The organism is Orrella daihaiensis, from assembly GCF_022811525.1.
Classification (GTDB): Bacteria; Pseudomonadota; Gammaproteobacteria; order Burkholderiales; family Burkholderiaceae_B; genus Algicoccus; species Algicoccus daihaiensis.
Genome location: NZ_CP063982.1, coordinates 1,665,191 through 1,895,876 on the forward strand (window position 1 = coordinate 1,665,191; position 230,686 = coordinate 1,895,876).

Annotated in this window: 228 protein-coding genes and 4 tRNA genes (1 of these 232 only partly in view); 87 read left to right on the forward strand and 145 right to left on the reverse strand. The window is 51.8% G+C overall.

The window, feature by feature from the left end; genetic code table 11:
• Positions 1-866, reverse strand: partial view of a threonine--tRNA ligase gene (thrS, locus tag DHf2319_RS07650; protein WP_243480055.1) — the beginning only. Its footprint begins 1,075 nt before the window's first position; 866 of the gene's 1,941 nt are visible here — the first part of the coding sequence; its start codon is at positions 864-866; the stop codon falls past the left edge of the window.
• Between the two features lie 94 nt (positions 867-960).
• Here thrS and DHf2319_RS07655 point away from each other — a divergent pair, with 94 nt between their 5' ends.
• Together DHf2319_RS07655 and DHf2319_RS07660 are read left to right on the forward strand one after the other, a co-directional pair.
• On the forward strand, positions 961-2,007 hold the full coding sequence (locus DHf2319_RS07655; protein WP_369810244.1) for a serine hydrolase domain-containing protein: 1,047 nt from the start codon (positions 961-963) through the stop codon (positions 2,005-2,007).
• A 72-nt stretch (positions 2,008-2,079) separates the two neighbouring features.
• Positions 2,080-2,304, forward strand: coding sequence for an HP1242/YdcH family protein (locus tag DHf2319_RS07660; protein ID WP_243477574.1), 225 nt, complete (start codon positions 2,080-2,082; stop codon positions 2,302-2,304).
• 91 nt (positions 2,305-2,395) lie between these two features.
• On the opposite strand, the gene DHf2319_RS07665 is transcribed toward DHf2319_RS07660, so the two are convergent.
• The 11 genes from DHf2319_RS07665 to DHf2319_RS07715 form a co-directional block, all read right to left on the reverse strand.
• Positions 2,396-3,190, reverse strand: coding sequence for an SDR family NAD(P)-dependent oxidoreductase (locus DHf2319_RS07665; protein WP_243477575.1), 795 nt, complete (start codon positions 3,188-3,190; stop codon positions 2,396-2,398).
• Between the two features lie 173 nt (positions 3,191-3,363).
• A tRNA-Val gene (locus DHf2319_RS07670) sits at positions 3,364-3,440 on the reverse strand.
• Between the two features lie 115 nt (positions 3,441-3,555).
• Entirely contained in the window at positions 3,556-4,224 is a 669-nt protein-coding gene (locus tag DHf2319_RS07675; protein WP_243477576.1) for a phosphoribosylanthranilate isomerase, read from the reverse strand.
• Between the two features lie 29 nt (positions 4,225-4,253).
• A complete protein-coding gene (gene truA / locus DHf2319_RS07680) occupies positions 4,254-5,042 on the reverse strand; it encodes a tRNA pseudouridine(38-40) synthase TruA (protein ID WP_243477577.1) in 789 nt (262 codons plus the stop codon).
• Positions 5,043-5,047: 5 nt separating this feature from the next.
• Positions 5,048-6,514 (reverse strand): type IV pilus assembly protein FimV, encoded by a 1,467-nt coding sequence (locus DHf2319_RS07685; RefSeq protein WP_243477578.1) that lies wholly within the window; start codon positions 6,512-6,514, stop codon positions 5,048-5,050.
• 109 nt (positions 6,515-6,623) lie between these two features.
• Positions 6,624-7,751, reverse strand: a complete 1,128-nt coding sequence (gene asd, locus DHf2319_RS07690) for an aspartate-semialdehyde dehydrogenase (RefSeq protein ID WP_243477579.1) — start codon at positions 7,749-7,751, stop codon at positions 6,624-6,626.
• A 72-nt stretch (positions 7,752-7,823) separates the two neighbouring features.
• Positions 7,824-8,906 (reverse strand): 3-isopropylmalate dehydrogenase, encoded by a 1,083-nt coding sequence (leuB, locus tag DHf2319_RS07695; RefSeq protein WP_243477580.1) that lies wholly within the window; start codon positions 8,904-8,906, stop codon positions 7,824-7,826.
• Positions 8,903-9,562: a 3-isopropylmalate dehydratase small subunit gene (gene leuD / locus DHf2319_RS07700; RefSeq protein WP_243477581.1), complete on the reverse strand. Its 660-nt coding sequence runs from the start codon at positions 9,560-9,562 to the stop codon at positions 8,903-8,905. The genes leuB and leuD overlap by 4 nt, the downstream gene beginning before the upstream one ends.
• Positions 9,563-9,570: 8 nt before the next feature.
• Positions 9,571-10,974 (reverse strand): 3-isopropylmalate dehydratase large subunit, encoded by a 1,404-nt coding sequence (gene leuC / locus DHf2319_RS07705; protein ID WP_243477582.1) that lies wholly within the window; start codon positions 10,972-10,974, stop codon positions 9,571-9,573.
• A 145-nt stretch (positions 10,975-11,119) separates the two neighbouring features.
• Entirely contained in the window at positions 11,120-12,178 is a 1,059-nt protein-coding gene (aroC, locus tag DHf2319_RS07710) for a chorismate synthase (protein ID WP_243477583.1), read from the reverse strand.
• Positions 12,179-12,304: 126 nt separating this feature from the next.
• The gene (locus DHf2319_RS07715; RefSeq protein ID WP_243477584.1) at positions 12,305-12,709 is read right to left on the reverse strand and encodes a DUF2069 domain-containing protein; all 405 of its coding nucleotides are present in this window, start codon (positions 12,707-12,709) and stop codon (positions 12,305-12,307) included.
• A 37-nt stretch (positions 12,710-12,746) separates the two neighbouring features.
• Between DHf2319_RS07715 and DHf2319_RS07720 the strand changes: the two genes are divergently transcribed.
• Complete coding sequence (locus tag DHf2319_RS07720) at positions 12,747-13,622, forward strand: YihY family inner membrane protein (RefSeq protein ID WP_243477585.1); 876 nt, start codon at positions 12,747-12,749, stop codon at positions 13,620-13,622.
• A gap of 44 nt (positions 13,623-13,666) precedes the next feature.
• Positions 13,667-14,125, forward strand: a complete 459-nt coding sequence (locus DHf2319_RS07725) for a CBS domain-containing protein (RefSeq protein WP_243477586.1) — start codon at positions 13,667-13,669, stop codon at positions 14,123-14,125.
• Positions 14,126-14,142: 17 nt separating this feature from the next.
• On the opposite strand, the gene dusA is transcribed toward DHf2319_RS07725, so the two are convergent.
• The gene (dusA, locus tag DHf2319_RS07730) at positions 14,143-15,138 is read right to left on the reverse strand and encodes a tRNA dihydrouridine(20/20a) synthase DusA (RefSeq protein WP_243477587.1); all 996 of its coding nucleotides are present in this window, start codon (positions 15,136-15,138) and stop codon (positions 14,143-14,145) included.
• 115 nt (positions 15,139-15,253) lie between these two features.
• Between dusA and DHf2319_RS07735 the strand changes: the two genes are divergently transcribed.
• A complete protein-coding gene (locus DHf2319_RS07735) occupies positions 15,254-16,228 on the forward strand; it encodes a homoserine kinase (protein ID WP_243480056.1) in 975 nt (324 codons plus the stop codon).
• A gap of 2 nt (positions 16,229-16,230) precedes the next feature.
• Positions 16,231-17,007 (forward strand): BPSS1780 family membrane protein, encoded by a 777-nt coding sequence (locus tag DHf2319_RS07740; RefSeq protein ID WP_243477588.1) that lies wholly within the window; start codon positions 16,231-16,233, stop codon positions 17,005-17,007.
• Here DHf2319_RS07740 and DHf2319_RS13190 read toward each other — a convergent pair.
• The 11 genes from DHf2319_RS13190 to dtd form a co-directional block, all read right to left on the reverse strand.
• On the reverse strand, positions 16,942-17,382 hold the full coding sequence (locus DHf2319_RS13190; protein WP_369810169.1) for a DUF192 domain-containing protein: 441 nt from the start codon (positions 17,380-17,382) through the stop codon (positions 16,942-16,944). The two genes, DHf2319_RS07740 and DHf2319_RS13190, sit on opposite strands and share 66 nt — an antisense overlap.
• Positions 17,313-18,098: a type II secretion system F family protein gene (locus DHf2319_RS07745; RefSeq protein ID WP_243480057.1), complete on the reverse strand. Its 786-nt coding sequence runs from the start codon at positions 18,096-18,098 to the stop codon at positions 17,313-17,315. The genes DHf2319_RS13190 and DHf2319_RS07745 overlap by 70 nt, the downstream gene beginning before the upstream one ends.
• Positions 18,099-18,117: 19 nt before the next feature.
• Positions 18,118-18,969 carry a type II secretion system F family protein gene (locus tag DHf2319_RS07750; protein ID WP_243477589.1) on the reverse strand — a complete coding sequence of 284 codons (852 nt, stop codon included), beginning with the start codon at positions 18,967-18,969 and terminating at the stop codon, positions 18,118-18,120.
• On the reverse strand, positions 18,969-20,666 hold the full coding sequence (locus tag DHf2319_RS07755) for a TadA family conjugal transfer-associated ATPase (RefSeq protein ID WP_243477590.1): 1,698 nt from the start codon (positions 20,664-20,666) through the stop codon (positions 18,969-18,971). The genes DHf2319_RS07750 and DHf2319_RS07755 overlap by 1 nt, the downstream gene beginning before the upstream one ends.
• Positions 20,626-21,945, reverse strand: a complete 1,320-nt coding sequence (locus tag DHf2319_RS07760; protein ID WP_243477591.1) for a type II and III secretion system protein family protein — start codon at positions 21,943-21,945, stop codon at positions 20,626-20,628. The genes DHf2319_RS07755 and DHf2319_RS07760 overlap by 41 nt, the downstream gene beginning before the upstream one ends.
• A gap of 154 nt (positions 21,946-22,099) precedes the next feature.
• Positions 22,100-22,930 (reverse strand): Flp pilus assembly protein CpaB, encoded by an 831-nt coding sequence (cpaB, locus tag DHf2319_RS07765; RefSeq protein WP_243477592.1) that lies wholly within the window; start codon positions 22,928-22,930, stop codon positions 22,100-22,102.
• A gap of 2 nt (positions 22,931-22,932) precedes the next feature.
• Positions 22,933-23,322: a hypothetical protein gene (locus tag DHf2319_RS07770; protein ID WP_243477593.1), complete on the reverse strand. Its 390-nt coding sequence runs from the start codon at positions 23,320-23,322 to the stop codon at positions 22,933-22,935.
• A 2-nt stretch (positions 23,323-23,324) separates the two neighbouring features.
• Positions 23,325-23,882, reverse strand: a complete 558-nt coding sequence (locus DHf2319_RS07775; protein ID WP_243477594.1) for a hypothetical protein — start codon at positions 23,880-23,882, stop codon at positions 23,325-23,327.
• Complete coding sequence (locus DHf2319_RS07780) at positions 23,866-25,230, reverse strand: hypothetical protein (RefSeq protein WP_243477595.1); 1,365 nt, start codon at positions 25,228-25,230, stop codon at positions 23,866-23,868. Before DHf2319_RS07780 ends, DHf2319_RS07775 begins: the two co-directional genes overlap by 17 nt.
• Before the next feature lie 11 nt (positions 25,231-25,241).
• Positions 25,242-25,463 (reverse strand): hypothetical protein, encoded by a 222-nt coding sequence (locus DHf2319_RS07785; RefSeq protein WP_243480058.1) that lies wholly within the window; start codon positions 25,461-25,463, stop codon positions 25,242-25,244.
• 215 nt (positions 25,464-25,678) lie between these two features.
• Positions 25,679-26,128 carry a D-aminoacyl-tRNA deacylase gene (gene dtd / locus DHf2319_RS07790; protein ID WP_243477596.1) on the reverse strand — a complete coding sequence of 150 codons (450 nt, stop codon included), beginning with the start codon at positions 26,126-26,128 and terminating at the stop codon, positions 25,679-25,681.
• Positions 26,129-26,243: 115 nt separating this feature from the next.
• Between dtd and DHf2319_RS07795 the strand changes: the two genes are divergently transcribed.
• Positions 26,244-27,413 (forward strand): nucleotide sugar dehydrogenase, encoded by a 1,170-nt coding sequence (locus DHf2319_RS07795; RefSeq protein ID WP_243477597.1) that lies wholly within the window; start codon positions 26,244-26,246, stop codon positions 27,411-27,413.
• A gap of 32 nt (positions 27,414-27,445) precedes the next feature.
• Here the strand turns inward: DHf2319_RS07795 and arfB are convergent, their stop codons facing one another.
• A complete protein-coding gene (gene arfB / locus DHf2319_RS07800) occupies positions 27,446-27,862 on the reverse strand; it encodes an alternative ribosome rescue aminoacyl-tRNA hydrolase ArfB (RefSeq protein ID WP_243477598.1) in 417 nt (138 codons plus the stop codon).
• Positions 27,863-27,887: 25 nt separating this feature from the next.
• Complete coding sequence (locus DHf2319_RS07805) at positions 27,888-28,199, reverse strand: hypothetical protein (protein ID WP_243477599.1); 312 nt, start codon at positions 28,197-28,199, stop codon at positions 27,888-27,890.
• 215 nt (positions 28,200-28,414) lie between these two features.
• Between DHf2319_RS07805 and hpnC the strand changes: the two genes are divergently transcribed.
• The 3 genes from hpnC to hpnE are packed head-to-tail and all read left to right on the forward strand — an operon-like array spanning position 28,415 to position 31,469.
• Positions 28,415-29,239 carry a squalene synthase HpnC gene (gene hpnC / locus DHf2319_RS07810; RefSeq protein WP_243477600.1) on the forward strand — a complete coding sequence of 275 codons (825 nt, stop codon included), beginning with the start codon at positions 28,415-28,417 and terminating at the stop codon, positions 29,237-29,239.
• Positions 29,240-29,244: 5 nt separating this feature from the next.
• Positions 29,245-30,123 (forward strand): presqualene diphosphate synthase HpnD, encoded by an 879-nt coding sequence (gene hpnD / locus DHf2319_RS07815; protein ID WP_243477601.1) that lies wholly within the window; start codon positions 29,245-29,247, stop codon positions 30,121-30,123.
• On the forward strand, positions 30,120-31,469 hold the full coding sequence (hpnE, locus tag DHf2319_RS07820) for a hydroxysqualene dehydroxylase HpnE (protein WP_243477602.1): 1,350 nt from the start codon (positions 30,120-30,122) through the stop codon (positions 31,467-31,469). Before hpnD ends, hpnE begins: the two co-directional genes overlap by 4 nt.
• Here hpnE and crcB read toward each other — a convergent pair.
• From crcB to alaC, 4 genes are read right to left on the reverse strand one after another with little or no spacing between them, the layout of a single operon-like run.
• Positions 31,449-31,847: a fluoride efflux transporter CrcB gene (crcB, locus tag DHf2319_RS07825; protein WP_243477603.1), complete on the reverse strand. Its 399-nt coding sequence runs from the start codon at positions 31,845-31,847 to the stop codon at positions 31,449-31,451. The two genes, hpnE and crcB, sit on opposite strands and share 21 nt — an antisense overlap.
• A 4-nt stretch (positions 31,848-31,851) precedes the next feature.
• The gene (gene thrC, locus DHf2319_RS07830; protein ID WP_243477604.1) at positions 31,852-33,261 is read right to left on the reverse strand and encodes a threonine synthase; all 1,410 of its coding nucleotides are present in this window, start codon (positions 33,259-33,261) and stop codon (positions 31,852-31,854) included.
• Positions 33,261-34,562, reverse strand: coding sequence for a homoserine dehydrogenase (locus DHf2319_RS07835; protein ID WP_243477605.1), 1,302 nt, complete (start codon positions 34,560-34,562; stop codon positions 33,261-33,263). Before DHf2319_RS07835 ends, thrC begins: the two co-directional genes overlap by 1 nt.
• Positions 34,562-35,746, reverse strand: a complete 1,185-nt coding sequence (gene alaC / locus DHf2319_RS07840) for an alanine transaminase (protein ID WP_243477606.1) — start codon at positions 35,744-35,746, stop codon at positions 34,562-34,564. The genes DHf2319_RS07835 and alaC overlap by 1 nt, the downstream gene beginning before the upstream one ends.
• 210 nt (positions 35,747-35,956) lie before the next feature.
• Between alaC and DHf2319_RS07845 the strand changes: the two genes are divergently transcribed.
• The 4 genes from DHf2319_RS07845 (at position 35,957) to pdxA (ending at position 39,669) form a co-directional block, all read left to right on the forward strand.
• Complete coding sequence (locus DHf2319_RS07845) at positions 35,957-36,403, forward strand: Mth938-like domain-containing protein (RefSeq protein ID WP_243477610.1); 447 nt, start codon at positions 35,957-35,959, stop codon at positions 36,401-36,403.
• A 1-nt stretch (position 36,404) separates the two neighbouring features.
• The gene (locus DHf2319_RS07850) at positions 36,405-36,875 is read left to right on the forward strand and encodes a peroxiredoxin (RefSeq protein ID WP_243477612.1); all 471 of its coding nucleotides are present in this window, start codon (positions 36,405-36,407) and stop codon (positions 36,873-36,875) included.
• A gap of 98 nt (positions 36,876-36,973) precedes the next feature.
• Positions 36,974-38,674 carry a PhoH family protein gene (locus DHf2319_RS07855; protein ID WP_243477619.1) on the forward strand — a complete coding sequence of 567 codons (1,701 nt, stop codon included), beginning with the start codon at positions 36,974-36,976 and terminating at the stop codon, positions 38,672-38,674.
• Complete coding sequence (gene pdxA / locus DHf2319_RS07860) at positions 38,674-39,669, forward strand: 4-hydroxythreonine-4-phosphate dehydrogenase PdxA (RefSeq protein ID WP_243477621.1); 996 nt, start codon at positions 38,674-38,676, stop codon at positions 39,667-39,669. The genes DHf2319_RS07855 and pdxA overlap by 1 nt, the downstream gene beginning before the upstream one ends.
• Here the strand turns inward: pdxA and DHf2319_RS07865 are convergent.
• The 8 genes from DHf2319_RS07865 to DHf2319_RS07900 all read right to left on the reverse strand — a co-directional run bounded on the left by DHf2319_RS07865 (position 39,666) and on the right by DHf2319_RS07900 (position 45,973).
• The gene (locus tag DHf2319_RS07865) at positions 39,666-41,042 is read right to left on the reverse strand and encodes a replicative DNA helicase (protein ID WP_243477622.1); all 1,377 of its coding nucleotides are present in this window, start codon (positions 41,040-41,042) and stop codon (positions 39,666-39,668) included. The two genes, pdxA and DHf2319_RS07865, sit on opposite strands and share 4 nt — an antisense overlap.
• A 129-nt stretch (positions 41,043-41,171) precedes the next feature.
• On the reverse strand, positions 41,172-41,627 hold the full coding sequence (rplI, locus tag DHf2319_RS07870; RefSeq protein ID WP_243477624.1) for a 50S ribosomal protein L9: 456 nt from the start codon (positions 41,625-41,627) through the stop codon (positions 41,172-41,174).
• A gap of 14 nt (positions 41,628-41,641) precedes the next feature.
• Positions 41,642-41,911, reverse strand: coding sequence for a 30S ribosomal protein S18 (gene rpsR / locus DHf2319_RS07875; RefSeq protein ID WP_243477627.1), 270 nt, complete (start codon positions 41,909-41,911; stop codon positions 41,642-41,644).
• An 18-nt stretch (positions 41,912-41,929) separates the two neighbouring features.
• Positions 41,930-42,229, reverse strand: a complete 300-nt coding sequence (gene priB / locus DHf2319_RS07880) for a primosomal replication protein N (RefSeq protein ID WP_243477628.1) — start codon at positions 42,227-42,229, stop codon at positions 41,930-41,932.
• A gap of 22 nt (positions 42,230-42,251) precedes the next feature.
• Positions 42,252-42,629, reverse strand: coding sequence for a 30S ribosomal protein S6 (rpsF, locus tag DHf2319_RS07885; RefSeq protein ID WP_243477630.1), 378 nt, complete (start codon positions 42,627-42,629; stop codon positions 42,252-42,254).
• Positions 42,630-42,889: 260 nt separating this feature from the next.
• Complete coding sequence (dxs, locus tag DHf2319_RS07890; protein ID WP_243477635.1) at positions 42,890-44,767, reverse strand: 1-deoxy-D-xylulose-5-phosphate synthase; 1,878 nt, start codon at positions 44,765-44,767, stop codon at positions 42,890-42,892.
• 10 nt (positions 44,768-44,777) lie between these two features.
• Positions 44,778-45,698, reverse strand: coding sequence for a polyprenyl synthetase family protein (locus DHf2319_RS07895; protein WP_243477636.1), 921 nt, complete (start codon positions 45,696-45,698; stop codon positions 44,778-44,780).
• 2 nt (positions 45,699-45,700) lie between these two features.
• On the reverse strand, positions 45,701-45,973 hold the full coding sequence (locus DHf2319_RS07900) for an exodeoxyribonuclease VII small subunit (protein ID WP_243480059.1): 273 nt from the start codon (positions 45,971-45,973) through the stop codon (positions 45,701-45,703).
• 173 nt (positions 45,974-46,146) lie between these two features.
• Here DHf2319_RS07900 and DHf2319_RS07905 point away from each other — a divergent pair, with 173 nt between their 5' ends.
• Positions 46,147-47,295 (forward strand): aromatic ring-hydroxylating oxygenase subunit alpha, encoded by a 1,149-nt coding sequence (locus tag DHf2319_RS07905; protein ID WP_243477637.1) that lies wholly within the window; start codon positions 46,147-46,149, stop codon positions 47,293-47,295.
• A 110-nt stretch (positions 47,296-47,405) separates the two neighbouring features.
• Positions 47,406-48,278, forward strand: a complete 873-nt coding sequence (gene htpX / locus DHf2319_RS07910) for a protease HtpX (protein ID WP_243477639.1) — start codon at positions 47,406-47,408, stop codon at positions 48,276-48,278.
• Between the two features lie 24 nt (positions 48,279-48,302).
• Here the strand turns inward: htpX and DHf2319_RS07915 are convergent, their stop codons facing one another.
• Positions 48,303-49,082, reverse strand: coding sequence for a dienelactone hydrolase family protein (locus tag DHf2319_RS07915; RefSeq protein ID WP_243477647.1), 780 nt, complete (start codon positions 49,080-49,082; stop codon positions 48,303-48,305).
• A gap of 55 nt (positions 49,083-49,137) precedes the next feature.
• Positions 49,138-51,885: a DNA polymerase I gene (gene polA, locus DHf2319_RS07920; RefSeq protein ID WP_243477653.1), complete on the reverse strand. Its 2,748-nt coding sequence runs from the start codon at positions 51,883-51,885 to the stop codon at positions 49,138-49,140.
• Here polA and DHf2319_RS07925 point away from each other — a divergent pair.
• The gene (locus tag DHf2319_RS07925; RefSeq protein WP_501993938.1) at positions 51,884-52,561 is read left to right on the forward strand and encodes an LOG family protein; all 678 of its coding nucleotides are present in this window, start codon (positions 51,884-51,886) and stop codon (positions 52,559-52,561) included. The two genes, polA and DHf2319_RS07925, sit on opposite strands and share 2 nt — an antisense overlap.
• Positions 52,562-52,652: 91 nt before the next feature.
• A complete protein-coding gene (locus DHf2319_RS07930) occupies positions 52,653-54,134 on the forward strand; it encodes an NAD-dependent succinate-semialdehyde dehydrogenase (RefSeq protein WP_243477654.1) in 1,482 nt (493 codons plus the stop codon).
• A 96-nt stretch (positions 54,135-54,230) separates the two neighbouring features.
• On the opposite strand, the gene typA is transcribed toward DHf2319_RS07930, so the two are convergent.
• The 8 genes from typA to scpB all read right to left on the reverse strand — a co-directional run bounded on the left by typA (position 54,231) and on the right by scpB (position 64,838).
• Entirely contained in the window at positions 54,231-56,063 is a 1,833-nt protein-coding gene (typA, locus tag DHf2319_RS07935) for a translational GTPase TypA (protein WP_243477656.1), read from the reverse strand.
• A gap of 32 nt (positions 56,064-56,095) precedes the next feature.
• Positions 56,096-56,857 carry a tRNA pseudouridine(55) synthase TruB gene (gene truB, locus DHf2319_RS07940; RefSeq protein WP_243477661.1) on the reverse strand — a complete coding sequence of 254 codons (762 nt, stop codon included), beginning with the start codon at positions 56,855-56,857 and terminating at the stop codon, positions 56,096-56,098.
• A 37-nt stretch (positions 56,858-56,894) separates the two neighbouring features.
• Positions 56,895-57,284 carry a 30S ribosome-binding factor RbfA gene (gene rbfA / locus DHf2319_RS07945; RefSeq protein WP_243477662.1) on the reverse strand — a complete coding sequence of 130 codons (390 nt, stop codon included), beginning with the start codon at positions 57,282-57,284 and terminating at the stop codon, positions 56,895-56,897.
• 10 nt (positions 57,285-57,294) lie between these two features.
• The gene (infB, locus tag DHf2319_RS07950) at positions 57,295-60,180 is read right to left on the reverse strand and encodes a translation initiation factor IF-2 (protein ID WP_243477664.1); all 2,886 of its coding nucleotides are present in this window, start codon (positions 60,178-60,180) and stop codon (positions 57,295-57,297) included.
• Between the two features lie 73 nt (positions 60,181-60,253).
• On the reverse strand, positions 60,254-61,735 hold the full coding sequence (gene nusA, locus DHf2319_RS07955) for a transcription termination factor NusA (RefSeq protein WP_243477666.1): 1,482 nt from the start codon (positions 61,733-61,735) through the stop codon (positions 60,254-60,256).
• Complete coding sequence (rimP, locus tag DHf2319_RS07960) at positions 61,732-62,232, reverse strand: ribosome maturation factor RimP (RefSeq protein ID WP_243477667.1); 501 nt, start codon at positions 62,230-62,232, stop codon at positions 61,732-61,734. Before rimP ends, nusA begins: the two co-directional genes overlap by 4 nt.
• Positions 62,233-62,388: 156 nt before the next feature.
• Positions 62,389-63,882, reverse strand: coding sequence for a pseudouridine synthase (locus DHf2319_RS07965; protein ID WP_369810245.1), 1,494 nt, complete (start codon positions 63,880-63,882; stop codon positions 62,389-62,391).
• Between the two features lie 50 nt (positions 63,883-63,932).
• Positions 63,933-64,838 carry an SMC-Scp complex subunit ScpB gene (scpB, locus tag DHf2319_RS07970; protein ID WP_243477671.1) on the reverse strand — a complete coding sequence of 302 codons (906 nt, stop codon included), beginning with the start codon at positions 64,836-64,838 and terminating at the stop codon, positions 63,933-63,935.
• Positions 64,839-64,927: 89 nt separating this feature from the next.
• On the opposite strand from scpB, the gene DHf2319_RS07975 reads away from it, so the two are divergent.
• A tRNA-Met gene (locus DHf2319_RS07975) sits at positions 64,928-65,004 on the forward strand.
• Positions 65,005-65,504: 500 nt separating this feature from the next.
• On the opposite strand, the gene DHf2319_RS07980 is transcribed toward DHf2319_RS07975, so the two are convergent.
• The gene (locus tag DHf2319_RS07980; protein ID WP_243477672.1) at positions 65,505-65,972 is read right to left on the reverse strand and encodes a hypothetical protein; all 468 of its coding nucleotides are present in this window, start codon (positions 65,970-65,972) and stop codon (positions 65,505-65,507) included.
• Between the two features lie 105 nt (positions 65,973-66,077).
• On the opposite strand from DHf2319_RS07980, the gene DHf2319_RS07985 reads away from it, so the two are divergent.
• Positions 66,078-66,773 (forward strand): nitroreductase, encoded by a 696-nt coding sequence (locus DHf2319_RS07985; RefSeq protein ID WP_243477674.1) that lies wholly within the window; start codon positions 66,078-66,080, stop codon positions 66,771-66,773.
• A gap of 14 nt (positions 66,774-66,787) precedes the next feature.
• Here the strand turns inward: DHf2319_RS07985 and DHf2319_RS07990 are convergent, their stop codons facing one another.
• Positions 66,788-68,803, reverse strand: a complete 2,016-nt coding sequence (locus DHf2319_RS07990) for a TRAP transporter permease (RefSeq protein WP_243477676.1) — start codon at positions 68,801-68,803, stop codon at positions 66,788-66,790.
• A gap of 51 nt (positions 68,804-68,854) precedes the next feature.
• Positions 68,855-70,021: a TAXI family TRAP transporter solute-binding subunit gene (locus DHf2319_RS07995; RefSeq protein WP_243477678.1), complete on the reverse strand. Its 1,167-nt coding sequence runs from the start codon at positions 70,019-70,021 to the stop codon at positions 68,855-68,857.
• 292 nt (positions 70,022-70,313) lie between these two features.
• Here DHf2319_RS07995 and DHf2319_RS08000 point away from each other — a divergent pair, with 292 nt between their 5' ends.
• The 7 genes from DHf2319_RS08000 (at position 70,314) to DHf2319_RS08030 (ending at position 75,491) form a co-directional block, all read left to right on the forward strand.
• The gene (locus DHf2319_RS08000; protein WP_256462152.1) at positions 70,314-70,769 is read left to right on the forward strand and encodes a gamma-glutamylcyclotransferase family protein; all 456 of its coding nucleotides are present in this window, start codon (positions 70,314-70,316) and stop codon (positions 70,767-70,769) included.
• Positions 70,770-70,838: 69 nt separating this feature from the next.
• Positions 70,839-71,180 (forward strand): hypothetical protein, encoded by a 342-nt coding sequence (locus DHf2319_RS08005; RefSeq protein ID WP_243477682.1) that lies wholly within the window; start codon positions 70,839-70,841, stop codon positions 71,178-71,180.
• A gap of 219 nt (positions 71,181-71,399) precedes the next feature.
• Complete coding sequence (locus tag DHf2319_RS08010) at positions 71,400-71,633, forward strand: FeoA family protein (protein WP_243477684.1); 234 nt, start codon at positions 71,400-71,402, stop codon at positions 71,631-71,633.
• Between the two features lie 41 nt (positions 71,634-71,674).
• Positions 71,675-71,905 carry a FeoA family protein gene (locus tag DHf2319_RS08015; RefSeq protein ID WP_243477686.1) on the forward strand — a complete coding sequence of 77 codons (231 nt, stop codon included), beginning with the start codon at positions 71,675-71,677 and terminating at the stop codon, positions 71,903-71,905.
• Positions 71,906-74,245 carry a Fe(2+) transporter permease subunit FeoB gene (gene feoB, locus DHf2319_RS08020; RefSeq protein WP_243477688.1) on the forward strand — a complete coding sequence of 780 codons (2,340 nt, stop codon included), beginning with the start codon at positions 71,906-71,908 and terminating at the stop codon, positions 74,243-74,245.
• A 10-nt stretch (positions 74,246-74,255) separates the two neighbouring features.
• The gene (locus DHf2319_RS08025) at positions 74,256-74,477 is read left to right on the forward strand and encodes a FeoC-like transcriptional regulator (protein ID WP_243477694.1); all 222 of its coding nucleotides are present in this window, start codon (positions 74,256-74,258) and stop codon (positions 74,475-74,477) included.
• Between the two features lie 207 nt (positions 74,478-74,684).
• Entirely contained in the window at positions 74,685-75,491 is an 807-nt protein-coding gene (locus tag DHf2319_RS08030; RefSeq protein WP_243477696.1) for a transporter family protein, read from the forward strand.
• Between the two features lie 133 nt (positions 75,492-75,624).
• Here DHf2319_RS08030 and ureG read toward each other — a convergent pair whose 3' ends face one another.
• From ureG to DHf2319_RS08065, 7 genes are all read right to left on the reverse strand, one after another.
• The gene (gene ureG, locus DHf2319_RS08035) at positions 75,625-76,242 is read right to left on the reverse strand and encodes an urease accessory protein UreG (protein ID WP_243477697.1); all 618 of its coding nucleotides are present in this window, start codon (positions 76,240-76,242) and stop codon (positions 75,625-75,627) included.
• 3 nt (positions 76,243-76,245) lie between these two features.
• Entirely contained in the window at positions 76,246-76,953 is a 708-nt protein-coding gene (locus DHf2319_RS08040; protein WP_243477699.1) for an urease accessory protein UreF, read from the reverse strand.
• Positions 76,946-77,488, reverse strand: coding sequence for an urease accessory protein UreE (locus tag DHf2319_RS08045; protein WP_243477701.1), 543 nt, complete (start codon positions 77,486-77,488; stop codon positions 76,946-76,948). The genes DHf2319_RS08040 and DHf2319_RS08045 overlap by 8 nt, the downstream gene beginning before the upstream one ends.
• A gap of 2 nt (positions 77,489-77,490) precedes the next feature.
• Positions 77,491-79,203: an urease subunit alpha gene (ureC, locus tag DHf2319_RS08050; RefSeq protein WP_243477703.1), complete on the reverse strand. Its 1,713-nt coding sequence runs from the start codon at positions 79,201-79,203 to the stop codon at positions 77,491-77,493.
• Entirely contained in the window at positions 79,200-79,526 is a 327-nt protein-coding gene (locus DHf2319_RS08055) for an urease subunit beta (RefSeq protein WP_243477704.1), read from the reverse strand. Before DHf2319_RS08055 ends, ureC begins: the two co-directional genes overlap by 4 nt.
• Positions 79,527-79,773: 247 nt before the next feature.
• Positions 79,774-80,076, reverse strand: a complete 303-nt coding sequence (locus tag DHf2319_RS08060; protein ID WP_243477706.1) for an urease subunit gamma — start codon at positions 80,074-80,076, stop codon at positions 79,774-79,776.
• 50 nt (positions 80,077-80,126) lie between these two features.
• Positions 80,127-80,984, reverse strand: coding sequence for an urease accessory protein UreD (locus DHf2319_RS08065; RefSeq protein WP_243477708.1), 858 nt, complete (start codon positions 80,982-80,984; stop codon positions 80,127-80,129).
• 245 nt (positions 80,985-81,229) lie between these two features.
• Here DHf2319_RS08065 and DHf2319_RS08070 point away from each other — a divergent pair, with 245 nt between their 5' ends.
• The gene (locus tag DHf2319_RS08070; protein ID WP_243477709.1) at positions 81,230-81,937 is read left to right on the forward strand and encodes an aspartate/glutamate racemase family protein; all 708 of its coding nucleotides are present in this window, start codon (positions 81,230-81,232) and stop codon (positions 81,935-81,937) included.
• A 36-nt stretch (positions 81,938-81,973) separates the two neighbouring features.
• Here the strand turns inward: DHf2319_RS08070 and DHf2319_RS08075 are convergent, their stop codons facing one another.
• The 5 genes from DHf2319_RS08075 to DHf2319_RS08095 form a co-directional block, all read right to left on the reverse strand.
• Positions 81,974-82,966, reverse strand: coding sequence for an ABC transporter ATP-binding protein (locus DHf2319_RS08075; RefSeq protein ID WP_243477711.1), 993 nt, complete (start codon positions 82,964-82,966; stop codon positions 81,974-81,976).
• On the reverse strand, positions 82,963-84,012 hold the full coding sequence (locus DHf2319_RS08080; protein ID WP_243477712.1) for an ABC transporter ATP-binding protein: 1,050 nt from the start codon (positions 84,010-84,012) through the stop codon (positions 82,963-82,965). The genes DHf2319_RS08075 and DHf2319_RS08080 overlap by 4 nt, the downstream gene beginning before the upstream one ends.
• Positions 84,012-84,905 (reverse strand): ABC transporter permease, encoded by an 894-nt coding sequence (locus DHf2319_RS08085; RefSeq protein ID WP_243480061.1) that lies wholly within the window; start codon positions 84,903-84,905, stop codon positions 84,012-84,014. The genes DHf2319_RS08080 and DHf2319_RS08085 overlap by 1 nt, the downstream gene beginning before the upstream one ends.
• A 34-nt stretch (positions 84,906-84,939) precedes the next feature.
• A complete protein-coding gene (locus DHf2319_RS08090; RefSeq protein WP_243477714.1) occupies positions 84,940-85,893 on the reverse strand; it encodes an ABC transporter permease in 954 nt (317 codons plus the stop codon).
• A gap of 82 nt (positions 85,894-85,975) precedes the next feature.
• Positions 85,976-87,577, reverse strand: a complete 1,602-nt coding sequence (locus tag DHf2319_RS08095; RefSeq protein ID WP_243480062.1) for an ABC transporter substrate-binding protein — start codon at positions 87,575-87,577, stop codon at positions 85,976-85,978.
• A gap of 710 nt (positions 87,578-88,287) precedes the next feature.
• Between DHf2319_RS08095 and DHf2319_RS08100 the strand changes: the two genes are divergently transcribed.
• Positions 88,288-89,538, forward strand: a complete 1,251-nt coding sequence (locus DHf2319_RS08100; RefSeq protein ID WP_243477716.1) for a Zn-dependent hydrolase — start codon at positions 88,288-88,290, stop codon at positions 89,536-89,538.
• 55 nt (positions 89,539-89,593) lie between these two features.
• Here the strand turns inward: DHf2319_RS08100 and DHf2319_RS08105 are convergent, their stop codons facing one another.
• The 5 genes from DHf2319_RS08105 to cuyA all read right to left on the reverse strand — a co-directional run bounded on the left by DHf2319_RS08105 (position 89,594) and on the right by cuyA (position 94,874).
• A complete protein-coding gene (locus DHf2319_RS08105) occupies positions 89,594-90,772 on the reverse strand; it encodes a CNNM domain-containing protein (RefSeq protein ID WP_243477717.1) in 1,179 nt (392 codons plus the stop codon).
• A 138-nt stretch (positions 90,773-90,910) separates the two neighbouring features.
• Entirely contained in the window at positions 90,911-92,218 is a 1,308-nt protein-coding gene (locus DHf2319_RS08110) for a TRAP transporter large permease (RefSeq protein WP_243477718.1), read from the reverse strand.
• Positions 92,215-92,742: a TRAP transporter small permease gene (locus tag DHf2319_RS08115; RefSeq protein WP_243477719.1), complete on the reverse strand. Its 528-nt coding sequence runs from the start codon at positions 92,740-92,742 to the stop codon at positions 92,215-92,217. The genes DHf2319_RS08110 and DHf2319_RS08115 overlap by 4 nt, the downstream gene beginning before the upstream one ends.
• A 55-nt stretch (positions 92,743-92,797) precedes the next feature.
• Positions 92,798-93,799 (reverse strand): TRAP transporter substrate-binding protein DctP, encoded by a 1,002-nt coding sequence (dctP, locus tag DHf2319_RS08120; RefSeq protein WP_243477720.1) that lies wholly within the window; start codon positions 93,797-93,799, stop codon positions 92,798-92,800.
• 58 nt (positions 93,800-93,857) lie between these two features.
• Complete coding sequence (gene cuyA / locus DHf2319_RS08125; protein WP_243477721.1) at positions 93,858-94,874, reverse strand: D-cysteate sulfo-lyase; 1,017 nt, start codon at positions 94,872-94,874, stop codon at positions 93,858-93,860.
• Between the two features lie 143 nt (positions 94,875-95,017).
• On the opposite strand from cuyA, the gene DHf2319_RS08130 reads away from it, so the two are divergent.
• Complete coding sequence (locus DHf2319_RS08130) at positions 95,018-95,902, forward strand: LysR family transcriptional regulator (RefSeq protein WP_243477722.1); 885 nt, start codon at positions 95,018-95,020, stop codon at positions 95,900-95,902.
• 120 nt (positions 95,903-96,022) lie between these two features.
• On the opposite strand, the gene DHf2319_RS08135 is transcribed toward DHf2319_RS08130, so the two are convergent.
• Together DHf2319_RS08135 and DHf2319_RS08140 are read right to left on the reverse strand one after the other, a co-directional pair.
• Positions 96,023-96,658 (reverse strand): nucleotidyltransferase family protein, encoded by a 636-nt coding sequence (locus tag DHf2319_RS08135; protein WP_243477723.1) that lies wholly within the window; start codon positions 96,656-96,658, stop codon positions 96,023-96,025.
• A gap of 66 nt (positions 96,659-96,724) precedes the next feature.
• Positions 96,725-97,408 (reverse strand): cupin domain-containing protein, encoded by a 684-nt coding sequence (locus tag DHf2319_RS08140; RefSeq protein ID WP_243477724.1) that lies wholly within the window; start codon positions 97,406-97,408, stop codon positions 96,725-96,727.
• 180 nt (positions 97,409-97,588) lie between these two features.
• On the opposite strand from DHf2319_RS08140, the gene DHf2319_RS08145 reads away from it, so the two are divergent.
• The 3 genes from DHf2319_RS08145 to DHf2319_RS08155 are packed head-to-tail and all read left to right on the forward strand — an operon-like array spanning position 97,589 to position 99,508.
• Entirely contained in the window at positions 97,589-98,035 is a 447-nt protein-coding gene (locus DHf2319_RS08145) for an acyl-CoA thioesterase (protein WP_243477725.1), read from the forward strand.
• Between the two features lie 50 nt (positions 98,036-98,085).
• Positions 98,086-98,970, forward strand: a complete 885-nt coding sequence (locus tag DHf2319_RS08150; RefSeq protein ID WP_243477726.1) for a mechanosensitive ion channel family protein — start codon at positions 98,086-98,088, stop codon at positions 98,968-98,970.
• Positions 98,971-99,016: 46 nt separating this feature from the next.
• Positions 99,017-99,508: a YaiI/YqxD family protein gene (locus DHf2319_RS08155; RefSeq protein WP_243477727.1), complete on the forward strand. Its 492-nt coding sequence runs from the start codon at positions 99,017-99,019 to the stop codon at positions 99,506-99,508.
• A gap of 53 nt (positions 99,509-99,561) precedes the next feature.
• Here the strand turns inward: DHf2319_RS08155 and DHf2319_RS08160 are convergent, their stop codons facing one another.
• From DHf2319_RS08160 to DHf2319_RS08170, 3 genes are all read right to left on the reverse strand, one after another.
• Entirely contained in the window at positions 99,562-101,505 is a 1,944-nt protein-coding gene (locus tag DHf2319_RS08160; RefSeq protein ID WP_243477728.1) for a TRAP transporter permease, read from the reverse strand.
• Positions 101,506-101,605: 100 nt separating this feature from the next.
• On the reverse strand, positions 101,606-102,751 hold the full coding sequence (locus tag DHf2319_RS08165; RefSeq protein ID WP_243477729.1) for a TAXI family TRAP transporter solute-binding subunit: 1,146 nt from the start codon (positions 102,749-102,751) through the stop codon (positions 101,606-101,608).
• A gap of 193 nt (positions 102,752-102,944) precedes the next feature.
• Entirely contained in the window at positions 102,945-103,814 is an 870-nt protein-coding gene (locus DHf2319_RS08170) for a LysR family transcriptional regulator (RefSeq protein ID WP_256462153.1), read from the reverse strand.
• Positions 103,815-103,928: 114 nt separating this feature from the next.
• Between DHf2319_RS08170 and DHf2319_RS08175 the strand changes: the two genes are divergently transcribed.
• Together DHf2319_RS08175 and DHf2319_RS08180 are read left to right on the forward strand one after the other, a co-directional pair.
• Positions 103,929-105,689, forward strand: coding sequence for an acyl-CoA dehydrogenase family protein (locus DHf2319_RS08175; protein WP_243477731.1), 1,761 nt, complete (start codon positions 103,929-103,931; stop codon positions 105,687-105,689).
• 43 nt (positions 105,690-105,732) lie between these two features.
• Positions 105,733-106,848, forward strand: coding sequence for a CaiB/BaiF CoA transferase family protein (locus DHf2319_RS08180; RefSeq protein ID WP_243477732.1), 1,116 nt, complete (start codon positions 105,733-105,735; stop codon positions 106,846-106,848).
• An 81-nt stretch (positions 106,849-106,929) separates the two neighbouring features.
• On the opposite strand, the gene DHf2319_RS08185 is transcribed toward DHf2319_RS08180, so the two are convergent.
• The 3 genes from DHf2319_RS08185 to DHf2319_RS08195 all read right to left on the reverse strand — a co-directional run bounded on the left by DHf2319_RS08185 (position 106,930) and on the right by DHf2319_RS08195 (position 110,683).
• Positions 106,930-108,402 carry an aldehyde dehydrogenase gene (locus tag DHf2319_RS08185; RefSeq protein ID WP_243477733.1) on the reverse strand — a complete coding sequence of 491 codons (1,473 nt, stop codon included), beginning with the start codon at positions 108,400-108,402 and terminating at the stop codon, positions 106,930-106,932.
• Positions 108,403-108,482: 80 nt separating this feature from the next.
• Entirely contained in the window at positions 108,483-109,337 is an 855-nt protein-coding gene (locus DHf2319_RS08190) for an enoyl-CoA hydratase-related protein (protein ID WP_243477734.1), read from the reverse strand.
• A 167-nt stretch (positions 109,338-109,504) separates the two neighbouring features.
• The gene (locus tag DHf2319_RS08195; protein WP_243477735.1) at positions 109,505-110,683 is read right to left on the reverse strand and encodes a CaiB/BaiF CoA transferase family protein; all 1,179 of its coding nucleotides are present in this window, start codon (positions 110,681-110,683) and stop codon (positions 109,505-109,507) included.
• A 125-nt stretch (positions 110,684-110,808) separates the two neighbouring features.
• Here DHf2319_RS08195 and DHf2319_RS08200 point away from each other — a divergent pair, with 125 nt between their 5' ends.
• The gene (locus DHf2319_RS08200) at positions 110,809-111,201 is read left to right on the forward strand and encodes a carboxymuconolactone decarboxylase family protein (RefSeq protein WP_243477736.1); all 393 of its coding nucleotides are present in this window, start codon (positions 110,809-110,811) and stop codon (positions 111,199-111,201) included.
• Positions 111,202-111,259: 58 nt separating this feature from the next.
• Entirely contained in the window at positions 111,260-112,429 is a 1,170-nt protein-coding gene (locus DHf2319_RS08205) for an iron-containing alcohol dehydrogenase (protein ID WP_243477737.1), read from the forward strand.
• 28 nt (positions 112,430-112,457) lie between these two features.
• Here the strand turns inward: DHf2319_RS08205 and DHf2319_RS08210 are convergent, their stop codons facing one another.
• The 9 genes from DHf2319_RS08210 to DHf2319_RS08250 all read right to left on the reverse strand — a co-directional run bounded on the left by DHf2319_RS08210 (position 112,458) and on the right by DHf2319_RS08250 (position 122,650).
• On the reverse strand, positions 112,458-114,056 hold the full coding sequence (locus DHf2319_RS08210; RefSeq protein ID WP_256462154.1) for a class I adenylate-forming enzyme family protein: 1,599 nt from the start codon (positions 114,054-114,056) through the stop codon (positions 112,458-112,460).
• Entirely contained in the window at positions 114,023-115,291 is a 1,269-nt protein-coding gene (locus DHf2319_RS08215; protein WP_243477738.1) for a TRAP transporter large permease, read from the reverse strand. Before DHf2319_RS08215 ends, DHf2319_RS08210 begins: the two co-directional genes overlap by 34 nt.
• A 10-nt stretch (positions 115,292-115,301) precedes the next feature.
• Positions 115,302-115,877 carry a TRAP transporter small permease gene (locus DHf2319_RS08220; RefSeq protein WP_243477739.1) on the reverse strand — a complete coding sequence of 192 codons (576 nt, stop codon included), beginning with the start codon at positions 115,875-115,877 and terminating at the stop codon, positions 115,302-115,304.
• A gap of 9 nt (positions 115,878-115,886) precedes the next feature.
• On the reverse strand, positions 115,887-116,912 hold the full coding sequence (gene dctP / locus DHf2319_RS08225) for a TRAP transporter substrate-binding protein DctP (RefSeq protein ID WP_243477740.1): 1,026 nt from the start codon (positions 116,910-116,912) through the stop codon (positions 115,887-115,889).
• 163 nt (positions 116,913-117,075) lie between these two features.
• Positions 117,076-118,446, reverse strand: coding sequence for an MmgE/PrpD family protein (locus DHf2319_RS08230; RefSeq protein ID WP_243477741.1), 1,371 nt, complete (start codon positions 118,444-118,446; stop codon positions 117,076-117,078).
• Between the two features lie 25 nt (positions 118,447-118,471).
• Positions 118,472-119,653 carry an acyl-CoA dehydrogenase family protein gene (locus DHf2319_RS08235; RefSeq protein ID WP_243477742.1) on the reverse strand — a complete coding sequence of 394 codons (1,182 nt, stop codon included), beginning with the start codon at positions 119,651-119,653 and terminating at the stop codon, positions 118,472-118,474.
• Between the two features lie 45 nt (positions 119,654-119,698).
• A complete protein-coding gene (locus tag DHf2319_RS08240) occupies positions 119,699-120,643 on the reverse strand; it encodes a hydroxymethylglutaryl-CoA lyase (RefSeq protein ID WP_243477743.1) in 945 nt (314 codons plus the stop codon).
• A 34-nt stretch (positions 120,644-120,677) separates the two neighbouring features.
• Positions 120,678-121,478 carry an enoyl-CoA hydratase/isomerase family protein gene (locus tag DHf2319_RS08245; RefSeq protein WP_243477744.1) on the reverse strand — a complete coding sequence of 267 codons (801 nt, stop codon included), beginning with the start codon at positions 121,476-121,478 and terminating at the stop codon, positions 120,678-120,680.
• A 2-nt stretch (positions 121,479-121,480) separates the two neighbouring features.
• Positions 121,481-122,650, reverse strand: a complete 1,170-nt coding sequence (locus DHf2319_RS08250; RefSeq protein ID WP_243477745.1) for a CaiB/BaiF CoA transferase family protein — start codon at positions 122,648-122,650, stop codon at positions 121,481-121,483.
• 202 nt (positions 122,651-122,852) lie between these two features.
• Here DHf2319_RS08250 and DHf2319_RS08255 point away from each other — a divergent pair, with 202 nt between their 5' ends.
• Positions 122,853-123,551 carry a GntR family transcriptional regulator gene (locus tag DHf2319_RS08255; protein ID WP_243477746.1) on the forward strand — a complete coding sequence of 233 codons (699 nt, stop codon included), beginning with the start codon at positions 122,853-122,855 and terminating at the stop codon, positions 123,549-123,551.
• A gap of 126 nt (positions 123,552-123,677) precedes the next feature.
• On the opposite strand, the gene DHf2319_RS08260 is transcribed toward DHf2319_RS08255, so the two are convergent.
• The 7 genes from DHf2319_RS08260 to DHf2319_RS08290 form a co-directional block, all read right to left on the reverse strand.
• Positions 123,678-124,661, reverse strand: coding sequence for a M14 family metallopeptidase (locus DHf2319_RS08260; protein WP_243477747.1), 984 nt, complete (start codon positions 124,659-124,661; stop codon positions 123,678-123,680).
• Positions 124,662-124,715: 54 nt separating this feature from the next.
• Entirely contained in the window at positions 124,716-125,723 is a 1,008-nt protein-coding gene (locus DHf2319_RS08265) for an ABC transporter ATP-binding protein (protein WP_243477748.1), read from the reverse strand.
• Positions 125,720-126,727, reverse strand: coding sequence for an ABC transporter ATP-binding protein (locus DHf2319_RS08270; RefSeq protein ID WP_243477749.1), 1,008 nt, complete (start codon positions 126,725-126,727; stop codon positions 125,720-125,722). The genes DHf2319_RS08265 and DHf2319_RS08270 overlap by 4 nt, the downstream gene beginning before the upstream one ends.
• Positions 126,728-126,729: 2 nt before the next feature.
• Positions 126,730-127,659, reverse strand: coding sequence for an ABC transporter permease (locus DHf2319_RS08275; RefSeq protein WP_243477750.1), 930 nt, complete (start codon positions 127,657-127,659; stop codon positions 126,730-126,732).
• A gap of 10 nt (positions 127,660-127,669) precedes the next feature.
• A complete protein-coding gene (locus DHf2319_RS08280; protein ID WP_243477751.1) occupies positions 127,670-128,647 on the reverse strand; it encodes an ABC transporter permease in 978 nt (325 codons plus the stop codon).
• 124 nt (positions 128,648-128,771) lie between these two features.
• On the reverse strand, positions 128,772-130,358 hold the full coding sequence (locus DHf2319_RS08285; RefSeq protein ID WP_243477752.1) for an ABC transporter substrate-binding protein: 1,587 nt from the start codon (positions 130,356-130,358) through the stop codon (positions 128,772-128,774).
• 147 nt (positions 130,359-130,505) lie between these two features.
• Entirely contained in the window at positions 130,506-131,708 is a 1,203-nt protein-coding gene (locus tag DHf2319_RS08290) for a M20 aminoacylase family protein (RefSeq protein WP_243477753.1), read from the reverse strand.
• A gap of 278 nt (positions 131,709-131,986) precedes the next feature.
• On the opposite strand from DHf2319_RS08290, the gene DHf2319_RS08295 reads away from it, so the two are divergent.
• The 4 genes from DHf2319_RS08295 (at position 131,987) to DHf2319_RS08310 (ending at position 134,847) form a co-directional block, all read left to right on the forward strand.
• The gene (locus DHf2319_RS08295; protein WP_243477754.1) at positions 131,987-132,706 is read left to right on the forward strand and encodes an orotate phosphoribosyltransferase; all 720 of its coding nucleotides are present in this window, start codon (positions 131,987-131,989) and stop codon (positions 132,704-132,706) included.
• Positions 132,703-133,965, forward strand: coding sequence for a hydantoinase/carbamoylase family amidase (locus tag DHf2319_RS08300; RefSeq protein ID WP_243477755.1), 1,263 nt, complete (start codon positions 132,703-132,705; stop codon positions 133,963-133,965). The genes DHf2319_RS08295 and DHf2319_RS08300 overlap by 4 nt, the downstream gene beginning before the upstream one ends.
• Positions 133,966-134,339: 374 nt before the next feature.
• Positions 134,340-134,618: a BrnT family toxin gene (locus DHf2319_RS08305; RefSeq protein ID WP_243477756.1), complete on the forward strand. Its 279-nt coding sequence runs from the start codon at positions 134,340-134,342 to the stop codon at positions 134,616-134,618.
• Positions 134,572-134,847, forward strand: a complete 276-nt coding sequence (locus tag DHf2319_RS08310; protein WP_243477757.1) for a BrnA antitoxin family protein — start codon at positions 134,572-134,574, stop codon at positions 134,845-134,847. Before DHf2319_RS08305 ends, DHf2319_RS08310 begins: the two co-directional genes overlap by 47 nt.
• 77 nt (positions 134,848-134,924) lie before the next feature.
• Here the strand turns inward: DHf2319_RS08310 and DHf2319_RS08315 are convergent.
• A tRNA-Asn gene (locus DHf2319_RS08315) sits at positions 134,925-135,000 on the reverse strand.
• A gap of 139 nt (positions 135,001-135,139) precedes the next feature.
• On the opposite strand from DHf2319_RS08315, the gene DHf2319_RS08320 reads away from it, so the two are divergent.
• The 3 genes from DHf2319_RS08320 (at position 135,140) to kce (ending at position 137,329) form a co-directional block, all read left to right on the forward strand.
• Positions 135,140-135,215 (forward strand) — tRNA-Thr (locus DHf2319_RS08320).
• A 215-nt stretch (positions 135,216-135,430) separates the two neighbouring features.
• Positions 135,431-136,366, forward strand: a complete 936-nt coding sequence (locus tag DHf2319_RS08325; protein ID WP_243477758.1) for a 3-hydroxyacyl-CoA dehydrogenase — start codon at positions 135,431-135,433, stop codon at positions 136,364-136,366.
• A gap of 30 nt (positions 136,367-136,396) precedes the next feature.
• On the forward strand, positions 136,397-137,329 hold the full coding sequence (gene kce, locus DHf2319_RS08330) for a 3,5-dioxohexanoate:acetyl-CoA acetone transferase (protein ID WP_243477759.1): 933 nt from the start codon (positions 136,397-136,399) through the stop codon (positions 137,327-137,329).
• 50 nt (positions 137,330-137,379) lie between these two features.
• On the opposite strand, the gene DHf2319_RS08335 is transcribed toward kce, so the two are convergent.
• The 6 genes from DHf2319_RS08335 to DHf2319_RS08360 all read right to left on the reverse strand — a co-directional run bounded on the left by DHf2319_RS08335 (position 137,380) and on the right by DHf2319_RS08360 (position 142,987).
• A complete protein-coding gene (locus tag DHf2319_RS08335) occupies positions 137,380-137,691 on the reverse strand; it encodes an AtuA-related protein (RefSeq protein WP_369810170.1) in 312 nt (103 codons plus the stop codon).
• Between the two features lie 7 nt (positions 137,692-137,698).
• The gene (locus DHf2319_RS08340; RefSeq protein WP_243477760.1) at positions 137,699-139,048 is read right to left on the reverse strand and encodes an acyclic terpene utilization AtuA family protein; all 1,350 of its coding nucleotides are present in this window, start codon (positions 139,046-139,048) and stop codon (positions 137,699-137,701) included.
• 123 nt (positions 139,049-139,171) lie between these two features.
• Positions 139,172-140,074 (reverse strand): hydroxymethylglutaryl-CoA lyase, encoded by a 903-nt coding sequence (locus DHf2319_RS08345; RefSeq protein ID WP_243480065.1) that lies wholly within the window; start codon positions 140,072-140,074, stop codon positions 139,172-139,174.
• A 59-nt stretch (positions 140,075-140,133) separates the two neighbouring features.
• The gene (locus DHf2319_RS08350) at positions 140,134-141,390 is read right to left on the reverse strand and encodes an MFS transporter (RefSeq protein WP_243477761.1); all 1,257 of its coding nucleotides are present in this window, start codon (positions 141,388-141,390) and stop codon (positions 140,134-140,136) included.
• 173 nt (positions 141,391-141,563) lie between these two features.
• Positions 141,564-142,526, reverse strand: a complete 963-nt coding sequence (gene ispH, locus DHf2319_RS08355; protein ID WP_243477762.1) for a 4-hydroxy-3-methylbut-2-enyl diphosphate reductase — start codon at positions 142,524-142,526, stop codon at positions 141,564-141,566.
• Positions 142,526-142,987 (reverse strand): FKBP-type peptidyl-prolyl cis-trans isomerase, encoded by a 462-nt coding sequence (locus DHf2319_RS08360; protein ID WP_243477763.1) that lies wholly within the window; start codon positions 142,985-142,987, stop codon positions 142,526-142,528. Before DHf2319_RS08360 ends, ispH begins: the two co-directional genes overlap by 1 nt.
• A gap of 64 nt (positions 142,988-143,051) precedes the next feature.
• Between DHf2319_RS08360 and radC the strand changes: the two genes are divergently transcribed.
• Positions 143,052-143,735: a RadC family protein gene (gene radC, locus DHf2319_RS08365; protein WP_243477764.1), complete on the forward strand. Its 684-nt coding sequence runs from the start codon at positions 143,052-143,054 to the stop codon at positions 143,733-143,735.
• Between the two features lie 31 nt (positions 143,736-143,766).
• Here the strand turns inward: radC and DHf2319_RS08370 are convergent, their stop codons facing one another.
• A complete protein-coding gene (locus tag DHf2319_RS08370; protein WP_243477765.1) occupies positions 143,767-144,948 on the reverse strand; it encodes an acetyl-CoA C-acyltransferase family protein in 1,182 nt (393 codons plus the stop codon).
• Between the two features lie 164 nt (positions 144,949-145,112).
• On the opposite strand from DHf2319_RS08370, the gene DHf2319_RS08375 reads away from it, so the two are divergent.
• Positions 145,113-146,135, forward strand: coding sequence for an LLM class flavin-dependent oxidoreductase (locus DHf2319_RS08375; protein WP_243477766.1), 1,023 nt, complete (start codon positions 145,113-145,115; stop codon positions 146,133-146,135).
• Here DHf2319_RS08375 and DHf2319_RS08380 read toward each other — a convergent pair.
• Entirely contained in the window at positions 146,132-147,391 is a 1,260-nt protein-coding gene (locus tag DHf2319_RS08380) for a class I SAM-dependent methyltransferase (RefSeq protein WP_243477767.1), read from the reverse strand. The two genes, DHf2319_RS08375 and DHf2319_RS08380, sit on opposite strands and share 4 nt — an antisense overlap.
• 203 nt (positions 147,392-147,594) lie before the next feature.
• Between DHf2319_RS08380 and rpmB the strand changes: the two genes are divergently transcribed.
• The 14 genes from rpmB (at position 147,595) to DHf2319_RS08450 (ending at position 160,732) form a co-directional block, all read left to right on the forward strand.
• Positions 147,595-147,831, forward strand: a complete 237-nt coding sequence (gene rpmB, locus DHf2319_RS08385; protein ID WP_243477768.1) for a 50S ribosomal protein L28 — start codon at positions 147,595-147,597, stop codon at positions 147,829-147,831.
• Positions 147,832-147,873: 42 nt separating this feature from the next.
• Complete coding sequence (gene rpmG / locus DHf2319_RS08390) at positions 147,874-148,041, forward strand: 50S ribosomal protein L33 (protein WP_243477769.1); 168 nt, start codon at positions 147,874-147,876, stop codon at positions 148,039-148,041.
• A gap of 181 nt (positions 148,042-148,222) precedes the next feature.
• Complete coding sequence (gene leuS / locus DHf2319_RS08395; protein WP_243477770.1) at positions 148,223-150,889, forward strand: leucine--tRNA ligase; 2,667 nt, start codon at positions 148,223-148,225, stop codon at positions 150,887-150,889.
• A gap of 30 nt (positions 150,890-150,919) precedes the next feature.
• The gene (locus tag DHf2319_RS08400) at positions 150,920-151,492 is read left to right on the forward strand and encodes an LPS-assembly lipoprotein LptE (RefSeq protein ID WP_243477771.1); all 573 of its coding nucleotides are present in this window, start codon (positions 150,920-150,922) and stop codon (positions 151,490-151,492) included.
• Positions 151,493-151,503: 11 nt separating this feature from the next.
• Entirely contained in the window at positions 151,504-152,523 is a 1,020-nt protein-coding gene (gene holA / locus DHf2319_RS08405) for a DNA polymerase III subunit delta (RefSeq protein WP_243477772.1), read from the forward strand.
• 69 nt (positions 152,524-152,592) lie between these two features.
• On the forward strand, positions 152,593-153,852 hold the full coding sequence (locus tag DHf2319_RS08410) for a glutamate-5-semialdehyde dehydrogenase (RefSeq protein ID WP_243477773.1): 1,260 nt from the start codon (positions 152,593-152,595) through the stop codon (positions 153,850-153,852).
• A 133-nt stretch (positions 153,853-153,985) separates the two neighbouring features.
• Positions 153,986-154,408 (forward strand): CopD family protein, encoded by a 423-nt coding sequence (locus DHf2319_RS08415; RefSeq protein WP_256462174.1) that lies wholly within the window; start codon positions 153,986-153,988, stop codon positions 154,406-154,408.
• A gap of 9 nt (positions 154,409-154,417) precedes the next feature.
• Positions 154,418-155,893 carry a THUMP domain-containing class I SAM-dependent RNA methyltransferase gene (locus tag DHf2319_RS08420; RefSeq protein WP_243477774.1) on the forward strand — a complete coding sequence of 492 codons (1,476 nt, stop codon included), beginning with the start codon at positions 154,418-154,420 and terminating at the stop codon, positions 155,891-155,893.
• 131 nt (positions 155,894-156,024) lie between these two features.
• Positions 156,025-156,222 (forward strand): hypothetical protein, encoded by a 198-nt coding sequence (locus tag DHf2319_RS08425; protein WP_243477775.1) that lies wholly within the window; start codon positions 156,025-156,027, stop codon positions 156,220-156,222.
• Between the two features lie 54 nt (positions 156,223-156,276).
• Positions 156,277-156,843, forward strand: coding sequence for an RDD family protein (locus DHf2319_RS08430; protein ID WP_243477776.1), 567 nt, complete (start codon positions 156,277-156,279; stop codon positions 156,841-156,843).
• A 70-nt stretch (positions 156,844-156,913) separates the two neighbouring features.
• Positions 156,914-158,599 carry a class I adenylate-forming enzyme family protein gene (locus DHf2319_RS08435; protein WP_243477777.1) on the forward strand — a complete coding sequence of 562 codons (1,686 nt, stop codon included), beginning with the start codon at positions 156,914-156,916 and terminating at the stop codon, positions 158,597-158,599.
• Between the two features lie 41 nt (positions 158,600-158,640).
• Positions 158,641-159,162, forward strand: a complete 522-nt coding sequence (locus DHf2319_RS08440; RefSeq protein WP_243477778.1) for a gamma carbonic anhydrase family protein — start codon at positions 158,641-158,643, stop codon at positions 159,160-159,162.
• The gene (hslO, locus tag DHf2319_RS08445) at positions 159,162-160,079 is read left to right on the forward strand and encodes an Hsp33 family molecular chaperone HslO (RefSeq protein ID WP_243477779.1); all 918 of its coding nucleotides are present in this window, start codon (positions 159,162-159,164) and stop codon (positions 160,077-160,079) included. Before DHf2319_RS08440 ends, hslO begins: the two co-directional genes overlap by 1 nt.
• Before the next feature lie 68 nt (positions 160,080-160,147).
• Positions 160,148-160,732, forward strand: coding sequence for a TadE/TadG family type IV pilus assembly protein (locus tag DHf2319_RS08450; protein ID WP_243477780.1), 585 nt, complete (start codon positions 160,148-160,150; stop codon positions 160,730-160,732).
• Here the strand turns inward: DHf2319_RS08450 and ftsB are convergent.
• From ftsB to DHf2319_RS08490, 8 genes are all read right to left on the reverse strand, one after another.
• Positions 160,725-161,048 carry a cell division protein FtsB gene (gene ftsB, locus DHf2319_RS08455; RefSeq protein WP_243477781.1) on the reverse strand — a complete coding sequence of 108 codons (324 nt, stop codon included), beginning with the start codon at positions 161,046-161,048 and terminating at the stop codon, positions 160,725-160,727. The two genes, DHf2319_RS08450 and ftsB, sit on opposite strands and share 8 nt — an antisense overlap.
• Positions 161,049-161,060: 12 nt before the next feature.
• Positions 161,061-162,347: a phosphopyruvate hydratase gene (eno, locus tag DHf2319_RS08460; RefSeq protein ID WP_243477782.1), complete on the reverse strand. Its 1,287-nt coding sequence runs from the start codon at positions 162,345-162,347 to the stop codon at positions 161,061-161,063.
• A 47-nt stretch (positions 162,348-162,394) separates the two neighbouring features.
• A complete protein-coding gene (kdsA, locus tag DHf2319_RS08465; protein ID WP_243477783.1) occupies positions 162,395-163,243 on the reverse strand; it encodes a 3-deoxy-8-phosphooctulonate synthase in 849 nt (282 codons plus the stop codon).
• Entirely contained in the window at positions 163,240-164,892 is a 1,653-nt protein-coding gene (gene pyrG / locus DHf2319_RS08470; RefSeq protein WP_243477784.1) for a CTP synthase, read from the reverse strand. The genes kdsA and pyrG overlap by 4 nt, the downstream gene beginning before the upstream one ends.
• Positions 164,893-164,934: 42 nt before the next feature.
• Positions 164,935-166,740 (reverse strand): aminopeptidase P family protein, encoded by a 1,806-nt coding sequence (locus tag DHf2319_RS08475; protein WP_243477785.1) that lies wholly within the window; start codon positions 166,738-166,740, stop codon positions 164,935-164,937.
• 5 nt (positions 166,741-166,745) lie between these two features.
• Positions 166,746-167,399 carry a CoA transferase subunit B gene (locus DHf2319_RS08480; RefSeq protein ID WP_243477786.1) on the reverse strand — a complete coding sequence of 218 codons (654 nt, stop codon included), beginning with the start codon at positions 167,397-167,399 and terminating at the stop codon, positions 166,746-166,748.
• Between the two features lie 12 nt (positions 167,400-167,411).
• Positions 167,412-168,113 (reverse strand): CoA transferase subunit A, encoded by a 702-nt coding sequence (locus DHf2319_RS08485; RefSeq protein WP_243477787.1) that lies wholly within the window; start codon positions 168,111-168,113, stop codon positions 167,412-167,414.
• Between the two features lie 109 nt (positions 168,114-168,222).
• Positions 168,223-168,663 carry an acyl-CoA thioesterase gene (locus DHf2319_RS08490; RefSeq protein ID WP_243477788.1) on the reverse strand — a complete coding sequence of 147 codons (441 nt, stop codon included), beginning with the start codon at positions 168,661-168,663 and terminating at the stop codon, positions 168,223-168,225.
• 135 nt (positions 168,664-168,798) lie between these two features.
• On the opposite strand from DHf2319_RS08490, the gene DHf2319_RS08495 reads away from it, so the two are divergent.
• Genes DHf2319_RS08495 through DHf2319_RS08505 form a run of 3 tightly spaced genes read left to right on the forward strand, consistent with a single transcriptional unit; the run spans position 168,799 to position 171,697 of the window.
• Positions 168,799-170,445, forward strand: coding sequence for an electron transfer flavoprotein-ubiquinone oxidoreductase (locus tag DHf2319_RS08495; RefSeq protein ID WP_243477789.1), 1,647 nt, complete (start codon positions 168,799-168,801; stop codon positions 170,443-170,445).
• Positions 170,445-171,407, forward strand: a complete 963-nt coding sequence (lipP1, locus tag DHf2319_RS08500) for a LipP1 family hormone-sensitive lipase (protein WP_369810171.1) — start codon at positions 170,445-170,447, stop codon at positions 171,405-171,407. The genes DHf2319_RS08495 and lipP1 overlap by 1 nt, the downstream gene beginning before the upstream one ends.
• Complete coding sequence (locus DHf2319_RS08505; protein WP_243477790.1) at positions 171,404-171,697, forward strand: cupin domain-containing protein; 294 nt, start codon at positions 171,404-171,406, stop codon at positions 171,695-171,697. The genes lipP1 and DHf2319_RS08505 overlap by 4 nt, the downstream gene beginning before the upstream one ends.
• Here the strand turns inward: DHf2319_RS08505 and DHf2319_RS08510 are convergent.
• From DHf2319_RS08510 to DHf2319_RS08525, 4 genes are all read right to left on the reverse strand, one after another.
• A complete protein-coding gene (locus tag DHf2319_RS08510) occupies positions 171,694-172,884 on the reverse strand; it encodes a YbfB/YjiJ family MFS transporter (protein WP_243477791.1) in 1,191 nt (396 codons plus the stop codon). The two genes, DHf2319_RS08505 and DHf2319_RS08510, sit on opposite strands and share 4 nt — an antisense overlap.
• A gap of 137 nt (positions 172,885-173,021) precedes the next feature.
• Positions 173,022-175,001, reverse strand: coding sequence for an acetate--CoA ligase (gene acs, locus DHf2319_RS08515; protein ID WP_243477792.1), 1,980 nt, complete (start codon positions 174,999-175,001; stop codon positions 173,022-173,024).
• 45 nt (positions 175,002-175,046) lie between these two features.
• Positions 175,047-175,457, reverse strand: coding sequence for a heme-binding protein (locus tag DHf2319_RS08520; protein WP_243477793.1), 411 nt, complete (start codon positions 175,455-175,457; stop codon positions 175,047-175,049).
• On the reverse strand, positions 175,454-177,340 hold the full coding sequence (locus DHf2319_RS08525; RefSeq protein WP_243477794.1) for a propionate--CoA ligase: 1,887 nt from the start codon (positions 177,338-177,340) through the stop codon (positions 175,454-175,456). The genes DHf2319_RS08520 and DHf2319_RS08525 overlap by 4 nt, the downstream gene beginning before the upstream one ends.
• 259 nt (positions 177,341-177,599) lie before the next feature.
• Between DHf2319_RS08525 and DHf2319_RS08530 the strand changes: the two genes are divergently transcribed.
• The gene (locus tag DHf2319_RS08530; protein WP_243477795.1) at positions 177,600-178,142 is read left to right on the forward strand and encodes a C40 family peptidase; all 543 of its coding nucleotides are present in this window, start codon (positions 177,600-177,602) and stop codon (positions 178,140-178,142) included.
• Positions 178,143-178,152: 10 nt separating this feature from the next.
• On the opposite strand, the gene DHf2319_RS08535 is transcribed toward DHf2319_RS08530, so the two are convergent.
• The 3 genes from DHf2319_RS08535 to lptF form a co-directional block, all read right to left on the reverse strand.
• A complete protein-coding gene (locus DHf2319_RS08535) occupies positions 178,153-178,515 on the reverse strand; it encodes a DUF2325 domain-containing protein (protein ID WP_369810172.1) in 363 nt (120 codons plus the stop codon).
• 108 nt (positions 178,516-178,623) lie between these two features.
• Positions 178,624-179,562, reverse strand: a complete 939-nt coding sequence (locus DHf2319_RS08540; protein ID WP_243477796.1) for a CysB family HTH-type transcriptional regulator — start codon at positions 179,560-179,562, stop codon at positions 178,624-178,626.
• A gap of 179 nt (positions 179,563-179,741) precedes the next feature.
• On the reverse strand, positions 179,742-180,857 hold the full coding sequence (lptF, locus tag DHf2319_RS08545) for an LPS export ABC transporter permease LptF (RefSeq protein WP_243477797.1): 1,116 nt from the start codon (positions 180,855-180,857) through the stop codon (positions 179,742-179,744).
• A gap of 75 nt (positions 180,858-180,932) precedes the next feature.
• Between lptF and DHf2319_RS08550 the strand changes: the two genes are divergently transcribed.
• From DHf2319_RS08550 to DHf2319_RS08560, 3 genes are all read left to right on the forward strand, one after another.
• Positions 180,933-182,450, forward strand: a complete 1,518-nt coding sequence (locus DHf2319_RS08550; protein WP_243477798.1) for a leucyl aminopeptidase — start codon at positions 180,933-180,935, stop codon at positions 182,448-182,450.
• Between the two features lie 21 nt (positions 182,451-182,471).
• Entirely contained in the window at positions 182,472-182,927 is a 456-nt protein-coding gene (locus DHf2319_RS08555; protein ID WP_243477799.1) for a DNA polymerase III subunit chi, read from the forward strand.
• 158 nt (positions 182,928-183,085) lie between these two features.
• Positions 183,086-183,790, forward strand: a complete 705-nt coding sequence (locus DHf2319_RS08560; RefSeq protein WP_243477800.1) for a Bax inhibitor-1/YccA family protein — start codon at positions 183,086-183,088, stop codon at positions 183,788-183,790.
• Positions 183,791-183,880: 90 nt separating this feature from the next.
• On the opposite strand, the gene DHf2319_RS08565 is transcribed toward DHf2319_RS08560, so the two are convergent.
• Entirely contained in the window at positions 183,881-184,606 is a 726-nt protein-coding gene (locus DHf2319_RS08565) for an SDR family NAD(P)-dependent oxidoreductase (RefSeq protein ID WP_243477801.1), read from the reverse strand.
• 201 nt (positions 184,607-184,807) lie between these two features.
• Between DHf2319_RS08565 and DHf2319_RS08570 the strand changes: the two genes are divergently transcribed.
• Genes DHf2319_RS08570 through DHf2319_RS08590 form a run of 5 tightly spaced genes read left to right on the forward strand, consistent with a single transcriptional unit; the run spans position 184,808 to position 191,261 of the window.
• Positions 184,808-185,851, forward strand: coding sequence for a cyclase family protein (locus DHf2319_RS08570; RefSeq protein ID WP_243477802.1), 1,044 nt, complete (start codon positions 184,808-184,810; stop codon positions 185,849-185,851).
• A 9-nt stretch (positions 185,852-185,860) separates the two neighbouring features.
• Positions 185,861-187,411 (forward strand): AMP-binding protein, encoded by a 1,551-nt coding sequence (locus tag DHf2319_RS08575; protein ID WP_243477803.1) that lies wholly within the window; start codon positions 185,861-185,863, stop codon positions 187,409-187,411.
• Positions 187,404-188,567, forward strand: coding sequence for an acyl-CoA dehydrogenase family protein (locus tag DHf2319_RS08580; RefSeq protein WP_243477804.1), 1,164 nt, complete (start codon positions 187,404-187,406; stop codon positions 188,565-188,567). The genes DHf2319_RS08575 and DHf2319_RS08580 overlap by 8 nt, the downstream gene beginning before the upstream one ends.
• Positions 188,568-188,585: 18 nt before the next feature.
• Positions 188,586-190,148, forward strand: a complete 1,563-nt coding sequence (locus DHf2319_RS08585; RefSeq protein WP_243477805.1) for an acetolactate synthase large subunit — start codon at positions 188,586-188,588, stop codon at positions 190,146-190,148.
• A 54-nt stretch (positions 190,149-190,202) separates the two neighbouring features.
• Complete coding sequence (locus tag DHf2319_RS08590; RefSeq protein ID WP_243477806.1) at positions 190,203-191,261, forward strand: alcohol dehydrogenase; 1,059 nt, start codon at positions 190,203-190,205, stop codon at positions 191,259-191,261.
• Positions 191,262-191,273: 12 nt separating this feature from the next.
• Here DHf2319_RS08590 and recO read toward each other — a convergent pair whose 3' ends face one another.
• The 18 genes from recO to DHf2319_RS08680 form a co-directional block, all read right to left on the reverse strand.
• Positions 191,274-191,870, reverse strand: a complete 597-nt coding sequence (gene recO / locus DHf2319_RS08595; RefSeq protein ID WP_243477807.1) for a DNA repair protein RecO — start codon at positions 191,868-191,870, stop codon at positions 191,274-191,276.
• The gene (gene era / locus DHf2319_RS08600) at positions 191,863-192,759 is read right to left on the reverse strand and encodes a GTPase Era (protein WP_243477808.1); all 897 of its coding nucleotides are present in this window, start codon (positions 192,757-192,759) and stop codon (positions 191,863-191,865) included. The genes recO and era overlap by 8 nt, the downstream gene beginning before the upstream one ends.
• On the reverse strand, positions 192,756-193,517 hold the full coding sequence (rnc, locus tag DHf2319_RS08605; RefSeq protein WP_243477809.1) for a ribonuclease III: 762 nt from the start codon (positions 193,515-193,517) through the stop codon (positions 192,756-192,758). Before rnc ends, era begins: the two co-directional genes overlap by 4 nt.
• A gap of 42 nt (positions 193,518-193,559) precedes the next feature.
• Positions 193,560-194,354, reverse strand: a complete 795-nt coding sequence (gene lepB, locus DHf2319_RS08610; protein WP_243477810.1) for a signal peptidase I — start codon at positions 194,352-194,354, stop codon at positions 193,560-193,562.
• Between the two features lie 52 nt (positions 194,355-194,406).
• The gene (lepA, locus tag DHf2319_RS08615) at positions 194,407-196,200 is read right to left on the reverse strand and encodes a translation elongation factor 4 (RefSeq protein ID WP_243477811.1); all 1,794 of its coding nucleotides are present in this window, start codon (positions 196,198-196,200) and stop codon (positions 194,407-194,409) included.
• 136 nt (positions 196,201-196,336) lie between these two features.
• Positions 196,337-197,767 (reverse strand): DegQ family serine endoprotease, encoded by a 1,431-nt coding sequence (locus tag DHf2319_RS08620; protein ID WP_369810246.1) that lies wholly within the window; start codon positions 197,765-197,767, stop codon positions 196,337-196,339.
• Positions 197,768-197,882: 115 nt separating this feature from the next.
• The gene (locus DHf2319_RS08625) at positions 197,883-198,887 is read right to left on the reverse strand and encodes a MucB/RseB C-terminal domain-containing protein (protein WP_243477812.1); all 1,005 of its coding nucleotides are present in this window, start codon (positions 198,885-198,887) and stop codon (positions 197,883-197,885) included.
• Positions 198,887-199,456: a sigma-E factor negative regulatory protein gene (locus DHf2319_RS08630; RefSeq protein ID WP_243477813.1), complete on the reverse strand. Its 570-nt coding sequence runs from the start codon at positions 199,454-199,456 to the stop codon at positions 198,887-198,889. Before DHf2319_RS08630 ends, DHf2319_RS08625 begins: the two co-directional genes overlap by 1 nt.
• A gap of 9 nt (positions 199,457-199,465) precedes the next feature.
• Positions 199,466-200,065 (reverse strand): RNA polymerase sigma factor RpoE, encoded by a 600-nt coding sequence (gene rpoE / locus DHf2319_RS08635; protein ID WP_243477814.1) that lies wholly within the window; start codon positions 200,063-200,065, stop codon positions 199,466-199,468.
• Positions 200,062-200,559 (reverse strand): hypothetical protein, encoded by a 498-nt coding sequence (locus tag DHf2319_RS08640; protein ID WP_243477815.1) that lies wholly within the window; start codon positions 200,557-200,559, stop codon positions 200,062-200,064. The genes rpoE and DHf2319_RS08640 overlap by 4 nt, the downstream gene beginning before the upstream one ends.
• A complete protein-coding gene (gene fabF, locus DHf2319_RS08645; protein ID WP_243477816.1) occupies positions 200,559-201,788 on the reverse strand; it encodes a beta-ketoacyl-ACP synthase II in 1,230 nt (409 codons plus the stop codon). Before fabF ends, DHf2319_RS08640 begins: the two co-directional genes overlap by 1 nt.
• A gap of 158 nt (positions 201,789-201,946) precedes the next feature.
• The gene (gene acpP / locus DHf2319_RS08650) at positions 201,947-202,183 is read right to left on the reverse strand and encodes an acyl carrier protein (protein ID WP_243477817.1); all 237 of its coding nucleotides are present in this window, start codon (positions 202,181-202,183) and stop codon (positions 201,947-201,949) included.
• 60 nt (positions 202,184-202,243) lie between these two features.
• On the reverse strand, positions 202,244-202,978 hold the full coding sequence (gene fabG / locus DHf2319_RS08655) for a 3-oxoacyl-ACP reductase FabG (protein ID WP_243477818.1): 735 nt from the start codon (positions 202,976-202,978) through the stop codon (positions 202,244-202,246).
• A gap of 54 nt (positions 202,979-203,032) precedes the next feature.
• Positions 203,033-203,968 carry an ACP S-malonyltransferase gene (fabD, locus tag DHf2319_RS08660; RefSeq protein WP_243477819.1) on the reverse strand — a complete coding sequence of 312 codons (936 nt, stop codon included), beginning with the start codon at positions 203,966-203,968 and terminating at the stop codon, positions 203,033-203,035.
• Positions 203,969-204,043: 75 nt separating this feature from the next.
• Positions 204,044-205,030: a beta-ketoacyl-ACP synthase III gene (locus DHf2319_RS08665; protein ID WP_243477820.1), complete on the reverse strand. Its 987-nt coding sequence runs from the start codon at positions 205,028-205,030 to the stop codon at positions 204,044-204,046.
• A gap of 25 nt (positions 205,031-205,055) precedes the next feature.
• The gene (gene plsX, locus DHf2319_RS08670; RefSeq protein ID WP_256462155.1) at positions 205,056-206,102 is read right to left on the reverse strand and encodes a phosphate acyltransferase PlsX; all 1,047 of its coding nucleotides are present in this window, start codon (positions 206,100-206,102) and stop codon (positions 205,056-205,058) included.
• A 47-nt stretch (positions 206,103-206,149) separates the two neighbouring features.
• Positions 206,150-206,332: a 50S ribosomal protein L32 gene (gene rpmF, locus DHf2319_RS08675; RefSeq protein ID WP_243477821.1), complete on the reverse strand. Its 183-nt coding sequence runs from the start codon at positions 206,330-206,332 to the stop codon at positions 206,150-206,152.
• Between the two features lie 71 nt (positions 206,333-206,403).
• Positions 206,404-207,030 (reverse strand): YceD family protein, encoded by a 627-nt coding sequence (locus tag DHf2319_RS08680; protein WP_243477822.1) that lies wholly within the window; start codon positions 207,028-207,030, stop codon positions 206,404-206,406.
• Positions 207,031-207,112: 82 nt separating this feature from the next.
• Between DHf2319_RS08680 and DHf2319_RS08685 the strand changes: the two genes are divergently transcribed.
• Both DHf2319_RS08685 and DHf2319_RS08690 read left to right on the forward strand, forming a co-directional pair.
• Entirely contained in the window at positions 207,113-207,733 is a 621-nt protein-coding gene (locus DHf2319_RS08685) for a Maf family protein (protein WP_243477823.1), read from the forward strand.
• Between the two features lie 12 nt (positions 207,734-207,745).
• Positions 207,746-208,465, forward strand: a complete 720-nt coding sequence (locus DHf2319_RS08690) for an SAM-dependent methyltransferase (RefSeq protein ID WP_243477824.1) — start codon at positions 207,746-207,748, stop codon at positions 208,463-208,465.
• Between the two features lie 20 nt (positions 208,466-208,485).
• Here the strand turns inward: DHf2319_RS08690 and msrQ are convergent, their stop codons facing one another.
• The 4 genes from msrQ to DHf2319_RS08710 are packed head-to-tail and all read right to left on the reverse strand — an operon-like array spanning position 208,486 to position 211,722.
• On the reverse strand, positions 208,486-209,166 hold the full coding sequence (msrQ, locus tag DHf2319_RS08695) for a protein-methionine-sulfoxide reductase heme-binding subunit MsrQ (RefSeq protein ID WP_501993939.1): 681 nt from the start codon (positions 209,164-209,166) through the stop codon (positions 208,486-208,488).
• Positions 209,105-210,064 carry a protein-methionine-sulfoxide reductase catalytic subunit MsrP gene (msrP, locus tag DHf2319_RS08700; RefSeq protein WP_243477826.1) on the reverse strand — a complete coding sequence of 320 codons (960 nt, stop codon included), beginning with the start codon at positions 210,062-210,064 and terminating at the stop codon, positions 209,105-209,107. Before msrP ends, msrQ begins: the two co-directional genes overlap by 62 nt.
• Before the next feature lie 12 nt (positions 210,065-210,076).
• Positions 210,077-210,742, reverse strand: coding sequence for an HAD-IA family hydrolase (locus DHf2319_RS08705; protein WP_243477827.1), 666 nt, complete (start codon positions 210,740-210,742; stop codon positions 210,077-210,079).
• Positions 210,742-211,722, reverse strand: a complete 981-nt coding sequence (locus DHf2319_RS08710) for an RluA family pseudouridine synthase (RefSeq protein WP_243477828.1) — start codon at positions 211,720-211,722, stop codon at positions 210,742-210,744. The genes DHf2319_RS08705 and DHf2319_RS08710 overlap by 1 nt, the downstream gene beginning before the upstream one ends.
• 423 nt (positions 211,723-212,145) lie before the next feature.
• Here DHf2319_RS08710 and DHf2319_RS08715 point away from each other — a divergent pair, with 423 nt between their 5' ends.
• From DHf2319_RS08715 to DHf2319_RS08725, 3 genes are all read left to right on the forward strand, one after another.
• Entirely contained in the window at positions 212,146-214,968 is a 2,823-nt protein-coding gene (locus DHf2319_RS08715; RefSeq protein WP_243477829.1) for an Rne/Rng family ribonuclease, read from the forward strand.
• A 268-nt stretch (positions 214,969-215,236) separates the two neighbouring features.
• A complete protein-coding gene (locus DHf2319_RS08720; protein ID WP_243477830.1) occupies positions 215,237-215,452 on the forward strand; it encodes a hypothetical protein in 216 nt (71 codons plus the stop codon).
• Between the two features lie 46 nt (positions 215,453-215,498).
• Positions 215,499-215,867, forward strand: a complete 369-nt coding sequence (locus tag DHf2319_RS08725; protein ID WP_243477831.1) for a NirD/YgiW/YdeI family stress tolerance protein — start codon at positions 215,499-215,501, stop codon at positions 215,865-215,867.
• Between the two features lie 105 nt (positions 215,868-215,972).
• On the opposite strand, the gene accD is transcribed toward DHf2319_RS08725, so the two are convergent.
• From accD to pncB, 6 genes are all read right to left on the reverse strand, one after another.
• Positions 215,973-216,863 (reverse strand): acetyl-CoA carboxylase, carboxyltransferase subunit beta, encoded by an 891-nt coding sequence (gene accD / locus DHf2319_RS08730; RefSeq protein ID WP_243477832.1) that lies wholly within the window; start codon positions 216,861-216,863, stop codon positions 215,973-215,975.
• Between the two features lie 16 nt (positions 216,864-216,879).
• Positions 216,880-217,728, reverse strand: coding sequence for a tryptophan synthase subunit alpha (gene trpA, locus DHf2319_RS08735; RefSeq protein ID WP_243480071.1), 849 nt, complete (start codon positions 217,726-217,728; stop codon positions 216,880-216,882).
• Positions 217,729-217,741: 13 nt separating this feature from the next.
• Positions 217,742-218,941, reverse strand: coding sequence for a tryptophan synthase subunit beta (trpB, locus tag DHf2319_RS08740; RefSeq protein ID WP_243477833.1), 1,200 nt, complete (start codon positions 218,939-218,941; stop codon positions 217,742-217,744).
• Between the two features lie 86 nt (positions 218,942-219,027).
• Positions 219,028-221,214, reverse strand: coding sequence for a RelA/SpoT family protein (locus DHf2319_RS08745; RefSeq protein ID WP_243477834.1), 2,187 nt, complete (start codon positions 221,212-221,214; stop codon positions 219,028-219,030).
• 35 nt (positions 221,215-221,249) lie between these two features.
• Positions 221,250-221,600 (reverse strand): RidA family protein, encoded by a 351-nt coding sequence (locus DHf2319_RS08750; protein ID WP_243477835.1) that lies wholly within the window; start codon positions 221,598-221,600, stop codon positions 221,250-221,252.
• Between the two features lie 51 nt (positions 221,601-221,651).
• Positions 221,652-222,830 (reverse strand): nicotinate phosphoribosyltransferase, encoded by a 1,179-nt coding sequence (pncB, locus tag DHf2319_RS08755; RefSeq protein ID WP_243477836.1) that lies wholly within the window; start codon positions 222,828-222,830, stop codon positions 221,652-221,654.
• 177 nt (positions 222,831-223,007) lie between these two features.
• Here pncB and fdxA point away from each other — a divergent pair, with 177 nt between their 5' ends.
• The 9 genes from fdxA to DHf2319_RS08800 all read left to right on the forward strand — a co-directional run bounded on the left by fdxA (position 223,008) and on the right by DHf2319_RS08800 (position 230,666).
• Entirely contained in the window at positions 223,008-223,331 is a 324-nt protein-coding gene (gene fdxA / locus DHf2319_RS08760) for a ferredoxin FdxA (protein WP_243477837.1), read from the forward strand.
• A gap of 29 nt (positions 223,332-223,360) precedes the next feature.
• Entirely contained in the window at positions 223,361-224,143 is a 783-nt protein-coding gene (locus DHf2319_RS08765) for a ferredoxin--NADP reductase (protein WP_243477838.1), read from the forward strand.
• On the forward strand, positions 224,144-224,737 hold the full coding sequence (locus DHf2319_RS08770; protein WP_369810247.1) for an electron transport complex subunit RsxB: 594 nt from the start codon (positions 224,144-224,146) through the stop codon (positions 224,735-224,737). It abuts the gene before it with no gap.
• Positions 224,734-225,465, forward strand: coding sequence for an endonuclease III (nth, locus tag DHf2319_RS08775; protein WP_243477840.1), 732 nt, complete (start codon positions 224,734-224,736; stop codon positions 225,463-225,465). The genes DHf2319_RS08770 and nth overlap by 4 nt, the downstream gene beginning before the upstream one ends.
• A gap of 27 nt (positions 225,466-225,492) precedes the next feature.
• The gene (locus tag DHf2319_RS08780) at positions 225,493-225,867 is read left to right on the forward strand and encodes a cupin domain-containing protein (RefSeq protein ID WP_243477841.1); all 375 of its coding nucleotides are present in this window, start codon (positions 225,493-225,495) and stop codon (positions 225,865-225,867) included.
• Between the two features lie 143 nt (positions 225,868-226,010).
• Positions 226,011-228,224, forward strand: a complete 2,214-nt coding sequence (locus DHf2319_RS08785; protein WP_243477842.1) for a malate synthase G — start codon at positions 226,011-226,013, stop codon at positions 228,222-228,224.
• Positions 228,225-228,497: 273 nt separating this feature from the next.
• Positions 228,498-229,409, forward strand: coding sequence for a sulfurtransferase (locus tag DHf2319_RS08790; RefSeq protein WP_243477843.1), 912 nt, complete (start codon positions 228,498-228,500; stop codon positions 229,407-229,409).
• 6 nt (positions 229,410-229,415) lie between these two features.
• Positions 229,416-230,489 (forward strand): YeeE/YedE thiosulfate transporter family protein, encoded by a 1,074-nt coding sequence (locus DHf2319_RS08795; protein WP_243477844.1) that lies wholly within the window; start codon positions 229,416-229,418, stop codon positions 230,487-230,489.
• Between the two features lie 9 nt (positions 230,490-230,498).
• On the forward strand, positions 230,499-230,666 hold the full coding sequence (locus tag DHf2319_RS08800) for a hypothetical protein (RefSeq protein ID WP_243477845.1): 168 nt from the start codon (positions 230,499-230,501) through the stop codon (positions 230,664-230,666).
• Positions 230,667-230,686: the final 20 nt, after the last annotated feature.

A 230,686-nucleotide genomic window follows, 5' to 3' on the forward strand; every position in this document is an offset into this window, starting at 1 on the left:
CGATAGACGGCCCGCATGTACTGCTCGACTTGCTGCCAGATTACCCATCCCTTCGGATGCCAAAAAACCAGACCCGGACCTTCTTCCTGAAAATGAAACAGGTCGAGCTCACGCCCCAAACGTCGATGGTCCCGCTTTTCAGCCTCTGCCAACATGTGCAAATATTCATCTTGCTCTTGTTTGGTCGCCCAGGCAGTACCGTAAATCCGCTGCAACATCTCGTTGTTGCTGTCCCCACGCCAGTAGGCACCCGCTACTTTCATGAGCTTAAAGACCTTAAGCTTGCCGGTGCTTGGCACGTGCGGGCCACGGCATAAATCAATGAAATTGCCTTCGCGGTACAGGCTAATCGTCTCATTGGTTGGGATGGAGGCAATGATTTCTGCCTTGTACACTTCGCCCATACCCCGAAAGAACTCCACGGCTTCATCACGCGCCCACTCTTCACGCGTCACAGGCTCATCTTTGGCTGCAAGCTCCGTCATCCTTTTCTCAATGGCCTCGAGATCTTCCGGCGTAAACGGTCGGTGATAAGAAAAGTCGTAATAAAAACCGTTGTCAATGACCGGTCCAATAGTGACTTGCGCTTCGGGAAACAGCTCCTTGACGGCATAAGCCAACAAGTGAGCCGTTGAGTGGCGAAGCATGTCAAGCCCCTCCGGATCTTTAGCAGTCACGATAGCGAGCTCAGCATCTCCATCAAGGGTGAAACTGGTGTCAACCAAGCGGGTATCCTCACCGCGCGTGACACGTCCTGCGAGAGCGGCCTTGGCCAACCCACTACCGATCGACTGGGCAACTTCTGCGACCGTAACAGGACCGGGGAACTCTTTTTTTGACCCATCGGGCAAAGTAATAGCGACCATCATTATTCAGCGTTTTTACAATACGATTAGCGTAACCTTGAAATCTTAGCATTAGAGCCGCAGCAGTTCTCGTAAATAATGGGGAAAGTCGTTGATTAATAAATTAAAACCGCTTGATAGCGCTATTCAATTTGCCATCGACCATGAAGTTGGCTGGTCGCGCGACCCCAACGGGGTTTGGGGCGTGCATCAAGACGACCCTCCCCCCTGGAATCGTTTGTTTGGGCCTGTTCACGGCCGGGGCGGCGTATCTGGAGTGATTGCGCAAGCAGGCAGCACAATCGCCCAATTCGGAGAGCCGGATCGCTGCGACCTTACCTTCAGCGTTGCAAAGGCATACCTTGCCCTGCTTGCGGGTGTGGCGTATGACAGGGACTTGCTTAAACCGGACCAACCCATTGCTGAAGTCTTACCGGGGATAGGGTTTGATGATGATCACAACAGGCTGATCACCTGGCGTCATCTTTTGCAGCAAACCAGCGAATGGGAAGGCCATTGTTTTGACATCCCAGATCAAGTCGATCATTACCGTAGCCTTGCTTTTGCGCCTGTCACTGCAGGGAAGAAAGGCACCAAGCGTAAGTTACATACGCCGGGAAGTTACTGGGAATACAACGATGTGCGTATTAATCAGCTCTCACTAGCGTTGTTGCATTTGTTCGGCAAGTCCTTACCCGAGGTCTTCAAGCAACACATCGCTCAACCATGTGGCCTGTCGGACAATTGGCGCTGGACTGGCTATGACCACGCTTGGGTTGAGCTAAATGGCCAAATGGTGCAATCTGTCCCTGGCGGCTCGCACTGGGGCGGCGGCGTATCGATTAGTGCGCATGATCAGTTCAAACTCACTCAAATGTTACTCACCAATGGCGTGGTCAGTGGCCAGCAGGTGTTATCGAAAGATTGGATTGACCAGATGCGAACACCCTGCGCAATCGCACCGTTTTACGGATATCTGATCTGGCTAAATGACCAGCAGCGAATCTTCCGATCACTTTCACCGCACGCCTACTTCGGTATGGGTGCCGGTGGTCACTTCAGTCTTGTAGAGCCCGATCTAGAGCTGGTTGTGATCGTACGTTGGATTGACTCAAGTCAAGCCGATGAGTTTTTTGCACGGGTGGTGCAGGCCTTTAAGTGACAGTAACCTGTAATATGATTGGTCAGAGGGTTGCTTTTAGGTAGCCCTATTTTCTAGTCTGATGGAGCCACTATGTTTCCTGAGTTTCGTGATCTGATTACCAAGCTAAAAACCACTGATCATCACTTCATGCGCTTGTTCGACAAGCATAATGAGCTTGATCAAAAAATCAAGAACATGGAAGACCACATCTCCCCGGGAACCCATGAGGAGATCGAAACACTAAAAAAAGAAAAACTGCATCTTAAGGATCAGCTCTACTCGATCCTTAAGAAACATGAGCAAGAAGGCAGCTAAGCACAATCAGGGACGACCTGATGATTAAAAAGCCGCATCCAATCGGTGCGGCTTTTTTACAGCCCCTGACAAAGGGCCTGTGACCGGTTTTCTACTTGGCGATGTTTCCCGGAAAGCATAATCCCCCGGTGATTTCAATGGTGGTGGCATTTAGTGCTTCGTTTTGGGCGCAGTAGGCAATCATGTCAGCAATTTCTGTTGGCTTGATCAATCGTCCTAGGTGTACGTCCTTCAGGATAGCCTGCAGAGCATCTTGGTTCATATCCTGCAAAATGCGGGTCTCGGTGTAACCGGGAGCGATGCCAACGCACCGAACGTTACGGATTTTGCGTAATAAAAACTCACCAACAATGATCTTGGGAAAACGTTCAATTGCTGCTTTGGTGGCAGAGTAGTTCAGCTGTCCCACTTGGCCGATTTTATTCACAGAGGAGATCGGCACCAGCAAACCATCCCAGCCGCCGTTAACCATTGCCTGAGCACAATCACGCAACGTTAAGAACGTGCCTGTCAGGTTGACATCAATCACAGTCTTCCACTTATCAAACCCAAGCGTACGTGAGACCTGGCCGGTATTCTTGTCAATATTCAATAAGGTGCCATCCCGGATGACACCAGCACAGCTCACAGCAATATTGAGTTTCCCAAAGGCCTGTAAGGTAGCTTCGACAAATCGAGCAGAGTCCTCTTCTGACGTGACATCACCCGCCACACTGATCGCCGCGCCCCCCGCCGTCTCTATATCGGTACGCACGCGTTCAATTTGCCCGAGATCTCGATCAATCAGGGCGATCTTCGCACCAAGCGATGCCAAGTGCTTTGCAGTAGCTTCACCAATTCCACTGGCAGCACCCGTAATGAGCGCAACACTATCTTTGATTTGCATAATTCAGTACCTTTGAAGCCGTCATGGATAAGCAATAATGCAATGGATTTCAACAACGCAAAGTGTAGCAGTGAGCCTCAGACCCTATGTTCAGAGGAGACGATGTCAGTCAACGTGGGTGAGTGTTTCCGCCGGCATAGTGGCGTGTGTCAGCTAAAAGCTCGGGTGAAGGCTGGTAGGCGGTATTGGATTCGAACCAACGACCTCCACGATGTCAACGTGGCGCTCTAACCAACTGAGCTAACCGCCTACTGATAAGAAGGACGCATAATACCGTGCAGATCTTCAGCTGTCAAAACAGGCCTAAAACAAGGCTGGCGTATATCGTAGGAATCCTCAGGAAAAAACCCGCTTGCAGGGGTGGCTTAGCGCAAAGTCCCAGCCACGGCCTGAACAAACGCCCGCATTTTTTCGGGACATTTGACACCTGGCTCAGACTCCACCCCACTGCTAACGTCCACTGCTTGCGGGCGCACTTTGGTAATAAGCGATTTCACATTATCGGTTCGAAGCCCACCGGATAATATGACTGGTTTATTACCCGAGCTAGATACGAGCGCCAATAGGTCTCTGTCAAATTCGTGGCCACTGCCCCCGTAGGCAGGCGTAAAACTATCAAAAAGCCAACCCCGGGCACTACTGTATTGTTGGCATGTCTTTAACACACCCTCTGGAGTATCAAGCCCCGGCGCTCCCACTCGAAAAGCTTTTATGTAAGGCCAGTTGAACTGCTCACAAAATTTGGCGGTCTCATCGCCATGGAACTGGAGATAGTTCGGGTGCATGACACTTATCACATCAGCCACCAAATCCGGTGACGGCTCAACAAACAATGCCACGCTGTCAACAAAAACATCACGACTCTTGGCTAGCTGAGCTGCACGCTCCGGTGACAAACACCGGCGACTTTTGGGATAAAAAACAAAACCAAGCGCATCAGCACCCAGCTCGCAAGCAAGCGCCACATCACCCTCACGGGTCAAGCCGCAGATTTTGATGCGTGTACGTCTATGATCTAGCGTGTCAGCGTCCATGGATTCCTAAGGAGAAAGCAAGCCGACCATCACAACTGCAGGATCGGTGTGTTTGTCATCGCTGGCTTGCTGAGCAAACTCTCTGGGTATTGAACATCGGTTAAATATAGCCCGCTTGCGCTGTAGGTAGGTGCCGCTTGGGTACGATCCAACGCTTTGAAGATACGCTCAAAGTGTGCGATGTCCGTTTTGCCCTGTCCCAGCAAGACAAGCTCTCCAACTATATTTCGAACCATATGATGCAAAAAAGCATTGGCTTTAAGGTGAATCAAGACCAAATCACCATCGCGCCTTATGTCAATTTCGTGCATGGTACGTATGGGCGTAGCCGCTTGGCATTGTGACGATCTGAAACTGGAGAAATCGTGCTCACCAATCAGGACCTTCGAGGCTTGCTGCATGCGCTCAAGATCGAGCGGCCTAAAGCACCAACCGGCTCTGCCTGCCCACAGAGGCTGTCGAACCGGTGTATTGATCAACAGATAGGTGTAGGACCTTGATAACGCGCTAAAGCGTGCATGAAACTCTGGCACTACCGGACAAGCCCATTGGATTGCAATTGAATCGGGTAGCAGGCTATTTAGCCCCCTAACCCAGGATACATTTGAACGCTGAACGGGTACATCAAAGTGAACCACCTGTGCAGTGGCATGCACACCCGTATCGGTTCGGCCCGCACATATGGTTGGTACAGCAACACCCACAAATTGCTTCAACGCGGCTTCAAGCTGATCTTGAACAGTCTGGCCGTTTGGCTGTGTTTGCCACCCAAACCACGGCCTGCCGTCATAACTGACGCCAAGGGCCATTCGCACCATCAGAACTAGGCCTTGTTGTCTGGTTTAGACATCGTTGGCTCGGATTTGTCATCGAGTGACAGGTCGATATCTTTTAGCTTTTGCTCAAAATCTGCAGCGGCATGTTCAACCCGCTTGTCGTCAACATCCGGTTGCGACGATTTTTTCTTGGTGGCGCTTAACGCCCACGCCAAAATCAATGCAATCAGAGCCAGTAGCAAAGCAATTGCAGCAGTTGTGTTGTCGGTTACCCACTGGCCAACTTTGGTAAACATACCCACTGATACCTCAGAATTGGAGGACTGGCTGCTGGCAGATGATCCTTGTTCGGTCGAAGGCGATGAACCGGAAGCTTGTGAAGCAGGTTCCGACTTGCTTTCATTTACATTCGAAGCAGCACTTGCAGATGGGCCCCCTGCGTCACCCTTCGGCTGACCGCTAGCGAGCGTTGCCGCGTTTGCGTCGGCCTCACCGGCTGCTGCAGACTGCTGCGCACCATTTTGTGAATTCGTCGCAATCGCACCCTGTAAAGCGGTAATGTTTTGTTCGAGCGCCTGTTTACGTTCGAGCTCTTCAGTAAGCGCTTTTGCACGGGCAGCTTCAGTGTCCGCCTGGGCATCAGCCTGCGCCACTTGTGCACCTTGTTCGGCGGCCGTTAATCGTACCTGGTCATTAGCAGGCGGTGCAGGCTCAGTGCTGGCTTGCTCGACAGACCCTTGCTGCTGCTCTGTAGGCTGTAATGTTTGCGCACTTGCTTGGGCAGCAATTCCCTGATTGCCTTGACCAGTCCCGCGCGACTGCCTGAAGGCACGAACATGAGCCAAATACTGCGCCTTGGCAAACACGGGGTCAACCGCCCTAACTGCATCTGCATCAGGAATCCGCAAGGCTGCACCTGCCTTGAGCAAATTCATGTTCTCACGCAAAAAGGCATTGGGATTAGAACTGTACAAAGCCCAAAGTTGCTGATACAGGTTAGCACCTGACACTGGAAACTGTTCAGCAATACCAATTAAGGTGTCTCCGCGCTGCACGGTAATCTGATCTGCTGCCAAGCGAACTTTGGGTGGTGGCGGCACAATAATGCTCGCCTGTACAGTTCTGCTTGAAGCAGACGTGCTGACAGTCAGTAACACGTCAACCACCGTCGACTCGGTTACCTGAGCTGACCTTATCTCAACCACTCGAGAGCCCACTTGTCTGCCCGGCACAATCGACAAAGAGAGTGAATTTAATGGTACGGGCGGCTTTAATCCGGTGGCCTGCCATGCCGAAGCAGGCGCGATGTTTGCCACCAGCGAACTTGCCTCCTGCTCAGACATGTTCACAATCGGAACCTGTAGTACCAGTGGCTGACCGGGCGATGAAACCACACGGGAGTGCCCAACTTCAAAAGCCGCAGCGCTTGAGGCGCCAATCATGGCCATCACCGTTACAACAACAGCACACAGGGTGGCGGCTTTGGAAACCATCAAAGACGTGAGGAATTTCATCTTCTTATTCATCTCAGGAGCGATCAGGGTTAGAGCGGCCAAGGTTAAATGTCTAGCCAATCCGTCTCAGTTTGTTAGCTGAACTGATACTGAATGTAACAAAATCAACTCAATTGCGCTTAAGAACGATATTCAACATACGCCGCAATGGTTCAGCTGCCCCCCAGAGCAATTGATCCCCGACCGTAAAGGCACTGAGGAAGTTTGGACCCATGCTCATTTTGCGTAGTCGTCCGACGGGAATATCAAGCGTTCCCGTGACAGCTACCGGTGACAACTCCGACATCGTCGCCTCCCTAGAATTAGGGATCACTTTAGCCCAGGGCGTACCTTGATCGATGATCTGCGCAATTTCATCAAGTGGAACATCGCGCGTTAACTTGATCGTTAGCGCCTGACTATGGCAACGCATTGCCCCGACTCGCACGCATAGACCGTCGATGGCGATGGCTGGATCATCGAAACCCTCGCCTCGACCAAGGATCTTGTTGGTTTCAGCACCCGCTTTCCATTCCTCGCGCGACACGCCGTTACCAAGATCCTTATCGATCCAGGGAATCAAATTACCAGCAAGGGGTACACCAAAATTGTCGACTGGCAATTTGCCACTGCGTTGCAGTTCAAGGACGGTTTTGTCAATTTCTAAAATTGCACTAGCAGGATCAGCAAGCTTGTCACCCACGCACTCATTCAATAAGCCAAATTGAGTGAGCAGCTCCCGCATGTGCTGCGCCCCACCGCCGGAAGCAGCCTGATAGGTCATGCTGGTCATCCATTCGATCAGGCCGGCATGGAACAACCCTGCCAAGCCCATCAGCATGCAAGACACCGTGCAGTTACCACCCACGAAGTCTTTGATTCCTTTGCCCAGCGCGCTGTCGATCACCTGCCGATTCACTGGATCCAAAACGATCACCGCGTTGGGCTTCATGCGCAAAGTGCTAGCTGCATCAATCCAGTAACCATCCCAACCGGCCGCACGCAACTTCTCATGTACGGCGGTGGTGTAGTCGCCGCCCTGTGTCGTAACAATGATTGGTAGTTTTTTTAATGAATCGATGTCGTAGGCATCTTGCAGTGAGCTTGCACCAACCCAGTCCGGAGCTCGGCCCCCTACGTTGCTAGTAGAGAAGAAAACGGGGTTGATACCGGCGAAGTCATTTTCCTCGCGCATGCGCTGCATGAGCACAGAACCCACCATCCCGCGCCAACCAATAAATCCGACAGAAGAACTCATTTGTGATGTGCCTTAATGACAAAACAAACCACGCTAGCCATCGTGGTGGTAGCGTGATTGCCAAAAGTCACATCATACCTTGCTCAGTGCCTGCAACACAGCATCGCCCATCTGTGCAGTACTTACTTTTGTGGTTCCAGCCTCAAAAATGTCTGCAGTACGCAACCCTTGTGCTAGAACCTGACGCACGGCTGACTCAATTCGGTCTGCTGCACCGTCTTCATTGAGCGAGTAGCGCAACATCATCGCTGCTGAAAGCATCGTCGCCAGGGGATTGGCAATGCCTTGACCCGCGATATCCGGAGCGGATCCGTGGCTAGGCTCATAGAGCCCCTGCCCCGATTCATTCAAAGACGCAGAAGGCAACATGCCGATAGACCCAGTCAACATGGCGGCTTCGTCGGACAGGATGTCTCCAAACAGGTTACCCGTTACGATCACGTCAAACTCTTTGGGCGCACGTACAAGTTGCATCGCGGCATTGTCGACATACATGTGTGAAAGTTCAACCTCAGGATAGTCCTTGGCCACATCAATGACGATATCCCGCCAGAACTGTGACGTCTCCAGAACGTTGGCTTTGTCTACGCTGCACAGTTTGGAACGGCGTTTTTTAGCCGTCTGAAATCCAAGGTGTGCAATACGCCTGATTTCTGTTTCCGCGTAGCGCATGGTGTCAAAACCCTCACGCTCGCCAATAAATGACCCGTCGACAGCGGTTCTAACGCCGCGCGGTTGACCGAAATAAATGTCGCCGGTCAACTCCCGTAGAATAAGGATGTCTAAGCCGGCCACCACCTCTGGTTTTAATGAAGATGCGTTGGCCAGTTCAGGATACAAAATGGCAGGACGCAGGTTCGCAAATAGACCAAGCGCTTTACGCAATCCTAAAATCGCCTGTTCAGGCCGGTGTTCACGCGGCAGCTTGTCATACTTCCAATCACCAACTGCGCCGAATAAGATCGCATGACTAGACTTGGCCAGCTCAAGCGTTTGTGCAGGTAGCGGATGCCCATGCTCATCGTATGCCGCTCCTCCGACCAGCGCCTGCTCAACCTGAATCGACAGCCCCAGGGCGTGCAATACGCGCAACGCTTGCTCAACAATTTCCGGGCCAATACCGTCGCCCGCTAAAACAGCAATTTTGTGTGTCATACCCGCCCCTGAAGTGGCTGAACATCTAGCCAAGGCTGACGGGCCAGCCGCTCGGCCTCGAAGGCACGAATCTTGTCAGCATGCTTGAGAGTCAAACCAATATCATCCAAACCGTGAATCAGGCAATCTTTGCGAAATGGATCTACTGCAAAACCGAACTCACGCCCATCGCCGGTTCGAACGACCTGAGCTGGCAGATCCACTATGAGCTCATAGCCGTTAAAACCATTAACCTCATCAAATAGCCGCGCAACCTCCATCTCTGACAACACGATCGGTAGTAAGCCGTTCTTGAAACAGTTATTAAAGAAAATGTCAGCAAAGGATGGCGCGATCACGGCGCGAAAACCGTACTGCAATAACGCCCAAGGTGCGTGTTCACGGCTTGAGCCACAACCAAAATTTTTACGGGCCAATAAAATCGATGCGCCCTGATAACGCGGCTGATTCAATACAAAGTCCGGGTTAAGCGGACGTTTTGTGTTGTCCATACCCGGCTCACCGTGATCCAGATAGCGAAGCTCGTCAAAGAGGTTCGGACCAAACCCCGTGCGCTTGATCGATTTCAAAAACTGCTTCGGAATGATCAGATCAGTATCAACGTTCTCACGATCAAGCGGTGCAACGATGCCTTTGTGTACTGTAAATTTGTCCATTGCGATTCCTAACTTAATCCTCTAACGTCAACAAAATGGCCCTCGACGGCGGCAGCGGCCGCCATAGCAGGACTGACCAGGTGTGTGCGGCCTCCTTGGCCTTGTCTACCTTCAAAATTTCGATTTGAAGTTGATGCACAACGCTCGCCTGGCTCAAGTCGATCCGCGTTCATAGCCAAGCACATGGAACAGCCGGGCTCGCGCCATTCGAAACCGGATTCGATAAAAATCTTATCCAGACCCTCACGTTCAGCCTGCTGTTTCACCAAACCCGAACCGGGTACCACCATGGCTTGCTTGACATTGGCGGCAACGCGCTTGCCACGCACAACTGCAGCAGCCGCCCGTAGGTCTTCGATGCGTGAGTTGGTACACGAACCGATAAACACCTTGTCCACCTTGATCGATGTGATCGGAGTATTTGGCTCCAAACCCATGTACTGAAGTGCACGCTCCATGCCACTGCGGCGTGTGGCATCTTTCTCTTTGTCCGGATCCGGCACTCGAGCAGTTACCGGCAACACCATTTCAGGCGACGTACCCCAGGTCACCTGCGGCACGATATCAGCCGCGTTGATTTCAACTACCCGGTCGAAATGGGCGCCATCATCCGAATGCAGCGTACGCCAATACTGGACCGCCGCATCCCACATGGCCCCAGTTGGGGCAAATGGACGTCCGCGGAAATAATCAATGGTCTTGTCATCGACAGCCACCATGCCAGAGCGTGCTCCTGCCTCGATAGCCATATTGCATACGGTCATCCGACCTTCAACGGTGAGCTCTCGGATGGTTGTGCCACCAAATTCGATCGCATAGCCCGTGCCCCCAGCCGTACCAATTACGCCAATCACATGCAACACGACATCTTTGGCCGTGCAGCCAACTGGCAACTTGCCGTCAACTTTCACGAGCATGTTTTTGCTCTTCTTAGCCAGCAAAGTCTGCGTGGCCAGTACGTGCTCAACTTCTGATGTACCAATGCCGTGCGCTAACGCGCCGAAAGCGCCATGCGTACTGGTGTGGGAGTCGCCGCACACCACGGTCATGCCTGGCAATGTCGCACCCTGTTCGGGGCCAATGACATGCACAATCCCTTGGCGCAAATCATTCATTTTGAATTCGATCACGCCGAATTTTTCGCAATTCTTGTCCAGGGTATCGACTTGCAGCTTGGAAATCGGATCCGCAATCCCGCTATTTCTATCCAGCGTTGGCACGTTGTGATCCGCAACCGCCAAATTAGCGCTAACCCTCCAGGGCTTGCGACCTGCCATTTCAAGACCTTCGAATGCCTGAGGACTGGTCACCTCATGTAACAGGTGTCGATCAATATACAGAATGGCGGTACCGTCGGCTTCCTGGTGCACGACATGTGCATCCCACAATTTGTCATAGAGTGTTCGTTTCATGGCAGCAGTTCCAGCTCAATTTGCAACAAATACGGTTTAGCTAAAAAGACTCTTCACAACCAGTACTTGCGACGCGGGAGACCTCAAGAATTTGAACACGCCGCAAGAGCCTGGGTCACATAGGCTTTCGATTATGCCACGCAGTCTAGCCGCATTGAGCCCTATGTCGAAGGGCGTGATCCATGAGCACGATCGCTAGCAACGCTTCTGCGATCGGTGTAGCCCGGATGCCGACGCAAGGATCGTGTCGGCCTAGCGTTTGCACCGAAACAGGTTCTCCAGCTCGGTTGATAGAACGCCGTTCAATTCGAATGCTCGAGGTGGGCTTGATCGCCAGACTCACCGTCACATCTTGTCCAGTTGAAATACCGCCAAGTACGCCGCCTGCATTGTTTCCTAAAAACCCGTCAGGCGTCATTTCATCACCGTGCTCCGAACCACGCTGACTAATACTTTTAAAGCCAGCGCCAATTTCAACACCTTTGACAGCGTTCAGTCCCATCATGGCGTGGGCAATGTCGGCATCGAGCCGATCATAAATAGGCTCGCCCCAACCGGCGGGTACGCCACTGGCCACCACTTCAATGCGCGCGCCAATAGAGTCACCGTCCTTACGCAATTGATCCATGTACTGCTCAAGCGTCTCGATCACACTCGCGTTGGCGGCGAAAAATGAGTTATTGGGTACGTGGTCCCAACTCTCAAAAGGGATCTCGATTGTCCCAAGCTGGCTCATATAACCGCGTATAGAGGCACCGTGCACGGCTTTTAACCATTTTTTAGCGATGGCACCAGCCGCTACCGTGGGGGCCGTCAATCGAGCTGAAGATCGGCCACCGCCGCGAGGATCCCTGACATCAAACTTCTTCCAGTATGTGTAATCTGCGTGCCCAGGCCTGAACGTATCAACGATGTTGCTGTAGTCCTTGCTTCGGGCGTCTTGATTCCTGATCAAAAGACCAATGGGCGTACCAGTCGTTTTGCCTTCAAAAACACCGGAGAGGATTTCAACCTGATCTGGCTCCTGACGCTGTGTCACATGCCTGGACGTCCCTGGCCTGCGCCGGTCAAGCTCCACTTGGATGTCGGCCACCTCAAGCGCTAGACCTGGAGGGCAACCGTCAACGATGCAACCGATCGCTGGTCCATGCGATTCTCCAAAATTTGTGACACAAAATATTTTTCCTAGAGAGTTGCCTGACATATTTAGATCTTGTGAATGTTTTCCGGAACCGACTGATAGCCGCATTATGGCACTTAGCAAAGCGACTGCGTCTAGCCGGGTCGCCCAAAGATTGTCATCACGCCGCGTCCGAAAAGCAAGTCAAGCTCATTTTTTTGCTTTCTCGGCAGCTTTGGCGGCCAGTTTGGCCGGCCTGACGTAGAAAATTGCGGCAAAGAAAAATACCAGCGAGAGCAAGATTTCTAGCCACGCCAACGTAATACTAGGACCAGGCGGGTCAGACATGACACGGGTGGCGCCCTCCATTAAATAGAGCAACACAAGCATGGCTGCCCATTGCATGGTGTAGAGACTACCCTTCGCTACGCCTCGAAACGCAAACACCAAAGGTACCGCTTTGAGAAAAAGAAGCGTGCCACCCGGGCGCAGAGGCGCTAAAAAAATCTCCCAGGCCAAACACAGCAAAAACAGCAGCCAAAGGCTGACATTTGCAATCAGCTTTAATCGCTTGGACAATTTGATGGCCGAGTATTCTTGTTCAGTTGCTATCATGAATGCATTATTTTGCTAAACATATCTTGAGATTGCCATGACCGGTAACGCCCTGAATCATACTTGGCATACTGCGCGCCGCATAGCGACTGCCACGTTGAACGAAAACTTGTTGCATATCGCGGCTAGTTTGGCCTTCACCACGATCTTGGCAATCGTACCGCTACTGACAGTCACTCTGTCTCTGATGACGGCTTTCCCGATTTTTTCTGAATTTGAATCTTCACTACAACAGTTTCTGCGCCAGCAGTTCTTGCCGGAGGAATTTTCGGCAACTGTCATGCAATATTTGGATGAGTTTGTGAGTAAAGCCACCAGTCTGTCCGCAATTGGTGGTGGTTTTTTATTGGTCACGGCCATTTTGGTCATTATGTCGGTAGATGATGCATTAAATGATATTTGGCACGTCAAACGCCAGCGACCACTTGGCCAGCGTTTCCTGATTTACTGGGCTGTGCTCTCACTTGGCCCCATCATTTTGGGCGCCAGTCTTTGGGCGTCTTCATCCATGGTGCAGCAGGCATTATCTCTGGAAAGCGCAGATGGTCTTTTGCCTTGGCACGCCGTTGCCTCGTGGCTGCCATTTGTCATCAGCTGGCTTGGTTGCACACTGCTGTATCTAGCCGTACCCAATTGCCAGGTTGGTCTAGTCCCGTCCATCTTGGGTGGCTTAATTAGTACGCTTTTATTTCAGGCGATCAAATGGGGACTGGCGATTTATCTAGCCAACTTTCCAACCTACACCGTCATCTATGGTGCATTTTCGGTGCTGCCCACGTTTCTGATGTGGGTTTACTTATCATGGTTGGCTTTTTTATTCGGCGCTATCGTGGCAGCTAATTTGCCCCAACAACTGGCACAGAACCGTGAGGATGTGCACTTGCACCATGACAACATGCCGGCAGCCTCGTAAAATCCAAACATAAACGACCCATCAAATGTGCGCGGAGACCTACTATGCTCAAAGTCAGTGAAATCCTTAAGGTCAAAGGCAACACCTTATTCACCGCCACCCCAGATATGCCGGTGCACGAGGCTATCAGCACCATGAGCGAGCATGACATTGGATCGCTTGTGATCATGGAACATGGCACGTTGGTTGGCATGCTGACATTTCGAGAGATCTTGCGTCACCTTCACGCCAACCAAGGCAGTCTAGGCCAATACACCATCCGGGCGATCATGGACGACGCACCACTGAGCGTAACGCCAAATACTGAAGCTGACGAGTTGCAACGGTTAATGCTGTCGAAGCACTCCCGCTATATGCCTGTGATGGACGGCCCTACCCTGATGGGTGTGATTTCGTTTTATGACTTGGCCCAAGCCATCGTGGCTGCGCAACAGTTTGAGAACTCAATGCTAAAGGCCTACATCCGTGACTGGCCGTCTGAGCCTGAGCAACCCAAGGCCTAGCGAGCAGACCGGTGGCGCTAACCGCTGGTCGCGTGTGAGTGACTCACCTGTTGCCAAGCCTGCATCAGCAAGTGCGGGTCATTATCTGCCAGCAACCTTTGATCTGACAACATACGTCGCCACTGCCTGGCACCTCGTCGCCCTTGGGCCAAACCAAGCATCGTCCGAGCGATAACACGAAGCGGTACACCCCGTTGCACGTGAGTCGCAGCGTAATCCATCATGACTTGAACAACCTCGGACTGATCTGCCTCTGTCTTGCGATGCCCCAAGGCCACGGACAGACCGTCCAAAATGACAGGGTCATGCCAAGCCGATCGACCAAGCATCACGCCATCGAATTCTTCGAGTAATTCCACACATTGATCCACATCCGTCAAGCCCCCATTGAGCACGATGACTGCCTCCGGGAAATCTTGTCGCAGATTCGCGGCCTGATCATATCGCAGGGGGGGTATTTCCCGATTTTCTTTTGGTGATAGACCACCGAGTATGGCGTGTCGGGCGTGGACGATAAATACGCGGCAACCAATCGAATAAAGTTTCCCGACGAAATCACGTACGAAACCGTAATCCGTATCGCCATCCAGACCTAGTCGATGTTTGACGGTCACCGGCACCGAAACCGCGTCTTGCATAGCCTTCATGCAGTCAGCAACGAGCTCCGGTTCGCGCATAAGGCAGGCTCCAAAAGCACCTTTTTGAACTCGCTCCGAGGGACAGCCACAATTGAGATTAATTTCGTCATAGCCCCAGCGCTCGCCAATTTTTGCGCACGCGGCCAAATCCCGGGGCTCGCTACCGCCAAGTTGCAGCGCCACGGGGTGTTCTGCATCATTAAAGTCAAGATGTCGCCCCTGATCCCCAAAAATCAGAGCCCCCGTAGTCGTCATCTCGGTGTACAGCCTTGCTTTGGGCGCTAGAAGTCGATGAAAAAAACGGCAGTGCCGATCGGTTACATCGATCATGGGCGCCACACACAATTGCCAATCTTGGGGTTCAACAGATTTCATGTGCTCTATTTTAAGTCGATAGATCAAGACAGCGTTCTGTCGATTGCGCCTCGTCTACAATGCCACTACTGCGGCAAGTCGCTTGCAGCCACCACCATTTTTTGTAATTGACTATATGGCTGTCTTTACCCCAGTTAACGATGCCGACGCTAGCGAACTGCTCAAGGCCTACCGCCTAGGTGAACTCACCGGGCTCGAGGGAATCTCGGCCGGCATCGAAAACACCAATTACTTTCTCGACACCGAGCAGGGTCGATATGTGCTGACCATATTCGAGGTGCTAGGGATCGAACAACTGCCATTTTACGTCGAGCTAATGCATCACCTCGCAAGTCGGGATGTTCCTGTACCCATGCCACAGACCCGGGGCGACGGGCAGCGTATTTCCGTCTTACACGGCAAGCCGGCCATCATCGTCTCAAGACTGCCGGGCCAGTGGATAAAGCAGCCAAACGCCAATCACTGCGCATTGGCCGCCAGGACCATGGCACAGGCGCACTTGGCAGCTCGAGATTTTGAAATTCGCCAAACCAATCTGCGTGGGCTCGATTGGTGGCAAGCCACTGCACCGACTTTGACGGAGTTTTTAACAGCCAAACAACATGAGCTTCTGTGGCAAGCACTCGATGAGCAGATCCAGGCTAGGGACAATGGACTATTTGACCAATTGCCATCAGGTCCGGCTCATTGCGACTACTTTCGCGACAACGTCTTGTTCACGGGCACCAGCCAAGCCCCAAGCATGGGAGGCGTCATTGATTTCTATTTTGCTGGTTGCGATCACTGGATTTTTGACTTGGCTGTTGCTGTTAATGACTGGTGTATTGACCGAGCAACCGGTGAGCTTCTGCCAGATCTGGTGAATTCATGGATGAACGCCTACCAAAACGTGCGGCCACTGACTGAGCAGGAGAAGTTGCAATGGCCACTGATGCTGCGAGCAGCAGCATTACGTTTTTGGATTTCGCGTCTTTTTGATTACCATAGACCTCGACCAGCCGAGCAATTAATCCCGCATGACCCCACCCATTTCGAACGTATATTGACTCTCAGAATGACACAGGCAGCACCGCCTATCGCGGAGTTTTGAACATGCAGGCAGTATCTCTACCAGCGACCGCTGGATGGCAATGGATTATGGATGGCTGGGCACTATTTAAGCGACAGCCTATGGCGCTTTTTAGCTGGGCCATGTTTGTAACGTTGATATTGATTTTTGCCACGTTGACAGCCCCCATCGGTCCGTTACTGTTTATTGCGCTGATGCCTGCGATTACCTTGGTGACATTGTCAATTACCCGTCATGTCGCTGACGGCCGCAAGCTCCTGCCGAGCATGTGGATCGAACCACTTAAACCCAAGGGACTGTTTAAAAAACTGCTCATCCTCGGTGTTCTTTATGTGGGGATTTGCTTAGGTGTTGGGCTACTGGTATTTTTGCCCTTTTCTGGGCAACTTGGGGAGGCGATGCAGATACTGAGTGAGACACAGGACATGACGCCGCTGATCGAAACACTGCAAACACCGATGCTCCTGTTCGCTCTGTTTTACTTTCTCTTTGCGGCTCTATTTTGGTATTCACCCGTGCTCATTGGCTGGCATGGCACACCGATCGGTAAATCACTGTTCTTCAGTGCAATCGCATGCTGGCGCAACAAATGGGCATTTCTGGTCTACGGTGTGGCTTGGGCAGCGATATTTTTAGGCGCAGACCTGTTGGTGGGCATTGTCGTATCGCTAGGAATACCGTTAGACATCGCCGCTGCGCTACAACTGCCTTTCAATGTATTCCTGGGCAGTGTTCTATACGCTAGTTTTTATCCGACGTTTATCAAGGTGTTCAACAATAAAGGGATCTTGTCGCAGTAACAAGATTTCGCTGCGTATCTGCTCGAATGTTTCATTCGTCTTGCGTGCCATTTCAATGACATGTCGGGCTTTAAAGCAACCGTATACCCTTATAGGACTGGCATTGATTTGTTCTCTGACGATGCTGAAGTGTTTATCCAGGAAAACCAGAGAAAGCGGCTCACGCATGCCGAATGTATGAACACAATTGCACTTTGAGAGCAGCACAGCTTGTCGTGCACCGATGGGCTGGCTCAAATACAAACCAAGTAGACGGGACTTGAAGTTCTGGCAAATTGTGATGTCCAGCGAATGTGTGTGAAGCCTCAAAACAGGTCTCCCAAATTGATATAGATTGAAAAACCAAGCACCAGAAAAGTGCTCGGAAAAAAGCAAACCACCAGCGGCAGAAGCATCTTCACCGGAGCTTTTAATGCTTGTTTCTCAGCTTCCATCAGCCGCTCCTGGCGAAGTTGCTGACTATGCGCTTGCAAACTCGCTGCCATACCGCTACCAGACTGCTCGGCTTGTATCAACGCAACACAGATTCGTCTAAGAGCGGATGACTGAACCCGATCGAGCATTTGTTTAAATGCCTGAACTCGAGCAGTCCCAGAGCGCACCTGCAATAGCCATGTGCGCCAAAGATTTGCCAGCGCCGTCTTACCTTGAAAACCAAGCACAAGTTGTACGCCTGTTTGCAGATTCATCCCGGCTGACAAGCTCATGCTGAGCAAATCCAAAAATGGCGGCAACTGAATTGTCAATAAATGTTGTTGTTGCTTTATCCGTTGAGACAACCAAAGTCCAACAGCCAACCAACCGATCAAACAGCCAACGGGAATCCAGAACCATGCAAGCCCTATAAACATCACCACGCAGCCCGCCCCTAGTGCGACAACCAGTCGCAAAGCCCAAATATCTGTGACATGCCAGGCAGGCAAATTCGCCAGACAGATCTGTCTGGCATATCGTTCCCTGACCGTCCATCGCATCATCGGCTCGCATGCCTGTCGCCAAGGCGTGGACTGGACAGTGCCGGCAAGACCCGCTGCTGCCCATATCAGCATAAACACGGCAACCCCTGCCAGTATGGCAATGCCTAAAGACATCGAGTCCACTACTTTCCCCTTACACCGATAAAGCGACCGTGCGACGTAACCACCAAATGCCGAGCACTTCAAAAAAACCGATCACCAGCAAGACAATGTGTCCTTCGGTTGTATGTAACAATGCCTGGGCAAAGCTTGGATCCATGGCACCAAGAGCAGCCATCAATGCCAGCGGCATGGCGCCCATTACCCAGGCTTGTAGCCAACCTTGCGCCGTGAGCGCTGAAAGCCTTGCCTTGATTTGCTGGTTAGCTTGCATCGTATGACCAGTTTGCTCAAGCATCGCGGCCAGGGGCCCTCCTGTTTGCACTGCAACGCGCACAGTAATAGCCAGCAAATCCAGTGAGTCTGCAGCAAGACGGACAGCCAGCTGTTGAAAAGCATCGGGCGCACTCGCGCCCAATCTAATTTGTCGATTAACCACTGACATTTCTTGGGATAACGGCGGCAAAGCATGCATCACCAATCCTTGTAATGCCGCTGAAAAGCTAGATCCTGCTCGCATCGACCCGGCTAACGACATTAACGCCTCGGGTAGCTGCTGCTCAAAGGCTTTGATTCTTTGACGTCTTGCCCAGCCAATACCTAGGTTGGGCAGACACCAGCAGATCAACATGGCGATCAATCCCGCAATGATGCCAAGACCGGTCACCACCGCAATCACGCAAACTAATGTTCCTGTAATAAAAGCCGCTGGCCAAAGCAGCTTCAAATCCACAAACAGAAACAAGTCACGCAAGCGGTGTTCAGCTTCTGAGGTGTAGAGCGTTCGGTGGCGATCAAGCGCCAAGTACAGCGCTCTTTGAATCAGCCAAACAACCCATGCCACAGCGATAGCACCTGAGACCAACCATAACCAGTACAGTGGCATCAGTTAAGTGCTCCGCTTCGTGCAAACCATTGCTCAACCTTACACAGCTCACCACTTGTAACTGACATTCGCCATGACTGCAAAAAAGTAGGCGGCAAGCCCTGTGGCAGACAGCAGCCTTGAACTTGATCAAGTCGGACTAGGGGTTGCAATTGTATTTGCCCGGATTCAAGCCCTGTGATTTCGTCTACGGCGGTCACCATGCGACGTCCATCGGGCAATCGGGTTTGCTGAACCACTAGCTGAATAGCGCGCGCGATTTGATCCCGAATCGCAAGCAGTGGCAATTCTTTGCCTGCCATGAGCACCATGGTCTCAAGTCTCGACAGTGCATCTCTAGGACTATTGGCATGCAAGGTCGTGAGCGATCCATCATGTCCTGTGTTCATGGCCGCCAGCATGTCAATTGCCTCTGCCCCCCGACACTCACCAACTACGATTCGATCCGGACGCATGCGTAAGGCATTGCGCACCAGGTCGCGAATCGTAACTTCACCGTTGCCTTCAACGTTACGCGGCCTAGACTCTAGGCTAACCACGTGCGGATGCCCAATCTGTAGCTCGGCCGCATCTTCAATTGTGATAACTCTCTGGTGATGTGGGATCTGACTACCGAGAATATTGAGCAATGTAGTCTTTCCAGACCCCGTACCACCGGAGATCAGTATATTCAAGCGCTGCTGCACAGATACGCTCAAGAAATGACCTAGTTCCTGAGTCATTGACCCGAGACGAACAAGATCGGCTAGTTCTAGCCGCTTGGTCGGAAACTTACGGATAGTCAAACAGGCGCCATGCAAGGCTATTGGAGAGATCACTGCGTTAACACGCGATCCGTCCGCCAATCGGGCATCAACCATGGGCGACGCATCATCAATGCGTCGCCCAAGTGGATAAACAATTCTCTCAATGACGGTCCGCACCGCCGCATCATTCACAAAATGAACACTGTGCCTCTTCAGTCCCCCCTCGCGCTCAACATAAATCTGGTCGTGTCGGTTGACCATGATTTCGGACACAGATGGGTCTTCAATCAAAGGTTGTAAAACACCAAGCCCTGCCACATCACTCACAACGGCATCAATGGCTTGCTCCTGTTGAGCAACGCTCAGGCCTCGGCTATCACGAGCGAGTATTTCCCGAAGTATTTCCTGTGCTTTGCTCTTAAGAACTTGCTCTGGCAAGTTATTCAAATCGAGCTTACGCACATCGAGTAATGCAATAAGTTCTGCATGCAACTCAGACCGGATTTCAGGTGCCACCGTATCAGTGGATTGTTGCAAATCAATCTTGGTGCCATCTGACTGCATGCTGCCAAACGCCTGTTCTTGGCGGATAGGCTGAACCCATCTGAAACGTAAGCGACAAGGTCCAATCGTGACATCGTCAGTCGCTAGAAGAGGAAAGTGCTGAGCGCAGCGCAGACCATTGACACGCATCCCTAGCAAGCTGCCAAGATCTTCAATCTGCAGGAATTCGCCAAGCCTAGACACGCGTGCTTGCGTGCGGCCAACGCGCCAGTGCGCAAGACGAATTTCACACTCCGCATCTTTACCGATGACGGCGGGCACCGCCACCTCAAGCGCCTGCTCACGTCCGTCCTCATATCGAATATCAACCGATAACAATTTTTCTATACCCCTTTGGTGGTGAGCGTTAATCAAACGAATACGTGTTGCCGCGTCCAATGGCTCCACCCTGCTCCCATTGGGACAAAGCAGGATGAGCGGGATGCCATTGATGGGTCGAGGAATCGGGCTGGCCAGTGACTGGCACATTCAGGTTTCGTATCGGACCAATTTGCCAGTCCTCTACAGTCTGAGCCCTTGCCACACGAGCCATTAGATCGGGGTGGTCGGGCGTAACGATTACCGGCGTCAGAAATATTGCCAGTTCAACTTGACGCTGTTGGTCCGTATGCACACCAGCAAATCCTTGCTGGCCATCGACTTTCTCATGTGAAATGAATCCACCTAAGACCAATGTCTGACCAGACTTGACATTGAACTCCGTACTGGTCTTGCGCATCCGTATTGCAGGACCGGCTTCAGTGGATATAGTTGGATCAATTGAACTGACTTCAACATCAACCTTCGCCCGGATGGCACCGTGGCGGTCAATTTCCGGCGTGACGTTAAGCATCACACCATACTTCTTGAACAAAGTGGTTCGTTTACCGTCTTTGTCGACAAATGCATAGGGAACCTCCCCGCCCGCCTGGAAAGAGGCTGGCGAGCCACTACGCGCTAGTAATTGGGGCTGTGCCAATAGCACCGCCTGCCCGGATTGAGTCATCGACTGCAGTCGTGCCGTCAACAAGTCATTCATTCCAAACAATGCACCAGCTCCAGCCAGGGGACCTTCCTGTGTCATTTTGACACCAGCGCTACCGAGTTTGAAGGCAGCCCCAGCATACAGCCCGCCATTAGGTGATGATTGCCAATGCACACCAATCTCACGTAACTTATGTTGGGGCAACTCCAAAACCTTGACATCAAGCATGACCATTTGATCCCAAGCAATCGAGCTGGTGAGATCAACCACATCAGGGTATCGGGCCAGTAATTGATCAAGCCTTTTGCGAGTCTGCGATGAAACCTCCCTTCCCTCTATAACAATGTGTTGGCCAGCTAGCCTGGCCGATACGCCGGCAAACTCTTTTAGAACAGCCTGAACCTGAAGCAAACGTTGCTCAAGCCCAGCAGTTGTGATCGTCACCTGGTAGGCATGATGACCATTTTTATGCGTCCAGATATCCACCGTGGTGGAACCAACCTGTTTCGCAAACAGAATGACCTCGCTGGCAGAAACGGCATTGGCTTGTATTAACTGGCTATTGCCCACAGCAACCTGTTTGATACCCTCAAGGCGCACAACATGAGCACTGCCAGCCTCCAATGATAGAGAGGTTGGTTTGGCAAACGTATTGGCGCTTAACAAACCCAGTAAACCGAGCAACCAGCAAGCTTTCTTCATAGCCGACCCCGTGCTAAATCATGCCTACTACTTAATCTTTCTGCCTGATTGAAATCAGTGGTCAACAGATACTGACGTGTCGCCAAGCTTTGATCCTTGACCGCCTCTCTAGCCATCAAAACAGCAATAAACACCAGTAAAAACATTACCAATCTCATGGGAGTTGCTCCAGGACACTGCCGACGTCGCCATAAATAATCGCCGGCGGTTGCTCAGCACCCAGTGAAGGTGCTAGCCCCACAAACCCTGCTAGATGATTTGCCTGGCCTACCTCGGACGCCGATTTTGTGTTGGTTGACAATTCTTGCTCTTGATCGAGCCTCAGTACGGCTGTCAAGACGCCACCTTGATTGGCGGAGACGAGTTTGACTGCCTGCTTTGCTGAAACGTCGAGCGTGACAGAGGTGACCGTTTGCTCACGCATTTCGTAGGGTGTATCAACCAGAGGTCGATCGGTTGCGAGAACACGGACTGCAGTCACTAGCAGCGTCGTCACCCGCTGCCCTTGGTGAGTAAACGTCACATAGAGATCGATCAGATCCCCGGACTCTAGCCTTCCTGATAAAGAACTCACATGATCAACAGGAATGGTAACTGCACGTCGCCCAGGAGCGAGCTGCTCGGATAACGCAGGTGGCTTAGGGTTGGCAAGAATAGATCGAGTTAGTGGCTGTCCAGCGATGACATCCTGCAACAGCAGCATACCCTCAAGATTCTGAGCCTGATCAGTCTCAAAACTATCTGCGCTAGCCCACGCCTGTGGCATTTCACGTAAAGACAGGTGGTCGAATGATAGGATTGTGCCGGCAGGCAACGACGTGGAAACCACCACGCGAGTAACCATGTCTTGTCTAGATCGCTCGTCAAGGTCCTGTATGCGCCTGTTCAAGTAATGATGCACACCCCAAATCGTCACAATGCCAAGAACAAGCGGCAATGCAAAGCGCTTGGTTAGTGATAACCAGCGTTCCTTGTTTTGAGCCAAGATTATTTCTCCTTAGATGGTACCGCGCGTATCCGAGACACTAAAACCGCAAAACCTTTGTCCTCATGTTGGACTGGCGCCCAAAAAAGAGCCCACGCCAAATCGTGATGATCACCGCTAAAGATGAGCTGCCCTAGCCGCTTTTCCATGATGATGGGTTCGTCTATCTCAGCCATCCAGTGTTGGAACCAAGATACAAATGAACCTCTGCCACATAACCACTCATGTCGCACGCACGCTTGGCCGACCTGACGTTCGACAGCGGGCTCGTCACACAGTGACAGGCTGCGTAACGCAGCATGAGGCAATGCATCCCAGGTATTGCAGGCGCCAGTTTCACCCGTGACAGAGAGCACCAGAAGTCCTGACCATAGGCAAATAAACCATTTCATCTCTACCTTGGCCTCAAATAGGCCTCTGGCGTTGATCCTTGCCATTGCCTTAACCACTCGGTAGGCGAACCCCTGCTTTCCCATGGGGCCTCCACTGCAGTAATTGTGGGTAGCAGGACATGCACAACGGCTTTGCTGGCAAATTCGGATTTACGCCAAAGTTGAGGCGCGCGCTCGATACGATCACTAACCGATTTATCCAGACTTGCTTGTCCTGCCCCAACCAGGCGCCAAGCTACCTGTGCAAATCTGCCTTCACCATGAATGCGGTGCCATTGCGGGTGTCCAACGGAAAACTCGCGCATGACCTGACTGTGCCAACGACTGACATGCGCTGTCGTGACCGATGCACCAGGCGGCAACTCGCGGTGATCAAGCGCGACTGCATCAGCTGCATTTTGTGCCACAAGCCACTGCGTTAACCATCGATATTGCCAACGTCCACTTGTATCGATCGCAACAAGCAAAACCACCAACAAAAGCAATACCACCACTGCTTCAGCCAGTACCTGCCCAGACTGTTTACTAGCACTTAACTGTGCCTCAACGCGTTGCCACATTTCTTGCCATCCAAAATGGTTGAAATAGATTTGGAATTTCAGAGCGCTGATCCAATCTTGGCTGAAACCGATCGTAATAAGCCTCGGCGACTGAGGTCGCTGATAAAGCTGCGCCCCAATCTGATTGCACGCTTAAAAGACCCTTGATGCGAAGCCCAAGCTTAAGCATTGGATCCTTTAAACTATCGAGACGCTGAGCAACGGATACTTTGGTTCGCAACTGTTGCCCTTGGCGCAACACATAGGGCTGCACTCGACTATGAGCGCGCCAACGCAACTGTGTTTTGTATCCCCAACCGTCTGCTAGCACGTTGGCAAAGCCGTGGAACATAGCAGTCAGTGCAAATTGAGATGTAAACCAACGAAAAAAAGTAATTTTTCGGAAGTCATCCGGAAAATCTCCAGCATCAGCCAATGACTGATCCCAGTCACTTAGACCGGTTGCCTTGCCGGCATTACTTTTGATATTGGCAAAACCCATCGGGTACTCGCGCCAGTAACAAAGCACAATTTTTAAGCCACGCACTGCGTGAAACGACAATGTATCCGTGGCTTGCCACAGCCCATCCACTTCGAAGCTCGAGTCTCCCCTGCGTCGCAGGTTATGCCGCAAATGGGGACACTTTGGATCAACTACCCACCAACTAATAGCTGTATCGCTTCGCTTTTGAAGGTACTGGTGCTGATTGATGGTCTGATTAAACCAATGACGCCAGACTGAATCGGTAGGATGGATGGTCTGGAGACCAAGATCACGAATTGGCATTTCAACCTGAACGTCTAGGCGTGGCGAAGCAGTATCTTTTTTACTGATGTTTCGATCGAGCACCGCCCAGACAATGGCACGAGTATCATGCTCAACGTTGGACAACAAAGACTTTCTGGCCCGCTTGAGCTCACCTGTGATGGCTTGATCGTGCCGCCGAAAAGCCGCATGCAGCTGATGCACCCCCTGTAATGTCGATCCCGCGACACTAAATTGTGAAGCCGCATAAGCGGCAGCATGATGCGGACCAAACATCATGGCAATTAGATAGACCGGGGGGTTAAAGCGGGTGAATCGAATGCTCATTTCTCGACGCATTTTTTCCGCGCTAGCAATCGTTAGTAAATGCGCCATGGCAACCTGGTGAGCCATTACGGTGCGATTCAAATAAGCATGCGCATTAAGCAATCGGGCATGGTGCTGAGCAGCAGCCAAGCTAGCCGCATCTGTTGATTGCTCGAGCACATGCTGCGCCATCAACAGCTGCGATAGGGAGGCCCGCTGTTGCCAGGCGATCGCAGCCACACTGGCAATCGCAATTGCCAGCACCAAAGCCGCACCTTTTTGTCTTGATTTACGCATGCCACTAACCGTTAGCGGCTCGCCGCGCCGTAATCTTTTAATGACTTATTTTTGATTTGCTTGTTTGCTTCGCCGGCTGCTTTGCGAGCGCTTGATATAGCTTTGCTTGAACTCTCGCCTGCCAACTCATTGGCAATGGCGGCAGTCTGAGATCGAATTACACGCCCGAACGATTGATAAACCGCAATGGCGGCCACCGCAACGAGTGCCACGATGATGATGTACTCGGTCATGCCTTGACCACGCTGTCGATCGCGCCGCTTACGACTGTCCTTGGGTTTGGGTGCGCGATGTGGCGTCGGTACTAGTTGTGCAGATTGTGACAAACGCATACTGCCTTCCTTTTTGGTTGGTTTCAAAAAAGACAACAGTCTGCACAAGTACAACCATCCATTCAATTCGCAAAAATACGCAATGCTTCAAAATTTGAACCCAAATAGTCCTCAAATCACTGCGATGACTCCATCGACAATGGAATCGTGACGGGTCCGTCATTGATGAGACTTACTTTCATGTCTGCCCCAAATCTCCCGGATTGAACCACCAAGCCAGTAGCTCTTGCTTGCTCGATCAAACAGTCATAAAGACGCTTGGCAATCGCTGGCTCCGCTGCCCCGCTGTAGCTTGGTCGATTTCCTTTTGAGGTGTCGGCAACCAGCGTAAACTGCGACACGATGAGCAGATCACCCCCTACGTCGAGCACTGAACGATTCATCTTGCCTTGATCATCCGAGAAAATACGTAGCTTGGTAACCTTGTCAATCAGTCGCTGACTAGTAACCTCATCGTCGTCGTGTTCAGCACAAACCAACAAAAGCAAGCCAGGACCTATTTGGCCAACGACTTCATCGGCCACTGCCACACTTGCAGATTGAACTCGTTGTAAAAGCACTTTCATTTGCGATGTTTGCTCCAACTGACAGTGCAGTTAAACAACCACTGAAACACTGCGTTAAACTTTGACCAGTAAGCTGTGAGTCTCACTCTAACAAACTTATTGGCTACGCGACATCATGAAAATAGCGATCGCAGGCACCGGCTACGTCGGTTTATCAAATGCCGTTTTGTTGTCTCAGCACAACGAGGTCATAGCCTTTGACATTGACGCTACCAAAGTCGACCAGATCAACAGGCGTGAATCACCTATCCAAGATACTGAACTAGAACATTACCTAAGCCACCATCCGCTGCGATTGCAGGCTACGCTGGATAAAACACACGCCTACAGCAATGCTGACTACGTGATTATCGCTACACCGACCGACTACGACCCCCAGAACAATTACTTTGACACGAGTTCAGTAGAATCTGTAATCAAGGACGTCATCACGGTCAATCCAAATGCCGTCATGGTCATTAAATCAACCGTCCCGGTAGGATTTACCGTGCGGGCCCGCGCCCAGTACCAAACTGAACAATTGCTGTTCTCACCAGAATTTCTGCGTGAAGGCAAAGCGCTCTACGACAACTTGTATCCCAGCCGGATCGTTGTTGGAGAAGACACTGCGAGAGCCCATCAGTTTGCTGAACTACTGAAACAAGGTGCCATCAAATCAGACATTCCTGTGCTGTTTACAGGCAGTACCGAGGCCGAGGCCATTAAGCTGTTTGCCAACACTTATCTGGCCATGCGCGTGGCTTACTTCAATGAACTCGACACTTATGCCGCTTCGCATGGTTTGAATCCACGAGAAATTATCGACGGGGTATGTCTTGACCCACGCATAGGCAGTCACTACAACAACCCTTCCTTTGGTTATGGGGGATACTGCCTGCCAAAAGACACCAAGCAAATGCTAGCCAACTACAAAGACATCCCGCAAAACCTGATAAACGCGATTGTCGAAGCCAACAGCACTCGCAAAGACTTTGTGGCATTCGATATCCTGAAGCGTAATCCGAAAGTGGTGGGTATTTATCGTCTGGTGATGAAAGCCGGATCTGACAACTACAGATCAAGCTCAGTTCAAGGCATCATGAAACGTCTGAAAGGCAAAGGTGTGGAGGTCATTGTTTATGAACCGGTGCTCAAAGACTCTGAGTTTTATCGCTCCAAAGTGATTTCTGATTTAGCGACGTTTAAACAGATGTCTGATGTGATTGTGGCTAATCGGATTACCGATGAGATCCGTGATGTTGAGCAAAAGGTTTACAGTCGAGATCTTTTTTATAGCGATATCTAGCGGCTCAAGCCACAACCCATATTAGTGACTCTTTATTCAAAACGATCATTAAAGCGTTTTGTCCGACTCAGTTTTCGCTGACCAAGCCTGATCTTTTGCTCAATACGACGTTCGACAGAGGCCTTCGTTGGTCGAGTGAGCTGACGTTGTTTGGGCACCTCATACGCCTTGGCCACCAATACGTTCAGGCGTCTGAGCGCTTCGTCTTGATTTTTAGCAAGGCTTCGAAACTTCTGCGATTTAATCGTGACGATCCCTTCGCGATTGATGTGGTGATCTCGCATTTGTAGAAACCGCTGCTTCACTTCAAACGGCAAGGCAGAGGCCATAATGTTGAATTGCAAATGAACTGCATTCGATACTTTGTTGACATTCTGTCCACCGGGCCCTTGTGCACGAATGGCTGTCATTTGAACCTCATCTGCAGTAATCAGTCGAATGACAGCCATGGGATCCTCGGCGAGCGATAGCGAATTACTTAGATTGAAGTTCCAGCGCATTTTTAGCCACATCCGGATCGAGCATCAATTCGTAATACATGCGCAAGCATCCGAGCGTTGCAGGCAGATTGGGATAAGCCGTTTTGATCATGGCCGAAGCCAAAGCGCCGTCACTGGCCCCCGATGCCAGTAGTGCCGCAAACAGATCTGTGCTCGTCGATCCACTAAATGCATCACGCACGAAACGTTTCTCAACCGCACCACACACCGATCCTGTATCTTCATTAAATTGAGGGTAAAAATAGGCAGTGGCAAGAACCAACAGTAAGGCGATCAGCAGTTTCATGGTGTTATCTCAGTAATTTTTAGCCAAACTTTGGCCTTATTTTTAAATGCAGTTTTAATGCCGACAGTCGGGGTACGTAGAGCAAGAATGGAAACAATCAATTCGAACACTTAATCTTCACCGCCAGCATCTCGCTACGTACTGCCACTCATCAGCCATTGCACGACGAGGCGTCGCTACAATACACGACAAATCATACATTCGCTGATGCTCGCATGTCCGTTAACCATTACGAAAACTTCCCTGTCGCATCCCTACTATTGCCATCTAGCTTGAGGGAGGATGTTGTACACATTTATCGTTTTGCACGGGCGGCAGACGACATTGCTGACGAGGGCGACGCGACCGCCTCAGAGCGCAAGTCCGAACTTGCAAAGTTCCGCCACGCATTAGTACTGATCAGCGAACAACCTCATACGCAAACTGTCGGTGACCCTATACTTGATGACATATTTCTGCCGCTTGCAAAAACCATCCAAAAACACCGGCTTCCACTGAAGCCACTGACCGATCTCTTATCAGCATTTGAACAAGACACTCAAGTGCAGCATTATCGGGACGAGGACCATCTGATGGACTATTGCAAACGGTCTGCCAATCCGGTGGGAAGACTGATGTTGCACCTATTCAAACAAGTCGACCCAGAAAGTCTGAACCAATCAGATGCCATTTGCACGGCACTGCAGCGGATCAATTTCCTGCAAGATGTAGCGATTGACATACGCAAGCAACGAATCTATCTACCAGCCGATGCATTAAGTGACGCTGGCGTGACCGTCGAACATCTTATGCAGGGGCGATGTGATCACGCATGGAAAACACTCATGCGTCAGCAAATAAGCATTTGTCGGGATTTGATGCAAAAGGGTGCGCCGCTAGGCCGAAAACTGAAAGGTCGTATAGCCCTTGAAATCAGATTGATCATTGCAGGTGGTCTACGAATTCTTGACAAAATAGAGGCTGTTGATTGTGATGTTTTTAATCACAGACCCACATTAAACAAGTTTGACTGGATCCGTATGCTCGCTAGAGCACTATAAATGTCATGACGCCTGACGAATACTGCCAAGATAAAGCTGCGCGTAGCGGCTCGAGTTTCTACTATGCATTCTTGTTCTTGCCCCCCGAGCGTAGGCGAGCGATCACTGCTCTCTATGCGTTTTGCCGCGAAGTTGACGACGTTGTAGACGAGTGTACTGATGCTGGCATAGCCCGAACCAAATTAGCCTGGTGGCGTACCCAGGTTGCACAGATGTTTGAAGGCAAGCCTACCCATCCTGTTGCACGAGCCCTTGAACCTCACTTACTAGCGTTCGACATAACAGAGGCAAGACTTCAAGCCGTGATCACTGGTATGGAAATGGATCTTGACCTATCGCGGTACAACAGTTGGGAAAATCTAGAGCAATATTGTTGGCACGCTGCGGGCGTGGTCGGTGAGCTATCTGCCGGAATTTTTGGGTATCAAGAACCAGAAACCCTGGTATATGCATCGAAACTTGGCTTGGCGTTTCAGATGACGAACATCATCCGTGACGTAGGCGATGATGCCAGACGTGGGCGTATTTATCTGCCACTCGATGAGTTAGCGCAGTTCAACGTTAAGGCATCCGACATTATGGCGGGCAAGCATACCGCTGAGTTTGAGAATCTGATTAAGTTTCAAGCGAACCGTGCACGAACCTTGTATCGAGATGCGGCCGAGCACCTACCGGCCATTGATCAGCGCAGGCAACGCCCAGGTCTTATGATGGCTGCTATCTACGCCACTTTGCTCGATGAGATCGAAGATGAAGACTGGCAAGTGCTTGATCGACGCATCGCATTGACTCCTGTACGTAAACTCTGGCTCGCGTGGCGTAACTGGGTTTGGGGTGGCAAGCCAGCACTCAAACAATTACGTCGTGCAGCCGATTCCACATGAAAATCGGCATCGTTGGCGCAGGCTGGGCAGGATTGGCTGCTGCTAGCGAATGCCTGGCTAATAACCTTGAAGTCACGCTGTTTGACGCGTCGCACGCGCCCGGCGGTAGAGCGCGTGCCGTACACGACTCTGAGCTTGGCGATTTAGACAATGGACAGCACCTACTCATTGGCGCGTATCGCAACACACTTTCGATTCTCAATCGTGATCTTGGACATCAGCATATTGCATCAAGCCTGAAACGACTGCCATTATGGCTACAAAGTGTTGATGGGCAATTCAGAATTAGACACCGTGCCACACAAAGCAGTTCGACCCTGGCTAATGCCATGGTGCTATTGGCAGCAAAAGGCTTGAGCCTAAAAGATAAATGGCAAATAAGTGCCCTGCTATGGCGTCTTCGACAAGCCCGCACTGCCAACCACCAAGAAAAACCAAATCGTCTCACTGTCACGCAATGGCTTTCTGAACAACAGCAAACGCCACAAGCGTGTCGCTGGCTATGGTATCCGCTATGCTTGGCAACCATGAACACCAAGCCCGACCAAGCATCCGCCGTCTTGTTTCAGAATGTGCTGCAAGATAGCTTGATTAGTAACGAGCCGGGTGCCATCGATTTACTGTTACCGACAAAGACACTTAGCGACCTATGGCCTGCACATATCGCAAAGCGAATCACCACCAGATGGGGGCATGTGGTACGTGAGATTAAACCGCAAGCAAATGGTGTGCTCATTGACGGAAACCAATTTGACGCCTGCGTTTTGGCCGTTCCACCTAATAGCCTGGCACGTCTAATTACCCCCATTGCTCCATTCGAAGGTCTGTTAAAGGGACTATCAGAATTCCAATTTCGTTCAATCGCAACCTGCTATGTATCGGTTGATAGACACCAACCGTTACCGGCACCGTTACTGATGTTTGATCACGGCAAACTTGGATCAGATATCCAAGCCCAATGGGTGTTTGACAGAAATGCCTTTATGGGCGCCTCTCCAACTGCTCAACTGGCATTTGTCATAAGCTGTGCTGACGGATTGATCAAAGATAACGATCTGGGCTTAGCCCATTCACTGCTTGCACAACTAAAGCGCGATTGGCCCACATACACAGGTAAGGTCCTTGCAGCGCGCTGCTATCAGGAAAAACGAGCCACCTTTGCTGCCCTGCCCGATCTAGTGCGCCCCAAATGCGAAACACCCAACCCACGAATCGCCTTGGCTGGCGACTGGACCGACACCGGCTATCCTGCAGTGATTGAAGGCGCTGTCCTTAGCGGCATAAAGGCCGTCCATCATCTCGCTCGCTTAAGAACAGATCAGACATTAACCGCGCAAAGCCTGTAATGTCCACCAACCCAAGGCGGTCATGGCAAGACAACCGAACAACGATGCTGCAGCATACGTGACGCCTAGGCCAATGCGGCCTTGCTCAAAAAAAGTCACCGTCTCGGCTGAGAAGGTAGAAAAAGTCGTGAGGGCCCCAAGCAACCCCGTGATGAGAAACAACCTAACGTGGGCTGGCCAATCAGGGTTCAAAATGCCGTATGCCAAGGTAAGTCCGATAATGTATGAGCCACTTAAGTTGGCTACCCAAGTACCGATCGGAAAACGATCAGGACCAGGGTTCAGCAATAACCCTAGCGTCCACCTGCCCCAGGCTCCCACTGCAGCACCCGCGCCGATCGCCAAAAAATTTGCGAGTGTCCATGGGCTCTGAGTCATCTCATCAAACCTTGGCGTGATCCTTGATGTAGTCCCGAACACTGGCTACATCACAAGGTAGCTCAACAACACGTTGTGGTCTGGATTCAAGGTCTTCAAGACCTGGCGGGCGCGGTGCCGGCCTACCCAATGCCTGTTCAATCGTCTCGGAAAACTTGGCAGGCAATGCCGTTTCCAATACCAGCATGGGAATACCGGGCTCGACATAATGGCTTGCCACTTTAACGCCATCGGCCGTGTGTGGATCTATCAACATACCGGACTCATCAAACACACGACGTATGGTTGATAGACGATTCTCATGTGAACTAACACCGGCTACAAAGCCATAATCACGCTCAAACCGATCGAGATAGGCTGACAAATCAAAATATCCGTCAGTTGCCAATTGCTGCCACAGGGACTTCACCTTGGCAGCATCACCTTCGAGCAAATCGTAAACAAACCGCTCAAAGTTCGACGCGCGTGAGATATCCATCGAAGGGCTCGACGTGGCATGGGTTTGCGCTGGCAAACGTGGCCGATAAATACCTGTCCGAAAAAACTCCTCAAGAACATTATTCTCGTTGGTGGCCAACACCAGACGACGAATCGGCAACCCCATTCGTCTGGCAATGTGGCCTGACAATATATTGCCGAAATTCCCCGACGGCACTGCAAATGACACTTGTTGATTGGGACCGGTGGTCGACCGCAACCATCCCCAGAAATAATAGACAATTTGCGCCGCAATCCGTGCCCAATTGATCGAGTTCACAGCACCTAGGCGATACGTTTGCTTGAAATCAAGATCACCTGCCAAGGCTTTGACAATGTCTTGGGCCTCATCAAACACCCCTCGCACTGCCAGATTGTGGATATTTTCATCCATCAGGCTATACATCTGCGCACGTTGAAATGCACTCATGCGGCCATGGGGCGACAGCATAAAGACAGCCACACCTGGCTTGCTGCGCATGGCATATTCAGCGGCAGACCCCGTATCGCCAGAGGTTGCGCCCAAAATATTGAGTGTTGTGCCACGCGCATTCAGCACGTAGGGGAAAACCTGCCCGAGAAACTGCATGGCGATATCTTTAAAAGCCAGCGTTGGTCCTTCGGACACGCCAAGAAGGTACAACCCGTCATTTAGTTCACGAACATCTACAATCGATTCGCTACGAAACAAAGAAGGGTTGTATGCAGCTGCTGTTATCGACTTCAAATCCACTGCATTGATGTCAGTCACAAAGTAACTCAAGACTTCAGCCGCGAGCTCTGGGTACGACAATGATCGCCATTGTTCGAGCACTTGGGTTGAGATGATGGGCAAAGATTCTGGCACGGCCAAGCCACCATCAGGTGCCAAACCCTCAAGCAGTACATCTTGAAACATCTGGGACTGCATACCCCCGCGGGTCGAGATGTATTTCATCAGAAGGACTCCACACGCAGACGTGTAACAGCCGAGCGCATGAAAGGCATCGCTTCAACGGCTTTAGTGGCTGCCAGTACGTTTTTCTCCAAGGCGAGGTGGGTCATGAAAATCAAAGTTGCCACGCCATCAGCTGCAGGCTCCTGAATCATGGAGCCAATCGAAATCTCGTTGTCTGCAAGGACTCGCGCAACCTCAGCAAGCACACCAGGGGCGTCATTGACCGTCATTCTCAGGTAGTACCCACATCGAACGTCCTCGATTGGCAGCACTGGAATATCCACCATCGACTCGGGCTGAAATGCAAGATGTGGAACCCTGTGTTCAGGATCAGCAGTGTGGAGCCGTGTGACGTCAACCAAGTCTGCGACTACAGCGGAGGCTGTTGGTTCTTCACCGGCACCTTTGCCATAGTAAAGCGTTTGCCCGACTGCATCACCATTGACCAATACGGCATTCATGGCATCCTCGACATTAGCTAGCATGCTGTTAGCAGGCACAAGCGTTGGATGCACACGCAGTTCAATACCCTCAGGGCGCCTGCGTGTAATTCCTAAAAGTTTGATCCGAAACCCAAGCCGCTCAGCGATACTGATATCCTGATCATCGACATGCGTGATACCTTCAACATAAGCCCGAGACAACTGAACAGGAATACCAAAGGCCATTGATGCAAGCAACGTGAGCTTTTGCGCAGCATCAAACCCTTCAACGTCCGAGGTAGGATCAGCTTCAGCATATCCAAGCTGCTGCGCTTGGGATAGAGCTTGCTCAAAGCTGATCGAGCGATTGCGCATTTCGGTAAGAATGTAATTAGTGGTGCCATTGATGATGCCAGCGATCCACTCAATCCGGTTAGCCGTCAAACCTTCACGGATTGCTTTGATAATGGGTATACCTCCAGCAACGGCAGCTTCGAACGCCACCATCACGCCCTTGGCTGAGGCGGCTTCAAAGATTTCCGTGCCGTGTGTCGCGAGCAACGCTTTGTTGGCAGTCACGACATGTTTACCCTGACCAATCGCAGCAAGCACAAGTTCACGCGCCAAGGTCGTGCCGCCGATCAGTTCTACCACGATATCAACCTGTGGGTTTGATACGACCTCGGTCGGATCGTTCGTGATCGAAACCGCATCGCCCACCCTTGCGCGTGCTTTCGCCACATCCCGGACAGCCACGTGCACGATTTCGATTTGCCGTCCCGCCCGTCGACTAATCTCTTCCGCATTTCGTTGCAAGACGCTCCAGGTGCCGCCACCAACAACACCTAAACCAAGCAAACCAACTTTAATTGACTCCATTAAAGCAACCCATCCTTTCGAAACATTTCCTTGATACCGCGCACAGCCTGCCGGATGCGTTGCTCGTTCTCTATAAGGGCAAAGCGCACATATTCATCGCCTTGGTCACCAAACCCAATACCTGGAGACACTGCAACTTTGGCCATTTCCAGAACTCGTTTAGAGAACTCCAGAGATCCCATATCCCGATAGGCTGGAGGGATATGGGCCCAGATGTACATAGAGGCCTTGGGGACCTCTACATCCCAACCCGCTTCCTGTAACCCTTTGGCCAAGACATCCCGCCGTCGCTGGTATTTCTCGACAATCTCAGCCACCGCATCCTGCGGACCATCGAGCGCTGCAATGGCGGCAACTTGAAGAGGGGTGAACGTACCGTAATCGTGATAACTCTTGATGCGCGCTAGTGCGTTGACCAATTCAGCATTGCCCACCATGAAACCGATGCGCCAGCCGGCCATGTTGTAACTCTTGCTCATCGTAAAGAATTCGACGGCGACATCACGGGCACCCGGTACTTGCATGATTGACGGCGCCTGATAACCATCAAAGCAAATATCTGCATACGCCAAATCATGAACGACCAGAATATTGTGTGCTTTGGCCAGTGCAATCACGCGCTCGAAAAATGACAGGTCAACGCATTGGGCAGTAGGGTTACTCGGAAACCCGAGAATCATCATTTTTGGTTTTGGAATCGACTCGCTAACGGCTCGCTCGAGCTCAGCGAAAAAGTCGGTACCAGGTGTCATGCGCACAGACCGGATATTGGCGCCAGCAATCACTGCCCCGTAAATATGGATCGGATAGCTTGGATTCGGCACCAGAACCGTGTCACCAGCGTCTAGCGTAGCCAGCATCAAATGCGCCAAACCTTCCTTTGAGCCAATCGTGACGATCGCTTCAGAATTTGGGTCAAATGACACGTCATAGCGCCGGGCATACCAATCAGTGATCGCCTTGCGCAGGCGTGGAATACCTTTTGAAACTGAGTAACCGTGTGTCGTTGGGCGACGTGATGCCTCAACTAGTTTGTCCACGATGTGATCTGGCGTTGGCCCATCGGGGTTTCCCATCGACATATCGATAATGTCTTCCCCTCGCCGTCGTGCCGCCATTTTCAACTCGCCAGTAATGTTGAACACGTATGGCGGCAAACGCTCAATTCGGGGGAAATGTTTCATATCAAAAAGCTCAAGTCAAAGGCAAGGCGCAAAAACCCTAGGTTAGAAAACCCTTTAATCTAGCGCATTTGTCGCATTGCAGCAAATTCATATGCTGAAATGGCCGTAACTAGTACGTATGACCGTGCCAAATATGCCACAGCACGAGAAAAACCCTAATCGCGCAAACAGGCTGGTCATGTATTATCGATCAAACAATAGGAGTTTGTTTTGAAGTTGCATGACGATGTCAATCCGAGCTTAAATACCGTTACCGCATACGGTGACGGCTTTATTGAAATCAATCAGACACGTTTCGAGACCGCCATTGCTTTTGGGCCTGAAGGAGTTGTTAATCCATGGCCTGCACACGACGCCAACGACATCTCATCTGCGTCGCTGATGCAAGCCTGTGGCTTGTCCCAAAGCACTCAAGATCCCATGGCATTTCTTGATGCCGATGATGATTCCCCGGTACTTGACCCTAACCGCCCTGAAGTGTTGCTTGTCGGCACCGGTGAACGGCAAGTCATGCTTGGCGCGGACGTGGTCGGTCCACTATTGCGTGCCGGTGTCGGTGTGGAATGCATGTCTACCGGCGCGGCTGCGCGAACATACAACATTTTGATGGCGGAAGGCCGTCGTGTTATTGCCGCCTTGATTTTGGAGAAAACCTGACATGAGTAAACCCCTGAGCGTGGGCGACAGCGCCCCTAATTTCAGAGCTGAGAGCACCGCTGGCATTATCGAACGATCAGATACGAACGGACACAAGATGGTCCTGTTTTTTTACCCCAAGGACAACACGCCCGGATGCACGACAGAGGCGCAGGCATTTCAGCAACACCAGCAGGCATTTCGCCGTGCTGATTGCTATCTGGCCGGTGTTTCACGCGACTCACTCAGTTCGCACGTCAAATTCAGCGAAAAACTTGGTCTGAAATATCCATTGATCTCAGATCCACAAGAGCAGGTTTGTCAGCTCTACGACGTCATCCGCGACAAAAAAATGTATGGCAAAACCGTTCGAGGCATTGAACGGAGCACATTTTTGATCGACAGCAACGGCAAGATTGCCAAAGTCTGGCGTGGCGTGAAAGTGCCCGGTCACGTTCAAGAGGTGCTGCAAGCAGCTCAGTCCCTCGCATGATTGAACATAGGTTGTCATGTCTGTAACAAAACTGTCAAGCTGTCATGGCAGTGTAGGTGTCACGAAATATTTCGGCTTAACCACGGAGATAGTTATTCATGCCGCTTCCCAAACTGCCGTCTCGACCCGCTACTCTGCTGGATCTGTCATCAATGGCCGAGCCAAAACCTACCACCGATCGCGTGAGATCCCAGAGCCGCTCTGACAATGCGGAAATAGTCCAGACAACGGCCGCACCAATCTCGGACACCAAGACAGCTTCACCGCCGACAGCACTGCTGGCACCCGCACCAAGCACAGCCAAGCTGACATCGGTCAAACCCGCAGGTAAGCGTGGTGCGACAGGCTTGTCGGCCAATACCTCAGCCGCAAACAAATCGGCTAAGTCCCGAAAACCAAAAGCGGACGTGGTCACCAAGTTATTCGTCCTGGACACCAACGTTTTAATGCACGACCCAACCAGCCTGTTTCGGTTTGAGGAGCACGACGTCTACTTGCCGATGATGACGCTCGAAGAGCTTGATCATCACAAAAAGGGCATGTCTGAAGTTGCCCGAAATGCGCGTCAAGTGAGCCGATCACTTGATGCGCTGGTAGAAGACCTGGAACAGATCGATCAGGGAATCGAGTTGGACAGGCTCGGCAACAAAGACGCCACGGGTAAACTTTTTTTCCAGACCACTGCCCTGGCGAATCACTTGCCGGACGACTTGCCGATGGGCAAAGCCGACAACCAGATCCTGGGCGTGGTCAGCGCGCTGCAAAAGCAATTTAGTGACCGTGAGGTAGTTCTTGTCTCCAAAGACATCAACATGCGCCTGAAGGCACGAGCACTTGGACTAGCCGCAGAGGATTACTTTAACGATCATGTACTTGAAGACACCGATCTGCTGTACACCGGTGTTCAAGTGCTGCCGGAAGATTTCTGGAACAAACACGGCAAGGATATTGAATCTTGGCAACAAGGTGGCATCACGTTCTACCGAATCAAGGGTCCTCTTTGCAGTCAATTTCTTGTCAATCAATTTGTGTACTTCGATGGCTCCCTGCCGTTACACGCACAGGTACGCGAAGTCAGCGGCAAGACAGCTGTTCTGGCTACATTGCGGGACTACACCCACGCCAAAAATAATGTCTGGGGTATCACGGCACGTAATCGTGAACAAAACTTTGCACTGAACTTATTAATGGATCCTGATGTGGACTTCGTGTCATTGCTTGGCCAAGCAGGCACAGGCAAGACGCTACTGACTTTGGCTGCTGCCCTTACTCAGGTGCTCGAAACTAAACGCTATACAGAAATCATCATGACGCGTGTGACTGTACCGGTTGGGGAAGACATAGGTTTTTTACCTGGGACAGAAGAAGAAAAAATGTTGCCATGGATGGGTGCACTAGAAGACAACCTAGATGTGCTGAATATGGGCGACTCAGAGGGCAATAACAATAGCAATGACTGGGGCCGCGCTGCGACCATGGACCTGATTCGATCGCGCATTAAAGTGAAGTCATTAAATTTCATGCGTGGCCGAACATTTCTGAATAAATTTCTGATCATTGATGAGGCACAAAACTTAACGCCCAAGCAAATGAAAACATTAATTACCCGTGCTGGGCCAGGTACCAAGGTGGTTTGCCTGGGCAACATTGCCCAAATCGACACTCCCTACCTGACAGAAGGCAGTTCAGGACTGACATTTGTGGTCGACCGATTCAAAGGCTGGCCGCATGCCGGACACATTACCTTGCAGCGCGGCGAGCGTTCTCGTCTAGCTGATTACGCTGGAGACGTTTTGTAGTGGATCGTCAAACTCGTCTTGGTATCACCTTGGGCGACCCTGCCGGCATAGGGCCAGAGATTATCGTCAAGTTATATCAACACAACGCACCACCAGACTGTGTGATCTACGGTGACAGCAATACAATCGAGCAAACCATGCACAGGCTCGGTCTGGAACGACCTATGCAGATACTCACCACACCAGACGAGGCGATAGACCCTAACGCCCTGCCCGTTTATCAAGCTTGTGATCCTGTATCGGTTGATCTCGCACCCGGCAGGGTCAGTGCCGAAGCAGGCAAAGCAGCCTACCAATGTGTTGATCGAGCCATCGATGATGCTTTAGAAGGACAGCTACAAGGCATCATCACAGCACCATTAAACAAACAAGCCATTCACATGGCGGGCTACGACTTTCCGGGTCACACAGAAATCCTTGCGCATCGTTGTGGCGACGTGCCGGTTGCTATGATGCTGGCTAATAATGCGATTCGCGTTGTACTGGTCACCATACACATCCCACTGGGACAAGTTGCACAGACGATCACAATCGATCTGGAAATTCAGGCCATACAACTGGCCCATAGGGCCTGTGAACAGTTGGGGATAAACGCCCCGCGAGTTGCCGTGGCGGCCTTGAATCCGCATGCTGGTGAGGCAGGCAAATTTGGCAATGAAGAGCAGCGCATCATTGCACCAGCGATAGAACAAGCGCGCGCACTAGGTATTGACGTCTCTGGTCCATGGCCTGGCGACACAATTTTCGGGCGGGCACGTACGGGAGAATTTGATGTGGTCGTGGCCCAATATCACGACCAAGGATTGATTCCAGTGAAATACTTAGGAATTGATGAGGGCGTCAATATCACCGTAGGACTACCATTTGTTCGCACAAGCGTAGATCACGGCACAGCGTTTGACATTGCCGGCAAAGGTCTTGCCAGTGAGTCCTCACTGGCGCAGGCTGTTGATATAGCCCGTATCCTAGTTGGCAATCAGAGTCGGTCCAACTAGTAGCTGCCACCACCACCGGTAAAATTCAGGAACTTGGTACTTTCACCTTGAAATGTTAGGCGCACTGTTCCGATAGGACCATTACGCTGTTTACCGATGATGATTTCAGCTGTGCCCTTGTCCGGCGAATCGGGATTGTAGACCTCATCACGATAGATGAACAAAATCAAATCCGCATCCTGCTCAATCGCGCCGGATTCTCGCAAATCACTCATCACGGGACGTTTATTAGGACGCTGCTCAAGAGATCGATTCAACTGCGAAAGACAAACCACAGGGCACTCAAGCTCCTTGGCTAACGACTTTAGAGCCCGACTAATTTCTGAAATCTCGGTCGCACGGTTTTCCCCACCGCCCGAAGATGACATCAATTGAATATAGTCAATGACGATCAGCCCAAGACGGCTACATTGGCGAGCCAAACGTCTAGCTCGAGCTCTCAAGTCAACAGCGGTTAAGCCTGGTGTTTCGTCTATGTACACCTGAGCGTTTTGCATTCTCTGAACCGCGTGTGTCACGCGTGGCCAGTCATCAGTCAGCAATTTCCCGGTTCGCATGCGATGTTGATCCAGCATCCCAACCGAACCCAGCATTCGCATGGCCAATTGAACCGCCCCCATTTCCATGGAGAAAACCGCCACCGGCAAGCCTTGTTCGATCGCAACGTGCTCGGCGATGTTCATGGAAAATGAGGTCTTGCCCATGGAGGGACGCCCAGCGACGATGACCAGATCGCCTGGCTGCAAACCAGACGTCATTCGATCCAGATCTATAAACCCCGTTGGGATACCCGTCACATCAGAGTCCCCCTCGCGGTGGTACAACTCGTCAATTCGTTCCACGACTTGAGCCAGCAGTGGCTGGATTTCATGGAAACCTTGTGAGCTTCTTGCACCCTCTTGTGCAATTTTAAAGACCCTGGATTCTGCCTCGTCAAGCAATTGACGAGCCTCTTTGCCTTGCGGATTCAGAGCCGCAGCGGCGATCTCATCGGTTACTTCAACCAATTTGCGCAACATTGATCGCTCGCGCACGATTTCAGCGTAGCGACGAATGTTGGCTGCAGACGGCGTGTTATGAGCTAGGGCGTTTAGATACCCTAAACCGCCCGCCTCTTCTGCCTTACCTGCGCTGGCCAAAGACTCGTTGACAGTGATGACGTCAGCTGGCCTCGAGAGATTGATCAATCTGGCAATGTGTTCCCAAATCAGTCGATGGTCGTGCCGGTAGAAATCATCTTTCCCGAGCAGATCAGTCAACCGCTCAAAGGAGGCATTGTCAAGCAACAACCCGCCGAGCACTGATTGCTCAGCTTCGATCGAATGGGGTGGAACACGCAAGTACTGCAGGTCAGGTTCTGGGGTCTGGTTCATAAGACGATCATATCGCCAAGCGCGTCAACTTGGGCGCAAGTTGGGCTTGGCTTGGACGGAACTCGGGACGTTCAGATAAAAATGGCACGGTATCACCGTGCCATTTTTTTAACACTCAAACGCCTGGTTTTACACTAATTCGCCTTCAACCTTGATGAGAATGTCAGAAACCACGTCAGGGTGCAAAGCAACCTGTACCTGATACTCACCAATTGCCTTGATGGCGCCATCCGGCAACCGAACCTGGCTTTTAGCGACACCCTCGAACCCTTTTTCGACCAAGGCCGTGGCAATGTCCATGTTGGTAACAGAGCCGAACAGGCGTCCATCGACACCAGCTTTTTGCAGCATGTTAAGCACCAGGCCTTCCATACGGCCTGCGAGCGCCTGAGCAGCCGCTAAACGCTCAGCCTGAACGCGCTCAAGTTCCGCGCGGCGCTGCTCAAATTCCTTGAGCGCCGCTTCAGTGGCACGGCGTGCTTTTTTCTGAGGAATCAAGAAGTTGCGGGCATAACCGTCGCGAACACGCACAACATCACCGAGGTTGCCGACATTTACGATTTTTTCAAGCAGAATGACTTGCATGATAGCTCCCCAGATTACTTATGGTTGTCAGTGAACGGCAACAGTGCCAGAAAACGGGCACGCTTGACCGCGGTGTCAAGCTGACGCTGATAATGAGCCTTGGTGCCAGTCAAACGAGCAGGAATAATCTTGCCATTTTCTTGGATAAAGTCGCGCAGTGTATCGAGATCTTTGTAGTCGATCTGATCAATACCGGCTGCCGAGAAACGGCAGAATTTACGGCGCTTGAACAAAGGGTTTTGTTGAGTAAATTTCTTTTTTTCTTTACGACCTGCGAATGCCATCTTGGACACCTCTTTCGATTAAACGTTTGATGAAACACCGATTCGCTTGGCGTGCAATACAAGTCTGGGAGAGTTTTGGCGAGCTGCTGCCAAAAAACCTTCTACTTTCAGGATCTGACCCAACACGGCTGACTGCCACATCAGCGCCAAATCACCCATTGCTACCACCGGCATTTCAAACTTGACCATTCTTGAGACACCTGCCTGATCAACTGACTCACTATGAAGAACCTTGAGATCTAGAACAGCAACTGCAGCTGGTGTGTATCTCAAAGCGGATCGCTCAATGAGCTCACCCGTGATAGTGACTTGATTCAAACAACTGCTCTTTTAGGCCGGATTAATTGGACTCTTCGGCTGGAGCAGCTGGCTCGGCAGCTTTACGAGCCTCTTCTCTTTCGACCGACTTCATCATGACTGATGGTCCGTTCGGGGCTGCTGCCGTCTTGATGACCAGATGACGCAACACCGCATCGTTGTATCGGAAGGAATGCTCTAATTCTTCGAGTGTTGACTGACCGCACTCAATGTTCATGCAGACATAATGTGCCTTGACTAGCTTCTGAATGGGATAAGCGAGCTGACGGCGGCCCCAATCCTCTAGTCGATGTACCTTACCGCTGTTACTCGTGATCAGAGCCTGGTAACGCTCCGTCATCGCGGGCACCTGTTCACTTTGATCAGGATGCACAATAAAAACCACTTCGTAATGGCGCATGCAAATACTCCTTTGCCTATGGTTACTGACCAATATCGGTCGAAGTAGCCCGCTTTGTCTTCATTTAGACAAAGTCGAGCAGGTTTAGCCGTGACCTAAAAAGTCACAAAAGCCTTCAATTGTCGCATGTTTATATACGCACCGCAAGTAAACACCACATTATCGCAAGCACCAGACGGCCGGGCACCAAATCGGTCGATTCACCTAGTCGGATCACTCAGCGGATCCGCATCGTTTGCGCGGACGCACCCGACTACCAGTTAAGCTGCGTTTACCTTAGAAATATCGTCCCCAAAGCGCCTCTGGATACTGGCTCGTATACCCGAGGCGTCAAGACCTGCCTTACTTCGCAAGAGACCTTGGTCACCGTGGTCAATAAACTCATCGGCGAGTCCGATTTGCAGCACTGGCATGAGCACGCCTTGGGCATTCAGCGTTTCAGTCACGGCGCTACCGGCTCCACCCATAATGCAAGCTTCCTCAATGGTGACGAACCCTTCATGATTTTTCGACAAATCAAGCAAAGTTTCCTCATCGAGCGGCTTGACGAACCGCATATCTACTAATGTGAAATCAAGTTCATCGGCAACCTGTGCCGCGTCCGGGAGCAAAGTGCCAAACACCAGCAAAGCCAACCGCTTGCCCTGTCTGCGCACCACCGCTTTACCGATCTGAACCGACTCAAGTTTCGCAACAATATCGCTACCTCTGCCGCTGCCACGGGGGTATCGCACTGCCGCGGGACCTAAGTACTCATAACAAGTCGTCAACAAAAGTCGAGTTTCGTTCTCATCCGACGGGGTCGCGATCACCATATTTGGAATACAGCGTAAGTAAGCAATGTCGTAGTTACCAGCATGCGTGGCTCCATCTGCACCCACGAGCCCTGCCCGATCAAGCGCGAAGGTGACATCCAGATTTTGCAGCGCAACATCGTGAATCAATTGATCATAGCCGCGCTGCAGAAACGTCGAATATATTGCGACTACCGGCTTTTGCCCTTCACACGCGATACCAGCAGCAAAAGTGACGGCATGTTGCTCTGCGATGCCAACATCAAAATAACGTTTGGGAAAGCGTTTTTCGAACTCCACGAGACCGCTGCCTTCGCGCATGGCTGGCGTGATGCCCACCAAACGCTCATCTGCCTGAGCCATATCACAGAGCCACTGACCAAAAATCTGCGTAAAAGTCGGTTTAGCCGGCACTTTGGACTTTTGAATACCAACTTCCGGGTCAAACTTTCCAGGCCCGTGATAAAGCACAGGATCAGCCTCGGCCAACTTATAGCCTTGGCCTTTCTTGGTCACCACATGCAAGAACTGCAACCCACCAAGTTCACGCAGGTTTTGTAACGTTGGCAACAAAGCGCTTAGATCATGGCCATCAATTGGGCCGACATAGTTAAAACCGAACTCTTCAAACAAAGTCGCCGGCATGATCATGCCCTTGGCGTGCTCCTCAAATCGGCGAGCAAGCTCCAGCACAGGCGGCATATGCTGCAACACTGCTCTCCCCATATTCTTGGCCGCCGCATAAAACTGCCCGGACAGCAGTCTGGCCAAATAATGATTTAGCGCACCAACCGGCGGGGAAATAGACATGTCATTGTCGTTCAGTATCACCAACAAATTGACATCGGGTGTCACACCAGCGTTGTTCATCGCTTCAAAGGCCATGCCCGCGGACATGGCTCCGTCACCAATGACCGCAATATGCTGGCGGTTGATACCGGCGTTGCGAGATGCCACCGCCATTCCCAACGCTGCAGAAATGGAGGTCGAAGAGTGCGCTGTACCAAAGGCATCAAATGCGGATTCGCTGCGCTTGGGAAACCCGGACAAACCGCCGTACTGGCGAAGTCCTGACATTTGCTCACGCCGTCCGGTCAAAATTTTATGAGGATAGGACTGATGTCCCACATCCCAGACGATTCGGTCTTCAGGCGTATTAAAAACATAATGCAAAGCAATGGTCAGCTCGACAGTTCCCAAATTGGACGACAAATGACCACCCGTCTGAGAAACCGACTCCAGGATAAATTGGCGCAACTGAACTGCCAGCGGTTCGAGCTCCTTGCGCTCAAGCGCTCTGAGTTGTTGCGGCGAATTAATGGTTTCCAACAGTTCGTAAGACATCCCGGGTCCTTCAGTAGGCGCGCTGCACGATGAAGTCAGCTAATCCGCGCAAGTGTTCACCACGTTTACCAAACGTCAAAATAGCTTCACAAGCCTGTTGGTGCAGCTCAGTTACCAACGCTGTTGCACCATCAATCCCAAATAGACTCACATAAGTCGCTTTGTCGGCAGCCGCATCCTTTCCCGCGGTTTTACCGAGCTGCTCTGATGGGGCTGTCGCATCCAGCACATCATCGACTACCTGAAATGCCAAACCAATGGCGTTTGAGTAAGCCCTCAGACTTTCTCGTTGTGACGAACCAGCGCCAACAATAATTGCGCCGATTTGCGCACAGGCTGCCAGTAAGCTACCTGTTTTTTTGGCGTGCATTTGCGCCAACATTTGCTCATCAAGTTTTTGGCCGGTACTCAACAGATCGACCGCCTGACCACCAGCCATACCCTGGCTTCCTATCGCGACGGCCAGCGTGTGCACCGCTTGAACCACCAAAGCAGGGGCAATGGGCATTTCGCTTAACCATTCAAACGCCAAAGGCTGCATGGCGTCGCCAGCCAGTAACGCCATGGCCTCACCGAACTCGACATGGGTCGAGGGTTTGCCACGCCGCATGGAATCGTCGTCCATACAAGGCAAGTCATCATGAATCAACGAATAGGCATGTACTAACTCGACAGCACAAGCAGCCAAATTAAGTGCTTTTTGCAGATTCGCATCTGGCCCGACATGACAAGCGTGGGCAGCTGCATAAACCATGCAGGCTCTTACACGCTTACCTGCACCCACGCTTGCCCATCTGATCGCTGCATGCAATGGTGCTGGGTCAATATCATCACCTGGCAACAGGTTTTTAAGACAATCGTCTACCTGTTGAGCACGCTCGGCAATCCAGCCTTCGATGGCTGAACTGGTCGAGGCAGCTTCAAGCTTCATAGTTAACCCTCATCCTCTTGAGCTTGGCTAGACTCCATCGGTCGCAGAAGATCCTGCTCAAGCACCCGCACTTGTTGCTCAGCTTTTTGTAATTGAAGCTGACAGGCTCGTGCTAGCTCAACGCCGCGTTCATAGGCTGCCATTGACGCCTCCAGGCTCATCTCACCCGACTCCATGGACGCAACAATTTTCTCTAGCTCGGCTAGTGCTTGCTCAAAATTTCCAGGTGCCTGCCCCGGCTCAGCATCAGTCCCTTTCTGTTTGCTCGCCAACACACCCTCCCAAAATTGAATTCCCACAAAAACCCTGATATGGCGCAAGGTTTCATTTTAACCGGGTTCCGCAAGCCGCCCCTTCGGGTACAATGACGAATTAATCGGGTATCCGGTTTTTCTTCGCGCCAGAGAGGTTATTCCTGCTGGCTTTTTTTTTCACTGCGGAGGGAATCATGACCGATCCAGGTCGCAAAGCGCATATTTCGCCGGCTCTTTCTCAGTTGTCGCCCAATGTGTACTTCGATGAGCTTGTGCTTGAGCAGGAACGCAAACGCATTTTCAACCATGCGAGCATTTACGTCGGCCATGAGAAAACCATCCCCCAGCCAGGGGACTGGCGAGCCCTGCCCCAAGAAAAAAATGCTCGCGCGCTCGTGCATGGCAAGAGCGGCATTGAGCTCATCTCCAATGTCTGCCGTCACCGGCAGGCCTTGATGTTAGGGGGCGAGACAGGCAATGTAACGGGTAGTACCAACATCAGTGGTAACTTATCAAGCACAGGCGGCAATATCGTTTGTCCGCTGCACCGCTGGACCTACGATGACAAAGGCATTTTGCTTGGGGCGCCACATTTCGATGAAACGCCTTGTCTGAACCTGAATCGCTATCCGCTTCAAAACTGTCATGGGCTTTTGTTCGAAGGCGCACGTCACCCTGCCCAGGACATGGAAAGGCTGTTCAAACGGCCCGAATTCGATTTCTCGGATTACGTCTTTGACCACGCGGAAGTACATCCTTGCCACTACAACTGGAAAACCTTTATCGAGGTCTACCTTGAGGACTACCACGTTGAGCCATTTCACCCAGGTCTCGGGCATTTTGTTAGTTGCGACGACTTAACTTGGGAATTTGCCCCGTTTTTCAGTGTTCAGAAAGTGGGGGTCCATCGCGCCCTGTCGCAGCCAGGTTCGCCTGCATATAGAACCTGGCATGACAAGCTATTGGAGTTTAGACAAGGTCAGGCACCCGATTTTGGTGCCATCTGGGTTACATACTTCCCGACCCACATGATTGAGCTCTATCCTCATGTGCTGGTGCTCTCCACCCTATACCCGATCTCGCCGCAAGAGACGGTGAACGTGGTCGAGTTTTACTATCCAGAAGAAATTGCAGAGTTCGAGCGTGAATTTGTTGAGGCTCAGCAAGCGGCCTACATGGAAACTGCGGTTGAAGACGATGAGATCGCGGAACGGATGGACGCTGGCCGCAAGGCTCTTTACGATCGAGGTGACGTTGAAACAGGACCGTACCAGTCACCGATGGAGGATGGCATGCAGCACTTTCATGAGTGGTATGACTCCATGATGCAACATGGAAAATAAAGCCTAGTTTTGAATAGGGTTTTATAAAAAATGGCTGATAGTTTTGAACTGTCAGCCATTTTTTTCGTCTAACATTTCGCTTTCATTTTCAACTGGTTAAGACACTCGCCATGAAACGAATTGTGCTTTTTCTAGCCACAAACCTGGCAATCTTGATTGTGTTAGGCATCGTGCTGAACATTACTGGCGCGAATCGCTTCCTGACCCCTCAGGGCTTGGACATACAGACTTTGCTGGTATTTTCTGCAATCATCGGGTTTGGTGGTGCATTCATTTCCCTGCTAATCAGTAAGCCTGTCGCTAAATTCAGTACCGGGGCGCGGGTGATCGATCCGAGTGCGCCAGGCAATGCACGCGAGGCGTGGTTAGTGCAAACCGTCCACCAACTAGCTGATAAGGCTCAAATTGGCAGACCTGAAGTAGCCATCTACGAAGGCGCTCCTAATGCGTTTGCAACTGGCGCGTTTAAGAATAGTTCATTGGTAGCTGTATCGACAGGTTTGCTGCAAGGCATGACCGAAGAAGAGGTCACTGCCGTGTTGGGCCACGAGGTTGCCCACATCGCCAATGGTGACATGGTCACGCTCACCCTCATCCAAGGTGTTCTTAATACCTTCGTTGTGTTTTTTGCAAGAATCGTGGGCTACTTCGTTGACCGAGTGATTCTGAAAAATGATCGCGGATTGGGCATTGGATATTTCGCTGCTGTGATTGTCTCGGAGATCATCTTTGGCGTGCTAGCTAGCATCATCGTTGCCTGGTTTTCCCGGCAGCGGGAATACCGAGCTGACGAGGGCTCAGCACGGTTGCTACAGTCCAGAGAACCCATGATCAAGGCCTTGGCTCGATTAGGCAACATGACCCCAGGCGAATTGCCCCGCAGTTTTGAAGCCGCCGGGATTAGTGGCGGCGGTGGCATCGCCGCCCTATTCGCCACACACCCACCGATCGAGCAGCGTATTGCTGCATTGCGGGCACTCTAAGTTGTATCACATCGCCTGCGACAATTAGGTCGCAGGCCCGTGTGACTGCATCCAAGCCAGGCAGCGTTGCCATGCATCTTTGGCCGCCTTCTGGTTATACATCGGACGGTAGTCTGCAAAAAAACCGTGATCGGCATTCTCGTAGACCACAATTTCGCTGGCCTTGGCTTTAGTAGAACCTGCATGTAGTGCGGATCGCATGGAATCTACGTCAGCCAAGGGGATGCCCGCATCGAGTGCCCCGTACAGACCAAGCACAGGTGCGTCGATTTGATCGACAACATCGATTGGATTAGTGACTTGTAATGGTCCATGACCTGTTGTTAAACGGCCGTACCATGCCACTGCCGCGCGTAACATCGGTTGATGTGCGGCATAGAGCCAAGTAATACGGCCACCCCAACAATAACCGGTGGCAAACACTCGCATCAGATCGCCACTGTGCTGGCCTGCCCAAACCAGACAAGCATCAAGATCAGCCATCACCTGCTCATCGGGGACTTTGCTAACGATCCCAGCTATCAAGCTCGGGACATCGGCGTAATCCTGCGGCTTGCCCTGACGCTGGTACAACTCCGGAGCGATGGCCAAATATCCCTCGTGAGCGAATCGTCTACAGATATCCTGAATGTGTTCGTGAACTCCAAATATCTCCTGAATCACTAACACAACCGGAAATCGCCCTGCCTTCTGAGGCATTGCCACATACGCGGGCACATCCACACCCCCTGCAGCGACCTCAACCCAGAGCGTCTTTATGCCATCTTCTGGCGTATGGATAGGAAGATTCTCTTTATTTGCCATCGTAGCCACTCCTTACTAATCAAGACAGCGGAATCATCTGAATCAAACTGAGTGATTAATGCGCTTGGTCCCAATTATCACCCTGTCCGACCTCAGCCACCAAGGGGACTGTCAACTGAGCCACATCACACATCAACCGGGGCAATTGCTCACACACCATAACCAACTCATCTGCGGTCACATCAAGCACAAGCTCATCATGCACCTGCATGATGACTCGACTCTGGAGATGTTCGGTCTGAATCCAGTGTTGCACCTTTACCATGGCCATTTTAATTAGGTCAGCCGCCGTACCCTGCATGGGGGCGTTGATGGCTGCCCGCTCAGCACCAGCTCGTCGCGCACCCCCAGCGTTAATGTCAGGCAGCCATAGCCTGCGACCAAACACAGTCTGGACATAGCCTTGTTCATGTGCCTTTGCTTTGGTGTCGGCCATGTACTGAGCAACACCTGGATAGCGCGTAAAGTAACGATCGATATAACTTTGTGCCGCCTCGCGCGTGATGCCTAAATTGCTAGCCAATCCGTGGGCACCCATGCCATAGATCAATCCGAAATTAATGGTCTTCGCTGTCCGTCTTTGATCTGCAGTCACTTCATTCAGTGCAACGCCAAACACCTCTGCAGCGGTCGCACGGTGAATGTCTTCAGCATTTGCAAATGCTTCGCGCATCCCTTGATCACCAGACACATGCGCCATCACTCGCAACTCGATCTGCGAGTAATCCGCAGAGACCAGCTTGCCCTGCCCATAAGTTGGAATAAAGGCCTGTCGTACCTGCCTGCCCTCTGGCGTACGAATTGGAATGTTCTGCAAGTTAGGATCAGACGAAGAAAGTCGTCCAGTAATAACAGCCGCCTGGGCGTAATTAGTGTGCACCCTACCGGTCTTGGCGTTGACCATTTTGGGTAGCTTGTCGGTATAGGTTGACTTTAACTTGGCAAGCCCACGGTACTGCAACAGTAGTTTGGGTAGCGGGTAATCGAGTGCAAGCTTACTGAGTACCTCTTCATCAGTTGATGGTGTCCCACTGGCTGTTTTGCGGACCACTGGCAACTGCATTTGGCCAAACAAAATCTCGCCGAGTTGCTTGGGCGAGTTCAGGTTAAAAGGCTGCCCCGCAAGCTCATATGCTCGTTTCTCAAGATTGATTAGCTGCTCTCCGAGCGATTGGCTTTGTTTTTGCAAAACACTGACATCTACACGTACGCCTGTGCGCTCGATCTGCCAAAGCACACCACTGACCTGCAGTTCTAATTCATAAATACGTGACAGATCATCGCTGGCTTGAATCTGGGGGTACAGTAATTCATGCAACCTACGCGTGTAATCCGCATCCTCACAAGCATATTGACTGGCCTGCTCAATCGACACCTCATCAAAACCGATTTGTTGCGCGCCTTTGCCACAGATATCCTGATAGCTCAACCCTTTTAAACCGAGCCAGCGTTCAGACAACTGATCCAAAGCGACGCTGCGATGGGATTCGAGCACATAAGCCTGCAGCATGGTGTCATGGGCGACCCCGGACAAAGCGATGCCTTCATTAGCCAAAACATGCATGTCGTACTTCGCATGATGTAACAGTTTGGTTGGCTCATTTGACTCAAACCAGGGCTTAAAAAGTGCCAGGATCTCATCTTTGGACAGCTGATCCACACTCTGTGGCCCGCGGTGTGCCAGTGGTACATAGCAGGCTTTGCCTGCCTCTATGCTTAAAGAAAACCCGACCAGCCTCGCCTGCATGCCATCCAGTGAAGTCGTCTCAGTGTCAAAGGCAACCAAATCAGCCTGCTGCACTGACGCTAACCAGTGCTTGGCTTGCTCAAGCGTGGTAACTGTCTCATAGTTAGTCTCGATTTGCTGCGATGCAATGGTGTCTTGGCTTGTCGCACCATCTTCATGCCGCACTACTCGACTATCGCCACGAGGAATCTGATCACTTTGGCCCGTTAACTCACGCAACCAAGTGCGAAATCCATAACGCTCATAAATCTGTATGAGTTTATCTTTGTCAGCAGGCTTTGGTGTCAGAGATTCAATTGACAGCAATTCGGACGGTAAATCGCAATCTGTGCGCACCGTGAGCAAATCACGCGTTAGAGCAAACTGATCCAGGGCGGCTCGTAAATTGTTTCCCACGGCACCAGATACTTCATCAGCCTTGGCAATCAAGTTGTCTATATCCCCATAAGCGTCAAGCCATTTGACAGCAGTCTTCGGGCCAACTTTGTTAACACCCGGCACATTATCGACAGCATCACCAACCAGCATCAAATAATCCACGATACGGTCTGGTGACACCCCAAACTTGGCCTTCACGCCTTCTGGATCGAGCGTTTCACCATTCATGGTGTTCACCAGAATGCAATCGGGCGTGACAAGTTGCGCAAGGTCTTTATCGCCTGTTGAAATGATGGTTTTTACGCCATGCTCGTGCGCCACTCTGGCCAGCGTGCCAATCACATCATCGGCTTCAACCCCTGTAATACCCACCACCGGCCAACCAAGCGCAGCAACAGCTTGATGGATAGGTTCGATTTGAGTAGCCAAATCCTCAGGCATCGCAGCGCGGTTGGCTTTGTACTGATCGTACATATCCTCACGAAATGTTTTGCCTTTGACATCAAACACGCACGCAGCATAGTCAGGCTGGTAATCTTGAATCAGCTTACGCATCATGTTGATCACGCCATACAGGGCGCCGGTTGGCTCACCCTGCGCATTTCTTAAGTCAGGCATGGCATGATATGCACGGTACAAATAACTCGAGCCATCGACTAGCAACAGGTTTTTTTTCATGAATCAGAACCACAAATCTATGCCCGCCATCGAGCAAACACCTCAAATTATGTCAGAGTTGGTGCGCGCCGCCGAGGCACTCTCAAAAATCGGGCCCGCGGCCAGCGTCTTTGGCAGTGCCAGATTACCGCCAGACTCCCCTTATTGTGCATTAGCGCAGGAGCTTGGGGACCGGTTGGCACGTGCCGGATTAGCCGTTATCGCCGGTGGCGGACCAGGGATCATGCAAGCGGCCAATCGAGGCGCTTATGAAGCTGGCGGCACCAGTGTAGGTCTAAATATCCGTTTGCCCGCCGAACAAAGCAATAATCCGTTTCAAAGCATTGACTTGCAATTCGAATATTTCTATTCGCGCAAGGCAACTTTTTTTATGCACAGCATGGCCTATATTTCGTTGCCGGGTGGATTTGGCACCCTTGACGAACTGTTCGAGGCACTGACATTGATTCAGACCGGCAAAATCCCTCGGGGTCCGGTCATATTGATGGGGCGTTCGTTTTGGGCTGGCCTGATCGACTGGATCGAGCGTGAAGTGCTTAGCCTGGATATGGTAACGCCAGGTCACATGAAACTTTTTCAGGTTGAAGATGACCCTCAGGCTGTCGTGGACCTGGTACTTGCCTACGAATACGCCCACTTATCGGAGGCCAACCGTCCAAGCAGCCTGCCCCGCTAGCGGGAGAGTTCATCTGCTATTTCGCTAACCGCGTCAGCAGCTATACACTAGGTGGGAATGTTTTGACGTACACAACATGAGGTTCACATCAATGTCCGCAGCTCTACCAATCAAACTCGACAATCCAGCTTTATGGCGCACACAAGCCTACATTGACGGCAAATGGATCGATGCCCCCCATAACGCTGTATTCGCTGTTGATAACCCCGCCACTGGACAAACCATTGCGCAAGTCACCAATCTTGGATCAGAGCAAGCCCATCAGGCTATCTCAGCTGCCAATTCGGCCTGGCCTGCATGGCGGGCATTAACCGGCAAGGCCCGTGCTGGCATTTTGCGCAAATGGTTTGATCTCATCAACCAAAACGCCGATGATCTCGCGCGCATCATGACCTTGGAGCAAGGCAAGCCATTTCCTGAAGCCAAGGGCGAAGTCGCATACGGTGCCTCATTCGTTGAGTGGTTTGCTGAACAGGCCAAACGGATCATGGGTGACACGATTGATGCGCCGATGCCTAATTCTCGTATTCTGGTGTTACGTGAGCCTATCGGCGTTTGTGCAGCCATCACACCATGGAATTTCCCGATTGCCATGATCACACGTAAGGTATCACCGGCCTTAGCTGCCGGTTGCACCGTGGTGCTCAAGCCTGCCGAACAAACGCCTCTTTCAGCGCTTGCGCTCGCTGAACTAGCACAACAGGCTGGCGTACCAGCCGGTGTGCTGAACATTGTGACCGGTGATAGCGAACAGTCTATCGCCATGGGTAAAGTGCTGTGTGATAGCCCGGTGGTGCGCAAATTAACGTTCACCGGCTCCACTCAGGTTGGTCGCATCCTGATGCAACAAAGTGCACCTACCATTAAAAAGTTATCGCTAGAGCTTGGCGGCAACGCTCCTTTCATCGTGTTTGATGATGCTGACCTTGACGCTGCTGTCGAGGGAGCCTTGGCATCCAAATATCGCAATGCTGGGCAAACTTGCGTGTGCACCAATCGCTTTTATGTACATGCCAAGGTATACGACGCGTTTGCTGACAAACTCGCACAAGCGGTGAAACAGCGCCTCAAGGTCGGAGAAGGTTTTGAGCACGATATCACCACAGGGCCTTTGATTGATGACGCTGCCATTGCAAAAGTAGAAGAGCATGTCAAAGATGCTTTGGCTAAAGGAGCAAAAGTGCTCACAGGCGGTAAACGCCATGACCGTGGTGGACGCTTTTACGAGCCTACCGTGCTGACGAACGTCAATCGCGACATGATTTGTATGCGGGAGGAAACATTTGGCCCGGTGGCGCCCATTGTCAAGTTCGAGGATGACCTTGACGTGATTAAACAAGCCAATGACACTGAGTTTGGATTAGCCGCTTATTTCTACAGTCGGGACATCGGACGCATTTTCCGGACTGCTGAAGCACTCGAATATGGAATTATCGGGGTGAATGCCGGGATTATTTCCAGTGAGGTTGGACCGTTTGGCGGGGTCAAGCAATCGGGTTTAGGCCGCGAAGGTTCGGTTTACGGCATAGACGATTTTCTTGAGATGAAATACGTTTGTATTGGCGGCATTTAATAACGTAAAACCCCATGTGCCATAGACAATCAAAAAGTCCGGACCGAGTGATTTAGCTGGTCCGGACTTTTTGTTAAATCACATGTCATAGAGCACTTACGATGACGATGCAGCTGCCTCACGAGACATTCGACGACGCTCGTGCTCTTGCAAATATCGCTTACGCAGGCGGATTGACTTAGGCGTGACCTCAACGAGCTCATCATCATCGATGAACTCAACTGCGTATTCAAGCGTCAGTTTGACTGGCGGCGTCAAATCAATGTGCTCGTCCTTACCCGATGCACGTACGTTGGTAAGCTTTTTTTCACGGATAGGATTAACGACCAAATCATTATCACGACTGTGAATACCAATGATCATGCCTTCGTAGAGCGACTCTCCTGGGCTGACAAACATCCGACCACGCTCTTGTAGCTTCCATAACGCATAAGCCACAGCCTCACCGTTGTCCTGACTGATTAATACCCCATTGCGACGCTCGCCAACCGAACCCTCTTTTACTGGTGCGTAGTCATCAAATATATGACTCATGAGACCGGTGCCTCGGGTTAATGTCAGAAACTCGCTCTGAAAGCCGATCAAACCGCGAGCAGGTATTCGATATTCCAGACGGGTGCGCCCTCGACCATCGGATTGCATGTCTTGTAATTCACCTTTACGGCGGCCAAGCTCCTCCATAACGGCTCCCTGGTGAGCATCCTCAACATCACAGGTCAGCAGTTCAAACGGCTCGCATCGAACACCGTCAACCTCTTTAAAAACTACTCGAGGCCGCGACACAGCCAACTCATAGCCCTCGCGTCGCATATTCTCTAGCAAAATCGTCAAGTGCAATTCACCGCGGCCGGCGACCTCAAATACGGTGTCGTCATCCGTATCACGCACACGCAAAGCCACATTGGCTTTTAACTCACGGTCAAGTCGATCACGGACCTGGCGACTGGTGACGAACTTTCCTTCACGGCCGGCAAGCGGTGATGTGTTGACCATGAAGTTCATCACAAGTGTTGGCTCGTCAATTCGCAACATCGGCAATGGTTCGATAACTGACGGATCCATTACCGTGCAGCCAATACCCAGATCCTCGATACCATTGATCAGCACAATATCGCCAGCCTGTGCTTGATCAACTAATACGCGCTCTAGCCCCTGAAACTTCAAGACCTGGTTAATTCGGCCTTTGCCAGCCTGACCATCAGGACCAAACTGATAAACGACTTCCATGCCAGACTTGATTCGTCCGCGGTTGATACGTCCAACCCCGATCTTGCCGACATAGCTGCTGTAATCAAGCGAGATAATCTGTAGTTGCAACGGACCATCAGCATCATCGTTACGCACTGGCACATACTGCAAAATTGCCTCAAACAAGGGGCGCATATCACCGTCGCGAACGCTAGGCTCTAGTCCAGCGTAACCATCAAGACCAGATGCATAAATCACTGGGAAATCCAGTTGCTCTTCAGTTGCACCGAGCTTGTCAAATAGATCAAACGTTGCATTGACGACGTAATCTGGGCGCGCACCGGGACGATCAATCTTATTGACCACCACAATCGGCTTTAGGCCTAAGGCCAGCGCTTTACGTGTCACGAAACGTGTTTGGGGCATTGGGCCCTCAACGGCGTCCACCAGCAACAAAACACCGTCCACCATCGACAAGACTCGCTCAACCTCGCCGCCGAAATCCGCATGCCCTGGAGTATCAACAATGTTGATATGAGTACCCTCGTACTGAACGGCGCAGTTTTTAGCAAGGATAGTGATACCACGCTCGCGTTCTAGGTCATTTGAGTCCATTACACGCTCATCAAGCTGCTGGTTCTCACGGAAAGTGCCTGATTGACGCAATAACTGGTCAACCAACGTCGTTTTGCCGTGATCCACGTGAGCGATGATGGCGACATTACGCAAAGCGCGTGACATAATCATTCCTTATTAATCAATAAATACCGATACTATCGACTGCCACATCCAACACTGCCAGCGCCAGGCAGTCGACATGACGGTGGCAACTGATCCAAACTCAACACTGCATCAGTCGGCGCATCAAGTGACTCCAGCGCTGGCAAAGTCCACGCGTCTTCAATACTGAAGTCACCTATACGGGTGCGTTCCAGTGCCACTAAGTGGGCTCTACAACCTAACGCACGACCGATATCCTGCGCCAAGGTTCTTACATAGGTACCTTTGCTGCAATCAACCAATACTTTCGCGTACTGACTGTCAAACTCAAGCAATTGCAGTTTATGAATCACCACCTCACGAGGCGCACGCTCGATTTCAATGCCTTTACGGGCATACTCATAGAGCGGCTTACCTTTATGCTTCAGTGCCGACGTCATCGGCGGTACTTGCTCGATCGTACCCACAAATTGTTGCAACACCGCTGACAGTTGCGCTTGCGTCGGCGCACAAAAATCTACACCCAAATCCACCACGACCTCACCAGTCAGGTCACCAGAGTCTGTTTCCTGACCGAACTTTAGTGTCGCGATGTACTGTTTGTCAGCATCAAGCATCTGGCCGGCGATCTTGGTACCCTTACCAAGACAACAAATCAACAACCCGGTGGCAAACGGATCGAGCGTGCCAGTATGCCCAGCCTTTTGTGCGTCCACAACTCGCTTGACGCGCTGTAAAACCTGATTGCTTGACCAATCTACAGGCTTATTGACCAGAACCAATCCGTCAATAACCTGCCCACGACGTTTACGCATTAGCGTCTACCCAACCCAGAATGCCCGAATGAGCGTCTCAGTCAATACCTTCTTTGTCCACAGCAGCTTGACCCGAATTCGCCTGATCAATCAACTTGGACATCTCGATGCCACGCTCAACTTGAGGATCATGATAGAAACGCAAGGTTGGCACAGTGTGAATATGCAGCAGTTTGAACAACTGGGCGTGCAACCACCCGGCCTTTTCATCAAGAGCTTTTTGAGCAACTGATGGCTCAGCACCCAATACTGTGAAGTAAACCTTCGCGTGCGCGTAGTCAGCAGATAAATCAACACCAGACAATGTAATCAAACCATACCGGCTGGTATCAATCTCACGCTGGATCAAGTGTGCCAAATCCTTTTGGATTTGATCAGCGAGACGCACATTGCGCCCGCCGGTCACTTTTTGCTTATGACGCGTCATTCAGTCGGCCTCAAAGCGTACGTGCAACTTCACGAACTTCAAAGACCTCGAACTGATCGCCAACCTTGAGATCGTTGTTACCTTTCAGGGTAATACCGCAATCAAACCCAGACTTTACTTCTTTGACATCATCCTTGAATCTGCGCAGAGAATCAATGTAGCCAGTCCAGATCACCACATTATCCCTCAGCAAACGTACCTGAGCATCACGACGGACCAAACCATCTGTGACCATACATCCCGCCACTGAACCTATCTTGGAGATGTGGTAGACCTCACGCACATCGACCATGCCAATAACTTCTTCACGGCGTTCAGGTGCAAGCATGCCGGACATCGCTGCTTTAACCTCGTCGACCGCGTCATAGATGATGTTGTAGTAACGGATGTCTACACCATTATTTTCAGCCAATTTCTTGGCGCTTTGATCAGCTCGGACATTAAATCCGATGATGACAGCACCAGATGCAATGGCTAAGTTGACATCACTCTCGGAGACACCACCGACAGCAGCATGAACCACTTGCACCTTGACCTCTTCGGTCGACAACTTCACCAAAGCGGCAACTAGCGCCTCCTGTGAACCCTGAACATCAGTTTTCACAATCAGCGACAGCGTTTGCATGCCCTCTGCGACTTGCTCAAACATGGACTCAAGCTTGGCTGCTTGCTGCTTGGCAAGCTTGACGTCGCGGAACTTGCCTTGGCGGAATAATGCGATTTCACGTGCTTTGCGCTCATCTGCCAGAGCAATAATCTCATCACCCGCAGCAGGCACCTCGGTCAAACCCTGAATTTCAACCGGGATGGACGGTCCCGCCGACTGGATCTGCTTGCCATTCTCATCAAGCATCGCACGAACACGCCCGAAACTCGCACCAGCCAAGACGACATCACTACGATTCAATGTGCCTGACTGGACCAAGACGGTTGCGACTGGACCACGACCTTTGTCAAGGCGCGCTTCAATGACCAACCCTTTTGCTGGAGCGTCAACAGGTGCTGTGAGCTCAAGAATCTCTGCCTGCAGCAATACGTTCTCCAGCAGATCATCGATGCCCTGCCCTGTCTTGGCTGAGACCGAAACAAATGGAACATCTCCACCATATTCTTCCGGCACCACTTCTTCAGCAACTAACTCTTGCTTGACACGATCAGGATTAGCCTCGGGCTTATCAATTTTGTTAACCGCCACGACCAAGGGCACGCCTGCCGCCTTGGCATGATGGATTGCTTCACGCGTTTGCGGCATGACGCCATCGTCAGCGGCCACCACGAGAATTACGATATCGGTTGCCTTTGCACCGCGGGCGCGCATAGCAGTGAACGCCTCGTGGCCTGGTGTATCGAGAAATGTCACAATGCCACGATCGGTTTTGACGTGATAAGCACCAATATGTTGCGTGATGCCACCGGCTTCACCAGAGGCAACCTTGGCACGCCGAATGTAATCGAGCAGTGATGTCTTACCGTGATCAACGTGGCCCATCACTGTCACGACGGGCGCGCGTGAGGTTTGCTCGAACTCAATGGCGGCAGACTCTTCAAGGAAAGCCTCAGGGTCGTCTAACTTGGCTGCGACCGCAGTGTGACCCAGTTCTTCGACGACAATCATTGCCGTTTCCTGATCGAGCACTTGATTGATGGTCACCATTTGCCCGAGTTTCATCAGATGCTTGATCACCTCGGCAGCTTTGATTGACATCTTGTGAGCCAAATCTGCAACCGTGATGGTCTCTGGTACATGAATTTCACGTTGCACAAATTCAGCTGGTGCCGCTTCCTGCACCTGCGCACCCTTACCTCGCTTATTCGATTTTCCGCCCTTGCCTGAACGCCAACCATCCCGCGCTGGTGCAACCGCCTGCTTTCCTGTTGGCTTCTTTCTACCAGCTTCTTCCGACCAGGTTGAAGCAACGGCACCCGACTTGATCGTCTTTTTCGAACCCTCGGATTTTTTATCGCCTGTCTTTGTGCCACTAGGCTTGTGCAGTGTGCCTTTGATCGCGGCAGCATCGGACTCAGACTCAGCTCGCAAAACCTTTTTCGGGCGGCTCAGCATGTCACGAAGGGCCGCAGCCTCACGCTCTGCCTTTCGTCTCGCTTCTTCGCGATCCTGCAAGCTCGAATCAGATACCTCTTTGCGCTTTTGCCCACTACCAGCCAAAAGCTCCTCGTCGCCATTATCAGTACGTTGCGGCTCGATTTCCACGCGCTCGACCAGAACAGCCTCAGACTTAGCATTCGTCACTTCTGGAGTCGAGCTGTCGCTTTCTGCCATCGGGGCTTCGGGCTCACTGAGCGCTGAAGCAGGCGACTGAGAATCTTCCGGTCGGGTAATCGCCTCATCAGATGCCTGCTGTGTATCAGTAGCGTCTTGCGACTGAACGACGGATGACGACTCTTTCGGATGCGACTCAGCGTCTACCTGATCTGCAACTTTCTGCTGATGATCATCCACAACCGTTTCATACAGCTGTTTAACCGAGGAATCACCTGGGGCATCCTGAGCAACCGGAATTTGTGCTGTTTCAGCCGCTGCTTGAGCCTCTGACTCAGCCGCTAACTCAGGTGTGGTGGCCTCTGCAGACTCAGACACCAGATCGCGCTTTACAAAAACTCGCTTTTTCCGTACTTCGACCTGGATTGTTCGTGAACGCCCGGCTGCATCTGCCTGACGAATTTCCGATGTTTGACGGCGCGTCAACGTGATCTTCTTGCCATCCTTGGCACCATGCGAACGACGCAGTGACTCGAGCAGTTGCGCCTTATCAGCATCCGACACGGCATCACCAACCGATCCGACATTAACGCCCGCTGCACGTAACTGTTCAAGCAGCACTTCGGCTGGCATTTTCAGTTCATTTGCAAACTGGGCAACGGTTGTACTCGACATTAGACTCTCTCTTACCTTGGATCGGATCAACACGGTGACCAAGTCACCTGTCGATCTCTAACACTACGCTATTTCATTGCTGGCCTTCAAACCAGTGCGCCCGGGCTGCCATGATGAACTCAGCAGCACGCTCGGCTGGCATCTCTGCCATCTCAGCCAGTTCATCAGTCGCAAGATCAGCCAAGTCATCGCGGGTGTTGACACCGTTTGCACTTAGCTTGGCCACCAGTTCTGCAGTCATTCCTTCAATATTCAGCAAATCCTGAGCTGACTCAACACGCTCTTCCTGAACAATTGCCTCAGTCAAAAGCGCATTGCGAGCTCGACTACGCAATTCATTGATCGTATCTTCATCAAATGCCTCAATTTCCTGCAGCTCAGCGATAGGAACATAGGCGATTTCTTCAAGGCCAGTGAACCCTTCATCAATCAAGATCTCAGCAACCTCATCGTCCACATCAAGTTTTTCCATGAACACGGCACGAAGTTGGTCACGCTCTTGAGCCTGACGATTCTCGCTTTCTTCTGGCGTCATGATGTTGATCTGCCAACCCGTCAAATCAGATGCTAGACGGACATTTTGCCCCCGTGAGCCAATCGCCTTGGGTAGGTTTTCTTCGTCAACCACCACATCCATGGCATGACGATCCTCATCCACAAGGATGGACTCGATGTTGGCTGGTGCAAGAGCCCCGATCACAAACTGCGCAGGATCCTCAGACCACAATACGATATCAACCTGTTCGCCTCCAAGCTCATTGCGAACTGCCGTCACGCGCGAACCACGCATCCCGACGCAGGTACCAATCGGATCAATGCGATTGTCATAAGCAATGACAGCAATTTTTGCACGCACACCGGGATCACGAGCTGCACCTTTTATTTCCAGCAGCCCCTGTTCAATTTCAGGCACTTCGTTCTCAAAGAGCTGCTTGATAAATTCAGGTGCCGTTCTTGAGAGAATCACTTGTTGACCACGAGCGGCACGATCTATGCGTAAAACCCATGCGCGGACTCGATCGCCTAAGCGTAAATTCTCCTTCGGGATCATCTCGCTACGCGGCAGTCTAGCCTCTATTTTTCCAACTTCAACGATGGCATCGCCCTTGTCCATCCTCTTGACTGTGCCAGAGACAATGGTTTCACCGCGCTCCAAGAAGTCGTTGAGCATCTGCTCACGCTCAGCATCACGAATACGCTGCAAGATGGCTTGCTTAGCCGCTTGCGCGCCGATTCGCCCGAACTCAACCGGCTCCACTGGCTCTTCGATATACTCGCCAACCTGAATATCAGGGAAGGATTCTTGTGCGTCGGTCAGAAGCTCCTGGCGATCAGGTTCCTGCAGTCCTGCGTCATCAGGAACGACGAGCCAGCGACGAAAGCCCTCGTGTTCGCCAGTCGCTCGATCGACAGCCACACGTATGTCAGCATCTTGATCAAAACGTTTTTTCATGGCTGACGCCAAGGCGCCCTCTAGTGCTTCGAACACCACCTCACGGCTAACGTTCTTTTCACGCGCCAAAGCATCAACTAGCAACAAAATTTCGCGACTCATCGCTTTCTACCCTTGAAATCTAGGAGCGGATCAAGCTTTGCACGCTCCACGTCAGTGACGTCAAACGCTACCCGCTTGGTCTCAGCCTTATTTTCCTGATACTCAACAACAAACTGCTTCGAGCCATCTTGCTCACAAGACCGCTGCAAAACACCCTGAAACGAACGTCGACCTTGAACTGCGTCTCTCAGTCGTACATCAATACGCTCACCCACAAACCTTTCGAAATCACGCTCGGTCCTCAAAGGACGATCCACACCAGGTGACCCAACCTCGAGACGCCGATAGTCGATTCCTTCCACCTCAAAGACCCGCGACAACTGTCGCGATACGCGCTCACAGTCCTCAATTTTGATGTCGGACACCAGTCCGCCCTCCCCTGTGAATGGACGATCGATCGTCACGCGCAGCAATCCTAGAGGGGCACGCTCTACATCAACGACTTCCAAATCCAAGGCCGCGACGGCTTCTCGGGTTAACTCGATTAAATCTTTCATACCCTAAAAAAAATGGGCTGTTGAACAGCCCATTTGTATCTGGCGGTCGGTCGCATAGGTCGCGCACAATACGGACCTGAAAAACCAACATTCAACATAGGAGTTTACCACGAAACACCCGTCACACGCTGACTGAATCGCCCACTATTCCAGTAGTTAGCGGTTCTTCAAAAACCCTAGTCGTGACTCATGGGCTTTAGCGCCAGATGGTTGCCAATCATCGTCGCGTCGCGGACCGGATCCGCTGCGTTGACTGCGCCCCTTACTCGAACCTGGCTTACCAGGCTTTGGGGCCCCTTTGCGCGCTTGATGCTTACCAACCGGTTGATTTCCCGGGGCTGAGGATCCCTTACCCCTGCGGCCCGCTGATACAGCTCCTGGATGGCCATTAGCAAATCCGCCTGTCACGGTCATCACAGAGGTCACCAGCGGATCAGGACTACCTGCTGCTTTGCCGTTGCGGGGCTTGCCAGATTGCCCTCGATGACGACCGGTCGCCGGTGCCGCTTTTTTCTGACCACCGAAACCTGGAGGCAAAGCACTGTCATGGCTAACTGGCTGCTTAGCTTGCCGACCCCGGGCACCACGTTTTACGCTGTCGTCGTCCTCGTCTTTTAGCAAACCCACTTGAACCAACAAGGCATTCACCAAGTCACCGCTCAGCTCTTCCCAGCGCCCCCGCCTCAAGTTATTTGGCAGAACGATCTCGCCAAACCGAGTCCGAATCAAACGGCTAACTGTCAAACCCACTGACTCGAAAATTCGGCGCACTTCGCGATTTCTACCCTCTTGCAGCGTGACCCGATACCATCGATTGCTGCCCTCGCCACCAAGGAATTCAACGCTACCAAAACGGGCTACACCGTCATCTAGCTCGACGCCTTCTATCAACTTCAATCGGATTTCATCACTCAAATCACCTAGAACACGCACTGCATATTCACGCTCGTTCCCATAACGCGGGTGCATGAGTCGATTAGCCAGGTCGCCTGACGTGGTCAGTATCAACAAGCCTTCAGTATTTAGGTCGAGTCGACCCACTGAAAGCCACTTTCCAGTTTTGATGCGCGGTAACCTTGAAAACACCGTGGCTCGCCCGGCTGGATCGTCATGACTAACAATTTCACCCGCAGGTTTGTGATAGAGCACGACTCGAGGCGGCTTTTTGCTAGCGTTGCGGTTAACTGGTTTGCCGTTAACCCGAACCACATCTGATGTGCTTACGCGTTGACCGATATGAGCAGGTTCACCATTGACCGAGACGCGGCCAGCGATGATCAGCTCCTCCATATCTCGACGTGACCCGATGCCAGCCTGAGCAAGAACCTTGTGCAGCTTTGGCATCAGTAGTTCACTTTGCAAGTACTTACCGAGCCGTTGTGCAGTTTTTGGAGTCTGTTCGAGATAATTCAGAGCGGTGGCTGGAGTATCCTCCTCCACCATCGGTCCGTCAGAAACAAGCTCTGACTGATTTGCGGATCTTGCCTCAGTTGCAGCATCATCCTGCTCTGCGGCCTGCACCACTGGTGCGCGGCGCCGCCGAAATGGTGCTCGCACCTTACTGGATTTTGATTTTTTAGGGCGCGTCGACGTCTCAGACGCCGAACCGTCTTGCTGTGTGTGGCCAATCTCTGTCTTATCAGTCGGCATCGATTCAACCGAGTCCGGTGCGTGATTGTCTGTTTGTTGTGCGGTCACGATTACTCCGATTCACGCGAGGAAATGGGATGAGGGCTATTCGAATCATCTTCAGACTCGGTTGTACTTGGCTGTTGCGCAGCCTCCTCGGATTGCGTTTCATGAATATCAGATACTGAAAGGGATAGATCAGCGATCGGCGGTGTATGCTGGACTGTCTCTAGCCCATCGTTCAGATCCGAGGGATCAACGCCTGATTCCGTCGATGCGGCATCATCTTGTGCCTCATCGGATGTCAAAACGTCAGATTCAGAGTCGGCATGTTCCAAGACATCAGCCTCCATCTGGTCGTCGATCAAAGTCGGGGAGTCACACTCATCACTCACACCCGGCTGAATCGAATCAGACTGAGTTTGCTCAAGCACAAGCCCGCCGTCTTGCTGAGACTGCTCAGCGATTGGTTGTAGAGCGGGCAATTCGTCTAGTGCTCGAAGACCTAAATCATCCAAAAATAATTTTGTAGTGCCTAATAAAGCAGGTCGCCCCGGCCCGTCACGGTGCCCTATGGTCTCAACCCAGCCGCGGTCCTCGAGTGTTTTGATGATTTGCGAAGAGACGGTCACACCGCGAATAGCTTCAATATCACCTCGCGTGACAGGTTGCTTCCAAGCAATAATTGCTAGCGTTTCCAAGACCGCACGCGAGTATTTAGGAGCTCGCTCCGGATTGAGTCGCTCCAAAAAACGTTGCATTTGAATACGACTTTGAAACCGCCAACCTGTTGAAATCTCGACAAGCTCCAGCCCTCGATCTTGCCAATTAATCTGCAATGCCTCTAACCAACCTCTAACGTGCTCTGCACTGACTTCTTCAGGCTCAAACAGTTTTTGCAAAGCGGCAAGGCTCATTGGCGCATCCGCACATAGCAACGCAGTTTCTACCACGTTTATTGCTTGCTGGTCTTCCATAGTTCTCCAAGAGTCACGCTGACTCCACTTCCTTCACTAGTCCCAACTTGATGAGCAAGGGACGATTTGCTATACTTTATTCCATCAGACGCGGGGTGGAGCAGTCTGGCAGCTCGTCGGGCTCATAACCCGAAGGTCGTAGGTTCAAATCCTGCCCCCGCAACCAACATCAAAAGCCGGCTGTCTGCCGGTTTTTTCATTTCTAGCCGGTTTTTTTCATCTTTTGTTTTGACAGTTGTTTTGCTTTCGGCCATTCGCCGGTGCTTGGCCACAGCGACACACTTAATACCTAAACACAGCACACCCAACAGCCCTTCACCCTGCCAAAACACAAACACGAGTCGTATTACCAGACAGCCACAGCAGTTTTACTGTTCAGACTCATCCACGTTTTTGTTGCTTACTGAGTACCAATTGATTGCCAACCGAAACTCTGAGGCTGGGAGCAGCGGGACTCCGATCGATAAATCCAGACGAAATTAATTTGGCGACGCTGACCTCTCAACACCACACATTGTAGGGAGAGAGATTTCCAAAAAGTCTCAATTTGACCAGGCGAGGCCCTGCGCCACAGCAAGACAACCATGCTTGACTTTGGCAGGTTCGGTCATCTTAAACAACCGACAGCTACACGGCAAGAAGCCTCAAGCCGTTGCGTAGTGTATATCAAGCGCTCTCAAGGGGCAAACTAGCCACAAGACGAAACCGCTGCCCTAGAAACGGCGCATGCTGCAGCGTTTTGACTAAAGCGCTGTCAGTAGAGGCCTGAGTAACAATCAATATGCCAGCCACCTCAGGCTCTTGGCGTCGAAGCAGTCGTAAAAACAAACGGCTAAGCGAACCCGCTAATTCAGAACGCATTGAGCAGCATAGACACCCTTGTGAATCTGCAAGCTCATCAGTTCCAATTAAAACCGTGCGCAGTTCAGTCGGCCAGTCATTCGCTGACGTATTGGCAGCAAACACAACAAGCCTGCCAAGATCAGACGCTACCAACCCCGTTAGCAACACATTCGAAACACGCTGCGGCGTTGCGTTTAACAAAACGAGCACAGGCAGGCGCCGGTCAGTATGATCTGAGCGTAAGATTTGTACCAGGTGTTGTTCGGCAGTTAGGTTTGTTTTTGAGAACATAGCGACTTTTTAAAGGGCCTAGGATTAAACCGACGCCCCCGCTCAAAAAATGCCAGCAGCTGACAACAGGTAATTAACACTCTATCCATGATTCCATAAAACTCAATGATTAAATCAGAATCCCAACAACTAGTCGATCTAGCCATCACCTCACGGCGTTCAATCCGGGCTTTTCTACCAACGCCGATTGCACATGAGGACATCAAACAAATCTTGGCCGTCGCCTCGAGGGCGCCGTCTGGGACCAACACACAACCTTGGCGCGTTTATGTTGTGACTGGTTCTAGGCTTGCGACGATGAGCCAAGAGATCGTACAGGCATTTATGAATCCTTCGCCGTCAGACGACTTTGCTGATGAATACCAATACTATCCCGACAAGTGGTTTTCTCCTTACATTGAACGCAGACGTAAAGTTGGCTTTGATTTGTACGGCCTGCTCGGGCTTGGTAAAGATGACAAATTAGGCATGAAAGAACAACACGCGCGAAACTTCAAGTTCTTTGATGCTCCGGTCGGTTTGATATTTAGCATCGATCGCAATATGGGGACGGGCTCATGGCTCGATTTTGGTTGCTTCATGCAAAACATCATGATTGCGGCACGAGGACGAGGTCTAGACACTTGCCCGCAAGCAGCATTTAACGCTTACCACAAGATCATTCGCCGTCACACTGGCATGGCAGACAATGAAATTATGATGTGTGGGATGTCGATGGGTTATGCAGACGACACCAAAATCGAGAACACGCTCATTACCGAGCGCGAACCCGTGGAAAGTTTTGCAACGTTTTTGGAGTGATACGAGATCACGCCTTAGGTCAAGGCAGCTCGGGAATGTAACCGCTGAGAAACTTTGGCAACCGCGATCGCGATAGCCGCAATGACAACACCGGCCAGACTTAACTGCAGGTGACTTAGCCCCAAGTCACCGCCACCGGGTATCGCCATTGCCAAGCCACCAGCAGCCAAAAGCACACGCGAGAACAAACCAAGTGTGCCGGTGTGCATCGAGCCAACCTTCAACAGGTAGCCCTCTAGCGCTGAGGCAATCAAGGCAATACCAACAATCGCCGTGATCAGCACCACAATAATGTCCGATAGGTCGCCACGTAGAATCAACGCCGGATTAAGTACGAAGAAAAACGGTACGAAGTACATGGCGCTACCGAGGCGCATGGACTGAACCCCAACCTCTACCGGGCGTGCACCGGCTACTCCGGCTGCCACAAATGATGCCAGCGACACCGGCGGCGTAATGAAAGACACCATTCCCCAGTACATCATGAACAGATGTACGGCCAAAGGATCAAATCCAGCAGCAACCAAGGGCGGCGCCAAAACAATAGCCAGGAATATGTAGCACGCCGTAATTGTCATCCCCATGCCAAAGATAAAACTCGTCAACGCACCCATGACTAGCAGCACGTAGACGTTATTGCCCGCTAGGTAAATCAAGTCATTTGCCAATGTACCGGCCAGTCCGGTAACTGACATGGCACCGATAATCAGTCCAACCCCAGCCAATAGAGCCGCCAGCTCCGCCAATGATGCCGTCACACCAGTTAGTAGTTTCCCAAGCTTTGTCCAATTAAGTCGATATTTCGGGCTGAACTGGTTGATCACCAAAAGCAAGGCAGTCGCATAAAAAGGAGCAAGTGACTCCACTTGTTCAACTAAAAGCAAGTAAATCAGAACCACAAAAACGATGATGTACTGCCAGCCCTCTTTCATGGTCTGCCTTATTGAGGGTAACTCCTCAATAGGTAACCCCTTAAGCCCATGGCGAGCGGCGTAACCGTCAATTTGCATGAACAGCGCGAAGTAGAAAAGAATCGAGGGCACCGCCGCCGCAATGGCGATCTGCGCGTAAGGCATGCCCAGAAAGGCAGCCATAACAAAGGCCGTCGCGCCCATAATTGGTGGCATCAACACACCACCGGTCGAGGCACATGCTTCCACACCGCCAGCGTACTTGCCAGAGAACCCCGTACGCTTCATCGCAGGGATTGTAACCACGCCAGTGGTCAGCACATTTGAAACCACGCTACCAGACACTGAGCCCATCAGTCCACTGGCAAAAATCGACACTTTGGCAGGTCCACCACGAACCTTACCGAATAGCGCAAAGGCGATGTTATTGAAAAACTCTGAGGCACCCGTAAACTGCAGTACTGCCCCAAACATCACGAAACCTATCACCAACTCCCCAAAAGCGCGCATTGGGATACCCAGCACACTCTCGCTACTAGTGAAGTGATAGCCGATGGTGGTCATCAAATCTTGTGGCAGCCCGGCGATTGGACCGGGCATCATCCCGGCGTAAATGGGATACAAAGAGATGATCGTGACCACAACAAATACTGCGGTTCCACCTGCACGGCGGGTCGCTTCTAGCAATAACAACCAGCCAACTGCTGCAATGTAGACGGCAGTGTCAGGGGCCATAAACTCCCAGCCCTCAGAAATAATCCGCTTACTGTTGTAGGCAAAATAGCCGAACACAACGATGGTTAATAGAAAGCAGACGGCGTCATACCAGGGAACCTGATTGCGCGCCGCCCGCTTGGTTGCCGGCACAAACAAAAACACCAGACCAATTAATAACGCAGCCAGCAGGTACAAGTAGGACGTGTCAATCAGGACCACGCCAACGAAGAAACCCCAGTTAAGGAGTTGGTTCAGGGCAAGAAACAGAGCAGTCACCCCGAAGGTAACCGCCACTGCCTTCCAAAACCCTGTCAACACCCGAACCCGGGACTCGCTTTCACCTGCAGCAGCAGGGCTGCCACTAGGAAGTCCAGCCCCACTGCCATTTGCCGCTTGCTGCATGATTATTTGTTCTCGTCTCGAATGCTAGCTATTTCACTACTGGCTGCTTGATCACCAACTTGTCATCACTGGATCCATGCCAGCCTTGGTCAGAGCCTCTGCACGAGTTTTCATCCAATCCTTGGCGAACTCCTGATCGTTGGCGTGGGAGCGAGCCTTCACCGCTTTCCATGCATCAGCCAGGATTTGCTGACGCTTGACCAGCATATCGTTGTTTTTCTGATGCGCATCGGTCCAGACACCCTTTTCCTTAAAGTACGCGATGGCACCATCGTGATAAGGAATCACCCATTCAAGCTTTTGACGATCCATTCCCCAGCCGACGTTACCAGGCGCTGCGTCCTTGTACATATCAAAGGTGTCCACCATGGCGGTGACCACAGCCTTGGCAAGCTTAGGATCCTGATCTGCATAGGTCATGAGCACTGGGTAAGGATAAGAAGCTGATACCGCTGGTTTCTCCTTGCTAATACCTGCTCCTTCCGTACCATTGGCGGGATAAAAGAACGGGGCAATCGCCTGTAGACGCTTCCAGCCCTCTGTATTGTTGGGGTCCATGACGGGGTACTGAATGCCGCGGGGGGATTTTTCAAGTGCGTACGCTTTGCCCGAAATAGACGAGGTGAAAGCAGCGTCTGCCTGCCCGTTAGCGACTCCATCCATGGCCGCGCCAAAACCACCAAACTCAACCTTTTGGACATCATCCCATGTCAAGTTAGCAAATGCCAAAATAGCAGTGATGTTCTGATTCAACGACGGCGCACCGATAACCCAGGCAACACGCTTGCCCTTCAAATCGGCAGGCGTGTTCACGCCGGCATCACCAGCCGCTACAGCAGTCAAAACCTGGTCGGAATTGTTCAATAACAACGCCCGCACTGGCTGAGGCCCCCAGTTCGGGGTGCCAAAATCATAAAACCCCTCCTGAGCCATGTAGCTGCCGCCTACACCGTTGGCCGAGAATTGCACCTTGCCCTCGCGCAATGGCAATGTGCGCGACACGTCGTTTTTGCCTGGCAGAACACGCAGATTGGTTCCATACTTTTGTTTGAATGCGTTACCGATGGCCACAGCCTGGTTATAGCCGCCAGAGCCCACGTCATAGGCACTCCAAGCTAAGGTGCCAGGTAAACCGATGTTGTTGCTCTGGGCAACAGCACCACCTGCAAAAAGCGCACCTGCGACTGCAAAACTGACAGCACTTAGGGTTTTCTTCATCAGAGCCTCCAAGGAGATAAACGGGGGAGATCCAATTTACGGTTCCCCCAACTGTTAAACAGACCCGGCTTTAGCCGTTGTTGTAAATTCGAGTCGAGTGTATCGGAAAAGATCTCCGGATCTTTTTGAGTGTTTTCCCGAACAAAATAGACCTTAGAGAAGCAGAAGCTCAATTGCGCGGCGCAACAAAAGCCTAGATAAACTAATCCAGTCGTCGTCAAAGAGGCAACACCTCGGTACCCTCCTACGATCCTTTTTCCCTAACTCAGTCCAGCCGAACACTACAGCCATTATGATCCAGCAGTATCAAAGCCAAAGAAATCGGACAGCCCATGTTTTTACGTATGGGTCATTGATGTACCCTGAAATCTTTGAACAGGTCGCCGGCGTCTTACCCCAATCTGTGCTGGCTACAGCACATCACTGGCGCAGGCACTCACTGGCAGGTCGCACTTACCCAGGCGCCCTGCCCGATAGCACCGGCCAATCCACAATTACGGGGGTGCTATGGCTGAACGTTTCATCGCTTGCGATTTCTGCACTTGATCGATTCGAGGGACAGGAATACCGGCGCGTCGGCATTGACGTCACGACATCAGACGGCAAAAAATTTCAAGCAAATATTTATCAATGGCTCTTGCCCACGCAGATTTTGTGGGATGACTGGTGTACCGAGAGCTTCGAACAAAATCACCGGCAGAATTTCGTTCAAACCCATGGCGTGAGTCAGGATTCAAAAACCAGATAGAGTGGCTTGAGTACAATCTGCTCGACAAAACTATGACGACACGATCACTAGTCGCACTGACCCAGACAAATGGATACGTTTTTTTATTTCTTAATCTATCTTGCCCTGGTCAGTTGGATTAGCTATCTACCGATTGTTACCACCAAACGATATGCCCCGCCTTATTTCTGGCGCTGGACGTTACTGGTTACCGGAACTGGCCCACTACTTTCATTGCTAAGCATCGCTGGCTTTGCTTTAACGGCTCCATCAGGAAGCGGCTTTGATTCATTCATGATGACAGGCCTTTTCATCCTTTTGTTGATCATCCCATTTCAACTGCTCGTGCCAATGACGGTTTATTTGTTCATCTGTAGCAGCCTTAAAGAAAGGCGCGCAGAACTTGAGGCACAAAATACCCACAGCGATTAATTAAGCGGGCACGCTTGGTCAAGCGACGTGACTTCGGTCGCTGTCTGCTCAATTCCCAACCACCACCACCGACTTGGGTAAAAGCAACTTCCTTTTGCTGGTCTATAACAATAATGATTTTCATTTACTATTGTATAATTCCATTGTCAAAATAACAATCTTTTGGCGACTAAAAGAAAATTACACATACATATCAACAAGATAGAGAAGGATAAGAACATGGCATCCGAAACAATGCCACTAAGCATGGCGCAGGCCGGGGTTGCGCTACGAATTAGCACCATATTGGGCGGTTCTAGCTTGCTACGCAAACTGACGGAGATGGGTTTGAACGCAGGCACAGAACTCCAAATTCGCCAACAGCAGCGTGGATCAGTCGTCGTATGCAGGGGAAATATGCGCTACGCCATTGGACTAGGCATGGCCCACAAAATCATGGTCGAAATTATCTGAACAAACTGAACCGCACTCATCAAATCATACGGGAAGCTCAAATGCGCACATTAGGCGAACTAAAAACTGGAGATCAGGCAAAGGTAATCGGACTTACAGGCGGTGGCTCAAGTTATCGCCGCAAATTACTGGCAATGGGACTAACGCCTGCAACAGTCTTGGAAGTTTTACGCATGGCGCCCATGGGGGATCCTGTAGAGATCCGAATCCGTGGTTGCAATCTATCTCTGCGTCGCGAAGAGGCCAGCCTAGTCAACGTAGAGGTGCTGTAAGTGCAGAATTACACCCGTCGAACTATCGGACTCATCGGTAACCCCAATTGCGGCAAGACCACCCTTTTTAATGCGTTGACTGGTTCTAAGCAACGTGTGGGCAATTGGCCAGGTGTCACCGTTGAGCGCAAGAGTGGCTTTTACCGTCACAACGACCATGAAATCGAAGTTATTGACTTGCCAGGAACTTATTCGCTTGATGTGGTTGATCATGCCATCTCCCTTGACGAGATGGTGGCGCGTCAGTACATGCAGCAAGGCGAAGCTGATTTGATTATCAACATCGTCGACGCATCCAATTTAGAACGCAATCTTTACCTGACAACGCAACTTGCTGATATGGGTATGCCACTTCTGGTGGTCTTGAATATGATGGATGTTGCCCAAACGAAAGGCATTCGTATCGATGTTCAGCGGCTCGAGCAAATGCTTGGATGCCCCGTCCTAACCGTCATTGCGTCAGAAGGCCGTGGCATAACTGAGCTCAAAAACAGCATTGCACTGGCAACACAAGTAGGCACACGACCGCGCGTCAGCGTCCAATTTAATCAGCAGATTGAAGCATCGATTAGTGAAATACAAAATTCATTGACTCGAAATCAGCCGGACCAACAAAATCCAAGGCTGACTGCGATACGCCTGCTCGAGGGCGATCAATCTGCACATCAAAGCGTAGACAGTCATAGCTCCTTACTCGCTAAAAAACTGGCGACTGAACACGGAGATGATCTCGATTTGCTGATGGCTGATGGTCGCTTCGGACTAGCTAATGAGATTTGCAAAACCTGCGTTCAAGCACAAGGCCGTATTACAAGAGACACCACCGATCGAATTGATGGTGTTGTACTGAACCGCGTGCTCGGCATACCAATTTTTTTGTTGATGATGTACTTGATGTTCATGCTGACCATCAATGCCGGCGGAGCTTTTATTGACTTCTTCGACATGGCCGCAGCTGCCGTGTTTGTCGACGGCTTTGCTCAATGGCTTCAGATCATAGGGTCGCCGCAGTGGCTAACCGTCATGCTGGCTAATGGAATAGGTGGCGGAATCCAGACTGTCGCTACTTTTATCCCAATCATCGGTTTCCTTTACTTGTTTTTGTCGTTACTCGAAGACTCAGGCTACATGGCTCGCGCTGCATTTGTGATGGATCGGTTTATGCGTTGGATCGGTCTCCCCGGTAAATCTTTTGTGCCACTGATTGTTGGATTCGGTTGTAACGTGCCAGCCATCATGGCTACTCGAACACTCGAGCATCGTCGTGATCGACTTCTAACCATCGCGATGGCTCCATTTATGTCGTGCGGTGCCCGTTTACCTGTCTATGTTCTGTTTGCCGCGGCTTTTTTCCCGAGCCATGCACAAAACGTGGTGTTTGCGCTTTATCTGATTGGAATAGCAGCCGCGGTAATGACGGGCCTAATTTTGAAGAGCTCGTTGCTCAAGGGTGAGGTGACACCCTTCATTATGGAACTTCCGCCCTATCATTTACCAACACTGAGGGGCGTATTGATTCACACGTGGGATCGTCTAAAAGGGTTTGTCATAAGAGCCGGACGAATTATTGTGCCCATGGTGTTAGTTCTAAATTTTCTGAACGCACTCGGTACTGACGGCTCATTCGGAAATGAGGATAGCAACTCATCGGTATTAGCGGAGATCGGCAGAACCATCTCGCCAGCATTTTCTCCATTTGGACTTAACGCAGAAAACTGGCCTGCAGCTGTGGGAATTTTTACAGGCGTTCTTGCCAAGGAAGCCGTCGTCGGCACGCTCAATGCCACATATGAGTCTCTGGCCAAAAGCGATGCAGTTCAACGGGGTGAAACACCAGCACCTGAGGAACCTTTCGATCTAGCGGTTGCGCTAAACGAGGCGGTGGCAACCATCCCGGCAAATCTAGTCGATGCGCTAAACAGCTGGACGGATCCCTTGGGAATCAATGTTGGGGACTTAACTGATCTACAGGCTGCATCTGAAGATCAAGAAGTCTCTGTTGGTACCTTTGGTGCGATGGCTGAGCGTTTTGATGGGTCCGCTGGTGCCTTCGCATACCTGCTGTTTATCCTGCTTTACTTCCCATGCACTGCAGCAACCGCTGCCGTCTATCAAGAAAGTGGCACCCGCTGGATGTTATTTGTCGTAGCTTGGACAACCGGCCTAGGCTATGGACTCGCGACCCTATGGTACCAAGCGGCTAATTTTGAACGTGCCCCAATGACCGCTACTGCATGGATTGTTGGCACCTTGATGCTCTTTTTTGCCGCACTGGCTGCCATGAGGCGTTATGGCAAGGTGCAAAGGTCGCTGCCAGCAACCGTCATTCATAGCACGTAAGGAAATTGACATGATTCTAAGCAAAGTCACGAACTATCTAAAACTGAATCGTCGGGCTGCCTTGCTAGATATGGCTTGCGTGCTGGACATCAGCCCCGAAGCTCTTCGCCATATGCTTGATCGCCTGGAAATCCGCGGCACTATACGTCGCTTACCAACCGGTACTACATGCGGTGGCGGTTGCAACAAATGCAAGCCACAAGACATTGAACTTTATGAGTGGTGCTGCTAATCACCCTTCTGGGCAGTACGCCATTATGTTGTGCGCTGCCCATCAGCATCGCTTATCGTGTGTTACGAAACTTTAGCCCGCCGATACTAGTCCCCGATCCCTAGCCCATGAGACAACTTCATTTCAGAACCTGTAGATACGGTGCATTCGCGCAAGCGAGCTAGCACCGATCCGACACACGTTTTGTAAATCATATGGAGATGTTTCATGGTACGTCATGCACTGGCCAGTGCCCTCGCACTGGCAATCACTGCCACTATCAATTCAGCAGCACACGCTTTTTTTCCGTTTGTGACAGACGACACCGGAACACAAGGCCAAGGCGGCAGTCAGATTGAAGTTAACTATGAATTTGTCAAAGAACATAATGATGAGATTGATCTCGAGGGACGTGTCATTGGCACTGGATCAGGTACCAGCAATATCTTCCCTACTTCCTACACGTATGGCATCACTAATAATCTAGATTTATTCATTGGACTAGCGCGTCAAAGCAGTCCAGTTAGTGGTTGGCTAAATAGCGAAATAGGTGCAAAGTGGGTCTTTGCCGGTGAGCAGACCAAGGATTGGAGCTTCGCTGTCAAACCTACCCTGCTCTTGCCTGTCAGCAAAAATATGCAAAATCAGGGGCTTGGCAATTCCAAAACCAATCTTGGAATCACACTGGTCAGTTCGTATGTTGCTGATAAACACGAACTGCACTTAAACCTTGATTACACAAGCAATCGTTATGCGATGTCAGCGGATTCAGAAGACCAAAGAAAATCGCTTTGGCGCGTATCAGCGGCACCTGTCTATGTGATCAATGATCGATGGAAGGCCGGTATTGACATAGGAATCCAGACCAATCCAAGCTATAGCAGCAAGTATCAGGCTTTCGGTGAACTTGGTCTGCAGTATGCACCCATGAAAAACTTACAGCTCGGATTAGGCCTGATCAGCACCACCGCACTGAACTCTTCAGACAATGGCTGGAGTTACGCAATTACAACGGGCGTGGCCTATCAGTTCTGACGCCTGCAGTAAAGATGAACCCTGCCTGGTATCAGTGCGCATATCTGTAAGCACCTTACCCGGCAGGCTAGTCATGCGACATTACCTGGATTACCGTTTAGTACGCAAAGCCCATTGCTTTTTTGCCTAATGGCTACAATGACAGGCAACCCTTGGTCACAATAAAGTCGACGACCGTATCAAGGCCGTGACCTGACTTCAAATCAGTCATCACCCAAGGACGCTCAGGCCGCATACGGTCAGTGTCGTGGCGCATTACATCAAGATTGGCACCAACATAGGGAGCGAGGTCAATCTTGTTAATCACGAGCAAGTCACTGCGAGTAATGCCGGGCCCGCCTTTGCGTGGAATTTTTTCACCACCAGCAACATCGATTACATAGATCGTTAAATCAGACAAGTCAGGACTAAATGTAGCCGCAAGATTGTCGCCTCCAGATTCTATGAAAATGAGCTCAAGTCCGGGAAACCGATGCTGCATGCGCTCTACAGCCTCGAGATTAATCGAGGCATCCTCCCGAATCGCAGTGTGAGGACATCCGCCAGTCTCAACGCCCAGAATACGGTCGGCTGGCAACGCACCAGCGGCCACTAGCAGCCGCTCATCCTCCTTGGTGTAGATATCATTGGTCACCACAGCAAGATTAAATCTGTCGCGCATACGCTTACACAACATTTCTACCAAGGTGGTTTTGCCAGAACCTACAGGACCACCAACACCAACTCGCAGCGCACTACTGAGTGAGCTCATCTCTTAACTCCTGAATAAACGTGCATATTGGATCTCGTGCTGGGTGCTAGCCAACATCAAACCGATCGGTGCCGAGCCGGCATTTGCCATGACTGTGTTCGATGCAATTTCTATAACCTCCAGAATCTTGGGTTTAAGCGCGTGAATCAGCGACTGGCCGTCCTGTTGCCCGAGCGGCACAAGCTTCACGGCCCCCAAGACCTGGTTATCGATCCACGACCATAACCAGGCGGCCATCGCAGCGTGAAGCTCTAGCCGACGGAAGCCACATAACGCTGCATGCGCTGCTGTGTAATCTGTTTGCAGGACTTGCTTGACGGTATCTGGAATGCCAGTTGCCTGACTCTGTAGTTGTTGAATATCAATTGCTCGCCATTGATCGTATAACCGAACCATTGCGTGCCCCATTTGCATCGCCTCAAGCCTTAACTCCGCTGTTTCCCTCAAGGCATTTAGCATCTGGGTAGCTGATTCAACAGTCATCCAATCATCATCGCGAGCAGCGTCGTAAATCACTTTCCACCAGGGCATCTCTTGTCGCGCGATCACAAGTAACAGGTAGTCATTTATCCAAGTCTTGGCCGAACGTAAATCATGTACAGTACCTGCATGACAGGCTTGTTCCAGCCCTTGCGAGTAAGCAAACCCGCCAATCGGCAAACTGGCACTGGCCAGATGCATAGCATCAAGCCAATGATGCTGATCAATCATGATGATTACCTCGGGCGTGATGAGCGGCAATTGACAACATCTCACCGATATTGCCCATCGCCCGATCTAACGGTTCATCATCACCATGGTGATGGTGACCCCCTGCATAGGCCCCTGATTCAGGCTCAAACACTTGTTCGACCATTTCTACATGGCCACCCAGTTGCAGAATCATTTTTTCTAGAACAGCGTCTGGCTCAATCAAAATGGCCCCTTCCCTGATCATGGCTCTTACATGGCGGTTGGCCAAGTGGTAAATCATTCGCATCAAACTAAGATTTGTATCTGCACGGATTTGCATCAAGGGCTCAACAGCAGCTTGAATGATCAATGCATTTCCATTAGCTGATAACAACACGTCGTTGGCCTGCAGAAACTGACCACGCGGCAACACCACGGCCGCTGCCTGGCCGTCTGGCAACATAAGCGCCAAACGGTTACGTTGGCGCTCATTACAAGTTAGTTGCACCACTTGAGCGTCACTCAAGCTCAACTGTGATACTTCGCGAATCAGCTTGTCGTAAAGAACAGGCATGGTCAAAACAAAAAGTATCGTTGTGCCATCGGTAAAACCGACGCTGGTTCGCAATCAAGCAAAACTCCATCAGCATAGACTTTGTAGTTTTCCGGGTGAACCGTGATTTGAGGCGTCGCATCGTTAAGCTTCATATCGACTTTGCTTATCTTTCTAATATTGCCAACGGGGCTGATCAGTCGGTTCAGACCCAATCGATCTGGCACACCCTGCGCTATAGCTGCGTGTGAAAGAAACGTAATGCTCGTTTGGCCCACCGCTCTGGTCGAGCAGCCAAACTGTGGTCTGTAATGGACCGGTTGTGGTGTTGGAATTGATGCATTTGGATCGCCCATTAAGGCAGTCGCGATCATCCCACCCTTAATTACCGTGGTTGGCTTTACCCCGAAAAATGCCGGGCGCCAAATGACTAAATCGGCCAACTTGCCGACCTCGATCGAACCAACCTCATGGGCAATTCCATGGGTAACAGCCTGATTAATCGTGTACTTGGCGATGTAACGTTTAATCCGATTATTATCATTCGAACTCGGATCGCTTAAACCGCCAGCTGACAGTGCACCAAACTGCTGTTTCATTTTGTGGGCGGTTTGCCACGTACGCATAATCGTCTCACCCACCCTGCCCATTGCCTGACTGTCTGATGCAATCATCGAAAAGGCACCCATATCATGCAGGATATCTTCAGCCGCGATAGTCTCACGACGAATCCGACTTTCTGCAAATGCTATGTCCTCTGCGATGCTAGCATCCAGATGATGGCATACCATGAGCATATCCAGATGCTCGTCGATCGTATTGATCGTATAGGGTCGTGTAGGGTTGGTCGAAGACGGTAAAACGTAAGGGTATTGGCAGGCACGGATAATGTCAGGTGCGTGACCTCCACCAGCTCCTTCGGTGTGGTACGTATGGATTACGCGTCCTTTGATGGCAGCAATTGTTGATTCAACAAAACCCGACTCATTCAATGTGTCAGTGTGAATAGCGACCTGTGTGTCAGTCTGCTCAGCAATATTCAGGCAGTTATCGATCGCCGCTGGCGTACTGCCCCAATCTTCATGCAGCTTTAACCCGATCGCGCCAGCCTCAATCTGCTCGAGTAAAGGCGCTGGCAATGAGGCATTGCCTTTGCCAAGAAAACCGAGATTCATGGGATAGGTTTCAGCGGCCTGCAGCATACGAGCCAAATACCAAGGACCCGGTGTCACCGTGGTTGCGAACGTGCCAGTAGCCGGACCAGTACCACCGCCGATCATCGTCGTGATACCAGACGTTAGAGCCTCTTCAATCTGCTGTGGACAAATAAAATGGATGTGACTATCAATTCCGCCCGCTGTGACGATCATGCCCTCAGCAGCAATGATTTCGGTGGCAGCACCAATCACAATCGTGACCCCGGGTTGAACATCCGGATTTCCAGCCTTGCCGATGGCACTGATGCGACCGTCTTTGATGCCTATATCAGCCTTAACAATACCCCACCAATCAATAATGACCGCGTTGGTGAGCACCGTATCAGCACAATCTTTACTCATTCGCTGAGACTGCCCCATGCCGTCACGGATCACTTTGCCACCACCAAACTTAACTTCTTCACCATAAACTGTGAAATCACGCTCAATTTCAGCTAGCAGTAATGTGTCGGCAAGCCTGACGCGGTCGCCTACCGTTGGACCATACATCTCAGCATAGGCTTGTCTGGTGATTCTCATGTGTGGTCTCCTTTGATATCCAACCCACCCATGACTTTGCCTTGAAACCCATACACCGTGCGCAAGCCGCTATATTCAACCAGTTCAACATCACGTGCCTGACCAGGCTCAAACCGCACTGCTGTACCTGCTGCAATGTTCAGCCTAAAGCCCAGAACGACATCGCGGTCAAACTTCAACGATTCATTGACCTCGGCAAAATGATAGTGTGAGCCGATTTGGACTGGCCTGTCACCCGTGTTGACGACCCGTATGCTCATCGTTGGTCTGTCGGCATTAAGCTCAACATGACCAGCACGAACAATTAGCTCACCGGGGATCATGACGATATCCCCGCTTTTGGTTATCCGCGCGACGAGTGGCCCGCACACGTAGGCTGTGAAAAACAAGACTCCCCACCGCCACTAGTAATATCACACCTATCAATAGCCCATTGTCTTCAAGCATGTGTATCAAAGCGTGCACTGGCGTGTTGCCGTGCCCACTGTGAGCCACGGCTATGCCAGGCATCATCATCAAACTCAGCAAAAATCTTTCTAAACATATTTTGCTCATGTCCCATCTCCTCAATTAAGCAATCGGTTGGTGTACGGTGACTAACTTAGTGCCATCTGGGAACGTTGCCTCAACCTGTATATCGGGAATCATGTCTGCCACACCCTCCATCACCTGATCTCGGGTCAGTACATCACGCCCTTCACTCATCAGTGATGCGACGGTCTTACCGTCCCGCGCACCTTCCATAATGGCTGCAGTAATAAAGGCGATCGCCTCAGGCACATTGAGCTTCAACCCTCGCGCCAACCTTCTCTCGGCCAGTAACGCGGCGGTAAAGATCAAAAGCTTGTCTTTTTCTCTAGGTGTTAGATCCATTGCAATATCCTTCGATAGATAGGCCGCGTGTGCGGTGACATCGCTTGAAATTAAGTAGCCCACAAACGCAAGTCATTTGCAGGCAAGTTCCAATATGACTGCTTGATGAAACGCCACGCCTGCTGCATACGACGATGCATCTGAATCGGGCAACCGACTTGCCGCCCTATCAATAAACGCGGGTGTAACCTTGTCCACGCAATAGACCCACAAGCCGAACGAATAGAATCAACACGATCTTCAAACCATGGCTCAGACTCAGGGGCGATCACCCAACAAGTCGCTAGTGCATAGTTCCCACCAAGGCCAATGGGTGATTCAAACAAAGGGTCCGAACCACCCAGTCGAAGCCGATCTATCCACACCGTCTCGCCACCCAATGTGACTTTAAGCGTTTGATCAAAACACCCCAACTCAAAACGCTCACCACTGCCTTGGCGCCCAAAAATCAACAAATCCCAACCGATCATTCGGGCCTCATCACGAGCGCTAATAGTCATTACTGACTCTACATCCGCTCGATCAAATACGATGGTCTCGCTTGGCAACCATTCCAAACATCCATATAGGTCGATTTCAATCCGCTGGCTTGCACGCTTTTGATCAAATGACCCGTACCACTTGGCCGCTGAGGGAGTAGAGATCACAGCATGTGCCTCTGATGCCACCGACACATCTATCTGCAGAACATCACCACCTGCAATTCCGCCGGGCGGATGGATGACCACTGCATGACAACACTCTCGCCCATCAGGATAGAGTGGCTTCTGTATTCGAAGAGGTCCCTCATGCTTAAAACGCAGATCTGTACAGTCCGCTCTCCAGTCGAACACCAATTTCAATGACGCGTTCCAACTCACCGCATTAGCGGAGTTGGTGCTATCAGCAGAGATCAGCGGTGCAAGCACGTTTGAATACCAAAAGTATGAGACACAACAGTTTGAGCAAAAACCATGCCATTTGAGGGCAACGCGAATAGGGGCTTTTTCATCACCAAATTGGTGCATGGGTTCTATCAAGTAGTGCGTAGCTGCAGATTTGCACCAAATTCAGGCAAGGCATAGTGCCTTGCTGCGCCACCGAGTGGCGCTACGAGTGGCTTGATACATGGTTAAATTCCTTATCATCACTCAGAAACAAACCCGAGCACAAAATGCGCATTCTGATCATTAACCCTAATACGACCCATTCCATGACCGAGAAGGTCGCAACAGCTGCAAGGCGCGTTGTGTCCCCAGATACCGAGATCATTGCCAGAACCTCTGCGCATGGTCCCGTCTCTATCGAGGGCTACTACGACGAGGCGTTGAGTCTGGCAGGCTTGTTGCACGAAATCAGACGTGAACCTGACATTGATGGTGTTGTCATTGCTTGTTTTGATGACACGGGGCTTGATGCTGCTCGGTGCCTGACGGACCGCCCCGTAGTGGGCATTGGCGAAGCTGGTTATCGTATGGCAGCCATGTTGTCCAACCGTTTCTCAGTGGTAACCACTCTGTCGCGATCAGTCCCAGCTTTAGAGCACAACTTGCTACGGTATGGCCTTGAGCGCCAATGTGCGAGCGTCAGGGCATCGGACGTGCCTGTGCTGGAGCTCGAACACGGCAAACCTGAAGCAATGGCTCGGATTGAGGCCGAAATTCAAAAGGCAATCGACATCGACCATGCAGAAGCGATTGTGCTAGGCTGTGCGGGCATGACTGACCTTGCCAGTGGCCTAGCCGCTAAGTATCAAATGCCAGTGTTAGATGGCGTGGCCTGCGCAGCAGCACTGGTGGAATCCATGACTCGAATCGGACTGCGCACAACAAGGAAAGGCGGTTATGCACCGCCTCCCCCCTCCAAACTCACGATCACTTGATGCTATCAAAGAGATCTATCGGTCGGGCCTAACAGGCTAAACCGGATTCAGCAGAATGCAGCGAGCCCTATGGTTATCTGATAGCCATACTTCTTTGGGCACATCTTGTCGGCACGCGTCAGTCGCTTGTGAGCACCGGTCAGCGAATGAACAACCGGGCGGCAGATTGGCCAAATCCGGGGGAGAGCCTGCAATCGTGTGCAAGCGACTGCCTTTGGAAAAACCACCATGCGCCACGCTGCTAAGCAATGCCTTCGTGTATGGATGAGCAGGCTCGCGAATCAGGGCTCTCACGGGCCCTTCTTCAACAATTTTTCCCGCATACATAACCGCTATGCGATCGGCTACCTCCACTGCTGCACCAATATCGTGAGTGACAAAAATCACTGAAAGACCAAGTTCACGCTGCAACTCGCGCAACAATAGCAATATTTGGATTTGCACTGTCGCGTCCAGCGCAGTGGTTGGCTCATCAGCTAGTAGCAATTTGGGCCGGCTAGCAAGTGCCAATGAAATCATGGCCCTCTGACGCATACCGCCAGACATCTCGTGAGGATAGGCCGCTAATCTTCTCTCAGGGCTAGGAATCTTAACCAGTTCGAACAGCTCAAGTGCACGGGCACGCGCCGTGGCCTTATCGACACTTTCGTGGCGACGAATAGCCTCCACGATTTGGTCACCGACCGTGTACACAGGATCAAGCGCCAAGAGCGGTTCCTGAAAAATCATCGAAACCTTGCTACCCCTAAAGTCAGCCAAGGGACCTGAAGCCATTTGTAAAACATCCTCGCCATCGACCACTATATGCCCTTGCATAATGGTGCGTCGTGGTGGATGCAACCTTAGAATCGAACGCAATGTGACACTTTTGCCGGAGCCAGATTCACCAATCAAGGCGATAACCTCGCCTGCCTTGACAGACAAATTAACCCCGTCCACAGCACGGACTGGCTTTTTCCCGGCTGTAAAAGTCACAGACAAATCTTCAATACTGACAAGTGAATCCACTTCAGAAGTTACTTCAGTCATGCTGCAACCTCCATACCACTAGCTTGCTTACTGTATTTGCTATTGGGCACATACATCAGGCAAGCCACCGACTGGCCATTGGCCTGTTGCACAAGTTCTGGAATTTCCTGCGAACAGGCAGGCTTTGCTTTTGCACAACGCGTGTGGAACCGACAACCACTTGGTGGGTTGATAGGGTTAGGTGGATCTCCCGATAGAGGTGGCCGCTCAGTGCGATGGTCCGGGTCAAGCGATGGAATCGAGGAGAGTAAAGCTTGAGTATAGGGATGCTGCGGCGATTCAAATAACGTTTCACTATCCCCGATTTCAACAACTTGGCCTAGGTACATAACCATCACACGATCTGAGATGAAACGCACCACATTCAAATCATGGCTGATGAACACATAGGTCAAGCCAAACTCGTCCTTTAGATCGAGCAATAGATTCAACACTTGTGCCTCAACCGACTTATCAAGTGCAGAGACCGCCTCATCAAGCACAATCAGCCTAGGCTGAAGAGCCAAAGCTCGTGCAATATTGACTCGCTGACGCTGCCCGCCTGAAAGCTCGTGCGGATAGCGCTCGGCAAACCGACGTGGCTCCAACCCCACCTTAGCCAATAAAGATCTTGCCCGTTCAACTGACTCGCGTTTAGGCACACCATGGACCTGAGGAGCAAAGGCAATAGAGTCCTCAATCGTCAATCGAGGATTCAAAGAAGCGTAGCTGTCTTGAAACACCATCTGTGCCTGACGCCGAAACTCCTTGAGCGGTAATTGCGTACCACCTACTGTCATTCCGTCAAAAACAATTTCGCCCTGGTTGCGATCCAGCAGGTTCATGAGCAAGCGCGCGGTAGTGGACTTGCCGCAACCGGACTCTCCCACCACACTCAATGTTTCACCTTTAAACACATCGAATGAAACACCATCGACTGCACGCACAACGCCGGTGCTGCGGCCGATCAGGTCCTTGCCAAGCGGAAAGTGTTTTACCAACCTTCTAACACTTAACAAAGGTTGTGCTGGTCCACCTCGATCCAAAGAATCAACTGAAGCATCCATTAGTCTTTGATCTCCATGGCAGTGCGCAATCCATCAGACAGCATATTGAATGCGATTGATGTAATAAAGATCATCACACCAGGCAGCGCTGCAATCCATGGCTGCACGTAAATGGCCGTACGCAAGGTATTTAACATCAAACCCCACTCAGGCTCTGGCGGTTTAACCCCCAAGCCCAGAAAACTCAGTCCCGAGGCCAGGATCATTGAGACCGCGATCAGGCTAGTGGCATACACAAAGATAGGCCCCAATACGTTACCAAGCACATGAACCCGCACAATGGTCCAAGCATGAGCGCCAGATGCACGTGCGGCCTCCACAAAATCGCGGCTGCGAATTTGCGTGGTAACACTTTCAGCAACCCTGGCAATCGGCGGAATAAATACAATCGTCAGCGAAATTAAGGAATTAGTGATGCCAGCACCTAAAACACCTGACAAGGCTATCGCTAGTAACACCGACGGAAACGCATAAAAGACGTCAATCGTACGCATGATGACACTATTGACCCACCCACCACTGTAGCCCGCCAAAATCCCGATAGCAGAACCTACAACGAATGCAATAATCACGGGCGTGATTCCCATGAACAGAGATAGTTTTGCTCCAACAATCAACCGGCTGAGCATGTCACGACCTAACTCATCAGTACCAAGGAGATGTCCTTCGAAACCGATCGGCTTGAGCCGCGTCATGATTGAACCCTTATAGGGATCGTAAGGTGCTATCCACTGCCCAAAAATCGCCAGAAACAACAAAAACAAAATAACAGCAGCAGCCACCAAAGCAACTGGATCACGCATAAAGCGGCGTCCAACGTTCTCCCAGTAGCCGGCTGATCGTTCAAACGGGATATCCGGAACTTTGCTACTGTCTACAGTGATATTCAACATATTCACGATGGGTTACCTTTCTGATGCAATGTGATTAACCGCGTGCGATACGGGGGTCAAGCAAAGTCTGCATGACATCCACCAACAAGTTGAGCACCACGAAAAAAGTCGCTAACACCAGGATCGTGCCTTGCAAAAGCGGCAAGTCACGTTGGAAGATCGCCGAATTCAACAAAAAACCTGTACCAGGCCATGAAAAGACCGTTTCAATCAGAATCGATCCTCCAAGCAAGTAACCGAGTTGTAAACCCATAACGGCCAAGGCCGTTGGTGCTGCATTCTTGACGACGTGCAGAAAGATGCCCACATCGGTCAAACCCTTTGCCCGTAACCCCACAATGAATTCCTGGGCAAGAATTTCCGCAACCAAGGCACGAACCGTGCGGGCAATAATGCCCATCGGAATAACGCTCATCGTGACTGCTGGCAATATCAGGAACTTGATATGTTCCCAATCCCAAGCCCATTCACCAGAGCCCCCTGGACCCGCACCACTAGGGGGCAGCAACATCAATATTGAACTGAAAATAATGACCAGCACCATACCCAACCAGTAGTGCGGCACACTCACGCCAAGCACCGAGGTGGCTGATGCAGCTTTGTCGATCCAAGAATTCTGAAAGTAACCTGCAACAAAACCAAACAGGCAACCAAACACAAATCCAATGACAGTTGCAACCATTGCTAATCGCAGGGTATTAACAACAGCCTTCAGCACCTCTTCTGTGACTGGTCTACCGGTGGCGATTGAAGTTCCAAGGTCGCCTTGAAGAGCCCTGAAGATCCATGAAAAAAACTGTTCAGGCAGGGATCGGTTGAAACCGTAAAGTTCCATTAGCTGATTTTGAAGGTCAACTGAAGCATCTGGCGGCAAGATGGATACGAGCGGATCTCCGGGTGCGATATGCACCAACCCAAAGCACACGAGCGCCACACCCAGCATGATTGGCAACGTGTAGATAATTCGCTTGACGAGAAAATTAAACATGCATGCAACCCCGAAACACCGAACCACAACTGCCTAAAACACCACAGGCGAGCGCTACTCGCCTGTGGTTCGCCATCGAGGCTTACTGCATTGACATTGGTGCAATATCAATAAACCAGCTCTTAGGCTGTACAACGCCCTGCACCTTTGAACTCATCGCCCGTGGACCGGTGTCATGGGCAATCCATACAAATGGTGCTTCCTCTACGATCCGGGCGTGTAACTTAGCCAGAGCTGCATCACGCTCTTTATCATCGAATGAAGTGCGTGCAGCTGCAATCAGCTGATCGAACTCTGGCGACGTGAAGTAGCCCCAGTTATTGGAGGTTGGAGGTACCGTGCCGCTGCTCGTAAAACGTACCATTGCAAAGAATGGATCCATCGCTGCGAAGCTGACATTCGTTGCAGATGCACCGTTAGCCGAAGGATCCTTCGCCCCTTTGCGCCAATTGGTAAAGAGCGTATTCCACTCCACGACGTCAAACTCGATATCGAAATAGCAATTCTTCAGAGATTGCTGCACGAATTCGTTCATCGGCAGGGGCTGCATTTGACCCGAACCAGAAGCTGATATCTGCACTTTGGCCTTCATGGGCTTATCGGCGGAGAAACCAGCATCAGCCATGAGCTTCTTGGCAGCCTCAGGGTCATAACGAATATCAAATGATGGATTACCCCACCAAGGATGTCCGGGCGGCACAGTTCCTTTTGGAACGCCCATTTGCCCACCTAGCAAGGTTTTTAGACCCTCTCGATCAACGCACAAGTTAGCCGCATGACGGACTCGCTTATCGAGCCATGGTGAACCCTCCACGAAGGAAAGTTGCCAAGGCCAAACGTGCGGTTGTGGGTTGCTGTAAATCTTAAAGCCACGAGCCTCAATTTGTGGAATGGCATCTGGCGCAGGTGCTTCGATCCAGTCAACCTGACCTGACAGCAATGCAGCCGTGCGTGCGTTGGCTTCGGGCATTGGCAACATAACGACGCGATCGAGTTTGGCCGTACGGGCTGGATCCCAATAGTTCGGATTCTTGACAACCTCAAGACGTTCACGGGGAACGAACTTATCCATCTTGAATGGGCCGGTGCCCGAAGCATCAGCGGCAAATGCAATCCACGCTTGCTTAGCTCGCTCAGCCGGGTCAGTCACGCTAGCTGGAACAGCGTCATACTTTGCTTGCCAGTGGGCAGGCGAGGCCATGAACAAGTTTGTCAGGTTCAGAGGCAAGAACGCATCTGGCTGGCTCGTGGTCAACTCAACCGTGTAGTCATCGATTTTGCGAGCGCTGCGCAGTGTGGGCATACGCGACGCTGTTACACCAACCTGGCTGGCATCAAAATGTGGTGCACCTTTATCCAAAACCTTTTGGACGTTCCAAACCACAGCATCCGCATTGAAGGGAGAACCGTCGTGGAACTTGACGTCATCGCGCAGTTTAAAGACCCACTTTGTCTGATCATTCGGGTTGACTTCCCAAGACGTAGCCAACGCAGGCATAAGGACGCTGGGTGCGTCGTATTTGGACAAGTCCCACTGCGTCAAGGAATCATACATAGGGATGCCGGTGAATCGATTGCCCTCAAACCCTTGGTCGGGTTGGCCGAGCGTGCGAGGAATGTCCGCGGCGGTCATGCCGATACGCAGAACCTGTTCTGCGCTTGCTGTACCACCGAAAGCTACCATCAAGGCACCGCATACCGCAGCAGTTTTAAATGGCGTAAAGAAATTCGACTTAGACTTAGAGTGTTTCATACATTCTCCGACCAAAAGGTTGGTGATTTATATATGACACCGGTGCCAGTCACGAAACTGACTGCCCCAGTATCATCCCTGAATCGGCGCAAGGTACTCAAACAACCACCTCTCGACGATGACGCTTCAAAAAAAGCAATTTGCGTGCCAGCTTTAAAAGAAGAAATCTAAGAACATTCAATCCGGATGCCCAACTGAACTCACCAACACCGTGCATCACAAACATTCAAATTAAACTTTAGGTCCGAACAGCACATTCATACTGCTGCAAACAAAAGCCTGAACCACCGCGATGCATGAATTCAGCCTGACTTCCCACAATAGGTGCACTCGGCACTAATTTCGACCATTGAAATTTCGCATAAGGCTGTCCTAATATCAATGGAAAAAAATCAGGGTTAGCCATTAGATTGAATACAATTTATAAACTTGCTGTGTACGATTTTTACCAATTTGGATATTTTCAACTGAGGTTGGTTAATCATTTCTCCCAAGCGAATACTCGCTTGATTCCTGACAAGTCCAACTCGACAAGACAGCTCCAAACAGGCATACTTTTTACGATGTAACGGTACACGCGGTCGCGCCGGTAATCGCATTCATCGAGGTACTAGCGGCCGTTAATTGCATTGGGAGAAATCATGTCAAGCGCCCTACTCGATCTACCAGTCAAGATCTCTTCTGAGCGTCTATATCAATCATTGATGGATCTTGCCAAAATTGGTGCTACCTCCAAAGGCGGCAATTGTCGGCTGGCATTGACTCCGCTTGATGGACAAGGTCGCGACTTGGTCACAGCCTGGATGCGTGAAGCGGGCATGACAATTACAGTTGATCAAGTGGGCAATATTTTTGCCAGGCGTGCCGGTAAGGACAACGAGCTACCACCTATCATGACCGGCAGCCATATCGATACCCAGCCTACTGGTGGAAAGTTTGACGGATGCTTCGGAGTTCTAGCTGGACTCGAAGTAGTACGCACATTGAATGACCATGACATAGAAACAAATGCACCCATCGAAGTTGTCATTTGGACAAACGAAGAGGGAACGCGTTTTGTGCCTGTCATGATGGGCTCAGGCGCATTTGTTGGCAAATTTAAACTAGAGGATATTCTGAACACGACCGACAAGGATGGCAAGCGAGTCGGCGACGAACTAAAGGCCATCGGCTATGACGGCAAGGCACCTGTGGGTGGCAGAGCAGTCGGCGCTTATTTTGAAGCACACATTGAGCAAGGCCCGATCCTTGAGCATGAGAACAAAGTGATTGGCGTTGTGACAGGATCACTGGGACTGCGTTGGTATGACGTGACAGTAACAGGCATGGAAATGCATGCTGGGCCAACGCCGATGCCAATCCGGCAAGATGCCCTCTATGCCGCCACATTTATCATGCAAGATGTCATTCAAAACGCGCTGGACCATGCGCCACACGGACGCGGAACAGTCGGATCAGCCACGGTTCACCCTTCTTCGCGTAATGTTATTCCTGGCAAAGTGACTTTCACTGTCGATATCCGCCATGAAAATGCCGACCAACTTAGGGCCATGCACGAAAGGCTACTGGCCACCTGCTCAAGCATTGAGAAATCTCATAACGTCACTGTTAGAGTTGAGGAAGTTTCATACTTTCCGCCAACACCGTTTGACCCCACTATGGTCAATGCGGTGCGCGAGGCTGCAAAGTCAAGTGACTTAAGTTATATGGACATAGTGACCGGTGCTGGTCATGATGCCGTCTACATGGCCAGTGTTACACCGACAGCCATGATCTTTGTTCCATGTAAAGATGGCGTCAGCCACAATGAGATTGAAGATGCCAAACCGGAGGACCTTGCCGCCGGTGCACAGGTCTTATACGAAGCCATGCTACCTAGAGCAATGCTTTGAACGTAAGCCAGAAGAGGTCGCGGGCAGATAGCTCTACCCGCCGACCTGTAAAAATTTAGCTCGTCTTTGAGGGGATATCTGGAACACCATCTTCGCCAAGTTTGATACCCATACGTTCAGCGCGTTTTTTTCTGAGCTGCTGGGCGAGCCTCTGCATGTCGACCACTCGATCACCCTCATCGAGAATCTCACTTCCCAATAAGGTTTCGACGACATCTTCTAACGTCACGATGCCCTCTGTCTCGCCATATTCACCAACGACTAATGCAATATGCTGCCGTTCCTGGAGCAATGTTTCAAGAACCTTCGATACTGGAAGCGTATCAAGTACCGCGACCAGGTCGCGCCTGTATTTATCAACTAATTCAGCACCCTGCTCGCGTGACTGCGCCAAAAGCAGATCCTCACGCAGCACAAAACCTGTGACCTCATCAATGGTCTCTGGATAAATTGGCAGACGCGAAAAAGGCACTGAACTTGTTTTTTCAAGCGCCTCATCGACTGTCATATCGGCCTTGACCGCTGCAACCACTACTCGTGGCGTCATGATGGCGCTCGTTTTAAGTGATTTGAAACCAAACAAATTGCCAATAATCGCTGACTCGCGTTCGTTTAAGTGTCCCATCTCATGGCCAAGGCCAGCCATGGCAACAAACTCTTCACGATCAAAATCACCCGTTTTTTTACCGCCAGAAATCCACTTGGTGATGAGTTCGGAGACAATAATCAAGGGATACATCGATTTGATCAGGAAATTTACATAAATCGCTGTCAAACCACTCACCTCGCGCCAGTAGACCGCTCCGAGCGTCTTGGGAACAATCTCAGACAGGAAAAGAATCAACAAAGTCATGACTGCAGAAAAAACACCGAACCACACATCACCAAACACAACGGTGGCTTTTGAGCCGGCGCCAATCGCACCCACAGTATGGGCGATAGTATTGACTGTTAAGATCGCCGCCAGCGATTGATCAATCTTCTCACCCTTGAGTTGGCGCAGCAATTCAGCCCTTTTGGGATTTTTTTCGCGTAAACCAGCGACGTAGGCAGGCGTGATGCTAAGCAGCGACGCCTCAGCGACAGAGCACAAGAATGAAAATAACAATGCCAAAAGTACATAGGCAATTAGTAAGCCTACATCTGTACTCATGGCCACAGAATTGATATCAGCCACTAAAACAGTGGCATGGTGCGCCAAATCAGAGATTGCACCGGCATCATCAGATCCCATTTAGGTTTGTGTCTACCCTAGCTACAAGATGGTTTAGTTATACCTCAAACCCAACCTGCGTGTTTTGTCAGCAAACAAGATCTGGATAAACCCCTAGGACAAACAGGGTGTTACGCGCGCTCACGAGAGCTATTGACACTAACTCATCAAGTCGGGCAACCAAATCGCTAGTTGTGGGTAAGCAATCAGTGCTGCCAGAAGTATCAACATGGTAAAGATAAACGGTAAAGACCCTTTAATGACGTCGCCAATCGTGACATGATCACGGCCAATGGCTTGAATCACGAACAGGTTTAACCCGACTGGCGGGGTTAATACAGCAATCTCCATCGTAATCGTGTACACGACGCCAAACCATATCAGATCGAAGCCTGAGGCTGCAATTAAGGGATAAATGGTCGGCAGCGTGATGAAGGTCATTGAAACAGGTTCTAGAAACATACCAAGTACGATGTAGAACACGATCACTAAAGCCAGGACAAAGTATGGCGACAAATCGAAGGAGAGGAAGAAGCTTGTGAATTGCTGGGGAATTTGATAATAATTCATCACAAACCCAAACAACACCCCCGCTGAAAGAAGCAATCCCAGATAACCCATTGTCCGCATGGTCGCCATAAGGGAGTCAACAAAGGCAGCCTTGGTGAGCCCCCCTACCCAGAATGCCAAGACCAGAGTCGCTAACGCTGCGACACCAGCCGCTTCGGTTGGCGTTGCAATCCCAGCATATATCGACACCGTAATGATGGCACCAATTAACAAAACCGGGCCAATCGTCAATGCAATATCACGTGCCGACCACTTCGGACCTTTTTCGGCTTGCGGAATGTGTGCTGGATTGAGCCGAGCCCAAATCACAACGACCAAAACGAATAGAGAGGCCAGTAGCAAACCAGGGATAATCCCGGCAATAAACAACTGACCAATCGATTGATCCGTCACTATTCCGTAAAAAAGCAAAATCAGACTTGGCGGCAGCAACACACTCAAGGTACCGCCAGCTGCGAGCACACCGCTCGATAACCGACGGTCGTAGCCTAGTTTGATCATCTCGGGCAAAGCCACGCCACCGATCGTTAAAGATCCCACCATGGACGACCCACAAACCGCCCCAAAACCAGCGCATGCACCGATGCTGCCATATGCAGCCGAACCGCGCACACGAATCCCTCCGTGCATGAACCGATATAAATCAGGCCCAATACGCGATCGTCCAATAAGCTCACCCAAAAAAACAAACAAGGGTACCGACAGCAAAATGTAGTCGATCCATACACCCCAGAGCTTTAACTCCGTACTGACGAGCGATGTCGAAAACCCTTGAATACTCAATAAAAAGGGTAACGATGCGGCAGCCATCGCGAAAGGAATCGGCAGGCCGATAAAAATGAGTAGAACCAATAGTCCCATGAGGGACAAACCGACTTCATACCATTCCATCATCATTTCGCTTGTCCCGGCTCGATCTCTGAACCAGCCGCCAAGTCTTTACGATCGAGGCAAACCTGAGCCAATCGAAGCATTGCGTACCAGGTGAACAAAACCAGCGCGATCGCCCCTGGCAACCAAAAATAAAAGCGTGGCCAGAGCAGTATTTCCGAAGCCGCTCCCGAGCTGTAGGCTTTGATGGTGGCATCGATGCCAGCGTAGGAAAAGAAAGCCCCAATGAGAACCATGATCAAGAGGTTAAACGCCACCAGTGCTCGCTTGGCTTTGCCCTGCAACGTATCGACAACATAGCTCACCGTTGGGTAAGCATTAACGCTCAACGCATAAGCGAGCCCCAAGAATGCCACGGGAAACAACAACAAGGCTGTCGCCTCTGTGACGTAAGCATCAGGGTCGCCAAGCACATAACGCGTAAAGACACCATAAGAGATCCATGACATCTGGATCAGGATGATAATGCCGCCGATAATCGCGAACCATCTCGTCAGTCGCTCTGTGCCACGAACCATACGATCAAGCATGTCACCCTGCCCTCAGAATGGAGCCCATCGCGATGGGCTCCTGATACTCATTGAATTACTCAGCGTACTCACTAAAGAGACTCAAGACCTTGGCGCTTAACGCATCGCCGCAGTCAGCCTTCACAGTTGGATTCCATTTTTTCTGGATCTCACCAACCAGGCTCTGCCGCTTATCCTTGGACAACGATACCGCAGCGCCGCCACCTTTCATAACAGCATTACCCACTTGTTCGTTAACCCAGTTCTCATAGCGAGGCTTAAGCCAGACTTCTGACTCAGTCGCTGCAGCCATCAATGCCTTTTGATCATCGGCAGACAAGGAGTCGAATTTCTTCTTGTTGATCATGTAAATGATATTGCCGTAGAACAGGGTGCTATTAACCATGTAAGGCATCACTCCCCATAGCTTCCAAGAACTGTAGGTAGCCACACCCATGTTGATGCCATCAACCACACCGCGCTCGGCTGACTGATAGACTTCCTTGGGTGCGATAAACACTGGCTTACCACCCCAGGTTTCAATCATCATTGATACCAGCGGTCCAATGGATCGGACAAGCTTGCCATCAAGCTTGGAGATATCCTCAATCGGCCCTTTGAACCACCACTCCTGATCATACGAATAGTTCGAATTGATCAGTGGAACCAAACCAGCGTTAGCAGCTTCCGCCCGGATTAAATCAGCGTACTTTGCATCCATTTCGATCTGCTTTTCCAGGTCAACGAGCGCTGGATAAAGCGAAGTCACCCGATAACAAGCCAACCGCTTATCAGCAGGAATCCAACTGATGTCGGAAACACCTCCAAGAACGGCATCAACACCTTCGCTCCAACCGTGAAGAGTGGCCGATGGGAAGATTTGCACTTTGACGCGACCACTTGTCTTTTGTTCTGCCAACTCCGCAAATTTCTTAAAACCTTCGTAACGGATATCAGTCTCGTTGACATACGTTGACAGACGCAACGTCGTCTGCGCCTGAACGCTGGCTGTAATAGCCAATCCGGCGACGCACATCATTGCACCAGCCGCATATTTATTGATCATGTTGAGTTTCATACGTCACTCCTTAATGGTTGTGGAACTGATGTACTACTTCAGTGGTGATGACAATTAATTAACTGTCGCTGTAACCCGGTAAACCAAATGTTTCCGGGTACCCAAATAAGGCGGCAGAGCCACCTGTATGCAAAAAAACGATTTTGTCAGTAGCGTTGAATTTGCCTTTTCTGATCCAGTCAATCATGCCTGACAGCCCTTTGCCGGTGTAGACTGGATCAAACAGCAACCCTTCCGTTTGCGCCAATAAGGTCACAGCCTCGACCATTGCAGGCGTTGGCAGGCCGTATCCTGACCCGACATAGTCACAATCTGCGAACACAGACTGCCGGTCAACGATTCCTTCATGTCCCAGTAGCGCAGCTGTTTTACAGGCGAGGTCATAAACCATCTGCTCCTGCTTCTCTTTGGGTGCTCTAACACCGAATCCGACAACTTTCAGCGGACTATTCAGTATGCTCAAACCAGCAATCAAGCCAGCATGCGTGCCAGAGCTGCCCGTGGCCAGAACCAGGTGAGTTGCATCGAGGTTCATTTCATTGAGCTGAGTCGTCAGCTCCAGCGCTGCGTTGACATAACCGAGCGCTCCGATTGGATTGGAACCACCACCCGGAATGACATAGGGACGCCGTCCTTGCTTGGCTAAACTCTCGGCCAACGACTCCATTTCGGCCTGCATATCGGCCCCACCAGGCCGTTGAGACACCTTGGCCCCGTGCAAGCGATCTAGCAATACGTTACCGTTTAATTTGTAGTCGAAATCCTCAAAACCCGTCCGATCCTCTAACAAAATCTGACACTCAATCCCGACCTTTGCACAAAGCGCTGCCGTTTGACGCGCGTGGTTCGACTGTGTCGCGCCCTGCGTAATGATTACATCGGCTTTTTTGTCGATCGCATCGGCCACCAAAAATTCTAATTTGCGCGTCTTATTGCCACCTGTTGACAAGCCCGTGCAATCATCGCGCTTGACCCACAACTCAGGACCACCTAGGTGCTCTGACAGACGGGGCATCGGTTCGAGCGGAGTTGGCCAGTGCCCACAGCGCAATCTCGGGAATTTGGAAAGGTTCATGGCATTCCTGAATAGTTTTTATGCATTCCACCAGCCACAAGCTAGCAAGTCCAATGCTATTTTTACCTTCTACCATGCATTTTTTGCATAATATTGAACTATGCAAGAAATATCTGTCGACCTAAGACTAGAGGAAATTAGCAATGGAGCTGAAATGGCTAGAAGACTATTTGGCGCTGGTGGACTGTCAAAACTTCACTACGGCAGCCTCGATACGAAGCTCATCCCAGCCCGCATTTTCGCGGCGTATCCAGGCGCTTGAAGCATGGCTAGGTGTAGAGTTGATCGACAGAAGTAAAAAACCATTCAGATTTACCCCCACTGCCCTCGAACACGAAGCCACCATACGTGCGCTGGTCAATCAAATCTATCAAGTGCGCAATCAAGCGCAATCCTCGTCCCAGGATCGAGTGACGCTGACACTGGCCGCTCAACATAGTCTGCTTGTGTCATCGTTTTTGCCACACTTTCTGGACAAGCTTGCGGCGAGCATCAAAAACTTAAATTACCGCGTAGTCTCGGAAAACATGGATACCTGTGCGGCTATGTTTCTGAAAGGCGAGGTGGATATGCTCATTGTTTACGAGACCGTTGGGGCACAAAGTGCAATTCCGAACCACCTGTCATTGAGAAAAACATTAGGAAGCGATGAAATGATTCTCGTGGCTCATCCTGACGTGATGACACGGTGTTATCAAGGCCCAAAGAAACAGAACCTGCCTCTTCTGATCTACCCCGTTGGCAGCTTTTTTGGACAAATCGTATGGGCAGAGGAATTGCCGCGCGTGCTTCGGAATCAAAACGCCACTATTGCCTGTGAAAGTAGCTTTGCCGTTGGTTTGCGCGAGATGGCCACGGCAGCCACGGGCGCTGCTTGGCTGCCACGATCAATCGTGCTTCAGGATTTAACGGAAGGCAATCTCATTCAATTGAACGGTATCAGTGACCCCATTGCAATGAATGTCGTTGCGCACATCACCAAATTAAACGAAGCTTCACCAGCAAGAGAATTGCGCGCAATTTTCTGACGTACCGGGTGTCAAGCAACTCATTTAACTCAACCATGATCCATTGTTTACTCGCATTCCGTTAACCGCATCCAGTGATGAAACAAGGACCCGATTCAGCCTTGCCCAATGGCTCGCCGCTTAATCGGTTGGGTTAGGTGTCTCGGGCAGTGCAAGCCGATAACCCCACTTTTTTTCAAAGTTTGCCAGATCATCGAGCGTATCGACATCTGTTATGAAGTGATCATTATTCGTTTCAAAAAAAATTACTGACTCAGGATTCTGATCCATGTACTTTCGACAATACATGTCTGGCCCCTGAGCCAGAATCTCACGAATAGCTTTGCCTGAAAATACAGCAGGATTGCCCCGGGTCTTATTAACCAGCGGCACCAGAATCTCACCGTGAGATCGATTGACAAAAGCAGCAACTAGCTCTTCTATGTCATGTTCGTTGATCAAAGGCTGGTCACACAACATCATAATCACAGCATCGAATCGATCACCGATTGCGGCCACGCCTAAACGAACCGAACTCGCTTGTCCAACGGACGGATTCGGGTTCCTGACAACTTGAGCAGCAAGTCCCTGAACCACTGGCTCGATTTGCTCGTAATGGTAGCCCGTTACTATCACGATCTCTTCAATACCTGCACTCCTTAAAGCAGCCAAATGCCGCTTAATGAGCGGTACACCTTGCAACTGAAGCATCGCCTTCGCTTGATTGCCCATGCGACTGCCCTGACCTGCCGCTAGCACAACAGCACCTATTCTCATAGCAAGTATGTTTTACCTTGTTTATCCCAACTGCAACCCATGACTTTGACTCGACGCGACTGTCGATTAGCCTTTAGGCAAAGGCAGACTTGGCGCTCCGATATGTCCAGTCTTGACGTAAATAAGCGCACCCTCATTTTTCGTCAATGGTGTGTGAGCACTGTAACAAGGACTTCGAAGCCAGCTACCGGCAGGATACGCACCAAACTCATCGTAGAACACGCCTTCCAACACCAAGATCTCTTCACCACCGGGGTGTACATGACGATTAAATTGTGTGTGGGGTGCCCACCGAACCAAAGCAGTGTTCACGCCATCGGCCTCGTGTAACGGCATGACCTCAAGCCCTGACACCAACCCTGGGTACCAAGTTTGGATGTTTGTGTCAGTACAAACAGATTGCGTATCACCTGGGGTGAATTGCCACAGTTTTACGAAAAGTGTGCAGCCCGCGCTAGAACCAGGATGATGGCTAGTTCCCGGCGGATGACGCAAATAGGTCCCAGTAGGATAGACGCCATGCTCATCCTCAAAGACACCCTCTAGAACGAGAATCTCCTCGCCACCACCGTGCATGTGTGACGGAAAACTTGAGCCAGACTCGTAGCGCACGATCGAAGTCGCGCGAGCAACCTCCCCTCCAAGTCGATCAAGCATCTTACGTTGCACTTGCAGCGTAGGTGATGCAACCCAAGGCATTTGGTTCGTATCGAGTGCCACTCGCACTTCAAAGTCAGCATTAATTTGCATCAGTTTGAATCCAAATATTTAAAGTACATCCACGGCAAAATAGGATTAATCTTGTGTGAATTAAAAACATATTCCAGCATAACGCCACTTTAAACAAGGGTTAAGAGTCCCCATTTTCATGGGGTGGCTAGATATGGCTGGCAATTTATATGTAATCGAAGCTTTTGGGAGATCTGAGTAGTGAACCTGCCTAAACATCAACTTGTAATGACAGTTCTGATGACACCTGACACAGCCAATTTTTCCGGTAACGTTCACGGTGGCACGATCCTTAAGCTGCTAGATGAAGTTGCCTATGCGTGTGCGAGTCGATATGCAGGTAGGTACGTAGTAACGCTGAACGTAGAAAACGTGACTTTCCGTGAACCAATTCATGTAGGTGAGCTTGTGACGTTCTTTGCAAGCATCAACATGACGGGACGAACATCCATGGAAGTGGGTATTAAAGTAGTCGCCGAAAACATTAGGACTCAGGTAAGCCGCCATGTAAATAGCTGCTTTTTTACGATGGTGGCGGTTGACGACGATCGCAAGCCAGTGAGCGTTCCAGAGTTTGTGCCAACGACAGAAGATGAAGTCAGGCGCCATAAAATGGCGGTTGCAAGGCGCACGCAAAAAATAAATTGAATTACCTAGCGTCCACAAGCAAAAACCAATGAATTTAATGAGCTCTTGTCATGCAACAACTACTTATTGATCTGATTAGTAAATTCGGTATCACTGATATCCCATCATGGGCACAGTTACTGATATCGAGCTTGAATGTGATCATCATTATTGTGATCGCATTAATCGCGCGCAAGCTAATCGGTCGATTGCTCAATGTCGTGCATATTCGTCTGCGCTCGAAGATGACTGGTGCGGAGGAACGTAAGCGGATCGATACGATCGACAGGATACTGGGCTATGTAGCCTCAGTGGTCATTGGGGTGATTACGGTGATGGTGGTGCTAGCAGAGCTTGGCATCTCCATCGCACCGTTTTTAGCGACTGCGGGTGTTGTTGGTATCGCGATCAGTTTTGGCGCCCAGAGCCTAGTAAAGGACTACTTCACGGGTTTTGTGATGCTCATTGAAAATCAAATAAGACAAGGTGATTTTGTGGATGTCGCCGGGAAATCAGGAAATGTAGAAGAAGTCACTCTTCGGTATGTGCGTCTGCGTGACGGGGAAGGCACTGTACATTTTGTGCCAAACAGCGCAATCACCACGGTAAGCAACCACAGCCGTGACTTTGCGTACGCGGTCGTTGATGTCGGGATCGGATACGACGCGAACCTAGGCCAAACCTATGAGGTCATTAAACAAGTAGGCGCTGAGCTAAGACAAGATCCTGAAATCAAAGAAAAAATTCTTGAGGATATTCAGATTCTTGGTGTCACCGCGCTTGCTGATTCAGCGGTAACAGTGCGGGTGCGCATGAAGGTAGTCGCACTTGAACAGTGGGGTGTACGTCGAGCGATTCTCGCAAGTTTGAAGCAAGCCTTTGAAAAAGCTGGTATCGACATTCCGTTCCCACAACGGGTTGTTCGCATCACCAACAACTCGGTCACAACGCAATGAGCGACTCCTCAGCGAAGTGCCCACACGCCGTTCGAATGAGCCTGCTTTGACGCTAGAACGACATGCCCCGCGAGAGTTACATATATGGGTAGATGCTGACGCTTGCCCTGTTGCGATTAAGGAAATTCTGTTTCGCGTCGCAAATCGCACAAAAGTGATGGTGACACTGATTGCCAACCAAATGGTGTGGGTACCACCATCCCCTTGGATCCGATGTCTACAAGTACCCGCTGGATTTGATGTCGCCGATCAACGAATCGCGCTTGAGGCTCAAGCTGGAGACATTGTAGTCACAGCTGACGTGCCACTGGCAGCACTAGCCATCCAGAAGTACGCTTCTGTGTTAGATCCACGCGGGGATTTGATCGATGAGAACTCGATTGCTGAACGGCTTACCATGAGAAATTTTATGACAGAGCTTAGAGCAAGCGGGATCAACACCGGCGGCCCCTCTGCGTTTACAGCCAGAGACTCACGAAATTTTGCCAACCAACTTGACCGACTGTTGGCGCGTCGCACGCGCCAACCTATCAAATGATGTTGCAGGCCTAGAAGTCCACTGGTCAATTGTTCGGTGAGTGGACCAACTATTCAACCACGGATCTTCTCATCTGAAAGCCGAGTCGGCATTAGACGCGCGATAACGTAGGCAAGTATCAGGCATGCTAATCCGACCATGTCAGTTTTAAACCCAGGAAATGCCATCATTCCTCCCGAGATGAACAGTACGAGGCGCACTGGCCAACCAATCATCCCGGCTCGATAGAGATAACCTTCAAGGGCCGATGCCAAAATCCACATCGCTGCTATCGCCGTTATGGAAGCCTGGATAATGACAGCGGCATCACCTTGAAGAATCAATGCCGGGTTCACCACAAACATAAACGGCAATATAAACAGCACACTCCCCAATCGCATGGAAAAAAGTCCGGTCTGCCATGAATTGGCACCCGCCACATTGGCTGCAGTGATGGCTGCCAGAGATACCGGTGGCGTGATGTAAGACATCATTCCCCAGTAGAGAATAAACAAGTGACTAGCAAGTGGATTAAGGCCCGCCTCCACCAAAGCAGGTGCTAGCAAAATTGACAAAAAGATATAACAAGCACTCACGGTCATGCCCATGCCGAGCACAAAGCTTGTGACAGCTCCCGCAATTAGCATCAACGGAACACTACCTCCTGCGTACAGCAACAGCTCCCGTGAAAACGCACCTGCAACGCCTGTATAGGACAATCCGCCAACTACCAAACCGATACCAGCAAGAATAGCAACCAGGTTGGCCACGCTCACACTAAGCTCTTTGAGCAATTCCAATAAACGTGACAGATTGAGGCGGTGGCTCTTCTTAAGTGCCGAAATTGCTAGCAAGACCACCGTGGCATAGTACGGCGCATAAGTTTCCAGCCGCATAAAGAGCAACATATAGATCAACATGCCAAGACTAAACAGATAAGGCCAGCCATCTTTGAGCACAGGACCAAGCTTGGGAATTTCTTCAGCGGGTAAGCCTTTTAGACCTTTGCGCGCAGCATAGTTATCCACTTGAAATAGCAAAGCGATGTAGAAAAGAACTGCAGGCAAGAAAGCTGCAACCACCACATCGGCGTATGGCACACCGAGAAAGGAAGCCATGATGAAAGCGACAGCTCCCATCACTGGCGGCATGAGCGTGCCACCTGTAGATGCACACGCTTCAACGGCAGCAGCATACTGTGGTGGATAACCTGTGCGTTTCATGGTTGGTATTGTGAACGCACCAGTAGTCAAGATATTAGAAATGACACTACCCGATAAACTGCCCATCAAACCACTCGAGAGCACTGCTACTTTAGCCGGTCCCCCTCGACTGCCCCCCATGAGTGAAGTGGCGAAGTTCATGAAAAAATCTCCACCACCCGTCACGGTCAATGCAGCACCGAATACGACAAAACCGATAACTAAATTCGCTACCACTTGCATCGGAATACCGATAATGCTCTCGACACCCATGACGTGAGCCCGAATCGTTTCACCCACTGTGTACTGCGTACCCCAGAGAAATCCTGGCAAATAATCTGCAAAGATCGGATAAGCACCGAACAAAACAACCACAACCAAGAGTGGCGTGCCACCACAACGTCTGACACCCTCAATAATCAGTGCAAGCACAACGCCTGACACAACTGTGGCTTCGATCGGCGCCGAATAATCCCAACCTTCCTCGATAATCGATAGCCCGTGATGGCCTAAGTAGAGCGAGCAAGCGATTGAAGCAACCGCCAGCAGCCAGTCATACCAAGGGGTCTGAATCTTGTCGGCTGCGCGCGCTGGATAAATCAAAAACGCGACTGCCAAAAACAGGCCAATCAGGTAATACAGAAATGAGTTACCCAGCGGCTGAAAACCGAACAAACCAAAGGTATACGTTTGGTTGATCGCCATCAACAAGCCAAGCGCGCCAATTGACAAAACAACTACATAGGTCAAACCATGAAGCCGCGTAACAGGCTTATCTGGATGACTGTTGACAGTCGCCGCTGATGGGGAACTCATGCTGACTCACCTAAAAAGCCGCCTGATCAGCGGCAATTGATACCCATTACGGGGCAGCATGACTGCGCTGCCCCTGTTCTCTGGATTAGATACTCACTTATCAATTCAAAGATGACAATGCGGCTTCGCGATTCTTTTGCCAGAGCGCCTCAAACTGATCATCAGGCAAGTCTTTACCCTGAGCCATCGTCTTGTCCCAGGCAGCAATCAAAGCCTGATGACGCTTTACGCGGGCATCATTCCACTTCTGATGATCAGCAGTCCAAATGCCTTTCTCTTTGAGATACCGAATAGCCCCTTCGTGAAAGGCAGCATCAGCAGGTGGCACACCTGACACATCAAGACTCCAACGAGGCATTACCTTGGTAGCGTTTTTATAAATATCGAATGTCTCATCCATGGCTTTGACAAACGCATAAGCATCGTCAGCACTCATGTCAGCCCGAACCGTGAGAACTGGGTAGCGGTAGGACATAAGCTCTGCTGGATTGTCTTTCGACAAACCAGCGCCAACTGTCTCAACCTGTGGCCCAAAAAACGGGGCGATTGCCTGCATACGCTTCCAGCCCTCGGTATCAGACGAAGGGGCACCTAGCCAATGAATACCTCTTGGAGACTCAGCCAATTCATACATCTGACTTGGTGTCGTCGTGGTGCATGTGGCATCAGTCTTACCTTCGGCAATAGAGCTCATGGCGGCGCCGTAGGTCGGGAACATCACCACCTCAACGTCATCAACGGTCAAACCACCGAATCCTAGATACGCCTCACACTTAACATTGACTGATGGGTTGCCTGCAACGAAAGCGATTTTCTTGCCTTTCAAATCGGCAAAACTGCGAATGTTAGCGTCTTTGGCTGTCGGCAGACCAAAGGCTGCGGGACGCCCGGCGAGGACCCGAATGTCTTGTGGGCCCCAACGTTTTTTTGCAAAGTCTTCCGTGCCCTCAGCTGCAAAGAATGCTTCAGTTGCCAGAAAACCGACATCAGCGCGCTTTTGCAACACTGGTTGCAATCGGCCAATCGAAGATCCTGATGGCTGGATCCTGACTTTAGTGCCGTATTGCTTACCGAAAGCGTCGGCCATCGCACTCGCCTCAGCGTAACCCGCTGAACCCACGTCATATGAACTCCACGTCATCGTGCCTGGCAGCGCCTGGGCAGAGACCCCCACAGAAAATGCCATTGCGACGCCAGCCGACAGACCGGCCAATCCTTGCATAGCTCTTTTATTATGTTTATACATTTAGTCCTCCTCCGTTAAAAATCGGCAGTGCATCAACGTTTTGCGCATTTCTTACGTTGTACTGACTCGCACATTTTCTCCAACAAACTCACTACTGTCTGTTTCAATTTACAGAAGGGCTTGTTTGTCATTAGCAATGAGACCGATATAAAAAAACTAACGATGCCACTACATCAGTGGCAAATGAGCTAAGTTAAACCTGCACTAACAAACACTCGAGCAAACCCTCGGGCAGTTCTTTGTCACGCCACACCATGTAAACATCAGAACGAATCGGTGCATCTGGCAACGCTTTAAAAACAACACCCGTGACACCGCTGTCGATGAGCGCACGGGGCACAAGCGCGGCGCCCATCCCCTGCCGCACGAGCGCGACAACACTTAGCCAGTGCCTAACCTCATGACGAACCAGCGGATTCCATCCAAGTGAGGCACAAAGCGTAATGACCCGTTCGTAATAGTCAGGCGAAGCCCCGCGCGAGAACAACACAAATGGCATGCCTTTGAGCAGGTCAGGACTAATGCCCTCGACCGCATTCGCTTTGTGCCCCTCTGGTAGACAAAGCACAAACGGTTCCGACATATAAAGCGCATGATGTAGCTCGCCTGCGATCCGGTCTGTATGCACAAAACCGAGATCAATAGCCCCCTTTAAAAGGGCATCGAGCTGCTGTGCCGAGTTGATTTCAGTCAATTCAACCTGAACTTGGGGGCTCAACCGCTGAAACCGTGCCAAACGCTCGGGCAAGCCACGAAACAACATCGAACCGACAAATCCGATACGAACGCGCGAAGTCACCCCAGCGGCCACCTCTCGGGCTTGCGAACTAGCCACCGAGACTTGCGCAAGCACTTGCAATGCCGACTTGCGAAAGGCTTCGCCAGCAGGCGTCAGTTTCACTCCCCGACTACTACGCTCAAACAGCATGACACCGAGCGAGGCTTCGAGTTGTTTGATGTTGACTGTCAACGGTGGCTGCGAGATATTCAAACGCTTGGCTGCGCGCCCGAAATGAAGCTCGTCGGCGAGAACCACGAAATATCGTAAATGCCTAAGTTCCACAGCGATATAAATTTAATATCAATAAATGCAATTTCGATATTAGACATCAGGGTACCAGCGGTTCAAAATTGGGCCATACCCTAAGTCCAAGCCTCAGTGACACGGAGAAACCATATGAATGCCCCGCTGCCAACCACCCTTGCCACGGCAAGCTTTGAACACCCAGTACCTGACCGGGCAGGCGCTAATGCTTTTATCGAAGATCCCGAGTTCGCTCCTTTGTTGCAGCTTTACCTGCCACATGACCTGGCCAAACACCTACACCCACACCTGTTGCGGCTTGGAGAATTGGCTGGCGATAAGCTTGACCAACTTGCCCGAACGGCAGATCTGAATCCTCCCGAGCTTGAACACCGATCGCGTTCTGGCCTTGACCAACAGAGAATCGTTAAACATCCGGCATATATTGAGATGGAGCAGCTTGCGTTCGGAGAGTTCGGGCTTGCAGCGATGTCACACCGTGCCGGCGTACTCGGTTGGGATAGCCCCCTGCCAGCCGCTGCAAAATACGCGCTGACCTACCTATTCGTTCAAGCAGAGTTTGGGCTTTGTTGCCCGCTATCGATGACCGATTCACTGACAAGAACACTCAAAAAATACGGGACACCGGAGCTTGTACAGCGCTATTTTGATGATTTGACAAGCCAGGATCTTGATACGCTAGCCCAAGGCGCAATGTTCATGACAGAACAAGGGGCAGGCTCTGACGTATCCGCGACTCAAACAGTGGCCAGGACCAACCCTGATGAGCCAGATGGCGCCTGGCGGCTATTTGGTGACAAATGGTTTTGTTCAAACCCTGATGCAGCGCTTGCGATGGTACTTGCACGTACAGAAGGTGCCCCAGCCGGCATGAAAGGCGTGTCACTGTTTTTGCTACCTCGCATCCTGCCAGATGGCACTCCAAACACCTATCGCATCATTCGACTCAAAGACAAGATGGGTACCCGCTCCATGGCCAGCGGTGAAATACGGCTAGAAGGTGCAAAGGCCTGGTTAGTGGGCGAACTCGGGCGCGGTTTTGCTCAAATGGCCGATATGGTGAACAACTCAAGACTATCTAATGGCATGCGTGCTGCTGGTCTGATGCGTCGAGCCGTTGCCGAGGCCGTTCACTTTTCCAGACACCGGGTTGCGTTCGGTAAGCGATTGATCGAAATGCCATTAATGCAGCGCCAATTAGCCAAACTGATGGTGCCAGCCGAACAGGCCCGGACCATGATGTTTCAAACTGCTGAGGCGCTACGGCGTAGTGATGCCGACATAGACGGGGCGTATGCATTAACCAGGCTTTTAACACCGTTAATCAAGTTTCGGGCTTGTCGAGACGCACGAAAAGTTACCGGCGATGCCATGGAGGTACGCGGAGGGTGTGGGTACATTGAAGAGTGGGGAGATGCCCGTATTGTGCGTGACGCCCATTTGGGATCCATCTGGGAAGGTACAAGCAACATCGTGGCACTTGATGTCATGCGTGCGATTGAGCGTGAAGACTCTTTGCCAATTTGGCGTGAACATCTCATACAACTCTTGCAAGAGACTGCCTGGCATGAGCAAGTTGACAGCCGTCTCCATGATTTAGTCGATCAGGTCTACGAGATTGCCGACGATACTGCTAGGCAAAAAAATGAAGTGATGGCGCGTCAAGTGGCATCCGCCCTATATCATTTGACATCCGTTGTGGCCATGGGATGGGAAGCAACTCAAACAGGTTCGTTTAGACGCATGCTGTTGGCACAACTTGCACTGGTGCATCGTTTAATGCCAAATGACCCGCTGGGTAAATCCGTTGATGTAGACCTACAACCGCTATTCGACCAAGACGCGCCTTCGGTGTCTAGGGACAGGCTAGAAAACATCAACTTATTAGGCTAATACAACATCAGTATTAACAGCCGTATTCAAAAAGGTATCTGCATTGAACAAGTCGAACGATCAAACACAACCGCCGACCGGCGCTCTGGCTGGCGTACGAATTATTGATGTCTCAAGAGTGCTCGGTGGGCCATACTGTGGTCAAATCCTCGCCGACCATGGCGCGGACGTACTGAAAGTCGAACCACCGCAAGGCGATGAAACCCGCGCATGGGGACCTCCTTTTGAGGATGGTGTTGCATCCTACTTCATTGGTGTTAATCGCAACAAACGTGGCCTGCGGCTAGACCTTGCGACACCGGGAGGTCGCGATCATCTACTTGATCTGCTGGAAGACGCAGATGTATTACTTGAAAACTTCAAAACCGGCACCCTGGAAAAGTGGGGGATTGGCTACGACACACTTAAACAAAAATTCCCGAAGCTTGTGCACTGCCGTGTCAGCGGTTACGGCGCTGATGGACCCTTGGGCGGATTGCCGGGCTATGACGCTGCGATACAGGCGATATCAGGAATCATGAGTGTGAACGGTGAGCCAGACGGGCAGCCTTTACGCGTTGGTCTTCCTGTAGTTGACATGGTGACTGGGCTAAATGCGGCGATCGGAATATTGCTTGCGTTACAAGAACGCAATCGAAGCGGTTTAGGTCAGTTTGTTGAGGCATCATTATTCGATTGCGGGTTGTCTCTACTACACCCGCATGCCGCAAACTGGTTTGGTGACGGGCGTACACCTGTGCTGACGGGTAATGCACATCCAAACATTTATCCATATGACTCGTTTCCGACGGCAACATCACCTATTTTTCTTGCCGTCGGTAACGACCGACAATTTGAAACGTTGTCCACCGTGCTAGGAGAACCGTCACTGGCTACAAACACCCTGTTTGTGACCGCCGGTGACAGATCAACCAATCGGCAGGAACTAAGACAGCGCTTGATTACATTGCTCGCAAAACGAGACTGTGATGAATTGGTCACTGAGCTAGGCCAAAAAGGTGTGCCATGCGCAGCGGTTCTGAACGTCCCCCAGGCGCTGACACACCCCCATACACAACACCGTGAAATGACAGTGACAATTGGTAGCTACACGGGCATCGCCTCGCCGATCAAACTTCAAAGAACGCCGGCGAGCTACCGCTTACCGCCACCAGTTTGATGTCCGTAGCGTTTTAATACTCACCTGAGCGCATCAGCTTTGAATTTTTGATCCGCCACAGGGGGTGCTCATCACATCGAATCAAACCTTGATCGCAAACGGATCACGCTCTAAATCTGAATAGTCGATCATGACATTTTTAGGCGCTAAAAATTCATCAAGTGCCCATTCGCTGCGCTCACGCCCAAAACCGCTTTCTTTGAAACCGCCAAATGGAGCCTGCACAGCCACTGCGCGGTATGTGTTCACCCAAACACTACCGGCGTGCAACGCCTTCGAAACTCTCATCGCACGATTCAAATTGGTTGTCCAAATACCAGCGGCAAGCCCATAACGTGTGTTGTTTCCGATGGCAATTGCCTCTTCTTCAGACCCAAATGGAATGACGGACAGCACTGGACCAAAAATTTCTTCTTGGGCAAGAACCGAGGCATTGTCGACATCCTTAAAAATTGTCGGCTCTACAAACAAACCTTTGTCCAAGTGACTGCCTGTGGCTCGTTTCCCACCGATCATCAATTTAGCACCCGCGGCCTTTCCAGCCTCAATGGATTGAATGACTCGGTTAAATTGCGGCTCATTGGCAAGAGTACCCATCTCGGTTTTGTGATCGATGGGGTTACCCAAAACGATGCTTTTAGACTTCTCGACAAGCTGATCAACGACTTGGTTGTAGACTTGCTTGTGGACTAAAAGACGTGAACCTGCAATACACGTCTGCCCCGTAGCAGCAAAAATTCCCGCAAACGCGCCAACCACAGCCTTATTGATGTCTGCGTCTTCAAAAATGATGTTAGGTGACTTACCGCCCAACTCCAATGTGACTGGAACCAGTTGTCTGCCTGCCTGAGCAGCAATTTCACGACCGACTCCCGGGCTGCCGGTAAAACTAATACGATCGATTCGGCCCGAGGACAATAATGCTTTACCGACCCGATAATCGCCAGTAACGACATTAAAGACTCCTTTCGGAAACCCTGCCTTTTCAACAAACTTGGCAAACTCTAGGGTCGTCACGGAGGCATGCTCGGATGGTTTAACCACAACACAGCAGCCTGCCGCCAATGCCGGTGCTAGCTTATTGGACAACAATCCCATCGGCGAATTCCATGCCGTAATCAGCACAGCAACACCGAGCGGCTCCCGGGTTGCATAGTCCAACACATCAGGCTGGTCAAGCGGGATGACTTTCCCCCATAACTTGTCAGCACTGCCTGCAAAGAATCGATATTGCCTCGCAGCAAAGCCCATTTGGCTTTGTGTCTCTCGAATCACCTTGCCATTGTCTGTGCTCTCTAAGCGCCCCATCCGTTCGGCATCAGCCTCGATCAAATCGGCCAATTTGTTCAAGAGCCGAGCTCGTTCTTTGCCTGAGGTTTTTGACCATTGTGTATCGAATGCTCGACGAGCTGATTCAATTGCACTAGCAACTTGCGCCTCGGTTGCCATTGGAACCTCAGCCCAAACCTCTTGCGTATAGGGGTTAACGGCAGGAAAAAACTCCTGAGCGCTGTCTGAAACCCAACTTCCGTCAATAAATAACTCGTACTTCATGCGTAGCACCTTCTTTCAATTCAATTAGACAAAGAAACCAGACATTTTTACTGTTGACAGAACGACAGGCGTTTATCACCCTATTGTTCTCTGGGCTTGTACCAAGCCGGATGTCTTTTTTCAATAAACGACAATGTTCCCTCGGCAGCCTCATCACTGCGTCGCGTATTCGCATGACGTTGCACTAGATCCTCGAATAATGCGTCGCTCATGACAGCCCCAGCAATCTCCATATTCAGTCGCTTGGTCGTGGCGGTGGCTTGAGGTGCACTCATCAATAAGGCATCAACAATTTTCTGCGTCGTCGCCTCTAAATCCTCAAGCGGGCAGACCTCATGAACAAATCCGATCTGCTGCGCCTTCAATGCATCCATACGCTCACAAGTCAGTGCATACCGACGAACCTGACGAAGGCCGATTGCTTGAACCAATTGGGGAAAGATAATGCTTGCCATTAATCCCCACCGCGCTTCGGTAATCGCAAAAATCGCGTTGTCTGCAGCAACGACAACGTCACATGCCGCAGCAACACCTGTGCCGCCACCGAAGCAACCGCCTTGCACCATTGCTACTGTGGCAACTGGCAACTCATTCAAACGCCGGACCACTTGACCCGTCGCTTCAGAGGCCTTCAGGTTGGCGTCTGGCCCTAGCTTGCCTTGAGCATTAATCCAGGCTAAATCAGCACCGGCCTGAAAGTGCTTTCCATTGCCTTTCAAGACGACGACTCTCAGCCCTGGTTTCACACCCAGGATGTCCATTGCCTCGTGCAATCCAGAAATCATGTCACCGTTGTAGGCATTGTTGACGTTCGGTCGATTCAAGGTCACCGTAGCCACACCACGTGAATCCAATGACCACAGCACTGTCCCATTACCGGCTTGACCAGATTCAGCCGCCCCATTGTTTATTGACGCACCGCCATTGCTTTGCATAAATCCCCCTTACGAAAACCGATTTAAATGAGCCCATTTGCTTCAATTTTTACGAATAAGATCTCTGCTGCGTACATATTTGTGAAACCATGAGTTTTCCTGCCCCGAAAAAGGCCTGAGTTTATCGAGCTGGGATCATCTTTTGCATACGCTCGCGCGCCAAGCGATTAGCCCGATTGCCGTTTGTCCTCTCGCAGCGCCCGCAAAATCTCATCTGTGTGTTCACCAAGCTTGGGAGCCGGACGCCGGAACCCTCCCGGCGTCTTATCAAGTCTGGGAATAATATTGTGCATAGGCAGGGCCCCAAGTTCTTGATCATCTAACGCAACTATTGCTTGGCGGCTAGTGACATAGGGGTGGTCTATTAGATCAGCAACGCTGAACACTGGCCCCACAGTCACACCCGCTGCCTCAAAAATTTCAAGATTTTCTGCTTGAGTACGCTCGCCGATGAAATGACCAATAATTTCATCGAGTGCTTCGCGGTTTTTTACTCGCGCATCGTTATCTGAAAACCGCGGGTCTGTCTTTAGATCCTGACGATTGATAGTGTCAAAAATACGCATGGCCATTGACTGCATCGAGCCAGACATAGACACATACTTGCCATCACTGCACAAATATAGATTGCGCGGAGCGGTATGTGATGACTGGTTACCTGATCTCATAGATACTTCGCCGGTGGCCTGATACTTAGCAGCCTCAGAGGCGATCATTGAAAAAATAGGCTCGAACAAAGACAAATCTACTGTCTGCCCTTGCCCCGTTCGCTCCGCAACGCGCAGTGCAGTCAGAACGCCAGCGGCCCCGTAAATCCCAGCAATCATGTCAGCAAGCGCGAGCGGCGGTAATGCAGGCGGTTTGTCAGGGAAACCATTCAAATGCGCAAATCCTGACATCGCCTCGACCAACGTACCAAAACCAGGCTTGGTTCTATATGAACCAGTCTGTCCCCAGCCGGAGACGCGAACAATGACTAGTGCGGGATTGATATCGTGCAAGACGTCTGGACCCACCCCCATTTTTTCTATACCGCCTGGGACAAAGTTCTCAATCAGTATCTGACTAGTTGCAACCAGAGTCTTGAAATCAGCAAGTCCTTCAGCAGACTTAAGATCAAGAACGACGGACCGCTTATTTCGCCCATATACCTTCCAATAAATGTCATGGCCATTCTCACGCCAATGCCGAAGATCATCCCCCTTGTCAGGACGCTCAATCTTGATGACGTCAGCACCAAAATCTGCCAAATACGCCGAGAGCATGTTGCCAGCGACCAAGCGTGACAGATCAAGAACCCTAACATCATCGAGAGGGCCTGAGAACGTCGCATTAAAGGTAGACAAGTTAGTTACTCCGCCAGTCATACAATGGTGTAAAACATAAATAGAAAAACCGCGCCAGCCCTCATCGGGCTTGAGCTCTGTGCATGAGCTTAGCGCAAAGGCACACCCAAACGGAGGAGAAACGTATGCCTGAACGCAGCAAAACCTATGAAGCAGGACTCGCAACACGCAAAAAAGTATTGGGTGAAGAACATGTAGCCCGCTCAATGAATAACGTCAACGAATTCAACGCCCCACTGCAGGATTTTCTGGTCGAACATGCATGGGGGGCTGTATGGACCCGAGATGGGCTGTCTCACAAAGAACGCAGCATGATCAATCTAGCGATGCTCACCGCCCTGAACCGGCCTCATGAACTTAAGTTGCACCTTAAAGGCGCTCTGAACAATGGTCTAACGAAAGATCAAATTCGCGAAATATTCTTACAAACCGCCGTTTACTGCGGCGCCCCCGCTGCCATCGATGCATTTCGAACCGCAGAACAGCTCTTTGCCGAGGTCGAGCAATCAGCCAAGTGAGCCGAACAAAACAATTGCCGCCAGACCGCGTATTTTGCACCAGTATTAAAGACTCTAAATGACAACCACCAATTTGACGATTGCAAGCTTCTTTTGCCCGACTACCGTACACATTGGCGCAGGCGCTGCTCGCAACCTGACCAATATCCTCGAAAAATTTCACGCTACCCGAGTCTTTATATTTGTTGACGATGCGCTAAAAACAGCACCATTTATGCGTAATGTCGAGAACGATCTTAAAAAAGCATCGATCAAAACCTCGACATTTACCGGCATAGAACCAGATCCGAGCGCAACGACAGTTGAGTCAGCCTACCATTTAGCTCAGGCGTTTTCACCACATGTGCTACTAGCAGTTGGCGGTGGCAGCACCATCGATGTGGCCAAAGCAGTGGGCATTCTTTTAACCAATGGTGGGAAAATTCATGACTACGAAGGCATAGAGCAATTCAATATCCCAGCACTACCTCTGGTTGCTGTTCCAACGACAGCAGGTACCGGCTCCGAAGTCTCTGGCTCTTGTGTGATTACGGATGACAAGCAAAATAGAAAAATGTCTATTCGGCATGCTAGCCTGAATCCGGCACGCCATGCCATTCTGGACCCTGAGGCACTCACAACATTGCCAGCGCACGTAGCTGCCCATGCTGGCATGGATGCCTTTGTACATGCTCTCGAATCCTACACATCCAAACAAGCCAACCTGATGACTGATGCGCTGAACATGCAGGCTCTGGCATTGCTTAGCCACAACCTTAGAGACTTTGTTGCAGACCGATCAAATCGACAGGCCGGCCTTAATATGTTGGTAGGCTCCGCACTGACAGGAATGGCTTTCGGACAAACTGGCCTTGGAAATGTTCACTGCATGGCCCGGTTTATTGGCGCAAAACTGCACTTGTCGCACGGTCTATCAAATGCGCTTTGCCTGCCGGTTGTTGCACAATTCAATCAATCGGCTGCCACAAAAAAATATGCAGAGGTAGCACGTATTATGCAGGTGGCTTCAAGAAACGATACCGATGATGTGGCTGCTCAATTGGCGGTGAAGGCGATAACGACGCTCTGTCGGGATGTCGATATCCCCGGCTCACTACGAGAGGTTGGTGCAGACCGTGAGAGTTTTCCGGGAATGGCTGCTGACTGCGCGCAAGCCGGATACAACCGATGGAACCCCCGACAAACGACCGAAGCAGACTTCATAAAACTATTCGAAGCTGCGTTCTAGGCAGTTATTGCTCGCAATATCTGTTATTTCAGATCTTGGTCGGTAAGGGGTCAAGTTTAGGATAGGGCCCATCAACCACTTTGTAACGTGCAAGCAGCTGTTGACGAACCAAGCGGCGGCTGACTTTACCTTGAGGGTTGCGCGGCAACGTGTCGAGCTCCACATAGACTCTTGGTCGCTTGTGGCGTGACAGTGTGCCCACCAAGGCTTGAGCTTGCTGCTCCCAATTTCCAAAGGTGTTGCACGCCACAGCCACGATGATCTCACCCCAGTAGTCTGATGGCAGTGATGTCACGCATATTTGTATCGTCCCACCCAGGACCGAGAGGCATGCCTCAATCTCATCAGGATTAACACGGTAACCACCGGTCTTGATGACATCGGCCAAGCGTCCAGTCAGAACCAATCGACCACAAGCATCAAAATACCCCAAATCACCCGTTTGATGCCAACCATCAGGTTCATGAGGTGTGAATCCGTCTTTGGTCAACATACCAACAGACATGTGCGGCGCTCTGAGCCAAACCTCAGCATCCGTAGCCTCAGCGTCTTCAACACCGCTAGCTGATGGAACAAGCTTTAATTCAACCCCCGGTGCGGCAAACCCCACGCACGCTCCAGATACATCATCTGTACTCTTAAACAGAGATTCTGTTTGTTCTGGACTCAGAATCGTGATGGGGTTGACACACTCGGATTTACCGTAGGTGATACGCACCACCGGCCCGAACATGGCCTTGGCTCGACGATACATGGCCGATGTCAAAGGCTGTGTGCCGGTAAACACACACTTGATGTTCGGGAACGTGCGGCCTTCAAATAACGAGGTCAATTTGGCCAGAACAGTTGGTGGCGCAAAGACAGCGACAGTACTCGAATCGCCTAAATAACGCTCCAACTGTTCTTGCTGCACTCCATCTAACAAAATAACTTCGGCACCAAAATCACACCATGCGAAAGTCAACAATGACGAACCATGGATAAAAGGAGTCATCAATATGATTTTTTGGTCTACTTGCGGTCTAAAAGGCAAGGTAGCCTTGAGCAGTTGCTCGGCTATCCATCGACGGCCGTGACTGTAGACCACTCCTTTGGGCTTGCCCGTCGTACCCGAGGTGAACAAAATGCGGCCATTCAGATGGGCATCGATAGCGGGCAATATGCCGAACCCAACAAGATCATCCCGGGCACTGCCCTGCAGCATCCCTTCCGCATTAACTAAAATCGGTTCAAAACCAAGACTTCGGACTTGCTCTTCCCGTTCAGGCAGTGTGATGATGTACCGCGCACCAGACAGACTCATACACCACTGAATCTCTTCATCTGTACTTTTGTAGCTAATCAAAACCTCAGCGACGCCACTAGCACGCACCCCATACGAACAAACTACAGCGCAAACTTGATTCGGAAGCAAAATACCCAGAGGAACGCCTGGCTCCAACCTCGGTAGGTCTAGCAAATACCGGGCTAAAGAGTGTGCTCTAGAATGAAGCGATAAGTAACTTAGCTTATGCCCGACACCATCAAGCACAGCCACCGCATCGCCGTACTGGTCAGCTAGGCTTTTAAGGCTAGCTGACCAAGTTATGCCGCTTACTGCGGGCCCATCAAAAGATTGGGTAGCCACAATGAGATGATCGGAATATAGGTAACCACTAGCAGCATGATCACCATCAGACCGAAGAACGGCAATGTTCCTCGCAGCACTTGCGCAAGTGGAATTTTAGAAATGTTGCTGATCACAAACAGGTTTAAACCAACCGGAGGTGACATCAACGCCAATTCCATATTGATTACCAACATCACCCCGAAATGAATCGGATCAATTCCGAGCGGCTCAAGCAAAGGCAACACAATCGGCACCATGATGAGCAGAATCGAAAAGACTTCGAGGAACATACCGAGGAAGATCAAGATGATGTTGACAAACAACAGGAATTGCCAGGCCTGGATGTCCCACCGCTCCATTAAATCAAGTGTCTTTTGTGCAATGCCAGTTTCAACAATCAAGTGCCCAAAAGCCAGCGCCATTGCAATGATGATCATGATCGCAGCAGCATTGCGAACCGAGAAAGTCATCATCTTGAAAAAATCTCGAACTGCCACTCCCTTGTAGACAAACAGTGCCAGGATCATGGCAACGACCGCAGACAAGGCCGCTGTTTCGGTCAGTGTCACAAAGCCACCATATAAGCCACCGAGCACAATAAAAGGAACGGCTAAGGCTGGCAGCGCTGCAACAGTTTTCTGGATTTTGAACGCCATCGTGACCTCTTCGCGCTCAACGTAACCATGCTTCTTGCTAAACCGATAAACGTAAATACCCATAAGGAACGCAATCAGCAAGCCGGGCACCACACCACCAAGGAACAAGCGTGGAATGGAAGCATCTGCCAATACGCCATAAACAACGAATGCCAGGGACGGCGGGATCAGAATGCCAAGCGTACCAGCTGAGGCCAAGATACCACCTGCAAAACTTGGCTTGTAACCGTTGCGTAGCATCGCCGGTATCAAGATCGTTCCCATTGCGATGGCAGTAGCCACAGATGAACCACACATCGCCGCAAAAATGGCGCAGGTTGTGATGGAAACCAAGCCTAATCCGCCATGCAGTCGCCCGAGCCACGCAGTCACAGCATCAATGAGTGCCTTGGCAACACCGCCTCGTTCCATGAATGTAGCCGCAATCACGAAGTACGGGACCGCAAGCAAAGTCGGTGAATTCAATTCATCAATTATCTTTTGCGCCAGCGGTGTCAACGACCCATCGACCGCAAACACAATTCCAGCCGAGATGCCCATTGTCAAGTAAATAGGTATCCCGAGGAACAGCAACAAAACAAAAAGAGGTGTAATCATCCCAAGCATTTCAACCCTCCTTCAATGCAGTTAGCTTGCGTGAGAGTCGAACGAGGTACGCAATGCCCATGACCAAGCCACCTGCAGGCAGTGCGGCGAAATAAATCCACAGCGGTGTGCGGAACATGGTGGTCGACACATCACCGAACTCATGTGCCTGGTATGCAACTTCAAAACCGTAATAAACAATGACCACTGAAAAAATAACACCGAGGATATCGGAGAACCAGCCAACGGCTGTTTTTAATTTGGGTGGGAACATATTGACGAAAAAGTCCGACTTCACATGCCGATCCATTAACGTCAATGTCCCTAATGAGAGAAACACGGCCCAGATCATCATGTACACCTGAAACTCTTCCACGAAATCGAGGATGAAATCTGGCGCAAAGAGACGAGCAACTACGTTGTAAGCGCACAAAAACAGAGCAAGAAAAGCAAGGCCTCCCACAACGGTAGATTCCAGAAAGCTGGAGGGCGGTACCTCATGAGCTTCCGCCTGAAGATCTTCCTCTGCTTTTTGACGCAAAGACTCGTAGACTTTACTCGTTGTCCCTTCCGACTGGGTCGTGTTCTCAATTTGCATGATGCTTCCTTAGAACTTCACGCCAGAAGCTTTCAGGTTGTTGTAGGCTTGCTGAGCAACGTCAGGATCAATTTTCATATCTTTGATTAGCCCATCCTGAATCGTCATGAGCTCTGCACGTGCAGCATCGATTTGGGCCGTCGTGGGCACAATCACTTGTAGGCCGTTGGCGATTAGCTCTTTTTTGGCCTCCTCTTGGGCACCTAGGGCCTTGTCGCGCTGCCACTTAACAGCAACATCCCAAGCTTCCAAAATGGCCTTTTGAATATTTGCCGGTTGAGCGTCCCAGAAATTCTGACGGATCATCGGAACATACTGGTTCAACTGGTTGTTGTCTTCAAAGCCGAACTTCATACCCGAGTCCATCAGCTTGGACGAGCGTGAGCTTTCATAAGTAGTTAGCAACCCGTCCATCACGCCCTGGCTCATAGCGAGTGGAACGTCTGGCCAGGGAACCAAGATACCAACACCACCGAGCTTATTGACTCGAGCGGCGTTACCCGTCCCGCCAGGATAGCGAATCTTCTTACCTTTGTATGTTTGGTAATCGATAGGCTGACTCACGCCGAAGGTGTTCTGCATACCAAGCAACATCCAAGGGCCAGGAATTTTGACGCGCAGACGTTCTTCAAACTTCTTGTTCAGAAATTGTCCAAGATCGCCGTCCATTAATCCAATGACCTTGCTCGGCTCTACACCGTAAAACATTGGCAAACTCAAGAGCGCAGCGTTGGGCTCGGAGGCATCGAGCTGCCATGTGCCGGGAACCCCCATTTCCACGGAATTCTGGCGTAATGCACGGGGAATATCACGATCACGGAAGAGCTGACCGCTTGGATACAGTTCAATGTCGAAGTGATTGCCCGTGCGCTTTTTGAGCTCTTCGATGAACAACTCAACGCCGAGGTTGCGAACATGAGTTGGGTTGGTGTCGAGCGCGATACGCATCTTTTCAGCAGCAGATGCTGGCCCCACCATCATGACAGCTGCCATAGCGGTGATAGCGGATGCTAATAATTTTTTGTGTAACTTCATTCTGGTGTCTCCTTAGTTTTAGTGCCTAACTGAAGATCAAAAAAACACAGCCATCCGACTCTAACGAATGGCTAAGTGTCTGTAAAGAAAGTATTGCGTTCCTCCTGTAGAAATTTGGGAAAACCCCGATAAAACGAGATTCATCCTCGTTATTACAAACTAGTCAATTAGCAAATAAACCTCTGACTGATGGCATCGCTTCTAAGTGCTGCAGTCGGCCGTATAGCTCATCGGCGCTCAACTCCAACTTGGCGCCGGACCGCACACCCGTCTCAACGCAATCGACGAACTTGGCTCTAAGTGCTTGCGATGTCATAGGGTTTAAAGCATTGCCCAAGGGAAATCTGATGTCACCGCTATCGATGACTTGGCCAGAATTCAACCTAATCTGGACACGATCATTTAGCGCGAATGCGGGCTCTAGCGGACAGGGCTCGTGATTGATGACTGTATGCACCTTTTGAAACTGGTCCTGAACACAATCTTGCAGAACAAACTCGTCAGTTAACTGGCGCAAACCGACCTCCCGGTCAACAAGAGCACTAGCAACAGCAAACTCAATACTGAACTTCGCCTCAAGTGCAGTTTGGGGTTGGTGATTACGCAACATGGATGCCTGGGCAGGCCCCATGGTGACCGTAATATCTGAAATTTCATTGGGGTTCAAATCATGCTCACTTGCCAACATCAGAGTGCCATCAATTGCACGATGGCAGGAATAGCAGACCGGATAGCGCTTGATTGATAACCCGTATTCCAAAATACGCGGTACTCGACCAAGTTGCTCGACAGCACTCGTGGTATCAACATCACCTGCTATGGAGAGTGCCCGCAAAAAACCGGCATGATGCTCAAACACATCGTCCGTTGCCGTCATTCCCAGCTTGGCTAACTGAATCGCTTCGATGGCATTTGAAGCCGCCCTACCAGCATGAAACGGCTTGGTCATTGTTCCAAAATTAGCGACCAACCCAGATGCCATACTGGCCGCAATGGCCATGGCCCGAGCGCTTAACGATGAATCTAGGCGATACAAGTATGCCAACGCAGCGGCACACGCAACTGTTCCCATTACACCGGTAGGATGCCATCCTTTCAGGTGATATTTACCCGGCTCGCGACCAATCAGCTCAGCCCAAACCTCATAACCAACCGCATAAGCGTCTAGCGCATCTTGTCCCGATACGTCAAGAACGTGTCCCTGGGCCAATATGGCCGGCACAAGTACAGTACTTGGATGACCCGATAGGGCAACATCATCATAATCAAGCGCATGCGCTGCTGCGCCATTAATGCACGCAGCCTGAGCAGCTGACTTTTCTAGTCGGGCGAAGGGTATTGGCGCAAGATCACCGCTAACCGCGTGCGCATAATGCTCCAACAAAACCTTCACAACCGGCTCGCTTGAGCCGGCCATCATCGTTCCGACAGTATCAATAAAACCAGTTTTTGCAACTTCGCGAACCTTGCCCGTATTTTCTGCAAAGTCCGGTCGAGCCACAAATTGCGCAATCGACTCGGTCAAGGTACTCATTTAGCCACTCCTTATGACGTGATCGCTAAAACGATCGTGGCATACCTAAAATATGTTCGCCTATGTATGACAGAACCAAATTGGTTGATATCGGTGCAATTTGAAACAGACGGGTTTCGCGCCACTTGCGTTCGACGTCATATTCACGGGCATAGCCGAATCCGCCATGGTTCTGTAAACAAGCCTCTGCAGCGTGCCAACACGCTTCGGAAGCCAGCAACTTACCCATGTTGGCATCATCGCCGCATGGCAAACCAGCATCGAATTTGGCAGCCGCCCGGCGCAATACCATATCGGCTGCTTGGGTCTCAGCGTAAGCACGAGCAACAGGAAACTGAACAGCTTGGTTTTGCCCAATCGGGCGATCAAAGACTCGACGCTCATTGACGTAATCAACTGATTTCTTGGTAAACCAGCGAGCATCACCAATCGCTTCGGCTGAGACTAGGATACGCTCGGCATTCATGCCATCCAGAATGTAGCGAAAGCCCTTGCCTTCCTGCCCTATCAGGCTACTAAAGGGAATACGCAAATTGTCAAAAAACACTTCTGTGGTGTTGTGATTGACCATTGCTTTAAGAGGGCGGATATCGAGTCCTTTATTTCGCGCTTCCCGGATATCAATCAGAAATACTGACAGCCCCTCACTTTTCTTGTTGACTTCCTCCAGTGGAGTTGTTCGGGCCAACAACAACATCAAATCGGAATACAGGGCTCTGGAGGTCCACACCTTTTGACCGTTAATGACATACTCGTCACCATCCCGAACAGCACGGGTTTTCAGTTTCGTTGTGTCCGTACCAGATGTCGGCTCCGTCACGCCAAACGCTTGCAACCGTAGTCGACCCGCTGCAATGTCGGGCAAGTATTGTTTTTTTTGTTCCTCGCTTCCGTGGCGCAGAACCGTACCCATGGTGTACATCTGTGCGTGACAGGCGCCAGCGCTGCAGCCACTGGCGTGTATTTCCTCGAGGATCACCATGGCTGCACGCAACGGCATCCCACTGCCACCATACTCCTCTGGAATCAGTGCACCCAAGAATCCAGCGTCAGTTAAGGCCTGGACGAACTCGCTGGGATATCCCTCTCTTTCTTCGAGTTCACGCCAATAGCTTCCAGGAAAGTCCTCACACACCCTTCTGACGCTCTCACGGATTTCCGAATAATCCTCGCCGCAACTGACAACGAGGTCATTAATGTCCTGCATGCTTGTCCCCTGCACTTTTTTAGTAGGATCAATCATCAAGCATCGCTAGGCAGCGAATTGGGCTTGACCGACAGAAACATAATTCTTGGGAAGCCCAGCTTTGGCCAGTGCACCCTGCATGGGAATATCCGGTAACGTCTGCTCGATGATTTGTCGCACTTGAACTAATTTCTGCAAATCGACACCTGTGTCAAAACCCATCGAATCGAGCATGAAACAGAGGTCTTCCATGACGATGTTGCCAGTCGCACCGGGCGCAAATGGACAACCTCCCAGACCAGCAAGTGACGCATCAAAGGCTCGTATCCCACAATCAAGGGCAGCACTCACATTAGCCAATCCCGTGCCCCGCGTATCGTGAAAGTGTGCCGCTACCGGCACCGAACCAACCGCGGAAAGCACAGCTTGAAAGACTTCCCGAACCTGCTTTGGATCTGCATAGCCAACGGTATCTGCTACCACGAGTTCATCTGCACCAGCCTTAACGAGCGCTTGGGCGCAATGAACAACGTCAGCCACGTTGATCTTGCCTTCATAGGAGCAGCCCAGGGCGGTTGACAAGCCACCGGTGATAATAGGCTGACTATTCTTGGGTTGTTCTCGAATTAAGCGAACGATTTGTTCAAAGTCAGCAATCGACTCTTCTCGCTCACGGCGCACGTTCTTCAAATTATGTGTTCGACTGACTGACATCACAAAATTCAGCTTCTTGACACCCAATTCGAGACCGCGTTGCGCGCCTTTCATGTTGGGTATGAGCGCTGACACCATTAGGTTGGGCACATCCAAGGCGCCAGCAGTCACTTCAGCCGCATCCGCAAACTGCGGAATAAGTTTGGGTGGCACATAAGATGTCACTTCAATCTCTGGTACGCCAGCAGCAGCCTCGGCAGCAATCCATCTCAGCTTGCTATCTGTCGGCATAAACGTAGGATGAATTTGCAATCCATCTCTTAACCCTACTTCTCTAACGATGACTTTTTCCGTCATTTTTTCCCCCGCCTGTTGGCACGCCTGAAGTGCCTTACTTACCCTGAAATTTTGGTGCTCGTTTCTCATTGAAGGCTAGAACGCCTTCCATCCTGTCTTCGGTATCAATCAAATGGTTATAAGCCTCAACCTCGAATCGCAATGCCGTGCGTAGTTCCATTTGCCCGCCGTAACGGATCGACTTTTTAACTTGTCGCACTGACAATGGCGCATTTGAGGCAATTACCTTGGCTGTCTCTAGCGCTTTGGCAAGCACTTGGTCATGCTCAAAAACTGCGTTTACCAGGCCCCATTCAAAAGCTTGCTGCGACTGAAATGGCCGACCAGTCATGATGATTTCTTTAGCTCGCCGCTCGCCGATGGCGCGGGGTAAATTTTGCGTACCACCAGCACCTGGCATAATGCCCAGCGTCACTTCGGTTAAAGCGAACCTCGCATTTTCGCTGGCATAAATAAAGTCGCAAGACAAAGCCAGCTCCAAGCCGCCAGCATATGCATGCCCGTTAACCGCAGCAATGATCGGCAGCGGCAAATCAACCAGTGTCCAATACATGCGTTCGAAAAGCTCGTGCTGCAGCGTCCATTGACGCTTTGTCATGCCGTTGCGCTCTTTTAAATCACCACCAGCACAAAAGATTCGATCACCAGCGCCGGTGAGGACGACGCATCGGACATCATCAGGATCAGCTGTCAGTCGATTCCATAAATCAAGCAGATCATGTCCGGTCTGCGTATTAATGGCATTACCGACCTGCGGCCTGTTTAGAGTGACCTGCAAAATGTGGTCACCCAGCAATTCAGTTGCAATTGTTTCGTACGAAGGTAGCGCCAACATGCTCAAAGGTTCCCCTGCAGTAGATGGTTGTGCTCGCCAAGTTTTGGAGGAGCGGCGTAAGGCGCAGGACGTTGACCGTCAAAACTGATCGGCAGTCCAAGAAACTTCATTTGCGTTCCTGGCACATCCTGTACCAAACCCAAGGCCTGGGTTTGAGGGTGATCCAACATCTGAGCCAAATTATTCACTGGTGCGCATGGGATACCTGCAGCGTCCAAAAGCTGCTCCCAATGCTCGGTCGACTGTTGCGCAATTAGCGGGTCGATCAATGCATAGAGCTCGACCTGATTCTTAACCCGGTTAGGGTTGTCGATGAATCTCGGATCCTCAGCCCATCGCTCATGCCCAAGCACACTCGCCAATGCTCTAAAAAGCTTGTCACTGCCGGCCGCGATCACCAACTCGCCATCAAGCGTCTTGTAACCTTTATAGGGCACGATACCCGATGCGCCTGATCCTTGACGCTGCGCCAGTTCACCACTAGCCAAATATTGAGAAGCCAGCAGGGAAACCCAGCAACTCGCTGTCTCAAAAAGCGATACGTCCACCACTCGGCCTCGGCCGGTTTGAACACGTTCGAGCACAGCCGCCAAGGCGCCGATGACAGCCCACATGCCAGTGCCCATATCCACCAAAGAAGCACCCACGCGTACTGCCGGCCTTCCTGGCTCACCGGTGGTACTCATAATTCCACCGAAAGCCTGCATGAGTGGATCGTAGCCAGGCTTCTCTTTCAATGGACCTACGCGCCCGAACGCACCGAGGTTGCAATAAATCAGGGCAGGCTTTTTCTGAAGCAACGTTGCCCCATCAATACCCAGCTTTTCGACCTGTCCAGGCCTCAAATTCTGAATGACAATGTCGGCATGCTCAACGATAAATTCAACCAAAGCAGCCACTTCCTGAGGCTGCCGTAAATCACAAACCACAGATAGTTTGTTGCGATTAAGCGCCTGAAAGTAGGCCGAAGCACCCTCCCAGAACGGCGGCCCCCAACCACGAGCATCATCTCCGGCCGGCTTCTCAACCTTAATGAGACGGGCACCGAGTTCACTAAAAATTTGTCCGGCAAACGGCGCTGCTACGCTGTTGCTGATTTCAACAACAGTAAGATTTGCAAACGGGGCTACTGCTAAGTGGCGATCCGTTGTATCTTTGGCAAATTCAGTCATATTGTTTGGTTGCTTGACTTTACGCTTATGCGAACATTGTACGGACAAAGCAAGCTTTGCCAAGTGGTTTTTTATTAATTTTTATCGGTGAAAACCATTACCTGTAGCGACAACATCGATGCCAGTCAATTCAGCTTCCCGACCAACCAAAAAACAACCAGGACCGAGCAGCCCACGTTATCTTTGGCTACACGACTGCCTGTTGAAAGACATCCAAACAGGCAAGTATCCAGTTGGCGGACAGTTCCCTACTGAAGAACAAATTGCGTCGACTTACCAGGTGAGTCGACATACCGTGCGTGAAGCCACACGGCGGCTGTCAGAAACTGGACTGATTAGCCGAAGGCGCAGTACGGGCACCATCGTGACCGCAACCCACCCAACTGATAAGTCTTACGTTGCGGCATTGGGCTCAATGAAAGAACTGATGGACTACACCATGAGCACTCAGCTTGAGGTGTTCGGTCAGATGACTATTGATGCAAGCGATGAATTAGCGCAGACCCTGGGTTGCGAACCCAGTTCTAAATGGGTCATGCTCAAAACCTTTCGCAAGGTGCTAAATGAGCCAGAGCCTATTTCCTACACTGAGGTATACCTGCGACCTGAGTTTGAAGACATTGCCAAGCACCTACATGGCCGGCATCCGAGCATTCTTGAGTTGCACAGGCGTCTATTTGACGATCCAGTGCACTCCGTGGTCCAAAGAATTGAAGCCATGAAAATGCCGCGTAAAGCCGCACAAGCGCTCGGACTCACCAGCAACGATCCAACACTAAAAATGACTCGTATCTACGAAGACAAAAATGGGCGAGTGATGAGTGCATCGCAAAATTTTTATGTCGCCCAGCGCTTTGAGCTCATCACTCGGTGGAGTGAAACTGGAGAAACCGTGCTTTAGGCAAAAGGCTGGCTGCCACACGAGTGCGCAGACCAGCCTTTTACTCAAATCAGCTGACTGTTAATCCAATCCCCGTATGTATCAATAGTATGCGTGGTTCACCTAATTTCGAGACAGGGACATGGCTTACATCAGCTGACCTAGACGAACCATCGTAGTGCCAATTTTCCATTGCTTTGATACGGAGGGCATTACCAGTACCGTATTGTCATAGGGCGCAACCACGGTTTCGTCGCCATTTTTAGCAATTGGATCACCCTTCTTGGGGATTACTTCCAATCCTTTGAAAGGCTGCACAAAACTGAACTCTGACGATTTAGCAACCACTGCCTCAGTCACCTTCACGACCTTATGCGATTTGGCTTGCAAGCTTGCGTTCAAATGACTCGCAACCGCTTCATGCGAAATGACTTCTCGATCAATTAAGAAACGCAACATGGTCTGGCGTGCCACGTCAACAGAAGACTTCTCCCAATGTTGCCCACATTCAATCAGAATGGCTGTTTTGGGATTGTTAGGATCGGCAAAGTGCGGGCGTTCAATCATTCGCTTACCTGATGGGTGTCCAGTGTCGTACATAAGACATTCCGGAATGCCAAGCCGCTTGGAGAGTTCAACAGCTTTGTCAGCACCCTCTCCTGTTACACCACACACCATCAGTGGCGCACATGGTTCGTGCATCGAGTGAATATCAAGCAGATAATCAGCCGAATCAACGAATGGCAACAATAAGCGGGCCCGCTCAAGTTCAGCAGAGTTTTTATTGCTTTTCAGATACTCATCTGACCAAACACGATTAAAGTCCTCGTCCGTGTATCTGCTGATGCCTGGATTGGCTGGGTCCCAGCGCGCAAATGCTGCAAGGTTGCCAAAAGTCATCGTCAGAACGCCCTTTTGCGGCTTGAATCCCTGCGACAAAAACCACTCCATCACGATTGCGCCGCAAATCTCATTGCCATGCGTGAGCGACTGAACCATCACATTAGGGCCCGGCTTGCCGCTATCGAACTGCCATACAAAGTCCACACCAGTATTACCTGCTTGCCACCGCGTAATATCCGGGGCTTGGATGTCAACAGGATTGGTATTAATAGGGGTTACTTGGTTCATGTGGGTCATCCGAAACATTAAAGAAAGGTGATAAACGAATTCCTACCATCGGCTCTAGCCTGTTCCACCATCGTTTAAATGACAAGCACTGTAATGCCCTGCCTCTAGCTCGCGCAAGACAGGCACTTCCGACTTGCACCGAGGCCCCACCTTCGGACATCGAGGGTGGAAATGACAGCCGCTAGGGGGATTCAAAGGCGAAGGGATCTCACCCTTGATACTGGAAAACCGCTTGTGCCGGTGTGCCAAAGTTGGCACATTCTCGAGCAACGCCTGCGAATACGGGTGATTCGGTCCGGCAAAGATCTTGGCTGCTGGCGCTGACTCAACAACCCGACCGAGGTACATGATCACAACGCGATCTGAGAGATATTTCACAACCCCGAGATCATGGCTAATAAAAAGATAGGTCAAATTCAGTTCTTGACGCAACTGCATGAACAGATTCAATACTTGTGCTTGTATAGAAACATCAAGCGCCGCAACACTTTCATCACAGACCAAAAACTTTGGATTAACGGCTAAGGCCCGAGCGATACCAATTCGCGCGCGTTGGCCACCAGAAAATTGATGTGGATATCTCCTCATGAACACTGGATCGAGGCCCACACGCTGCAAAATAGTGGCCACATAATCGTCAAGCAAGGCCTTTGACGTTATCTGATGAAATAAAGGAGCCTCACCCACGATTTCCCTGACTCGCATGCGCGGATTCAACGAGGCCATCGGATCCTGAAAAATCATCTGGATATCCAAATTGGCGCCCATACGCTGCGTACGAGACAATCCTTGCAAGTCCATGCCCTGATACAGGATCTGCCCTTGCGTTGGCTCATAAATGCCCGCCACCATTCTGCCTAACGTTGATTTCCCACAACCGGACTCACCAACCAGGCCCACCACCTCGCCTTGCTTGATGCCCAAGCTGACGTCGTTAACTGCATGCACGACTTCGGGCTTATTCTTGGCGCCGAGTAAGTTGGCTATCTTGCCAGCAGCATCGACTGGCTTGGTAAACCGCATCGATACTGACTTCATTTCGATAATGGGGGTTTCGTTCATGTCAGTTCGTCTGCAGGTGCAATTTTAATGGGAGCGACACTGGAAACTGGATGAAAGCAACGCGCCTGCCGGTCACCATCAAACAACTGATTAGACGGTGCGTCCTGCCGACAGATCTCGGTCGCATCACGGCATCGCGGCGAGAACGCACAGCCAGGTGGCAGACGGCCAAGCGACGGGGTAGAACCCGGAATTTGATCAAGGGGCTGACCAGCGATGGCGGCCGAAGGCAATGAACCTAGTAAACCACGGGTATATGGATGAATTGGGTCATCTAATACAGCATCAACCAAACCGCTTTCTACAACACGACCGGCATACATCACTGCAACACGATTAGCCAAACCTGCCACCACTGTCAAATCATGCGTAATCCAAATCAGCGACGTACCCGTTTCCGAGCATAGTTGTTGAATCTCTGCCAGAATCTGACTTTGAATAGTCACATCCAATGCTGTGGTCGGTTCATCCGCAATAATGACTGCCGGGTGATTCAACAATGCTGTTGCGATAGCTACACGCTGGCGCATACCACCGGAAAATTGATGAGGATATGCCTTCAATCGCTCCGCTGCGGCCGGGATACCAACCTTTTCCAATGCTTGCCTAGCCCGATCCAGCGCCGCTTTTTTTGAGATCTTCTCGTGCGCCAAAATGGCTTCAGTCATTTGCGTGTCAATTCTCAGAACCGGATTCAATGTCATCATCGGATCCTGGAAAATCATCGCTATTTTTTTTCCGCGAATCGAACGAAGTTCATTGTCATCAAGACCTACTAGCTCTCGCCCCTCAAGTTTGATTGAGCCAGACACCACCCGTCCGGGTGGATCCACCAACCCCATGATCGAGTACCCAGTGACTGACTTGCCAGAGCCAGATTCACCGACCAACCCCAACACTTCGCCACGACCCAAAGACAAAGAAACACCATCGACGGCCTTCACCACGCCTGCTCTGGTAAAAAAATGAGTTGCCAGGTTGTCGATTTCAAGTACTGTATCCATGCCTACTTCTCCAACCTCGGGTTCAGAACATCTCGAACACGATCCCCGACCAGATTGATGGACACAATTGTCAGTAGCAAGGCCAAACCGGGCAAGACACTGATCCAGTAGCGCCCACTTAGCAGGTATTGAAATCCGTTTGCGATGAGCACGCCTAACGAGGGCTCAGTCTGAGGCAGCCCAACACCCAAAAATGAGAGCGTGGCTTCCAAAGAAATAGCATGTGCCGTCTGCACAGTTAAAACAACGATGACCGGTGCCAGGCAGTTGGGAAGGATATGTCGGAACACCACACGAACACGTGACAAACCCAGAGATTTGGCTGCTTCGACGTACTCCTTGTTGCGCTCAACCAGAGCAGTTCCACGCACGGTACGTGCATAGTACGCCCACTGAACCACTACCAAGGCGAAGATGATCTTATCAACGCCTTTACCCAAAGCAGCAACCAAAATCAGAGCAACCAAAATTGTCGGCAACGAAAGCTGTAGGTCCACGATACGCATGATCACGGCATCAATCTTGCCACCTGCATATGCGGCAACTAAGCCCACACACATTCCAAACACAGCCGCCATAAGACCAGACACAACGCCGACCGCAAGGGAAATACGCAACCCATACAAAATGGCGGAATACAGATCGCGCCCAACCCCATCAGTCCCGAGCCATGCCGTAAATCCCGCCATGGTCTGACCGCCAGGTTCGATACGCGAATCGAGCAGATCTACACTGGCAAGATCGTAAGGATTTTGCGGCGTGATCCAGGGAGCCAGTATCGCAGTCACCACAATGAGCAACAAGAGCGCCAAGCCAAACGTAGCAGTTTTATCCTCGAAGAACGAGCGAATAAAACGACGCCATGGACCTTCTTGCTGCACGACTGTCCCTTCCACAGGCGAAGACTGAACTGATGTGTTTATCTGACTCATACGCTTTTCCTCAGCCCTTAGCATCCGTCAGTCGTACTCGGGGGTCAAGCACTGAGTACAACACATCAACAATCAAATTGATGACTACAAACAAAACTACCACCACCATCACATAAGCCACGATCACAGGGCGATCCAGTCTTTGTATGGCTTCCAGTAGCAATTTGCCCATGCCAGGCCACGAAAAAATGGTCTCCGTCACCACCGAGAAGGCAACCAGAGAACCAAACTCCAAGCCAAGCACCGTCACAATTGGAATCAAAATATTTTTGAGAACGTGCAAACCGATGATGCGTGAATCCGATAAACCTTTTGCCCGGGCGAATTTCACATAATCCATCAGCATGGCCTCACGCGTGCCAGCACGTGCCAGTCGGATCATCAAGCTAATTTTTAAGAGAGCCAAGTTCAAAGCTGGCAAGAAAATGTGCTGCCAACCCTGCCATGAAGTCAGGCTTGTTGTGATTCCAAAAATGGTCGTTGTTGGTCCTCGCCCTGATGCAGGAAGCCACCCAAGCATGACTGAAAACAACATAATAAGCATCAGCCCAACCCAAAATGTGGGCAAAGAGAACCCAAGGATTGAGCCAGACATGATGAACCGTGAGCTGCGCCTTTCGGGATACAAACCAGCATACATCCCGAGCGGTAACCCAATGACGATAGCCATCATCAGCGCAACAATTGCTAGCTCCATCGTTGCGCCCATCCGGCTCAAGATCAACTCAATGGCTGGATCACCATGAACAAATGACCGCCCCAGATTGCCTTCAAACAAGCCTTGCAGGAAAAAAATAAACTGCTCACCAATTGGCTTATCCAAGCCAAGCGCTGCCGCCGTTTGATCAATAGCCTGTTGATCCATCTCGGGTGAAATAAGCATCCAAATCGGATCACCTACAACATTCACTCCGAAAAAAACCAACACGACCATCACGGCAATTACCAGGAAAGCCTGTGCAAATCGACGAATCAAGAATGACAACATTTAGACGATGGCGCCCTATGATGTGCGCTCCGGGCGCAAATTGCCTGTTATTTTTTAATAGGTGACAGTAATCAGCAGGAGTTACGTCGATGCCAAGCCGTTGGCATCGACGCTCTGGACATGATTATTTCTTATTGATCCCAGATGGCAAGGTGTACTCATCTGCGCGAGCTTCCACTGTGATGTCACCCTCCGATGCCCACACGTTGCGCTGGAAATGAATTGGAATGATACCGACGTTATTGAAGGCGATTTCAGAAGCTTCAGCCAGAATTTGCGCACGCTTCTTATCATCTACTGTGGCTAATGCCTGAACGATCTTGGCATCAAGCTCCGGGTTAGAGTGCCGACCACGATTGGCAGCTCCAAAACCCTTCGATTTATCAAAGGTTGCCAACAAGGAGCGCAGCGAGCTCGATGTTTCGCCAGTACCTGAGCCCCAACCCGCCAAAATCATCGAGAACTCAGGCTGACCATTTGCACCGGTAGATGCACGAGAAAAGAAGTTGCTCGGCGGCATGGTTTCGATTTCAACGACTAACCCCAGACGCGTGAACATCTGAGCGATCGCCTCCAGAATCTGGGTGTCATTGGTGTAACGACCCGCTGGACCATGCATCTTCATCTTAAAGCCGTCTGGGTAGCCAGCTTGTGCTAGCAAAGCTTTCGCACCCTCAAGGTCATATTTAGTCGGCTGCAGCTTTTGTGAAGTACCGAAGAAATTTTTTGCTAGCATCTGCTCGGCGGGTTCAGCCGCACCATCCATAATCCGGTCGACGATGGCCTGTCGATTAATCGCCATAGACAATGCTTGGCGCACGCGAGGATCCATCAAAGGATTTTTGATGGGCGACCCGTCCTTGGCTGTAATAAATGGGCTGTTTTCCCGGAATTGATCCATGTGCAAATAGATGACACGGTTCGAAAGCGTGTCGCTTACATTGATCTTGGAATCCGCCTTCAATTTGGCAATGTCGGTCGGTGGAACATTGTCAATCACATCCACATCGCCAGACAGCAATGCAGCCACCCGTGTCGGGCCGGATGTCAAATAACGGAAGGTCACTTCGTCCCACTTGGGCTTTGGACCGTCGTAATTTGGATTCAACGTCATGACAGTACGGTCACCTGGCTTGAACTCTTTGAACTGGTAGGGGCCACTACCACCTAGGCACTTGCCAGCGTTGAAATCTTCAGTTGACATGTTTTCAGCGCATTCTTTAGCGACAACTGCCACAACAGATAACATCGTAGGCACAAGCGGCGCTGGTGTTTTTGTTTTGACCCTTAGCGTTTTGTCATCGACCTTTTCAAAGGTCATGCCATTGATGAACTGCGTAAAGCTCGCAGGTGACCTGGGTACATTGGGCACGCGATTCATCGTTGCGATGACATCATCCACAGTGACAGTGTCACCATTGGCAAACTTTGCCCCCTCGCGCAGTTTGAACTCCCAAGTCGTGTCATCCACCGGCTTCCAACTCGCAGCAAGACCTGGACGCAATTCCTGGCTTGGGCCTTGACTCACTAGCGGCTCATAAACTTGACGAACTAACGAGTTATTTGGACCTAGGTTGTGATAGTGCGGATCAATTGAGCTCGGTTCAGACGAAATACCAATGGTCAAAGACTCAGCACTAGCCACTGTTGCTCCGAGCAACATGGCAGAGATGACCGAAGCCGACAAAACACTACGCAGAGGCGTTGACATAGTTGAAATTCTCCGTTCGATAACTATAAAGTCGGGTTTGTGATTCGCCGTGTGGATCATGGATTTAAAAAAAGTCTGACGAACCAAAACCTGCTTTGGAAACTGTAGGCGATTTTTTCAGTTGGCGCAAGCTTTAAAAATCAGTAGTTACCCTTGGGCTCGTTCAAACCAACGATCGACAAGTTTGACCCAATACGTGGCACCGAGAGGCAATAATTCATCGTTAAAGTCGTACGAGCCGTTATGCAACATGCATGGCCCAAGACCATGGCCGTGCTCGCGGTGCTCACCCATGCCGTTACCAATCCAAACATAGCAGCCTGGAACCTCCTGCAACATGAAAGAAAAGTCCTCGGCACCCATAGTCGGCGTCACGCGAGGATCGACATTGTCGGGACCCACAATGTCTCTCATCACGTCAACACAAATTTCAGTTTCATGTTCACTATTGACGGTTGGGGGATAGTTTCGGGTAAACGCTAGCTCTCCCTCGCAACCCATTGCCTTAGAAACAGACGATACGATTTCACCCATTCTTTGTTGAATCAGATCCAAGGTTTCGGTCGTAAAAGTACGAACCGTACCCATAATTTTTGATTCACCTGGAATCACGTTCATCGCGCTGCCCGCATGAATTTGAGTGATACTCAAAACCGCGGCATCAAGCGGGTGTCGATTACGTGTAACGATTGTCTGCAGGGCCTGGGCGATTTGAACTGTCGCCATGATCGGATCATGACCAAGTTGCGGCATGCCAGCATGCGCGCCCTTACCGTTGACGGTGATGGTAAAGATGTTGCTTGATGCCATGATCGGTCCTGGCGTGACACCAAACTCACCGACGGCCATGCCTGGCCAGTTGTGCATACCAAACACGGCCTTCATCGGGAATTTTTTAAATAACCCGTCTTCAATCATTCGACGAGCACCGCCGTTGCCCCCCTCTTCGGCCGGCTGAAAAATCAAATAAACAGTGCCTGCAAAGTCACGATGTTGCGCCAGGTAACGGGCCGCATTCAAAAGCATCGCGGTATGACCATCATGACCACAACCATGCATCTTGCCGTCATATTTACTAGCATGTGCGAACTGATTGACCTCCTGCATCGGTAGGGCATCCATATCGGCTCTTAACCCTATCGCAGGGCCATCAGCCTTACCCTTCAAAATCCCTACCACGCCGGTTCCACCTAAACCTCTGTCAATTGGAATGCCTAACTCGGTTAGTATCGCAGCCACCTGATCGCTAGTGCGCTTTTCTTCGAAGGCCAATTCCGGATGAGCATGCAGGTCTCGACGTATCGTTTTGATTTCTTCTTGCCAGTGCAGGAAAGGTTCAAGCAATTTCATAGCAAACATTCTCGACAATAAACACATTTCGATCTTAATACCTAAAACCACATTAGCCAACCAATACCAGAGCCTGCAGCAATGACAATTTTTTTTGCAGCAACCCGTTGCAAACTCGCATAAAACAGCGACGAGAACCGTGATGCGTATCGCAGATCCAGGAACCGAAACTGGCGGTCTTTCAAAGCGACTTATCAATATTGCGCCGCACACATATTCCTTGGATCAATAGCTCAGCTAAACTGAAGAGAATCTTCAGTCTTTGCCACGGTAAACCAATGACCCAAAAGGCTTCAGTAGCTGAGCCGGATTACGCGAGAGTCGCAAGCGACGCAGTCGATACACTGCTGTCACTAAACGCGGTGCTTGTTTGGCGTGATCGACCATTTGTCTACACCACAGGCTGGGCAAGTCCAGTCTACGTCGATTGCCGTAAGCTCATGTCTGAACCTAAACGCCGGCAACTCCTCATGGATCATGCGGCAAACATGATCCATGACCGCTTAAACGGCAAGATCGATGTCATTGCAGGGATCGAAACCGCTGGTATTCCATTTGCCAGTTGGCTTGCCGATCGACTGTCTCTACCAATGGTTTACGTCAGAAAAAAAGCGGTTGGCTGGGGACTGAATGCACAGATTGAGGGAGACCTACCACCCAAAGCTCGTTGCCTTGTCGTTGACGATCTGACCACAGATGGTCTCTCAAAAATCGGTACGGCAAACGCTTTACGGCGTGCCGGTGCAACTGTCAGCGATGTATTTGTCGTTTTTAATTACGATATTTATCCGCAAAGCCGTCAAGCTTTTAAGGAACAAGGCATCACGTTACATGCATTGGCTACATGGGCGGACGTGTTCTCACAGACCAAAGCGCGCAGCTACTTCTCACCTGAGCAGGCCAAGGTCATCAAGCAATTTCTAGCTGATCCAATCGCTTGGTCTGCTCGACACGGTGGCGCTGACAGCCTACCGGCCTTTGCAAGGTCAGTGCCATGACGGCTACACCAAAAACTCTAGACGATCGTTGGTCCGTGCTTGCCAATGATCTGTTTGCTCAGATTCGCTCCATCTCCACGCTTGGCATAGGAGTAACGCGGCCTAGCTATGGGGAGAATGAAACGCAGGCCATGAAAGTCATTGAAGGGGTCGCCCTAGAACACGGACTCCATTGCCAGTGGGATGACGCAAGCAACCTTTGGATTTCCCTGACGCAAGCGAATGCTGGTCCCGCTGTCGTGATCGGATCACACATGGACTCGGTGCCCGAGGGCGGCAACTATGACGGATTAGCCGGCGTTCTTGCCGGACTGTTAGTGCTTTTGCAGTTTAAGGCTGAAGGCGTGTGGCCTGCACACCCGGTCAAAGTGTTGGCATTGCGGGGGGAGGAAAGCGCTTGGTTTGGCAAAGCCTATGTAGGCTCACTCGCGCTCACCGGCCAACTCTCTTGTGCGGACCTTCAGCTCAAGCACCGGGAAACAGGACAAACATTACAAGAAGCCATGCAAAATCTGAATATCCCGATACAGAAGGTGCAAGGCGGTCAGCCGCTCGTGGATTTGCAATCAATCAGCGCTTATCTGGAACTTCATATTGAGCAGGGGCCAGCCATGGTTGCACGCCATTGGCCAGTCAGCCCGGTAACCGGAATCCGTGGAAACATCAGACACAACCGAATTCGATGCCTCGGCGAAACGGGGCACTCAGGCGCAGTCCCTCGGTGGTTGCGTAAAGATGCCGTTCTTGCCGTAGCTGAGCTTCTATCTCGGCTCGATGAGCACTGGCGGGTTCTGCAGCAAATGGGCTTGGATTTGGTGATGACCTGCGGAATCCTAAGCACAAACGCCCGCAGTCATGCTGTATCAGTCATTCCTGGTGAAGTCGAATTCAGCTTTGAAGTTCGCAGCCAAAACGCGGAGACACTGGAACAGTTCTACCAATTGATGCGCAATGAGTGCGAACAGATTGCTCAGGGACGCGGCGTGCGGTTTGAATTTGACCGCAAATTGTTCACCCGCCCAGCGGTCATGGATCCCGTTTGGATCAACAAACTTTTACAAGCTTGTATAGCCCAGGGCATAGATACTGAGACCATGCCAAGTGGCGCCGGTCATGATGCTGCTGTTTTTGCTAATCTCGGTATCCCAAGTGGCATGCTATTTATCCGAAATGACCGCGGTTCCCACAACCCGAACGAAGCGATGGAAATTGAGGACTTCATGCTGGGTGTTAATGTACTGAAGTCAGCTTTGTTGTGAACGCGAACATCGCAACCAGACTTTAGCTTGATTCCGATATACAAGTAGCGAAGCTACAACCCCAATTCATATACTTATTCGCAGGGGATCAGTAACTTTTTCTGCTAGCGACATCTTGCTAGCACCGATTACCGATAAAGCTTTCGCCATAAAAAAGCAGCCACGGGCTGCTTTTTTAATTTTGGCTCCCCAACGTGGGCTCGAACCGGGGACCTACGGATTAACAGCGTAGGATAAATGTAGAAAGTTTTTGTATTTCATTAGGTTATGTATGAAAGATCTGGTCGTGTAAAAAACCGTGCAATGACAGATACCGAATCCTCTGTACATCGAATTCGCTTGAAATTTCATTTATCGGGTGTACAATAATTTCAATGCGGATTGAGTATGACCCTGAAAAGCGCAACACTACCTTGAAGGAGCGTGGTTTGGATTTCGCACGAGCCACTGAGGTATTTCAGGGAGTACATTTCACTGCTCAAGATATCAGATTCCAATACCAAGAAGATCGATTCATAACCGCAGGATGGTTGGATGCTCGATTGGTGGTTTTGGTATGGACACCTCGCGGCGAGGCCCGTCGCATCATCAGCATGAGGAAAGGAAATGACCGCGAAAAAGCGCTCTACGCCCGCCACTTGGAAAGATCCTGACGACGCACCAGAACTAACAGAAGACTTTTTCAAGAATGCCGACTTATACGAAGGCACCAAACTTAAAAGTAAAACGCGAGGCAGACCGAAGTCTGCTTCGCCCAAAGAGCCGGTAAAACTGCGATTGGACGCTGATGTGCTTGCTGCCCTGCGTGCCAGTGGCGAAGGCTGGCAGACACGAATCAATGATGCCTTGCGTGCATCTTTAAAGTTAGCCGGACAACTTTAGAGTCAAACGCTTGAAATTCAACGCGGGCGAAAAAATAGCCGTCTTTCTCGCAAAAGATGGCTATTTTTTGGATTGCTTGGCTCCCCAACCTGGGCTCGAACCAGGGACCTACGGATTAACAGTCCGGCGCTCTACCGACTGAGCTATTGGGGACCGGAGAAGCGAAGATATTAGCACTGAAACCGAGTGCTTTGCAAATCGACGAGACCTCCCTGTACCGACGCCCGATTCCTCAATTAGACCCACGCGTCGTTGGGGCAATCTTTTTTCAATCTGCTAGAATTCGGGCTACGCCGATGTAGCTCAGTTGGTAGAGCAGCGCATTCGTAATGCGAAGGTCGGAGGTTCGACTCCTCTCATCGGCACCAATCAGCTTTGGTACAGCCTCAAGCCCATCTCGAAATTTTCCCTCATCCGGTATAACCGTCGATCTTGACGCGAGCGATCTTTAGCTTCAATCTAGACCCAACGATAAGACAGTGCCGCAAATCAACAACGCAATAGTCATTTTTTGCGCTCGGCTATTTCGCACTCAGCCTTGCTCATAAAAGACACGCTCGTTGACGCCGTTGGGAGCAAAACAATGAAAATCGCTGTAATGGGTACGGGTTTGATTGGACAAGCATGGGCTATTGTGTTCGCGCGCGCAGGGTTGCCAGTCAAATTATGGGACGGCAATAACGAAGCGCTACAGAATGCGACTGCGATTATCGCAAAGCAACTGCAAGAACTTCAGACGCAGGGATTGGTCAATCATGCCGCGGATGCGTTGTCGAATATAAAAATCGCATCTACGCTGGAACAAGCGCTTGAGGGGGTGGATTATGTTCAAGAAAACCTTCCCGAAGATGCTGCCATCAAGCGTACTTTTTATGCTCTCATCGACACCATGGCGGCTCCAGAAACCATCCTGGCCAGCTCTACATCAAGTATTCCAGCTTCGGTCTTTACCGAATCTCTAGCAGGAAGGCACCGTTGTCTTGTGGCGCACCCGGTCAACCCGCCATACCTAGTCCCTGTTGTGGAACTATGCGTTTCTCCCTGGACGAGCCCCAATGTACTGGAGCGCACAAAGAGCTTAATGAACCTGGTCAACCAAAAACCCATCACGGTGAATCGCGAAGTCGAGGGATTTGTGCTGAACCGGCTTCAGGGTGCTTTACTGAGAGAAGCATTTCGCCTAGTTGAAAACGGTGTAGTCAGCGTGCAAGACTTAGACACGACGGTCAAAGATGGACTGGGCTTGCGGTGGTCATTTATGGGGCCATTTGAAACCATTGACTTGAACGCACCCAACGGTCTGAAAGATTACTGCGAACGATATGGTCCGATGTATCAAAGCATTGCTGCCGAACAAAGCCACACTGAACCATGGAGCGATGATCTGATTAACGAGGCTGAGAAGCAACGGCGCCAACAACTGCCACACAATCAGCTGCTTAATCGCAGGCTTTGGCGTGATGAACGACTGATGGCCTTGATCAAGCACAAGCTTGAACATGAAGAATCAAATAAATAAATTCAATTGAACCACTCGGAATAAATACACATGGCAAGCAAACGAAAAGTCATTGTCACTTGTGCTGTCACTGGTGCAATACACACCCCATCCATGTCCAAAGCATTGCCAGTCAGTGCGGATCAAATTGCCGATGCAGCGATTGAGGCTGCTGAAGCTGGCGCTGCGATTTTGCACTTACATGCCAGGGACCCCATCAACGGCAAGCCATCGCAGGATCCAGAACTATTTCGACCGTTTCTCGAGAAAATAAAGGCAAACACTAACGCCGTTATAAACATCACAACTGGCGGCAGCCCACACATGACGGTAGAAGAACGAATGCGCCCGGCCATGACATTCAAGCCTGAAATAGCATCGCTGAACATGGGATCCATGAATTTTGGGTTATTTCCAATGCTTGACCGATTCACGGCGTTCGAACATGAGTGGGAGCGCGAACATTTGGAAAAAAGTCGTGACCTGGTTTTTAAGAACACCTACAAAGACATTGAAACGATATTACGCATAGGCTCGGACAACGGCACACGTTTTGAATTTGAGTGTTATGACATCAGCCACTTGTACAACCTGGCTCATTTTATGGACAAAGGTCTAGTGGCTGGACCAGCATTCGTGCAGTCGGTATTCGGTATCCTCGGCGGTATCGGGCCTAACCCGGAGGACCTCATGCACATGCGTCGCACGGCTGACCGTTTGTTCGGCAACAACTACCAATGGTCAATATTGGGCGCCGGCCGTAATCAAATACCGCTGGCCACAATGGGTGCCGCGATGGGCTCTAATGTTCGGGTCGGCCTAGAGGATTCTCTCTGGATTGAGCAAGGAAAAATGGCTTCATCCAATGCCGAGCAGGTCTCGCGCATTCGCATCATTCTAGAGGCACTTAACTTGGAGATTGCAACACCTGACCAAGCGAGGCAGATATTAGGACTCAAGGGCCATGATCAGGTAAGTTTTTGAGGGCCTGCTGTTTGGCTAAGTGACAGCGCTTGATACCCTAAACGTCTTCATCAGATTTTCATCGACAAAAAGTGGAATGACAAAGACTTCCCATGCATATCCAGGTTCAACGAGTCGTTTACGCCACCATCAAGCACATCATCCATTACAAAATTCATCGCATGAAGCTTGGGTAACAAATAACGCTTTACCGCACTCGGACGTCGACTTGCAAAATGTGCAGCCACTCGCTCTTCAGTCAGTGCCTCCACGAGTTTGGGATAATCGGCAGGCTCAAATGCGATGACGCTAATATTGATTCGATTGCCCTTGTCGCCTGTTCGGGCGTGGGCTAACTCATAGAGTGTTACATCAGACATCATTAGCCCCCTATAGAAACTCGAATGTTGCTGGCAAGTACTCACGCTTGAGCAAGCAAGAGGTTGTGGACAACCTTTGTCGCTTGTTCACCCGAACACCACCCCCGGCTGCTGGACCACAAGTCCAGAGTGCGGTTACTTCACGCAAAAGTGCCTCGATTGGCTCAAGCTCAAGATGTTGGGCAGCTACTCTGGCACGCACGTCGGTTGGTTCACCGATAGCAATCGAATCAAGCATACGATTCGCGTCGTCATTAAAAACACTGCATACCCCAATCAAATCGCAGCGCAACTCTAGGCCATGCAACATACCCAACCGCTTTTTTAATGTCTGCAACGCCAACTCAGCTCGAGCACGAGCATTCGGGCCTGCATATGAAATTTCTCCCTCACCTAGCCAACCCCCGTCAAAAAACACATTCGCTTTGAGAGTGTCGGTTCGGGGGTGCCCCTTGACACCAGAAAGCCTGACAACGTTAGGCTCTAATTCAGCCACTTCGGCGTCCGAAATGTCGGCCACTACGTCCGGGGTGATGTAAGCGCTCGGATCATGGACCTCGTAAAGCAGTTGCTCCTTGACAGTTCGGACATCAACCAACCCGCCTGAATTATCAGCCTTGCTGATTAAACAGGTGCCATCAGCAAAGATCTCCGCAATCGGAAACCCAATGTTTTCCATTCCAGACACATTTTTTTTACCAGGATCCGCAAAATAGCCACCCGTTACCTGTGCCCCGCACTCCAGCAAGTGCCCGGCCATGCTCGCCCCAGCCAATAAATCCCAATCATCAATAGACCAACCATAATGAGCGATGACTGGCCCAAGCGTCAAAGACGGGTCAGAAACTCTACCGGTCACCACAATCTGTGCGCCTGCCGCAATGGCCGCTGCGATCTCATGCGCCCCTTGATAGGCGTTGGCACATACAAATCGTGCTTGATCAAACTGCTCACCGAGGTGCTGCGCAATCAGTTCTTTACCATGCCCATCGGACAAATCGTCACCACTAACAATTGCAACTTTGGGGCGTGGCAATCCTAGTTCCTGCGCCATCTCCAAGATCCGTTGGCCTGCGGCAGTTGGATTTGCGGCTCCAAAATTTCCAACGATGGTAATTCCGTTAGCCAAACAATCAGCCAATATCGGGCGCAATTCGAGTTCCATCAAGGGCTCGTAGCCCATTTTTGAATTGTTGCGTTTGCTCAGTTGCTGCTGCGCAAGCGTGCGTTCACCCAGGTTTTCAAAAATAAGCGCTGCAGGGCCTGACCTGCGAATCAGGGTTTTGACAACAGGCAAAGCGGCGTCGGTACGATCGCCAGAAAACCCTGCCCCGCAACCTACTAATATGGTGTCTCTCATAAGTATCGTTTGATTATTTTTCGTACTGCAAGGCTACCGCAGAGCCCCGCAGCTCGCAATTCAGATTTAAGCAATACATAAGTTAGAACCGTTTGAACCAAGTGCCATTTCTGATCAGCCAGGCTATTGGGTGCGTTTATTCAGAATCGCTTTGGCCACCCTGGAATTTGTCGGGCGACCTAGCTTTTCGCTAATGTAAACACCGACATCGACAAGCGCATCCAGGTCAACACCAGTATCAAAACCCATGCCATGCAACATGAAGATGAGGTCTTCACTGGCAACATTACCCGTCGCTCCCTTGGCGTAAGGACATCCTCCCAGCCCAGCCACTGAGGACTGAAAGTTCCAAATACCAAGTTCCATCGAGGCCAAAGTATTGGCAAGCGCTTGTCCATACGTGTCATGAAAATGCCCCGATATGTCGTCTGTCGCGAAATGCTCAAGGGTCGCTTCAATGGCCCGTTGAACTTTCAGCGGAGTTCCGACACCGATGGTATCTGCGACGTCCACACGCTGCACGCCAATCTGCTTCAGGAGTCCAGCCAAATAACCCACCTGCTTAGGAGAAACATCGCCCTCATACGGGCATCCAACTGTACAGCTCATCGCACCCCGAACCGATATGCCCGCAGCCAACGCCGCCTGGACCACCGGCTCAAATCGCTCAACGCTGTGCGCAATGCTGCAATTGATATTTTTCTGACTAAAGGCTTCGCTAGCAGCCCCGAACACGACAATTTCATCCGGACGATCCAGTATGGCCGCCTCGAAGCCCTTCATATTAGGCACAAGCACAGAGTATTTAACGTTCTTATCTCGCCTCAGTCCGCTCATTACCTCATGATTATCAGCCATCTGAGGTATCCATTTCGGCGACACGTAGCTTGTCACTTCGATTTCCTGCAAACCAACAGCAGCCAACTTTTGCACCAGCTCAATTTTGACTGCTGCGCTCACTAGTTGCGGTTCGTTCTGAAGCCCGTCGCGTGCTGAAACATCTAGCACTCTGACTTTGTGCGGCATGCTTTGCTTACTCAAATCCTCTCCTCATCAGGGAAAACAAATTGGACTGAGGCACCGACCTAAGCCGTGGCTCGACTTAAGGTAAACCCTTTTTGAGGGAGCTGGTAAGACACCACGGCTGCTGCCACGAGCAACGCGCCCGACGCACCAAACGCCACCCAATGCGTACCGAAGGTGTCATATCCCCAGCCACCTAACCATGAGCTAATGGTAGCGCCGATCTGATGCGACAAATAGGCCCAGCCATATAAAACACCGACCAGACGCACACCATAGACATCAGCCAAAATCGCGGAGGAAAGCGCAATGCTTCCCGCCCAAACAATCCCGCCAATCGATGAAGTCAAAAAAAGCTCCCATTGCGTACCAACGACAAGCAGCGCAAAAAAACCAATCCCGCGCACAAGGTATATGACGGCAAGCATACTTTTACGCGGCAATGCATCTGACAAGCGACCAAGCACGAGCGTACTGAAAATAGCCACTACACCAATTAACCCAATCCCCATAGAACTAACCATTGGGTCAAAGCCATGATCCATCAACATGGGCATTCCATGCGTACCCAACAGATTCATACTAAACCCACATGCGAACAGTCCAATGCAAATCTGCCAGAACGGTAAAGTAGACACGGCCTGAGCGAAAGTCAGATCGGGCATAGCCGGTGAGTTTTGAGGTTTGGAACTAGCAACCGTTGCAGTGCCGTCTAATGAGTCGGTGTGCTCTGGCGCGTTTTCGCGTACAACCCAAATTGCCACAGGCACCGTTACAACGGCGAACAAAAGTGCAAACCAGATTAGTGTCGACTGCCAACTGATGGTCGCTACAGAGAAAGTAAACACCGGCGTCATGATGGCGATGCCGGCCATCGACCCTGTCGACAAGAAGAACAATGCCATGCCACGCTGACGGGTAAACCACTTCGCAATAACCGGCGTCAAGGCAATCGGGCTAGTGAAACCCAAACCTATCGACAACAAAACACCAAAGGACATCATTAGAGCCCACGAAGTCGTTGCATTCACCGTCCAAATTGACGCTGACAGAACAATCAACACCCCGAGCAACAGAACTGGCCGTGTACCCCAGCGACCCACGAGATAACCAGCTACGGGCATGGCGATGCCGTAAAACAACATACCAACCGCAATGATGGTCGACAGCAAACTCCGACTGAGCCCCAGATCTTGCACCATTGGCAGAAAAAACGGGCCAATCCCCAATCTCATACCGACAGTTAGCAGCGTCACAACTGTGGCACCCGCGACAATGTTCCAGCCGTAGTACCAACGGGGTCGAGAATGGTGTCGCATTGATTTGCTCAATAAGAGTGAGGGACTCGTTTAGTCACGAAAGAACTGCAAGATGATATTAAAACCACAACTCGGCAGATAGCATTGCGCCCAACAAAACATGAGATCAAGTGGTTTTGTTTTATGCAAGAGTGCGTTATTGATGTACGAACCTGCGCGTGCGCGCGTGTCGATCATTCGCCCCCATCTCTCATGTCTGCTTGCTTCTCACTGAGGCCTTTGGGCAAGGGAAACGAAACATTTTCCTGTAAACCATCCATCGTGCGCACAGATATAGCACCAAGCTCTTTTAATCTAGCAATCACGTCTTGCACCAACACCTCGGGCGCTGAAGCACCCGCAGTAATACCTATGTGCTGTTTACCAATTAGCCATTTAGGATCAATTAAATCCGGACCGTCGATTAAATAAGAATCCACACCGAGCCTTGTAGCAACCTCACGCAGGCGATTTGAGTTTGAACTGTTCGCACTACCAACCACCAAGACTAGGTCGCATTGCTGACTCATCAGCTTGACCGCATCCTGCCGATTCTGCGTGGCATAACAGATATCGCTTTTCTTGGGCTCTTGAATTCCAGGAAATCTCGACCGCAAGGCTTGCGCGACTGCGGCAGCATCATCGACTGACAATGTAGTCTGCGTCACAAACGCCAGCTTGGCAGGATCCTTTACTTTTAAAGCTTGAACATCTTCGATCGTTTCTACTAGGTACATCCCCTCACCTGACTGCCCAAGCGTACCTTCCACCTCGGGATGCCCTTGATGGCCAATCATAATGACCTCAAGGCCAGCGGCACGCATTTTTGCGACTTCGACATGCACTTTGGTAACCAGGGGGCAGGTTGCATCAAAAACCTGCAATCCGAGCGCCTGAGCATCAGCTTGGACCTTTTTAGACACGCCATGAGCAGAAAAAACAACGATCGACCCAGACGGTACTTCATCGAGCTCTTTGACAAAGATCGCGCCTTTAGCACGCAGATCCTGAACAACAAACTTGTTGTGCACAATTTCATGGCGCACATAGATCGGCGCGCCATGAATCTGAATAGCACGCTCAACAATTTCAATGGCTCGATCAACGCCCGCACAAAACCCTCGAGGCTGCGCCAGCACAATGTCCAAATGCGACATCAGATCACCCCCAGTAAATCAATATCGATACGCAGTACACGTCCGGCCAGAGGATGATTGAAATCGAATACCGCACCTTGGTCATCGAGCTCCTTCAGGATGCCAGAGTACTGCCCGCCATTGGGCGCAGTAAACGACACCAAATCGCCTGCATCGAAACTCTCATCCTCACCAGCATGTTCGGCGAGCATTTGTCGGCTGATGCGTTGCACCAGATCAGGGTTACGATCGCCATAAGCCTCGGATGGCTGCAACTCAACACTGAAACAATCACCCTCCACTTTGCCCAACAGAGCTTGTTCCATACCGGGCGCCCACTGCCCCACCCCCATTTGCAGGGTCGCGGGACGACCATCAAACGTATCAATAAAAACTGAACCAGCCCCCGGACCGCTTTGAATCACAATCCGGTAATGCAATGTCAGATAGGAGTCCTCTCGGACTGTTGGTAAGTTTGTCATGGTCAGCTCATGCAAATGAGGGTTGTGCGTCAAAATCAATCGGTTTCATTTTAAAGGTTGACCCATGCGTTTGCTTGAAATCCTGAAGCCAGACGAAAGACCACGTGAAAGAATGGCAAAATTTGGCACCGCCTCTCTGACTGACGCCGAGTTGGTGGCGCTCTTAATAGGCAGTGGACTAAAGGGCCGCAATGCGATTGGGATAGCGAATGATCTGCTGGACAGTTGTGGTGGCCTACGCGGCCTTCAACGTAAATCGATCAATGAACTAAAACAGCTAAAGGGGCTAGGACCAGCCCGCGCCTGCCTGCTGGCTGCATGTTTCGAAATTGGGGAACGGGCCAGCCTCTCTGAGCTCGTGGTCGGCAGCACCATTGCATGCGCTGATCACGTTCGCAGTTATTGCCGCAAGCTGCTATCACACAAACCGATTGAATATTGCATCGCGCTATTGCTCAACGCCCAAAACCAAGTCCTTGACTGCAAGCAAATTTCCAGGGGGACCGTGTCGCAAACAGCAATTTACCCGCGTGAAGTGGTCAAGCTTGCGCTCGAACACAACGCGAGCAGCCTGATACTGGCACACAACCACCCCTCAGGATTGGCTGAACCAAGCCCTGGTGATGTGGCCATGACGCGCACGATCTCCGAGGCACTAGCAGTCGTAGACATTGCATTACTCGACCACATTATTGTGGCAGGTCCGCGCACCATTTCACTTCACGAGTTAGGCTACATGCCAGGCTAGCCCATGGCGAGCCTGGCATAGTCACTAAAGATCAGGCTCGCTCAAAAATTGCCGCGATACCTTGCCCACCACCAATGCACATGGTCACCAAAGCGTATCGACCGCCGGTTCGATGCAACTCGTGGATGGCTTTAACCGTAACAATCGCCCCGGTTGCCCCAATAGGATGACCAAGCGAAATACCGCTACCATTCGGATTAACTTTCTCAGGGTCTAAACCGAGCTCTTTGGTTACGGCGCAAGCCTGAGCCGCAAATGCCTCATTGGCCTCAATCACATCCATCTGATCAAGCGTCAAACCGGCACGCTTAAGCACCAATTGCGATGCTGGCACCGGTCCAATACCCATGATTTCCGGGTCTACGCCAGCGTGAGCGTAGGCCACAAGCTTTGCCAAGGGCTTGGCACCAGAGGACTTTAAGGCTTCACCGCTCATCAGAACCACAGCGGCGGCACCATCATTGATGCCAGATGCATTACCAGCGGTGACCGTACCATTTTCTTTCTGGAACACCGTACGCAGTTTGGCCAGGTTCTCCATGCTGATATCCCGACGCGGATGTTCGTCCTTATCAAATACCACATCACCTTTACGACCTTTGATCACCACAGGCACGATCTGCCCATCAAACCGCCCCTCGTCCTGCGCGCGCACGGCTCGCTTGTGTGACTCAACGGCCAAGGCATCTTGATCTTCACGGCTAATACCAAATTTTTTCGCTACATTCTCCGCGGTAACGCCCATGTGCATACGACCGAACGGATCCGTCAATGCAGCCACCATCATGTCGGTCACCTTGGTGTCGCCCATACGGGCGCCGAATCGCATCGCCTCGGAAAGGTAACCACCACGGCTCATGGCCTCAGCACCGCCGCCAACAGCAACCTCCGTATCACCTAGCAGGATTGACTGCGAAGCGGAAACAATCGCTTGCAAACCAGAACCGCACAAGCGGTTCACATTAAAGGCGGCAGTTGTCTGTGGCAAACCCGAATTCAGGGCCACCACACGCGATAAGTACATATCACGGGCTTCGGTATGAATCACATGACCAAACGCCAGATGCCCAACCTGATCTACCGGTGCTGCACCTTTCTCCAGAGCAGCTTTGACCACTGTGGTTCCCAGATCAATTGGCGCCACATCCTTTAAAGACCCACCAAAATCGCCCACTGCCGTTCTCACGGCTGCTGTCACCCATACCTCACGCATGATTCGCTCCTTGTTAATGGTCTTCTGAGTAATTCAACACCATCGCTAACCCATTGATTCAGGTGGGGTTAGCGAAGTAATCTTTCGTATCGTCATAAAAGCACCATCATACGCCCAGTGACATTTATGACAGGACAACCTTTCCGTGCGATAGTTTTAGAACCATGACTCCTTACTCGATTTTAGACCTTTCGCCAATACCGCAGGGCTCGACCGCACGGCACGCCCTGAACAACTCTCTCGGCTTGGCGCAGCATGCGGAGCGGTTGGGTTATCGCCGCTATTGGCTAGCCGAGCATCACAACATGATTGGCAATGCCAGTTCCGCTACCGCAGTGGTCATTAGTCACGTGGCATCCGGAACGAGTCACATACGTCTAGGCTCGGGCGGGGTGATGCTACCCAACCACTCGCCTTTAGTTATCGCTGAACAGTTTGGCACGCTCGCCTGTCTCTACCCTGACAGAATTGATTTGGGTCTTGGCCGAGCGCCCGGAACAGACCCAATGACGGCTCGCGCGTTGCGCCGTGATCTGCAAGAGAGCAACGAAGGCTTCCCACAGGATGTACTGGAACTGCAGGCCTACCTCAGCCGCGAAGGTGACCAACTTCCTGTGAAAGCCGTGCCTGGCACAGGCACAGAAGTGCCGATCTGGATTCTGGGATCCAGTCTTTATGGGGCGCAACTAGCAGCTCATTTCGGTTTGCCCTACGCATTCGCATCACATTTTGCCCCGGCAGACCTGTTTGATGCCCTAGCCGTTTATCGTCAGACCTTTAAGCCGTCCAAACAGCTCGCCAAACCTTACGCCATGGTTCTGGTCAATGTGGTCGCAGCAGCCACCGATCATGAGGCTCGGTACTTGTTTACATCGGTACAACAGCACTTTGTCCGCATGCGCCGAAACACCAGGGGACAATTGCCACCGCCTATCGATAAGATCGACGAGTTTTGGAGCGAAGCTGAGCGCCAGTTTGCCTCACAGATGCTGGCATGCTCCGTTGTGGGCGGCCCGGATACCGTCAGAGCAGGCCTGGCGCAAATCCTGGGACAGACCCATGCTGACGAACTCATGTTCGCCGGTCAGATATTTGATCACCAAGCCAGGCTAGACTCGTTCGCAATCGCGGCCAATGCGATGAACCAAATCGACCACCTTAGCCCGGTCGTCTCCGAACCAATCTAGGCACCGTACATGTAATCGCGACGCCACGGATAAGACAAGTCATCTGGGTGATCCAGTTCGTCCGCTCGTCCTGACTGGGGCAGATGCGCTCCAAGTACCTGATACAGCGCAATCCAGCCATTCTCGAAACCCGCTGCACAACCAGCCAAATAGAGACGGTAGGCCCTGAGCGCTTTTTGCCCTCGCTCGGAACTTAAAATTTCCTTTGCATCATCGAGGTTCGCCTCAAGGGCATCACTCCACGCCCATAACGTCCGCGCATAATGGGGCCGCAGGTTCTCGACATCAATCGACTCCAATCCACCGTTAGCCATATCCGTTAGGACGTGGCCGATATGGACCAGTTCACCGCCGGGGAAGATGTATTTCTCGATGAAGTCACCCATACCGTGACCAAGCTGCGCATTGTCGACGCCACCAGCCGTAATGCCGTGGTTCATGACCAAGCCACCCGGGGCTAGCAACTCACGTAAACGAGAGAAATATTGACTCAGCTGAGCACGGCCAACATGCTCAAACATGCCAACTGAGGCTATCTTGTCGAAGGGCTCATTGGTGTCTAGCTTGCGGTAGTCCAGCAACTCCATTCGGACGCGGCCGGACAAGCCCTTTTGCTCGATCAGCTTGTTAACGTAGGCATGTTGATTTTTTGACAACGTGATGCCTGTTGCATCCACGCCATAATTTTCAGCTGCCCACAGCAACAGGCCACCCCAGCCAGCGCCGATATCGACAAACCTTTCACCAGTTTTTAGCCTGAGCTTGCGGCAAATATGGTCTAGCTTAGCCTCTTGAGCCTGATCCAAGGACATACCAGGGTCGCGGTAGTACGCGCATGAATATACCCGCCTCGGATCTAGCCATAACGCATAAAAATCGTCTGACAAGTCGTAATGAAACTCGATCTGTTGAGCATCCCGTTCGATGGAATGGCGCCAGACCGAGACCAAACGCCCAATCAATGCCGTAAATGCCCCTTGTCTAGCCGCGTCGACTGGATTACCAGGTAACATCGCAGTCGCAGCAGCCATTAGGTTGCGCATCGAGCTGTTGATCTCGACACGCCCCTCTACATAGTCCTCGCCAACTTTTCCGATGTCACCGGCAGCCAAATTCTTCAACGCAACGTTGGTTTTGGCGACAAACTCAACTTGGGCATCCTTAGGACCTAGCCACTGACCGTCAGGCATTTGTAGCCGAACTGCCACGGGAATGGCATCAAGTTTCTTTTGAACAAGGCTGGCCAGCGGGTTCAATCCTTATCTCCTGCTTAATTTTGATCGACCTCGAGGAATTTATCGGATTTTGCGGTTCGTGGGAACTGATTGACGTAACTACACCACCTTTATGTCTCGCAGAACCTGGCCTACTTGCCAATAAGGCCTAATCCGGGCTATCATTGCGTGTTTAGGACTGAACCGGCAGGCGCATTGCCTGCACTGAAGAATAAGGTGCGATCATGGCACGTGTATGCCAAGTAACTGGAAAAAGCCCAATGTCGGGCAACAATGTCTCCCACGCTAACAACAAGACTAAGCGTCGTTTTCTGCCGAACCTGCAATATCGTCGTTTCTGGGTTGAGAGTGAAAACCGTTGGGTTCGTCTGCGCGTGAGCGCCAACGCCCTTCGCACCATCGACAAGGTTGGCATTGAGTCCGTTCTAGCCGATCTGCGTGCGCGCGGTGAAGCAGTTTAATTAACGCTTAAAGTTAACGCTTAAAGACTCGGAGATTTCAAGATGGCCAAGGGTGCGCGCGAAAAAATCAAGCTGGAGTCGACCGCTGGTACAGGTCACTTCTACACCACCACTAAAAATAAACGCAACACGCCTGACAAGATGATCATGAAAAAATTTGATCCCGTTGCGCGTAAGCATGTCGAGTACAAAGAGACCAAGCTCAAGTAACTCGGCTGACTCTGCGGCCGTGCCTCGGTTGTTGGCACGCGCCAGCAAATCAATCAAACCCCGCCTCGTCGTTGATAGCGGGGTTTTTTGTTTGTCACCATTCCCTGGCCTCACCCAATCCCTATAATGGCGGGTAGGCACAAGCGCCCACCATCAACATAACCCCAGACAAAGAAGATTCATGCAGGAACGCTACCAACCCACCGACGTCGAACCCGCCGTTCAGGCCGCCTGGAACACGCACAATGTCTACGCTGTAACTGAAGACGCCAAAGACTCGTCGGGCAACCCCAAACCTAAGTTTTACGCCTGTTCCATGTTGCCCTACCCAAGTGGCAAGCTGCATATGGGGCACGTTCGCAACTACACCATCAATGACATGATGACCCGGCAGCTGCGCATGAAGGGATTTAACGTGCTGATGCCCATGGGCTGGGATGCCTTCGGCATGCCAGCCGAGAACGCAGCCATGAAGTCCAATGTACCTCCAGCCAAATGGACCTACGACAACATCGCGTACATGAAAAAGCAAATGAAGTCGATGGGGTTGGCCATTGACTGGTCACGCGAGATGTGCGCCTGCGATCCGAAATACTACAAATGGAACCAGTGGCTTTTCCTGAAAATGCTGGAAAAAGGCATTGCCTATCGCAAGACCCAGGTCGTTAATTGGGATCCGGTCGACAACACGGTGCTGGCTAACGAACAAGTAATCGATGGCAAGGGCTGGCGGTCTGGGGCACCAGTTGAAAAACGCGAGATTCCTGGTTACTACCTAAGAATCACAGACTACGCCGATGAATTACTTTCTTACGTCAAAGACAAACTAGATGGCTGGCCAGATCGAGTCCGCGCCATGCAAGAAAACTGGATCGGTAAAAGCGAAGGTGTTCGCTTTGCATTCAGTCACACGATCAAAGATGGTCAAGGCAGCCTGATTCAAGATGGTCAGATGTTTGTGTTTACTACCCGCGCAGACACCATCATGGGCGTAACCTTTTGTGCAGTAGCACCCGAGCACCCATTAGCGGCACATGCTGCCAGATCAAATCCTGAATTAGCTAAATTTATCGAGCGCTGCCAGCAAGGCGGGCAAACTGAAGCCGAGATTGCCACCCGAGAAAAGGAAGGGGTAGACACTGGGCTGAAAGTGATGCACCCGCTGACCGGCGAGGCAGTGCCTCTGTGGGTTGGCAACTACGTGCTCATGAGCTACGGTGGGGGTGCTGTTATGGGCGTGCCTGCTCATGACGAGAGGGACTTTGCGTTTGCTCTAAAGTACGGCCTGCCGATCAAGCAGGTGGTACAAGTCGGCAGCCACACTTTTGATGATCGGCAATGGCAAGAATGGTACGCCGACAAACAGGCGGGGACCTTGGTTCATTCCGGTGAGTTTGACGGGTTGACATCTGCTCAAGCAATAACAACCATCGCCGAAAGGCTGCAATCCATGGGTGTAGGCGAACGTCAGACAACTTGGCGCTTGCGAGACTGGGGTATTTCTCGCCAGCGCTATTGGGGCACACCCATCCCGATTATTCATTGCCAGGACTGCGGTCCCGTGCCGGTACCTGAAAAAGATCTGCCGGTGGTCTTGCCAGAAGATTTGATTCCGGACGGCTCGGGCAACCCTTTAGCCAAACACGAGGGCTTTTTGTCTTGTCAGTGCCCAAAGTGTGGCAAGCCAGCCAAGCGTGAAACTGACACCATGGATACGTTTGTCGACTCATCCTGGTATTTCATGCGTTACACCTCGCCTGATAATGACCAGGCGATGGTCGATGTCAGAAATGATTACTGGATGCCGATGGATCAGTACATCGGTGGCATTGAGCACGCTGTTTTACATTTGCTCTACGCCCGATTCTGGACCAAAGTAATGCGAGACCTAGGTCTGGTCAAATTCGATGAGCCATTTGTTCGCCTACTCACGCAAGGTATGGTACTGAACCACATCTACTTTGAGAAAAACGAACGGGGTGGCATTGAGTACTTCTGGCCGGAGGAAGTGGAAAATATCTACGACAGCAAGGGTGCCATCACCGGCGCACGGTTAAAAGCTGATGGACGTGAAATCCAGTATGGCGGTGTCGGCACGATGTCCAAGTCCAAGAACAACGGTGTTGACCCCCAGTCGCTGATTGAAAATCAAGGGGCAGATACGGCTCGCCTGTTTGTCATGTTCACTGCCCCCCCAGAGCAGACGCTGGAATGGTCAGACTCTGGCGTAGACGGTTCACTTCGATTTTTAAGGCGACTCTGGGCAAGTGCCCACCATCACCGTGCACTCATCGAACAAGGTCTCAGTCTCGGCCATGCCGCTGACTGGGCAGATGCTGATGAGGTCGTTGCCAATTTGCGGCGCACCATCCATGGATTGCTCAAGCAAGCCGACTACGACTATGAGCGAATTCAATACAACACGGTTGTCTCTGCTTGCATGAAAATGCTCAATGCAATTGAAGACGCAAAACTCAACGCCAGCCTTGCCAAGGCTGCTGCAGCTGCGGCAGAAATCTTCAGCATCCTGTTGCGCGTGCTTTACCCCGTTGTTCCACACATTACCTGGCAACTGTGGCGCGACTTGAAGTTCAGCGATTCCTTTGGTGACCTCCTTGATGCCAGTTGGCCAACCGTAGATGACAAAGCCCTCAAGGCTGACTCGATTGAGCTGGTGCTACAAGTCAACGGTAAAGTTCGAGGTAGCCTAACCGTCGGCGCCGATGCAGATAAAGCAACTATCGAAGCGCAGGCAGTGAGCCACGATTCTGTCAAAAAACACCTCAATACTGGCGCACCCAAACGCATTATCATTGTGCCCGGCAAGCTCGTAAACGTGGTTGGTTAGATAACCTTAAAAGGACAGAACATGCATGCCATGGATGTAACCAAAACCAGCAATGCACGAGTAAGCTCCAGTCCCCGTGCTTTATGGTTGCTGGCAATCGCAGCTCTGATGCTAGCTGTCAGTGCATGTGGTTTTAAGCTGCAGGGGTCGACTCCCCTGCCCTTTGATACGCTTCTGATGAAGGTCCCGGAGAACTCGGCGTTCGGCGCTGACTTGCGTCGAAGCATCAAAGCAGCCTCACCGAACACCAGATTAGTTGAACAGCCCGACATCGCCTATGATGCTGTGCTGCAACAAATCTCTGAAACACGAGACGCACGTGAAGTATCGCTAAATGCTCAAGGCAGAGTTGAGGAATACGAACTGACCTTGACCTATACCTTTAATGTGACTACACCCGATGGCGATATCATCTTGCCGAACACGACCTTACGCGTCGTTCGGAACCTGCCTTTCGATGACCGGGTGGTACAGGCCAAGGAAGGGGAAGAAGCCACTCTCTTTGAACAAATGCAAGCAAGCTTGGTGTCTCGTATTGTTAGACGCATTAGCGCTCCTGATGTTACCAAACGGTATGCTGAGCTCAAGGCGAACCACAAATAAGGAGTGATGTCGTGCCAACATTTGCGGCAAATCAGCCTCTACCGGCATTGGTTGTGCTGATTGGTCATGAACCACTGCTGGTATTCGAGGCCGCTGACAAATTGCGCGAAAGAGCTCGCCAAGAAGGGTTTACCGATCAGCATCGATTTGTAATGGATAGTCGTAGCGATTGGCAGACCGTGTTTGGTGTTGGCGCCAGCGGCTCGCTATTTGGCGAGCGACAAATGGTGGAGATCTTTTTGCCTGGCGGCAAGCCTGGCAAGTCTGGCGCCCAGGCTATGGAAACGATCGCGAATCAATGTGCAGGCCAGCTCGCAAACGATGTATTCACGGTCATCAAGTTAACAGGCATGGACCGAAGTGCCCGTGAGACGCGCTGGGCCAAGACATTACTGGCGGCTGCAGCCGTTATCGATCTACCTGATGTTGGCCGAGCCGCCTTACCCAAATGGATTGCTCAACGGCTCGCCCAACAAAATCAGCACATGAACAATGAGGCCCTTCAATGGCTCTCTGACCGCGTCGAAGGCAACTTGCTGGCCGCCCATCAGGAAATTCAAAAACTCGCCCTGTTGCACCCTTCTGGCGAAGTCACGCTCGAACAATGTCAGGCAGCTGTTTTAAATGTCGCTCGCTATGACGTGTTTGCCCTGCGTGACGCCATGCTTGATGGCGACTCAAGCCGTATGCTACGCGTACTCTGGGGCCTTAAAGCAGAGGGTGAGGCGCCCCCCTTGGTGCTCTGGGCCATCAGCGAAGACATTCGAACGCTGGACCGAATCAGTCAGTCTGTCGCTCGCGGTCAGCCACTGAATGCTGCACTCAAGGCGCAACGACTATTCGGTCAACGCGAGCAACGGGCCAGAGCTGCCTACGGTCGGGTGAGTCCCGCTCGCTGGCGGCGAGCCGTGGCACACGCACACGATATAGACAGAATCATCAAAGGACTGCCTGTGCCAGGGCGACTTTCAGATGCCTGGCATGAAATGGCCCGGCTTGGCATGAGCATTGCCGCTAGCCGCTCAGGCTAAACTAATAGCTACCTGTCCAGGCTGATGGATGTTCCAAACAGCTGGCGTCCATCACCTCATCGAATGACCATGAATGATCTAGCCCAAACTCTTGATGCGATCGGCCAGCGAGCCAAGTCCGCTGCACGTGAAATGGCACGCGCCACCGATGCAGAAAAATCAAAAGCTTTGATGATGATTGCGCAGCATATCGATGAGTCGCAAACAGCACTGTTTCAGGCCAATCAGGAAGACCTCGATGCCGCAGTCAAGCACGAATTGTCGCCTGCCATGGTTGACCGTCTACGATTGTCAGATAAGACACTGATGACCATGACCAAGGGCTTGCGGCAAGTTGCAGAGATGGTTGATCCAATCGGCAGCCTTGGCAATACCATCGTGCGCCCTAACGGAATGCGGGTCTCGCAGATGCGGGTACCACTCGGAGTAATCGGCATCATTTACGAATCACGTCCCAATGTCACTATTGATGCAGCTGCGCTTTGTTTAAAGTCTGGCAATGCCTGCATTTTGCGCGGCGGCAGTGAGGCATTTCATACCAACATGGCGTTAGCTGGTATTTTGCGTGAAGCGATGTTGCAGACTGCTTTGCCCAAAGACGCGGTACAGTTAATTGAAACCACTGACCGTCAGGCTGTCGGGCATCTCGTCAAGATGACTGAGTATGTAGATGTGATAGTACCGAGAGGTGGCAAAAGCCTGATTCGACGACTGCAGGATGAAGCTCGGGTGCCTCTGATCAAACATCTTGATGGTAATTGCCATGTTTATGTTGACGAGCATGCTGATTTGGAGCGAGCGCTCAAAATTGCCATCAACGCCAAGACCTACCGCTACGGCATCTGTGGCGCCATGGAGACTTTGCTCGTACATCGCCGGGTAGCCAACGATTTCTTACCAAAAATCGAAAGCGCCATGGCTGAACACGGTGTCGAGCTTCGAGGCTGCGAAATTACCCGTACGATTTGCCCTGCGATGACTCCTGCAACCGACGAAGACTGGGCAGAGGAATACCTCGCACCCATCCTTGCGGTCCGTGTGGTTGACTCAATCGATGATGCCATGGAACACATCGCCCGATGGGGCTCTGGACATACGGATGCTATCGTCACTCAAGATGTGGACGCCGCGCGCCGGTTTGAGCGCGAGGTCGACTCTAGCTCTGTCTATGTCAACTTGCCAACTTGTTTTGCGGATGGGTTTGAATATGGTCTCGGCGCTGAAATTGGCATATCGACCAACCGTTTACACGCGCGCGGACCTGTGGGTCTCGAGGGTCTAACCACCCAGAAATGGGTGTTGCATGGCGAGGGCCAAACACGCGGCTAGAACCAGGCTGTGGAAAAAAGCAAATAGAAATGCAAACAAAGGAAAAGCAGTAATGAAATCGTTATGGATTGCCACAGTTACAGTCCTTCTCATCGCCTTACTCGCATTTGTTCTGTTTTTCTCTCCGGTAGCGATCCTTTGGGTTAAGACATTCCATATTTTATTTATGGCATCCTGGTTTGCAGGCCTATTCTATCTACCGCGTATTTACGTGAATCTCGCACAAGCCACTGACCCAGCTGTCAAACAAACCCTAATCGGCATGAGCCACCGTCTTTACCGTTTCATGACCATTCTGGCTTTCCCGGCAGTGGGCTTTGGCCTTTGGCTGTATCTTTATTACGGCATTGGCATGGGGGCCGGCAATGGCTGGATGCACGTCAAACTGATTCTGGTCGGGTTGATCATTGTTTATCACTTGGTATGCAAACATTACCTAACACTGTTTGAACAAGGCACCAACCCTCACTCGCATGTCTTTTATCGCTGGTTCAACGAAATCCCAGTGGTGTTGATGCTGGCCATCATTGCCATGGTGGTGCTCAAACCTTTCTAAGCAGACGCTATGTCCGATCCTTCTGACTCCTCCAACACCTCTGACTCAACCCGCCCTAAAGAATCCAAGCCAGGCAAACTCACACTCAAGCCCAAAAACGCCACCACCGATCAGACGAGTCAGCTCAACAAGAGCACGACCTCCAAAAGTGGCGCTCGCGCCCATCATCAACGGCGGGTACAAACCGAACAGCGGCGCACGCAATCGCAACCAGCACCGCCCGATAGACCATCGAGACCCAATAGGCCCACGCCTGCTCGCCCCGCCCATCAAAGCACTCGCAAGCGTCAAACCGACTTAGCCAATGAGATCGGACACGCGCCAGCGGAGTCTGAACGCTTTGAGATGTTTGCATCCTGCCCGCGTGGCCTTGAAGAGGCGCTCGCACAAGAACTTAGCGTCATAGGATTGACCAACGTCCGAACTGGACAGGCGGGTTGTCAATTTGCTGGGAACTGGTCGGATGTTTGGCGTGCCAATCTTCATAGCCGACTTGCAACACGTATTCTGGTGCAAGTGGCTCATGCCAAAGCGTCTACAGAAGATGATCTCAGACAGTTGGCACTGGACGTGAACTGGGAGCGCTGGCTCGGCCCGGAAAAAACCCTGCGCGTTGACACGTCCGCGATTCGCAGTCCCATGCAAAGTCTGCAGTACTGCAATTTATTGGTCAAAGACAGTATTTGTGATCGGCTGCGGGCCAAAGAAGGCGCCAGACCATCGATCGACACCGTGAGGCCAGATGTCCGTGTGCATTCCTTTCTCACGCATGACAGCGCCACACTCTATCTCGACACATCGGGTGAGTCTCTGTTCAAACGTGGATGGCGCCTGGACAAGGCTGAGGCACCGATACGCGAGAATCTGGCGGCGGGGCTGTTAAGCCTCAGTGGATGGCAATCAAACATGGCATTGCTCGACCCGTTTTGTGGCAGCGGCACGATTTTGATTGAAGCCGCTTGGAAGGCGTTAAATATTCCGCCTGGCATCAACCGACCGTTTTCCTTTGAGCGACTACGCGGCCATGATGCGAGCAAGTGGCAAGCGATGCGGCAAGCTGCAACCGAATCAATCCTGACTGAGCTAGCGGCGCCTATCGTGGGCTCTGATATTTCACCCCAAGCGATTGCCGCCGCTCAAGCAAATACCAAACGCGCTGGGCTTAAACCAGACACCATTCAGTGGCAGATTGGAGATGCTCGCGAGTTAAGGCCCCCAGCGACCAACGGGATGATCATCACTAACCCACCCTACGGCGAGCGCTTGACCATTGATGCCGATTTATTTGGACAATGGGCCACCCAATTAAAACAAAACTATTCCGGCTGGCAGGTCAACGTGATTAGTGCGGATCATGCGCTACCCGGCGCAATGAGACTCAAACCCAAACGCCGGATGCCGCTCTTTAATGGCGCATTGGACTGCAGACTTTTTATATTCGAGATGGTCAGTGAACAATACGCCCCCCAAAAAGCCCGCCAGTGAGTAGACGGTGGCGTAAAAAAACAACACCTCCTCATTTATTAGGATTCTCCAATCAAATTAGATATTGCGATAGCCTAGGGATTTCCCTATAATTAGGGTTATCCACTAGATTTGACTAATTGGAGCAAGAAATGGACAAGCAATCCCAACAAACGAGTTTCATCACCAATGCGCTTGAGCATGGCCTGCTGGAGCAGGAGTTGCGTGGCATTGCACAGCGGGCAGCAATTGAAGCCATGGGTCGTGGCATCCGTCGAGTATTCGCCAAGTTGCGCGCATGGGCACTGAGTGGGCGTGAAACCAGCACTTCCGGATTTCGTTCAGCCTAATCGCTTTAGGGGCTTGCCCTGCAAAGTTTCTGACAATGTCCGATAATGCGCGACATGTCACGGCAAACACCAGCAACCCCAGATGTTGTCTCTGCCCCCGAGATGCCGTCAGCATCTCGGGGCAAGCGATTCGCGGCAATGATGTACGAGGGCGTTCTGCTGTTTGGTGTCGTCTTCACAGCGGACTATCTCTTTGACACGCTGACTCAAAGCAAGCACGCATTAATGTTCAGGCCAGGCCGTCAGGTCTGGCTTTTTATTGCGATCGGCGCGTACTTTTTGTTGTGTTGGCATCGTGGCGGGCAAACTTTGCCCATGCGGGCATGGCATATCAAACTTGTCGCAGCCAATGGACTGCGCCCGAGTTTCAACCAGTTATTAGCGCGCTATGTGCTGATGTGGCCGATCCCATTGGCGGGAATGGCGCTGATATACGCGTTGGTGCTCATCACTGGCTGGCCAGCGATTTATACGTTTGCCATTGTGACCCCATTCCTGATTTTTATACCAAGTTGGTTCAGCTCAGATGGGCAATTTCTCCACGACAAGCTAGCAAAAACCAGGATTGTTGATATCCCAGAGCACCTACGTCATGCTGCAAAGCACAAAAAAGCCACTTAGCCACTTGCCAAGTGCGATAGAGTCGGCGATGCTTTACCCTTTGTCACAAAACTAAAACGGCGTCAGACCGATGGTGGAGTCATACCCAGAGCTTTACGAAACGTTTCGCTGGCATGTGCCTAAGGGCTTCAATCTGGCCAATGCCTGCTGTTTCCAGTGGTCTGGCCTGCCAGGACACGAGCAACGCCCTGCCCTGATATTTGAGAATCGGGCGGGGCATACCGACATGGTGACCTTCGCAGAGCTTGGCAAGGTAAGTGCCCAGCTTGCGAACGGCTTGGTTCGCTTGGGTGTGATCCCCGGTGATCGAGTGGTGATCATGATGTCAAACCCGAGCGATCTGCTCACGGCGCTGCTAGCCTGCTGGGCCGTGCGCGCGGTCGCTGTGCCAATGAATGCTTTAAACAGTGCGGATGCGTTGCTGCCTCGCCTCAAACAGGCACGCAGTCAAGTCGCGCTGATCGATGCCGCCAACCAAGGTGAGGCATTGGCCGCAATCGCCAAGTGTCCTCGTATCAAACACATTGTCGGTATTGATGTCTACGACGGTCGCGTCATGAGCTGGCGAGGCTTGATTGCACGCCAGCCAGCAATCTATGTGCCCTCTCAATGTTTACCCTCTGATCCAGCGTTAATGGTTTGGCCAGACCATGCTTTACCTGATATCGAGCCCCAGTCGGCTCTGGTGCTGGCCCATCAATCATTAATTGGTCAGCTACCAGGCTTCGTGATGACGAGCAACTGGTTTCCCGATCAGGCGCGGCAAGTTCTGACAACCTTAAAACCGTGGGAGGAGTCCGGGCTGTTAGCGGCCATTCTGCCAGCGCTTTACTTTGGGCATACGGTTGTATTGACAGATCGCCTACCGGCTGCCGCCAATCTCCCTAGTCAGGTAACCCACATCGTCACTACCGGCTCGCACTTGATTGATGCCCTAAAAACCGATCCGGTCAATGTGCCAACCCCACAACCAGTTAGCGGTCTGGCCGTTCTGGACCAAACCCTCCATCACCAATGGCGAGAACAGTCTGCCAAGCTGTATGGAGCACAGCCGAACTTGGCCACCTTTGTCAGCGGCTGTGGACTATTAATCTCACAATGTCACCGCAAATGGCCCGATGAACCGGCGCATAGCAGTGGTTACCTCGTCCCGGGACATCACGTTCGTCTAGCCAACAAAAGCGATCAGTCAAGCGAATCGAACGGGCAAACCGGTGAGCTCGAAATATCACGTGTAGATCGAGCCGGGCAGACTGACCCAGCCCAATTTGTGCAAGCCTGGCCGTTTAAGGATACGCTGGATCTAAGCACGGTCCTGCCGGACTGGTGGCGCACGGGTATCTATGCCCAGGACCTTGGCAACGGGCACTGGCGCGTGCTTGGACAAGTCCAACATTGGCATCGTATGTCGCAGCAGCCTTTGAGCCTGTCGGAACTTGAGCAAGCGGTTCTGCTCGATCACCAGATCAAGTGGGCCGAAGTGGCTTTCATGCCCAACAAGAAGTCCCCGTATGATGAACATGAGATTTGGGTGCTGGTAGACACAGGTCCGACTCAGGAGCGCCTGTTCAAAGCATGGCGTGATGGAATGCGCCTTGATATCATCAACCGTATATTGCAGACCACTCAGTTAGATCAGGACAGTGTAAAAATCCGAGTAGGCTTGGTCGATCGGCACAGCTTGCCGCTCACAGACCCGCACAGCCGATCTGCCTGGCACACACGCGCGTATCAGGCTCTGGTTGATTTTCTGTAACGCCGAGTCTGATTTTTTGATTCTCCCTCTGGTAACACGCCATGCCTATCTATCAATTAGAAGATCTCACCCCACAAATTGACGATTCCGCCTATGTTCACGAATCGGCCGTCATCATCGGCGATGTTCGCATCGGAGCGAGGGCAAGCATTTGGCCAAACGTCAGCATTCGGGGCGACAACATCCGAATTGATATTCGTGCTGGATCGAATATCCAGGAAGGTTGTGTCTTGCACGTGGATCCAGACACCCCTCTGACGGTGCATGAGAACGTCACAGTGGGTCACCAAGCCATGCTGCATGGTTGCACCATCCATAGTGGCTCCCTGATTGGGATGCAGGCGATTGTGCTTAACCATGCCGTGATCGGTAAAAACTGTCTAATCGGAGCAGGCGCCATCATACCCGAGGGACGCGAGATTCCAGACGGCAGCTTGGTCATTGGTATTGGCAAGATCGTACGCACGCTCTCAGACGAAGAGATTGCCACCATGCATGCAAACAACAGGAACTATCAAGAGCGGGCTGCCCTGTACGCCAAATCACTTAAGCGGATTGGCTGATGAGCAAGTCAGACCGTTTGAACAAATTTTTATTGCAAGACCGCAGCGCGCGCGTCATCTCGGTGCAAATAGAGGATCTCTGGTGCACGGCGCAGACTCACCAACCGACTAGCACCGCTGTACGTAGCCTGCTTGGCGAACTGATCGCCGCCGCCACTTTGCTGACCGCAAACCTCAAGTTTGACGGCTCTTTGCTTTTGCAATTACAGGGCAATGGCGTCGTGAAGTTAATTGTGGTGGAGTGCCGCGAGGACATGAGCCTCAGAGCGACGATCAAACTCAACCATGAACCGCTCGAGGGTCAGGCCGGGCTACAGGCTCTATTGAACGCTGATGGGCTTGGCCGGTTTTCTGTAATACTTAATCCGCCGCGCGACAATCCGGGCCGTCAACCCTACCAAGGCATTGTGCCGCTTACCGCCGACTCAGTAGCAGCTGTCCTTGAAGACTACATGCGTCAATCCGAGCAACTAGACACACGCATCTGGTTAGCCGCTAGCGAGCAACGGCTTGGTGGACTTTTATTACAACGCATGCCACATGATGGGGGCAAGAGCGGCGCATCCGAGGATGCGTTAGCTGCCTCATGGGAGCATGCCAAGACATTATGTGACACGGTGAGTAGCCAAGAACTCATCGAAATTGACAGTGAAACGCTACTGCACCGACTGTTTTGGGAGACACCCGTCATTGGACTTGAGTCGTGTAATCCAACCTGGCGTTGTGGCTGTGATCGGACTCGCGTTGCCAACATGCTACGTAACCTTGGCAAACAAGAAATCGACGAGATCGTCGCTGAACAGGGCCAAGTCGAAGTGACTTGTGAGTTCTGCTCGACGCCATACCGCTTTGATGCAGTCGACGCCGCGGCACTTTTCAAGTCAGTCAGCCAAGAGGGTACGGATCAGCTTCAGTAACGGCTGGTGATAGACATTACGTATTCATACGACTATCGAATGCTAACGGGGTTGGGCATGATAATGACATGTCGAACTCAACAGCAAACTCCCGATCTTTGCGCGGTAGTGCCATGGTGCAATGGTGCATTGCAGCCTTACCTCTGCTGCTACTGGGATCAATGGCCATTGAAGTGAGCCATTGGCATACCACCCGCCAACGCTTGGCATTGTCTGTGCAACGAGCCACAGAAGCCGCCGCTTTGAGACACGGCACCATTGATGCGCTGGCGCAGCAGTTAAAAAAGAACCTGCCAAAAGATTTGGACTTTCCAGTGAAAGTTTGCATAACCGATCCGGTTAATGCACTGATGGCTGACTTTATCGATAAGCACTTGAGCAGATCACTCGGGGTTGCAGTCATACGTCACAACCACGTTCTCGAGCAACATCGTCAGTCAATCAGTCGGGGACGTCGCAACGGACTAGGCCCTCGCAGTCAAAAAACAATTTTTGAGGCAAACCAATTAAATGTGCAAGTCACTGTACGCTACCGGGCACTAAGCCCTTGGGTACGCAAACTCATTGACCCAGTGACGATTCGACTAGACCATTTGGCGATTATGCAAAGCCATCGTCAACGACCAGGTAGACCTTGTTCGACGATTAATTGAGATTTGAAGCACCGGCACCAGCGCTTGAGCCATTATGCGGCTGCTGAGCCGGTAAAACCTGAATAAAAACCTCGTTCTCCTGCATTAGGCCAAGCTCTCGGCGCGCCCGCTCTTCGCTAGCCTGCTTACCAGTGCGCAGATCCTCGACTTCGGCCTCCATAGCCTGGTTCCTAGCTTTCAAGCCCTCGTTGATGCTCTGTTGCTCAGCCACCTTGGCCTGAAGATCCCAGACAGCTAGCCACCCCCCTTGCCCAAACCACAAGGGGTACTGAACCAATACAAACAACACCAGCAGCGTCAGAAAAATCAGCCGCATGGCGCTGCTCCGTTAGCGCAAGTTGTAAAAGGCGTCACGACCAGGATAGCTAGCCACTTCAGCAAGCTCTTCCTCAATACGCAACAACTGGTTGTACTTGGCCATCCGATCCGAACGTGACATCGAACCAGTCTTGATTTGCATGGCATTGGTGGCAACTGCAATATCGGCGATGGTTGAATCTTCAGTCTCGCCCGAGCGGTGCGACACCACAGCCGTATAGCCAGCACGTTTAGCCATCTCGATGGCGGCGAACGTTTCGGTTAGGGTACCAATCTGGTTGATCTTGATGAGAATAGAGTTGGCTATATTCTGATCAATACCCTGCTTCAGGATCTTGGTGTTTGTCACAAAAAGATCATCACCGACAAGCTGCACTTTTTTACCCAAAAGATCCGTCAGGGTCTTCCAACCTTCCCAATCGTTTTCTGACATGCCATCCTCGATGGAAATTATCGGGTACTTGTCGCACCAGGTGGCCAGCAGGTTGGCGAAGTCGGTAGACGATAGCGTTAGGTTTCCTTCGCCCGCCAGATGGTACTGGCCGTCGCGGTAAAACTCAGAAGCTGCGCAGTCTAGTCCAAGTGCAATTTGAGTACCCGGCTCATAGCCTGCATTTTGGATCGCGCGCAGAATCAGTTCAATCGCTGCTTCGTGGTTGGCAACACTGGGGGCAAATCCGCCCTCATCACCAACGGCCGTGGACATTCCCTGCTCGTCGATGAGTTTTTTAAGAGCATGAAATGTTTCTGCGCCCATACGGATCGCCTCACGAAACGAGGCAGCACCAATCGGTAGGATCATGAACTCTTGAAGATCGAGCGAATTATTCGCGTGTGCTCCGCCATTAATCACGTTCATCATAGGCACCGGCATGGCCATCGGTCCGCTACCACCAAAATAACGGTAAAGAGACAATCCAGATTCTTCGGCTGCGGCACGTGCGACTGCCATGCTAACGGCCAGAATGGCGTTGGCACCCAGACGTGATTTACTCTCTGTTCCGTCAAGCTCGATCATGGTACGGTCGATAAACGTCTGCTCCTGCGCATCCAAGCCCATCAAGGCTTCAGCGATTTCCGTATTGATATTCTGTACAGCGTTAAGCACACCCTTGCCAAGAAAGCGTGCCTTATCACCGTCACGCAGCTCAATGGCCTCACGCTCACCTGTTGACGCACCAGATGGTACGGAGGCACGACCCATGGCACCAGACTCAAGCAGCACATCACACTCCACCGTGGGGTTACCACGAGAGTCCATAATTTCCCGGCCGATGATGTCTACGATTGCGCTCATAATGTGTTTCCGTCTCGATTGGTTTCTAAATGATCACTAAAAAGAGTCTAAAAATTATTTTCCAGATAGCCTGCTGCCTTGGTCACCCGGTCAAGTTCTACAAGCGTAGTCAGTAAATGCTCCATCTTGTTCAAGGGTACCGCATTAGGACCATCTGATAGTGCTTTGGCCGGATCCGGGTGGCTTTCCATGAATAAACCAGCCACGCCAACAGCGACTGCCGCGCGCGACAAAACAGGTACGAATTCCCGTTGCCCCCCAGAGCTGGTTCCCTGACCGCCAGGCAGCTGCACCGAGTGTGTGGCATCAAATACCACTGGGCAGCCAGTCTGACGCATGATTGCCAGGGATCGCATGTCAGAGACCAGGTTGTGATAACCGAACGAAGCGCCACGTTCACAGACCATGATCTGCGGCTCAAAACCCGCCTCGGTCGCAGCCAGTTCAGCCTTGCGAACCACTTGGGTCATATCTTCAGGCGCAAGGAACTGACCTTTTTTAATGTTGACTGGCTTACCACTGACAGCGCAAGCTTGAATGAAATCGGTTTGACGGCACAGAAATGCCGGCGTCTGTAATACGTCCACCACCTCAGCGACCGGCTTGATTTGGGAGATATCATGCACGTCGGTAAGCACAGGCACACCGAGTGACTCGCGGACATCAGACAGAATTTGAAGCCCCTGATCCATGCCTAGGCCCCTAAATGACGTAGCCGAGCTACGGTTGGCTTTATCGAACGAACTTTTGTAGATAAAAGCGATACCAAGCTTGGTCGTGATTTCCTTTAAGGCCGCCGCGGTCTCCATGGCCATGTCACGTGATTCAATCACGCAAGGCCCTGAGATCACAAAGATAGGCTGATCCAGACCCACCTCGTAGCCGGCAAGTTTCATAGGGACTCCTTGCGCTTGACCTGGTGTGCCAAGGCGGCGCGAATAAAACCGATAAACAGTGGGTGACCATCGCGCGGGGTCGAGGTGAACTCAGGATGAAACTGCACACCCATGAACCAAGGGTGATCAGGTAGTTCCATGATTTCAGGCAAATTCTCAGTCGGCGTTCGGGCACTGATCACCAAACCAGCTTCCTCCAACCTCGGAACGTAGACGTTATTGACCTCATAACGATGGCGGTGACGCTCATTGACTTCATCACCATAGATTCGATGTGCGAGCGTCTGCGCCTTGACCGGGCAACGCTGGGCGCCTTTACGCATCGTACCGCCCAGATCAGATGCCTCGGTTCGAACTTCGACCTTGCCCTCGCGATCCATCCACTCGGTGATCAAGGCAACCACCGGATGAGGAGCGGCCGGATCGAATTCCGTACTGTTGGCACCACCGAGCCCTGCCACGTGCCTTGCAAACTCAACCACGGCCAACTGCATACCCAAGCAAATACCCAAATACGGCACGTGGTTCTCACGTGCATAACGAATCGCAGCTATCTTGCCTTCAGTACCACGCTTGCCGAATCCACCCGGCACCAAAATGGCGTCAAACTCGGCGAGAACCTCGGTCCCCTGAGTCTCAACATCTTCCGAATCAATGTAGGTCACACTAACCTTGGATCGGGTATGGATGCCGGCATGATTCAACGCTTCAGTCAACGACTTGTAGGACTCGGTCAGATCAACGTACTTGCCTACCATGGCAATACGAACCTCGTGCTCGGGGTGCGCAATGGCATCGAGCAAGTTGTCCCACATCGACAGGTCAGCAGCCGGAACATTCAACGCCAAGGTATCGCAAATGAGACTATCTAGACCTTGCGCATGCAACATGCCAGGAATTTCATAAATAGAGCTAGCATCCCACACCGAAATCACCGCATCCAGTGGAACGTTCGAGAACATCGAAATCTTTGCCCGCTCATCATCCGGTATCTGCCGATCAGCCCGACACAGCAATGCGTTCGGAATAATGCCGATTTCTCGTAATTTTTGTACTGAGTGCTGAGTAGGCTTGGTCTTGAGCTCACCCGCGGTGGCAATGTAGGGAACCAGCGTCAGGTGAACGAATGCGGTCTGATGGCGCCCAAGGCGCAGACTCATTTGGCGGGCTGCCTCCAAAAACGGCAAGGACTCGATATCACCGACAGTACCACCTATCTCAACGATAGCCACATCAGTTGCCCCATCCCAGGCTTGACTGGCACCGCGAATGATAAATTCCTGAATCTCGTTGGTGATGTGAGGAATGACCTGAACGGTCTTGCCCAGATAATCGCCTCGTCGCTCTTTGCGCAAGACTGACTCGTATATCTGACCCGTGGTGAAATTATTGGCCTTACGCATCTTGGCCGAGATAAAACGCTCGTAGTGGCCCAGATCCAGGTCAGTTTCCGCCCCATCCTCGGTCACGAACACTTCACCATGCTGGAACGGGCTCATGGTGCCTGGGTCGACGTTGATGTACGGATCCAGTTTGAGGAGGGTTACTTGGAGGCCGCGAGACTCGAGGATAGCGGCTAAAGATGCGGCGGCAATCCCTTTACCTAGGGATGAAACCACGCCGCCAGTGACAAATACATACTTGGTCATATAAGGACGCGCCGGCTAAGGGTCGCTAGCAGGAAATTTGGATTATAGCGGCAGTGGCTCTGTTCTTTCCATCATCCATTGAAGATCAGGCCCATCAAGGTGTGGCGATAGAATTGCTCTGACATTGCCATGGTACGCATTGATCCATTGACGTTCGTCACCCGACAATTGATCAGCGTCGATACAACGCATATCGATCGGACAAATCGTCAAGGTTTCAAACTGTAAAAATTGCCCAAAACCCTTGTCGCCCGAGGCTTGAGCACAAACCAGATTCTCGATTCTTACGCCCCATTGCCCAGGCCTGTAAAGCCCTGGCTCGTTCGAGGTCACCATCCCGGGCAGTAGCGCCATATTGGGATTAATAGGTGCTCGATAGGACAAAACCTGTGGGCCTTCATGGACATTTAGGCCGTAACCTACGCCGTGGCCAGTCCCGTGGCCATAGTCCAGTCCGTGAGCCCATAATTCGGCACGCGCCACCGCATCAATCAAAGGTGCGGCAATGCCTTGCGGAAACTTCAGCCGTGACAAGGCAATCATTGCCTTGAGCACCAGGGTGCAATCTCGCCGCTGCTCCTCAGAGATTTCACCAACCGGGACCATACGAGTGATATCAGTGGTGCCCCCGACATATTGACCACCCGAATCGATCAACAAAAGTCCATCACCCTCAATACGGGCATGCGCATCGGGTGTGGCACGATAATGCGGCATGGCTCCATTGGCATTAAAAGCGGCAATCGTCGCAAAACTTGGGCCAATGAACTTCTCCGACCGTGCCCGTGCGGCACATACCTGCTCATCAATCATCAGTTCAGTCAATGGCTCATCAGCACGTTTGGCGATTGCCCGATCAAGCCAAGCAAAAAACCTGCACAACATCGCCCCATCAATTGCCATGACCTCACGCCAGTGCGCAAGCTCAATATCGTTTTTACGGGCCTTGGCCAAAGTGCTCGGATTGATAGCCTCAGTGCGCTTTGCAGGACAAGCCAGCACAAACGCGCTTGCGGTGCGCGCAGGATCAATCCACAGCCTATCGGTATTGGCGAGCTCGCGCACCGCCGCAGCAAGCGCATCATACTGAGCAACTGCGACCTGATCATGGGCAAGCGCCGACACGATATTGCCGTCGAGCTTTGCAGGATCAATAAACATTGTTGCCGAGGTGCGAGTAATCAACAAATGCGCTAAGAACACCGGATTGAAGGGCACATCACTGCCACGCAGATTCAACAGCCAGGCAATATCGTCGAGCGAACTAACCAAGTGGTGGGTCGCACCGCACTCATGCATCTGTTGCCGAACCATTGCCAACTTGTCAGCCCTGCTCTGCCCGGCCAATTGTTCTGACCATACCGTCACCGGGTTAGAGGGCAAACTTGGCCGACCCTGCCACACCTGTCCCGGCAAATCTAGGTCGAGGCAAATTGCCACATCATCGGCAAGACGGGATTTAAGCTCAGCATGCAATGCGACTGACAGTGTTCGCCCGTCCACTGCCAGACGTTGTCCCTTGCGTAAATGTTGCCCTAGCCACGCCAGCGGACCAGGATCAGTCACGACACCAATACGCTTGAGCTCGAAACCCGTTGCGCAAAGTTCACGCTCAGCCTGAACCCAGTAGCGACTATCGACCCACAGATGCGCCTGAGCCTGGGTCACGATCACCGTACCAACCGATCCGGTAAATCCGGTTAACCAACGCCGTATTTGCCAATGCTCGGGCAAATACTCGGATAAATGAGGATCCGCCGATGGCATCAAGCACGCGTCAATGCCATGTCGCTGCATCGCGCCCCTGAGCGCAGCCAGACGCAACTGGGCTTGGCTAGAGTGACCCATGTGACTTAGGCCACTGCCGATACATCAAGTTTGGCTGCGGTTTTAAGCTTGATCTCATCGACGGTGACGCCTGGCGCAAGCTCAACAAGCTTCAAGCCGCTCTCAGTAACCTCCAACACACCGAGGTCGGTGATGATGAGGTCAACCACGCCAACACCAGTCAATGGCAATGTGCATTCAGGCAAGAGCTTCATGTCCTCAGTGCCATCTTTCTTTTTAGCCACGTGCTCCATTAACACCACGACCCGGCTGACACCAGCCACCAAGTCCATGGCACCGCCCATTCCCTTGACCATCTTGCCTGGAATCATCCAGTTGGCCAAATCGCCTTTCTCAGAGACTTGCATGGCTCCAAGTATCGCCAGGTTGATCTTGCCACCCCGAATCATGGCAAACGAATCAGCAGAAGAAAAAATCGATGAGCCAGGCAAGGTCGTCACCGTTTGCTTTCCAGCATTGATCATGTCAGGGTCGACTTCTTCCTCAGTCGGGAACGGCCCAATGCCTAGCAAGCCATTTTCTGATTGCAACCAAACCTCAATGCCATCAGGCACATAGTTGGCCACCAAAGTAGGCAATCCTATGCCCAGATTTACGTAAAAACCGTCCTGCAATTCGCGCGCTGCGCGTGCAGCCATTTCATCGCGTGTCCATGCCATGGCCTGTCTCCTTTATTGGGTCGCGCGCAAGGTGCGCTGCTCTATGCGTTTTTCTGGGGCGTCATTAATCACAATACGATGCACATAAATGCCCGGCAGATGGATCATGTCAGGGTCTAATTCACCCTTTTCCACGACACGCTCAACTTCAACAATCGTTACCTTGCCCGCCATCGCGACATTCGGATTAAAGTTACGAGCAGTTTTGCGAAACACCAGATTGCCGCTACGATCGGCAATGTAAGCCTTGACCAGAGAGACATCCGGCACGAGCGAGCGCTCCATGACATACGTCTGGCCATCAAATACCTTGGTTTCCTTGCCTTCGGCCACAATCGTTCCGACACCGGTCTTGGTGTAGAAAGCCGGAATGCCCGCACCGCCGGCACGCAATTTCTCTGCCAGTGTGCCCTGCGGGGTGAACTCAAGCTCCAACTCGCCAGCCAAATACTGACGCTCAAACTCTTTGTTCTCACCCACATACGAAGCGATCATCTTTTTGACTTGTCGGGTCTGCAGCAGCATGCCCAAGCCAAACCCGTCTACACCAGCGTTATTACTGATACAAGTCAGGTTGCCGACCTTGCTGTCATGCAAGGCTTGAATCAAAGCTTCAGGGATGCCACAAAGACCAAAACCGCCGACCGCGATGGTCTGGCCGTCTTGGACCACGCCGGCGAGTGCTTGCGCAGCACTGGCATAGACTTTTTCCATTCAATTGACTCCTTGCCCGCTCCAGGGCCTGTTTTAGTGGGGATGATTGCCGATACAGTATGAGTTTAACTTGCGATCAAGTGGCCAAGCGTTTCGCAACTTATCGACTTCAGGTACTTGGCGAACAGACCGCACCGAGCGCCAGGAGCGCTTCTTTGGTCCAAGGCGTAGGGCAATGATTGACATTGTCCATGCTCACAAGAACGGTCTTGCCCCGGGCGTAAGGCCCAAAAGTCAGATCATCGACCACATAGAGCTCATTGATTTGAGTCAGGCTGGTACGCCCCACTTTCTCCACGATTAACCGAACCCGAACGCGAGCCGGATAGGTGATGGCACGCAAAAAGTCGCATGAACAATGAACAACGACATTGCCAACGTCATCAGCTGCCTTTAACCCTGCTGCTGCCAACATCTGGATACGGGCTTCCTCCATAAAGCGGAAGTAAACCGTATTGTTCATATGGCGCAGCATGTCCGCATCCGCCCATCGCATTGGCAGATCAACCTCAAACACATCGCCAGCACTCAACGAGCGTGAAACAGACATTTTTTTCTCCTTGGTATTGATACCTACCTGCAACTAAGTCAATCTTTGGCAAATTGCAAGACGGGTCATTGCCCTGTCAAGCAAGGCTGTGCAATACAATCGGGTCATTTTAGGGGCAATCACAAGGACACGCGCATGTCAGAACGAGAGTCGATGGAATACGATGTGGTAGTAGTCGGGGGCGGACCTGCGGGCCTGGCCACCGCGATTCGATTAAAACAACTCGCACAAGAAAAAAATCAGGAGATCTCCGTCTGTGTCCTGGAAAAAGGTAGCGAAATCGGCGCCCACATATTGTCTGGCGCGGTCATGGATCCGCAAGCGCTCACCGAACTGATACCCGACTGGAAGGAGCGAGGTGCGCCGCTCAATACCCCGGTGACCGAGGACAAATTTTTGTTCCTCTCGCCCTCTGGCGCCAAGCAAACGCCCGAATGGCTATTGCCGGAGTGCTTTAAGAATCACGGCAACTACATCATCAGCCTTGGACAAGTAGCGCGCTGGCTAGCCGAACAGGCTGAAGCACTAGAAGTTGAAATTTTCCCTGGATTTGCGGCGACCGAAGTACTTTATGGCGATGAAGGCCAAGTCATCGGTGTGGCCACCGGGGATATGGGCGTTGGCCGCGATGGCCAACCTACCGAGCACCATCAGCCTGGCATGGCACTGCTGGCCAAATACACTGTGTTTGCTGAAGGAGCCCGAGGGCAATTGGGGCGTGAGCTTATCGCTCACTACAAGTTAGACCAAGGTCGCGACCCACAAAGTTACGGTATTGGCATCAAAGAGCTGTGGGAGATCGAACCCAGCAAATCAAAGCCAGGCTTGGTCATTCACACCGCAGGTTGGCCACTGGATGCCGATACCTACGGTGGATCGTTTCTTTACCACATGGAGAACAATCAGGTCGCAGTGGGAATGGTGGTGGGATTAGACTACGCTAACCCTTGGCTATCACCGTTTGAGGAGTTTCAGCGCTATAAAACCCACCCGGCAATCAAACCCACGTTCGAAGGTGGCAAACGGATTGCCTACGGTGCACGTGCCATCACCGCTGGCGGCCTGCTATCTCTGCCCAAACTAACCTTCCCCGGTGGTGTGCTGGTGGGCTGTGAGGCCGGATTCTTAAACGCGTCCAGAATCAAAGGCAGCCATGCAGCCATCAAGTCCGGAATGATGGCCGCGCAAGCAGCTTTCGATGCGATTGCAGCCAATCGCAGCCAAGACGAGCTAACCGCGTACCCAGCCTCGTTTGAGCAGTCATGGCTACACACCGAACTGAATAAAGCACGCAACTTCAAACAGTGGTTCAAAAAGGGACGTACCGTTGCCACCATCATGACAGGTGTCGAGCAGTGGCTACTGCGTGGCAATATCCCATGGACGATTCACCGTACCAAGGCAGACCACGAATGCTTAAAGCCTGCCGCTGAATGTGTGCGAATCGAGTATCCGAAACCCGATGGCAAGATCACATTTGATCGATTGAGTTCGGTATTTATTTCCAACACCAATCACGAAGAGAACCAGCCGATCCACTTGACCCTGAAAGATCAAAGCGTGCCGGTCAAGCTCAATCTGGCGACCTACGCGGGTCCCGAGCAGCGCTACTGCCCTGCTGGCGTATACGAGTACGTCAAGGATGAGACCGGCAATGACAGGTTGCAGATCAATGCTCAAAACTGTGTGCATTGCAAGACCTGCGACATCAAGGATCCATCACAAAACATCGTCTGGGTCGCCCCGCAAGGTGGCGAAGGCCCGGTCTACACGGGCATGTAATGGGAACTGCCGCGATACTGGACCCACAGGCCAAGGCGTTACTTGAAGAGCTCGCTGCGCGCGGTGCTCGTGCCACGCACATGATGACACCGGAACAAGCGCGCGAGGCCTATTTAGTCAGACGTCACTTCACTCAGCCTGAACCAACCAAGGTTGCAGAAGTAACTGACCTTGCAATTCCCGGTCTAGGGGGCGATATCAAACTTCGGCTGTACCGACCGTTCGCGCACAATGAATCGACCCAACCAGTATTGGTGTATTTCCATGGCGGCGGGTTTGTGGTCGGTGACCTTGATTCCCACGACAATTTATGCCGAGCACTGTGCCATCAATCTGACTGCGTGGTGATCGCGGTCGATTATCGGCGCGCACCTGAGCACGTATACCCAGCTGCACAGCTAGATTGTCTGGCGGCCACGCGTTGGGTACACGACAATGCTGCACAACTGAATATCGATCCCAAGCGCATTGCTGTCGGTGGTGATAGTGCCGGTGGCCAATTGGCTGCCGTTACCTCTTTGGCATTGCGTGACGACCCAGTTATCCGCCTCGCATTTCAGGCGCTGATTTATCCAGTCACCGATGCTTTGATGCAAAGTGAGTCAATTGAACGCAACGGACAGGGCTACCGCCTTCTGAAACAGGATTTGGTTTACTACTACGACCATTATTTCCAGGGACAGGACGTTCGACATGAAGCCATGGCCTCCCCGCTACGTGCTGCAGACCTGTCTGGCCTGCCCGATGCCTTTGTATTGACTGCTGGGTTTGATCCACTTCATGACGAGGGGTTGGCTTACGCCAACGCACTATCGGCGGCCGGTACGGCAACACAATACGTTTGTTTCACGCGCCAAATTCATGGCTTTATCCTGATGGGCAAAGTAATCGATGAAGCCAACTTGGCAACCAGCCTTTTTGCAGCAGCGCTAAAACGGGCGTTGCACAAGGAAATCAAATGACAACCAGCTCACGACCCCAGGCCACCCCAACCCGACAGATCGAGAACGAGCGTGTCATCGTAACCCAATGGCACTTTGAACCTGGGGCTGAAACGGGTTGGCATACCCATGGCCATGACTATGTCGTCGTGCCCACCACTGACGGTGACTTGTTACTTGAAACGCCAGACGGTCCCGTGAACGCCAAACTCACGCAAGGGATTGCCTATAACCGCCCGGCTGGCGTGCATCACAATGTCATCAATGCCGGTGATCAGCCATTGGTTTTTGTTGAGATAGAGCTTCGTTAAACGCGCCCAGCCGATCGATTGCTAAGCACCACCAATATGGCACCCAACGCCAAAAGCCCGCTCGCCACCCCAAATAGTGGTGCATATTGACCAATCGCGTCATAAGCCACCGACATGCTGAATCCCGAGACAGCTTGCGCTGCTGCAAACACGGCAGTTGCTTGCCCCCAAGCTCGCTTGTGACCCGCAGAGCCCACGATTTCAGCTAGTCGCCCTGATGTCAGCGCACTTAGCCCAGGAACCAATGCACCCACCACAAATGATGAGACGGTTTGGCTGACAAATGCCAGAGAAACCAGCGGCATTGCAACAGCCAATGCTTTGAGCCCAAATGCGAGTGCAAGGCTAAACCCCCAGCCCAGCCTGCCTACCAGCCCTCGCGCTAAAAGTGGGCCGCATAAAGCCCCAAGTCCGAATATGGCCCATTGCACAGAGGCAGCCGATTGACCGAATCCGTTCTCCCGAGCGAGGAAATCCACCCAGAACACGGTGTGAGGTATGAAGCCAGCGGCATCTAGTGCATAGGCCGCTAGTACCAACAAAACAACAGGTCTGAGCATATTGTTTTGCGAACTCGTCTGAGCACCGTGATGTTGCACATCAGGGAGTCTAGACACTGCGCGCATACCCCAATCACACGCCAAGGCGCACACGATCCCAACCAATCCCAGCACTAGCCAGGTAATCGTTAGGTCAAACGACAATAAAACTGGAATAACCACAGCGGCTAATACTGCGCCTAAACCAACGCCACTAAAAGTGAGTGTCCCAACCATAGTGCGCTGCTCTATCGGCGCTCGCGACAGCACCATGGACGGCACGGTCACCATCAATATCGCACCCGCAAAGCCTGAGAGCAGCCGCCACACAAAAAACCAATAGAAGCCTGCTGCCCACGAACAGAGCACAAAGCTCAACACAACGACTGCCAGGCTGATTCCAACAGCCAATCGCGGCGGGAATCGCTCTGTGAGACGGTGTGCAGACAATGCCCCAACAAAATACCCGAGCAAATTGGCTGCGCCCAGATAGATCGCGTCACTGGCACTGAACCAGTTTGCTGCGATCAGCACAGGGATCAGCGGTGTATACGCAAATCTGGCAAGACCGATACCGACAAGCGTGGCCATGACCCCAGCAAACAATACGGGCAACGCTTCTCCCCAGGGCTGACTGCGACTTGTCATGTTTGAACTCATGGCCTGAACATAACGCAAAGACTCACAAAGCAACTGCACCTAAGCGCACGACGCACCAGAAAAAACCCCGGTCAAACTGCACCGGGGCTTGAGTACAAACTAGCTGCAGTGACCAGTCAGAACTCTCAGACGGGCTTGGTCAACTGATCCAGGATGGCTGGGTTCTCCAAGGTAGAGACATCTTGTGTCACCTCCTCACCCTTGGCGACCACGCGCAACAATCGACGCATGATCTTTCCAGAACGCGTCTTGGGCAGGTTGTCTCCAAATCGGATTTCCTTGGGCTTGGCGATTGGGCCAATTTCTTTTGAGATCCAGTCCCTTAGCTGCTTGGCAATGGCCACAGCTTCATCACCATCTGGCGTGGCTCGCTTTAGGACCACAAATGCCACCACGGCTTCACCCGTCGTTGCATCAGGACGTCCCACCACCGCCGCTTCAGCAACGAGCTCATGCGCCACCAAGGCTGACTCAACCTCCATTGTGCCGAGTCGGTGACCTGACACATTCAGCACATCGTCGATTCGGCCCATGATCCAGAAACAATTATCAGCATCACACTGCGCGCCGTCTCCAGCCAAGTAATATCCACGCAATTCTTCAGGGAAATAACTTGTCTTGAAACGCTCAGGATCACCCCAGATGGTGCGGATCATCGAGGGCCATGGACGCTTGATAACGAGAAACCCACCTTGACCGGCCTCTACATCGCCTCCCGTCTCATCTACGATGGCTGCTGTGATCCCTGGCAAGCGCGTGGTACACGAACCTGGTTTCAGGGGTGTTACACCTGGCAGCGGTGTAATCATATGGCCACCAGTCTCTGTTTGCCACCATGTATCAACAATAGGGCAACGCTCCTGACCCACGTTAATGTGGTACCACATCCATGCTTCTGGATTAATCGGTTCGCCAACCGAGCCGAGCAATCTTAAGCTAGACAGGTCAAAGGACTTTGGATGTACTGCCGCGTTGGCCTCAGAAGCTTTGATCAAAGAGCGAATGGCCGTCGGTGCGGTATAAAAAATCGATACGTGATGACGTTGAATCATCTCCCAGAACCGACCGGCATTGGGATAGGTTGGCACACCTTCAAACACGATTTGTGTCATGCCATTGGCCAATGGCCCATAGGTGATATAGGTGTGCCCGGTCACCCAACCCACGTCGGCCGTACACCAAAACACATCATCTGGTTTGGCATCAAACGTCCACTGCATGGTGAGTTTGGCCCACAACAGGTAGCCACCAGAACTGTGCTGAACCCCTTTGGGCTTGCCTGTGGATCCAGAGGTGTACAGAATGAACAGCGGATGCTCGGCATTGACCGGTACCGCTTCACAGGTTTTGGGTTGGTCTTTGACCAGGTCATGCAACCACATGTCACGTTTGTCGTCCCATGCAACAGAACCACCGGTGCGCTTGTAAACCAGACAATGGCGCACGATGTCACAACCACCCATTCCAAATGCTTCGTCAACGGCCGGCTTAAGCGGAATCTGCTTGCCTCCGCGTACCTGCTCATCGGCCGTGATCACCAGCGATGCACCAACATCGATAATGCGTTCATGTAGGGCCTTGGACGAGAACCCACCAAAAACCACCGAGTGAATAATCCCAAGTCGGGCGCAAGCTTGCATCGCTGCTACAGCCTCAATCGACATTGGCAGATAAATGATGGCGCGATCTCCAGTCTTGTAGCCAAGCGACTTCAATCCGTTGGCCATCTGGCAAACACGCTCATAGAGCTCGTGGTAGGTGACCTTGGTGACTTCACCCCCATCAGCCTCAAATATGATCGCAACCTTGTCGCCGAGACCACGTTCAATGTTGGCTTCCAGGCAGTTGGCTGAAACATTCAACTCGCCATCACCAAACCACTTGTAAAACGGGGCGTTAGACTCATCAAGCACCTGCGTAAACGGCTTGGTCCAATGCAAATTCTCTTTTGCCAAACGTCCCCAGAACCCGTTTGGATCTCGATCAGATTCATCGAGTAGCGCCTGATAGGCCGCCTGCCCTGAGATATTGGCCTGCTTGACAAACCCCTCAGGCGGCGGGAACACACGTGTTTCGACCAGCACAGATTGAATGGAATTGGACATGATTGAGAGTCTCCTTGCCCCGGTACTTCGTTATGACAATAAAATCTATTTCAAGCCTAACGCAGCAATGCCTGCTTCAGCAATTTCGACATCCTGGTTTGACTGAACCCCAGACACACCAACAGCGCCAACCACCTGCCCTTCGACCACTACCGGTACACCACCTTCGAGCATCCCTTGCAGTGCTGGCGCACTCAAAAATGCCGTGCGACCGTTGTTGATAATGTCCTCGTAAATCTTGGTAGCCCGCTGGCCAAGCGCTGCAGTGTTGGCTTTAGCTGGCGAAATATGAGCCGAAATGGGTGCCGCGCCATCTAGACGAGTCAAGCCAAGCAGATGGCCGCCGTCATCAACCACCGAAATGGTCACCGCCCACCCCTTGTCCACGGCATACGCCTTGGCTGCGGCTAGGATTTTGCTGACATCAGCTTCTTGTAATACTGCCTTGGATTTCATAGTGTTTCCTTCAATTGTTGCAATGTAGACGGATCCTCGATGGTAGTCAGATCGCCTGGATCACGTCCCTCGCAAACTGCCACAATCGCCCGTCGCAACACTTTACCGGATCGTGTCTTGGGAAGTGCATTTACAAACAAAATCCTTGACGGTCGAGCGACCGCGCCTAGCTGACTGTCAACCACCTTCATGACCTCGCGCTCAAGCGCTGATTTGGCGTCATCAGACTCATACGCCTCGGGTTGCTTGAGCACGGCAAACGCCACCGCCACCTGGCCTTTGAGCGAATCTGCCACGCCCACAACCGCGGACTCTGCCACGGCCGCGTGGGAGTTGACCGACTCCTCGATCTCGCGTGTGCCTAGCCGGTGACCAGCCACATTGATCACGTCATCGGTTCGACCCAGGATGAACCAGTAGCCATCACCATCCACCAGGCCCCAATCAAACGTTGAGTAAACCTGGCGACCCGGCACGGATGAAAAGTATGTGTCGACGAAGCGCGTGTCATCACCCCAGACCGTACTCATCGCTCCTGGTGGCAACGGCGGCACGATGGCCACCACACCCTTCTGGTTGGCTCCCAGGTCTTGACCGGTTTGTTCATCAATCACGCGCACATCAAAGCCGTAAACCGGAAATGACGGACTACCGAACTTGGTGGGACGTGGCTCAATGCCAGGTTGGGCCGCCAGAATCGGCCACCCGGTCTCGGTCTGCCAATAGTTATCAATAATGGGCTTACCCAGCCCCTCGGAAATCCAGACTGCCGTTGGCTCATCCAGAGGTTCGCCAGCCATATACAGGGCTCGCAGGCTCGAGAGGTCATACTTTTTCAATAACGCGGGGTCTTGCTTTTTTAGTACCCGAATTGCCGTGGGTGCGGAGAACATCACGGTCACTTTGTAGTCTTGCACGAGTTGCCACAAAATCCCGCCATCTGGACGAACTGGGGTACCCTCATACAGGATGGTCGCCATGCCCGCAATCAAAGGCCCATAGACGATGTATGAGTGCCCGACTACCCAGCCGATATCACTGGTGCATAAAAAGGTTTCACCAGCCTTGCCACCGAATATGTAGTCCATTGAGCTCGCGAGCGCCACAGCATAACCACCCGTATCACGCTGCACGCCCTTGGGTTTGCCTGTAGTACCTGACGTGTAGAGCACATAGCTCGGATCGGATGACTCCATCCACTGCACTGGGACTGTCTGCCCCCAATACGCTCGACGCAGTCCATCATAATCAACGTCGCGACCGGCTACCGGCTCAAACGCATGCAAACCGCGGTCATGAATGATGACCGATTGTGGCGGGTGTTCACAAAGCTCGATTGCCTTGTCTAACAGTGGCTTGTATGGCGTGACCTTACCGGCGCGTGAGCCAGCGTCAGCACTGAAAATCACTTTTGGCTTGGCATCATCGATTCTGCTCGCAAGATTGACCGATGCGAAACCGCCAAACACCACAGAGTGGATCGCCCCTAATCGCGCGCAAGCCAGCATCGCGAATACTGCCGATGGAATCATCGGCATGTAGATCAACACCCGGTCGCCAGGACCCACGCCTTGGGCGCGCAACATGGCGGCCGTGGCATTAACTTCGTCAAATAGTTCCCGCCGGCTATAGGTCTTTCGTTCATCGACCTCTGTGGAGACCCAGATAAGCGCAGCCTCATCGGCACCCGCGTCCAACCAGCGATCAACCGCGTTGTAACAAAGATTGGTTTTGCCGCCAACGAACCAACGGGCAAAAGGTGGATTGGTAAAGTCCAGAACCTGCTCGAATGGTGTTTCCCAATGAACCCGTTTCGCTTCTCCTTGCCAGAACTCGTCGCGTTGCTCGATTGAACGACGATGTACGGATTCGAGGTTTGCCATCGCAAGTCTCCAGATATTGTGTTGTCGTGACTATGTTGTCATTTGGTAACTATATTGCCCCACTAATCTTTCGTGAGACTTGCGCAATGCAAAAAATCAGGCTGCTTTTTACACACAACGCTGTACAATCAAGCACTTAGGAAACAGGCTGGCGCGCAAGCTTAGTGGCTGCACCCACATATTGATGGCTACACTCAAAAACAAAGCACCAACACTTCGATCGGTAACTACTCTGTACAAGCCCCGCGTTGCGCTTGGGATGCTGACTGTATCGTTGTTTGCGCTGGCTGGTTGCGCAAGCGCGCCTGATGACAAAAGTGCCTGGCTAGACCCTCAAGGAAGCCGCAACGCCAAGATCGATATCGATGCCCTTGATCCAGTGACAGCCATCGCAGCAGCCCAGCATCCGCTAACTCGCCAAGCCCTCACCCACCTGGGAATCAGGTATCGCTACGGTGGCGATGCACCGGACGAGGGATTTGATTGCAGCGGTCTGATTTACTACTCCGCTCAGACGTCGCTTGGACTGAGGCTGCCGCGACGCTCCGCCGACCTGGCGCGCATCGGTCAGAAAGTCGGTCGCCAGGAACTTGCCATCGGGGACCTGGTTTTTTTCAACACCCTCGGTAGGCGATACTCACACGTTGGAATCTATCTGGGCAACGAGCTGTTCGTGCATGCACCCTCTTCGGGGGGGCAAGTTCGAGTGGAGAACATGACCAAGCGTTACTGGGCTCAGCGCTACAACGGTGCTCGTCGAATTGATCCGGTTCTGGTGGCTGACCGACTAGCCAGCCAGTAATCGACCCCCACTAACGTCGACGTTTCGGACACTGCTTGCAGATGTCCTTGGCGGGCTCTAACCGAGCACATAATCCGGACTGCTCCAGTGCCTGCTGCATCGCACACACCGACCGGCGACATGCCATCACTCGCGCCCCGGATCGCTGTGCGGCCTGGCGAAATGATTTCATGACGTTGTGTCCCAAGAAATCCGTCAGCAAAATCACCAATTCGGTTCCACTTGGCAGCTGTAACGTACGACGCTGGTGTGCTGGATCACGACCACTGACATGATGGATGATTCGAATATTGTGCGTACCCAGCAAATCTGGAATATTGCCTAGACGGTCAGCGCCGACGATTACGGCGTTTACAGTAGCAGCGATGGACATATTGAATACCTGTGTTGTGTAGATATTCAAATGATAATCGTTCTCATTCCTATTTCAAGTGGCTGTCGCTGAATTTTCTATTGAAATTTCCTAACCAAAATTCAACTGCTATAGCTTTGGCTTTAAAAGTGCTGTGATTTCGGCTGGCTTAAGGTCCGGCGCCAGCATGCCGATGAAGGTGTAAACATAGTCCCTTAGGAACTCACCGGCTCTGACGGCAACCCGAGACGTCTGCTTGCCGAACAAGTGCCCCACGGGAATGCTGACAAGGTTTTTGTCCTGCTCGCTGTCATAGGCCATGGCAGCGATAATCCCGATCCCAAGACCCACATCAACGTAGGTTTTGATGACGTCCGCATCAATGGCCGCAAGAACAATATCAGGCTGCAAACCGGCCGAGCCAAATGCATCATCAATATTGCGCCTGCCGGAGAATGCAAGGTCATAAGTAACAATTGGATATTGCGCCAAATCTGCCAGCGTTACTTGCCCATTTTTTTTAAAGCTTTTGGTCAGTGGGTGCTCCGGACGGCAAACCACTGCATGTTCCCAACGATAGCAAGGCACGCTGGCAAGGCCTGGGGTCTGGGCTAGCGATTCGGTAGCAATGGCCAAATCTGCCTCCCCCTGAAGCACCATGTCTGCCAACTGGGTAGGACTGCCCTCCGCAAGAGCGAGCCTGACTTTCGGGAATCGCGCTCGAAACGCAGGAATGACCGATGGCAAAGCATAGCGGGCCTGAGTGTGGGTGCAAGCAATCACCAAACTACCCTGGTCACGCTTAGCGTATTCATCACTGACTCTTTTTAAGTTTTCAATTTCACGATTGATACGGTCAACCACCTGCGCAACCGCCTGCCCTGGCTTGGTCAAGCCTTTAATGCGTTTGCCGTGGCGTTCAAATATCTGAACGCCAAGCTCTTGCTCAAACTCCATGATGGCTTTTGAGACGCCTGGCTGCGAGGTGTAGAGCGCCTTTGAAGCTTCGGTCAGATTGAAATTACGGCGTATGGTTTCGCGCACAAATCGAAATTGTTGAAGGTTCATGTCGTGCTCTGTTGTATTGAAGACTCGAATTTGAACGGTGAGCAGGAACTCACTCACGCGGGGTTTATTGACGCCGTATCGCGGCGGCAAACTCCGCATTGTAAGTTATATTGAATCGATTGTAAATAACTATTTATTATTTTGATAGATACCACCAGTGCGACAAAGTCACGGCAGGCTCAAGCAGGTGCAACACTCGGAGCAAGCGGCTTGCGCATTCGCAAGCGCCACCAGAACAAACCAGCTGTCAATGCAAGAAACAAGCCATGCACCAACCAGACGCCCATACCAAACGGCAAGATTTTGTTGTTAATCCAACCGTGAGATGCGTTGATCAGGTTCATGTACAGCAATGCGACCAGACCAGCAACCAACAAATCAAAAGACCGTCCCACTCTGGGATTGACTGCCCCGAGCGGTATCGCTAAAAGCGCCAGGTTGATGGTTGCAATGGGGATGGCCAGACGCCACATCAGCTGACCATCTGAATGTGATGCATCGTCTTCTAGCAACATCAACGTGGGTCTGGCCTTGCGGTTATCCAGCGCGCGCGCACGCGCCTGTGCCAAGGTCTCGTTGGCATTGGGCGTTTCCAATCGAAATGCAAACTCCTCAAAGTCAGTGATACGCGTCTCGCCTTGTCCCGGTTTCATCTCATAGCGAGTACCGTCAACTAGCACCAGGAATCGATCACCGTTTGCAGCCACCTCCGTCCTAGCCGACTGCGCATTTACAACCGCATGCCAATCCGGTGTTGTGATGCGGGCAAAGACCTCTCCCAGCTCGTTTGGGTTGGTCTCTGATGGCTCAACGAACACGACCCGATTGCCACGGTCTAACTCGAGGAAATCACCCGAGGTAATCTGTGAAATTTCAGAACGCAAATCGAATCTGGCCCGGTAGTCTTCGATTTGACGATGGGACCAGGGTGAAGCAAACAAGGTCAAGGCACCAACGGCGACGCTCACCGGGATTGCCAGTCGCAAAGCCGGCGCTATCCAATCTGTTAATGACAAGCCACTGGCAAACCAGACCACCATTTCTGAGTCCCGATAACTACGCGAAACCGTGGTGAGTATTCCAATAAACAACGACAAAGCCATGATCGTAGGCAATGCCGCAATCGTGGTTAAAGCCGCCAAGCCGATAACAACGTCGGCGCCGATAATGCCTTTGGCAGCCTGCCCGATGAGCCTGACCAACACGACGCTGAGCCAAACCACCACGAGCGTGGACATCACCACACTGGCGTTGCTCGAAACTTCGGCGGCCACAGCCCGTTTAAATAGAGACATGCGAGGTTCAAATGCGCCATAATGCCAACTGAAAACTGATCAGTTATCTGGCAACGCAACTAGAGAGTGAATCACATGGAATTTAGCACACAGAGCACTTCAGCCTACCACCAGATCAAGACTGCCGCGCTGGCCGTTGGGGTATTTGCCGACGGCGAATTATCGGCTGCAGCAGACGTGCTCAACCGGGCCGGCGATCACGCACTGAAATCTGTGGTGGGCCAGGATTTTTTGGGACGCGTCGGTGAAGTACTGGTTTTGCGTAACATCGCGGGGGTGCGTGCAGAACGTGTCATGTTGGTTGGTTTGGGCAAGCAAAGTGATTACGGCCTAAAGGCATTCAAGAAAGCCGAAACCGCTTTCGCCAGGCAATGCGTGGCTCTACGTCTTACCCAGGCTACCTCGGCTTTGGCAACGATCCCCTGCCCCAAAGCTGACGCACGCCAATTGGCGCGACTGAGTGCCCAGGCAGTCAGTTCGGAAACGTACCATTATGACCAGACCATGGGTAAGCCTGACCCGAAATTGCGGCCCAAGCTAAAAAAATACAGTCTGCTGGCCAACCGGGCTGACGCTAAACCTATCCAAATCGGGTTGAACGAAGGTGCAGCGCTCGGTGAAGGCATGGCGTTGACCCGAACGTTAGGCAACTTGCCCGGCAACATCTGCACCCCGACTTATCTAGGCAACCAAGCCAAGGCACTCGGACGGCAGTTCAAATCGATCAAAGTCTCTGTGTTGGAGAAAAAACAGATTGAAGCCTTGGGCATGGGTTCATTCCTGTCGGTTGCTAAAGGCTCCAGTGAAGCACCCCGTTTCATCGTCATGCACTACAAGGGCAAAGCATCACAAAAGACCAAATCCGACGGTCCGATCGTTCTGGTTGGCAAGGGGATCACATTTGATACCGGTGGAATTTCAATCAAGCCAGCGGCCACCATGGACGAGATGAAATTTGACATGTGCGGTGCGGCCTCGGTGTTCGGTACCATGCTCTCCATTGCCAAGCTCCAATGGCCTGGCGAACTCGTGGGCTTGATCCCAACCTGCGAGAACATGCCTAGCGGTACTGCGACCAAGCCCGGGGATGTGGTCAAGAGCATGTCGGGACAAACCATCGAAGTACTGAATACGGATGCCGAAGGCCGTCTTATCCTGTGTGATGCGCTGACCTACGCCGAACGGTACAAGCCATCGGCCGTTATCGATATCGCCACCCTCACAGGTGCTTGCATTGTGGCGCTTGGCACTGTGAACTCGGGCCTTTTCTCACCGGATGATGAGTTGGCTCAAGAGTTGCTAAGTGCAGGCAAGCGAGCTCTTGATCCAGCGTGGCGCATGCCGGTCGAGGACGAGTATCAAGACTTTCTCAAATCAAACTTTGCTGACATGGCCAACATTGGTAACGCCGGACCCAAGGCCGGTGCAGTAACAGCAGCATGTTTCCTGGCTCGATTTGCCAAAGCTTATCGCTGGGCACACCTGGATATTGCAGGCACCTCCTGGCTAAGCGGCGCCCAAAAAGGTGCCTCGGGTCGACCAGTGCCTTTGTTGGTTGAGTACCTTTTACGTCAGGGCAGTCACAATGCGTGACGTTGCACAAAGTGACCAGCAATGACCGTAACCCGGGTTGATTTCGCATTTGACGCTGATGCTCGAGTGTTGCAAGCTGCGCGCAGCACCTTGCGTCATGTCGCCCGGGGCGCCCGTTTATTTATTTACTGTGATGACCCTGATCGGACGGCTCAAATGGATCAGGCGCTTTGGGTGGTCGAGGACATTGCCTTCGTGCCGCACGAGCGCCTGATTAACGAACAGAATGAAACCGTACCCGTATTTCTGGTTGATCAAGCTGCTTGGCCGTTGGTAGCCAATCGAGTAAACCAGACGGATTGGCTACTGAATCTGGACGACCAATGCCCGCCCGAGCCCACTTTATTTACTCGAGTGCTTGAAGTCGTTACCCGCGATGACGCAGATCGTCAACAGGCACGCCAACGCTGGCGGCAGTATCAAGCCATGGGGCTCGATGTACATGCCCATCAGCTAAGCGAGCAAGCTGGCAGGTAGCTTGGGAGACGCAGGTAAAAACCTGACGCTTTGTCGGGATTTGTGGTTTGAATTCAAGGAACTATCGGTTACCCTATCGGTCAGATGGTTAAGCAAAGCGTGGGTTTGCTCTGCAAAGCATCGGTGAGTCAAGCCTTGAATCTTTTTTGGAGTGTTCAATGAACGATTTTCGTCCCTCTCTGTCACGCGGTTACGCTGGCACCGCAGGCCAGCAGGTAGCACGCAACCAGGTGCTCAAAAACACCTATTGGCTACTGGCGATTTCGCTCATCCCCACGGTCGCCGGGGCAGCGATTGGCTTATTCACTGGCTTGAACCAGGTCATGAACGCGAGCCCCATGTTAAGTGTCATCGTTTTTCTGGGTGGCGCATTTGGTTTGATGTTTGCCATTGAAAAAAACAAAAACAGCTCGCTCGGCGTAGGACTGTTGTTGCTCTTTACGTTCTTTATGGGCGTGATGCTTTCTAGACTGCTGGGTTTTGTGTTCGGCATGGGCAATGGTGCCCAATTGGTCATGCTAGCTTTTGGTGGCACGGCGGCAGTGTTTGCCACCATGGCGACATTAGCGACTACGATAAAACGTGATCTTTCGGGAATGCAGCGCTTTTTGTTTATCGGCGCAGTGATTATTCTGGTCGCCGCGTTGGCTAACATGTTCTTTCAGATCCCTGCACTGATGCTCACCATATCTGTGCTGGCCATCGGTATATTTTCCGCTTTTATGCTCGTAGACCTGCAGCGGGTGGTCAATGGCGGTGAAACCAATTACGTTAGTGCAACGCTCGCCATCTATCTCGATGTCTACAACGTATTTTCCAACCTCTTAATGCTGCTAGGTATCTTTGGCGGAGATCGCGAGTAGTCCAGTCTCCTGCAGATGTCTCGTAAGGCCCACCCAAGCTGTTCGGTGGGCTTTTTTTTGGTGACGGCAGGCCAAGGCGGTTCTCGCCGACTAGTTGCCGGCTAGGCCAACAGACAAACCACCACAAACATAGATCACTTGCCCAGTGGTGTACCCACCCAGAGGATGCATCAGGGTACTCACGAGATGAGCAATTTCTTTGGGCTCGCCCACTCGTCCCATCGGCACAGCAGCCTTCAGACGCTTGGTCTGTTCCGAATCGGGCGGGTTGGCAGCTAGAAACAGTTCAGTCGCAATCGCACCCGGCGCGATGGCATTGACTGTCACGCCGAATTGGGCCAACTCCAGGGCCCAGGTTCGTGTCATGCCCACAATGCCGGCCTTGGTTGCGCTATAGACTGTGCGACCAACCTTGCCTAGCGCAGCCCGACTGCCGATATTAATCACACGACCGTACCGGGATGCCTTCATCGCCGGGATAAGGGCTTGCGTAAGCAGCATGGGTGCCAACAAGTTCAGATTGACCATTTTATCGACTTGTTCTGGTGTGACATCCTCCAGGGCCGCAACCTCAATCATGCCGGCATTATTGACCAAGTGCACGATCTCACGCTTGCCCCGCCAGTGTTCGATAGCCTGTCGAGTCGCATCTGGGCTCATGAGATCAACAGACTCAAAGGTCTCACCAGCCATCATCTGTTCTGGTGGTGTGCGACTAAAGTTGAGCACCATGAACCCATCGGCCAGTAAACGCTCAACAATCGCGCGGCCAATACCTCGACTGCCACCCGTGACCAAGGCTAAAGATTTTTCCATGACTGGTGTCTCCATATTGTTACCGTCGATCTTACATGGATGGCGCGCAATAAAGCGTTCCAAATCGCACGCGCTCCACCTAAAAAATGACCCTGCCAGATCCTTCCATACAATAAGCCTGCTCACCCCGCCTACTGTTGTAAGATCAAGCGCAAACGAACAACAGACGGCACAATTGCCGCTAACTGGGGGCACAAGATCATGGCGCGCTTTAAACAACGTCCATCCGGATCAACCTGGGGCGACTTTGGGGAGGACGATGAGCTCGGCCGTTTGAATCTGCTGGACGAACAAAAGGTCTTGCAGGCCGTGCAGGAAGTAAAGGTTGGGAAAGTGTTTTGTTTGTCACTGCCGTTGGATCTGCCGGGTGGAAATGTATTGAATCCGCGCCGTCATCCACCCGTGCTATCCCCGACACTGCGCGCTGATGGCAAGGCTTTTATGAACGTCGCCATGTCGGGCATACAGCAAGACGCCATTGATGTTCTGTCGGACGATCAGGTAACGCTGTGTATGCAGTATTCCACCCAATGGGATGGGCTGTGCCACATCGGTGCCATGTTTGATACGCAAGGCGATGGCAATCTGCGCAAGGTCTACTACAACGGCTTTGAAGCGGGCAAAGACATCCTGGGCGGCGAGAATCCCCCGACAGAACATACTGACTGCTGTGGCGATGGCGCGTCCTACGCCAACAAACTGAGTATTGATCGATACGCTCAAAAAGGAATGCAAGGTCGTGGCGTTCTGGTCGACCTCGAACGACACCTAGGTATCGGACGCACCGTGGTCTCTGGCGAGGTTTTTTTAAACATCTTGCAACGAGACAGCATAGATATTGCACGCGGCGACATGTTGGTACTGCGTACGGGTTTCTCCGAAGCGATATTAGAGATGAACGGCGCACCGGACCACGAGCGCCTGGAACAAACTGGATCGGTGTTAGATGGGAGTGATCCAGTGCTTTTGAACTGGATCACCGACTCCGGGATCGCGGCAATATGCGCTGACAATTATGCGGTTGAGGCTTATCCGGCCCGTACCGCAGGCCCGGGACACTCAATCTTGCCGCTGCATCACCATTGTTTGTTCAAGCTAGGTGTGCCTTTGGCAGAACTGTGGTACCTGCGTGATCTGGCCGCCTGGCTACACGACAATCAGCGTCACCACTTCTTGCTAACTGCCCCACCCCTGCGAATGCCGGGTGCTGTGGGGTCACCCGTCACACCGATTGCCACTGTGTGAGCTGATCTCATGCACAGCACACTTAGCGAACGTCTAGAGGCATTGGCTCAAACGCATGGTGATCAACCGGCGATACTGGAGCCCGGACGCACTGTCACCTTCGCAGAGCTTGCACATCAGACCCACAAGTTGGCGGGCTTTTTTACTAGCCGCGGTATTGGCGCCAATGACCGGGTCGCGCTGTGGCTGCCCAATACGATTGAGTGGGTAAGCAGCTTCCTTGCACTTAGCCATATCGGCGCGATCGCACTACTGGTCAATACGCGGTTTCGTAGTCGTGAACTTGAGGACTTGATCGAGCGTGGCCAAGCTACCTGTTTGATTTACTGGCCTGGTTTCAAAGGCATTGGTTTCGACGAGATTCTGGGCGATGTCTCTGCCACAGCGCAAGAAAAACTATCGACCAGGATCTCGTTGGGTCAATTGCAAGACGCTCTCGATCAGAACTGGCCTGCAATTGCGGCACATGGCGACCACGGAACCCTGACATTCACGACCTCGGGCACCACTTCACTGCCGAAGTTTGTACTACACACCGAAAGCGTCATCTTGCGCCACGCTGATGCAGTTGCCAAACATTTCGACTATGACGGCGATACCTGTGTACTGGCAAGCGCCCCATTTTGTGGGGCATTTGGGTTTGCCACACTGATCAGTGGATTATTGACCGGCCATCCCGTTGCCTGCGAACCTGTATCAACAGCTGATAGTCTGCTTGCGCTCGTTCGTCAGCACCAGGTCACCCATACGTACGCCAACAATGCGCTGATCTTGCAAATGCTTAAAGCATCTGAAGATCGCAATGACTTTGCAAGTTGCAAACTTTTTGGGTTTGCTTCATTTGCACCGGCACAAGATGAGCTGTTTGAGCTAGCGCTGCATAATGGCCTGTCACTGACCGGCCTATACGGCTCAAGCGAGTTAATCGCATTGACCGCAGCCCAACCGCTGGACTCGAACCAAGGTGATACCAGCACACGGTACCAACCTGGTGGCTGCCTGGTGCATGAAAGCGCTCGCGTTCGAGCAAGGGATCCTGAAACCGGTCATTTAGTGGCTCATCGTGAATCAGGCGAAATCGAGATTCTTTCGCCTTCGCACATGGCTGGCTATCTGGATCAGGCCAATGCCACCCGCAAAGCCTTTACAGAAGATGGTTATTTCCGCACGGGCGATTTGGGCTGGTGCATCAGTGATCGACAATTTGTATTCCAAGCGCGACTAGGTGACTCCTTGCGCTTGGGCGGGTTTTTGGTGAATCCTGCCGAGATTGAAGCGGTTGTCGAGTCTTTACCCGGAGTCAGTGCTTGTCAGGTCGTTGGCGCACAGCATGGGACCAACGCCGTAGCAGTGGCATTTGTCCTCTTGGAAAAGGACTCACAGCCTGCACCTGATCGCTGGCATGCCGCCTGCAAACGACAGTTAGCGAGCTTTAAAGTGCCGGTACATTTTGAAGTTCTCGAGGCATTTCCAACGGTCGAGAGCGCGAATTCAGTCAAAATTCAAAAACACAAACTACGTGAAATTGCACAACAATTGCTAGACAAACAGCATGCTTGATACATTACCCCACAACATCACTAGCCTGCCCTTCTTTAATGAAGAACATGGTGATTTGGTCAATGGCCTGAATGACTGGGCGGGCCTGAGACTCACCAATCGTGTGCATCACGGGAACGTGGATCAGACCTGCCAATCATTGGTAAAAAATCTTGGCCAAGACGGCTGGCTACGTTGGTGCGTCCCACAAGCGGGCGGAGGTGTGACGCCAGAGCTTGACTCCCGTAGTCTGTGTCTGGCCCGACAGGTCTTGGGTTACCACGATGGTCTGGCAGACTTTGCGTTTGCCATGCAAGGGCTTGGGAGTGGGCCGATCTCTCTGTTTGGCACCCCTTACCAACAAGCCCAATATTTACCGGCAGTCGCCCAAGGCCAAGCAATTGCCGCATTTGCATTATCTGAACCCGATGCTGGATCGGATGCTGCTGCAATGAGCACGCGCGCTGTCCGGGATGGTGACAGCTATCGTCTTAACGGCCAAAAAACGTGGATATCGAACGCAGGGATCGCCGACTTCTACACGGTGTTTGCCGTGACAGAAAAAGATGATGTCAATGGAGTGACTGCGTTTGTGGTTGATGCCAACACACCCGGGCTCGTGGTGTCGGAGCGTTTTGATGTTTGTGCACCTCATCCGATTGGCTCGCTTGAGTTTAACGATTGCGTCATCCCCGTCAGTCAGCGGATAGGTGAGCCTGGCCGTGGCTTTAAGGTTGCCATGCAAACACTGGATGTATTTCGGGCATCAGTCGGTGCGGCTGCGCTTGGATTTGCACAAGCTGCCCTAGACATGGCCATCAAACGCGCTCAAAATCGAAAAATGTTCGGTGCGACCTTGGCTGATCTGCAAATCACGCAGGCGTCTATTGGCCAGATGGCAACCGATATCGATGCCGCAGCGCTACTGGTCTATCGAGCAGCGTGGCAACGCGACGTACTTAAAAAACGCACGACCAAGACGGCTGCTATGGCCAAACTTTTTGCTACCGAGGCAGCACAACGTGTGATTGATCGTAACGTGCAGATTCATGGTGGGCTTGGCGTCAAAGTCGGCCATCCTGCTGAGATGCTATATCGGGAAATAAGGGCTTTGCGCATCTACGAAGGCGCAACCGAAGTTCAACAAGTGGTCATCGCGCGCGAGACCATGCGATAACCATATTAAGGAGAAACTATGAACGGTTCGCAAGCCATGGTAAAGACTCTGCTTGCTGGCAGTGTGGATGTGTGTTTTGCAAACCCTGGCACATCCGAAATGCATTTTGTGGCGGCACTAGATCAGGCCACCGAGATGCGTTGCGTGCTGGGGCTCTTTGAGGGTGTGGTGACGGGTGCCGCCGATGGGTATTATCGGATGGCTGGTAAGCCAGCAGCCACCTTGCTGCACCTAGGACCTGGGTTGGGCAACGGTCTGGCCAACTTGCACAATGCGCGCAAAGCACGCTCTGGCATTATCAATGTTATTGGTCAACACGCACTAGACCACATTCATAACGATGCTCCACTTAATTCAGATGTCGAGGGTGTCGCTCGCCCGATGTCAAACTGGGTTCGCACCATCGTCTCATCAACACACGCGGCCATGGATACCGCCGAGGCCATCAGCCAAGCAAAAAGTGCACCGGGCCGGATCGCATCATTGATTCTGCCAGCCAACTGTGCGTGGGAGTCAGCTGACGCCGGCCAATACAGCTTTGCTGCAGCACACCCACCTGCGGCCGTCCTTGAAGAAACGGTCGATGAGGTGGCCGCATTGCTGGCTAAACCAGGGACGGCCAAGCGCGTTTGTTTATTACTTGGTGGCACTGCCTTACTGGAGTCGCATACATGGCTGGCCGGGCAAATTGCAGCAAAAACAGGCTGCCAGTTGTTGTCCGAGCCACGCAGTCCGAGGCTGCAGCGCGGTCGCGGGCGCGTCAATGTGCGTCCAATTCCTTTTGCGGTGGATGCGGCCGTAGCTACCCTGAAGGATGCAGATCACATCGTGCTGATTGGTAGCACCGTGCCGGTTGCTTTTTTTGCGTATCCGGGCAAGCCACGACTTACCGTCCCTGCCAACTGTCACGTGCATACACTGGCTACGCCAGGACATGATTTACATGCCGCCTTACAAGCCCTATGTGATGCCACCGGGGCGGGTGGTACCACGCCAGCGTTCCTATCCAAAGACCTCACCATGCCAGTTTATGAGGATGGATTTCCAACACCCGCAACCATCGGTGCAGTATTGGCGCGGGCATTGCCAGAGAACGCTATTGTCGTCGATGAAGCCGTGACGTCCGGGCGACAACTTGCCGACAGCGTGCCCTATTTTGCGCCACACGACTGTATAGACATTACTGGTGGTGCGATCGGCTTTGGCTTACCAGCGGCCGTAGGTGCCGCTGTCGCTGCGCCCGGACGCCGTGTCGTTGCGCTCGTAGGCGACGGCAGTGCAATGTACACGATTCAAGCGTTGTGGAGCATGGCACGCGAGGGGCTTGATGTAACAGTCGTGATATTTGACAATCGCTCATACCGCATCCTGCGTGGTGAGCTCAACAACATGGGTGGACCCGCCCCTGGCGTAAATGCCAGTCGTATGCTCGATCTTGACGGCCCTGAACTGGACTGGGTGTCAATGGCCAAGGCTCACGGTGTGCCAGGAACCACCGCAGATACGCTATCGGGTTTTGAAAAGGCGCTCAATCATGCCAACGCGACTCCCGGTCCGTCACTCATTGCATTGAGGATCTAAGACGAGCTGTAAACACGGATCGCCGCCTCTAAAAATAAAACAGGAGACACTCTCATGAAGTGTTACTGCATCACTAAATTCAGTCAGCCCCTGGAGTTGATCGAGCGCGAGACACCGCAACCTGAGGGCACCGAGGTTTTACTGAAGACACGTGCCGCAGGCGTGTGCCACAGCGATCTGCATATCTGGGAAGGCGGTTACGATCTAGGACATGGCAAACGGTTGTCACTGCAAGAGCGTGGCATCAAGTTGCCCTTGACCATGGGTCATGAGACAGTGGGCACACCGGTGGCCATGGGTGCACAAGCTAATGGCGTAGAACCAGGCAGGAACTATCTGGTGTTTCCTTGGATCGGTTGCGGTCAATGTGACGTGTGCCAATCGGGTCAGGAAAACTACTGTGCCACACCGCGCTCGCTAGGGATCTACACCCACGGTGGTTACGCTGATCACATTCTGGTGCCCCATTCCCGTTACCTGCTCGATATTGGTGATCTCAATCCTGCCGAGATCGCACCGCATGCATGCTCGGGGCTGACCACTTATAGCGCGATCAACAAAATCGATCCAGCCATACACACCAAACATCCGATTTTTATCGTAGGCGCTGGCGGGCTTGGTCTAATGGCGATCGAAATTTTAAGAGCCATGGGAGGACACGGGGCGATTGTGGTGGACATTGATCCAGCCAAACTTCAAGCCGCAAAAAATGCCGGCGCACTGGCAGTGGTCAACGGCAATGACCCGGATGCTGCCCAGCAGGTCATGGCAGCCAATGGTGGCAAGCAACTGCATGCTGTCATCGACCTGGTGGGCTCACCGTCATCAACACAGCTTGGCTTTAATGTGCTGACAAAGGGCGGCACGCTAGTGATTGTGGGACTATTCGGTGGTGCTGCACCCTGGCCATTGGCGTTTATTCCCATGCGAGCACTGCGTATTCAAGGCAGCTATACAGGCTCACTGAATGAACTCAAATCTCTGCTAGAGCTTGTAAAGGCAGGCAAGATCAACTCCATACCAGTGACCACCCATCCTCTGGCAGAGGCATCTGACGTGCTCGCACGCCTGCACGAAGGCAAGGTGATCGGAAGAGCAGTGCTCGTTGACTGACCCGAAAGAGATTTAGGTATCCGCTAGCCGTCTTAGACTCAGCAAAACCTCACGGCTACTGAGTCTGCCGCCTGGCACATGCTCAAGCAAACGCTGCTGGAATTGCTCACGTAAGGCTGCCGATAAACTGCGATCGCTGAAGTCAGGCTCAGGACCGTCAATGCCGTAGCCGGTCTCTTGTAGCATTCGCCATTCGAACTGGCGCAATGCACCAGGGGCTGATTTGCCTTGAGATAACACCTCGAGCGCTTGCACATAGGCATCATATAGTCCCGGGTGCGGATCCTCAGGCGCAAGCAAGCGCAACAACAACTCATTCATATACCAGCAAGACATCAGCGCAGCACCCGGAACAGGTTGAACGCGAGACACTTCCGCATGAGTAAGCGTTTTTACCTCTGCATTACCGCTCCAGGAAAGGGCAAGTAACTGAAAAGGCATTAAGACGGCGCGCAATCCCGAATATGGGCGCTTGGCACCCTTGGCTACTAGCGTCACCACGCCATGATCACGAGAGAACACTTTCACAATCAAAGATGTCTCGCGCCAGGCCGTGCTTTGCAATACAAATGCTGGCGCATCAATGATCCTCGTCGAGCGTTTACTCATAACCAAATTCACGCAAGCTGCTCTGACGGTCAGTCCAGCCCTTTTTTACCTTGATATAAACCTCGAGGTGCACTGGCTTGTCGAGCAATTTAGCGATATCTTGTCTGGCCTCTGTCGCAATGCGCTTCATGTGGGTTCCTTTGGCTCCCAACAAAATCGGACGATGCGATTCACGCTGCACGATGACACAGGCGTGAATAGTGGCGTTGTTAGCACTTTCTTCCCACTGCTCAATCACGACAGTGCAACCGTAGGGCAACTCATCTCCCACGAGACGAAAAATCTTTTCCCGTATAAGTTCCGCCACTAAAAAACGCATGGGTCGGTCTGTCAGGACTTCCTCATCGAAGTAAGGTTGATTGACAGGCAAGTGACGGGCGATCTCATTTAAGAGATCATCAAGCTGGCGGTCTTTGACAGCGCTGACTGGCACTACCGCCCTAAATGGGAATTTAGCGGCAACCGTCGCTGTAAAGGGATACAAAGTAGCTTTGTCTTTGACCAGATCAGTTTTTGATAAGACCATGATGACCTGGGCATCCTTCGGTAACATGGCAAGCAAAGACTCATCGGCTGCACTCCACTGCCCTGCCTGCACTAAAAACAACACCACATCAACATCCGCCAAAGTTTGGCTGACCACCCGGTTCATCATCTTATTCATCGCACCGCCATGACGAGTCTGAAACCCGGGTGTGTCAACAAACACAAACTGAGCATCGTCTCGAGTCAGGACGCCCATGATTCGATGACGAGTGGTCTGGGCCTTACGCGAGGTAATAGAGACCTTTGCCCCGATCAGGGCATTGGTCAGCGTTGACTTGCCAACATTTGGTCTGCCGACGAGCGCGACGTAACCACACCGGTAATCTTCTCTTACCTCAGTCATCTTGCATCCTGGGCGACTGCCACCGGCAAAGTTAATTGGGCCGCCTTGCGAGCCCGCTTGACCGCCTTTCGAGCGCCGCCAGCCGGTTTAGCAGCCATGGCTTTTTCGAGTGCTTGACGTGCAGCCGTTTGTTCAGCCGCGCGACGGCTTGCTCCGGCAGCCTGCACCTGTATATCGAGCTCGGCAATATCACAAGCCACCTCGAATTGCTGGCTGTGCGCAGCGCCATGCGTGGCCACAACGGTATAGGTCGGTAACGCCAACTTGTGAGCCTGCAAAAACTCTTGCAGCAAGGTCTTGGCGTCTTTACCGATTGTCTGGGGATCGATGGACTTCACAATCGGTTCGTATAGTTGATGGATAACTGCCTGAGCCTTTTCAAATCCACCATCTAGATAAATGGCTCCCAGAATAGCTTCCAATGTATCGGCCAAGATAGAGGGGCGACGAAACCCACCACTTTTTAACTCGCCCTCGCCGAGCCGCAAATGCTCAGACAACCCTAGTCTCTGGGCAATATCAGCCAATGCTGCTTGCTTGACCAGATTGGCACGAACTCGCGACAAGTCACCTTCGTTGAGTTTCGCAAAACGATGAAACAATAAAGACGACACTGATGTGCCTAGCACCGAGTCGCCCAGAAACTCCAGGCGCTCATTGTTACGCGCACTATGACTACGATGCGTAAGCGCGAGCTCAAGCAACGACTTGTTTTGAAAGCAATAGCCTAAGACGGCTTCCAGGGTTGCAGCAGACATGGTTTGTCACCAACACATCCGAGACGGGCGTGTCAGTGATTCTTAATGGAATCGACCGATACGGCCTGGCTCAGAAAAATTCATCCAGATAAAAAAGGCTTTGCCAACGATATGCGACTCAGGCACGAAGCCCCAAAACCGACTGTCGAGGCTGTTGTCGCGGTTATCTCCCATCATAAAGTAAACACCCTCCGGGACGCGACAGACGATGCCGTCCATCCGGAAATCACAACTGTCTCTGTAGGGAAATCGCCAAACAGGCCTTAAATCCTGCCTACTGCTCTTATCAACGAGTATTTTGTGACTAACGTCACCCAATTCCTCAATATACTGCGCCGTATAAGTCAAACGATCGGGCTCAAAATAATCCCCATCTCGCTTTACGGGCACTTCTTGACCATTAATGTAGAGCCGTTTATTGAGATAGGCCACCTCATCGCCAGGCAGACCAATCACTCGCTTGATGTAATCAACCGAGGGATCAACCGGATAGCGGAATACCATCACATCACCACGATCAGGTTCACCAATTGGGATGACCTTGGTATCTAGAATGGGCAACCGTATCCCGTAAGTGTACTTGTTCACCAAGATCAAATCGCCAGACTGCAACGTGGGCAACATTGATCCTGATGGGATCCGGAACGGCTCAACGATAAACGAGCGCAATACAAACACAAACAAAATCACGGGAAAGAAGCTTGCGCCGTATTCCACCCACCAGGGACGTTTGGCATCTTTGTCGCGCCTGTGACTCAACACCCAGCGATCGAGCGCCCAGACCAATCCGGTGACCATTAGCGCCACGAACAATATCAACGAAAAATTCCAGCTCATGCGTCCATGCCCCGTTTACGCCTTTGACCGAGAAGTAACCAGCGAAATGCCATCACTTGTCCTCAACCTGAAGGATCGCTAAAAATGCCTCCTGCGGAATCTCCACGCTCCCAACTTGCTTCATACGCCGTTTGCCTGCCTTTTGTTTTTCCAGCAGCTTTTTCTTACGGGTAATGTCGCCACCGTAACACTTTGCCAGCACATTTTTACGCAAGGCCTTTACGTTCTCCCGGGCGATGACCTCAGCACCAATTGCCGCCTGAATCGCCACGTCATACATTTGTCGCGGGATGAGTTCTCGCATCTTGCCAACCATCTCGCGCCCACGGTAACGGGCATTTGATCGATGACAAATGGTCGATAACGCATCCACGCGGTCACCGTTAATCAAAACGTCCACCTTCACCACATCGGCCGCACGGTATTCTCGAAATTCGTAATCCATTGACGCATAACCTCGAGAAACTGATTTCAACTTGTCAAAGAAATCGAGCACGATCTCGGCTAGCGGGATTTCATACTGCAGATGAACCTGACGACCGTGATAGCTCATATCGAGCTGAACGCCTCGCTTGTTGTTGCAAAGCGTCATGACCGGTCCGACATAGTCTTGTGGCATGAACAGGGTCACCAGCACAATCGGCTCGCGTATTTCACGAATCTTGGCGATTTCGGGCATGCGTGATGGACTTTCGATATCCATGACCTCGCCATCATTGAGTTCCACCTTGTACACCACCGATGGCGCGGTGGTGATGATGTCCATATCAAACTCGCGCTCAAGACGCTCTTGCACAATCTCCATGTGCAAAAGCCCCAGAAATCCGCACCGAAAACCAAAACCAAGTGCTTGAGACACTTCAGGCTCAAACATCAGCGCAGCATCGTTTAGCTTCAACTTCTCGAGCGAGTCTCGCAACTGATCGTATTCACTACTTTCAACCGGATACAGTCCGGCAAATACCTGTGGCTTGACCTCTTTAAAGCCTGGCAAAGGCGCATCAGCAGGCTGGTTGACCAGTGTGACCGTATCACCCACTTTAGCGTCTTTTAGCTCTTTGATCCCCGCAATCAAAAAGCCCACCTGCCCGGCTGACAGCTCGGTTCTGGGCAATGATTTGGGCGTAAACACACCGATTTGTTCGCAGGGATGAACCGCACCGGTGGCCATGAACCGCAACTTATCCTTGGGTCGAATCGTACCGTTGACCACTCGTATCAACATGACGACACCGACGTAATTATCAAACCAGGAGTCAATGATCAGTGCCTGCAGCGGCGCACTGGGGTCACCTTTGGGAGGCGGCACCTTGGCAACGATTGCTTCGAGGATTTCATCAATTCCCATGCCGGTTTTAGCGCTCGCGGCCACTGCATCACTGGCATCCAATCCAATCACATCCTCTATCTCAGCACGCGCGCCATCCGGATCTGCTTGAGGCAGATCCATTTTATTAAGCACTGGCACCACCTCTACACCGAGCTCAATGGCGGTGTAGCAATTAGCCACGGTTTGTGCCTCTACGCCCTGAGATGCATCAACCACCAACAAGGCACCCTCACAAGCCGACAAAGAGCGGCTCACTTCATAGGAGAAGTCCACATGACCCGGGGTATCGATCAAATTAAGCTGATACTCCTGACCATCGGCAGCGCGATACAGCAAAGAGGCGGTTTGGGCCTTGATGGTAATACCCCGCTCGCGTTCGATGTCCATGGAATCGAGAACCTGGGCGCTCATCTCACGGTCGGCCAAGCCACCGCATCGATGGATGAGTCGGTCGGCCAAAGTTGATTTGCCATGATCAATATGGGCAATGATCGAGAAATTACGAATATGCTGCATGAGACCTGCGAGAAGTTAGTTTGCCTGGGTTGAGCCGGTTGGTTTGGCCGCTGGCTTTACGGCCAAGACAAAGGGGGCGCAGATCGCCCCCTTGTCTTCGCGCATCTATTGAGCGCTTATTTTAGCCTCAAGACGGTTACTTCTTCGCCGGACGCACTAAAAGCCACTGCGCTTGACCGTTGCGCTGCACCATCATACCTAGTGGCTTGCCCGCTTGCGCCTTCTGAGCAAGCTCCACGAATTGTTTGGGCGAACTAACGTCGGTATTGTCAACCGTCAGGATCACGTCACCAGGGGTCAAGCCAGCAACCTCGCCAGCACCCTCGACAGCCGTAACCTTAACGCCATGGTTAATCCGAAACTCTTTCTTCTCATCGTCGGTCAAGGACACCACTGTAATACCCAGCGCCGTTTCACCTTGCGCCTTGGGCTCGGCAGGCTGGGCTGCAGCCGCCACTGGCTGGGCTGATGGCATCTCGCCTACGGTGATGTCCAGAGACACTGGCTTGCCCTTGCGCCACACGTTCATCTTGGCTTTGGTTCCTGGTGCAGTTGAACCGACCACACGGGGCAAATCCGACCACTTCTCGATTTTCTTTCCGTCAAATTCAAGAATGATGTCGCCGGGCTCAACCCCAGCCTGCTCAGCAGGACCATCAGGCACCACGCGGCTCACCATCGCACCGGCTGCGCTATCCAACCCACTGGCTTGGGCCACGTCCTTGCTCACCTCGCCGATCTGGACACCAATACGACCCCGAGTGACTTTGCCGTTTTCGCGCAGTTGCTGAGCGACCTCCATTGCCTCGTCGATCGGGATCGCAAGCGAAATACCCATGAAACCGCCGCTGCGCGAGACAATTTGAGCGTTGATACCAACCACTTCACCGTCAAGATCGAGTAAGGGGCCACCCGAATTACCCGGATTGACCGCCACATCGGTCTGAATAAATGGCAGGTAATCACCCGTCTCCCGACCAATCGCACTCACGATGCCAGAGGTGACTGTTGACTCCAGACCAAACGGCGAACCAATGGCAAGAACCCATTGCCCCTTTTTAAGATCTGCCGCAGTGCCAATAGGCAATGTGGCCATGTCCTGTGCATCGATTTTTAATAAAGCGACATCCGTGCGTTCGTCGCTACCGATCACCTTGGCTTTGTATTCCGTACCATCGGTCAGAGTCACAAAAATCTCCGATGCATCATCAATCACGTGATGATTGGTGAGGATGTAGCCATCGGCGCTAATGAAAAATCCTGATCCGACACCGCGCGGTACAGTGCGCTCTTGCGGTTCAGGGTTACCTCGACGCTGCTGTGGTGCCTGGTCATTGCCACCCCCACCTGGCGGCTGAAAATCAGGCCCAAAGAACCAGCGAAACATTTCGTACGGATCGCGACCACCCGATGAGCCGTTGGAACTGACCGTCGCTGTCGTCCGAATATTGACAACGGCGGGTTCGGCTTTTTCCACGATCGACGTGAAGTCGGGCAGTCCTACCGTGTTTGCTTTTGCAACTGGGCTGATCTGCCAAAGCAGCAGCGCCATCAATGTCAAAAACATCAGCTGCCACAGGCGCTTGTGTTGGATTGATTGCATATCTTGCTTGGTATTTTGAGCGGTGACGCGATTATGCATAAATGACTCCGTGTTTAGCATCGCTTGTGTTTTAGTGTCACTATCTGGTGTGCAGAGCACCGGTCCGAATAATGGATTGAGCGAGCTGCCGAACTGTCAAAGCCGGGGCCTCACCGGCCACCATCACCCAAAAATCCTGGTGACGCTTGCCAAAGAGGTTTACTGCCCCAGAACGGCTCGCACCGCTCATCTGATGGTGAGACAAATTCTGCTGATAAGGTTCAATAAAAATTGAGATCGTGGCCAAACCATCAGTCAAAATCAGGTGACTGACCCGGCGTCCATCACGAAACTGACGCTCAACCTGCACAACGGAGCGATAGCCCGGCGGCTCACGATAGAACCAACCCATGGCCTTCAAGTCTATGTTGTTATTGCTTGGCTCAACCACACGCCAACCATCAGTTGTCCAACCGGGCGTCAGTGCTGCTTGCTCGATTGGCTTACCGACTTCCAGTTGTGTGAATGCGATGTGTTCACGCACTGCCCCTTGCTCGTCGTACATCAGCGCTTCCAGCAAAAGCCCGGTCTGCGCATCAACGCAAAGTTCATAACGGGATCGATGATTGTCCTTGGGAACAATGCTGATCCGATGACATTGACGTCCTGCGACCCTGGCCTTGCGCGGCTGCAACACGAAGTCATAGTACTGACTTAAATCACTGACCGAACCCATTAGCAAGGCAGGGAAACGCTCCTGACGCTGCTGCTCAGAGACAATCAGCTTCTGATCGGGAATCAGACATTGCACCCTGTCGTTGTGCCGCAGATATTCACGAGGACTATCACTAAGTACTTCCAACCGTTCAAACTCTTGGCCATCGGCATATCGATGCGTAACCCTGAACGAGCGCATTTCACCGTTGCGCTGATGGGCAAAAATACCTTGATAGTTTTGTGTCTTGGCGGCTTGCTGCACACGTTGCAGCAAATCAGGTGCGTCAAGCACAACGCCCGATTGTTGCGCTAGTGCAAGCGTAGGCCAGGCAAAACCAACGAGCATTGCCAAACTCAGCCCAGATAAGAAGCGAACTAGACGTAACATCAATCCACTCCGGGGGCGAACGCTACCTGACGCACCGCAATCGGGCCAGCCATCTGACGGTGTGCGGATACGTAGTCAGACTCTGGCCTGGCCTGCTCAACAATTCGTGCTGCGGTGGTAGTCGGCTCATTTGCCACTACCATTGCTGGCTGCGCCCCCTGTTCAAGCTCGAACAGGGGCTGAGCGACCCAGACAACCGATGCAACCGCGGCGGCCACTGCCAGAGAGGGCCAGGCTAATACAGCCTGTCGCCACCGCCCTGAAGACCTGAGTGAAGGTCTTGGCTGAGCCAAAGGCAACGCACCAGCCCCATGCGTGACCTCTCTAGCCAGCGCAGCAGACATGCGGGCAGCAAACTCGGCCGACACAGGCAATGTAGCCGACGGTTCACGCAACGCATCGCCAATTAAATGGTAGGTGGCCCAGCACTCTAGCGCCTCGTGAGAGTCGAGTTTGACGCCTTGAAGGTCAGCTTCACCATCCATGACGGCAGATAAAGACTGAGCCAACCCGGCGGTCGATTCCTCATCCTCGTCATGCCATGCCGTTTTATGTTCAGCAGAATTCATCACCATTCCTCACCAGCGCCTATCACCGTGGGTGTCCAACATCGGACGCAACTTAGCCGCAATCGCTTCTCGCGCCCTAAAAATCCTGGATCTCACCGTTCCAATAGGGCAATCCATTGTCTCGGCAATTTCCTCGTAACTCAAACCATCGATCTCCCTAAGGACGATGGCGGTGCGCAACTCCACCGGCAGCTGTTCAATCACTGCGTTAACCGTATTGGCAATTTCGTGACTTGCCAGCACCGACTCCGGGGTGTTGTTGTCTGTTAGGTTGTCAATTTCATCAAAAGTTTCACCATCATCGGTTTGATTTAGGCTTGGGCTACTTGGGCGGCGCCCTTGGGAGGTGATCCAGTTGCGTGCCGTGTTGATCGCAATGCGATAGAGCCAGGTATAGAAAGCACTTTCACCCCGAAACTGCGGCAAAGCCCGATAGGCCTTTATAAAGGCCTCTTGCATCACGTCATCAATATCCGATTGATCACGCAACATTCTGGAGAGCAAGCGCTGGATTTTGCGCTGGTACTTCACGACCAGCAAGTCAAATGCCTGCTTATCGCCCTGCTGCACACGTGCCACTAGCTGGGCGTCTGCTTCGCGCTCACTCATGTGCCTCTCCGCGCATGCCAAAGAGCCAAGAGGGCAATTTTTCTAAATTCTTCTTTATTTTGCCCTTGTTTCCACACTAAGACATCAAATGCCTTATCAGCCCTGACACCAGACTGCGTATCAATCGGTCTGAGCCTCAGCACCATTGCGGTCCAGAACTGCCCAACCTCTTCAATCTGTAGACCAATAGAGCGGTCACCGCTTTGAAGCTCGCCCTCGATGAGCTCTGACGTAAAGCGCACGCCACGAAAGTGCCGGTGACAATCCCCCTCCAGACGCGAGTAGAGTCTCCATTTCCAGACCAAAGGGAAAACTGCCACAAAACACGTTATGTGCAAAACCATCGCCGCAGTGTCGATGGCGAGATTGACCAGTGATTGAAATACAACCGCGATTGCCGCTGAAACCAAAATCGCCTGCACAATGCGAGCAACTAGAGGGGTGGCGCAAGGCCGCCATTGGACTGTAATGGTTTCAGCTGCTGCGTTCTGCATCAAACCCGACGTACGACCATCGACCCGTTGGTGCCTCCAAACCCAAACGAGTTCGACAAGGCCACTTCGATCTGCATCGGGCGTGCCTCGTTAGCACAATAATCCAGATCACATTCGGGATCTTGATTAAAAATATTAATGGTGGGTGGAGAGACCTGATGATGGACTGCCAACGTGGTAAAGACCGCCTCGATACCCCCGGCAGCCCCAAGCAAGTGACCAGTCATGGACTTGGTAGAGTTAACCACCAACTTCTTGGCATGCTCCCCAAAAGCAAGCTTCAATGCCAGCGTTTCGTTCTTGTCGCCAAGCGGCGTGGAAGTACCGTGGGCATTGACGTAATTTACTGAGTCAGGGTTGATTCCGCCATTTCGTAAGGCGGCCAGCATACCGCGGCGTGGACCGTCCTGGTCAGGCGCAGTGATGTGGTGAGCATCCGAACTCATGCCATAGCCTGCTAGTTCACCGTAAATCTTGGCACCACGCTTTTTGGCATGCTCATATTCTTCAAGCACCATGACACCAGCGCCCTCACCGAGCACAAACCCATCACGATCCACATCCCATGGGCGCGATGCGGTTTTCGGGTCATCGTTTCGCGTGGACAATGCCCTCATGGCCGCAAAGCCCCCAACACCCAACGGTGTAACCGTTGATTCTGTGCCGCCAGCCAACATGACATCGGCATCGCCATATTCAATTAGACGCCCTGCATCACCTATTGAATGCAAACCCGTCGTACACGCTGAAACAACCGCATAAGAAGGCCCCTTAAGACCGAGCATGATTGACAGCTGCCCCGAGACGAGATTAATCAGCGAAGCCGGCACAAAAAACGGCGAAATGCGGCGCGCGCCACGCTCGAGATACTCTTTCTGAGTTTCCTCAATTCGCTGAAGACCACCGATACCAGACCCCACAATGACGCCGAAACGGTCAGCATTGAGCTCGCTAATTTCGAGACCCGAGTCCTTCCACGCCTGAACACCAGCTGCAATACCATAGTGGATAAAGGTATCCATCTGACGTGCTTCTTTGGCTGGCAGGTAGGTCGTGACGTCGAAGTCTTTGACCTCTCCCGCTATGTGAGAATTCAATTCAGACGGATCGAATCGAGTGATTCTTCCAATGCCACTACGCCCGTTGACTACGTTGTCCCAAGCGGTGGCAATATCATTGCCCACGGGGCTCACAATGCCCAAGCCAGTGATCACTACTCGTCTTTTCAAGAGTCGCTCCTGATATTTGACAACAAAAGCGGCCGAGTTCGCTAACAGAAACGGTCAGACAAACAGTCTGCCCGCCCGCTACTAGCTTTCCCGACCGCCGAGGTCGCGTGCAGCGAAGCACGCAACCAGCAAACTTAACCGAAACTGCTTCGGTTCAATTACTTCGAGTTCGATTCGATGTAATCGATGGCTTGCTTGACCGTGGTGATCTTTTCGGCTTCCTCGTCGGGAATCTCGGTCTCGAACTCGTCCTCTAGCGCCATCACCAGTTCGACCATGTCGAGTGAGTCCGCGCCGAGGTCGTCAAGAAATGAGGATTCGTTCTTGATCTCGGCTTCATTAACGCCAAGTTGTTCAGCGACGATTTTCTTGACGCGCTGTTCGATGCTTTCCATTCAAATCTCCAGTGGGGAAAAAATCTTCTGAATTATAGCCAAGCGTAGCCCAAAACGGGTTTACGACATGTACATGCCACCATTTACGTGCAAAGTGGTACCCGTAATGTACTCTGCCTGATCTGATGCCAGAAATGCTACTGCAAAGGCGATGTCCGCTGGTGCGCCCAGCCGTCCGAGCGGAATCTGACCCAACAAGCCTGAGGTCTGCTCAGCAGACAGTGCGCGGGTCATATCAGTTTCAATAAAACCAGGTGCCACGCAGTTGACTGTGATATTGCGACTCCCAAGCTCTCTAGCTAGCGCCCGCGTCATGCCAGCAACACCGGCTTTGGCTGCGGCATAGTTGGCTTGCCCGGCATTGCCGCTTGACCCAACCACGGAAGTGACGTTAATGATTCGTCCGCTACGGGCCTTCATCATGGGTTTGATCACAGCACGGCACAACTGAAACACACTGGTCAGATTAGTCTGCAAAACAGCATCCCAATCCTCATCTTTCATGCGCATGGCCAACGTATCCCGGGTGATGCCGGCATTGTTGACCAGAATATGGGGACCACCCTCTTTGGCAAGCTCATCGACTACCGCTGCGATGCGCTGTGGTTCATTGACATCGAGCACAATGCCGCGGCCCGCAAATTCTGCGAGTGCCTCTGAGATACCTTGCGCGCCGCCGTCGCTAGTTGCTGTACCAATCACTCTGGCACCTCGGCTGGCCAATTCATGTGCGATTGCTTTGCCAATACCTCGGCTCGCACCGGTGACCAACGCTATTTTGTCTTTCAGATCCATGTTGCTATTCCGTGTGGCAGTTGATTTCGTTGGAAGCGATTGAACTCAAGTCCATTAACCAGTCTTCAGGGTATCAAGCGCAGCTTGCATGGAACCCGGATCAGTAACAGAAATACCGGTTAATTCGGGTGAGATACGTTTGACCAAGCCACTGAGAACCTTGCCTGGGCCGCACTCCACCACGTGCGTGACGCCCAGACTGGCCATCGCTTCAATGGTTTGCACCCAGCGTACCGGATGCCAAGCTTGGTCTACCAACGCTTGACGAATCGCAGCGGACTCGTGATGCACCTGTACGTCAACATTGTGGATGACCGGCACACTGGGTGCTCGCAGTTCAATCTTGGCCAATGCTTCCGATAGCACAGTAGCCGCTGGCTTAAGGAGACTTGAGTGAAACGGCGCCGAAACTGGCAACAGCACAGCTCTTTTGGCGCCTGCAGCCTTGGCGTTTTCCATCGCCCGCTCAACTGCCGCCTTATGACCAGCGATGACCACTTGGGCTGGCGCATTGAAATTGACCGCTTCGACTACCTCATTTTGCTCTGCCTGCTGGCATGCCGCGATGACGGCATCATCTTCAAGCCCCAAAATCGCGGCCATGGCACCCGTGCCGACGGGCACTGCAGCCTGCATGGCGTCAGCCCGTATACGCACCAAGCGAACAGCGTCTGCCAAATCAAGCGCGCCAGCCGCCGTTAACGCAGCATACTCACCCAGACTATGCCCAGCCATCACCACAGGCTCAGGGCCACCCGCTGCCCGCCAAGCGGCCAAGATTGCCAGCGAAGCAGTCAACATGGCAGGTTGAGTGTTGGTCGTCAGATTAAGCTGCTCTGCAGGCCCCTGAGCAATCAATGCACCCAACTCTTCACCAAGCGCAGCATTGGCCTCGTCAACCACCGTCTGAACAGCCGTATTGTCTGACCAGGCATCTAGCATTCCTACGGTCTGAGACCCTTGGCCTGGGAACACAAACGCAAACTTCATTCTTGTTTCACCTATATCAAATAAATCGGGAGGCACATCAGTCAGGCAAGCATTGAGCTAGTCGATATGACAGGCTCACATACGCGCAACCACAGAACCCCAGGTAAATCCGCCACCCACACCTTGCATCAGCACCTCATGACCAGACTTTATCCGACCGTCACGACAAGCCTGATCAAGTGCCAGTGGCACGCTCGCTGCAGATGTGTTGGCATGCTGATCAACCGTGACCACGAGCTTGTCCATGGAACCGCCGAGTTTTTTTGCCAGAAAAGTCAATATTCGCAGATTTGCCTGATGAGGGATTAACCAATCGATGTCAGAGAGCTCAAGGCCAGCCTCGGCCACCGTGTCACGCGCTGACTGCTCCAGCACAGACACCGCCTGCTTAAACACAGCCTGACCATCCATGCGCAAAAAAGGATCACCAGTGACCTGACCGTGCGCGACTGACCCCGGCACACACAAGATGTTGGTCAGGCTACCATCCGCATGTAGTTGGGCAGCCTGAATGCCAGGCTCATCGGATGCTTGCAGCACGACCGCACCGGCACCATCACCAAAAAGTACGCAAGTACCACGATCCTGCCAATCAAGAATTCGGGAAAACACCTCTGCGCCTATCACTAAAGCGCATCTGGCTCGACCAGCTTTAATGAAACTATCCGCGGTCGTCAACGCATAGACGAATCCGCTACACACGGCTTGAACATCGAACGCTGCCGCACCACGGTTACCCAATTTGGCTTGCACCATGCAGGCGGTGCTGGGAAACACAAAGTCTGGCGTCGAGGTGGCAAGGATAATCAGGTCAAGGTCCGCAGCTGTCTTACCAGCACTAGCCAGAGCATTTTGAGCGGCTTTGACCGCAAGGTCACTGGTTTTAGTGCTGTCATCAGCAATGTGGCGCTGTTTAATCCCCGTGCGCGAGACAATCCATTCATCAGATGTCTCTACACCCTTTTTGGCAAGCCTTTGGGCAAGATCATTGTTCGTAACGATCTCATCAGGCAAGTAACTGCCCGTGCCAATGATTCGGGAATACTGAACAGTAGCTGTCATGAGATCCTCATATGGCAATCGCCATCTACTTCGTGCCAGTCTGGTGGCGCGTTAAATCAACGACTGTACTGGCAATCCGGTCCAGCACACCTGCTTGCACCGCATCGTGAGCTCGCTGCAAGGCATGCCGGAAAGCATAGTCATCGGCTGATCCGTGACTCTTGAATACGATGCCACGCAACCCCAAAAGAGCCGCGCCATTGTAGCGACGGTTGTCTACCCTGCGACGAAAACGATTCAGCACGGGTCTGACAACCAAACCAGCCAGTTTGGTGAGCGTACTACGATAAAACTCTTCACGAATCATGCTGCCCAGCATGTGCGCCAAGCCCTCAACCGATTTGAGAACCACGTTGCCAACGAACCCATCACAGACCACCACATCAACGGTGCCCTTGAAAATATCGTTGCCCTCGACATTACCGTAAAAATTCAGAGGACTTGCACGCAAAAGCTCAGCTGCCTGCTTGACCACTTCATTACCTTTGATGATTTCTTCGCCGATGTTCAACAGCCCTACTGATGGCAGTCGGCCCGTATCTGCCGTTTGGGCAAGCGCCGTACCCATCATCGCAAATTGCAACAAATGTTCAGCCGTGCAATCAACGTTGGCACCGAGATCGAGCATTGTGGTGGCGCCACCTTTCTGGTTGGGCATGGCGGTGGCAATTGCTGGTCGGTCGATGCCCTCAAGGGTTTTGAGTACGTATCGGGAAATAGCCATTAAGGCGCCCGTGTTACCAGCCGAAACACATGCTTGGGCCTGACCGGACTTTACTGCCTCAATGGCAACACGCATGGAGGAGTTTTTCTTTCGCCGCAGTGCGACCTCCACCGGGTCGTCCATGGCAACGACTTCACTGGCGTGTTCTATCTCGACCCGAGAATAATCAGCACCCGCATACTGAGCTTTATAGCCCTCTAGCGCAGCTTCAATTTGGGGTGTGTCTCCCACAAGCAACAGTGAGGCTTGCGGATTTCTTTCGAGGAAAGCCAAGGAGGCAGGGATGGTCGCTGGGATCCCAACGTCACCACCCATGCAATCAACAGCGATGCGAACGGACTTGGTCACGAAAAACGGACGGGATCGAGCGAGTCCCGCAGTAAATTAATCGTGACTTATTCGTCTGACTTGGTCTTCAAAACCTTGCGACCACGATAAAACCCATTCGGGCTGATGTGGTGACGCAGATGCAATTCGCCAGTATTGGGCTCAATTGCGGTAGGTGGATTAGTCAAAAAATCGTGCGAGCGATGCATGCCACGCTTCGATGGGGTTTTCTTGTTTTGCTGGACAGCCATGATAACTCCTAATAGTAGACCGGATTGTACGTCAATCCAGCCCTGTAAAAATCAAACTTGCGACCCAAACATCACTTCGAATCGCGCTTTAAGCCTTCAAGCACCTTGAATGGCGACTCTCGCTTAACCTGCTCAACCGGATCGCCAGCGGATGTTTTGGCCGGCTCACACGTTTCGTGCTTTGGCACATAAGGAATCGCAAGAATCAATTGATCCTCTACGAGTCCCAACAAATCAATCGGGCCGTCTGCGACCAACGGCTCGGGCGCATCGGGGTCTGCTTCGTCAACCGAGTCAGACGCGTTGGCTTTGGCCTCATTCGGAAACAACTCGAACTCCACTGTTTCGTCAATCACAAACGGCATGACACCAAGACAACGCTGGCATATCAACGTCACGACAGCCTGCACCTTCAACCACACTCTAGGTCGCCTACCTTGCTGACTTGAACCTTTGAACTCGTACCATACCGCACCGGTTGCATCCTGCTCGATATCGGCAAGCTCGCGAATGTGATGCTGGGCGGGCAAATCTTGCACCAATCGAGAAAGGCGAACAATTGGAAACACGCCAGCTACAGACCCGTTATTGCGCGCCAACTGGTTCAAATCGATTTTTGGAGGAAGCCCAAAGCTCGATTTGCACTTAGCCTGACACTGCGCTCGCCAATCTTTGTCCGACGCTGGCAACCCGCTCATTAGAAATCGACCGTAAAAGTTAGCCTACTCAACATAAGCGGCAAAGCCCGTTATCATACCGTGAAATTCCTTGTTAATACAAATGCTTGCATCCGTGTCTGCCCATACCCAGCCGAACCTCATTCTTGCGTCGAGTTCACCCTACCGACAAGAAATGCTTTCGAGGCTAAATATTCCTTTTTCAAGCAAATCACCAGACGTGGACGAATCTATCCTGCCGGGAGAAACACCCCTGGTGTTAGCGCGCCGACTAGCGTTGAAAAAAGCGCGAGCCATTGCCCGCGAAGCACCCGAGGCGATCGTGATCGGCGCAGATCAGGTGCTTGACCTGCACGGCGTCGCCCTTGGAAAGCCCGGTAGCGCCGAGCAAGCTCGGCGGCAATTGAGTATGCTCAGCGGGCAGACAGTCATGTTTCACAGCGCACTTGCGCTGGTCACACCAAGCAGTGCTCGCATCAGAGTCAGCACTTGTAAAGCGACTTTCCGACGGCTATCGGCAGTTCAAATTGAACACTACCTGCAGATCGATCAACCTTTTGACACAGCGGGTAGTGCCAAGGCAGAAAGTTTGGGTATCGCCCTTTTGTCTTCACTAGAAAGCAATGATCCCACAGCGATCATTGGCTTACCCCTCATTGAGCTGACTGATTTGCTAGCACTCGTCGGGCTGGACCCACTGATTCCCAAGACATTCGATACTTAACCACCTGTTCAAATGCAAACTCAACACACTGGCATTCTCCATCTCATTCCTGTTGGTCTGTCTGAAGCGCCCATCGACGCCTGGCTCCCGAGCCATGCTCAAACACAGGCCGCCACGCTAACTCATTACATCGCTGAGAACGCCAAAACGGCTAGGGCATTTCTCAAACTGTTGGCGCTTGAGCGGCCCATTCAGGAGATTGACATTCAAACTTTGAGCGCAAAGACCGACAGTCAAACGATCCGCAGCTGGTTAGCGCCCCTGCAAAACAACCAGTCAATCGGCTTGGTTTCTGAGGCCGGGTGCCCTGCTGTTGCTGATCCTGGTGCACGTGTGGTTGCCCTAGCGCACGAGCTCGGGGCATCGGTCAAGCCTTGGACTGGCCCCTCATCAATTATGCTCGGACTCATGGCCAGCGGGCTTGATGGTCAACGCTTTGCCTTTCACGGCTACGCACCCGTCAAACCAGATGAACGTAGCCGTCAGCTCAAGCAGTGGGAACAACTATCTGCACGTCTGTCGCAGACACAAATCCTGATTGAGACGCCCTATCGTAACGCCGCCATGTTCGACAGCTTGCTGCAGACACTAAACCCCAAGACCAGGCTATGCGTGGCCAGCGACCTTACAGGTTCACATGAATGGATACGAACCATGACCGTCAATGAGTGGAAAAAATCATCGAAACCCGAACTTACCGGCAAGCCAACTCTTTTCTTGTTTCAAGCGTAGGCTACGCAAATACCTGATGATTATTTAAATCCGGCGCGCTTTGGTCGACAGTACCGCCAAAGGCGCCAGCCCAATAAAGCTGCTAACACCAGGCCGTAAATCGTAACTTCCAGAAAATCGTTCTTGCCAGCCTTGTGAAGCCAGTAATGAATGATCGACAACACTGCCACTAGATAAATCCAGCGATGCAACGCCTTCCAATAACGACCCATGGCTACCATTGCTCGATGACTCGAAGTCAATGCCATGCCTAGCATCACCAAAAAGGCCACGACACCTACTGTCACGAATGGCCTCTTGACAATGTCGAGTCCCATATCAGCGAGCACAAAGTTTTGTTCCCACCATGCCCAGGCTAGCAGGTGCAATGTGGCATAGAAAAAAGTAAATAAACCACACATGCGACGAAGTCGGATCAGCGCTGGCTCATTGAGCCAGTCTCGCAGTGGTGAGACAAGCAAGGTCGCCATCAGGCATACCAGTGTCCAGGTGCCTGACGATCGAGTTAAAAACTCAGTGGGATTTACCGTCAATCCGTCCGTGAGCCCAAGATAAAACCACCGCAACAAGGGATACATCCCTGCTACAAAGAGCAGTGGTTTGGCCCATGCAATGTGCGTTGCAGAAAGAGTTGGCACTTCAGTAGAACTTGGCCAGATCCATGCCGCTATACATTGAAGCCACTTGCTCCTCGTAGCCATTAAACATCAGTGTCTTGCGTCGCGGCGCAAAAAGTCCGCCTTCGCCGATGCGGCGTTCAGTGGCTTGACTCCAGCGTGGATGCGGCACAGTCGGATTCACATTCGAATAAAAGCCATATTCACGTGGCGCAGACTGCATCCAGCTCGATGTGGGCTGTTTTTCGGTCAACCGGATGGTGACAATCGACTTGGCCGACTTGAATCCATACTTCCAAGGCACGACGATACGTACCGGCGCACCATTCTGGTTCGGTAGCACCTCACCATACATTCCAAAGGTCAGCAGCGTTAGAGGATGCATGGCCTCATCCATCCTCAGACCTTCTCGATAAGGCCAATCGATGACCGAGGACTTCAAGCCTGGCATCACTTCAGGTTGCATGTCAGTAATGAACTCGACGTACTTGGCATTGCCAGTGGGCTCAACCTTGCTGAGCAATGCCGACAAGGGGTACCCAATCCAGGGAATAACCATGGACCAACCCTCCACACACCGCAGCCGATATATACGCTCTTGCATTGGCTCAAGCGCCAGAAGATCTTCAATGGCGTATGTTCCTGGTTTACCTACCTCACCCTCAACCTGGACACTCCAAGGGGAGACTTTCATCTGCCCGGCATAACGCTCAGGATCAGACTTGTCCATGCCAAACTCGTAAAAATTATTGTAGGTGGTGGCCTGAACGCGTTCGGTGATTTTTTCCACCGACATAAACTCTGGGTTCGGTGTAGAGGGCAGCGCCGCCAGTGCACTGGCATGCGCCACCGATGAGGCAAATGGCCAAGCAAGGCCGCCTGCAACCATAGCGCCAGCCGACATGAAGCGCCGCCTGTTTTGCCAGACTTCTTTGGGCGTTATTTCTGTTGCTTGAGGTTTAGGATATCGGTAAATGCCCATGGCAAAGCTCCACTATTTGATGCCACGCGTACGCGGCTTAAGCCAATCATGCACACCAGCAACGCTATCAACAATATCAAGGTGCGGGTGCGTTCTGAGCTCAGACACCGGATGTGCGCCGTAGCTTACCCCAAGGCCGTGGATACCAGCATTGGCAGCCATGCCGAGATCATGGGTTGTATCACCGATCATAACGGCAGCATCAGGCTTGGTGGCCAAGTCGGCCATGATCTCTAACAGCATCCGTGGGTTGGGTTTACCATGGGTTTCATCCGCACAACGCGTGACTGCAAAATATTGACCCAAGCCAGTGGAATGAAGTGCCCGATTCAAACCGACGCGACTTTTTCCCGTGGCCACCGCCATCATCACGCCCTGGTTACTTAAGGCGTCCAGCATTGGTATGACCCCATCAAAAAGCCGCAGTTCCATATCTTGGGTTAGGTAGTGATATCGGTAGCGTTCGAGGTATTTCTCCCGGTCTCGATTCGTCATCTTCGGAGCAAGGCGTTCCAAAGCCTCATCGAGCGACAACCCAATTACCCAGGCAGCGGCGTGATCATCAGGGACTTCAAACCCCATATCTCGACTGGCAGATTGGATCGCGCGCACAATCCCGCCGGTAGAGTCCATCAAAGTACCATCCCAGTCAAAAACAACTAACTCATACTGACTCATTAGCCACCCTCACGGTTTTTGGTCGATTTTTTCGAGATGTCTTGAATAAATCCATGAAAAGAACCCGGCATCGGCGCTTCAAGCGCCAGGCGCTGTCCTGTCAGTGGGTGATCAAACGCCAAGCGCCAAGCATGCAGAAACATTCGTTTGATCCCTAGCTCGCGCCAACTAGCTAGCTGCTCATCGCTTCCGTACTTGGTATCGCCTAATATCGGATGTCCGATCGAACTGAGATGCACTCGGATTTGATGAGTGCGCCCGGTACGTAGCTCACAATCGAGCAAAGCACAATCAACATAGCGCTCCACGCAAGTCACTATGGTGTGGGCTGGTTGCCCCTGTGGGTCAACCCGAACCCGACGCTCACCGCTAGCGGTCAGCCACTTGGTCAATGGTGCCTTCAGATGCTGCCGATCGTTTGCCACACGCCCTTCTACTAAAGCCAAGTAGTGTTTATTGACTTTGCCTTCACGCATCATTGCGTGCAATTTAACCAGTGCATTGCGTCGCTTTGCCAGCATCAAAAGGCCCGAGGTGTCCCGATCCAAACGATGCACAAGCTCAAGAAACCTTAAATCTGGATTGGCAGCTCGTAAAGACTCGATCACGCCATGCGAGACACCACTGCCACCATGCACTGCCACGCCCGGCGGTTTATTGATCACCAATATCGCATCATCTTGGTAGATCACTTCAAACGTTTTTGCTGGCGCTTCAGGTGCAGTCGAACTTGCCACCCTGATCGGCGGAATACGCACAACATCACCTAGCTGCAAACGGTAGTCAACCTGGCAACGCCCACGATTGACGCGGACTTGCCCGCCTCTGACTGCTTTGTACAGATGGCTTTTGGGTACCCCTTTACAGAGTCGAATCAGGAAATTATCGAGCCGTTGTCCCTCATGGGCCTCGGTCACCTCCACGAGCCGGGCTTGCACCTTCGGTTCAGTTACCGCTTCGCGAACGGGTAAATCGGGCATATAATGCGCTTAGCCTAAAAAGGTCTGAAAAATCAGGCAGATGTTTAGAAGCGCCAACGGTTGGTCGCCTCCATCTCCCGGTGCCATTGTAACGACAGCACATTCAGATCGAGTGGCAAGCGGCTGGCTACGCAAATTGCGTGCCCCGGATGACGAAACGAATCGCAACAAGAAACTGTCAAATTTTCCGCATTAGGCGGCTTCAAAGCCTGATGTTGTCAGCGTTAGAGAACAATTGGTAAATCATTTGAATTCACAACGTAACTGGCTATTTAGCGGAATCTCAGGCTCCATATCGGGCTCGCCTGCCTGACGAATGTCGTCCCGCTACTTCGGCGGGCTTGTCTTGCGTTTCACAGAGGTCTCCATCGGCTTGCCATAGGCTGCGCAACAACTTGTTGCGCCAACCTACGGAGAGTTTGAATGAAACGCATGCTGTTTAATGCAACGCACCAAGAAGAACTTCGCGTTGCAATCGTAGATGGACAAAAGCTCATCGATCTCGATATCGAGACTGCCGGGCGCGAGCAACGTAAAGGCAACATATACAAAGGTGTTATCACCCGAATCGAACCAGGCCTTGAAGCCTGCTTCGTTAACTACGGCGAAGATCGCCATGGTTTCTTGCCCTTTAAAGAGGTAGCGCGCGCCTACTTTAAAGAAGGCATTGATGTGCGGTCAGCTCGAATCCAGGATGCCCTGAAAGAGGGTCAGGAACTCATCATACAAGTTGAGAAAGAGGAACGCGGCAACAAGGGAGCAGCCTTGACCACGTTCATCTCACTTGCGGGCCGCTATCTCGTGCTGATGCCTAATAATCCCCGTGGCGGCGGGGTATCGCGCCGTGTCGAGGGTGAAGAGCGCCAAGAGCTACGCGAAGCCATGGACCAGCTCAAAGTTCCTCAGGGAATGAGCATCATCGCCCGTACAGCGGGTATCGGTCGCTCTGTCGAGGAATTGCAGTGGGATCTTTCCTATTTATTGCAATTGTGGGCTGCGATCGACGGAGCCGCACAATCCAATCAGGCACCCATCCTTATCTACCTTGAGTCGAGCCTGGTGATACGTGCCATTCGCGACTATTTCTCGCCTGACATCGGTGAGATTTTGATCGACACCGATGATATTGCCGATCAAGCCACCGCCTTTATGAGCGTGGTCATGCCTGACAACGTGCAGCGGGTAAAACGATACCGAGATGACGTGCCTCTATTCTCGCGATTCCAGATCGAACATCAGATTGAAACAGCGTACTCGCGCCACGTAGACCTACCTTCTGGCGGTTCAATCGTGATCGACCATACCGAGGCACTCGTGGCTATCGACGTGAACTCGGCACGGGCCACTCGTGGCGCTGACATTGAAGAGACCGCCACTCGCACCAACCTCGAGGCCGCCGAAGAGGCGGCCCGACAACTACGCCTGCGTGACTTGGGCGGATTAATTGTGATCGACTTCATCGACATGGAGGAACCACGTAACCAGCGAGCTGTCGAGCAACGGCTTCGCGACGCCCTTCATGTTGACCGCGCGCGGGTGCAAATGGGCAAAATTTCCCGCTTTGGTTTGATCGAGCTTTCTCGTCAGCGTCTGCGTCCGGCGCTTAGCGAAGGCTCTCATATCACCTGCCCTCGCTGCAACGGCACAGGTGTTATCCGTGACGCAGAGTCTAGTGCACTGCATGTTCTGCGCCTGCTACAGGAAGAAGCGATGAAGGAAAACACGGCCGCAGTGCACGCACAAGTGCCCGTTGAAGTCGCGACCTTTCTGTTGAACGAAAAACGCACCGACATCACCAAGATGGAGGCACGCCTGAAAATCAACCTGATGCTGATCCCTAACAAGCATCTGGAGACGCCCCACCATATCATCGAGCGCCTGCGTCATGATGACCCCCGGTTAGAAGAGACCAAGGCCAGCTTTGAAATGCTTGAAGAACCAGCCTCTGTTGACTTGAGTCTGACTCGTAGCGAAAAGGAAATCAAGGCCAAGCCTGAGGCACTGGTCAAAGGCGTCACTCCAGCACAACCAGCCCCACCCGCGACGCAAAAACTCCCAACCAAACGTACGTCGGTTGCAGCAAAGTCCGAAGGATCTGGGTTATGGGGGCAAATTGTCAAACTCTTCAGCAGCATCCTTGGTGGAACCACGGAGCCTCAGCAGACAAAAGCCAAGCCCAAAGAAGGTCAAGGTCGATCCGATCGACGAGGCAGCAATAACCGAAACCGACGCGCTGGGCGCCCAGACAATCGGCGCCATGACCGTGCGGATGCCGATGTGCAAACACGACAGCAAAACCAGCCGGCCGCACAAGCAGCCGCAGAAAATGCAGACGCTGAGCAGGAGACCAGCGGCGCCAACAGTCGCTCACGCCGCTCGCGCCGTAGCCGCAGCCGAAATAAGGCAAATACGGGCGAAACCATGGCTGCTAACGAACTGAACAGTTTGCAAGCGCAAGAACAAATTGCCAACAGTGTCGAGACTGAAGACGGTATTAACACGACAGCCTCGCAACAACCGCCAGCCACTGAGCTAGCAGATGAGGCCGCTACTGACAAACCCCGTCGCCGCAGTCGCCGCGGACGCCGAGGCAAGCGCAGTGGCGATGGCACTCAAACTGAGACCGATCAATTGATGGGTGACAACCCGGAGATGGCAGTGCAGGCAAGCGTTGACGCGTCCGGTGAAACAACACCGGAGCCCTCCTCGGTCGAGCTTGCGGTCGAAACATCAGCTGAGCCCGCATCAGCATCGACGACCACGATCCGTGCTGAAACTAGCTTGGCCAATGACATGATGGAAACAGTCGCTTCTGCACCCGAACAAATTGTCCCTAGCAGCGACTTGGCAGCCTCAAGCTCTCAGGAGGTCGAAGCATTGCCATCGTCTGAACCTGCCGTTCAAACAGACGCGCCCGTCTACGCTCAAGCTCAGGCCACACAAGCCGCGCCAATTCCGACCCCGTCGACTGGCAACGGCCACGACACGTCGGCCGCTACGGTAGTCGCTGTGCCATCCAGAACCGACGATATCTTGGTACGCGCTCCAGTGGCGGACAAGGCAACCTTGAATGCCATCGTAGCCAGTGCTGGTTTGCAGTGGGTTGAAAGCAACCCTGATCGTGTTGAGCTTGTTCAACGTGAAGTGGCGTCCCAGCCGCCAGTGAAGCTGGGTAGAGAACCCAAAATCTTGCCGCCCCCAGCCCAAGTGCAATTGACGCAAGTCGAAACGCGCAGCGGCGTCTGACACGCAAGGCACTGGTCAGTCAAAAGCCCGGCACTCACAAGGTGTCGGGTTTTTTACGATCTGAGCGCAGTGAGGACTCAGCATAGACACTGGCACATCCGTTGCTACTCTACTCCAGTCCCTTGCTATGTTGCTCGTCAAATGGGCAATAGCCTTATTTCCCAAAAACCCATTGATATCAGAAGGTTATCGTCATATTGCGGGAACCACTTGCCCCAAAGCGGGGTCACATGAACTCATAGCCCATCTCTTAACGGAGGTTACTGTCATGGACCACACCACGCACAAGGAAGGATTGAACACACCTGATAACAAGGCCAGTAACAGCAGCGACAGCCAAAGGTCGTCAGAGCAGAATCAAAGCAAGTCAATCAACCTACCCAATGAGTTGCCACACTGGCTCTCCAAGCGAATCGAGTTCTCGCTACCAGTCTGGGTGCTGGCGATCGTGGCACTATTGCTCGCGCTATTAATTTTTGATTGAGCTTTGCGGACCATTTGTACCCGCCTACATAAAACAGGAGTCAATCATGCGAACATCGCTTCCCGCTTTTATACTCGTGGCCACTTTACTGCCAGGTGTCACATTTGCATCAACCGAAAACACAGATCCTTCAATTGCCCAACAGAGCATTACGGCGATTGATGACATCAAGCGCGGTTCAATGGTGTACGTCAAAGGTACTGTGGAACGGATTTTGGATACTGATGAGTTTCGGCTCGCCGATGAAACGGGCGATATCAAGGTCTACGTCGGCTGGCAAAACTTCGTACCGGTTAAGGTCGGTGACAGCGTCACGGTTAAAGGATTTGTCGACAATGATTTAATCCTTGAACTCTACGCTCGCGAGATTGTCCATAGCGACGGTCGCGTCACTCAGTTTAAGCACAACGGATAAGCAGCTACGCTCAAGGGCGTCCAAACCAGTTTCAAGGCTTGGGCTTAGTGGGCGTTCACTGCCCATCAGTCGTGAGGTCAGATCAGTTCTTTTATCAGCGACGCCCTAGCTAGCTGCAGTAGCCTTGACCGGAATATCTACTGTTTGGTTCATGAACAAGCCCATCAAGCGAGCGAGCTCATCGCGCAGGTGTCTACGGTCTACCACCATGTCGATGGCGCCTTTTTCCAGCAAAAACTCAGATCGTTGAAACCCCTCGGGTAACTTCTCACGCACCGTTTGTTCAATAACACGAGGACCTGCAAATCCAATCAGTGCCTTTGGCTCGGCAATCACCACATCACCGACAAACGCAAAACTAGCCGACACACCGCCCATCGTTGGATCGGTCAGTACGCTGATAAATGGCAGCTTTTGTGCCGACAGCTGAGTCAGGGCAGCATTGGTTTTTGCCATCTGCAACAAGGAGAAAAGACTCTCCTGCATACGTGCGCCACCAGATGCTGCAACACAAATAAAAGGCGTATGTTGTTCAATCGCTGCGTGAACCCCTCGCACAAACCTCTCACCGACGACCGACCCCATAGAACCACCCATAAAGTCGAACTCAAAACATGACAATACGCATGGCACACCATGAATCGACCCACTTACAGTCACCAATGCATCGGACTCACCCGTTTGCTTGATCGCTTCTTGCAGTCTGTCGGGATATTTCCGAGAGTCTCGAAACTTTAACGGGTCCATAGACCGGGTGGTCTGACCAATGTCCTGACGACCTTCCAAATCTAGCAACGCGTCAATCCGTGCGCGTGACCCAAGTCGCATGTGATGATCACATTTGGGACAGACTTGCAGGTTGGCTGCCAGATCTTCGTTATAGAGGACCGACTCACACGAAGGACACTTGACCCAAAGTCCTTCCGGAACACGTTTTGCCGAGGCCTCAGCGCTTTTGTTAATGCGCGGCGGCAGGATTTTGTCTAACCAGCTCATTTTTTTCCACCAACCCTTACGCAGGCTGCTTGTTAACTTGGTCCAAAGCGTGCCGGATACCCTTTAACCAATCATGACCCGCTGTGACAGCCACGTCGGTTTGCTCGCCCACTGGCACCACCTGCCAAGCTTTGTTCATGACGTCAATCAGTTTGCTGCCTATGACCACAGCATCTGCCACTTCCGCCACTCGGCTGGCACTTTGGGCGTCGCTAATACCAAACCCAACGCCAACAGGAATCGTCACGTGCTGTCTAATCTTGGCGAGCTGGCTCGCGACCTCATCGGTATTCAAATGCCCGGCTCCTGTCACACCACGCAAAGACACGTAGTAGACGTAGCCTTTGGCTAGCTTGCCAACGGCAGCAATCCGCTCATCGGTTGATGTTGGTGCCAACAGGAAGATGGGTGCCATGTCATGTTGACCAAGCAGATCCACGAACTGAGCAGCTTCCTCTGGTGGATAATCGACCACCAGAACACCATCCACGCCCGCCTCGGCTGCTTTCTCAACAAAGGCTTGCTGCCCCATGCGCTCGATCGGGTTGGCATAACCCATCAAAACAATCGGGGTTTGCTCATCAGTCTTGCGAAACTCTGACACCACTTTCAAAACATCCTTCAACCCGACACCTTGCGAAATGGCATGCTCAGCAGCTCGCTGGATGATCGGACCGTCGGCCATCGGGTCTGAGAAAGGTACGCCTAGCTCAATAACATCCGCACCAGCAGCTACTAGTTGATGCATCAACGGCACCGTCGATTCGGGCAGCGGATTGCCGGCTGCGATATAGGGAATTAGTGCAGCTCGCCGCTGAGCGCGAGATCGCTCGAATGCGTCGGAGATTTTTGAAATGCTCACGATATCAGGCCCGCCGTTATAGTTCGATACCGGCCTGAGTGGCCACTGTATTAATGTCTTTGTCACCACGCCCAGAAAGGTTCACCAGAATGATCCGGTCTTTCGGTAGCGTGGGAGCCAGTCGCGCGGCCTCGGCCAGTGCGTGCGCTGTCTCAAGCGCCGGAATAATGCCCTCGATACGGCAGCAGTGGTGAAAGGCGGCAAGCGCCTCATCATCGGTCACGCCAACATAGCGCGCACGTCCTGTGTCCTTAAGCCACGCATGCTCCGGACCGACACCAGGATAATCCAACCCTGCCGATACCGAATGCGTCTCTTGAACCTGGCCATCCTCATTCTGAATGACGTAGGTACGATTGCCATGCAATACGCCAACCTGGCCAGCTGACAACGAGGCGGCATGATGACCGGATGCAATGCCATGCCCTGCTGCTTCCACGCCGACAAGCTTGACGTCCTCATGGTTGATGTAAGGATGGAAAATCCCCATTGCATTGGATCCCCCACCAACGCATGCCAGAACATAATCTGGCTGGCGCCCGGCGTACTGCGGCATTTGCTCGATGCACTCTTCGCCGATTACTGAGTGAAAGTTGCGCACCATCATGGGATATGGGTGTGGACCGGCGACGGTGCCAATGATGTAGAAGGTATCTTCCACGTTAGTCACCCAATCACGCAAAGCCTCGTTTAGTGCATCCTTCAGGGTCTTGGAACCAGACTCAACCGGCACTACCGTCGCACCGAGAAGCTTCATGCGATAGACGTTGGGTGCCTGACGCTTGACGTCTTCACTACCCATGTACACGATGCACTCCATGCCATAACGGGCGCAAACCGTGGCAGTCGCCACGCCGTGCTGCCCTGCTCCGGTCTCAGCGATGATGCGTTTCTTGCCCATGCGACGGGCCAATAGTGCCTGACCAAGACTGTTGTTGATCTTGTGGGCACCCGTGTGATTCAAATCCTCTCGCTTAAACCAGATTTGGGCGCCACCCAACTCTTCAGACCACCTACGAGCGTGGTAGACAGGGGTAGGACGCCCCACAAAATGGCGCAGTTCACTGTGAAACTCAGCCAGAAAATCAGGGTCATTCTGGTACTTGGCGTAGGCTTGTCGCAACTGAGCGAGCGCGTGCATCAACGTCTCGGCAACAAACACGCCACCATAAGGCCCAAAATGCCCGGTCGCGTCAGGAAAGTCGTAAGGTTTCACAGCCCATGCCCCCTAGTTGGCAATGCATTACATAATGGATCGATTTTAACAGCCAGCAGGTTTTACGGCGTATTTCCCACTTGGCACTAGCGCCTCTGTGCCGACAGCACACCCGAGACCTCAGTCAGCGCCGCGAGCGCCCGCTGTAGAACGTCAGCACCGCTGACTTGCACAGTGAACACCATATGCGCCAAGGAAGCTTTACTTTGCGTATTGACGCCAACCACATTGAGTCTCAGTCGCGCAAACACCTCCGACAAGTCTCGCAGCAGCCCATGTCGGTCGTGGGCATGCACGACGACATCAACCGGATAGACTGAGTCACCCGTTTGCCCCCACGACACCTCGATGACACGTTCGGGATCGCGCCTAGCCAACTGCACAAAGCTTGGACAATCAGATCGATGAATGGAAACCCCACGGCCGCGAGTCACAAAACCACTGATGGGGTCTGGCGGTGCCGGCCGACAGCAACGGGCTAACTGCGTCAAAAGCGAATCAACCCCTTGTACCAACACACCGCTTGGGCTACTGGAAGCTGGCTTGTGTTCACTGATAATCGGCTGCGTACGGGTCTGCTCATCTTGGGACTTGGGCTGAAAGACGGCATCAATATGACGCAGGCTAAAGTCTTCCTTTGCCACCGCGACATACAAATCATCGGCATGCGCAAAGCCGAGCTGCTGCGCGAGCTGCTCCTGGTTGATGGCGGTCTTGCCTAGCCTTTGCAGCTCTTTTTCTACCAACGCATGACCCTGGGTGATGCGCTGCTGCAATTCAATCGCGTTAAACCATGCGCGCACCTTGGCCTTGGCGCGAGGACTCGCGAGGTACCCGAGTTGTGGGTTTAGCCAGTCACGCGAGGGCCCACCCGCTTTTGTGGTGATGATGTCAACGGTTTGACCGGTATCTAACTTGGTTTGCAACGGCACCATTTGACCATCTACCCTGGCGCCACGACACCGATGACCAAGGTCGGTGTGCAAATGATATGCAAAATCGATGGGTGTAGCACCTCGCGGCAGTTCGATCACTCTAGCTTGAGGTGACAGAACATAAATGCGGTCTGAAGCAGTTTGCGGTTGTTGTTGATCGAGCGCCGAGGATCCGGCTTCGGTTTGCCATGCCAGCAATTGCCGCATCCAGGCTAGCTGGCGATCGTAATCCTCAGCACCGGCGGCCGGCGCGCTGGACTTGCCCGTCTCCTTGTAGCGCCAATGGGCAGCCATCCCATGCTCTGCAAAATCATGCATTGCCTGCGTTCTTATCTGTACTTCGAAAGCGCGACCTGCTTTGTCTGCGACCACGGTGTGCAAGGAGCGATAACCATTGGACTTGGGGCGGGAGATGTAGTCATCAAACTCCTCGCCAATCGGGGACCAGTGCTCGTGGACAATCCCCAGCACGTTGTAACAACTACGCTCGTCTGCCACGATCACCCTGACGGCACGAAGATCATAAAGGCGGCTGATGTCAACCGCCTTTCGATTCATTTTGTTCCAGATGCTAAAGATATGCTTGGGACGACCTGAAACAGAGGCCTCGATACCTGCGTCTTCAAGCAGCGCCTTGAGATCGGCCAGCGTTTGATCAATAAAAGACTCGCGCTCAATACGCTTTTCTTCCAAGGCTTTGGCAATTTCCTTGTACTTTTCCGGCTGCTGAAAGCGAAACGCCAGATCTTCCATCTCCCACTTGACTTGCCATATCCCGAGCCGATTGGCTAATGGGGCGTACAGATCGAGCGTCTCCTGCGCAAACTCAACGCCACATGGCTGCTTGGTTTTTGCATGCCAACGCAACGTTTGCAGGCGTGATGCCAAGCGGATCAAAACAATACGCAAATCTGCTGCCATGGCTAGCAACATCTTGCGCAGATTCTCTTTTTGCGTGGCCAGGTCGGCCACCTCACCACCAGTGGCTTCACGGGCGACTTCTCCAAGCTTTAGCAGTGCCCGTGTTCCTTGCACTAATTTGCCAATCTCAGGCCCGAACGTCTTTGATATCGGATCAAGCCCCTTGCCATCGTGGGCTGGCAAAGCTAGCAAAATGGCCGCTATGCGGCTCGCCACATCTGACTGTAGACTCGCCAAAATCTCAGCGGTGGCCAGACAATGTTCCCATAGCGGTTGGCTACCCACGATAACCGCCGGCTCGCTACGCTGCTGTGCCCAGTGCAAAGCATCGAGTAAACGAGCTCTATCTTCGGAGGTCAAGCCAGTTGATACTTGATCAACTTGTTCGTCCGTGACTGTATTGAAATGGCTATTCATCCAGGGACTTGTCAGTCAATTCAATGCCCAACCCATTAGACCGCAGCAGTCACCACGATCTCAACCTTGAAATCCGGATTGGCCAGGCGTGCCTCTACGGTAGCCCGCGGTGGTGCATTACCATCAGAAACCCACGCATCCCAAGCCTTGTTCATGCCATCAAACTCGGCCATGTTGGCAATAAAAATTTGTGCCATCAGGATTCGGGATTTATTGGTGCCGGCCTGCTCGAGCAAGCTATCGACGATAGCCAACACCTGCTCAGTTTGGCCAGTGATGTCTAACGATGGATCTTCCGGGACCTGACCCGCGAGGTAGGCCACGCCGTTGTAAACAGCCATGTCAGACAAACGCTTTTGAACATTCACGCGCTGGATGGATTGCATGTCGTTATTCTCCAATAAGGGAAGCTTTAAGAAAATTCAAAATTTCCGGGTTTAGGGGCTAGGTGGCAAATCAAAGACGTGACGCAGATAAGCCAGATAAGCCGGATCATCGCACATTGTTTTTTCAGGGGCATCGGAAACCTTGGCTACCGGTTGTCCGTTGCAACGAACCATTTTCATCACAATTTGCAGCGGCTGCAAACCCAGGTCATTGGTTAGGTTAGTGCCGATGCCAAATGAAACTCGCACCCGGCCCTGAAAACGACGGGCAATTTCAATGGCAAGCGGAAATGTCAGCGCATCAGAAAACACCAGTGTTTTGGTGCTAGGGTCAACACGATTGGCGTTGTAGTGCGCGATCATGCGCTCACCCCACACGAAGGGATCACCAGAGTCATGGCGTGCACCATCAAACAACTTGCAAAAATACATGTCAAAGTCACGCAAAAAAGCATCAAGGCCATAGACGTCTGATAGTGCTATACCCAAATCACCTCGATACTCTTTGGCCCATGTCTCAAGTGCAAACACCTGTGAATCACGCAATCGCGGCCCAAGCGCCTGACATGCCTGAAGATACTCGTGACCCATGGTGCCCAAGGGCGTAATGCCATGGCGTCTTGCCATATCGACGTTACTCGTTCCCACGAAGTGTTCACCCATTGACGCTTTGAGCATGCTAACCACTTCATCGTGCCATTGTCTTGAGAAACGACGACGGGTGCCGTATTCGGCCACTCTGAATGCGGCCATGTCAGGCTCGTTCAATAGCAAGTCAATCTTTTCATGCAAACGGCGTCTACCTTCATGCGTATCAGGCACTGGACTAACGTGTCGAAAGTACACCTCATTGACGATGGCGAGCACCGGGATTTCAAACAAAATAGTGTGAAGCCAAGGTCCTTTTACCGAAATTGAAATAGCACCATTCGTATTCGCAGGCGTTACTTCTATACACTGACGGGGCAAGTGAAACAGCCTTAGAAAATCTACAAAGTCGCTTTTAATGAACCGCAGACTGCCGATGTAATCAAGCTCGATTTCGGTAAAACGTAATTCGCACAAGGAGTCGATTTCTCTCTGAATCTCGTCGATGTGAACACTTAAATCCACATTAGGCGTGCGGCATTGAAACCGATACTCAACCTGAGCGGCCGGAAAATGATGCAGTACCACCTGCATCATGGAAAATTTATAGAGATCGGTGTCTAACAGGGAGTGGATGATCATGTGTAAGCCGTTGCAGCGTCATCGATTTTTGCAAAGCACCAAGTTAGCACACAGGCTCAGAGACCTTAGGGTCATGCGAACATCCCCTGTTGGTTTGGCTAAAATGCGACTTTAGGGTGTATTCCACGATTTTGTATCTTACCGCTGCTGTTGCAGCACTTTTGAGACCGGCAAACCATGACCCACGTTGTTACTGAAAACTGTATCAAGTGCAAATTCACCGACTGTGTAGACGTCTGTCCGGTGGATTGCTTTAAAGAGGGGCCCAACTTTCTTGTGATTGATCCGGACGAATGCATAGACTGTGCTGTGTGCATTCCCGAATGTCCTGCCAACGCCATCTTTGCCGAAGAGGATGTGCCAGAGGATCAAGTCGGATTTATTGCACTGAATGCCGAACTTACACCGGTATTCAAGACAATTACGCGGACCAAGGAACCGCTTCCGGACGCGGACCAGTGGAACGGTGTTGCCGACAAGCTCAAACATCTCGAACGTTAAACATCACTGTAGTCATAGCAACAAGCGACATGCCAGCAGATCAGCTCCAAGAGAAATACACTTGCCAATCAGTTTTGTCTGTCAAGCAATGGGACTCGCCCGGCTTGGTGTCTATCAAGGCCACGCGTGACGCTGGTTTTAATTTCGTGCCTGGGCAATTTGCTCGTATCGGCCTGCGTAGTGATGATGCACAAACCGAGCCAGATCTATGGCGGGCTTATTCCATGGTTTCCCACCCGGATGATGACTACCTGGAATTTTTCAGCGTCACCGTCCCCGACGGTCAATTCAGCCCCAAGCTTGCCGCGCTACAAGAAAACGACAAGTTATGGATTGAGAAGGCACCATTTGGATTCTTGACGCTGGAACGATTCCTGCCAGCCAAGGCCTTATGGCTGGTATCAACAGGCACTGGGCTGTCAGCCTACTTGCCGATGTTGCGTGATGCTGCGACGTGGCAACATTTTGAAAAAGTCATCATCGTGCATGGCGTCAGAACCGCCCGGGAACTGGCATACCGGCAAACGCTCGAACAATTGGCCCAGACCAACCCACAATTCATTTACCTGCCCGTTACCTCTCGGGAGCCTTGGCCGAATGACGGCCAAGCCGCATGCCGGGTCACAACAGCCTACGTCGAGGGACTATTACAACGCGTTACCGGCCAACCACTGACAGCTGAAGATGCTCGTATCATGCTTTGCGGCAACCCTGAGATGGTGACCGAAATGCGGGGACTGCTACAAGAACAAGGGTTTGCCGCCAGCCGCCGAGGCAACCCTGGCACGCTGGCTGTTGAGAACTACTGGTAAATCGTGGCAAGCCCAGAACTCATTGAACAAATCAATCGTGTGCTGCCGCAGACGCAATGCACCAAATGCGGATTTGATGGTTGTGAGCCGTATGCGCAAGCGATGGCTGAGGGGTTGGCCGACATCAATCGTTGCCCACCGGGTGGCGATGCTGGTGTCGCCAAACTCTCGCAGATGTTAAACAAGCCAATCAAGTCGATAGACCCAGAATGCGGCGTACCAGGTCCATTGCATGTGGCCGTCATAGACGAGCAACACTGTATTGGTTGCACTCTGTGCATAAAAGCCTGCCCAGTGGATGCCATTGTTGGTGCCAACAAGCGAATGCATACGGTATTGACTGACTGGTGTACGGGCTGTGACTTGTGCCTTGCGCCCTGCCCAGTCGATTGCATCGAAATGATTCCGGCAGCGCAAAACCCTGAATGGACGGATGAACGCGCGCAGTTGGCGCGGTTGCGTTACGACAGACGCAACCAACGATTATCCGCACCAGCTGAGCACCAGCTTGCACCCGTCGCTACAGATGCCGACAAACAAGCTGCTGTCGCAGCAGCACTGGCGCGTGCACGCGCCCGCCGAGGTCAAACATGAACAAACAAAAGCGAGAAGCCATATTTGCCCGGTTTGAAGCTGCCAATCCGCACCCAACCACCGAGCTTGAATACAACAGCGTATTTCAATTGTTAATTGCGGTCATTCTCTCTGCCCAAGCGACTGACAAATCCGTCAATATCGCCACGCGGGAGTTGTTCAAAAGGCATGGTACGCCGCAAAAAATGCTTAAGCTCGGTGTTCACGGCGTGACCGACTACATCAAAACGATCGGACTATTTCGGACCAAAGCAAAAAATGTGATTGCCACCTGTCAACAATTGGTGGAGCAGCACGCAGGCGAAGTACCCAGAGATCGTGAAGCACTCGAAGCCTTACCTGGTGTGGGTCGTAAGACAGCCAATGTGGTTTTGAATACTGCATTTGGCGAACCCACCATGGCAGTGGACACTCACATTTTCCGGGTGGCCAACCGAACCGGCATCGCACCCGGCAAGACCGTACTCTCGGTCGAGAAGGCGTTGCTGAAATTCGTACCGCCACAGTACCTGCAAAATGCCCATCACTGGCTCATTCTGCACGGTCGCTACGTTTGTGTCGCGCGCAATCCAAAGTGCGAGATCTGCGGCATTGCAGACCTATGCGAATACAAGTACAAACAAGCCAAGGACAAAACCAAAAACGCCAAATCAGTAACCCAAAAGCCATCTAATAAAGGCATTTTGAAAACAACTCAAAAAAGAACACCTGCCAAGCAAAAAGCATAATGCGCCTGAGCTGACCAAGGATGCGACATGAAATTTAATATCTCACATGCCGATCAATCAGAATTCTCTTACGATGGTCTGCGCCAGTATTTTGAGTACCGGGATTTGGGCATCAAAGAGGCGACTGATGGCAAAGCCGTCATGCACGTTATTCGTGCTCGTGAAGGCACCAATGCAACCGGTGAGTGGCACTATCACAACCTACAGTTACAAATTGTCTATGTACTGAAAGGTTGGGCAATTTTTGAGTATGAAGGTCACGGCCAGCACAAAATTGTTGCCGGATCCTGTGTGCATCAGCCACCGGGCATCCGCCATCGAGAGATCGCCCACTCCGATGACTTGGAGCTGCTGGAAATCGTGTTACCCGGTGAGTTTGAAACCATCTCGCTCGGGCAGTAAGTGAGTTTTTAGGCTAACAGCCAAAATCCAAACTTTATACTCAAATGATAAGATGAACCGTCAAATTAAGCATTAATCAATATTTAATCGTCCCTTATAGTGCAGTAATTCACACACCGATTAATCATCAGGAATCCATAGTCATGAGCCAACCCATTGTTGTTGACCGCCTGCGCGTGGCGCCCGAACTCAAATCCTTCATCGATAACGAGGCACTTCCAGGTACCGGCGTAGATCAAGCTGCGTTCTGGGCAGGTTTTAACGACATCGTGACCGATCTCGCCCCCAAAAATGCCGCACTTCTCAAAAAGCGCGACGAACTGCAATTGGCACTAGATGATTGGCACAAGAAGAATCCTGGTCCAATCGCAGACATGACCGCCTACCGCCAGTTCCTAGAGTCGATTGGCTACTTGGTAGATCAACCCAAATCGGTCGCTGCAACCACGAGCAACGTAGATGATGAACTGGCCGTTCAAGCTGGTCCTCAGTTGGTAGTCCCGATCTTGAACGCTCGTTACGCACTGAACGCAGCCAACGCGCGCTGGGGTTCACTTTACGATGCGCTGTATGGCACCGACGCCATTGCCGAGGATAATGGTTGCGAACGGGCCGGCGGCTACAACCCTGTGCGCGGCGCGCGAGTGATCGAATTTGCACGCCAGTTTCTCGATGACACAGTGCCGTTGGCATCTGGATCGCATCGTGATGCTACCGGTTACAAAGTGGCTGACGGCAAGTTACACGTAACCTTGAAAGACGGCCAAACTGTTGGCTTGAAGGATCCGAAACAACTGGTTGGATATAACGGTGATGCGGCCACCCCGACCAATGTTTTGCTGGCCCACAACGGTCTACACATTGACATTGTGATTAACCGCAAGACTGAAATCGGTCAATCAGACCCCGCGGGAGTCAGCGACGTGGTCTTGGAAGCCGCGTTGTCAACCATTCTCGACCTAGAGGACTCGGTGGCTGCCGTGGACGCCGAAGACAAAGTGGCTGGCTATCGCAATTGGCTCGGGATTTTGAATGGCACACTGACCGAGACCTTTGAAAAAGGTGGTCGCACCATGACGCGTGCCCTCAATGCAGACCGCCAATACACGGGCCCTGATGGCAAGCCGGTGATCTTGCATGGTCGCTCATTAATGTTCTTGCGCAATGTCGGTCATCTAATGACTAACCCGGCCATCCACTACGACGCCGGTCATGGCGAAATGAAGGAAATTCCGGAAGGTATTCTTGACGCAGTCGTCACTACCTTGATCGCCATGCATGACCTCAAAGGCGGCGGCAAAGATGCCAAGGGTCATCCGATTCGCAATAGCCGCAAAGGCAGCGTCTACATTGTCAAGCCGAAGATGCATGGCCCACAAGAAGTAGCGTTCGCCGCTGAATTGTTTACTCGAGTAGAACAAATGCTGGGCCTACCCCAGGACACCGTCAAGCTTGGGATCATGGACGAGGAACGTCGCACCAGTGTCAACCTGAAAGCTTGTATTGCTGCAGCATCGAGCCGGGTTGCCTTTATCAACACTGGGTTTCTGGATCGCACTGGCGACGAGATGCACACGGCCATGCACGCTGGCCCCATGATTCGTAAAGGCGACATGAAAGCCAGCGACTGGATTCAATCCTACGAGCGCAACAATGTGCTCGTGGGTTTGACTTGTGGGCTGCGCGGAAAAGCCCAAATCGGCAAAGGCATGTGGGCCATGCCAGACCTGATGGCGGAGATGCTCAAGCAAAAGATTGGTCACCCCAAGGCTGGAGCCAACACCGCCTGGGTACCTAGCCCCACTGCAGCAACACTGCATGCTTTGCACTATCACCAGGTTAGCGTGGCGGATATTCAGAAAGAACTGGAGAAAACCAACGCTGATGATGTGCGCCAAGAATTGCTCACCGGTCTTTTAACCGTGCCAGTGGCCACGGACACAAACTGGACTAACGAGCAAAAGCAACAAGAGCTAGATAACAACATCCAGGGAATCTTGGGCTACGTGGTGCGCTGGATTGACCAAGGTGTGGGTTGCTCCAAAGTGCCAGACATTCATAATGTCGGTCTCATGGAGGATCGTGCAACGCTGCGTATCTCGAGTCAGCACGTCGCTAATTGGCTGCTCCACGGCATCGTCTCGGAAAAGCAGGTTCGAGACACCTTCGAGCGCATGGCTGCCGTCGTGGATCAACAAAACCAGGGGGATCCCTTGTACAAACCAATGGCTGGCAACTTTGATACTTCCATGGCCTACAAAGCTGCTTGCGATTTGGTGTTCAAGGGAATGGAGCAGCCTAGTGGCTACACCGAACCGTTACTGCACGCTTGGCGCTTGAAGGTCAAGGCCCAATAGCGTTAAGCTCAGTTAATCATTTTGTGGGTCTCGCCCGCCACATCGCGAATGTCGACGTGGCGGGTTTTTTATCTGGCTCACAGAGATACCTGACGCCGACCATTTATTACTAAAAGAAATTAAAAATAGAGAAATATGTAGTTCACAGATCTATAGGGATCTTTCACAATCGCTCATTCGAATCACACCATGTTTTTGAGCGACACCATGAATCATCTCCATCACACATCCTCCATCAAGCAATTTATAACTTTGGCGTTAGGAACGATCGCCATGGTTGCAGCTTGTAGCATCGCTGCAGCAGCGCAACCTCTGGTTGATCCCAACACCTTGGCGCAACTTGCCAGCAAACCAGATGTTCGGATAATCGATATTCGCACGCCAAAGGAATATGCGGAAGGCCATATTGCTGGCGCCGCCAATGCCCCATACGGTCAGTGGCGCGGGCCGTCAAGCAATCCAGGTGAACTGCCAGCGCTCAATAAACTGACTGAGCTCGTGCAGCGCCTGGGACTGACTGACCAGACCCACGCGGTTGTAGTGTCTAGCGGTGCAAATGATACTGACTTCGGTGCAGCTGCCCGTGTTTATTGGACCCTGAAGGTGCTAGGCCTGCAAAACCTGTCGATCCTAAATGGTGGCATCAAGACCTGGCAGGCAGCCGGTCGGGCACTCACTACCGCAGTGCCACCAATCGCCCAGAGTGATTTCAGGCCAAACATCAATCAAAACCTCTTGATTAGTCAGAAGCAACTGCTCCAAGACACTGAGTCAGCCCGTGCGGTCCTAGTCGATGCACGCCCAGCAGACTTCTTTAATGGTCAGACCCGGCACGTTGCCGCCAAAACACCTGGCACGCTACCGGGTGCAATGAACGTTGCTCACTCAGTATGGTTCAAGCCTGGCACTAGCCAGGTCATTGACGCCGAACAGGCCAAGTCGGTTGCTACGAAGTATCACCTGACCAACACCGACAAAGAAGTGGTGTCGTTTTGCAATACGGGACATTGGGCTGCCACCAATTGGTTTGTACTTTCGGAACTGGTGGGTGACAAAGACGTGAAGCTTTACGCGGGCTCCATGGTGGACTGGACGCAGGCATCCACCCCTTTGCCAATGGACAACGTACCCGGCCGCTTTAAACAATTGATCATTGATGCCAAACTCTGGTTTGCTGGACTCTGAGCTCTCATGAAACGACTGCCTTTGGCGGCCTTGATGGTCGCCTTTTTCATCCTGTTATTGTGGGCTGTGTCGGTACGTCAGGCTTTGTTATTTGTCATCGGCATTGGCATGGGCGCAGCCTTAGCCGGTGCACGATTTGGATTTACCACTGGCTGGCGTGCACTCATTGAACACAAAGACCCACGTGGTGTCACGGGTCAATTGGTATTGCTCGCGCTCGCAGCGATTTTAGCGATGCCTCTACTGGCTAACTACACCGAATTGACCGCCGCCCTAGGCCCTCCGAGCTTAAGCCTGATCTTGGGAGCCTTTGTATTTGGCTTGACGATGCAGATTGCCGATGGCTGCGGCTCGGGCACCTTATATAAAGCAGGTCTCGGTATTCCTTTGAATATGGGTATCTTGCCACTGTTTGCTGCCGGTAGCTTTCTGGGGTCAGTGCACATTGGTGACTGGCTATCGCTTGGACAAACTGCACCAGTGGGACTGGTCAATTCACTTGGCCTGGAAAAGGCACTGGCTGTGACACTGCTGGGATTGCTCGCGATACTGATCACAGTGCGCTTATGGGTTGGCAAACACAGAACTTGGTTTGACGCTAAATGGCTTTGGGGTGCCCTAGCGTTAGCATTGCTAGCCACCTTGAACCTGGTGGTGGCTGGCCAACCCTGGGGCGTGGTTTACGGGTTTGGGCTTTGGGCCGCCAAGATAGCTCAATCAGCAAACCTGTTCGACCCAACTGGAAACTTTTTCTGGGGCCAAGACAGCAATGCCCAAATTCTCGCGCAATCCGTTTTGCTGGATGTGACCTCAATCACCAATATCGGCATTCTGGCAGGCGCCCTCTGGATTTCCGCCAAATCATCGGGCAACGAGACGCCCTTGACACGTCAACAATGGCTGATTGGCCTGCTGGCAGGCTTTCTGATGGGTTATAGCTCACGACTCGCGTTTGGCTGCAATATAGGCGCGATGCTAAGCGGTGTGTCGACAGGCAGCCTGCATGGCTGGATCTGGATCCCTTTGGCCTTTGCTGGCACGTTGATTGGCGTGCGTTTGCGACGTTATTACGGATTCTAGGGGGCGGAAATGAAAGCTCAGAAACCGCTGCAGTGGCTTTTTTGGCTGGTACTCGTGGCATTTCTGTCATGGGATTGGCAAATATCGCCCCAAATTGACCTGCGTAACGAACCGCCAGCAATCGCATTGGGATCCGGCAAGGCATCTGTGGGTGGGCACTGCGCTATCGCAAAATGAGGCGATGTTGGCGTCTAGGC

Bases quoted from the DNA above. Each gene is read 5' to 3' on its own strand.
- DHf2319_RS07660 (WP_243477574.1), top strand. From the start codon at position 2,080: ATGTTTCCTGAGTTTCGTGATCTGATTACCAAGCTAAAAACCACTGAT.
- DHf2319_RS07665 (WP_243477575.1), bottom strand. From the start codon at position 3,190: ATGCAAATCAAAGATAGTGTTGCGCTCATTACGGGTGCTGCCAGTGGA.
- DHf2319_RS07675 (WP_243477576.1), bottom strand. From the start codon at position 4,224: ATGGACGCTGACACGCTAGATCATAGACGTACACGCATCAAAATCTGC.
- truA (WP_243477577.1), bottom strand. From the start codon at position 5,042: ATGGTGCGAATGGCCCTTGGCGTCAGTTATGACGGCAGGCCGTGGTTT.
- DHf2319_RS07685 (WP_243477578.1), bottom strand. From the start codon at position 6,514: ATGAAATTCCTCACGTCTTTGATGGTTTCCAAAGCCGCCACCCTGTGT.
- asd (WP_243477579.1), bottom strand. From the start codon at position 7,751: ATGAGTTCTTCTGTCGGATTTATTGGTTGGCGCGGGATGGTGGGTTCT.
- leuB (WP_243477580.1), bottom strand. From the start codon at position 8,906: ATGACACACAAAATTGCTGTTTTAGCGGGCGACGGTATTGGCCCGGAA.
- leuD (WP_243477581.1), bottom strand. From the start codon at position 9,562: ATGGACAAATTTACAGTACACAAAGGCATCGTTGCACCGCTTGATCGT.
- leuC (WP_243477582.1), bottom strand. From the start codon at position 10,974: ATGAAACGAACACTCTATGACAAATTGTGGGATGCACATGTCGTGCAC.
- aroC (WP_243477583.1), bottom strand. From the start codon at position 12,178: ATGTCAGGCAACTCTCTAGGAAAAATATTTTGTGTCACAAATTTTGGA.
- DHf2319_RS07715 (WP_243477584.1), bottom strand. From the start codon at position 12,709: ATGATAGCAACTGAACAAGAATACTCGGCCATCAAATTGTCCAAGCGA.
- DHf2319_RS07720 (WP_243477585.1), top strand. From the start codon at position 12,747: ATGACCGGTAACGCCCTGAATCATACTTGGCATACTGCGCGCCGCATA.
- DHf2319_RS07725 (WP_243477586.1), top strand. From the start codon at position 13,667: ATGCTCAAAGTCAGTGAAATCCTTAAGGTCAAAGGCAACACCTTATTC.
- dusA (WP_243477587.1), bottom strand. From the start codon at position 15,138: ATGAAATCTGTTGAACCCCAAGATTGGCAATTGTGTGTGGCGCCCATG.
- DHf2319_RS07735 (WP_243480056.1), top strand. From the start codon at position 15,254: ATGGCTGTCTTTACCCCAGTTAACGATGCCGACGCTAGCGAACTGCTC.
- DHf2319_RS07740 (WP_243477588.1), top strand. From the start codon at position 16,231: ATGCAGGCAGTATCTCTACCAGCGACCGCTGGATGGCAATGGATTATG.
- DHf2319_RS07745 (WP_243480057.1), bottom strand. From the start codon at position 18,098: ATGTCTTTAGGCATTGCCATACTGGCAGGGGTTGCCGTGTTTATGCTG.
- DHf2319_RS07750 (WP_243477589.1), bottom strand. From the start codon at position 18,969: ATGCCACTGTACTGGTTATGGTTGGTCTCAGGTGCTATCGCTGTGGCA.
- DHf2319_RS07760 (WP_243477591.1), bottom strand. From the start codon at position 21,945: ATGAAGAAAGCTTGCTGGTTGCTCGGTTTACTGGGTTTGTTAAGCGCC.
- DHf2319_RS07770 (WP_243477593.1), bottom strand. From the start codon at position 23,322: ATGAAATGGTTTATTTGCCTATGGTCAGGACTTCTGGTGCTCTCTGTC.
- DHf2319_RS07775 (WP_243477594.1), bottom strand. From the start codon at position 23,882: ATGTGGCAACGCGTTGAGGCACAGTTAAGTGCTAGTAAACAGTCTGGG.
- DHf2319_RS07780 (WP_243477595.1), bottom strand. From the start codon at position 25,230: ATGCGTAAATCAAGACAAAAAGGTGCGGCTTTGGTGCTGGCAATTGCG.
- DHf2319_RS07785 (WP_243480058.1), bottom strand. From the start codon at position 25,463: ATGACCGAGTACATCATCATCGTGGCACTCGTTGCGGTGGCCGCCATT.
- dtd (WP_243477596.1), bottom strand. From the start codon at position 26,128: ATGAAAGTGCTTTTACAACGAGTTCAATCTGCAAGTGTGGCAGTGGCC.
- DHf2319_RS07795 (WP_243477597.1), top strand. From the start codon at position 26,244: ATGAAAATAGCGATCGCAGGCACCGGCTACGTCGGTTTATCAAATGCC.
- arfB (WP_243477598.1), bottom strand. From the start codon at position 27,862: ATGGCTGTCATTCGACTGATTACTGCAGATGAGGTTCAAATGACAGCC.
- DHf2319_RS07805 (WP_243477599.1), bottom strand. From the start codon at position 28,199: ATGAAACTGCTGATCGCCTTACTGTTGGTTCTTGCCACTGCCTATTTT.
- hpnC (WP_243477600.1), top strand. From the start codon at position 28,415: ATGTCCGTTAACCATTACGAAAACTTCCCTGTCGCATCCCTACTATTG.
- hpnD (WP_243477601.1), top strand. From the start codon at position 29,245: ATGACGCCTGACGAATACTGCCAAGATAAAGCTGCGCGTAGCGGCTCG.
- hpnE (WP_243477602.1), top strand. From the start codon at position 30,120: ATGAAAATCGGCATCGTTGGCGCAGGCTGGGCAGGATTGGCTGCTGCT.
- crcB (WP_243477603.1), bottom strand. From the start codon at position 31,847: ATGACTCAGAGCCCATGGACACTCGCAAATTTTTTGGCGATCGGCGCG.
- thrC (WP_243477604.1), bottom strand. From the start codon at position 33,261: ATGAAATACATCTCGACCCGCGGGGGTATGCAGTCCCAGATGTTTCAA.
- DHf2319_RS07835 (WP_243477605.1), bottom strand. From the start codon at position 34,562: ATGGAGTCAATTAAAGTTGGTTTGCTTGGTTTAGGTGTTGTTGGTGGC.
- alaC (WP_243477606.1), bottom strand. From the start codon at position 35,746: ATGAAACATTTCCCCCGAATTGAGCGTTTGCCGCCATACGTGTTCAAC.
- DHf2319_RS07850 (WP_243477612.1), top strand. From the start codon at position 36,405: ATGAGTAAACCCCTGAGCGTGGGCGACAGCGCCCCTAATTTCAGAGCT.
- DHf2319_RS07855 (WP_243477619.1), top strand. From the start codon at position 36,974: ATGCCGCTTCCCAAACTGCCGTCTCGACCCGCTACTCTGCTGGATCTG.
- DHf2319_RS07865 (WP_243477622.1), bottom strand. From the start codon at position 41,042: ATGAACCAGACCCCAGAACCTGACCTGCAGTACTTGCGTGTTCCACCC.
- rplI (WP_243477624.1), bottom strand. From the start codon at position 41,627: ATGCAAGTCATTCTGCTTGAAAAAATCGTAAATGTCGGCAACCTCGGT.
- rpsR (WP_243477627.1), bottom strand. From the start codon at position 41,911: ATGGCATTCGCAGGTCGTAAAGAAAAAAAGAAATTTACTCAACAAAAC.
- rpsF (WP_243477630.1), bottom strand. From the start codon at position 42,629: ATGCGCCATTACGAAGTGGTTTTTATTGTGCATCCTGATCAAAGTGAA.
- dxs (WP_243477635.1), bottom strand. From the start codon at position 44,767: ATGTCTTACGAACTGTTGGAAACCATTAATTCGCCGCAACAACTCAGA.
- DHf2319_RS07895 (WP_243477636.1), bottom strand. From the start codon at position 45,698: ATGAAGCTTGAAGCTGCCTCGACCAGTTCAGCCATCGAAGGCTGGATT.
- DHf2319_RS07905 (WP_243477637.1), top strand. From the start codon at position 46,147: ATGACCGATCCAGGTCGCAAAGCGCATATTTCGCCGGCTCTTTCTCAG.
- htpX (WP_243477639.1), top strand. From the start codon at position 47,406: ATGAAACGAATTGTGCTTTTTCTAGCCACAAACCTGGCAATCTTGATT.
- DHf2319_RS07915 (WP_243477647.1), bottom strand. From the start codon at position 49,082: ATGGCAAATAAAGAGAATCTTCCTATCCATACGCCAGAAGATGGCATA.
- DHf2319_RS07925 (WP_501993938.1), top strand. From the start codon at position 51,884: ATGAATCAGAACCACAAATCTATGCCCGCCATCGAGCAAACACCTCAA.
- polA (WP_243477653.1), bottom strand. From the start codon at position 51,885: ATGAAAAAAAACCTGTTGCTAGTCGATGGCTCGAGTTATTTGTACCGT.
- DHf2319_RS07930 (WP_243477654.1), top strand. From the start codon at position 52,653: ATGTCCGCAGCTCTACCAATCAAACTCGACAATCCAGCTTTATGGCGC.
- typA (WP_243477656.1), bottom strand. From the start codon at position 56,063: ATGTCACGCGCTTTGCGTAATGTCGCCATCATCGCTCACGTGGATCAC.
- truB (WP_243477661.1), bottom strand. From the start codon at position 56,857: ATGCGTAAACGTCGTGGGCAGGTTATTGACGGATTGGTTCTGGTCAAT.
- rbfA (WP_243477662.1), bottom strand. From the start codon at position 57,284: ATGACGCGTCATAAGCAAAAAGTGACCGGCGGGCGCAATGTGCGTCTC.
- infB (WP_243477664.1), bottom strand. From the start codon at position 60,180: ATGTCGAGTACAACCGTTGCCCAGTTTGCAAATGAACTGAAAATGCCA.
- nusA (WP_243477666.1), bottom strand. From the start codon at position 61,735: ATGAGTCGCGAAATTTTGTTGCTAGTTGATGCTTTGGCGCGTGAAAAG.
- rimP (WP_243477667.1), bottom strand. From the start codon at position 62,232: ATGAAAGATTTAATCGAGTTAACCCGAGAAGCCGTCGCGGCCTTGGAT.
- DHf2319_RS07965 (WP_369810245.1), bottom strand. From the start codon at position 63,882: ATGCCGACTGATAAGACAGAGATTGGCCACACACAGCAAGACGGTTCG.
- scpB (WP_243477671.1), bottom strand. From the start codon at position 64,838: ATGGAAGACCAGCAAGCAATAAACGTGGTAGAAACTGCGTTGCTATGT.
- DHf2319_RS07980 (WP_243477672.1), bottom strand. From the start codon at position 65,972: ATGTTCTCAAAAACAAACCTAACTGCCGAACAACACCTGGTACAAATC.
- DHf2319_RS07985 (WP_243477674.1), top strand. From the start codon at position 66,078: ATGATTAAATCAGAATCCCAACAACTAGTCGATCTAGCCATCACCTCA.
- DHf2319_RS07990 (WP_243477676.1), bottom strand. From the start codon at position 68,803: ATGCAGCAAGCGGCAAATGGCAGTGGGGCTGGACTTCCTAGTGGCAGC.
- DHf2319_RS07995 (WP_243477678.1), bottom strand. From the start codon at position 70,021: ATGAAGAAAACCCTAAGTGCTGTCAGTTTTGCAGTCGCAGGTGCGCTT.
- DHf2319_RS08000 (WP_256462152.1), top strand. From the start codon at position 70,314: ATGATCCAGCAGTATCAAAGCCAAAGAAATCGGACAGCCCATGTTTTT.
- DHf2319_RS08005 (WP_243477682.1), top strand. From the start codon at position 70,839: ATGGATACGTTTTTTTATTTCTTAATCTATCTTGCCCTGGTCAGTTGG.
- DHf2319_RS08010 (WP_243477684.1), top strand. From the start codon at position 71,400: ATGGCATCCGAAACAATGCCACTAAGCATGGCGCAGGCCGGGGTTGCG.
- DHf2319_RS08015 (WP_243477686.1), top strand. From the start codon at position 71,675: ATGCGCACATTAGGCGAACTAAAAACTGGAGATCAGGCAAAGGTAATC.
- DHf2319_RS08025 (WP_243477694.1), top strand. From the start codon at position 74,256: ATGATTCTAAGCAAAGTCACGAACTATCTAAAACTGAATCGTCGGGCT.
- DHf2319_RS08030 (WP_243477696.1), top strand. From the start codon at position 74,685: ATGGTACGTCATGCACTGGCCAGTGCCCTCGCACTGGCAATCACTGCC.
- ureG (WP_243477697.1), bottom strand. From the start codon at position 76,242: ATGAGCTCACTCAGTAGTGCGCTGCGAGTTGGTGTTGGTGGTCCTGTA.
- DHf2319_RS08040 (WP_243477699.1), bottom strand. From the start codon at position 76,953: ATGATTGATCAGCATCATTGGCTTGATGCTATGCATCTGGCCAGTGCC.
- DHf2319_RS08045 (WP_243477701.1), bottom strand. From the start codon at position 77,488: ATGCCTGTTCTTTACGACAAGCTGATTCGCGAAGTATCACAGTTGAGC.
- ureC (WP_243477703.1), bottom strand. From the start codon at position 79,203: ATGAGAATCACCAGACAAGCCTATGCTGAGATGTATGGTCCAACGGTA.
- DHf2319_RS08055 (WP_243477704.1), bottom strand. From the start codon at position 79,526: ATGATCCCCGGTGAGCTAATTGTTCGTGCTGGTCATGTTGAGCTTAAT.
- DHf2319_RS08060 (WP_243477706.1), bottom strand. From the start codon at position 80,076: ATGGATCTAACACCTAGAGAAAAAGACAAGCTTTTGATCTTTACCGCC.
- DHf2319_RS08070 (WP_243477709.1), top strand. From the start codon at position 81,230: ATGCGCATTCTGATCATTAACCCTAATACGACCCATTCCATGACCGAG.
- DHf2319_RS08075 (WP_243477711.1), bottom strand. From the start codon at position 82,966: ATGACTGAAGTAACTTCTGAAGTGGATTCACTTGTCAGTATTGAAGAT.
- DHf2319_RS08080 (WP_243477712.1), bottom strand. From the start codon at position 84,012: ATGGATGCTTCAGTTGATTCTTTGGATCGAGGTGGACCAGCACAACCT.
- DHf2319_RS08085 (WP_243480061.1), bottom strand. From the start codon at position 84,905: ATGTTGAATATCACTGTAGACAGTAGCAAAGTTCCGGATATCCCGTTT.
- DHf2319_RS08090 (WP_243477714.1), bottom strand. From the start codon at position 85,893: ATGTTTAATTTTCTCGTCAAGCGAATTATCTACACGTTGCCAATCATG.
- DHf2319_RS08095 (WP_243480062.1), bottom strand. From the start codon at position 87,577: ATGGTAGCTTTCGGTGGTACAGCAAGCGCAGAACAGGTTCTGCGTATC.
- DHf2319_RS08100 (WP_243477716.1), top strand. From the start codon at position 88,288: ATGTCAAGCGCCCTACTCGATCTACCAGTCAAGATCTCTTCTGAGCGT.
- DHf2319_RS08105 (WP_243477717.1), bottom strand. From the start codon at position 90,772: ATGGGATCTGATGATGCCGGTGCAATCTCTGATTTGGCGCACCATGCC.
- DHf2319_RS08110 (WP_243477718.1), bottom strand. From the start codon at position 92,218: ATGATGATGGAATGGTATGAAGTCGGTTTGTCCCTCATGGGACTATTG.
- DHf2319_RS08115 (WP_243477719.1), bottom strand. From the start codon at position 92,742: ATGCTTGATCGTATGGTTCGTGGCACAGAGCGACTGACGAGATGGTTC.
- dctP (WP_243477720.1), bottom strand. From the start codon at position 93,799: ATGAAACTCAACATGATCAATAAATATGCGGCTGGTGCAATGATGTGC.
- cuyA (WP_243477721.1), bottom strand. From the start codon at position 94,874: ATGAACCTTTCCAAATTCCCGAGATTGCGCTGTGGGCACTGGCCAACT.
- DHf2319_RS08130 (WP_243477722.1), top strand. From the start codon at position 95,018: ATGGAGCTGAAATGGCTAGAAGACTATTTGGCGCTGGTGGACTGTCAA.
- DHf2319_RS08135 (WP_243477723.1), bottom strand. From the start codon at position 96,658: ATGAGAATAGGTGCTGTTGTGCTAGCGGCAGGTCAGGGCAGTCGCATG.
- DHf2319_RS08140 (WP_243477724.1), bottom strand. From the start codon at position 97,408: ATGCAAATTAATGCTGACTTTGAAGTGCGAGTGGCACTCGATACGAAC.
- DHf2319_RS08150 (WP_243477726.1), top strand. From the start codon at position 98,086: ATGCAACAACTACTTATTGATCTGATTAGTAAATTCGGTATCACTGAT.
- DHf2319_RS08160 (WP_243477728.1), bottom strand. From the start codon at position 101,505: ATGAGTTCCCCATCAGCGGCGACTGTCAACAGTCATCCAGATAAGCCT.
- DHf2319_RS08165 (WP_243477729.1), bottom strand. From the start codon at position 102,751: ATGTATAAACATAATAAAAGAGCTATGCAAGGATTGGCCGGTCTGTCG.
- DHf2319_RS08175 (WP_243477731.1), top strand. From the start codon at position 103,929: ATGAATGCCCCGCTGCCAACCACCCTTGCCACGGCAAGCTTTGAACAC.
- DHf2319_RS08185 (WP_243477733.1), bottom strand. From the start codon at position 108,402: ATGAAGTACGAGTTATTTATTGACGGAAGTTGGGTTTCAGACAGCGCT.
- DHf2319_RS08190 (WP_243477734.1), bottom strand. From the start codon at position 109,337: ATGCAAAGCAATGGCGGTGCGTCAATAAACAATGGGGCGGCTGAATCT.
- DHf2319_RS08200 (WP_243477736.1), top strand. From the start codon at position 110,809: ATGCCTGAACGCAGCAAAACCTATGAAGCAGGACTCGCAACACGCAAA.
- DHf2319_RS08205 (WP_243477737.1), top strand. From the start codon at position 111,260: ATGACAACCACCAATTTGACGATTGCAAGCTTCTTTTGCCCGACTACC.
- DHf2319_RS08215 (WP_243477738.1), bottom strand. From the start codon at position 115,291: ATGATTACACCTCTTTTTGTTTTGTTGCTGTTCCTCGGGATACCTATT.
- DHf2319_RS08220 (WP_243477739.1), bottom strand. From the start codon at position 115,877: ATGCAAATTGAGAACACGACCCAGTCGGAAGGGACAACGAGTAAAGTC.
- dctP (WP_243477740.1), bottom strand. From the start codon at position 116,912: ATGAAGTTACACAAAAAATTATTAGCATCCGCTATCACCGCTATGGCA.
- DHf2319_RS08230 (WP_243477741.1), bottom strand. From the start codon at position 118,446: ATGAGTACCTTGACCGAGTCGATTGCGCAATTTGTGGCTCGACCGGAC.
- DHf2319_RS08235 (WP_243477742.1), bottom strand. From the start codon at position 119,653: ATGCAGGACATTAATGACCTCGTTGTCAGTTGCGGCGAGGATTATTCG.
- DHf2319_RS08240 (WP_243477743.1), bottom strand. From the start codon at position 120,643: ATGACGGAAAAAGTCATCGTTAGAGAAGTAGGGTTAAGAGATGGATTG.
- DHf2319_RS08245 (WP_243477744.1), bottom strand. From the start codon at position 121,478: ATGTTGGCGCTACCTTCGTACGAAACAATTGCAACTGAATTGCTGGGT.
- DHf2319_RS08250 (WP_243477745.1), bottom strand. From the start codon at position 122,650: ATGACTGAATTTGCCAAAGATACAACGGATCGCCACTTAGCAGTAGCC.
- DHf2319_RS08260 (WP_243477747.1), bottom strand. From the start codon at position 124,661: ATGAACCAAGTAACCCCTATTAATACCAATCCTGTTGACATCCAAGCC.
- DHf2319_RS08265 (WP_243477748.1), bottom strand. From the start codon at position 125,723: ATGAACGAAACCCCCATTATCGAAATGAAGTCAGTATCGATGCGGTTT.
- DHf2319_RS08270 (WP_243477749.1), bottom strand. From the start codon at position 126,727: ATGGATACAGTACTTGAAATCGACAACCTGGCAACTCATTTTTTTACC.
- DHf2319_RS08275 (WP_243477750.1), bottom strand. From the start codon at position 127,659: ATGAGTCAGATAAACACATCAGTTCAGTCTTCGCCTGTGGAAGGGACA.
- DHf2319_RS08280 (WP_243477751.1), bottom strand. From the start codon at position 128,647: ATGTTGTCATTCTTGATTCGTCGATTTGCACAGGCTTTCCTGGTAATT.
- DHf2319_RS08285 (WP_243477752.1), bottom strand. From the start codon at position 130,358: ATGTCAACGCCTCTGCGTAGTGTTTTGTCGGCTTCGGTCATCTCTGCC.
- DHf2319_RS08290 (WP_243477753.1), bottom strand. From the start codon at position 131,708: ATGAAATTGCTTGAACCTTTCCTGCACTGGCAAGAAGAAATCAAAACG.
- DHf2319_RS08295 (WP_243477754.1), top strand. From the start codon at position 131,987: ATGACCCAAAAGGCTTCAGTAGCTGAGCCGGATTACGCGAGAGTCGCA.
- DHf2319_RS08300 (WP_243477755.1), top strand. From the start codon at position 132,703: ATGACGGCTACACCAAAAACTCTAGACGATCGTTGGTCCGTGCTTGCC.
- DHf2319_RS08305 (WP_243477756.1), top strand. From the start codon at position 134,340: ATGCGGATTGAGTATGACCCTGAAAAGCGCAACACTACCTTGAAGGAG.
- DHf2319_RS08310 (WP_243477757.1), top strand. From the start codon at position 134,572: ATGACCGCGAAAAAGCGCTCTACGCCCGCCACTTGGAAAGATCCTGAC.
- DHf2319_RS08325 (WP_243477758.1), top strand. From the start codon at position 135,431: ATGAAAATCGCTGTAATGGGTACGGGTTTGATTGGACAAGCATGGGCT.
- kce (WP_243477759.1), top strand. From the start codon at position 136,397: ATGGCAAGCAAACGAAAAGTCATTGTCACTTGTGCTGTCACTGGTGCA.
- DHf2319_RS08335 (WP_369810170.1), bottom strand. From the start codon at position 137,691: ATGATGTCTGATGTAACACTCTATGAGTTAGCCCACGCCCGAACAGGC.
- DHf2319_RS08340 (WP_243477760.1), bottom strand. From the start codon at position 139,048: ATGAGAGACACCATATTAGTAGGTTGCGGGGCAGGGTTTTCTGGCGAT.
- DHf2319_RS08345 (WP_243480065.1), bottom strand. From the start codon at position 140,074: ATGCCGCACAAAGTCAGAGTGCTAGATGTTTCAGCACGCGACGGGCTT.
- DHf2319_RS08350 (WP_243477761.1), bottom strand. From the start codon at position 141,390: ATGCGACACCATTCTCGACCCCGTTGGTACTACGGCTGGAACATTGTC.
- ispH (WP_243477762.1), bottom strand. From the start codon at position 142,526: ATGTCGCATTTGGACATTGTGCTGGCGCAGCCTCGAGGGTTTTGTGCG.
- DHf2319_RS08360 (WP_243477763.1), bottom strand. From the start codon at position 142,987: ATGACAAACTTACCAACAGTCCGAGAGGACTCCTATCTGACATTGCAT.
- radC (WP_243477764.1), top strand. From the start codon at position 143,052: ATGCGTTTGCTTGAAATCCTGAAGCCAGACGAAAGACCACGTGAAAGA.
- DHf2319_RS08370 (WP_243477765.1), bottom strand. From the start codon at position 144,948: ATGCGTGAGGTATGGGTGACAGCAGCCGTGAGAACGGCAGTGGGCGAT.
- DHf2319_RS08375 (WP_243477766.1), top strand. From the start codon at position 145,113: ATGACTCCTTACTCGATTTTAGACCTTTCGCCAATACCGCAGGGCTCG.
- rpmB (WP_243477768.1), top strand. From the start codon at position 147,595: ATGGCACGTGTATGCCAAGTAACTGGAAAAAGCCCAATGTCGGGCAAC.
- rpmG (WP_243477769.1), top strand. From the start codon at position 147,874: ATGGCCAAGGGTGCGCGCGAAAAAATCAAGCTGGAGTCGACCGCTGGT.
- leuS (WP_243477770.1), top strand. From the start codon at position 148,223: ATGCAGGAACGCTACCAACCCACCGACGTCGAACCCGCCGTTCAGGCC.
- DHf2319_RS08400 (WP_243477771.1), top strand. From the start codon at position 150,920: ATGGATGTAACCAAAACCAGCAATGCACGAGTAAGCTCCAGTCCCCGT.
- DHf2319_RS08410 (WP_243477773.1), top strand. From the start codon at position 152,593: ATGAATGATCTAGCCCAAACTCTTGATGCGATCGGCCAGCGAGCCAAG.
- DHf2319_RS08420 (WP_243477774.1), top strand. From the start codon at position 154,418: ATGTCCGATCCTTCTGACTCCTCCAACACCTCTGACTCAACCCGCCCT.
- DHf2319_RS08425 (WP_243477775.1), top strand. From the start codon at position 156,025: ATGGACAAGCAATCCCAACAAACGAGTTTCATCACCAATGCGCTTGAG.
- DHf2319_RS08430 (WP_243477776.1), top strand. From the start codon at position 156,277: ATGTCACGGCAAACACCAGCAACCCCAGATGTTGTCTCTGCCCCCGAG.
- DHf2319_RS08435 (WP_243477777.1), top strand. From the start codon at position 156,914: ATGGTGGAGTCATACCCAGAGCTTTACGAAACGTTTCGCTGGCATGTG.
- DHf2319_RS08440 (WP_243477778.1), top strand. From the start codon at position 158,641: ATGCCTATCTATCAATTAGAAGATCTCACCCCACAAATTGACGATTCC.
- hslO (WP_243477779.1), top strand. From the start codon at position 159,162: ATGAGCAAGTCAGACCGTTTGAACAAATTTTTATTGCAAGACCGCAGC.
- DHf2319_RS08450 (WP_243477780.1), top strand. From the start codon at position 160,148: ATGTCGAACTCAACAGCAAACTCCCGATCTTTGCGCGGTAGTGCCATG.
- ftsB (WP_243477781.1), bottom strand. From the start codon at position 161,048: ATGCGGCTGATTTTTCTGACGCTGCTGGTGTTGTTTGTATTGGTTCAG.
- eno (WP_243477782.1), bottom strand. From the start codon at position 162,347: ATGAGCGCAATCGTAGACATCATCGGCCGGGAAATTATGGACTCTCGT.
- kdsA (WP_243477783.1), bottom strand. From the start codon at position 163,243: ATGAAACTTGCCGGCTACGAGGTGGGTCTGGATCAGCCTATCTTTGTG.
- pyrG (WP_243477784.1), bottom strand. From the start codon at position 164,892: ATGACCAAGTATGTATTTGTCACTGGCGGCGTGGTTTCATCCCTAGGT.
- DHf2319_RS08475 (WP_243477785.1), bottom strand. From the start codon at position 166,740: ATGGGTCACTCTAGCCAAGCCCAGTTGCGTCTGGCTGCGCTCAGGGGC.
- DHf2319_RS08480 (WP_243477786.1), bottom strand. From the start codon at position 167,399: ATGGCATGGACACGCGATGAAATGGCTGCACGCGCAGCGCGCGAATTG.
- DHf2319_RS08485 (WP_243477787.1), bottom strand. From the start codon at position 168,113: ATGGAAAAAGTCTATGCCAGTGCTGCGCAAGCACTCGCCGGCGTGGTC.
- DHf2319_RS08490 (WP_243477788.1), bottom strand. From the start codon at position 168,663: ATGTCTGTTTCACGCTCGTTGAGTGCTGGCGATGTGTTTGAGGTTGAT.
- DHf2319_RS08495 (WP_243477789.1), top strand. From the start codon at position 168,799: ATGTCAGAACGAGAGTCGATGGAATACGATGTGGTAGTAGTCGGGGGC.
- lipP1 (WP_369810171.1), top strand. From the start codon at position 170,445: ATGGGAACTGCCGCGATACTGGACCCACAGGCCAAGGCGTTACTTGAA.
- DHf2319_RS08505 (WP_243477790.1), top strand. From the start codon at position 171,404: ATGACAACCAGCTCACGACCCCAGGCCACCCCAACCCGACAGATCGAG.
- DHf2319_RS08510 (WP_243477791.1), bottom strand. From the start codon at position 172,884: ATGACAAGTCGCAGTCAGCCCTGGGGAGAAGCGTTGCCCGTATTGTTT.
- acs (WP_243477792.1), bottom strand. From the start codon at position 175,001: ATGTCCAATTCCATTCAATCTGTGCTGGTCGAAACACGTGTGTTCCCG.
- DHf2319_RS08520 (WP_243477793.1), bottom strand. From the start codon at position 175,457: ATGAAATCCAAGGCAGTATTACAAGAAGCTGATGTCAGCAAAATCCTA.
- DHf2319_RS08525 (WP_243477794.1), bottom strand. From the start codon at position 177,340: ATGGCAAACCTCGAATCCGTACATCGTCGTTCAATCGAGCAACGCGAC.
- DHf2319_RS08530 (WP_243477795.1), top strand. From the start codon at position 177,600: ATGCTGACTGTATCGTTGTTTGCGCTGGCTGGTTGCGCAAGCGCGCCT.
- DHf2319_RS08535 (WP_369810172.1), bottom strand. From the start codon at position 178,515: ATGTCCATCGCTGCTACTGTAAACGCCGTAATCGTCGGCGCTGACCGT.
- DHf2319_RS08540 (WP_243477796.1), bottom strand. From the start codon at position 179,562: ATGAACCTTCAACAATTTCGATTTGTGCGCGAAACCATACGCCGTAAT.
- lptF (WP_243477797.1), bottom strand. From the start codon at position 180,857: ATGTCTCTATTTAAACGGGCTGTGGCCGCCGAAGTTTCGAGCAACGCC.
- DHf2319_RS08550 (WP_243477798.1), top strand. From the start codon at position 180,933: ATGGAATTTAGCACACAGAGCACTTCAGCCTACCACCAGATCAAGACT.
- DHf2319_RS08555 (WP_243477799.1), top strand. From the start codon at position 182,472: ATGACCGTAACCCGGGTTGATTTCGCATTTGACGCTGATGCTCGAGTG.
- DHf2319_RS08560 (WP_243477800.1), top strand. From the start codon at position 183,086: ATGAACGATTTTCGTCCCTCTCTGTCACGCGGTTACGCTGGCACCGCA.
- DHf2319_RS08565 (WP_243477801.1), bottom strand. From the start codon at position 184,606: ATGGAAAAATCTTTAGCCTTGGTCACGGGTGGCAGTCGAGGTATTGGC.
- DHf2319_RS08570 (WP_243477802.1), top strand. From the start codon at position 184,808: ATGGCGCGCTTTAAACAACGTCCATCCGGATCAACCTGGGGCGACTTT.
- DHf2319_RS08575 (WP_243477803.1), top strand. From the start codon at position 185,861: ATGCACAGCACACTTAGCGAACGTCTAGAGGCATTGGCTCAAACGCAT.
- DHf2319_RS08580 (WP_243477804.1), top strand. From the start codon at position 187,404: ATGCTTGATACATTACCCCACAACATCACTAGCCTGCCCTTCTTTAAT.
- DHf2319_RS08585 (WP_243477805.1), top strand. From the start codon at position 188,586: ATGAACGGTTCGCAAGCCATGGTAAAGACTCTGCTTGCTGGCAGTGTG.
- DHf2319_RS08590 (WP_243477806.1), top strand. From the start codon at position 190,203: ATGAAGTGTTACTGCATCACTAAATTCAGTCAGCCCCTGGAGTTGATC.
- recO (WP_243477807.1), bottom strand. From the start codon at position 191,870: ATGAGTAAACGCTCGACGAGGATCATTGATGCGCCAGCATTTGTATTG.
- era (WP_243477808.1), bottom strand. From the start codon at position 192,759: ATGACTGAGGTAAGAGAAGATTACCGGTGTGGTTACGTCGCGCTCGTC.
- rnc (WP_243477809.1), bottom strand. From the start codon at position 193,517: ATGTCTGCTGCAACCCTGGAAGCCGTCTTAGGCTATTGCTTTCAAAAC.
- lepB (WP_243477810.1), bottom strand. From the start codon at position 194,354: ATGAGCTGGAATTTTTCGTTGATATTGTTCGTGGCGCTAATGGTCACC.
- lepA (WP_243477811.1), bottom strand. From the start codon at position 196,200: ATGCAGCATATTCGTAATTTCTCGATCATTGCCCATATTGATCATGGC.
- DHf2319_RS08620 (WP_369810246.1), bottom strand. From the start codon at position 197,767: ATGTTTTTGACATTGATGGCGCTGCTGCTTTGGCAGATCAGCCCAGTT.
- DHf2319_RS08625 (WP_243477812.1), bottom strand. From the start codon at position 198,887: ATGTTACGTCTAGTTCGCTTCTTATCTGGGCTGAGTTTGGCAATGCTC.
- DHf2319_RS08630 (WP_243477813.1), bottom strand. From the start codon at position 199,456: ATGAATTCTGCTGAACATAAAACGGCATGGCATGACGAGGATGAGGAA.
- rpoE (WP_243477814.1), bottom strand. From the start codon at position 200,065: ATGAGTGAGCGCGAAGCAGACGCCCAGCTAGTGGCACGTGTGCAGCAG.
- DHf2319_RS08640 (WP_243477815.1), bottom strand. From the start codon at position 200,559: ATGCAGAACGCAGCAGCTGAAACCATTACAGTCCAATGGCGGCCTTGC.
- acpP (WP_243477817.1), bottom strand. From the start codon at position 202,183: ATGGAAAGCATCGAACAGCGCGTCAAGAAAATCGTCGCTGAACAACTT.
- fabG (WP_243477818.1), bottom strand. From the start codon at position 202,978: ATGGATCTGAAAGACAAAATAGCGTTGGTCACCGGTGCGAGCCGAGGT.
- fabD (WP_243477819.1), bottom strand. From the start codon at position 203,968: ATGAAGTTTGCGTTTGTGTTCCCAGGCCAAGGGTCTCAGACCGTAGGA.
- DHf2319_RS08665 (WP_243477820.1), bottom strand. From the start codon at position 205,030: ATGACAGCTACTGTTCAGTATTCCCGAATCATTGGCACGGGCAGTTAC.
- rpmF (WP_243477821.1), bottom strand. From the start codon at position 206,332: ATGGCTGTCCAGCAAAACAAGAAAACCCCATCGAAGCGTGGCATGCAT.
- DHf2319_RS08680 (WP_243477822.1), bottom strand. From the start codon at position 207,030: ATGAGCGGGTTGCCAGCGTCGGACAAAGATTGGCGAGCGCAGTGTCAG.
- DHf2319_RS08685 (WP_243477823.1), top strand. From the start codon at position 207,113: ATGCTTGCATCCGTGTCTGCCCATACCCAGCCGAACCTCATTCTTGCG.
- DHf2319_RS08690 (WP_243477824.1), top strand. From the start codon at position 207,746: ATGCAAACTCAACACACTGGCATTCTCCATCTCATTCCTGTTGGTCTG.
- msrQ (WP_501993939.1), bottom strand. From the start codon at position 209,166: ATGGCTACGAGGAGCAAGTGGCTTCAATGTATAGCGGCATGGATCTGG.
- msrP (WP_243477826.1), bottom strand. From the start codon at position 210,064: ATGGGCATTTACCGATATCCTAAACCTCAAGCAACAGAAATAACGCCC.
- DHf2319_RS08705 (WP_243477827.1), bottom strand. From the start codon at position 210,742: ATGAGTCAGTATGAGTTAGTTGTTTTTGACTGGGATGGTACTTTGATG.
- DHf2319_RS08710 (WP_243477828.1), bottom strand. From the start codon at position 211,722: ATGCCCGATTTACCCGTTCGCGAAGCGGTAACTGAACCGAAGGTGCAA.
- DHf2319_RS08715 (WP_243477829.1), top strand. From the start codon at position 212,146: ATGAAACGCATGCTGTTTAATGCAACGCACCAAGAAGAACTTCGCGTT.
- DHf2319_RS08720 (WP_243477830.1), top strand. From the start codon at position 215,237: ATGGACCACACCACGCACAAGGAAGGATTGAACACACCTGATAACAAG.
- DHf2319_RS08725 (WP_243477831.1), top strand. From the start codon at position 215,499: ATGCGAACATCGCTTCCCGCTTTTATACTCGTGGCCACTTTACTGCCA.
- accD (WP_243477832.1), bottom strand. From the start codon at position 216,863: ATGAGCTGGTTAGACAAAATCCTGCCGCCGCGCATTAACAAAAGCGCT.
- DHf2319_RS08745 (WP_243477834.1), bottom strand. From the start codon at position 221,214: ATGAATAGCCATTTCAATACAGTCACGGACGAACAAGTTGATCAAGTA.
- DHf2319_RS08750 (WP_243477835.1), bottom strand. From the start codon at position 221,600: ATGCAATCCATCCAGCGCGTGAATGTTCAAAAGCGTTTGTCTGACATG.
- pncB (WP_243477836.1), bottom strand. From the start codon at position 222,830: ATGATCATCCACTCCCTGTTAGACACCGATCTCTATAAATTTTCCATG.
- fdxA (WP_243477837.1), top strand. From the start codon at position 223,008: ATGACCCACGTTGTTACTGAAAACTGTATCAAGTGCAAATTCACCGAC.
- DHf2319_RS08765 (WP_243477838.1), top strand. From the start codon at position 223,361: ATGCCAGCAGATCAGCTCCAAGAGAAATACACTTGCCAATCAGTTTTG.
- nth (WP_243477840.1), top strand. From the start codon at position 224,734: ATGAACAAACAAAAGCGAGAAGCCATATTTGCCCGGTTTGAAGCTGCC.
- DHf2319_RS08780 (WP_243477841.1), top strand. From the start codon at position 225,493: ATGAAATTTAATATCTCACATGCCGATCAATCAGAATTCTCTTACGAT.
- DHf2319_RS08785 (WP_243477842.1), top strand. From the start codon at position 226,011: ATGAGCCAACCCATTGTTGTTGACCGCCTGCGCGTGGCGCCCGAACTC.
- DHf2319_RS08790 (WP_243477843.1), top strand. From the start codon at position 228,498: ATGGTTGCAGCTTGTAGCATCGCTGCAGCAGCGCAACCTCTGGTTGAT.
- DHf2319_RS08795 (WP_243477844.1), top strand. From the start codon at position 229,416: ATGAAACGACTGCCTTTGGCGGCCTTGATGGTCGCCTTTTTCATCCTG.
- DHf2319_RS08800 (WP_243477845.1), top strand. From the start codon at position 230,499: ATGAAAGCTCAGAAACCGCTGCAGTGGCTTTTTTGGCTGGTACTCGTG.